General features: G+C 69.4%; 215 protein-coding genes, 2 tRNA genes and 1 pseudogene (2 of these 218 running past the window's edge). 88 read left to right on the top strand and 130 right to left on the bottom strand.

The genetic code is table 11. The features are described 5' to 3' along the window. The 4 genes from EOV43_RS03885 to EOV43_RS03870 all read left to right on the top strand — a co-directional run. Positions 1–1,295 carry the end of a zinc-dependent metalloprotease family protein gene (locus tag EOV43_RS03885; protein WP_128219771.1) on the top strand. Its footprint begins 1,477 nt before the window's first position, so only the last 1,295 of its 2,772 coding nucleotides appear in the window; the start codon falls outside the window, past its left edge; the stop codon is at positions 1,293–1,295. Between the two features lie 146 nt (positions 1,296–1,441). Continuing rightward, entirely contained in the window at positions 1,442–4,123 is a 2,682-nt protein-coding gene (locus tag EOV43_RS03880; protein ID WP_128219770.1) for a M12 family metallo-peptidase, read from the top strand. A 157-nt stretch (positions 4,124–4,280) separates the two neighbouring features. After that, on the top strand, positions 4,281–5,030 hold the full coding sequence (locus EOV43_RS03875; protein ID WP_128219769.1) for a hypothetical protein: 750 nt from the start codon (positions 4,281–4,283) through the stop codon (positions 5,028–5,030). After that, positions 4,916–6,580, top strand: coding sequence for a fibronectin type III domain-containing protein (locus EOV43_RS03870; protein ID WP_164878646.1), 1,665 nt, complete (start codon positions 4,916–4,918; stop codon positions 6,578–6,580). The genes EOV43_RS03875 and EOV43_RS03870 overlap by 115 nt, the downstream gene beginning before the upstream one ends. A gap of 117 nt (positions 6,581–6,697) precedes the next feature. Here the strand turns inward: EOV43_RS03870 and prfB are convergent, their stop codons facing one another. Then, positions 6,698–7,816 carry a peptide chain release factor 2 gene (gene prfB / locus EOV43_RS03865; protein WP_128219767.1) on the bottom strand — a complete coding sequence of 373 codons (1,119 nt, stop codon included), beginning with the start codon at positions 7,814–7,816 and terminating at the stop codon, positions 6,698–6,700. A gap of 161 nt (positions 7,817–7,977) precedes the next feature. Here prfB and EOV43_RS03860 point away from each other — a divergent pair, with 161 nt between their 5' ends. From EOV43_RS03860 to EOV43_RS03845, 4 genes are all read left to right on the top strand, one after another. Next, positions 7,978–9,210, top strand: a complete 1,233-nt coding sequence (locus EOV43_RS03860; protein WP_128219766.1) for a CaiB/BaiF CoA transferase family protein — start codon at positions 7,978–7,980, stop codon at positions 9,208–9,210. Positions 9,211–9,404: 194 nt separating this feature from the next. Beyond that, complete coding sequence (locus EOV43_RS03855) at positions 9,405–10,232, top strand: ABC transporter permease (RefSeq protein WP_128219765.1); 828 nt, start codon at positions 9,405–9,407, stop codon at positions 10,230–10,232. A gap of 33 nt (positions 10,233–10,265) precedes the next feature. Further along, positions 10,266–11,345, top strand: coding sequence for a taurine ABC transporter substrate-binding protein (locus EOV43_RS03850; protein ID WP_128219764.1), 1,080 nt, complete (start codon positions 10,266–10,268; stop codon positions 11,343–11,345). Positions 11,346–11,390: 45 nt separating this feature from the next. Next, positions 11,391–12,194 carry an ABC transporter ATP-binding protein gene (locus EOV43_RS03845; RefSeq protein WP_128219763.1) on the top strand — a complete coding sequence of 268 codons (804 nt, stop codon included), beginning with the start codon at positions 11,391–11,393 and terminating at the stop codon, positions 12,192–12,194. 252 nt (positions 12,195–12,446) lie between these two features. Here EOV43_RS03845 and EOV43_RS03840 read toward each other — a convergent pair whose 3' ends face one another. From EOV43_RS03840 to EOV43_RS03795, 9 genes are all read right to left on the bottom strand, one after another. After that, on the bottom strand, positions 12,447–12,833 hold the full coding sequence (locus EOV43_RS03840; RefSeq protein ID WP_128219762.1) for a hypothetical protein: 387 nt from the start codon (positions 12,831–12,833) through the stop codon (positions 12,447–12,449). Further along, positions 12,830–13,267, bottom strand: a complete 438-nt coding sequence (locus EOV43_RS03835) for a pilus assembly protein TadG-related protein (RefSeq protein WP_128219761.1) — start codon at positions 13,265–13,267, stop codon at positions 12,830–12,832. The genes EOV43_RS03840 and EOV43_RS03835 overlap by 4 nt, the downstream gene beginning before the upstream one ends. Beyond that, positions 13,264–13,731, bottom strand: coding sequence for a hypothetical protein (locus EOV43_RS03830; RefSeq protein WP_128219760.1), 468 nt, complete (start codon positions 13,729–13,731; stop codon positions 13,264–13,266). The genes EOV43_RS03835 and EOV43_RS03830 overlap by 4 nt, the downstream gene beginning before the upstream one ends. Beyond that, positions 13,728–14,117, bottom strand: a complete 390-nt coding sequence (locus EOV43_RS03825; RefSeq protein ID WP_239022216.1) for a TadE/TadG family type IV pilus assembly protein — start codon at positions 14,115–14,117, stop codon at positions 13,728–13,730. Before EOV43_RS03825 ends, EOV43_RS03830 begins: the two co-directional genes overlap by 4 nt. Beyond that, positions 14,114–14,392 carry a hypothetical protein gene (locus EOV43_RS03820; protein ID WP_206611493.1) on the bottom strand — a complete coding sequence of 93 codons (279 nt, stop codon included), beginning with the start codon at positions 14,390–14,392 and terminating at the stop codon, positions 14,114–14,116. Before EOV43_RS03820 ends, EOV43_RS03825 begins: the two co-directional genes overlap by 4 nt. Before the next feature lie 53 nt (positions 14,393–14,445). Beyond that, positions 14,446–15,408, bottom strand: coding sequence for a type II secretion system F family protein (locus EOV43_RS03810; RefSeq protein ID WP_128219757.1), 963 nt, complete (start codon positions 15,406–15,408; stop codon positions 14,446–14,448). Continuing rightward, on the bottom strand, positions 15,405–16,262 hold the full coding sequence (locus EOV43_RS03805) for a type II secretion system F family protein (protein ID WP_128219756.1): 858 nt from the start codon (positions 16,260–16,262) through the stop codon (positions 15,405–15,407). Before EOV43_RS03805 ends, EOV43_RS03810 begins: the two co-directional genes overlap by 4 nt. Further along, positions 16,255–17,646, bottom strand: a complete 1,392-nt coding sequence (locus EOV43_RS03800) for a TadA family conjugal transfer-associated ATPase (RefSeq protein WP_128219755.1) — start codon at positions 17,644–17,646, stop codon at positions 16,255–16,257. The genes EOV43_RS03805 and EOV43_RS03800 overlap by 8 nt, the downstream gene beginning before the upstream one ends. A 194-nt stretch (positions 17,647–17,840) precedes the next feature. Beyond that, on the bottom strand, positions 17,841–18,500 hold the full coding sequence (locus tag EOV43_RS03795) for a helix-turn-helix transcriptional regulator (RefSeq protein WP_128219754.1): 660 nt from the start codon (positions 18,498–18,500) through the stop codon (positions 17,841–17,843). A 334-nt stretch (positions 18,501–18,834) separates the two neighbouring features. Here EOV43_RS03795 and EOV43_RS03790 point away from each other — a divergent pair, with 334 nt between their 5' ends. After that, the gene (locus EOV43_RS03790; protein ID WP_128219753.1) at positions 18,835–19,512 is read left to right on the top strand and encodes a response regulator; all 678 of its coding nucleotides are present in this window, start codon (positions 18,835–18,837) and stop codon (positions 19,510–19,512) included. 87 nt (positions 19,513–19,599) lie between these two features. Here EOV43_RS03790 and EOV43_RS03785 read toward each other — a convergent pair whose 3' ends face one another. The 3 genes from EOV43_RS03785 to EOV43_RS03775 all read right to left on the bottom strand — a co-directional run bounded on the left by EOV43_RS03785 (position 19,600) and on the right by EOV43_RS03775 (position 22,492). Beyond that, on the bottom strand, positions 19,600–20,400 hold the full coding sequence (locus tag EOV43_RS03785) for a WecB/TagA/CpsF family glycosyltransferase (protein WP_164878645.1): 801 nt from the start codon (positions 20,398–20,400) through the stop codon (positions 19,600–19,602). A gap of 102 nt (positions 20,401–20,502) precedes the next feature. After that, a complete protein-coding gene (ligD, locus tag EOV43_RS03780; protein WP_128219751.1) occupies positions 20,503–21,411 on the bottom strand; it encodes a non-homologous end-joining DNA ligase in 909 nt (302 codons plus the stop codon). Beyond that, positions 21,401–22,492 carry an ATP-dependent DNA ligase gene (locus EOV43_RS03775; protein ID WP_239022278.1) on the bottom strand — a complete coding sequence of 364 codons (1,092 nt, stop codon included), beginning with the start codon at positions 22,490–22,492 and terminating at the stop codon, positions 21,401–21,403. The genes ligD and EOV43_RS03775 overlap by 11 nt, the downstream gene beginning before the upstream one ends. A gap of 118 nt (positions 22,493–22,610) precedes the next feature. On the opposite strand from EOV43_RS03775, the gene ku reads away from it, so the two are divergent. Continuing rightward, on the top strand, positions 22,611–23,531 hold the full coding sequence (gene ku / locus EOV43_RS03770) for a non-homologous end joining protein Ku (protein WP_128219749.1): 921 nt from the start codon (positions 22,611–22,613) through the stop codon (positions 23,529–23,531). Between the two features lie 24 nt (positions 23,532–23,555). Next, positions 23,556–24,734 carry a low temperature requirement protein A gene (locus tag EOV43_RS03765; protein WP_128219748.1) on the top strand — a complete coding sequence of 393 codons (1,179 nt, stop codon included), beginning with the start codon at positions 23,556–23,558 and terminating at the stop codon, positions 24,732–24,734. A 20-nt stretch (positions 24,735–24,754) separates the two neighbouring features. Here EOV43_RS03765 and EOV43_RS03760 read toward each other — a convergent pair whose 3' ends face one another. After that, positions 24,755–29,614: an NAD-glutamate dehydrogenase gene (locus EOV43_RS03760; RefSeq protein ID WP_239022215.1), complete on the bottom strand. Its 4,860-nt coding sequence runs from the start codon at positions 29,612–29,614 to the stop codon at positions 24,755–24,757. A gap of 134 nt (positions 29,615–29,748) precedes the next feature. Here EOV43_RS03760 and EOV43_RS03755 point away from each other — a divergent pair, with 134 nt between their 5' ends. Next, positions 29,749–30,231, top strand: coding sequence for a DUF2505 domain-containing protein (locus EOV43_RS03755; protein ID WP_164878644.1), 483 nt, complete (start codon positions 29,749–29,751; stop codon positions 30,229–30,231). A 48-nt stretch (positions 30,232–30,279) separates the two neighbouring features. On the opposite strand, the gene EOV43_RS03750 is transcribed toward EOV43_RS03755, so the two are convergent. Beyond that, on the bottom strand, positions 30,280–30,645 hold the full coding sequence (locus EOV43_RS03750) for a DUF6912 family protein (RefSeq protein WP_128219746.1): 366 nt from the start codon (positions 30,643–30,645) through the stop codon (positions 30,280–30,282). After that, on the bottom strand, positions 30,642–32,126 hold the full coding sequence (locus EOV43_RS03745) for a WS/DGAT/MGAT family O-acyltransferase (RefSeq protein ID WP_128219745.1): 1,485 nt from the start codon (positions 32,124–32,126) through the stop codon (positions 30,642–30,644). Before EOV43_RS03745 ends, EOV43_RS03750 begins: the two co-directional genes overlap by 4 nt. Positions 32,127–32,204: 78 nt before the next feature. Here EOV43_RS03745 and EOV43_RS03740 point away from each other — a divergent pair, with 78 nt between their 5' ends. Both EOV43_RS03740 and EOV43_RS03735 read left to right on the top strand, forming a co-directional pair. Then, complete coding sequence (locus tag EOV43_RS03740; protein WP_128219744.1) at positions 32,205–32,612, top strand: hypothetical protein; 408 nt, start codon at positions 32,205–32,207, stop codon at positions 32,610–32,612. Position 32,613: 1 nt separating this feature from the next. Beyond that, on the top strand, positions 32,614–34,005 hold the full coding sequence (locus tag EOV43_RS03735; RefSeq protein ID WP_239022214.1) for a hypothetical protein: 1,392 nt from the start codon (positions 32,614–32,616) through the stop codon (positions 34,003–34,005). Here the strand turns inward: EOV43_RS03735 and EOV43_RS03730 are convergent. Then, complete coding sequence (locus EOV43_RS03730; RefSeq protein ID WP_164878643.1) at positions 33,968–35,287, bottom strand: CpaE/TadZ family protein; 1,320 nt, start codon at positions 35,285–35,287, stop codon at positions 33,968–33,970. The genes EOV43_RS03735 and EOV43_RS03730 overlap by 38 nt on opposite strands. A gap of 5 nt (positions 35,288–35,292) precedes the next feature. Then, the gene (locus EOV43_RS03725) at positions 35,293–35,991 is read right to left on the bottom strand and encodes a hypothetical protein (RefSeq protein WP_128219742.1); all 699 of its coding nucleotides are present in this window, start codon (positions 35,989–35,991) and stop codon (positions 35,293–35,295) included. Positions 35,992–36,127: 136 nt separating this feature from the next. Between EOV43_RS03725 and EOV43_RS03720 the strand changes: the two genes are divergently transcribed. After that, a complete protein-coding gene (locus tag EOV43_RS03720; protein WP_128219741.1) occupies positions 36,128–36,376 on the top strand; it encodes a helix-turn-helix domain-containing protein in 249 nt (82 codons plus the stop codon). Positions 36,377–36,412: 36 nt separating this feature from the next. Here the strand turns inward: EOV43_RS03720 and EOV43_RS03715 are convergent, their stop codons facing one another. Then, positions 36,413–36,985: a hypothetical protein gene (locus EOV43_RS03715; RefSeq protein ID WP_128219740.1), complete on the bottom strand. Its 573-nt coding sequence runs from the start codon at positions 36,983–36,985 to the stop codon at positions 36,413–36,415. Further along, positions 36,982–37,587, bottom strand: a complete 606-nt coding sequence (sigE, locus tag EOV43_RS03710; protein WP_239022277.1) for an RNA polymerase sigma factor SigE — start codon at positions 37,585–37,587, stop codon at positions 36,982–36,984. Before sigE ends, EOV43_RS03715 begins: the two co-directional genes overlap by 4 nt. A gap of 190 nt (positions 37,588–37,777) precedes the next feature. Here sigE and EOV43_RS03705 point away from each other — a divergent pair, with 190 nt between their 5' ends. Beyond that, positions 37,778–38,524 carry an O-methyltransferase gene (locus tag EOV43_RS03705; RefSeq protein WP_465263378.1) on the top strand — a complete coding sequence of 249 codons (747 nt, stop codon included), beginning with the start codon at positions 37,778–37,780 and terminating at the stop codon, positions 38,522–38,524. A gap of 81 nt (positions 38,525–38,605) precedes the next feature. Here EOV43_RS03705 and EOV43_RS03700 read toward each other — a convergent pair whose 3' ends face one another. From EOV43_RS03700 to EOV43_RS03690, 3 genes are read right to left on the bottom strand one after another with little or no spacing between them, the layout of a single operon-like run. Then, positions 38,606–38,944, bottom strand: coding sequence for a hypothetical protein (locus EOV43_RS03700; protein WP_128219738.1), 339 nt, complete (start codon positions 38,942–38,944; stop codon positions 38,606–38,608). A gap of 41 nt (positions 38,945–38,985) precedes the next feature. Continuing rightward, the gene (locus tag EOV43_RS03695; protein ID WP_128219737.1) at positions 38,986–40,497 is read right to left on the bottom strand and encodes a leucyl aminopeptidase family protein; all 1,512 of its coding nucleotides are present in this window, start codon (positions 40,495–40,497) and stop codon (positions 38,986–38,988) included. A gap of 23 nt (positions 40,498–40,520) precedes the next feature. Next, entirely contained in the window at positions 40,521–40,688 is a 168-nt protein-coding gene (locus EOV43_RS03690; protein ID WP_128219736.1) for a DUF3117 domain-containing protein, read from the bottom strand. Between the two features lie 161 nt (positions 40,689–40,849). Here EOV43_RS03690 and EOV43_RS03685 point away from each other — a divergent pair, with 161 nt between their 5' ends. Further along, a complete protein-coding gene (locus EOV43_RS03685) occupies positions 40,850–41,635 on the top strand; it encodes a PaaX family transcriptional regulator (protein WP_206611388.1) in 786 nt (261 codons plus the stop codon). Positions 41,636–41,683: 48 nt separating this feature from the next. Here the strand turns inward: EOV43_RS03685 and EOV43_RS03680 are convergent, their stop codons facing one another. The 6 genes from EOV43_RS03680 to EOV43_RS03655 form a co-directional block, all read right to left on the bottom strand. Beyond that, a complete protein-coding gene (locus EOV43_RS03680; protein ID WP_128219734.1) occupies positions 41,684–42,085 on the bottom strand; it encodes a hypothetical protein in 402 nt (133 codons plus the stop codon). A gap of 92 nt (positions 42,086–42,177) precedes the next feature. Continuing rightward, positions 42,178–42,426, bottom strand: a complete 249-nt coding sequence (locus EOV43_RS03675) for a DivIVA domain-containing protein (RefSeq protein WP_128219733.1) — start codon at positions 42,424–42,426, stop codon at positions 42,178–42,180. Between the two features lie 2 nt (positions 42,427–42,428). Further along, positions 42,429–43,202, bottom strand: coding sequence for an LOG family protein (locus tag EOV43_RS03670; protein WP_239022213.1), 774 nt, complete (start codon positions 43,200–43,202; stop codon positions 42,429–42,431). A 68-nt stretch (positions 43,203–43,270) separates the two neighbouring features. After that, positions 43,271–44,332, bottom strand: coding sequence for a succinyl-diaminopimelate desuccinylase (gene dapE / locus EOV43_RS03665; protein ID WP_128219732.1), 1,062 nt, complete (start codon positions 44,330–44,332; stop codon positions 43,271–43,273). Positions 44,333–44,384: 52 nt separating this feature from the next. Next, positions 44,385–46,355, bottom strand: coding sequence for a GMC family oxidoreductase N-terminal domain-containing protein (locus tag EOV43_RS03660; RefSeq protein ID WP_206611387.1), 1,971 nt, complete (start codon positions 46,353–46,355; stop codon positions 44,385–44,387). Positions 46,356–46,471: 116 nt separating this feature from the next. After that, complete coding sequence (locus EOV43_RS03655) at positions 46,472–47,152, bottom strand: TetR/AcrR family transcriptional regulator (protein ID WP_128219731.1); 681 nt, start codon at positions 47,150–47,152, stop codon at positions 46,472–46,474. A 298-nt stretch (positions 47,153–47,450) separates the two neighbouring features. On the opposite strand from EOV43_RS03655, the gene EOV43_RS03650 reads away from it, so the two are divergent. The 4 genes from EOV43_RS03650 to EOV43_RS03635 are packed head-to-tail and all read left to right on the top strand — an operon-like array spanning position 47,451 to position 52,273. Next, positions 47,451–48,725, top strand: a complete 1,275-nt coding sequence (locus EOV43_RS03650) for an ABC transporter substrate-binding protein (protein ID WP_164878642.1) — start codon at positions 47,451–47,453, stop codon at positions 48,723–48,725. Positions 48,726–48,733: 8 nt separating this feature from the next. Beyond that, positions 48,734–50,716, top strand: a complete 1,983-nt coding sequence (locus EOV43_RS03645; RefSeq protein ID WP_128219729.1) for an ABC transporter permease — start codon at positions 48,734–48,736, stop codon at positions 50,714–50,716. After that, positions 50,709–51,509 carry an ABC transporter ATP-binding protein gene (locus tag EOV43_RS03640; RefSeq protein WP_128219728.1) on the top strand — a complete coding sequence of 267 codons (801 nt, stop codon included), beginning with the start codon at positions 50,709–50,711 and terminating at the stop codon, positions 51,507–51,509. Before EOV43_RS03645 ends, EOV43_RS03640 begins: the two co-directional genes overlap by 8 nt. Further along, on the top strand, positions 51,506–52,273 hold the full coding sequence (locus tag EOV43_RS03635) for an ABC transporter ATP-binding protein (RefSeq protein ID WP_128219727.1): 768 nt from the start codon (positions 51,506–51,508) through the stop codon (positions 52,271–52,273). The genes EOV43_RS03640 and EOV43_RS03635 overlap by 4 nt, the downstream gene beginning before the upstream one ends. A gap of 197 nt (positions 52,274–52,470) precedes the next feature. Here EOV43_RS03635 and ileS read toward each other — a convergent pair whose 3' ends face one another. The 3 genes from ileS to EOV43_RS03620 form a co-directional block, all read right to left on the bottom strand. After that, positions 52,471–55,749 (bottom strand): isoleucine--tRNA ligase, encoded by a 3,279-nt coding sequence (gene ileS / locus EOV43_RS03630; protein WP_128219726.1) that lies wholly within the window; start codon positions 55,747–55,749, stop codon positions 52,471–52,473. A gap of 368 nt (positions 55,750–56,117) precedes the next feature. Next, positions 56,118–56,555, bottom strand: a complete 438-nt coding sequence (locus EOV43_RS03625; protein WP_239022212.1) for a hypothetical protein — start codon at positions 56,553–56,555, stop codon at positions 56,118–56,120. Then, complete coding sequence (locus EOV43_RS03620) at positions 56,555–56,950, bottom strand: hypothetical protein (protein WP_128219725.1); 396 nt, start codon at positions 56,948–56,950, stop codon at positions 56,555–56,557. Before EOV43_RS03620 ends, EOV43_RS03625 begins: the two co-directional genes overlap by 1 nt. Positions 56,951–56,988: 38 nt before the next feature. Between EOV43_RS03620 and dapD the strand changes: the two genes are divergently transcribed. Both dapD and EOV43_RS03610 read left to right on the top strand, forming a co-directional pair. Further along, the gene (gene dapD, locus EOV43_RS03615; RefSeq protein ID WP_128219724.1) at positions 56,989–57,921 is read left to right on the top strand and encodes a 2,3,4,5-tetrahydropyridine-2,6-dicarboxylate N-succinyltransferase; all 933 of its coding nucleotides are present in this window, start codon (positions 56,989–56,991) and stop codon (positions 57,919–57,921) included. A 52-nt stretch (positions 57,922–57,973) separates the two neighbouring features. Next, entirely contained in the window at positions 57,974–58,927 is a 954-nt protein-coding gene (locus tag EOV43_RS03610) for a VldE C-terminal domain-containing protein (RefSeq protein WP_239022211.1), read from the top strand. A 28-nt stretch (positions 58,928–58,955) separates the two neighbouring features. Here EOV43_RS03610 and EOV43_RS03605 read toward each other — a convergent pair whose 3' ends face one another. From EOV43_RS03605 to fdxA, 4 genes are all read right to left on the bottom strand, one after another. Further along, positions 58,956–59,762: a hypothetical protein gene (locus EOV43_RS03605; protein WP_128219723.1), complete on the bottom strand. Its 807-nt coding sequence runs from the start codon at positions 59,760–59,762 to the stop codon at positions 58,956–58,958. Positions 59,763–59,849: 87 nt separating this feature from the next. Continuing rightward, positions 59,850–61,931 carry a CotH kinase family protein gene (locus tag EOV43_RS03600; RefSeq protein ID WP_128219722.1) on the bottom strand — a complete coding sequence of 694 codons (2,082 nt, stop codon included), beginning with the start codon at positions 61,929–61,931 and terminating at the stop codon, positions 59,850–59,852. Between the two features lie 142 nt (positions 61,932–62,073). Next, positions 62,074–63,204 (bottom strand): succinyldiaminopimelate transaminase, encoded by a 1,131-nt coding sequence (gene dapC / locus EOV43_RS03595; RefSeq protein WP_206611386.1) that lies wholly within the window; start codon positions 63,202–63,204, stop codon positions 62,074–62,076. After that, positions 63,201–63,524, bottom strand: a complete 324-nt coding sequence (fdxA, locus tag EOV43_RS03590; protein WP_128219720.1) for a ferredoxin — start codon at positions 63,522–63,524, stop codon at positions 63,201–63,203. Before fdxA ends, dapC begins: the two co-directional genes overlap by 4 nt. A gap of 85 nt (positions 63,525–63,609) precedes the next feature. On the opposite strand from fdxA, the gene EOV43_RS03585 reads away from it, so the two are divergent. Further along, a complete protein-coding gene (locus tag EOV43_RS03585; protein ID WP_128219719.1) occupies positions 63,610–64,599 on the top strand; it encodes a GNAT family N-acetyltransferase in 990 nt (329 codons plus the stop codon). Between the two features lie 123 nt (positions 64,600–64,722). Here EOV43_RS03585 and EOV43_RS03580 read toward each other — a convergent pair whose 3' ends face one another. Genes EOV43_RS03580 through EOV43_RS15535 form a run of 4 tightly spaced genes read right to left on the bottom strand, consistent with a single transcriptional unit; the run spans position 64,723 to position 68,853 of the window. Further along, positions 64,723–67,098 (bottom strand): VanW family protein, encoded by a 2,376-nt coding sequence (locus tag EOV43_RS03580; RefSeq protein WP_128219718.1) that lies wholly within the window; start codon positions 67,096–67,098, stop codon positions 64,723–64,725. Positions 67,099–67,152: 54 nt separating this feature from the next. Continuing rightward, positions 67,153–67,518 carry a hypothetical protein gene (locus EOV43_RS03575; protein ID WP_128219717.1) on the bottom strand — a complete coding sequence of 122 codons (366 nt, stop codon included), beginning with the start codon at positions 67,516–67,518 and terminating at the stop codon, positions 67,153–67,155. Further along, entirely contained in the window at positions 67,515–68,447 is a 933-nt protein-coding gene (gene mshB, locus EOV43_RS03570) for an N-acetyl-1-D-myo-inositol-2-amino-2-deoxy-alpha-D-glucopyranoside deacetylase (RefSeq protein ID WP_128219716.1), read from the bottom strand. Before mshB ends, EOV43_RS03575 begins: the two co-directional genes overlap by 4 nt. 10 nt (positions 68,448–68,457) lie before the next feature. Continuing rightward, positions 68,458–68,853, bottom strand: a complete 396-nt coding sequence (locus EOV43_RS15535) for a hypothetical protein (RefSeq protein ID WP_206611385.1) — start codon at positions 68,851–68,853, stop codon at positions 68,458–68,460. Positions 68,854–68,919: 66 nt separating this feature from the next. Between EOV43_RS15535 and EOV43_RS03560 the strand changes: the two genes are divergently transcribed. Further along, complete coding sequence (locus EOV43_RS03560; protein ID WP_128219715.1) at positions 68,920–70,047, top strand: hypothetical protein; 1,128 nt, start codon at positions 68,920–68,922, stop codon at positions 70,045–70,047. 34 nt (positions 70,048–70,081) lie between these two features. Here EOV43_RS03560 and EOV43_RS03555 read toward each other — a convergent pair whose 3' ends face one another. Beyond that, on the bottom strand, positions 70,082–70,894 hold the full coding sequence (locus EOV43_RS03555; protein ID WP_128219714.1) for a thioesterase family protein: 813 nt from the start codon (positions 70,892–70,894) through the stop codon (positions 70,082–70,084). A gap of 68 nt (positions 70,895–70,962) precedes the next feature. Continuing rightward, the gene (locus tag EOV43_RS03550) at positions 70,963–72,174 is read right to left on the bottom strand and encodes a nucleoside/nucleotide kinase family protein (RefSeq protein ID WP_128219713.1); all 1,212 of its coding nucleotides are present in this window, start codon (positions 72,172–72,174) and stop codon (positions 70,963–70,965) included. A gap of 161 nt (positions 72,175–72,335) precedes the next feature. Here EOV43_RS03550 and EOV43_RS03545 point away from each other — a divergent pair, with 161 nt between their 5' ends. The 4 genes from EOV43_RS03545 (at position 72,336) to EOV43_RS03530 (ending at position 77,481) form a co-directional block, all read left to right on the top strand. Further along, on the top strand, positions 72,336–73,784 hold the full coding sequence (locus tag EOV43_RS03545) for a tyrosine-protein kinase domain-containing protein (RefSeq protein ID WP_164878641.1): 1,449 nt from the start codon (positions 72,336–72,338) through the stop codon (positions 73,782–73,784). A gap of 34 nt (positions 73,785–73,818) precedes the next feature. Continuing rightward, positions 73,819–74,148, top strand: a complete 330-nt coding sequence (locus tag EOV43_RS03540; protein WP_128219711.1) for a PqqD family peptide modification chaperone — start codon at positions 73,819–73,821, stop codon at positions 74,146–74,148. Further along, a complete protein-coding gene (locus EOV43_RS03535; RefSeq protein ID WP_128219710.1) occupies positions 74,145–75,059 on the top strand; it encodes a nucleotidyltransferase family protein in 915 nt (304 codons plus the stop codon). The genes EOV43_RS03540 and EOV43_RS03535 overlap by 4 nt, the downstream gene beginning before the upstream one ends. A 277-nt stretch (positions 75,060–75,336) precedes the next feature. After that, positions 75,337–77,481 carry a DEAD/DEAH box helicase gene (locus EOV43_RS03530; protein WP_206611384.1) on the top strand — a complete coding sequence of 715 codons (2,145 nt, stop codon included), beginning with the start codon at positions 75,337–75,339 and terminating at the stop codon, positions 77,479–77,481. Between the two features lie 23 nt (positions 77,482–77,504). Here EOV43_RS03530 and EOV43_RS03525 read toward each other — a convergent pair whose 3' ends face one another. Further along, positions 77,505–78,773 (bottom strand): arginine deiminase, encoded by a 1,269-nt coding sequence (locus EOV43_RS03525; protein WP_128219709.1) that lies wholly within the window; start codon positions 78,771–78,773, stop codon positions 77,505–77,507. Continuing rightward, positions 78,770–79,636, bottom strand: a complete 867-nt coding sequence (locus EOV43_RS03520; RefSeq protein ID WP_128219708.1) for a hypothetical protein — start codon at positions 79,634–79,636, stop codon at positions 78,770–78,772. The genes EOV43_RS03525 and EOV43_RS03520 overlap by 4 nt, the downstream gene beginning before the upstream one ends. Positions 79,637–79,867: 231 nt before the next feature. On the opposite strand from EOV43_RS03520, the gene EOV43_RS03515 reads away from it, so the two are divergent. The 4 genes from EOV43_RS03515 to EOV43_RS03500 all read left to right on the top strand — a co-directional run bounded on the left by EOV43_RS03515 (position 79,868) and on the right by EOV43_RS03500 (position 83,107). Next, positions 79,868–80,476: a hypothetical protein gene (locus EOV43_RS03515; protein WP_128219707.1), complete on the top strand. Its 609-nt coding sequence runs from the start codon at positions 79,868–79,870 to the stop codon at positions 80,474–80,476. 412 nt (positions 80,477–80,888) lie between these two features. Beyond that, positions 80,889–81,467: a 1-acyl-sn-glycerol-3-phosphate acyltransferase gene (locus EOV43_RS03510; RefSeq protein ID WP_128219706.1), complete on the top strand. Its 579-nt coding sequence runs from the start codon at positions 80,889–80,891 to the stop codon at positions 81,465–81,467. Between the two features lie 87 nt (positions 81,468–81,554). Continuing rightward, a complete protein-coding gene (locus tag EOV43_RS03505) occupies positions 81,555–82,088 on the top strand; it encodes a SigE family RNA polymerase sigma factor (protein WP_128219705.1) in 534 nt (177 codons plus the stop codon). Beyond that, positions 82,085–83,107 carry a hypothetical protein gene (locus EOV43_RS03500; RefSeq protein WP_128219704.1) on the top strand — a complete coding sequence of 341 codons (1,023 nt, stop codon included), beginning with the start codon at positions 82,085–82,087 and terminating at the stop codon, positions 83,105–83,107. The genes EOV43_RS03505 and EOV43_RS03500 overlap by 4 nt, the downstream gene beginning before the upstream one ends. Before the next feature lie 25 nt (positions 83,108–83,132). Here EOV43_RS03500 and EOV43_RS03495 read toward each other — a convergent pair whose 3' ends face one another. From EOV43_RS03495 to EOV43_RS03485, 3 genes are read right to left on the bottom strand one after another with little or no spacing between them, the layout of a single operon-like run. After that, positions 83,133–83,813, bottom strand: a complete 681-nt coding sequence (locus tag EOV43_RS03495) for a ComEA family DNA-binding protein (RefSeq protein WP_128219703.1) — start codon at positions 83,811–83,813, stop codon at positions 83,133–83,135. 2 nt (positions 83,814–83,815) lie between these two features. Further along, on the bottom strand, positions 83,816–84,367 hold the full coding sequence (locus EOV43_RS03490; RefSeq protein ID WP_239022210.1) for a TOPRIM nucleotidyl transferase/hydrolase domain-containing protein: 552 nt from the start codon (positions 84,365–84,367) through the stop codon (positions 83,816–83,818). A 43-nt stretch (positions 84,368–84,410) separates the two neighbouring features. After that, on the bottom strand, positions 84,411–85,253 hold the full coding sequence (locus tag EOV43_RS03485; protein ID WP_128219701.1) for an alpha/beta fold hydrolase: 843 nt from the start codon (positions 85,251–85,253) through the stop codon (positions 84,411–84,413). A 580-nt stretch (positions 85,254–85,833) separates the two neighbouring features. On the opposite strand from EOV43_RS03485, the gene EOV43_RS03480 reads away from it, so the two are divergent. Both EOV43_RS03480 and EOV43_RS03475 read left to right on the top strand, forming a co-directional pair. Continuing rightward, positions 85,834–86,769 carry a hypothetical protein gene (locus EOV43_RS03480; protein ID WP_128219700.1) on the top strand — a complete coding sequence of 312 codons (936 nt, stop codon included), beginning with the start codon at positions 85,834–85,836 and terminating at the stop codon, positions 86,767–86,769. A 400-nt stretch (positions 86,770–87,169) separates the two neighbouring features. Next, positions 87,170–87,727 carry a DUF6434 domain-containing protein gene (locus EOV43_RS03475; RefSeq protein ID WP_128219699.1) on the top strand — a complete coding sequence of 186 codons (558 nt, stop codon included), beginning with the start codon at positions 87,170–87,172 and terminating at the stop codon, positions 87,725–87,727. Between the two features lie 83 nt (positions 87,728–87,810). Here the strand turns inward: EOV43_RS03475 and ychF are convergent, their stop codons facing one another. Then, entirely contained in the window at positions 87,811–88,884 is a 1,074-nt protein-coding gene (ychF, locus tag EOV43_RS03470; protein ID WP_128219698.1) for a redox-regulated ATPase YchF, read from the bottom strand. A 108-nt stretch (positions 88,885–88,992) separates the two neighbouring features. Here ychF and EOV43_RS15305 point away from each other — a divergent pair, with 108 nt between their 5' ends. The 3 genes from EOV43_RS15305 to EOV43_RS03455 are packed head-to-tail and all read left to right on the top strand — an operon-like array spanning position 88,993 to position 92,129. Further along, positions 88,993–89,574, top strand: coding sequence for a PH domain-containing protein (locus EOV43_RS15305; protein WP_164878640.1), 582 nt, complete (start codon positions 88,993–88,995; stop codon positions 89,572–89,574). Next, positions 89,571–91,301 carry a PH domain-containing protein gene (locus EOV43_RS03460; RefSeq protein ID WP_128219696.1) on the top strand — a complete coding sequence of 577 codons (1,731 nt, stop codon included), beginning with the start codon at positions 89,571–89,573 and terminating at the stop codon, positions 91,299–91,301. The genes EOV43_RS15305 and EOV43_RS03460 overlap by 4 nt, the downstream gene beginning before the upstream one ends. Before the next feature lie 36 nt (positions 91,302–91,337). Continuing rightward, positions 91,338–92,129: an exodeoxyribonuclease III gene (locus tag EOV43_RS03455; RefSeq protein ID WP_128219695.1), complete on the top strand. Its 792-nt coding sequence runs from the start codon at positions 91,338–91,340 to the stop codon at positions 92,127–92,129. Between the two features lie 67 nt (positions 92,130–92,196). On the opposite strand, the gene EOV43_RS03450 is transcribed toward EOV43_RS03455, so the two are convergent. Then, entirely contained in the window at positions 92,197–92,745 is a 549-nt protein-coding gene (locus EOV43_RS03450) for a GNAT family N-acetyltransferase (RefSeq protein ID WP_128219694.1), read from the bottom strand. A 68-nt stretch (positions 92,746–92,813) separates the two neighbouring features. Here EOV43_RS03450 and EOV43_RS03445 point away from each other — a divergent pair, with 68 nt between their 5' ends. Then, positions 92,814–93,950, top strand: a complete 1,137-nt coding sequence (locus EOV43_RS03445; protein ID WP_128219693.1) for a DNA recombination protein RmuC — start codon at positions 92,814–92,816, stop codon at positions 93,948–93,950. 22 nt (positions 93,951–93,972) lie between these two features. Next, entirely contained in the window at positions 93,973–94,419 is a 447-nt protein-coding gene (locus EOV43_RS03440) for a DUF6542 domain-containing protein (protein WP_128219692.1), read from the top strand. A 20-nt stretch (positions 94,420–94,439) separates the two neighbouring features. Here the strand turns inward: EOV43_RS03440 and EOV43_RS03435 are convergent, their stop codons facing one another. Together EOV43_RS03435 and EOV43_RS03430 are read right to left on the bottom strand one after the other, a co-directional pair. Then, positions 94,440–95,063, bottom strand: coding sequence for an L-threonylcarbamoyladenylate synthase (locus EOV43_RS03435; RefSeq protein WP_128219691.1), 624 nt, complete (start codon positions 95,061–95,063; stop codon positions 94,440–94,442). A 68-nt stretch (positions 95,064–95,131) separates the two neighbouring features. Then, positions 95,132–96,157 (bottom strand): 4-hydroxy-3-methylbut-2-enyl diphosphate reductase, encoded by a 1,026-nt coding sequence (locus tag EOV43_RS03430; RefSeq protein WP_128219690.1) that lies wholly within the window; start codon positions 96,155–96,157, stop codon positions 95,132–95,134. A 104-nt stretch (positions 96,158–96,261) separates the two neighbouring features. On the opposite strand from EOV43_RS03430, the gene xseA reads away from it, so the two are divergent. Both xseA and EOV43_RS03420 read left to right on the top strand, forming a co-directional pair. Next, positions 96,262–97,554 (top strand): exodeoxyribonuclease VII large subunit, encoded by a 1,293-nt coding sequence (gene xseA, locus EOV43_RS03425; protein ID WP_128219689.1) that lies wholly within the window; start codon positions 96,262–96,264, stop codon positions 97,552–97,554. Beyond that, entirely contained in the window at positions 97,554–97,775 is a 222-nt protein-coding gene (locus EOV43_RS03420) for an exodeoxyribonuclease VII small subunit (protein WP_128219688.1), read from the top strand. The genes xseA and EOV43_RS03420 overlap by 1 nt, the downstream gene beginning before the upstream one ends. Positions 97,776–97,805: 30 nt before the next feature. On the opposite strand, the gene EOV43_RS03415 is transcribed toward EOV43_RS03420, so the two are convergent. Beyond that, positions 97,806–98,405 (bottom strand): DUF4245 family protein, encoded by a 600-nt coding sequence (locus tag EOV43_RS03415; protein WP_128219687.1) that lies wholly within the window; start codon positions 98,403–98,405, stop codon positions 97,806–97,808. Positions 98,406–98,554: 149 nt separating this feature from the next. Between EOV43_RS03415 and glpX the strand changes: the two genes are divergently transcribed. Then, positions 98,555–99,565, top strand: a complete 1,011-nt coding sequence (gene glpX / locus EOV43_RS03410) for a class II fructose-bisphosphatase (protein WP_128219686.1) — start codon at positions 98,555–98,557, stop codon at positions 99,563–99,565. A gap of 179 nt (positions 99,566–99,744) precedes the next feature. Here glpX and EOV43_RS03405 read toward each other — a convergent pair whose 3' ends face one another. The 6 genes from EOV43_RS03405 to EOV43_RS03380 form a co-directional block, all read right to left on the bottom strand. Then, positions 99,745–100,404 (bottom strand): DUF1707 SHOCT-like domain-containing protein, encoded by a 660-nt coding sequence (locus tag EOV43_RS03405; protein ID WP_128219685.1) that lies wholly within the window; start codon positions 100,402–100,404, stop codon positions 99,745–99,747. Between the two features lie 40 nt (positions 100,405–100,444). After that, entirely contained in the window at positions 100,445–101,554 is a 1,110-nt protein-coding gene (locus EOV43_RS03400) for an ABC transporter ATP-binding protein (protein ID WP_128219684.1), read from the bottom strand. Next, a complete protein-coding gene (locus tag EOV43_RS03395) occupies positions 101,551–102,357 on the bottom strand; it encodes an ABC transporter permease (protein ID WP_239022209.1) in 807 nt (268 codons plus the stop codon). Before EOV43_RS03395 ends, EOV43_RS03400 begins: the two co-directional genes overlap by 4 nt. After that, complete coding sequence (locus tag EOV43_RS03390; RefSeq protein WP_239022208.1) at positions 102,354–103,259, bottom strand: ABC transporter permease; 906 nt, start codon at positions 103,257–103,259, stop codon at positions 102,354–102,356. Before EOV43_RS03390 ends, EOV43_RS03395 begins: the two co-directional genes overlap by 4 nt. 11 nt (positions 103,260–103,270) lie before the next feature. After that, on the bottom strand, positions 103,271–104,398 hold the full coding sequence (locus EOV43_RS03385; RefSeq protein ID WP_128219682.1) for an ABC transporter substrate-binding protein: 1,128 nt from the start codon (positions 104,396–104,398) through the stop codon (positions 103,271–103,273). Positions 104,399–104,609: 211 nt separating this feature from the next. Further along, positions 104,610–105,605, bottom strand: coding sequence for an aldo/keto reductase (locus EOV43_RS03380; RefSeq protein WP_128219681.1), 996 nt, complete (start codon positions 105,603–105,605; stop codon positions 104,610–104,612). Positions 105,606–105,811: 206 nt separating this feature from the next. Here EOV43_RS03380 and EOV43_RS03375 point away from each other — a divergent pair, with 206 nt between their 5' ends. Beyond that, positions 105,812–106,678 carry an Ig-like domain repeat protein gene (locus EOV43_RS03375; protein WP_239022274.1) on the top strand — a complete coding sequence of 289 codons (867 nt, stop codon included), beginning with the start codon at positions 105,812–105,814 and terminating at the stop codon, positions 106,676–106,678. A 139-nt stretch (positions 106,679–106,817) separates the two neighbouring features. Further along, positions 106,818–108,509 carry a fumarate hydratase gene (locus EOV43_RS03370; RefSeq protein WP_128219679.1) on the top strand — a complete coding sequence of 564 codons (1,692 nt, stop codon included), beginning with the start codon at positions 106,818–106,820 and terminating at the stop codon, positions 108,507–108,509. A gap of 136 nt (positions 108,510–108,645) precedes the next feature. Here the strand turns inward: EOV43_RS03370 and EOV43_RS03365 are convergent, their stop codons facing one another. From EOV43_RS03365 to EOV43_RS03340, 6 genes are all read right to left on the bottom strand, one after another. Next, positions 108,646–109,179 (bottom strand): NADPH-dependent FMN reductase, encoded by a 534-nt coding sequence (locus EOV43_RS03365; protein ID WP_128219678.1) that lies wholly within the window; start codon positions 109,177–109,179, stop codon positions 108,646–108,648. Further along, a complete protein-coding gene (locus EOV43_RS03360) occupies positions 109,176–110,039 on the bottom strand; it encodes an alpha/beta fold hydrolase (protein ID WP_128219677.1) in 864 nt (287 codons plus the stop codon). The genes EOV43_RS03365 and EOV43_RS03360 overlap by 4 nt, the downstream gene beginning before the upstream one ends. Continuing rightward, positions 110,036–110,581, bottom strand: coding sequence for a DJ-1/PfpI/YhbO family deglycase/protease (locus EOV43_RS03355; RefSeq protein ID WP_128219676.1), 546 nt, complete (start codon positions 110,579–110,581; stop codon positions 110,036–110,038). The genes EOV43_RS03360 and EOV43_RS03355 overlap by 4 nt, the downstream gene beginning before the upstream one ends. Positions 110,582–110,686: 105 nt before the next feature. Then, positions 110,687–112,714, bottom strand: coding sequence for an Ig-like domain repeat protein (locus tag EOV43_RS03350; protein WP_128219675.1), 2,028 nt, complete (start codon positions 112,712–112,714; stop codon positions 110,687–110,689). Positions 112,715–112,874: 160 nt separating this feature from the next. Then, entirely contained in the window at positions 112,875–113,858 is a 984-nt protein-coding gene (locus tag EOV43_RS03345) for an SdpI family protein (RefSeq protein ID WP_128219674.1), read from the bottom strand. Further along, positions 113,855–114,214: a GntR family transcriptional regulator gene (locus tag EOV43_RS03340; protein WP_239022207.1), complete on the bottom strand. Its 360-nt coding sequence runs from the start codon at positions 114,212–114,214 to the stop codon at positions 113,855–113,857. The genes EOV43_RS03345 and EOV43_RS03340 overlap by 4 nt, the downstream gene beginning before the upstream one ends. An 88-nt stretch (positions 114,215–114,302) precedes the next feature. On the opposite strand from EOV43_RS03340, the gene EOV43_RS03335 reads away from it, so the two are divergent. The 3 genes from EOV43_RS03335 (at position 114,303) to EOV43_RS03325 (ending at position 117,564) form a co-directional block, all read left to right on the top strand. Then, positions 114,303–114,608 (top strand): hypothetical protein, encoded by a 306-nt coding sequence (locus EOV43_RS03335; protein WP_128219672.1) that lies wholly within the window; start codon positions 114,303–114,305, stop codon positions 114,606–114,608. 54 nt (positions 114,609–114,662) lie between these two features. Beyond that, on the top strand, positions 114,663–116,081 hold the full coding sequence (locus EOV43_RS03330) for a class II fumarate hydratase (protein WP_128219671.1): 1,419 nt from the start codon (positions 114,663–114,665) through the stop codon (positions 116,079–116,081). Between the two features lie 64 nt (positions 116,082–116,145). Beyond that, the gene (locus EOV43_RS03325; RefSeq protein WP_128219670.1) at positions 116,146–117,564 is read left to right on the top strand and encodes an acyl-CoA synthetase; all 1,419 of its coding nucleotides are present in this window, start codon (positions 116,146–116,148) and stop codon (positions 117,562–117,564) included. Positions 117,565–117,666: 102 nt separating this feature from the next. On the opposite strand, the gene EOV43_RS03320 is transcribed toward EOV43_RS03325, so the two are convergent. Together EOV43_RS03320 and EOV43_RS03315 are read right to left on the bottom strand one after the other, a co-directional pair. Continuing rightward, positions 117,667–118,395 carry an aggregation-promoting factor C-terminal-like domain-containing protein gene (locus EOV43_RS03320; RefSeq protein ID WP_128219669.1) on the bottom strand — a complete coding sequence of 243 codons (729 nt, stop codon included), beginning with the start codon at positions 118,393–118,395 and terminating at the stop codon, positions 117,667–117,669. 359 nt (positions 118,396–118,754) lie between these two features. After that, positions 118,755–119,432 (bottom strand): aggregation-promoting factor C-terminal-like domain-containing protein, encoded by a 678-nt coding sequence (locus tag EOV43_RS03315; RefSeq protein ID WP_206611383.1) that lies wholly within the window; start codon positions 119,430–119,432, stop codon positions 118,755–118,757. A gap of 323 nt (positions 119,433–119,755) precedes the next feature. Here EOV43_RS03315 and EOV43_RS03310 point away from each other — a divergent pair, with 323 nt between their 5' ends. Next, entirely contained in the window at positions 119,756–120,178 is a 423-nt protein-coding gene (locus EOV43_RS03310; RefSeq protein WP_128219668.1) for a universal stress protein, read from the top strand. Positions 120,179–120,282: 104 nt separating this feature from the next. On the opposite strand, the pseudogene EOV43_RS03305 reads toward EOV43_RS03310, so the two are convergent. Next, positions 120,283–121,215: pseudogene (locus EOV43_RS03305) on the bottom strand (PhoH family protein); the annotation flags it as partial. A gap of 53 nt (positions 121,216–121,268) precedes the next feature. Next, the gene (locus tag EOV43_RS03300) at positions 121,269–122,045 is read right to left on the bottom strand and encodes an isoprenyl transferase (RefSeq protein ID WP_128219667.1); all 777 of its coding nucleotides are present in this window, start codon (positions 122,043–122,045) and stop codon (positions 121,269–121,271) included. 91 nt (positions 122,046–122,136) lie between these two features. On the opposite strand from EOV43_RS03300, the gene trhA reads away from it, so the two are divergent. Then, positions 122,137–122,853: a PAQR family membrane homeostasis protein TrhA gene (trhA, locus tag EOV43_RS03295; protein WP_128219666.1), complete on the top strand. Its 717-nt coding sequence runs from the start codon at positions 122,137–122,139 to the stop codon at positions 122,851–122,853. A 366-nt stretch (positions 122,854–123,219) separates the two neighbouring features. On the opposite strand, the gene EOV43_RS03290 is transcribed toward trhA, so the two are convergent. The 3 genes from EOV43_RS03290 to mca all read right to left on the bottom strand — a co-directional run bounded on the left by EOV43_RS03290 (position 123,220) and on the right by mca (position 124,783). After that, positions 123,220–123,474, bottom strand: coding sequence for a GlsB/YeaQ/YmgE family stress response membrane protein (locus EOV43_RS03290; protein ID WP_239022206.1), 255 nt, complete (start codon positions 123,472–123,474; stop codon positions 123,220–123,222). A 130-nt stretch (positions 123,475–123,604) separates the two neighbouring features. Further along, positions 123,605–123,886, bottom strand: coding sequence for a hypothetical protein (locus EOV43_RS03285; RefSeq protein WP_128219665.1), 282 nt, complete (start codon positions 123,884–123,886; stop codon positions 123,605–123,607). 12 nt (positions 123,887–123,898) lie between these two features. Further along, entirely contained in the window at positions 123,899–124,783 is an 885-nt protein-coding gene (gene mca, locus EOV43_RS03280; protein WP_128219664.1) for a mycothiol conjugate amidase Mca, read from the bottom strand. Positions 124,784–124,873: 90 nt separating this feature from the next. Between mca and EOV43_RS03275 the strand changes: the two genes are divergently transcribed. Beyond that, positions 124,874–125,272, top strand: a complete 399-nt coding sequence (locus EOV43_RS03275; RefSeq protein WP_164878639.1) for a DUF4307 domain-containing protein — start codon at positions 124,874–124,876, stop codon at positions 125,270–125,272. 171 nt (positions 125,273–125,443) lie between these two features. Beyond that, positions 125,444–125,935: a transcription elongation factor GreA gene (gene greA, locus EOV43_RS03270; RefSeq protein WP_128219662.1), complete on the top strand. Its 492-nt coding sequence runs from the start codon at positions 125,444–125,446 to the stop codon at positions 125,933–125,935. A gap of 109 nt (positions 125,936–126,044) precedes the next feature. Here the strand turns inward: greA and ilvA are convergent, their stop codons facing one another. From ilvA to EOV43_RS03255, 3 genes are all read right to left on the bottom strand, one after another. Further along, on the bottom strand, positions 126,045–127,259 hold the full coding sequence (ilvA, locus tag EOV43_RS03265) for a threonine ammonia-lyase (RefSeq protein WP_128219661.1): 1,215 nt from the start codon (positions 127,257–127,259) through the stop codon (positions 126,045–126,047). Continuing rightward, complete coding sequence (locus EOV43_RS03260; protein ID WP_128219660.1) at positions 127,252–128,460, bottom strand: AI-2E family transporter; 1,209 nt, start codon at positions 128,458–128,460, stop codon at positions 127,252–127,254. The genes ilvA and EOV43_RS03260 overlap by 8 nt, the downstream gene beginning before the upstream one ends. A gap of 129 nt (positions 128,461–128,589) precedes the next feature. Next, complete coding sequence (locus EOV43_RS03255) at positions 128,590–129,753, bottom strand: cystathionine gamma-synthase (RefSeq protein WP_128219659.1); 1,164 nt, start codon at positions 129,751–129,753, stop codon at positions 128,590–128,592. 148 nt (positions 129,754–129,901) lie between these two features. Here EOV43_RS03255 and msrA point away from each other — a divergent pair, with 148 nt between their 5' ends. From msrA to EOV43_RS03240, 3 genes are all read left to right on the top strand, one after another. Beyond that, positions 129,902–130,540 carry a peptide-methionine (S)-S-oxide reductase MsrA gene (gene msrA / locus EOV43_RS03250; RefSeq protein WP_128219658.1) on the top strand — a complete coding sequence of 213 codons (639 nt, stop codon included), beginning with the start codon at positions 129,902–129,904 and terminating at the stop codon, positions 130,538–130,540. Positions 130,541–130,711: 171 nt separating this feature from the next. Further along, positions 130,712–131,257, top strand: coding sequence for a hypothetical protein (locus tag EOV43_RS03245; RefSeq protein WP_128219657.1), 546 nt, complete (start codon positions 130,712–130,714; stop codon positions 131,255–131,257). A 97-nt stretch (positions 131,258–131,354) separates the two neighbouring features. Continuing rightward, positions 131,355–131,951, top strand: a complete 597-nt coding sequence (locus EOV43_RS03240; protein ID WP_128219656.1) for a hypothetical protein — start codon at positions 131,355–131,357, stop codon at positions 131,949–131,951. Between the two features lie 4 nt (positions 131,952–131,955). Here EOV43_RS03240 and EOV43_RS03235 read toward each other — a convergent pair whose 3' ends face one another. Continuing rightward, positions 131,956–132,423: a GNAT family N-acetyltransferase gene (locus EOV43_RS03235; RefSeq protein ID WP_164878638.1), complete on the bottom strand. Its 468-nt coding sequence runs from the start codon at positions 132,421–132,423 to the stop codon at positions 131,956–131,958. Between the two features lie 218 nt (positions 132,424–132,641). On the opposite strand from EOV43_RS03235, the gene EOV43_RS03230 reads away from it, so the two are divergent. Next, on the top strand, positions 132,642–133,037 hold the full coding sequence (locus EOV43_RS03230) for a YchJ family protein (protein WP_239022205.1): 396 nt from the start codon (positions 132,642–132,644) through the stop codon (positions 133,035–133,037). 46 nt (positions 133,038–133,083) lie between these two features. Beyond that, positions 133,084–133,653 (top strand): TetR/AcrR family transcriptional regulator, encoded by a 570-nt coding sequence (locus EOV43_RS03225; RefSeq protein WP_128219654.1) that lies wholly within the window; start codon positions 133,084–133,086, stop codon positions 133,651–133,653. Positions 133,654–133,668: 15 nt separating this feature from the next. On the opposite strand, the gene EOV43_RS03220 is transcribed toward EOV43_RS03225, so the two are convergent. Genes EOV43_RS03220 through EOV43_RS03210 form a run of 3 tightly spaced genes read right to left on the bottom strand, consistent with a single transcriptional unit; the run spans position 133,669 to position 136,590 of the window. Further along, on the bottom strand, positions 133,669–134,298 hold the full coding sequence (locus EOV43_RS03220; RefSeq protein WP_128219653.1) for a YigZ family protein: 630 nt from the start codon (positions 134,296–134,298) through the stop codon (positions 133,669–133,671). A gap of 41 nt (positions 134,299–134,339) precedes the next feature. Beyond that, positions 134,340–135,119 (bottom strand): sulfite exporter TauE/SafE family protein, encoded by a 780-nt coding sequence (locus EOV43_RS03215; RefSeq protein ID WP_128219652.1) that lies wholly within the window; start codon positions 135,117–135,119, stop codon positions 134,340–134,342. A gap of 52 nt (positions 135,120–135,171) precedes the next feature. Then, complete coding sequence (locus tag EOV43_RS03210; protein ID WP_128219651.1) at positions 135,172–136,590, bottom strand: cystathionine beta-synthase; 1,419 nt, start codon at positions 136,588–136,590, stop codon at positions 135,172–135,174. Positions 136,591–136,636: 46 nt separating this feature from the next. On the opposite strand from EOV43_RS03210, the gene EOV43_RS03205 reads away from it, so the two are divergent. After that, the gene (locus EOV43_RS03205; protein ID WP_128219650.1) at positions 136,637–137,644 is read left to right on the top strand and encodes an SGNH/GDSL hydrolase family protein; all 1,008 of its coding nucleotides are present in this window, start codon (positions 136,637–136,639) and stop codon (positions 137,642–137,644) included. 81 nt (positions 137,645–137,725) lie between these two features. Here the strand turns inward: EOV43_RS03205 and EOV43_RS03200 are convergent, their stop codons facing one another. From EOV43_RS03200 to eno, 11 genes are all read right to left on the bottom strand, one after another. After that, positions 137,726–138,571: a Bax inhibitor-1/YccA family protein gene (locus tag EOV43_RS03200; protein WP_128219649.1), complete on the bottom strand. Its 846-nt coding sequence runs from the start codon at positions 138,569–138,571 to the stop codon at positions 137,726–137,728. 180 nt (positions 138,572–138,751) lie between these two features. Further along, the gene (locus EOV43_RS03195; RefSeq protein ID WP_128219648.1) at positions 138,752–139,207 is read right to left on the bottom strand and encodes a YybH family protein; all 456 of its coding nucleotides are present in this window, start codon (positions 139,205–139,207) and stop codon (positions 138,752–138,754) included. A gap of 110 nt (positions 139,208–139,317) precedes the next feature. Beyond that, positions 139,318–140,898 carry an ABC transporter substrate-binding protein gene (locus EOV43_RS03190; protein WP_128219647.1) on the bottom strand — a complete coding sequence of 527 codons (1,581 nt, stop codon included), beginning with the start codon at positions 140,896–140,898 and terminating at the stop codon, positions 139,318–139,320. A 206-nt stretch (positions 140,899–141,104) separates the two neighbouring features. Further along, a tRNA-Leu gene (locus tag EOV43_RS03185) sits at positions 141,105–141,180 on the bottom strand. 35 nt (positions 141,181–141,215) lie between these two features. After that, positions 141,216–141,812 carry a peptide deformylase gene (gene def / locus EOV43_RS03180; RefSeq protein ID WP_239022204.1) on the bottom strand — a complete coding sequence of 199 codons (597 nt, stop codon included), beginning with the start codon at positions 141,810–141,812 and terminating at the stop codon, positions 141,216–141,218. Next, the gene (locus tag EOV43_RS03175) at positions 141,809–142,342 is read right to left on the bottom strand and encodes a glycine cleavage system transcriptional repressor (RefSeq protein ID WP_128219646.1); all 534 of its coding nucleotides are present in this window, start codon (positions 142,340–142,342) and stop codon (positions 141,809–141,811) included. Before EOV43_RS03175 ends, def begins: the two co-directional genes overlap by 4 nt. A gap of 55 nt (positions 142,343–142,397) precedes the next feature. Beyond that, positions 142,398–142,967 (bottom strand): hypothetical protein, encoded by a 570-nt coding sequence (locus EOV43_RS03170; RefSeq protein ID WP_128219645.1) that lies wholly within the window; start codon positions 142,965–142,967, stop codon positions 142,398–142,400. Positions 142,968–143,163: 196 nt separating this feature from the next. Then, a complete protein-coding gene (locus EOV43_RS03165) occupies positions 143,164–144,123 on the bottom strand; it encodes a Ppx/GppA phosphatase family protein (protein WP_239022203.1) in 960 nt (319 codons plus the stop codon). 4 nt (positions 144,124–144,127) lie between these two features. Beyond that, entirely contained in the window at positions 144,128–144,673 is a 546-nt protein-coding gene (locus EOV43_RS03160) for a DUF501 domain-containing protein (protein ID WP_128219644.1), read from the bottom strand. Beyond that, positions 144,670–145,242 carry an FtsB family cell division protein gene (locus tag EOV43_RS03155; RefSeq protein ID WP_239022202.1) on the bottom strand — a complete coding sequence of 191 codons (573 nt, stop codon included), beginning with the start codon at positions 145,240–145,242 and terminating at the stop codon, positions 144,670–144,672. Before EOV43_RS03155 ends, EOV43_RS03160 begins: the two co-directional genes overlap by 4 nt. A gap of 181 nt (positions 145,243–145,423) precedes the next feature. Beyond that, a complete protein-coding gene (eno, locus tag EOV43_RS03150; protein WP_128219643.1) occupies positions 145,424–146,701 on the bottom strand; it encodes a phosphopyruvate hydratase in 1,278 nt (425 codons plus the stop codon). Positions 146,702–146,953: 252 nt separating this feature from the next. On the opposite strand from eno, the gene EOV43_RS03145 reads away from it, so the two are divergent. Both EOV43_RS03145 and EOV43_RS15815 read left to right on the top strand, forming a co-directional pair. After that, positions 146,954–147,499 carry a tetratricopeptide repeat protein gene (locus EOV43_RS03145; RefSeq protein ID WP_128219642.1) on the top strand — a complete coding sequence of 182 codons (546 nt, stop codon included), beginning with the start codon at positions 146,954–146,956 and terminating at the stop codon, positions 147,497–147,499. Positions 147,500–147,619: 120 nt separating this feature from the next. After that, positions 147,620–148,936, top strand: coding sequence for a collagen-like domain-containing protein (locus EOV43_RS15815; protein ID WP_128219641.1), 1,317 nt, complete (start codon positions 147,620–147,622; stop codon positions 148,934–148,936). A 104-nt stretch (positions 148,937–149,040) separates the two neighbouring features. Here the strand turns inward: EOV43_RS15815 and EOV43_RS03135 are convergent, their stop codons facing one another. Continuing rightward, the gene (locus tag EOV43_RS03135) at positions 149,041–149,727 is read right to left on the bottom strand and encodes a MazG nucleotide pyrophosphohydrolase domain-containing protein (RefSeq protein ID WP_206611382.1); all 687 of its coding nucleotides are present in this window, start codon (positions 149,725–149,727) and stop codon (positions 149,041–149,043) included. A 32-nt stretch (positions 149,728–149,759) separates the two neighbouring features. Between EOV43_RS03135 and EOV43_RS03130 the strand changes: the two genes are divergently transcribed. Further along, the gene (locus EOV43_RS03130; protein ID WP_128219640.1) at positions 149,760–150,653 is read left to right on the top strand and encodes a hypothetical protein; all 894 of its coding nucleotides are present in this window, start codon (positions 149,760–149,762) and stop codon (positions 150,651–150,653) included. A 57-nt stretch (positions 150,654–150,710) separates the two neighbouring features. Here EOV43_RS03130 and mfd read toward each other — a convergent pair whose 3' ends face one another. Continuing rightward, positions 150,711–154,274, bottom strand: a complete 3,564-nt coding sequence (gene mfd, locus EOV43_RS03125) for a transcription-repair coupling factor (RefSeq protein WP_378528547.1) — start codon at positions 154,272–154,274, stop codon at positions 150,711–150,713. A 262-nt stretch (positions 154,275–154,536) separates the two neighbouring features. Between mfd and EOV43_RS03120 the strand changes: the two genes are divergently transcribed. Both EOV43_RS03120 and EOV43_RS03115 read left to right on the top strand, forming a co-directional pair. Then, positions 154,537–155,109 (top strand): hypothetical protein, encoded by a 573-nt coding sequence (locus EOV43_RS03120; protein WP_164878636.1) that lies wholly within the window; start codon positions 154,537–154,539, stop codon positions 155,107–155,109. After that, positions 155,106–155,321 carry a hypothetical protein gene (locus EOV43_RS03115; RefSeq protein ID WP_128219638.1) on the top strand — a complete coding sequence of 72 codons (216 nt, stop codon included), beginning with the start codon at positions 155,106–155,108 and terminating at the stop codon, positions 155,319–155,321. The genes EOV43_RS03120 and EOV43_RS03115 overlap by 4 nt, the downstream gene beginning before the upstream one ends. Before the next feature lie 81 nt (positions 155,322–155,402). On the opposite strand, the gene EOV43_RS03110 is transcribed toward EOV43_RS03115, so the two are convergent. Then, positions 155,403–156,182, bottom strand: a complete 780-nt coding sequence (locus EOV43_RS03110; protein WP_239022201.1) for a 3'(2'),5'-bisphosphate nucleotidase CysQ — start codon at positions 156,180–156,182, stop codon at positions 155,403–155,405. A 362-nt stretch (positions 156,183–156,544) separates the two neighbouring features. On the opposite strand from EOV43_RS03110, the gene EOV43_RS03105 reads away from it, so the two are divergent. Beyond that, positions 156,545–158,524, top strand: coding sequence for a glycoside hydrolase family 26 protein (locus tag EOV43_RS03105; protein ID WP_128219637.1), 1,980 nt, complete (start codon positions 156,545–156,547; stop codon positions 158,522–158,524). Positions 158,525–158,645: 121 nt separating this feature from the next. On the opposite strand, the gene EOV43_RS03100 is transcribed toward EOV43_RS03105, so the two are convergent. Next, positions 158,646–161,753 (bottom strand): fibrinogen-like YCDxxxxGGGW domain-containing protein, encoded by a 3,108-nt coding sequence (locus EOV43_RS03100; protein ID WP_164878635.1) that lies wholly within the window; start codon positions 161,751–161,753, stop codon positions 158,646–158,648. 202 nt (positions 161,754–161,955) lie between these two features. Between EOV43_RS03100 and EOV43_RS03095 the strand changes: the two genes are divergently transcribed. Continuing rightward, complete coding sequence (locus EOV43_RS03095; RefSeq protein ID WP_128219635.1) at positions 161,956–163,239, top strand: hypothetical protein; 1,284 nt, start codon at positions 161,956–161,958, stop codon at positions 163,237–163,239. Here the strand turns inward: EOV43_RS03095 and EOV43_RS03090 are convergent. The 3 genes from EOV43_RS03090 to EOV43_RS03080 all read right to left on the bottom strand — a co-directional run bounded on the left by EOV43_RS03090 (position 163,210) and on the right by EOV43_RS03080 (position 166,059). Then, the gene (locus tag EOV43_RS03090) at positions 163,210–164,175 is read right to left on the bottom strand and encodes a sulfotransferase domain-containing protein (RefSeq protein ID WP_128219634.1); all 966 of its coding nucleotides are present in this window, start codon (positions 164,173–164,175) and stop codon (positions 163,210–163,212) included. The two genes, EOV43_RS03095 and EOV43_RS03090, sit on opposite strands and share 30 nt — an antisense overlap. A gap of 88 nt (positions 164,176–164,263) precedes the next feature. Next, positions 164,264–165,778, bottom strand: coding sequence for an oligosaccharide flippase family protein (locus EOV43_RS03085; RefSeq protein ID WP_128219633.1), 1,515 nt, complete (start codon positions 165,776–165,778; stop codon positions 164,264–164,266). Then, positions 165,775–166,059, bottom strand: a complete 285-nt coding sequence (locus EOV43_RS03080; protein WP_128219632.1) for a hypothetical protein — start codon at positions 166,057–166,059, stop codon at positions 165,775–165,777. Before EOV43_RS03080 ends, EOV43_RS03085 begins: the two co-directional genes overlap by 4 nt. A gap of 58 nt (positions 166,060–166,117) precedes the next feature. Between EOV43_RS03080 and EOV43_RS03075 the strand changes: the two genes are divergently transcribed. Then, positions 166,118–166,561, top strand: a complete 444-nt coding sequence (locus EOV43_RS03075; RefSeq protein WP_128219631.1) for a hypothetical protein — start codon at positions 166,118–166,120, stop codon at positions 166,559–166,561. A 44-nt stretch (positions 166,562–166,605) separates the two neighbouring features. Here the strand turns inward: EOV43_RS03075 and EOV43_RS03070 are convergent, their stop codons facing one another. Further along, positions 166,606–168,339, bottom strand: a complete 1,734-nt coding sequence (locus EOV43_RS03070; protein WP_128219630.1) for a GumC domain-containing protein — start codon at positions 168,337–168,339, stop codon at positions 166,606–166,608. A gap of 105 nt (positions 168,340–168,444) precedes the next feature. Between EOV43_RS03070 and EOV43_RS03065 the strand changes: the two genes are divergently transcribed. The 3 genes from EOV43_RS03065 to EOV43_RS03055 are packed head-to-tail and all read left to right on the top strand — an operon-like array spanning position 168,445 to position 171,921. Next, entirely contained in the window at positions 168,445–169,899 is a 1,455-nt protein-coding gene (locus tag EOV43_RS03065) for an O-antigen ligase family protein (protein WP_128219629.1), read from the top strand. A gap of 43 nt (positions 169,900–169,942) precedes the next feature. Continuing rightward, positions 169,943–170,914 (top strand): sulfotransferase, encoded by a 972-nt coding sequence (locus EOV43_RS03060; RefSeq protein WP_206611381.1) that lies wholly within the window; start codon positions 169,943–169,945, stop codon positions 170,912–170,914. Further along, a complete protein-coding gene (locus tag EOV43_RS03055) occupies positions 170,911–171,921 on the top strand; it encodes a glycosyltransferase family 2 protein (RefSeq protein WP_128219628.1) in 1,011 nt (336 codons plus the stop codon). Before EOV43_RS03060 ends, EOV43_RS03055 begins: the two co-directional genes overlap by 4 nt. A gap of 118 nt (positions 171,922–172,039) precedes the next feature. Here EOV43_RS03055 and EOV43_RS03050 read toward each other — a convergent pair whose 3' ends face one another. The 5 genes from EOV43_RS03050 to glmU all read right to left on the bottom strand — a co-directional run bounded on the left by EOV43_RS03050 (position 172,040) and on the right by glmU (position 177,925). Then, positions 172,040–173,509, bottom strand: coding sequence for an exopolysaccharide biosynthesis polyprenyl glycosylphosphotransferase (locus EOV43_RS03050; protein WP_128219627.1), 1,470 nt, complete (start codon positions 173,507–173,509; stop codon positions 172,040–172,042). A gap of 151 nt (positions 173,510–173,660) precedes the next feature. Then, on the bottom strand, positions 173,661–174,251 hold the full coding sequence (pth, locus tag EOV43_RS03045; RefSeq protein ID WP_128219626.1) for an aminoacyl-tRNA hydrolase: 591 nt from the start codon (positions 174,249–174,251) through the stop codon (positions 173,661–173,663). A gap of 175 nt (positions 174,252–174,426) precedes the next feature. Next, complete coding sequence (locus EOV43_RS03040; RefSeq protein ID WP_128219625.1) at positions 174,427–174,714, bottom strand: hypothetical protein; 288 nt, start codon at positions 174,712–174,714, stop codon at positions 174,427–174,429. Positions 174,715–175,265: 551 nt separating this feature from the next. Next, positions 175,266–176,237, bottom strand: coding sequence for a ribose-phosphate diphosphokinase (locus tag EOV43_RS03035; protein WP_128222113.1), 972 nt, complete (start codon positions 176,235–176,237; stop codon positions 175,266–175,268). A gap of 248 nt (positions 176,238–176,485) precedes the next feature. Continuing rightward, positions 176,486–177,925: a bifunctional UDP-N-acetylglucosamine diphosphorylase/glucosamine-1-phosphate N-acetyltransferase GlmU gene (glmU, locus tag EOV43_RS03030; protein WP_128219624.1), complete on the bottom strand. Its 1,440-nt coding sequence runs from the start codon at positions 177,923–177,925 to the stop codon at positions 176,486–176,488. A 192-nt stretch (positions 177,926–178,117) separates the two neighbouring features. On the opposite strand from glmU, the gene EOV43_RS03025 reads away from it, so the two are divergent. Together EOV43_RS03025 and EOV43_RS03020 are read left to right on the top strand one after the other, a co-directional pair. After that, positions 178,118–179,737 carry a methyl-accepting chemotaxis protein gene (locus EOV43_RS03025; protein ID WP_128219623.1) on the top strand — a complete coding sequence of 540 codons (1,620 nt, stop codon included), beginning with the start codon at positions 178,118–178,120 and terminating at the stop codon, positions 179,735–179,737. A gap of 122 nt (positions 179,738–179,859) precedes the next feature. Next, positions 179,860–180,537, top strand: coding sequence for an Ltp family lipoprotein (locus EOV43_RS03020; protein ID WP_128219622.1), 678 nt, complete (start codon positions 179,860–179,862; stop codon positions 180,535–180,537). A 127-nt stretch (positions 180,538–180,664) separates the two neighbouring features. Here the strand turns inward: EOV43_RS03020 and EOV43_RS03015 are convergent. After that, a tRNA-Gln gene (locus tag EOV43_RS03015) sits at positions 180,665–180,743 on the bottom strand. Positions 180,744–180,852: 109 nt separating this feature from the next. Here EOV43_RS03015 and EOV43_RS03010 point away from each other — a divergent pair. Further along, positions 180,853–181,983 (top strand): ATP-dependent DNA ligase, encoded by a 1,131-nt coding sequence (locus EOV43_RS03010; protein WP_128219621.1) that lies wholly within the window; start codon positions 180,853–180,855, stop codon positions 181,981–181,983. 34 nt (positions 181,984–182,017) lie between these two features. Next, positions 182,018–182,572, top strand: coding sequence for a nucleotidyltransferase family protein (locus EOV43_RS03005; protein ID WP_239022200.1), 555 nt, complete (start codon positions 182,018–182,020; stop codon positions 182,570–182,572). A 93-nt stretch (positions 182,573–182,665) separates the two neighbouring features. On the opposite strand, the gene EOV43_RS03000 is transcribed toward EOV43_RS03005, so the two are convergent. The 4 genes from EOV43_RS03000 to EOV43_RS02985 all read right to left on the bottom strand — a co-directional run bounded on the left by EOV43_RS03000 (position 182,666) and on the right by EOV43_RS02985 (position 186,246). Further along, positions 182,666–182,908: a DUF6752 domain-containing protein gene (locus tag EOV43_RS03000; protein ID WP_239022199.1), complete on the bottom strand. Its 243-nt coding sequence runs from the start codon at positions 182,906–182,908 to the stop codon at positions 182,666–182,668. Between the two features lie 13 nt (positions 182,909–182,921). Beyond that, entirely contained in the window at positions 182,922–184,550 is a 1,629-nt protein-coding gene (locus tag EOV43_RS02995; protein ID WP_128219620.1) for a class I SAM-dependent methyltransferase, read from the bottom strand. Then, complete coding sequence (locus EOV43_RS02990; protein ID WP_239022272.1) at positions 184,547–184,984, bottom strand: FAD synthase family protein; 438 nt, start codon at positions 184,982–184,984, stop codon at positions 184,547–184,549. Before EOV43_RS02990 ends, EOV43_RS02995 begins: the two co-directional genes overlap by 4 nt. Before the next feature lie 194 nt (positions 184,985–185,178). Further along, a complete protein-coding gene (locus EOV43_RS02985) occupies positions 185,179–186,246 on the bottom strand; it encodes a DNA polymerase domain-containing protein (RefSeq protein ID WP_128219618.1) in 1,068 nt (355 codons plus the stop codon). 72 nt (positions 186,247–186,318) lie between these two features. Here EOV43_RS02985 and EOV43_RS02980 point away from each other — a divergent pair, with 72 nt between their 5' ends. The 3 genes from EOV43_RS02980 to EOV43_RS02970 all read left to right on the top strand — a co-directional run bounded on the left by EOV43_RS02980 (position 186,319) and on the right by EOV43_RS02970 (position 189,142). Beyond that, entirely contained in the window at positions 186,319–187,629 is a 1,311-nt protein-coding gene (locus tag EOV43_RS02980; RefSeq protein WP_128219617.1) for an NHL repeat-containing protein, read from the top strand. A gap of 80 nt (positions 187,630–187,709) precedes the next feature. Next, complete coding sequence (gene msrB / locus EOV43_RS02975; protein ID WP_128219616.1) at positions 187,710–188,111, top strand: peptide-methionine (R)-S-oxide reductase MsrB; 402 nt, start codon at positions 187,710–187,712, stop codon at positions 188,109–188,111. Between the two features lie 206 nt (positions 188,112–188,317). After that, positions 188,318–189,142: a hypothetical protein gene (locus EOV43_RS02970; protein ID WP_128219615.1), complete on the top strand. Its 825-nt coding sequence runs from the start codon at positions 188,318–188,320 to the stop codon at positions 189,140–189,142. 223 nt (positions 189,143–189,365) lie between these two features. On the opposite strand, the gene EOV43_RS02965 is transcribed toward EOV43_RS02970, so the two are convergent. After that, positions 189,366–189,794: an SRPBCC family protein gene (locus EOV43_RS02965; RefSeq protein ID WP_128219614.1), complete on the bottom strand. Its 429-nt coding sequence runs from the start codon at positions 189,792–189,794 to the stop codon at positions 189,366–189,368. 27 nt (positions 189,795–189,821) lie between these two features. After that, a complete protein-coding gene (gene hemQ / locus EOV43_RS02960) occupies positions 189,822–190,535 on the bottom strand; it encodes a hydrogen peroxide-dependent heme synthase (RefSeq protein ID WP_128219613.1) in 714 nt (237 codons plus the stop codon). A 158-nt stretch (positions 190,536–190,693) separates the two neighbouring features. Here hemQ and EOV43_RS02955 point away from each other — a divergent pair, with 158 nt between their 5' ends. Then, positions 190,694–191,512 (top strand): hypothetical protein, encoded by an 819-nt coding sequence (locus EOV43_RS02955; RefSeq protein WP_128219612.1) that lies wholly within the window; start codon positions 190,694–190,696, stop codon positions 191,510–191,512. A gap of 87 nt (positions 191,513–191,599) precedes the next feature. Here EOV43_RS02955 and EOV43_RS02950 read toward each other — a convergent pair whose 3' ends face one another. From EOV43_RS02950 to sfnG, 7 genes are all read right to left on the bottom strand, one after another. Continuing rightward, entirely contained in the window at positions 191,600–192,205 is a 606-nt protein-coding gene (locus tag EOV43_RS02950) for a TMEM165/GDT1 family protein (protein WP_128219611.1), read from the bottom strand. A 233-nt stretch (positions 192,206–192,438) separates the two neighbouring features. Continuing rightward, a complete protein-coding gene (gene hemG / locus EOV43_RS02945) occupies positions 192,439–193,803 on the bottom strand; it encodes a protoporphyrinogen oxidase (protein ID WP_128219610.1) in 1,365 nt (454 codons plus the stop codon). 82 nt (positions 193,804–193,885) lie between these two features. Further along, positions 193,886–194,437 (bottom strand): flavin reductase family protein, encoded by a 552-nt coding sequence (locus EOV43_RS02940; RefSeq protein WP_128219609.1) that lies wholly within the window; start codon positions 194,435–194,437, stop codon positions 193,886–193,888. After that, positions 194,434–195,015, bottom strand: a complete 582-nt coding sequence (locus tag EOV43_RS02935; protein WP_128219608.1) for an NADPH-dependent FMN reductase — start codon at positions 195,013–195,015, stop codon at positions 194,434–194,436. The genes EOV43_RS02940 and EOV43_RS02935 overlap by 4 nt, the downstream gene beginning before the upstream one ends. Positions 195,016–195,189: 174 nt before the next feature. Beyond that, entirely contained in the window at positions 195,190–196,329 is a 1,140-nt protein-coding gene (locus EOV43_RS02930; RefSeq protein WP_128219607.1) for an LLM class flavin-dependent oxidoreductase, read from the bottom strand. Positions 196,330–196,561: 232 nt separating this feature from the next. After that, positions 196,562–197,761, bottom strand: a complete 1,200-nt coding sequence (locus EOV43_RS02925) for an SfnB family sulfur acquisition oxidoreductase (protein WP_128219606.1) — start codon at positions 197,759–197,761, stop codon at positions 196,562–196,564. Next, positions 197,758–198,906, bottom strand: a complete 1,149-nt coding sequence (gene sfnG / locus EOV43_RS02920) for a dimethylsulfone monooxygenase SfnG (protein ID WP_128219605.1) — start codon at positions 198,904–198,906, stop codon at positions 197,758–197,760. Before sfnG ends, EOV43_RS02925 begins: the two co-directional genes overlap by 4 nt. A gap of 181 nt (positions 198,907–199,087) precedes the next feature. On the opposite strand from sfnG, the gene EOV43_RS02915 reads away from it, so the two are divergent. Continuing rightward, complete coding sequence (locus EOV43_RS02915) at positions 199,088–199,993, top strand: LysR family transcriptional regulator (RefSeq protein ID WP_128219604.1); 906 nt, start codon at positions 199,088–199,090, stop codon at positions 199,991–199,993. 80 nt (positions 199,994–200,073) lie between these two features. Here EOV43_RS02915 and hemE read toward each other — a convergent pair whose 3' ends face one another. After that, positions 200,074–201,114, bottom strand: coding sequence for a uroporphyrinogen decarboxylase (hemE, locus tag EOV43_RS02910; protein WP_239022198.1), 1,041 nt, complete (start codon positions 201,112–201,114; stop codon positions 200,074–200,076). A 69-nt stretch (positions 201,115–201,183) separates the two neighbouring features. Between hemE and EOV43_RS02905 the strand changes: the two genes are divergently transcribed. Then, entirely contained in the window at positions 201,184–201,801 is a 618-nt protein-coding gene (locus EOV43_RS02905; protein WP_128219602.1) for a DUF3000 domain-containing protein, read from the top strand. A gap of 5 nt (positions 201,802–201,806) precedes the next feature. Then, positions 201,807–203,075 (top strand): HRDC domain-containing protein, encoded by a 1,269-nt coding sequence (locus EOV43_RS02900; protein WP_128219601.1) that lies wholly within the window; start codon positions 201,807–201,809, stop codon positions 203,073–203,075. A 95-nt stretch (positions 203,076–203,170) separates the two neighbouring features. Here the strand turns inward: EOV43_RS02900 and EOV43_RS02895 are convergent, their stop codons facing one another. From EOV43_RS02895 to EOV43_RS02880, 4 genes are all read right to left on the bottom strand, one after another. Further along, the gene (locus tag EOV43_RS02895) at positions 203,171–204,613 is read right to left on the bottom strand and encodes a type 2 periplasmic-binding domain-containing protein (RefSeq protein WP_128219600.1); all 1,443 of its coding nucleotides are present in this window, start codon (positions 204,611–204,613) and stop codon (positions 203,171–203,173) included. Positions 204,614–204,940: 327 nt separating this feature from the next. Further along, positions 204,941–205,549: a hypothetical protein gene (locus EOV43_RS02890; protein WP_239022197.1), complete on the bottom strand. Its 609-nt coding sequence runs from the start codon at positions 205,547–205,549 to the stop codon at positions 204,941–204,943. A gap of 17 nt (positions 205,550–205,566) precedes the next feature. Next, a complete protein-coding gene (gene hrpA, locus EOV43_RS02885; protein ID WP_128219599.1) occupies positions 205,567–209,676 on the bottom strand; it encodes an ATP-dependent RNA helicase HrpA in 4,110 nt (1,369 codons plus the stop codon). A 49-nt stretch (positions 209,677–209,725) separates the two neighbouring features. Continuing rightward, positions 209,726–210,238: a pyridoxamine 5'-phosphate oxidase family protein gene (locus EOV43_RS02880; protein WP_128219598.1), complete on the bottom strand. Its 513-nt coding sequence runs from the start codon at positions 210,236–210,238 to the stop codon at positions 209,726–209,728. A gap of 61 nt (positions 210,239–210,299) precedes the next feature. Here EOV43_RS02880 and EOV43_RS02875 point away from each other — a divergent pair, with 61 nt between their 5' ends. Together EOV43_RS02875 and EOV43_RS02870 are read left to right on the top strand one after the other, a co-directional pair. Further along, a complete protein-coding gene (locus EOV43_RS02875) occupies positions 210,300–211,124 on the top strand; it encodes an SDR family NAD(P)-dependent oxidoreductase (RefSeq protein ID WP_128219597.1) in 825 nt (274 codons plus the stop codon). Between the two features lie 102 nt (positions 211,125–211,226). Further along, a complete protein-coding gene (locus EOV43_RS02870; protein ID WP_128219596.1) occupies positions 211,227–212,252 on the top strand; it encodes an intradiol ring-cleavage dioxygenase in 1,026 nt (341 codons plus the stop codon). A gap of 3 nt (positions 212,253–212,255) precedes the next feature. Here the strand turns inward: EOV43_RS02870 and EOV43_RS02865 are convergent, their stop codons facing one another. Next, complete coding sequence (locus EOV43_RS02865; RefSeq protein ID WP_239022196.1) at positions 212,256–213,614, bottom strand: threonine/serine exporter family protein; 1,359 nt, start codon at positions 213,612–213,614, stop codon at positions 212,256–212,258. A 169-nt stretch (positions 213,615–213,783) separates the two neighbouring features. Between EOV43_RS02865 and EOV43_RS02860 the strand changes: the two genes are divergently transcribed. Beyond that, complete coding sequence (locus EOV43_RS02860) at positions 213,784–214,914, top strand: glutamate--cysteine ligase (RefSeq protein WP_128219595.1); 1,131 nt, start codon at positions 213,784–213,786, stop codon at positions 214,912–214,914. Between the two features lie 69 nt (positions 214,915–214,983). Here EOV43_RS02860 and EOV43_RS02855 read toward each other — a convergent pair whose 3' ends face one another. After that, complete coding sequence (locus EOV43_RS02855; RefSeq protein WP_128219594.1) at positions 214,984–216,219, bottom strand: site-specific DNA-methyltransferase; 1,236 nt, start codon at positions 216,217–216,219, stop codon at positions 214,984–214,986. 59 nt (positions 216,220–216,278) lie between these two features. On the opposite strand from EOV43_RS02855, the gene EOV43_RS02850 reads away from it, so the two are divergent. The 3 genes from EOV43_RS02850 (at position 216,279) to EOV43_RS02840 (ending at position 218,657) form a co-directional block, all read left to right on the top strand. Then, on the top strand, positions 216,279–216,893 hold the full coding sequence (locus tag EOV43_RS02850; protein ID WP_128219593.1) for a mismatch-specific DNA-glycosylase: 615 nt from the start codon (positions 216,279–216,281) through the stop codon (positions 216,891–216,893). 56 nt (positions 216,894–216,949) lie between these two features. Next, complete coding sequence (locus tag EOV43_RS02845) at positions 216,950–217,972, top strand: GTP pyrophosphokinase (RefSeq protein ID WP_128219592.1); 1,023 nt, start codon at positions 216,950–216,952, stop codon at positions 217,970–217,972. Positions 217,973–218,069: 97 nt separating this feature from the next. Next, positions 218,070–218,657, top strand: a complete 588-nt coding sequence (locus tag EOV43_RS02840; protein ID WP_128219591.1) for a hypothetical protein — start codon at positions 218,070–218,072, stop codon at positions 218,655–218,657. Positions 218,658–218,689: 32 nt separating this feature from the next. Here the strand turns inward: EOV43_RS02840 and EOV43_RS02835 are convergent, their stop codons facing one another. From EOV43_RS02835 to cysS, 4 genes are all read right to left on the bottom strand, one after another. Beyond that, complete coding sequence (locus EOV43_RS02835; protein WP_128219590.1) at positions 218,690–219,250, bottom strand: hypothetical protein; 561 nt, start codon at positions 219,248–219,250, stop codon at positions 218,690–218,692. A 135-nt stretch (positions 219,251–219,385) separates the two neighbouring features. Beyond that, positions 219,386–221,002 (bottom strand): metallophosphoesterase family protein, encoded by a 1,617-nt coding sequence (locus tag EOV43_RS02830; protein WP_239022195.1) that lies wholly within the window; start codon positions 221,000–221,002, stop codon positions 219,386–219,388. 20 nt (positions 221,003–221,022) lie between these two features. Then, on the bottom strand, positions 221,023–221,976 hold the full coding sequence (rlmB, locus tag EOV43_RS02825; protein WP_128219589.1) for a 23S rRNA (guanosine(2251)-2'-O)-methyltransferase RlmB: 954 nt from the start codon (positions 221,974–221,976) through the stop codon (positions 221,023–221,025). An 81-nt stretch (positions 221,977–222,057) separates the two neighbouring features. Beyond that, positions 222,058–223,479 carry a cysteine--tRNA ligase gene (gene cysS / locus EOV43_RS02820; RefSeq protein ID WP_128219588.1) on the bottom strand — a complete coding sequence of 474 codons (1,422 nt, stop codon included), beginning with the start codon at positions 223,477–223,479 and terminating at the stop codon, positions 222,058–222,060. Positions 223,480–223,634: 155 nt separating this feature from the next. Between cysS and EOV43_RS02815 the strand changes: the two genes are divergently transcribed. Further along, complete coding sequence (locus EOV43_RS02815; protein WP_128219587.1) at positions 223,635–224,966, top strand: peptidase C39 family protein; 1,332 nt, start codon at positions 223,635–223,637, stop codon at positions 224,964–224,966. A 21-nt stretch (positions 224,967–224,987) separates the two neighbouring features. On the opposite strand, the gene EOV43_RS02810 is transcribed toward EOV43_RS02815, so the two are convergent. After that, a complete protein-coding gene (locus EOV43_RS02810) occupies positions 224,988–226,604 on the bottom strand; it encodes a molybdopterin-dependent oxidoreductase (protein ID WP_128219586.1) in 1,617 nt (538 codons plus the stop codon). Between the two features lie 31 nt (positions 226,605–226,635). Between EOV43_RS02810 and ispF the strand changes: the two genes are divergently transcribed. After that, on the top strand, positions 226,636–227,121 hold the full coding sequence (gene ispF / locus EOV43_RS02805) for a 2-C-methyl-D-erythritol 2,4-cyclodiphosphate synthase (RefSeq protein WP_128219585.1): 486 nt from the start codon (positions 226,636–226,638) through the stop codon (positions 227,119–227,121). Here ispF and EOV43_RS02800 read toward each other — a convergent pair whose 3' ends face one another. Together EOV43_RS02800 and nirD are read right to left on the bottom strand one after the other, a co-directional pair. Further along, entirely contained in the window at positions 227,122–227,835 is a 714-nt protein-coding gene (locus EOV43_RS02800) for a winged helix-turn-helix domain-containing protein (protein ID WP_164878634.1), read from the bottom strand. Between the two features lie 4 nt (positions 227,836–227,839). Then, positions 227,840–228,135, bottom strand: partial view of a nitrite reductase small subunit NirD gene (gene nirD / locus EOV43_RS02795; RefSeq protein WP_128219583.1) — the 3' portion only. The gene runs 55 nt beyond the window's last position; the window shows 296 of its 351 coding nt (coding positions 56–351); its start codon lies beyond the right edge, outside the window — the gene reads right to left on this strand; the stop codon is at positions 227,840–227,842.

Here is a 228,135-nt window from a genome sequence, read left to right as displayed (position 1 = left end):
TCACGACCGTCGGGGCCAAGCACCGCAACAACGGCGTCGACGCCGACGTCCACCACTCCTTCGACACTGCCTCCTCGGCCTTCGTCGTCGTACGTGGCGCAGGCAGCCGTGACGGTGCCGACGGCGAGGAGTACCCGCGCAGCCACGTCGTCGGCGGGTACACCCTCGACGTCACCGGGTGCGACGCAGCCCTGACCGCCCCGTCCGCACCGCGCGAGCTGAAGGCCGTCACCGGTGGCGCCACCTCCCCCGACGGCACCACCGTCACGTGGGAGGCACCGTCAGCACGCGGTGGAGCCGAGCCCGCCTACGACGTCTCCGTCGCGGGCCACCGCACCGTCCGGCTCCCGGCCGGCACCACGTCGTACACGGTCTCCGACGCGGACGTCTCGACCCCGGTGACGGTCAAGGTGCGTGCCGCGCACGCAGGCGGCACGTCGCCCTGGACCACCGTGACCTCCGAGGGCGCGCCGCTGGCCCCGCTGCACGCTTCCGCGGTGCGCAACTCCGACGGGACCTGGACGATCCGGACCGTCCGCGACCCGCGCTCGCCCGGTACGTCGGGCCGGATCTGGTTCCGCACCTCGTCGGCGGGCACCACCCCGAACGCCTACCACGACTCCGTGCACTACGAGGACGCCCACACGGTTCCCTCGACCTATCTGGCCGCTGGCATGACGACGCGCGTCGAGGTCCAGGACACCGCTCGTGGACGCACCCAGACCCGCTCCTACACGGTGCGTGAGACCGCCGTCGCGCCCGGTGTCCCGACCTCGGTGGGCGCCACCGCCGAGGGCGACAGCCTGCACGTGACGTGGGCGCTGCCGACCGACGACGGCGGCGAGTTCGCCCACTACCGGGTCCGCGTGGACGCCGGCGAGTGGGTGGACCTGGACGGCTACACCTTCGAGCACACGTTCACGGGCCTCGGCCTCGGTACGCACGTGGTCGAGGTGCTCGCGACCCACACTGCAGGCTCCAGCCCGGCCGTCACCGTGGTGGCCGGTGCAGCCGGAGGGGCCGACGCTGTTCCCGGAGCTCCTCGCGAGGTCACCGTCGAGGACACCGGTGACGCCCCCGTGGTGGCTTGGGAGGCCCCGCGCGGCGGCGCCAGCACCGTCGACGCGTGGTCGGTGAGCGTCGGCAACCAAACCGTCCAGGTACCCGCCCACGTGCGGCACCTCGTGCTCACGGGCATGCACGCCTCCTCCGACCTCCGGGTCTCGGTGTCCGCAGTGAGCGCACTGGGTACCCCCGGTCCCGCACGGACCGCGACCCTCTTGTCTGGTCACTGAACGGCCAAATCACCGAAACCAGTTCACGGTGCACTGCATCCACCTATCGTGATGATGTGATTCTTGACACCCGCCAGAGCGATCCTCGTCGTCGGCCGACTCGCAGGCTCTCAGGACGAGCGAGGCTGACGGCGGGAGCCGGCGTCGTGGCGGCGCTCGCCTTGATCAGCGCCGTGCTCCCGACGCTGATCAAGGATATGCCTCCCGGTATCCCCGAGGTGCACTCGGCGGACCACGACGGCTCGGCAGCCACGACGACCAGCGCCACCACCGACGCCAGCGCCGAGGCCACCACCGCGCCAGTCCACGTGGAACTGGACCTGGACCTCGACTCCCCCGCCTCCGGGCGCGCGGCCGTCAGGATCCTCGGCGGACGGGACGGCTCCGACCTCGCCGCCGTCGCCCGGGCCCACGCCATGAGCGCCACCGAACTTGCCGACCTGTTCGTCAGGGACGTCTCCCTGCACGTGGACGCTTCCGGGCAACTGCTCTTCGCCGACGCCCTCGATGAGCAGGTCCCAGTAACCGGGTCCGGGATACCTGAAACCGCAGGCGGCGTCGACTTCGGTGGCTGGAGTGATCCCATGCTCCCCCCTTCGGTCGACGCCACGTTCGCGTTGCACAGTCGCCCCGGTGCGAAGCGCACGATCTTCCTCGACTTCGACGGGTTCGAGTTCACCGACACCCAGCAGTGGAAGGCCCGAGGCTTCTACCGCGGATGGGACCCCAGCAAGGACGGCGCGGCCTTCAACGACGAAGAACGCCTCATGGTCCAGGACGTCTGGCGCCGCGTGGCCGCCAACTTCGCGATCTTCGACGTCGACGTCACCACCGAACAGCCCAGCGCTGCCGCTCTCGAGCGCTCGAACGTGTCCGACCCGGAGTTCGGTGCCGTCGCAGTGATCTCCGACAACGCCAACATCATCACCCACATCCAGACGGGCGGGTCGGGCAGCGACCCCGACACCGACGAGGTTGCGAACGGAGTCGTGGGGCTGGCCTACCTCAACACCTTCGGCTCCATGGCAGCCTACGGCCCCTCCTGGGCCGCCAGTAGAACGCCTTCCGTCACATGGGCCAACAGTCGCGACGCCGCGTGGACTGCACACGCCGTTTCCCACGAAGTGGGGCACAACCTGAACCTGACCCACACCTTCGCACGCAGCGGTGACGACGCCAGCGACGTCAGTGACCTGCATGCCCGAATCATGGACTACGCGGGCGCGCGTCCTCTGGAGGTCTACCCCCGCGAGGACCGGTCGACCATATCCGCGGCCGGCGCTCAACTGCTGCCTGACGAGGCCGGCAACTCCGCCTCCAGAGCCGCACAACTCCCCGCGACCGGTCGCGTCAGCGGCGTCGTCTCCAACTCCTCCAACTCCTCCGAGGATGGCCGTGACGAGGACTGGTACCGACTCGAGGAATGCAGCTGGCTCAGCGCCCGGGTCACGGTCACCGACCGGCTCTCCGCTCTCGACCTCAAGCTGACGCTGAGAGACGCCGAGGGAGCCGAGGTGGCTACCGACGCCCCCGCCACCCAATTGACCACAGGCATCCTCTCCGGACGGGATGCGTCCTTGGAGGGGCTCACCCCCCAAGGGCCTCTCTACCTGGTGGTCAGCGGTTCCAGCCCCACCGCAGGCGGCGTGGAGCCTGCTGACCCCAGGTCGGTCCTGGGCACCTACCCCTCCAGCCACGCCAACGGCCGCTACGCCCTGGCGGTCGCCGGTTGCAGGGGCCTGCCCTCCGGTGCGCTGCCTCCGAGCGGCTTCAGCGGCATCACCACTCCTACCGGGACCACCACCCTGACATGGGACCCGCTGCCGGACACGCCCCTCGACGCCTCACGTGCCAGCGTCGAGATCAAGGTCGCAGACCGTCGCGCGGTCACGGTGCCCGTGACTGAGACCTCGTGGTCCACGACCACCAGCCCAGGCGTCCCCGTAGAGGTGAAGGTCCGGCTACGAACACCGGCAGGAGCATCGGCCTGGGCCGAGACCGTCACCAGCACCGGCCCCAAGGCACCCCTGCACCTCAGCGTGATGACCACCGGGGGCACGACCCGAGTTCGCATCGTCCGCCACCCCGCCGACTCATCGACGACGGTCAACATCTTCATCCCGAGCATGCCGAACTCCTACTTTCCGGTGTCTCCCGTGCCCACCACGTGGGTCTATCCGACCACCTACGCCAGCGCGGTGGGCCAGAGCGGCAGGATGACCTTCGTCGACCCTCGCTTCCCCGGCAAGAGCGTCAACGTCCCCTTCACCGTGCGCGCTGAAGCCGCCGCGCCCAGCCCGCCCACCCAATTCACCGCGTATCGAAGGGGCGACAGCATCGATCTGTCGTGGGCCCCACCTCGGGACGACGGCGGCGCACCACTGCGATACGTGGCTATCGTCGGCCACTCGGTGACCGAGGTGGACGGCACCCAGTTCTCCACCAGTGTCCAAGGCGTGAGCCGCACCACTGACACCGCCGCTCAGATCATCGCGCTCAACCGGGCCGGTGCCAGCCATTCGGACGTCATCGCTCTGCCTGCCGTCAACGCATCCAACTCCAGGCCGAGCGCACCCACCGAAGTGCAGCTCGACACCGAAGGCGACTCCACCGCACTGATCTGGGGGCTCCCCCGCGACGAGGGCAGCTCGCCGGTCACCGGCTGGGTGGTGACGATCGGCGACCGCACCGTGGAGTACTCGCGCAGCACCCGGTCAATGGTCCTCACCGGTTTCCGCACGGACCGCTCGATGGCCGTCACCTTGGCAGCACTGAACAGAGAGGGCGTTGGTCCAGCTCGCACCGTCACACTGAGTCCGTCCCCTTGAACCCGCGGCCCTGAGTCCCTACCCGTCAGTCCGTGCCCATGCCTCCAGCTCATAATTCCCGCTGTATGGGCACAGCTTTCTCTCACTCTGCGAGAAAATTCATGCACGTGAGCCAGAAACAGTCTCATTCAACAATTGACCAATATACGGTTCTCGAATGCGCAACCCCTCCCTCCCCCGTGCCCGGGGCGCGCTGGCTGCGATGGTGCTGACCCCAGCACTCGTCGTCACCGGCGCCCCCGCGATGGCACAGACTGAACCGTTCACCTCCTCGCCCCTGGTCGTCGCTCCCGTCGACGCAGAATCCCCGACCTCCACCGAGCTCTCCGGTTGGGCCGACGGCTCCGACGTGTACCTCTCGTGGCAGCCCGTCGACGGCGTCACCGCGTGGCACCTCTCCGACACCACCGGCGCCTGGACGACCACGCTCGAGGCCGACGCCTCCGAGCACGTCTTCACCGACGTCACCCCCGGTGACCACCTCTTCGAACTGCGCGCCGTGAACGCGGCCGGCGCCGAGAGCGCTCCTGCGAGCGTCCAGGTGTTCGTCGAGCGCAGTGTCCCGCGTCCCACCGGTCTCGCTGCGACCGTCGAGGGGCGCGACGTCGTCCTCACCTGGGACCCGATCGAAGGCGCCACCGGCTGGGGCGTCGGCTACGACTGGAACGCCGAGTACCTGTCGGGGCCACCACCTCGCACCGCTTCACCGACCTCGAGCCCGGCGAGTACGAGTTCTGGGTCAACGCCCAGGTCCAGGGCCGCGAGGGACGTTCCGCGACCGTCGTGGTCACCGTGCCCGAGACCACCTCGGCACCGTCCGCCCCGCTGGGCGTGGCGACGAGCATCAACGGCACCTCCGTCACCCTCACCTGGCAGCCACCGGCCAACCCGGGCACCTCACCCCTGACCGGCTACGTCGTCACCTCCTCGAAGGGGACCGTCACGCTGGGCACCGACGCGACCTCGTACGTGGTCCGCGGGCTGACCCGCGGGGACGCACACACCCTCAGTGTCGCCGCGGTCAACGCGGTGGGCACCGGTGCGGCAGCCACTGTCATCACCCCGGCCGCCGTCCCGGCCGGAGCAGTCCAGGACCTCCGCGTCGACCACTCGGGCAAGACCCCGGTGCTGCGCTGGTCCGCGCCTGCCGACGACGGCGGCGCCGACCTCATCCGGTACTTCTTCAACGACGGCCGCACCACCTACGCCACGTCCGGAGGTTCCTACACGCTGACGTCCTACGCCCGCGGTGCCACACACACGTTCTCCGTGTACGCGACCACCAAGGCCGGCAACGGCGCGCGAGCCACGATCGAGGCCGCACTGCCCCGCCTGGCCCCCACCGCACCGCGCAACCTGAGCGTGCAGGGACGCAAGGTCTCGTGGCAGGCACCTGAGGTCGACGTGTACCAGCCCGCGATCAGTGGCTACACCCTGACGTACGGCGCCACCACCGTCACCCTCGCGCCCGGCACCACCACCCACACCCTGCCGCAGGGCCTGCAGGGTCGGACGACGGTCTCGGTCGCTGCCGTCGCCACCACCGGGACCGGCGTCGCCACCTCGACCACCGTCGACCTCGGCTTCAGCGCCGTCGCGGCAGCCAGTGGCGTGAAGGCCTCCTTCGCACGCACCGACGCCACCGTCGCCTGGGCTGCCCCGGCCAGCCTCAAGGGTCACGAGAACATCGTCTGGACGGTCGTCGCCAAGCAGGGCAAGAAGGTCGTCGGCACGAAGAAGGCCACCGTCGGTCTGCAGGCAGGCAGCGTCACCTTCACCGGCCTGGCCCGTTCCGCGACCACGTTCAGCATCACCGGTCAGGGCAACCGTGGAGGTGCAGTCAGCGCTGCCGTGAGCGTCTCGGCCACGCCGGCGAACAACGTCCCCTCCGCCCCGCGCAACCTTTCAGTCTCGCTCAAGGACGGCGTCGCCACAGTCAAGTGGAAGGCCCCGGCCGACAACGGCGGCAAGAAGCTCACCAAGTACGTCCTGAGCCTCAACGGCAAGCAGGTCGCGACCCCCAAGGCGTCGGCCACGTCGGCCAAGGTCAAGAACGTCCGCAAGGGCGTCACCGAGAAGTTCGTGCTCAAGGCCGTGAACGGAGTCGGCACCGGCCTGGCGGCCACCGAGGAGTTCTACCTGGTCACCGCTCCGGGCAAGCTCGACAAGGGCTACGCGAAGGCCGGACTGGTCAAGAAGTCGGTCTTCCTGCAGTTCGCCAAGCCCAAGGACGACGGCGGCTCGGAGATCCTCTTCTACGAACTCCAGTACAAGCGCGTCTGGGGTGGCGCGTTCAAGAAGTACTACGAGATCGAGGACCGTCGCATCTCCAAGCACGACCGCTCGCTCACCATCTACAACGCCAGCAAGGGCACCTACACGGTGCGCGTCCGTGCAATGAACCGGCACGGCGCCTCGCCCTGGTCGGCGTGGAGCAAGGGCTACAAGATCTCCTGACAGCTGCGTCCGCGCCGCACGTGCGGATGCGTCATGACGACGAAGGCCGGATCCCCACACGGGGATCCGGCCTTCGTCGTCAGCGCAGGGTGTCAGCGCAGGGTGTCAGCGCGAGGATCAGTTCTCGTCGGCCTTGTCGGAGCCACGGCGCCAGCGGATGCCGGCCTCCAGGAAGCCCTCGAGGTCGCCGTCGAAGACGGACTGCGGGTTGCCGGACTCGAAGCCGGTGCGCAGGTCCTTCACGATCTGGTACGGGTTGAGGACGTAGTTGCGCATCTGGTCACCCCAGGACGCCTGCACGTCGCCGCGCATCTCGTCGAGGTGGGCCTTCTCCTCGGCCTTCTTGAGCGCGAGGAGCTTGGCCTTGAGGACGACCATCGCGGACGCCTTGTTCTGCAGCTGCGACTTCTCGTTCTGGCAGGAGACGACGGTGCCGGTGGGGATGTGCGTCAGGCGGACGGCGGAGTCAGTGGTGTTGACCGACTGGCCACCGGGGCCGCCGGAGCGGTAGACGTCGACGCGGATCTCCTCGTCGGGGATCTCGATGCTGTCGGTCTGCTCCAGGACGGGAACGACCTCGACGGCGGCGAACGACGTCTGTCGACGGCCCTGGTTGTCGAAGGGGCTGATGCGCACCAGGCGGTGCGTTCCGGCCTCGACCGAGAGGGTGCCGTAGGCGTAGGGGGCCTTGACCGCGAAGGTGGTCGACTTGATGCCGGCCTCTTCGGCGTAGGAGGTCTCGAAGACCTCGACCGGGTAGCCCTGCTGGTCGGCCCAACGGATGTACATGCGCTGCAGCGTCTGGGCGAAGTCGGCCGCGTCGACGCCGCCGGCACCGGAACGGATGGAGACCAGCGCCTCACGGGAGTCGTACTCACCGTTGAGGAGGGTACGGATCTCGAGGGACTCCACCGACTTCTTGATCCGGTCGAGCTCCTGCTGGGCGTCGGCGAGGGAGTCTGCGTCGCCCTCGTCCTCGGCCATCTCGGCGAGGACTGCGAGGTCCTCGATCCGGTCGGTCAGGGAGGTCCAGCGCTCCATCTCGCCGTTGAGCTGCGAGAGGCGACCAGTGACGCGCTGGGCGTTCTCCTGGTCGTCCCAGAGGTCGGGCGAGCCGACCTGGTCCTCGAGCTCGGCGATCTCGATGTTCATCGCGTCCAGGTCGAGGACCTGGCCGATGGTCTTCATGGTCGCGGTGAGCGTCTTGATCTCTGCGTCGAAGTCGGTTCCAGCCACCGACCCAGCCTACGGCCCCACCACCCGGGTGTCGAAGCGGCCACCTGCGGACGTGTCGCCGACCACGGCGGGCGGTGCACGCCGGAGCCACCTATAGGCGATTCAACCTGAATCGAGAAGTACGCGCGCGAGCCCGAGGCACGCTCACTAGAGTTCTCCGCGTGACCAGCGAGACCCCTTCCCCCGCCCTGCCCCTGACCGGCGTCCGCGTGCTCGAACTCGGCAACTTCATCGCCGCTCCGACCGCGGCCCGCCTCCTCGCCGACTTCGGCGCCGAGGTGATCAAGGTCGAACGCCCCGGCAAGGGCGACGAGCTGCGCAACTGGCGCCTCTTCGCAGGCGACACCTCGATGCTCTACCGCACGATCAACCGCAACAAGCGTTCGATCGAGCTCGACCTGCGCTCCGAAGCCGGCCTGGCCGCTGCCAAGAAGTTGCTCGCCACCTGTGACGTGCTGGTGGAGAACTTCCGCCCCGGCACCCTCGACAAGTGGGGTCTCGACGCGGCCACCCTCGCCGAGATCAATCCCGAGCTGGTCGTGGCCCGCGTCTCCGCCTACGGCCAGACCGGCCCCATGTCGGACCGCCCCGGCTTCGCCGCGGTCGCCGAGGCCTACGGCGGCCTGCGCGAACTGGTCGGCGAGGAGGACCGCCCGCCGTCGCGCGTCGGCGTCTCCATCGGCGACTCGATCGCCGGTCTGTACGCCGCGTTCGGCGTCGTGATGGCGCTCTTCCAGCGCCAGAGCGCGCGTGCCACCGGCGCCACCCCGCACTCCCCGCTGACCCAGCAGATCGACGTGGCTCTGCACGAGGCGATCTTCTCGATGATGGAGTCGCTGGTCCCCGACGTCTCCGCCCACGGCGTCGCACGCGTGCGCACCGGTGGCCGCATGCAGGGCATCGCCCCCTCCAACGCCTACCCGTGCAGCGACGGCGACGTGGTGATCTCCGGCAACGCCGACAACCTCTACCCCAAGTTCATGCGTGCGATCGGTCGCCCCGACCTGGCCGATGACCCCGACCTGGCCACCAACGCCGGTCGCTGGAACCGTCGCGACGAACTCGACGAAGCGATCGGGGCGTGGACCGGCGCCCGCACCCGCGCCGAGGCACTGGAGGTCCTGGAGGCCGCAGACGTCCCCGCCGGACCGATCCAGACCGCGGCCGACATCATCGTCGACCCGCAGTTCGTGGCCCGCGAGATGGTGCAGACCCTCGACGTCGACGTCGCCGGCGAGACCAAGCAGGTCGCCTTCCCCGGCATCGTGCCGGTGCTCGGCGATGCCTCCCTCCCGGTACGCCACGTCGGCCCCGACCTGGGCGCCGACAACGACTACGTCTTCCGCGAACTGCTGGGACTCTCCGACGACGAGGTTGCCGCACTCACCGCCTGATCCACCTGCACACAGGGCCTGCTCTCCACCCGGAGGGCAGGCCCTGCGTCATTCCGGAGCCTTGGCCGCCCCCGTGCGGTCTGGACCTGCGACCTCCTGAATGGACAAGAACGGAATGTCCTTTAAATGCATCATTTTGGTGTGATTAACTTCCGTGAACTTCCACCCGGAAACCACTTCACCTGGAGACACGCATGGGCACCACCGCGACCACCCGCCGTCAGCTGGCCGGCCGCGTCGCGATGCATCTGGGCTTCTTCGCCTTCCTGATGCTGCTCTGGTGGGGCGTCACAGCCGCCGGATGGGTGCGTCAGCTCTACCTCCCCTCCCCCGGCTCCGTCTGGGACGCCTTCGTCCAGGCCAACACCGACCATCCGCTCTCCGAGGGGTCCGAGCGCATGGTCCGCGGCGAACAGAACCACTACATGTGGGAACACCTGCTCGCCTCACTGCGTCGGATCGGCACCGGCGTCGCGCTGGCCGTCGTCGTCGGCATCCCGTTCGGCCTCCTGCTCGCGACCACCTGGTTGGGACGCCTCCTGGAGCCCTACCTGCACTTCCTGCGCTCGCTGCCACCCCTGGCCTACATCGGCCTGCTGATCGTCTGGTTCGGCATCGGCGACAGCTCCAAGGTCTGGCTGCTCTTCCTCGCCGCATTCCCGCCGATCGCGATGGCCACCATCTCCGGCGTGCGCGCCATCCGCGAGGACCAGGTCAACGCCGTGCGCAGCCTGGGCGCCTCCCGACTCCAGACCCTCACCCACGTCTCACTCCCGGCGACGCTGCCCGAGGTGCTCACCGGCATCCGGATCGCCACCGGCTTCGCGTGGACCACCGTCGTGGCCGCCGAGATCTCCAACGGTCTGCCCGGCATCGGCGGACTGGCCTACCTGGCCGGCACGCAGCTCAACTCGGCCCTCGTCATCGCCTGCATCGTGGTGATCGGCGTGGCCGCCATCCTGCTCGACCTGGCCCTCAAGGGCCTCGAGAACGTCCTCGTCCCGTGGAGGGGCAAGGCCTGAACCGCGCACCCGCGCAGAAACTGGAGCACCATCATGAACACCCGTGTGAGGCGGGGGGCCTCCGCACTGGCCCTCGCCACCCTGCCCCTGTCCCTCGTCGCCTGCAGCAGCTCCGACACCGACGAGAAGAAGGACACCACCTCCGGCGCGGTCGCGTGCCCGTGGGAGCCCGACACCTCGGTCACCACGAAGGCCCGCATCGCGTGGCAGGCCATCCCCAACGCCGACGTCGTCGTCAAGGACCAGGGCCTGCTGGAGGCCTGCCTGCCCAACGCCGAGATCTCCTGGGTCCAGGCCTCCTCGGGCGGCGACGTGATCAAGTACTACGGCGCCGGCGAGGTCGACCTCGGCCTGATGGGCTCCGCGCCCGCCGCCCGTGCGGCCTCCGCCCCGCTCAACCAGGACATCGACCTCCAGGTCGTCTGGATCCACGACATCATCGGCGACGCCGAGTCGCTGATCGTCAAGGACGGTGCCGCCTCCGACATCGCCGGCCTCCAGGGCAAGAAGATCGCGGTCCCGTTCTCCTCGACCGCTCACTACTCGCTGTTGCAGGCGATCGGTGACGCCGGCCTGGACGCCAGCGACTTCGACATCATCAACCTGGAGCCCGAGCAGATGCCGGCTGCCTGGTCGACCGGTGACATCGACGCCGCCTGGGTCTGGGACCCAGCCCAGTCGAAGCTGATCGCAGACGGCGGCGAGCGGATCCTCTCCAGCGCCGACACCGCCGAGGCCGGACGTCCGACCTTCGACGTCGGCACTGTCAGCACCGAGTTCCTCGCCGCGAACACCGCGTTCGTCAACGCCTGGGCCAAGGTCCAGGACCACGCCGTCTCCGTGATCAAGGACGACCCCGCGAAGGCAGCCGAGTCGGTCGCCGTCGTCCTGGGCATCACTCCCGAGGACGCCGAGAAGCAGTTCGCCGGCCTCAAGTACCTCACCGCCTCCGAGCAGGCGGGCAAGGACTACCTGGGCGGCAACTTCGCGGACGACCTCTTCACCACCGCCACGTTCCTCGCGACCCAGCCGGACGGCATCAAGGCCGTCGGCACCGCCGAGGAGTACGCCGCCCACGTCGCAGCCGGTCCGGCCGCGGCCGTCGCCGAGTGACCTGCCACCAGTGACCGAGCACCTGAACCGACCAGGAGCACACGCATGACCACCCCCGACGGCCACGGCCTGGAGTTCACCGACATCCGCCACCACTTCACCGTGGGCGGGCGTCGGGTCGACGCACTGACCGGGATCGACCTGCGGATCGATCCGGGCGAGTTCGTCACCCTGGCCGGGCCGTCGGGGTGCGGCAAGACGACCCTGCTGCGCCTCGCCGCAGGGTTCATGAGGCCCAGCGCAGGGTCGGTGACCTCGGGCGGTCGCCCGATCACCGGACCTGCACCTGACCGTGGCGTCGTGTTCCAACAGCCCAACCTGTTCCCGTGGTTCACGGTGCGACGCAACGTCGAGCTGGGCCCGAAGCTGCGAGGCGTGGGACGAGCCGAGCGCCGCGAACGCGCCGAGAAGTACCTCGACCTCGTGGGCCTGGCCGACTTCGCCGAGCACCGGCCCTACGAGCTCTCCGGCGGTATGCAGCAGCGGGCCCAGATCGCCCGGGTGCTGGCCAACGAGCCCGACGTCGTGCTGATGGACGAGCCGTTCGGTGCTCTCGACGCACTGACCCGCGAGCGGCTGCAGGAGGAGCTGCTGCAGATCTGGCGCGAGACCGGGCGGACGATCCTGTTCATCACCCACTCCGTCGACGAGGCGGTGTTCCTCGGCTCACGGGTTCTGGTGATGAGCCCCCGGCCCGGCAAGGTCGTGCTCGACCGTTCCGCGGTCTTCACCGACACCGGCGGTCTGGGACGGGTCGCTCCGAGTGAGATCCGCCAGCTGCCTGCGTTCGTGTCCCTGCGCAACGAGGTGCGCGAGGCGATCCACGGGGACGCTCCCGTCGAGAGCTGACGGGCGAAAAGGCCTCCAAAACGGCAGAACCCCCGCATCCGCACGGACCGGGGTTCTGACGACCACTGACATGTTGCAACAGTGCGCCCACGAGGAGAGCGCCTGTCACTGCCTCAATCCTAGGCATGCCCTCAGACCCCTTTTGACCATTTCGGGGGTATATCCGTGGGGTGTCGGTCACCCTGGGTGCGACCGCCACCACAGAGCGTGAGACTGCGGTCACTGAATCGGCCCCCGCGGGCAAATGGCCATTCACTTCACCCCCGTTACCGGTGCAACTTGTCTCCACCAGACGCCGTTCAGCAACTCCGCGCCGTCGTCGGAAGCACGCTGACGCGGGCGACACACCTCGGTGCGCCAGAGCACCCTTGCTGCCGCGTCAGAGGAAACATCTGTCTGCGACCGTCCCGGCTCGACGAGGACCCCACGAAGGTGGGCCGATGCTCCCTTGCCCGCGAACGGGTCGGTGAGCCGGAACGTCATCCACACCCAGGTCCCGGAGGTCCCGGTGACGAACCTTCGCACCGGGATCGGCCGGTCCCACAACGCATCCTCGAAGAGCCGTTGGAGCGCGCAGGCCACCTCCAGCGCGAAGGCCTCCTCCGGGTTCGGGACACCACTGCTCGGCTGTGGCGTCACCGGATCACCGTCACCGCGGCCCGGGCCGAGGCCCGGACCGTCGCCGTCCGGGACATGCCCGGGATGAGCAACGGCAGTTCCACCGGAGCAGAGAGCCGGACCAGGACCGCCCCTGCCGGAGTCACCTCCACCTCGTGTCGCAGCCCGGGGTACCGGCGTCCGGCCTCGACGCTGCGCAGGTAGTCCGTCGCAGCGGCCGAGGCCCGGAAGGCGTCGATCGCGAGCCTGTCGTCAGTCGCGTCGACGGAGAGGGAGGCGGACACACCTGCGTCCGCCGCGTGCAGGGCTGCACCGTCCGCGATCGAGTCGAGCCCCTGACGGTGCAGGAACGCAGTCGAGGCGTCGACGACGAGGGCCAAAGCCAGGAGCAGCACTGCGGCGAAGCCGATGATGAGCACCGAGACCTGACCCGACTCGTCACGGCGCCGCCTCATCGACGTTCCCGGTACTGGCCGAACGGGACGGTGTGGGTGGCCTCCAGAGCGAAGTCAGAGGTCGCGCCGCTGAGTACTTCGGGCAGGAACGGCAACTCGACCCCGGACCGGACCACGACGGTCACGGTGGAGGACGGGCTCAGGCATGCTCCTGCGCCCGCGCTGCATCGCACCTCCAGCACGAGCGGCATCGACTCCTTGCCCTGTTCGTCGAGGACCTGGCGGGCCACCCGTTCGGCACGCTGACGGGCAGTCGCCTCGTCAGGGGCCAGGACGAACGCGCGTCCCGCGGACCGGGCGGCTGCGGTGGTGGCGAAAGCACCTTGTTGGACCTCGAAGACCGAGAGCAGGATCCAGACCACGGGGACGAGCAGGACCAAGCCCACCCAGACGAACTCCACGACCGCGCTGCCCGACTCATCGCGCCGTCCCCGGCGCCCGACGAGCGTTCCCAGGGGCGTCATGCTGCACCGCTCTCCCATTCACGCACCGCACTCCCGGTGACCTCGAACGCCACCGCCGGGCCGCCCAGGCCCAGCGCGGGAACCTCGACGTCGAGGACCAGCCGGTAGCCCGACGCACCGTCGAGGTCCACGGACTCGACCCGTGCGGAACGGACGAAGGAGTCCGAGACCGCGCCCTCCCACTGTCGGCGAGCCGTCTCCACGCCGTCCCTCGGTGTCGCTCCGCTCAACGCGGCGTGACGGGCACCCTCCGCGGCAGCCGAGGAGAGCACGTTGCGGACGTGCATCACGAGGGCGAGCTGCAGGATGCCCACGACGAGCGGCAGCAGCAGGAGCAGGACGAGGACGAAGTCGACGACCGCCGACCCGCGCTCGTCCCGGGTCACCACGACGACGTGACGCGGTCCAACGCGCCCTGGAGCAGCGCCTCCAACTCCTCCTGAGCGACCGCTCCGATCCCGACGACGAGCATCGCGGTCATCACCGTCACCATCACCCATCCGGGCACGTCGCCGCGTTCGTCGCGGACCCGGCCGGCGAGCAGAGTCAGGTGCACCCAACGGTCGAACGCGGCGGTGGTCAGGGTCGGGGTCTGGGTCGGGGTCTGGGTCGGGGTCTGGGTCGGGGTCTGGTTCGGGGTCTGGTTCGGGGTCTGGTTCATGGTTCCTCCGGGATCGGTGACGTGGGACAGCAAGCTGGAAATGAGCGGGACGTTCAGGGCGCGACGAGGCGTAGTCCCACCACGCCGGGGAGGAAGGCGAAGAGGACCGTCACGGGCAGGACGAGGAAGACGACCGGCGCGAGCATGTAGATCTCGCGTCTCGCTGCGCTCTCGATCAGGCCGCGCCTGCCGGCCTCACGGACATCGGCGGCCTGGGCATGCAGGACGTCGGCCAGGGGCGTCCCCCGGTCCATCGACACCGCGACCCCCTGGGCGAACTGGGAGACGACGGGCAACGCGCTGCGCTCGGCCATCGCCTCGAAGGCGCGCGCCACCGGGGTGCCGGTGCGGGTCTGGGCCAGGACGCGGGCCAGCTCGTCGCTGAGGGCGCCGTGACTGCGACGCACCACCCGGTCCAACGCCGCGACGGGCCCCTCGCCCGAGGCCACTGCAAGGGCCAGCAGCTCTGCGATCACCGGGAACTCAGCGAGCACGGCACGGTCGCGGGCGTCGGCAGCCTGGGTCAACCGGCGGTCGCGCAGGATCACGCCGCAGGCGAAGGCGCCCGCGCAGACGACGAGACTGCTCAGCAGCCCACCGCGTCCGGCCAGCAGTCCGAGCGTCTGCCACGCCACTGCCACGGCGAATCCGACGAGCCCCCACTGGACCTGTTCGACCCGGAAGCCGTGGACGTCGTCGGGTTCGCCCGCTCGTTCGAGCCGTCTCCGCACCGAGGCTCCTCCCCCGAGCACGGCCTCCACGGCGTCCGCCGCCCGTTGCAGCAACGGCGCTGCGATCCCGGCAGCGGCCGCGCCGGGGCCGGAGGCGCCTGCCCCACCCCGCACCGGGACGGCCCCCGAGGACCGCACCAGCGCTGTTTCGGAACTGCTCCCCCGCAGCCAAGGGCCGACGCGCGACTCGAGCGTGGTCCTGCCCCGCATCACCAGCACGGCACCCACGAGCACGAGTCCGAGCCCGGCCATCGCCCCCAGCAGGGCGCCCTGCAGCGTGCTCATCCCAGGATCCTGCGGTCGGTGGGCAGGCGGCCCACGCGCGTCATCAGGGTGTAGGCGACCACGCAGGCCACGGCTCCGACCAGCAGTACCAACGCCCCGGTCGGGGAGGCGTAGGCCCGGGCCGCACCGGACTGGAACGTCATGAGCAGCAGCACCGCCCACGGCGACGCGACCGCGAGCCTGGCACCGTTGACCGTCCAGGACTGCCTGGCCACCAGTTCCGAGCGGGTCCGGGCGTCCTCGCGCAGGTACTGCGACAGGTTCCGCAGAAGCCGGCCCAGGTCGCCACCGCCCACTTCACGGGCCACACGGATCCCTTCGATCATCCGGTCGCCGACCGGGTCGGAGAGGGTTCGTTTGAGTCGGTCGAGGCTGTCGGAGAAACGTCCCGACACCTGGTAGTCCAGCGCGAACGCGCCGAACGCCGGCCGCAACGGCGGTGGCCCTGAGGTCGCGAGACCGGAGAGGGCGTCAGGCAGGGACATCCCGGCCCGGACCGCCGAGGCGACGTTGTCCACCGCGTCGGGCCAGACCTGGGCGAACGCGTCCTGACGTCGTCGGGCACGGGTCCGGAGCAGGGAGATCGGAGTCCATCCCGCCATCACGGCAAACGCCATCGCGATCGGCCAGGCCCCCGACAGCGCCCACATCACCACGAAAGCCACGGTGAGGAGCACGCAGCAGAGCCCCACCAGGCTCCCTGCCCGCACGTCCACCATCCCGGCACGGGCGAGGAGTTCGGTGAGCAGGTCGTTGACCGGTCGACGCGCTTCCGGGGAGCGGGCCGGCACGGCGAAGGCACTCCACACCAGGAAGAGTCCGATCCCGACGCCCAGACCGACGAGCTCACCCACCGTGACCACCCGCCCTCGGGGACGCGGAAGCGGGTTGGCGCGAGGAGAGCAGTCCGTGGATGTCGATGCCGACCCGTTCGAAGCGGTCCGCACGCGGCGGGAGGCCACCGGTCCACGTCAGCCTTCCGGCCGTCCGTTCGAAGACGGGCTCGACCTCGATCACGTCGTTCTCCACCCGGCCCGGAACCGCGACGATCTCGTTGACCCGGCGACGGCCGGTCACGTCGACACCAAGATGGACGACGACGTCGACGGAGCTGGCGACGGTGGGCACCACGAACCGGGCCGAGATGTTCTCCCCGGCCAGGAGCGGCAGGGTGCACATCTTCACGAGGGCCTCGCGGGCACTGTTGGCATGCAGGGTGCACATGCCCGGGAGCCCTGAGTTGAGGGCCAGGAGGAGATCCAAGCACTCCTCGGCACGGACCTCCCCGACCAGGATCCGCGAGGGCCGCATCCTCAGCGCCTCCTTGACCAACGCACGCAGCGTGATCTCGCCGGTTCCCTCGAGCCCGGCCTGACGGGTCTGCATGGGCACCCAGTCGGGGTGCGGGAAGCGCAGTTCGAAGACCTCCTCGGCGCTCACGATCCGTTCGCCTCCCGGCACCGCGGCTGCGAGGCAGTTGAGCATCGTCGTCTTTCCGGCTTGGGTGGCTCCGGCGATCAGGACGTTGAGGCCGGCCCGGACCGAGGCCTCCAGGAAGAGTGCGGCCTGTTCGGTGAGGCTCCCCAGGGCGACCAGGTCGGTGAGCCGCGCGGCCTGCAGCCTGAACTTGCGGATGTTGACGGCCGTGAAACCGCGGGTGATTCCTTCGAGGACGACGTGTAGCCGGTGCCCTTGGGGAAGCATCGCGTCGACGAAGGGACTGGACCGGTCGACCCGGCGTCCGCTCGCCTTCAACATGCGCTCGACGAGGTCGTCGACCTGCTCGGTGGTGAGGACGGTGGTGGTGAGTTCGTGGCGTCCGTGGCGCGCGACGAACACCCGGCTCGGATCATTGATCCAAATTTCTTCCACGTCCGGGTCGTCGAGATGACGTTGCAGGGGTCCGAACCCAGCGACCCGGGCCACCAGTTCGTCGATCAGCCAGGCCGGGTCCGCGGCCCGCTCGACGTCGCCGGTCAGGGACCGTTCGTCGTGGGCACGCACCACGGCGGTGACGATCCGGCGCACCACGGCGCTGTCGCGTTGGGGGTCGACGCCCTCCGCACGGATCTGCCCCCGGACCGCCGGGTCCAGCAGGTCGGCCAGATCGACGTCGGCACGCAGCGGACGCCGCATGCCCGGTCGCTGAACGGGCGCGGGAGCGGCCACCGCAGAGGTGGGCGCCGCGGGAGCGAGAGGTGCTGGGCGCGGAGGCCCGGCAGCTGCGACCGAGGTCATGGCGAGGTCCTGTCCCGAGTACGGCCTGACGACGCCGGCGACGTTAGCGACCGGGAACGGCCGAACACGGCGTCGTCCGACCTGTCTGTGGACAGAGCCGCGACGGCCGGGACGGATGGGGCTGTCGGGACGCGAGTGACGTCAGGGAGCGGGACTTACCTCATCTTCGGCACGCACGCGCGTGCTGAGGATCGTCAGCGACCGAACTCAGTGGCGGTCTGGTAGGCCGCGACCGCAGCGAGCTGGGAACGGACGTTGAGCTTCTGCCGGATGGCGCGCACCTGGGAGCGGACCGTCCCCTCGCTGACGCCACTCATCTTCGCGATCGAGGCCGTCGTCTGTCCTTCGCCGAGCAGGCCCAGCACTTCCCACTCGCGTGGGGAAAGTGCTGCGATCCGGCGCACCACGTCACGCTGCTCGGCACCGAGATCGTGCCAGGCACCCAACGCGAGGGCGTGCTGGACAGCATCCATGCCCGCACCCTTCGCCGCCACCGCGCGTACCGTCTCCGCCAGGGCGTCCAGACCGTCCGTCATCCGCACCACGCCGACGCACCCAGCCGCGAGGAGCCCTCCCCACCGACCCAGACTCGCCGAGCCGGTGACCAACAGCCAGGGCACGTCGACCCCCTCGACGAGCCCGAGCACGTCACGCCACTCCTCGACCTCGTCGACCTCCGCGACGACGACGCCAGCCTGGGCCTCGAACTCGTCGACGCGCCGACGCGCTTCGACGACCTCGGCGCGCCCTCGCGGGAACGGCATGGACTGGGCACAGAATCCCTGCTCGGCCAGGGCGACCTCGATGGTCTCGGCCACCAGCCCGCCTTCTGCCACGACCACGACCCGGGTCATCACGCGTTCCTCTGTCTGCGACCTCGTCATGCGTCTTCTCCCCGGCAGCGTCGTCGGTCGCCCGTTCGGCCCGACCTGTCCTCGACATCGTCCCAACCCATGGGAGACCCAGAGAAGAGTTGGATGAGCATGACATCTGCAGGGCGGCCATTTCCCGGAAATTGGGTAGACCTCTCCCGAGACTGCATGACGCGGACACGAAAGGGGGCCTAGTGTCACCCCTCACAGGGGGGAACGACGGTGCGGCCTGCACCCGTCCCCGAGCAACAGACGCCGACGGAGACGCCGGCACAGCAACGGGGCGGTCCGTAGCCCCGGGGACACAGGAGACAGCATGAGGGGCGCATCCCGAGTGTGCGTGATCGAAGACCACACGCTCTTCGCTGAATCACTCCAGATTGCTCTCGAGCTCAAGGGCCATGACGTGCGTCGGGTCCCGCTGCCCGAGGACCTGCACACCGCGACCTCGCTGCTCCCGGCGGTCATGAAGCACCAGCCGCACGTGCTGCTGCTCGACCTCGACCTCGGCAACGCCGACGGCACCCGCCTGATCGAGCCCGTCGCCCGCGCCGGCACGGCCGTCGTCGTGCTGACCGGCTCCACCGACCGCGCCCGCTGGGGCCAGTGCGTGCGTCACGGCGCCCGCAAGGTCATGGAGAAGACCGCGCCCCTGAACGAGATCCTCGCGACGATCCGCCTCATCGGCGAGGGCCGTCCGGTGATGACCGTCGACGAGCGCGAAGAGCTCGTCCGGCACTGGCAGGAGGAGCGGGCCGCGGTGTCAGAGCTGCTCGACCGCCTCAACCGCCTCACCGTCCGCGAGGCAGAAGTGCTCGGTGCCCTGATGAACGGACAGCAGGTCCGTCAGATCGCCGAGGTCTCGGTCGTCTCCGAGGCCACCGTGCGGACCCAGGTGAAGTCGATCCTCGCCAAGCTCGAGGTCTCCTCGCAGATCGGCGCCGTGGGTCTGGCCCACCACGCCGGGTGGACGGCGCCCGCCCCCAAGCACTAGTCCTCACGCACGAGAACAGCCCGTGCCGTCGCAGACTCTGGAGTCGCGACGGCACGGGCTGCGTGCGTCCCAGGGACGAGGCAGGTCTCAGGAGCGAGGTGCCCGGATCGTTCGGGCCAGGAAGACGACGTTGCCCACCAGGTAGCGGCTCCACAACCGACGCGGTTCCTGGGCCAGACGCCACACCCACTCCACGCGCATCCGACGCATCCAGTGCGGAGCGCGGGAGACGCGACCGGAGAGGAAGTCGAGCAACGCGCCCACGCCGATCGCGAGCCCGACGTCGAGGTCGTCGAAGTAGGCAGCCACGAAACGCTCCTGGACCGGATTGCCCATCGCGACCAGCAGGACGTCTGCTCTCGACTCCGCAACCCGGGCCACGACCTCATCGGTCTCCCTACCGGTGAAGTAGCCGTGCTGGGCCCCGACGATCTCGTGCCGGGGGAACCGCTCGGCGAGGACCCGTGCGGCGGCCTCGGCGACGCCCGGACGCCCGCCCACCAGGTGGATCCGCAGCGACCGGTCCGAACGACCCAGCAGGTAGGGCACGAAGTCCGTGCCGTTGAGGTTCGCGGGGAAGGTGCGTCCGTGGGACCAACGCGCCGCGATGTCGAGCCCGATGCCGTCGTTCAGCACGACGAAGCTCGACAGCAGCCGACGGTAGAAGGGATCGGCGGCAGCGAGGTTCGCGGAGCCGGCGTTGAGGAACGCGACTCGCCGGCGGCGACGCCACCGGCCTTGCTCGTCGAGGGTCAGGCCTTCCAGGAGCCAGCGGGCCGTGCGGCCTGCGTCCCCCGCAACCACGTTCACCCCGTGCACGTTCAGCGCCTCGGGCGCCGGTGTCTCCTCGCGCCCGTACAGCGCATCGTTCTTCAAGCCTGCGATCACGTCGCCCTCCCAGACGTCAGCTCGGAACGGCCCCCGGTTCCGTTTCTCGACCTTAGGAGCGACGCAGACCACCGCGGGATGCCCCACGGCCGAGATCCCCGATCATGGGGATGGGAAGAGCGGAAAGCCTGCGCCAATCGCGGCATAGGCGCGCTCCGGCACGTCCGCGAGCGTCACCTGCTCCAGGGCCAACGGATCGGCTGCCAGCGCCTCCACCTCCGTCCACGAGACCGGCACCGCACAGGTGGGGTGCTCCCGTCCCCGGAGCGACCACGGCGACAGCGTGGTCTTGCTCGCGCTGTTCTGGGACCAGTCGACGAACACCTTCCCCCGACGTCGCTGTTTGGCCATCGAGGCCGTCACCGACGTCGGTGCTGCCCGCTGGAGTTCCTCGGCCAGGGCTCGTGCCAGCCTCGTCACGGCATCAGAGTCCGGGAACTCGTCAGCCCGCCCCGTCAGGTCGGCGTACACGTGGATGCCCTTGCTCCCGCTGAGAACGGGGACCGTCTCGAACGATGCGTCCCGCGCGGAGAGCCGGTCACGCACCGCCAGGGCCACGTGGGCGCACTCCCCCAGCCCGGCCGGCTCCCCCGGATCGAGGTCGACCACCAGGCGGTCCGGTGGCAGCACCGCGCCGCCGTCGTCGACCCGCCACTGCGGGACGTGCAGCTCGATCGCCGAGAGGTTGACCAGCCACGTCAGGGTCGCGAGGTCCTCGACCATCGGGAACCGGACTCCGTCCCCGACCTCCACCACTCGGACCCACGACGGGGTGCCTGCCGGGGCGTTCTTCTCGAAGAACGACGGCCCACCCACGCCGTGCGGCCACCGGATCCGGGTGACGCACCGCCCACGCAGCAACGGCAGCAGCAGCGGCGCGACCGAGGCGTAGTGCTGCAGCACCTCGGCCTTCGTGGTGCCGGTGCCCGGGTGGAGAACCTTCTCGAGGTTGGTCAGGCGCAGGACCCGTCCCTCGACGTCGACCCGTACCTCGGTCGACTCACCCGCCACGTCCACCGACCTCGAGCCGACCCGTCGGGTCCGTGGGGTCGCCTGGTGCTCCGTCTCCGTCTGCGACCGGGCGCGACTGGGGATCAGCCAGGAGGTCCTCGACGCCCAGGTCAGCACGGACGCCGGCGAAGGAGGCCTGCCGCAACCGACCGTTCTCGGTGAAGCCCAGCGACTCGACGTCGACGACGAGCGCCGGTTCGACCCACACGGCCGTGGTTTCCTCTGCCGCCGAGAGGTCGATGAACGGCGACGTCCGACGTGGGATCGCCGCCAGCAGTGCGCGCAGTTCCTGTTCCTGCTGACCGGTGATTCCGCTACCCACTGCCCCGCGGGCGAACAGCCCCGGTGGCCCGGAACTGGGCCCTCGACGGGGCTCCCCCAGCAACAGTGCGCCGATCCGGTGACCGCCCGCCCGGTCCCCGCCCAGTTCGGGGCGCCACCCGCCGACCACCCACGACGTCCGGGTCCGGTGCGGGAACTTCAGCCACGCGGTGCTGCGGACGCCCGTCTCGTAGGTCGAGTCCCACCGCTTGGAGATCACCCCCTCCAGCCCCTGCGCAGCCGTCGCATCCCACAACGCCCGGACGTCGTCGTGGATCGGGGACCGCATGACGGCACCCGGCACGGAATCTGATCCTGCGGGGGTGACCCCGGGCAGGAAGGAGAGCTCTTCGAGCAGTGCCCGGCGGTCCTGGAGCGTCAGCCCGGTGAGGTCCTGACCTCCGCTGGCGAGGAGGTCGAAGACGACGAGCACGAGTGCGGCGCGCGGCTGGTCACTGCTGCGGGCCGCTGCCCGCGAGGAGCCTCCACGAAGCCGGGACATGACCGCCTGGAACGACGGCCTCCCGTCGACCATCGCGACGAGTTCGGCGTCCAGGACCGCCTCCACAGGCGCGTGGCCGGGCACAGCGACGCGAAGACCGGCGAACTCCACGACGGCGGCGGTGACGTCGTTGCCATTGCGGGTGAGGATCCGGGTGCCTGCGGTACTCACCACGACGAGGGCCCGCACTCCGTCCCACTTCACCTCGTGGCACCACCCCGGCCCCTCCGGGAGCCGGTCCCCACGCATGGCGAGCATTGGGCGCACCTCACCATCCTTGCAGCGCGACGCCGACGGGGCCAGAGTGGTGTCACAGTGTCGATGCTGGTCAGGGGCCTCCTCCCCGGCCCGCCCGGCCACGACGACGGAGGTTCTCGTGCGTGCGATCTGGAAGGGTGCCGTCTCGTTCGGCCTCGTCAACGTCCCGGTCCGGCTCTTCTCCGCCACCGAGTCCCACGACGTGTCGTTCCGGCAGGTGCACGCCGCCGACGGTGGGCGGATCAGGTACCAGCGCATCTGTTCGGTGGACGGCCAGGAGGTGCCGTACTCCGAGATCGCGAAGGGTTACGAGACCGAGGACGGCGAAATGGTGGTCCTCACCGATGCCGACTTCGCCGAGCTGCCGACCACGTCGTCGCGCGAGATCTCGGTGGAACGGTTCGTCCCGGCCGAGCAGATCGACCCGATGCTGTGCGAGAAGACCTACTTCCTGCAGCCCGATGCCACCGGCGCCAAGGCGTACGCGCTGCTGCGTCAGGCACTCCTCGACTCCGACCGGGTCGCGGTGGTGACGGTCGCGCTCCGTCAACGCACCTCGATGGCGGTGCTGCGGGTGCATGCCAGCGACGCGGGTGACGTGATCGTGCTGCAGACCCTGATGTGGCCCGACGAGGTCCGCACTCCCGACTTCTCCGTCGAGGCCGGGGAGGTGAAGGACTCCGAGGTCGCGATGGCAGGTGTGCTGGTGGAGACCCTCGCCGGGGACTTCGACCCCGACGACTTCACTGACGACTACGCCGACGCGGTCAAGGCGATGGTGACCGCCAAGGTGGAGGGTGGCGAGGTTACCCGCCCCGCTCCCAGCCCGGACGGCAGCGGCCAGGTGCTCGACCTGATGGCGGCGCTCCAACGTTCGGTGGAGGCGGCCAAACAGGCCCGAGGCGAGACCCCGTCCCCGGAAGTGCCAGCTGAGGTGGAGGTGGAGAAGCCCGCCGTGAAGAAGGCAGCCTCGAAGAAGGCAGACGGCAAGAAGGCAGCGGCCAAGGCCACTCCCCGACGCACGAAGAAGTCGGCCTGAGTCCACTTCCCCCAGCCTTCGACGATGAGCACCGCACTGCGGCCGATGAGCCCGCGCGACCCGCACGAGGACGGCCGGGTCGCCTCCAGCCTCGAACTCTTCTTCGACCTCGTCTTCGTCGTCGCGGTCAGCACCGCAGCCAGCGAACTGCACCACCAGCTGGCCGACGGACACGTCCTCGACGGCGTCGTCAGCTACCTGATGGTGTTCTTCTCGATCTGGTGGGCGTGGATGAACTTCACCTGGTTCGCCACCGCCTTCGACACCGACGACTGGCTCTACCGCGTCACGACGTTCGTGCAGATGGCCGGAGTCCTCGTGCTCGCGGCCGGGATCCACCCGGCGTTCACCGACGGCGACCTCCGGATCGTCGTCATCGGCTACGTGGTGATGCGTCTGGCGATGGTGTCGCAGTGGCTGCGCGCCGCACGCCAGTCGCCCGCGCACGCCCGGACCGCCCGGGCCTACGCCGTCGGGATCACGGCGTGCCAGGTGCTGTGGGGCGCGAGTCTGCTGCTCGACGGCACTGTCGCCACGGTCGCCGTCGTCGTGCTGATCGCCTGCGAGACGGCGGTGCCGGCCGTCGCAGAACGGTTCGAGGTCACTCCGCGCCACCCGCACCACATCACCGAGCGCTACAACCTCTTCACCCTGATCGTCCTGGGTGAGAGCCTGCTGGCCTCGTCCAACGCGTTCTACGGCGCGTTGCACGGAGCTGCGGACGTCACCGACCTGGTGCTGATGGCGTCGTTGGTGCTGGTCGCGACCGCAGCGATGTGGTGGATCTACTTCTGGCCCGCGCACCACCGATGCGTCCACGATCTGCGCTCGTCGTTCCGGTACGGGTACGGCCACTTCTTCGTCCTCGCCGCCGCAGCGGCGTTCTCCGCCGGCGTCGAGGTCGAGATCGGGCGTCTCGTCGCGACGGCAGAGGGCGACCACGCGGTGCTCCACGTGATGTCGGCGGTGGAGGCGTCCTTCACCGTCACCGTGCCGATCGCACTGTTCCTGCTGACGACGTGGTGGCTCGCGATCCGTGCCCAAGCGCCGCGCAGCGTCAACGTGGCACTCCCCCTGGCAGCCGTCGTGGTGCTCCTCGATCCGCTCGTGCCCGTCCCGGTGGTGGTGGTCGCCGTCGTCCTGGTCGCCGTCGTGGTGCTGCTGGTGCGACACGCGCCCGTACCCCACTCGACGAGCGGCTGATCCTCACGCCGCCAGCAGTTCTACTCCGCCAGCAGGCCCCGCACTGCCCGGACGGCCACGCTGGCCCGGGCCAGGTCGAGCGGACCCTCGTCCAGGATCTCGGTGACCAGCGCCCCGACCGACTCCATCTGCGGTGCCCGCGCCTGAGTCCAGTGCTCCACCCGCGACTCGGCCTGGGCAGCCGGGTCCCCAGCAGCGAGGTCGGAACCCTCGGCGACGACCGCCGCGGTCAACGTCGCACGCACCCGACCCAGGTCGTCGTCGAGGGCACTGGCTGCTGCCGCCGCCCACCGGCTCGTCCGGGGCAACTGGGTGACGGCGTCGCTGAGTCGACGCAGGCCGCAGCGTTCGCCGAGCGCCAGGTGGACCCGGACGACGTCGTCGGGGTCGGCGTCGGCCTTGCGGGCAGTCGCCACGACGTCGAGCAACGCACTCGACTCCGGCATCACCGCGACCGTGGCGGCGAGGTCCAGAGGAACTCCTGCCTCGACGAGTTCGAGTCGACGCGCCTCGAAACGTTCCTGCGCTTCGCCCTCCAACAACGACGGCAGGCGGGCCAGGAGACGCTGCACGGGGACGCTGTAGGCGTCCACGAGGACGTCCACGTCGAGCACCGCGCCCCCGGCCCTCGCGAGCAGCCACCGGGTGGTGCGGCTCTGCAGGGCCCGCACCTTGGCCCGCATCGAGGCCTGGACGTCGGCGGCGACGGCGTGGTCGAGATCGGCGATGCGTCCCCGCGCCCCACTGCAGCCGAACAGTTCTCCGGCCACCAGATGAGCCATGGCGAACTGTGCCGCGCTGGCCCCGGTCTCCTCCGCGGTCTGGGTCCAGGCCGTGATGCCGGCCTCGTCGACGACGGTGTTGACCACCTGGGTCACCACGATCTCGCGGTGCAAGGGGTGCGCGGCCATCGCCGCACGGTGGTCCTGACGCAGGGCGTGGGGGAAGTACCCGATCAGGTCACCGCGCAGGTAGGGGTGGTCGGGCAGGTCGGAGGCGATCAACTCGTCCGCCATCACGATCTTCGTCCACGACAGCAGCACCGACAGTTCGGGCAGGGTGAGCCCCTCGGCCGCCTCACGACGACGTCGGACCTCGGTGCGTGAGGGCAGCGACTCCAGGGCACGGTCGAGGACGCCACGCTCCTCCAGAGTGCGCATCCACTGCTCGTGGACGTGCAGCGCATCGGCAGCTGTGACGGCCTCGTCGGCCAGGGCGAGGTTCTGGCGGTAGTTGTCGGCCAGCACGAGCTCGGCGACCTCGTCGGTCATGGAGGCCAGCACCGGGGTGCGTTCCTCGGCCGGGAGCTCTCCTGAGGCGACGACGGCGTCGAGCAGGATCTTGATGTTGACCTCGTGGTCGGAGGTGTCGACGCCGGCGGAGTTGTCGATGAAGTCGGTGTTGACCGCCCCTGGCGTGGGGTGGTCGTCGCCGCCACGATTCCGGGCGGTGCGGGCGAACTCGACGCGCCCGGCCTGGGTCAGACCGAGGTTGCCGCCCTCCCCCACGACCTTGACCCGCAGGTCACGTCCGTCCACCCGGATCGTGTCGTTGGCGTGGTCCCCGACGTCGTCGTGGGTCTCGCCCGACGCCTTGACGTAGGTGCCGATGCCGCCGTTCCAGAGCAGGTCGACGGGCGCGGTCAGGACCGCCCGGATCAGGTCCTCCGGCGCCATCGAGACCGCTTCGGTCCCGATCCCCAACGCGATCGCTGCCTTGCGACTCACCGGGACGGTCTTCGCGCCACGGCTGAACACGCCCCCGCCCTCAGAGATCAGGGCGCGTTCGTAGTCCTGCCAGCTCGAGCGCGGGGTCTCGAAGAGACGAAGGCGTTCGGCGAACGACGTCTCGGCGTCCGGGGTGGGGTCGATGAAGATGTCGCGGTGGTCGAAGGCCGCCACCAGACGCGCCCGGTCGGAACGCAGCAGACCGTTGCCGAACACGTCACCGGACATGTCACCGATGCCGACGCACGTGAACTCCTCGCTCTGGACGTCGATGCCGAGCTCACGGAAGTGGCGTTGCACCGAGACCCACGCACCGCGCGCGGTGATCCCCATCGCCTTGTGGTCGTAGCCCACCGAGCCCCCGGACGCGAAGGCGTCCCCGAGCCAGAACCCGTGTGCGGCCGCGACCCCGTTGGCGTGGTCGGAGAACGACGCGGTTCCCTTGTCGGCCGCGACCACGAGGTAGTGATCGTCGCCGTCGCGGCGCAGCACCCGCGGGGGTGGCACGACGACGCCGTCGACGAGGTTGTCGGTGACGTCGAGCAAGCAGGAGATGAACGCACGGTAGGCGGTGACCCCGGCCTCGAGCCACGCCTGACGGTTCTTGGGATCAGGCAGTTGTCGCGCCACGAAACCGCCCTTGGCGCCCACCGGCACGATCACGGTGTTCTTCACCATCTGGGCCTTCACCAGACCCAGCACCTCGGTGCGGAAGTCGTCGAAACGGTCCGACCACCGCAACCCGCCACGCGCCACCGCACCGAACCGCAGGTGCACGCCCTCGACCAACGGCGAGTGGACGTAGATCTCGTACTGCGGCCGTGGTTCGGGGAGCCCGGGTACCTCACGCGGCAACAGTTTGAAGGCCAGGTGAGCACGCAACCCCGCCGGCGTCCCCGAAGGGCCCTCCCCCACCGCGTCGGTACGGAAGTGGTTGGTGCGCTGGGTGGCCTCCAGGACGGCCAGATGAGCCCGCAGGATGCGGTCGTGGTCGCGCCGCTCGACGTCGGCGAGCAAGCTCTCGAGCTGCTCCTTCACCGCGGCGGCGGCCTGCTCACGCACCTCGTGCATCGGGTACCGGTCGGGGTCGAACCGGACGTCGAAGAGTTGCACCAACGCCCGCGTCACCTCGACGTTGGCGCGCATCGCCGCGACCGTGCTGGCGCGAGTGAACGGGAACCTGCCCTGACGCAGGTAGGCGGCCTGGGCACGCAGCACCGCGACCTGACGCCAGGTGAGCCCGGCCTCGAGGACCAGGGTGTTGAAGCCGTCGACCTCACAGCGTCCCTCCCACATCGCCCGGACCGCGTCGACGAAGACCTCCGGCGTCGCGTAGGGGACGTCGGAGGGGTGGCTCATGAGGAAGTCGTAGACCCAGGCCGGCCCGTGCGGACCCGTCACCTCGTGCGGGCGCTCGTCGACGACCTCGACCCCGGCCGAGTGCAGCAGCGGCAGGACCCGAGCCAGGTGCACCGGCTGGCCTGCACGCACGACCTTGAGACGAGCGACCAGACGTCCCACGTCGAGGTGTTCGGAGGCCTCGTGGGTGGTGACCATCCGGAACGCCACCTCACCCTCGGGCAGGGCGTCGAGGACCTGCAGGTCCTCGACCGCCTCGTCCACCCCCGTGGTGGCCTTGTAGCCCTCGGGCAGGCCGTCGCCCCAGCGCTTCGCCAGTTCGGATCCGCGCTCGGCGCCGAGGACCTCCACCGCGTGGGCGGTCAGGTCGTCGCGCCAGGAACGGGACACCTCCGCGAGCCGGGACTCGACCTCGGCGTCGTCGGGACGGGCCGTGACCTGCCCCGGCTCGGGCTGCACGACGAAGTGCACCCGCGCGGTGCGCGCCTCGTCCATCCGGGCCGCGAACTCCACCTGGTCGCCAACGAAGAGATCCTTCAGTTCGGCGCTCAACCGTTCCCGCACCGCGGTCGAGTACCGTTCACGCGGCAACTGGACCAGCACCGACACGTACCGTCCGCGCGGATCGTGGCGGACGAAGGCCCGCAACCGCTTGGACTCCCCACCGACGGCTGCGCTGCGGGCCACCGGCACCAACGCCTCCACCTCCGCGGCGAACAACTGGTCGCGCGGATAGCTCTCCAGCGCGTCGACGACCGCCTTGCCGGCGTGCTCGTCGGGCTGGACCCCCACCCGACGCAGCACCTCGGCGACGTTCTCGCGCAGGACCGGCACCCGCAGCACGGACTCGGTCCGGGCACGCGAGGACCACAGCCCCAGGAAACGACGTTCGGCCACCACCCGGCCCGAGGCGTCGAAGGTCCGCACGGTGAGACGGTCCAGGTTGCCGGGGCGGTGCACCGTCGAGCGATCCAGTGCCTTGTCCACCACCAGCACCTGACCCACCGACCCCGAGACGCTCTCGGCCTCGGGCAGACGTTTCCCCGGCCCCTCGGCGAAGATCCCCAACCCGGTGCCCACGATCGGGTCCGCCGATCCGTCAAGTGCGACGCTCAGGTCCGCTGCCCCCAGGAACGTGAAGTGGTCCTCGGTGATCCACGTCAGCAGGGCCCCCGAGGGGTCGTCGGCCGGAAGGCGCGCGGCGCACTCCTGCAACCGGGCCAGCATCGCCGGGTAGTCCTCGACCGCCCCGCGGACGTCATCCAGGACCCGCTGCACCCCCTGGACCAGGTGCGCGACGTCGCTCTCGTCCCCGACCCGCTCCGTCTCGACCCGGATCCACGACTCCGCGAACCATCCCGGCCCTGCGGAGTCACGTTCTTCCCGGGCCTGGGCCCGCAACAGCTTGCCCCCGGGGTCACGCTCGGCCCAGAACCGTGGATGCAGGACGAGGTCGGTGCCACGCCCCTGACGTGCCACTTCCATCTGCACCGAGTCGACCAGGAACGGCCGGTCGTCGGTGATGACCTGCAGCACCGACCGGCCCGGGGCAGCACCGACCTCGGTGCCGTCGACGAGCACCTGTACGAGCGTCTCGCCCGGCAGGCGTCGTAGTGCGAGGTCGGTCTGCGCCTGCACTGCATCGGCCCAGACCCGGGGTGGTCGTCCCTCGAGGTCCTCGATCGGGACGTGCCGCAGATGGACCGCCACGACGGCGGCCTGCTGAGGCGACCTGGCCTCGTCGAGAACCAGGTCGGTCAATGCCTGACGTTCGTGCTCACGCGCCGGGGCCACGCGTCGACACTATGACGCAGACCACAGCAGAGCAACGCCTCTGTGTCACATGTACGTCACATGGATGCATCGTGCCCGTCCCATTGCGGGACACCCCGTCAGCGGCACCGGGACGGCACGCCATGATGTCCCCCATGACGAAGCGAATCACCCAGCAGCTCACCTACGACGCGCCCCTCGCGGACGTGGCCGCGATGCTGCGCGAGGAGACGTTCCGGGACGCGGTGTGCGCACGTCAGCGCGTGCTGAACCACACCGTGACCGTCCACGCCGACGGCGACGCCGCCGACGTGCAGATCACCCGGGAGCAGAAGGTCGAAGGCATCCCCAGCTTCGCGACGAAGTTCGTGGGCGAGTCGATCACGATCACCACCCGCGAGAACTGGGCCGACCTCACCACCGGCACCTACGACGTCGGCATCCCCGACAAGCCCGGCCACATCAGCGGCGCGGTCAGCCTCACCGAGGTGGACGGGAAGACCGTCGAGACCGTGGACCTGAAGATCCAGGTCTCGGTGCCGCTGGTCGGCGGCAAGTTGGAGGCGATCGTCGCCGACCTGCTCGAGGCCGCGCTGCGGACCGAGCACGAGGTCGGCGTCAAGCACCTCGCTCGCTGAACCACGCTGCACTGAACCGCACTGCAGGGGCCCGCGGAGCTGACCCGCTCAGAGCAGGTGGGGCAACTCCGAGGGGATGAACCAAGCGAGGTCGTCGTCGGGATCGGAGTCGGTGTCACGGTCCTCGACGTCGACGTGCGCCGAGACGAGCTGGCGCACCGGGAGCTTGGCTCCGGCCACGGGAACGGCATCGGTCTCGAAGACCAGCACCACCCGACGCAGACCGGCGACCCCACGCTCCACCGCCATCGCGGTCGAGGCGTCGGCCGCCGTGAGCAGGGCCGCATACTCGTCGCCCTCGTCGTCGGACTCCGCCACGACGGGCTCCACGCCCTCGGCGACGACGAACTCACCGGCGACGACTTCCTGGGCCAGGACGTCGGTGGTGGTGGGCAGGTAGATCCTGACGCTCACGTGTGCTCCTCGATGGTGCGGTTGCGCTTCGGAGCACCAGTCTTCCCCCCGCCGGCCCGTCGACGCCCACGCGGGGCCCTGGGACGCACGTCACTGGCGGTGTCGTGCAGCTCCTCCAGCGCTTCGGTGAGGCAGATCGCGAGGAGGTCGGCGTCGGGGACGAGGTCGCGGTCCGCGGTGATGCCGTAGCAGACCTTGCCGTCGTAGGAACTGACGCCGATCGCGAGGGCGTGCCCCGGGACCAACGGGTGCAACGGATAGCTCTCGACCATCTGCGACCCGGCCGCGTACAACGGGAACTGCGGGCCGGGGACGTTCGTCACCGACACCTGGAACCCTCGGCGCATCTCGCGGACCGCGACCCGGGAGCCGAGGGCGTGGAACGTCGTGGGGGCGAAACCGGAGATCCCGGCCAGTCGTTGGGCGCTGACCGCCTTGCCGGTCTCGCGGTGCCCCTGAAGGCCGTAGGAGACCCGGAGCAGCCGGACGACCGGGTTGACCTCGCCCACCGGGAGCATCACCTCCAGGCCGATCACCTGGGCTCCCAGCGACGTGGCCTCGAGCTCGTCGTCGATCACCGACATGGGGGCCAGCGCGCGGATCTCGCTGATCCCGAAGAGCGCCTCGTCGCGCGTCATCAGCCACGATCGCAGCGCACCGGTCACTGTCGCCAGCACCACGTCGTTGACGGTGGTTCCGTGCACGCGACGGATCCGCCGGTACTGCGCCAGGTCGGTGGAGACCGTCACGACCCGACGTTGCTGGGACAGCTCGCCGAGGAAGGGCACCGGACGAGCCGGACGTCCCCGGCCCAGCACGCCGACCAGCTGCTGCACCCGATCCACCTTCGCGTCGGCCCGACGACGCAGCGCGTCGACGTTGCTCCTGACCGACGAGAGCATCACCCGAGGGGACTCGATGTTGGCCCCGACCGCACCGATGACGAGGTCGCTGGCCGACGGCTGACGTCGTGGACGCCAGTCGTCGGGGTGCGCCGGAAGGTGACCTGGGTCGGTGTCGAGGACGACCTGACCGATGTCGACGGTGGCGACACCGTCCACCAGGATCTGGTGCGACTTCGACAGCACCGCCACCCGACCGCCCTCGAGCCCCTCGATGACGTAGACCTCCCACAGCGGACGGTTGCGGTCCAGCGGCCGGGAGATGATCCGGGCCGTCAGCTCCCGCAGTTGCCCCATCGATCCCGGCGCAGGCAGGGCGGAGCGTCGCACGTGGTAGGCCATGTCGAACTCGTGGTCGTCGACCCAGACCGGGTTGGCCAGACGTCCCGGCACCTCCACCAGCCGCTGCCGGTAGCGGGGGACGTAGGCGATCCGGTCGGCCACGATCGCGACGACACGGGCGTGGTCGAACCCCTCACGCCCCGGTTCGAAGATCTCGAGCGTGGCGTTGTGCATCGGCGTGGAGGCGGACTCCATGGCCAGGATCTGCAGGTCCCGCGAACGCAGGCGGTCGTCCATCGCTGCCCTTCCGTGCCGTGGAGTTGGTGGCACATGGGATTCTGGCAGAAACCGACCGCCCCGAGGAGAGACGTTCACATGACCGCACGCCCGGTTCCCCACGCCCACACCGTCCGGTCCCGCCGCGCACCGCGCCTGACCGTGCTCGCCTCCCTGGTCGCGCTCGGCGCCGTCGTCCTGACCGGTTGCTCCGAGGACGCCGAGGAGCCCGCCGGCACCGGTGAGCCCGTCGTGGTCAAGGTGACCCTGACCGACGACACCATCTCGCCGGTCGGCGAGGTCGTGAAGGTCAAGCCGGGCGAGCCCGTGAGCGTCGAGATCACCGCCGACCACGCCGGTGAGTTGCACGTGCACTCCAACCCCGAGCAGTCCCTCGCCTTCGAGGACGGCACCGTGACCCGAGAGGTCACCATCGACACCCCGGGCAGCGTCGACGTGGAGAGCCACGACCCCGCCACCACGGTGTTCCGCCTCCAGGTCCAGTGACGTGCTGGCACTGAGCCATCTGAGCGGCGCGACCACGACGGCCCCCTCGATCGCCTCCTCGATCACCGACTCGGCGATGCTGCAGGCGCACGGCATCGGCGGGGCCAAGGACCTCCCGATCCCCGCCGAGTACGCGGTGCTCGGCGCCGTGGCTGCACTGCTGTTGTCGTTCGTCGTCCTCGCCTTCGCGTGGCGACGCCCCCGCTTCGAGGAACGCACCCCGCACGTCTCCCTCCCGGCGCTGCAGCGTGTGGTGGAGAGCCGCGGATTCCTCCTCACGACCCGCACCGCGGGCATCATCGCGTTCCTGTACTGCCTGATGTGCCTGACGCTGGGCAAGGACCTGATCGACAACCCGATCTTCGGCATCACCTATGTGCTGCTGTGGGTGGGAATCGTGCCGGCGAGTCTGCTGCTGGGGCCGGTGTGGAAGTACATCAGCCCGTTCCGGACGTTCTCGGCGCTGCTGAACCGTCTCGGTGGCATCGATCCCGACGAGGGCATGTACCGCTACCCCGTGAAGCTCGGTCTGTGGCCCGCCGCGGTGGGGCTCTACCTGTTCGTCTGGATGGAACTCAGCGTCTGGGACGGCGGCACCACCCTGGGCGGCATTCGGCTCTGGCTCGCGGTCTACCTGGTCGCGATGGTGCTGGGCTCGGTGGTGTGGGGCAACCGCTTCCTCTCCTCCGCCGACCCGTTCGAGGTCTACTCCTCGCTGCTCGCGCGCCTCTCCCCCTGGGGTCGTGACGAGAAGGGCCAACTGGTCCTGATGTCGCCGTTGCGCAACCTCGCCGGGATCACCCCACGACCGGGGCTGGTGGCGGTGGTGGCCGTGCTCTTCGGCTCGACCGCCTACGACTCTTTCCACGAGTCCCCGCAGTGGGTGCGGTTCGTGTTCAGCAACGACATCAGCGAGACGCTCCTCAACAACGTCGCCTTCCTCGTCTTCTCGCTCCTGGCGGGTCTGATCTTCACCGTCGCCACGATGACCACCGGCGTCGCGGCCGGGACCGACCGGCGCACCCTTCCCGCGCTCTTCGCACACTCCATGGTGCCGATCGTCGTGGGGTACGTGTTCGCCCACTACTTCACGTTCCTGGTCGTCACCGGCCAGATGACGGTGCAGCAGATCAGCGACCCCTTCAGCAACGGTTCCAACTGGTTCGGCACCGCCGACATGGCCGTCAACCAGTGGATCCGTTCTCAGCCCACGTTGGTGGCCTGCCTCAAGGTCGGCGCCGTGGTGACGGGTCACGTCCTCGGCGCGGTTGCGGCCCACGACCGGGCTCTGGTGTTGTTGCCGCGCAAGCACCAGCTCTCCGGCCAGCTGACCCTGCTGACCGCGATGGTCGTCTTCACCGCTGGCGGGCTGTACCTGCTCTTCGCCGCCTGACCTCACCGCGCCCGGCCGATCGACGGGGCGCACCCTTCGTCCCCACCTGGACGGTCTCGGGGTGCACCACGTCGGTCAGCGCCCGGACCCCGACGGTGTAGCGCGAGTCCCACTCCGAGGGTCCCCGGCCCACGACGACTGCCTTGTCGAGCGCCGCTCTGTCCTCGGGCAGGAACCGGATCGCGTGCAGTGGCACGAACCCGGTGACGACGTCGGCCATCTCTGCCTCGGTCCACCCCAAGGACGGGCGGGTCCGGTTGATGACCACGGTGACCGGTGGGGCATCGCCCCACTCCCTCAACTGCGACAGCGAATGCGCCAGACGGGTGATCCCGACGGGGTCCGCCGCCCCCACCACCACGACCTCGTCGACGCTCCCGAGCACCTCCCGGTTCCATCCCTGCACGGAGGGCAGGAGCGGGTCCCCGGGACCGTCGGCCTCCAGTCCTGCGCCCAGGTCGACGACCACGTCGGCGAAGGTCGCGACCTCGTCCAGCACCTGCGCCAGTGCACCGGGCACCACCTCGTCCGCACGGTCGGGGCGCGGGAGCCCGGTGAGGACCCCGAGTCGAGAGGAGAGGGCGCGACAGACGGTGTGGGCGCGACCGCGCAGTGTCCCGGCGGTGGCGAGCCGGGCTGCAGCCAGGACCCCGGAGACCTGGTCGAGCACCCCGAGGTGTTGCGCGACGCAGGCATGGGGATCGGCGTCGACCACGACGACGGCCCTCCCCCGGTCAGCGAGTACTCCTGCGAGGGTGATCGCCAGCGTCGTTCTTCCCGGAGCTCCGACCGGCCCCCAGACCGCGAGGGTGCGTCCCCGGAAACCGGCGACCTGCGCCACCGACTCCAGCGGATCGACCCGACCGGTGGCCGGGTCCCAGCCGGGCAGGACACCTGGAACCCCGGTACCGGCGTCGTCGGCACGGGCGCGCCGGTCAGCGACCATCCGCACCAGTGCGGGCAGCTCTGCCATGTCGGTCTCCGCGACCACCGCCTCCGCGCCGCTGGCCAGGGCACGGTCGCGCAGTGCGTCCTGACTGCCTGCCGCCAGGATCACGACGGCACCCGCTCCGTGGGCGGACAGGTGGCGCACGACGGCCCCGTCCAGGCCGGGTGCCTCGGCCGCGACCACCGCGACCTCCCACTGGCCGGTGGTGACGCTCGCCATCAGGTCGTCGACGTCGACGCATCGCTTGAGCACGACCAGGCCGGGGGTCGCGTCGAGCTGTTCCAGCGCCGTCGACTCCCACCCGGCTCCGGCCGCGAGGATGCTGACGCACACCACACTCATCCGCGCCCCACCAGCACCAGCTCGTCGGCGCCGCTGGCTGCGACCACCCGGGCCACGTCCTCGGCCCGGTCCGGCACCTGCAGCACCACCTGACGTTCGTTGCTGGCCCCGACCAGCTCCTGGCCGCCGGCGTCGGTGGAGAGCACCGTCACCTCCCTCAGCAGCTCGGCCGCGGGCTTGGTGTCGGAGGGGTTGCGGGGCGAGACCCACACGTCGACGACAGAGCCCGCCACGACGCCGGGCGGCACGTGCACCGTCGGCAACGACACCGAGACCTGGACGACGTCGTCAGGGGTCTGGCCGAGCGCGGCCCGCGGCACGAGCTCGCCGACGCCGACCGAGCGGGTCAGACGGACGTCACCGGGACTTCCGTCAGCGACCACCAGGTACCGGTCGCGGTCGCCGTCGGAGGTGAACCGCACCCGGGTCTGGACCAGTGCTGCTGGGGAGAGACGGTCGCCGCGGGCAATGTCCTTGCCTGCGGCCCAGACTGCGACCGAGTCGTCGGCGGATCCCACCACCTGAGCCCCCAGGACCACCGACACCGCCACCAGCGTCACCCCGACCCACAACCGTGGGTCGCGCCATCCTGCCCGTTTGGCCACGGCGGCCCGAGGCATCTCGACCTGTTCCAGAGTTCCCACCACGGCCGCCATGATGGCGGCACCGCGCGGGACACCGTCGGCACTGTCCACAGTGCGAAGCCGGCTCCCTGCGGACCCTGACAGGTGCAGACTGCTGCTCACGTCTGCACCCGTACAGAACGGGGCTCTTCCACAGGCTGACGCAGTTGCCCTTAACCCAGCCGCGTTTCAGTGGCACCATGGAGGAATGGCCGCGACCCCACGCTTCCTCACCCTCGCCGACGTGGCAGAGGTGCTCAACACCTCCAGCGCGCAGGTGTATGCCCTGGTCCGCCGAGGCGACCTCCCTGCGATCAAGATCGGCGGACGTGGCCAGTGGCGGGTGGAGGCCCAGCAACTGGAGACGTTCATCGAGCAGATGTACGCCGAGACCAAGGCCTTCGTGGAGGATCACCCGTTCGTCGAGGGTGAGTCGAAGGCAAGCGTCACCGAATGACCCTGCGGCGCGTCTGACCCTCGCCGCACGCGCCCGTCAGGGAATCAGGGCCCCGGTGGAGCGCACCGCGCTCGCGGGCACGCCCGTCGCCCGGGTCGACCCGGGCAGGGGCTGAACGTGAAGCGTCGACGTCGCCGCTCCCGGAGCAGGCGTGACCGAGGGTGTCACCGCGATCGGCACGATGCTGGTGACGGTGCGTCGTTCTTGGAACGGGGTGTTCGCAGGCGCTGCGCCGAGCGCCACCAGTCCCATGACCGCGACGCCCAGCGCGGAACCGCCCAACGCCACGACGTGACGTGTGCGGCCTGCGGCGTGCGTGGCGGAGCTGCGCGCACCGTGACCGGACTCGACGACGCCCTGTCCCCGCACGGTCCCCTGCACCACGTAGGGGAACGGGGCGGCCAGCAGCGCCGCCCGCAGCCCGTCCGAGGTGGACACGGGGGCCGCCTGGCCCCACTGGTTGAGGTGGGTCTTCACCCATCCCTCACGTTCGACGGCGTCCCGGCAGCCGTGGCAGCCGTGGACGTGGTCCCAGGCTCGCTCCTCCTCCGACGACGACATCCGGCCGTCGAGAAGGACCGTGACCTTGGCACCGAGGTGGCCGATCATCGCTGACCGCCCAGGACCGCGATCGACTCGGTCGAGGGACCCGCGTACCGCTCGCGTCCCGACGCCGGTGCGCGGTGAGCCAGCGCGGCGCGCAGCATCGCGCGACCACGGTGGATCCGGGACCTGACGGTGCCGAGCTTGGCGCCGAGGATCTCCGCGACCTCCTCGTAGGAGAGTCCCTCCACGTCGCAGAGGACGACGGCAGCGCGGAAGTCTGGCGGGAGGGTGGCCAGCGCGGTCTCGACGTCGGCGTCGAAACGCTGCTCGGCGAAGGCCGCCTCCGGCGTCGGAGAGCTCGACGACAACCGGCTGGCCCGCTCGTCGGAGAGGGCATCGAACCGGATCCGCTGCTTGCGGCGGGCCTGGTCGAGGAAGAGGTTGGTGGTGATGCGGTGCAGCCAGCCCTCGAAGGTTCCCGGGGTGTAGGAGTCCAGGGAACGGAAAACGCGGACGAAGACCTCCTGGGTCAGGTCCTCGGCGTCGTGGCGGTCGCCGGTGAGGCGGTAGGCGAGGCGGAACACGCGGTCGGAGTGGCGCGTCACGACCTCTTCCCAGGTCGGAACGCCCTCCTGCGGGGACGTGTCCGGGTGGGTGAGGTCCATCTGCTCCTCCTCGAGCGACGAGGGACGTGCACGGGACGGTCGTCCGAACATGCGTCTTCTCCTGTCTGGAACGAGGCTAGGCACCTTGGCTGAGAAAAGTCTGTGAGCAGGCACAACTTCTCCTGCACGACTGGACCAACGTGCGGCAGGTCGCACGAGTTCCCGGCTCCCTCACCCGTGGAGCGCCCCGGTGTTCGTGCTACGCGATAGAGTCGACACGTCGTCAATCGACGCCCACGCCTGCCCCAACACCCGCCCACCCGCGGGTCGGCCCCAGGAGGTCCCCATCACCACCCCGATCGCTGACGCGAGCTGGAAGTACTCCGAAGAGTTCGTCACCGAGGACGAGGTGCTCCTGGCCGCCCGGGCACGCGCCGACGAGGTGGGAGTCTCCGCGGTCAGCAACGGCACCGGCGCAACGCTGCGGTTCCTTGCAGCCATCCTGGACGCCCGCACCGCGGTCGAGATCGGTACCGGCACCGGCGTCTCCGGGCTCTGGATCCTACGCGGCATGCGCCAGGACGGCGTCCTGACCACCGTCGACATCGAGGCCGAGCACCAGCGTCTGGCCAAGCAGACCTTCCGCGAGGCCGGCGTCCCCGCCCAGCGTGCCCGCACCATCTCCGGCGCCGCGCTCGACGTCCTCCCCCGCCTCACCGACGGACACTACGACCTCGTCTTCGTCGACGGTGACAAGCGCGAGAACTCCGCCTACCTCTCCGAAGCCCTGCGCCTGCTGCGACCCGGCGGCGTCGTGGCCTTCACCGACTCCCTGCTCGGCGATCGCGTCGCCGACCCGGCCCAGCGTGACGGCGAGACGATGGCGGTGCGCGAGCTGGTCCGTCTGGTCGCCGAGAACGACGACCTCGTCCCGGTCATGCTTCCGGTCGGCGACGGCCTGCTGGTCGCCAAGAAGGAGTGGGCCGGCGAGGCCTGATCCTCACCCCGTACCGCAACGCACGAAGGGCCCCGTTCTCGGCAGAGCGGGGCCCTTCGTGCGCGGTGCGTCGCGGTGGCGTCAGCCGCGAGCGCTGGACTCGAATCCGTCCCAGCCCTCGGCGATCGCGACGACCTCGAACTCTTCGATGAATTCAGGAGCTCCACCCGTCATCTCCGACACCGGAGCGGTCGCCGCGGCTGCGGTGAACGTCTCCTGGAAGGAGGCACGGGCCTCGGCGGTCGCGAACACGTAGGTGCCCTCGAACCACTCGCCCTCACGCATGCGCCAGGTCTTGAAGCGCAGACCCTGCATGCCGGTGAACTTGGCGTGGGACGCCTCCGCGACGTAGTCGCGCAGTGCGTCCGCGGTGTCGGCGCCGGCCCCGGTCAGGGACCACCGCACGCTGAGACCCCTCACGGGTACTCCTCTGTGATGGCAGGGATGGTGTCGGGACTGGCTCAGACGATGCCGGCGAGCGGCTCGTCGGTGGAGAGCCACTCGAGCAGCAGACGTGCTCCGAATCCGGTAGGACCAGTGGTCCACTCGAAGCGCTCCGCCGGCGCGTCGCCGACCGATGCCACGTCGAGGTGAGCCCACGGGACGTCCCCCGCGAAGTGCTGCAGGTAGAGCGCCGCGGTGATCGCACCGGGCCCGGGGCCCGAGTTGACGGAGTCGGCGATCTTGGAGGAGATCTTGTCCTCGTAGTCGTCCCACAACGGCATCCGCCAGACCCTCTCGCCCGATGCGGCGCCCGCGGCGTCGATCCGGGACGCGAGGGTCTCGTCGTTGGCGAAGAAGCCACCGGTGTGCTGGCCCAGGGCCACCTTCATCGCACCGGTCAGCGTGGCGACGTCGACGAGCACGTCGGGGGCGAGCTGGTCCACGGCGTAGGCCATCGCGTCGGCCATCACCAGACGCCCCTCGGCGTCGGTGTTGGTGACCTCGGTGGTGCGGCCGTTGGGGTGGACCAGGACGTCACCGGGACGCAGCGCGTTGCCGCTGATGACGTTCTCGGCGGCGGCGAGCAGACCGGTCACGCGGACCGGGCAGCCGACGTCGGCGAGGGCGGCCATCGCGGAGAGCACCACGGCGCCACCGGTCATGTCACGCTTCATGTGGAGCATGCTGTCGCCCGGCTTGATGCTGAGGCCGCCGGAGTCGAAGGTGATCGACTTGCCGACCAGGACGACGTGCGGGACGTCGGCGGTGTCGGCGCCCACCGGGGTGTAGGTCAGCTTGACCATCCGCGGCGGGCTGACCGAGGCACGACCGACACCGAGGATGCCTCCACACCCCTCTTCGGCCAGGCGCTGCTCGTCCCAGACCTCGACGTCGAGACCGGCCGAACCGGCCATCTCGACGGCCTGGGATGCGAGCCAGCCGGGGTTCTTCACGTTGGACGGCACCGTGGCGAGCATGCGGGCCCGCCAGGCGGCACCACCGATCGCGACGGCGCGGTCGACGACGGCCTGCTCGGCCTGCGGGTCACGACCACACAGGACGATGCGCGCGACGGGCTCGTCGCCCGCCTCGGCCTGGCGCCAGCGGAACTCGAACGAGCCCAGCATCGCGCCGACCACGGTGGCGGTGACACCCGCGGCACCGACGCCGTCGGGAAGGAGATAGGCGACGCTGTGGCGTCCCTTGGTCGCGCGGGCCAGCGAGGCCGCCGCGCGACGGAGGTCGGTGTCGGTGCCTTCACCGACGCCGACGGCCAGGACGACGCGCACGCCGCCCTGGCTGACCGGAAGGACGGTGACCGCCCCAACGGTGCCCTGTGCCCTGGCCGAGTCCAGGAGGGCGCGCAGGTCGAGCCCGAAGGCTGCGCCGGCTGCGTCCATCCCGGGCCCCGGGGTGACGGTGTCACCGTCCGGGGCCACGGTGAAGGCCAGGCATTCCACCTGCCCGATCTCGTGCGGCGCGAGCTCGCTCAGTGCGAACTGCGGCGGCGAGACCTGGGCGGGGAGCATGGACGCTTCGTCAACAGACACGATCAGCCAACAACACCCTGGAGTTCTTCCCGAAGAGACGTGGCCTCTTCGGCGTTGAGTTCGACTACGAGCCGGCCGCCCCCCTCGAGAGGCACGCGCATCACGATGCCGCGCCCCTCCTTGGTGACCTCCAGCGGTCCGTCGCCAGTCCTCGGCTTCATGGCCGCCATGAGCGCACCTCTGCTTCCTGTTCTGCGGCGACCCGGTGGTCGCCTGGAAATTCGGTTGCGTCCATTATCCCCCATTCGACCCAACTACGTGCACAGTGACCCACGACACAGGTGTTGTAGTGTGCCCACCTAAATGTCAGACAACAGTCAGAATGAGACCCATGCACGCCCGCTCCGCAGTCTTCGACGTCTACGGCGACCTCTTGGCCGACCGTGACCACAAGTCGACCGTCGCCGGTCTCGTCCGGCTTCTGGCACCCGTCGGGATCACTGCCCCCGCCGTCCGTACCGCCGTCAGCCGGATGGTCAGCCAGGGATGGCTCACCCCGGTCCGCCTCCCCCAAGGTCGTGGCTACTCCGCCACCGATCGCGCCGTGCAGCGCTTCCAGCACGCCCTGGAGCGCGCCTACCATCCTGCGAACGCAACGTGGGACAACACGTGGCACGTCGTGCTCACGCAGGCACCCACCGGTCGCACCGAACGCGCCCGCCTGACCCGCGAGCTCACCTACCTGGGTTACGCACAGCTCCAGGAGAACACCTGGGTGAGCCCGTACGCCCGCGCGGAACTCGCCGACACCCTCGAGCGCAACGCCACCACCGCCGTCACGGTCCGCACCGCGGACGTCGAGCCGTCCGACGCCTTCCTCAAGGCGTGGGACCTCGACGCGTTGGCACGCTCCTACCGCACCTGGCACGCCCAGGCCGCTGACCAGGTGGCCCACCACCTGGCGGCGCACGCCGACCCGGAGGAGGCAGCCTTCGCTGCGCGCTTCCACCTGGCTCACGAGTGGCGCAAGTTCCTCTTCTCCGACCCGGGCCTGCCGCTGCACCTGTTGCCGGCCGACTGGCCCGGCGTCGCGGCCGCGGTGTACTTCAACGAGCAGGCCGAACGCCTGAACCCCGCCGCCACGGCCTTCGTGGATCGCGTCCTCGCAGAGGACTGACGGTCGAGCCTCGTAGAGGACTGACGTTCCCCGCCGCCGGCGCCGGTCTCAGACCGCGCCGGTGGCGTAGGCGTAGGTGACACCCACCACACCCAGTGCCAGACCCACGTGGGCGAGGATCGAGAGGCCGGGGCCCGAGGCCCAGTCGTCCTCGTCGTCGGTGTTCGCGTGCTTGCCGCGCGCCGGCATCCACCGCATCAGCAGCCCGAGGCCGGCCACACCGGTGATCCACCATGCGACCAGGCCGACGAACCCGATCAGCAAGGTCGCGCCCAGCAGGTAGGGGAACCAGGTCAGCACCGCCACGGTCCCGGCGAGAGTGTGCAGGGTGAGGACCAGACCACTGCTGCGGCGGCGCCCCTGGGAGTCCTTGGCCCCGAGGCGCACCCGGGTCAGCACCACGACGACGATTCCGAGCACGCTGAGGATCCACACGACGACTGGCGACACGAGGGCAGTCTGCCCCCAGTCCAGCCGTTCACACCATGCGTGCTGGCCGGTGGACAGGACTCAGCCCGGCGGCCTCGTGGCGTGGAGCGGCCTCACTCGGCCGCGGTTCGCTGCTCCTGTTGGGTGGCGACACGTTCCAGGAGGGCATCCACCTCGGCCGGACAGTAGCCGCGCAGGGAGGTGCTGAACTTCGCTGCACGCAGGTCTGCAGCAGTGAGCTCTCCCGGCGGGAGAATCTGCCCCGGCACCTGGTCTGCACCGGCGAGGGTTCCGTACCCGCTGGCCAACGCGCCCACCGCTCCCAGGACGAGGACGACGGCAACGGTCGTGAACCACACCATCGTCAGCCCCACTGGCCTCGGCGCTGCGGCGGGTTGGTCGCGCTCTCGTGACGTGCCTTCTCCATGATCCGGACCGCCTCGCTCACGTCGTCGGTGAGGACCATCAGGTCAAGGTCCTTCTCGCCGATCATGCCGTTGCCCAGGAGCTGGTCGCGGATCCAGTCCACGAGTCCGCTCCAGTAGTCGACGCCGAGCAACACGATCGGGAACGAGGTGACGGTGCCGGTCTGGACCAGCGTGACCGCTTCGAAGAGTTCGTCGAGGGTCCCGACGCCACCCGGGAGCACGACGAACCCCTGCGTGTACTTGACGAACATCGTCTTGCGGGCGAAGAAGTAGCGGAAGTTGATCCCCTTGTCGACCCAACTGTTGAGGCCGGCCTCGAAGGGCAGTTCGATCCCCAGCCCGACGCTCACTCCCCCGGCCTGGGACGCACCCTTGTTGGCCGCCTCCATGGCACCGGGCCCACCTCCGGTCATGACGGCGAACCCGGCCTCGACGAGCTCGCGACCGAGCTGCTCACCCATCGCGTACCAGGGGTGGTCGACCTTCGTGCGCGCCGAACCGAAGACGCTGATCGCCGGGCCGAGGTCGGCCAGGGCACCGAAGCCCTCGACGAACTCCGAGGTGATGCGCATGACACGCCACGGGTCGGTGTGGACCCAGTCGGAGGGGCCGCGGGAGTCCAGCAACTTCTGGTCGTGGGTCTCGTGGTTGACCTGGCCTCGGCGCAGGCGCACAGGGCCCTGGAAGTGTTCACGCGGGTTGTCGTTCACGGGGTCGTCCTCTCGGGGTCCGGGCCGGGTCAGCGGCCCACGGATGACGGGTGCAGCTCAGGTGTGGCTCAGACGGTGAGCCAGCGGCGCAGCGTCTGTTCACAGGCGACGACGTCGGCCAGCGGCACGTGCTCGTCCTGCTTGTGGGCGAACATCGGGTCACCGGGACCATAGTTGACGGCCGGGACGCCGAGCTTGGTGAACTGGGCGACGTCGGTCCAGCCGAACTTGGGGGCGACCGGACGTCCGACGGCCTCGACGAACGCCTGCGCTGCAGGGCGGTCCAGACCGGGCATCGCGCCGGGCGCGAGGTCGGTGATCGTCACGTCGAAGCCGGCGAAGACGCCGCGGACGTAGGCCTCGGCCTGCTCCGCGGAGAGATCGGGCGCGAAGCGGTAGTTGATCGTCACGACGCACTCGTCAGGGATCACGTTGCCGGCGATGCCACCGGAGATGAAGACCGCATTGAGACCCTCGTGGTACTCGAGGCCGTCGATCACGGGCTTGCGGGGCTCGTAGGCACGCAGGCGGTCGAGGATCTCCCCGGCGCCGTGGATCGCGTTGACGCCGCGCCAGGCACGCGCGGAGTGAGAACGCTCGCCGAAGGCACGCACCTCACAGCGCAGGGTGCCCTGGCAGCCGGCCTCGACGCCGGCGTTGGAGGGCTCCATCAGGATCGCGAAGTCGGCGGCGAGGAGTTCGGGGTCGGACTCGGTGAGCTTGCGCAGACCGTTGTGGACGCTGGCAACCTCCTCGGCCTCGTAGAGGACGTAGGTGAGGTCGCGGTTGGCGTCGACGAGGTCGTGGGCGAGTTTGAGGATGACGGCGTCGCCACCCTTCATGTCGCAGGTGCCGAGACCGTGCATGACGTCACCCTCGATCCGGGCGCCGAAGTTGTCGTTGACCGGGACGGTGTCGAGGTGACCTGCCAGGACCACCCGCTCGTCGCGTCCGAAGTGGGTGCGAGCAACGACGGTGTGACCGCGGCGGGTCACCTCCAGGTGCCCCAGGGCACGCAGGGCGGCCTCGACGGCGTCGGCGATCTCGGCCTCCTCGTGGCTGACCGAAGGGATGTCCACCAACTGCGCGGTGAGCGAGACGACGTCCAGGGTCAGGTCGAGATCAGCCATGGGTCCATGCAACCAGACCGGGCATGAGGGCGGGCAACCGGTCGTGCCCGGATCAGGCCAGGCGTGCCGCCAACCGCGTCGCGTTCATGTGCGCGATCGCCTCGACCGAGACCATCGGGTTGACGCCCGACGCGGTCGGGAAGGTGGAGGCGTCGGCGACCACCAGGTTGGGTACCTCCCACGTCGCGCCGTCGGGGTCGAGTGCGGAGGTGGCGGGGTCTCCCCCCATCCGCACCGAACCCATCAGGTGCAGGGCTGCCATCGCGCAGTCCCCCGGCCCGTACCCACTGCTCAGGGCCGCCGCGGCGAAGGAGTCCAGGGTGCCGTCACGGCCCGGCCGGAAGCCGGCTCCGGACTGGTGGCCGGAAAAGATCGTGTGCGCCCCGGCCGCTTCGGCGATCCGGGCGGCGCCGACGACGCCGTGGTGCATCCTGGCGCGGTCGCGTTCGGAGAGGACGTAGTGGACGACAGGGTGGCCGTTGGCGTCGACCTCGACGCGTCCGGGGTCCTGGTCCCGGGTGATCACGCCGATCACGCCGGCGTGCGGGAGGTTGCGCATCATGTCGAGGTGCGCCTTGCCGCCGGTCCAGTTGAGGAACGCCAGGGCAGAGGCGGGGTTGGACGGGCCGGTCTCGTAGATGACGCCGTAGCCGTCACCGAGGTCGACGTGCTCGTCGCAGTAGCGGGTCTGCAGTCCGCCCTCCCACGGCGTGATGACCTCGTCGTGCAGGGCCCAGACCGCGGTGGCGGGGTGCATCCGGAGGTTGGCGCCGATCTGTGGGCTCTCCAGTCCGGAGCGACGCAGCAGCGCCGGGGTCTGCAGAGAACCGCCGGAGACCACGACGGCGCGGGCCCGCACTGTGAGGCGTTGTCCCTGGGGGCCGGTGGCCTCGACGCCGGTGGCGCGTCCGTTCTCGACCACGACGCGCTGCACGGTCGCCCCGACGTAGAGGCGGGCTCCGGCGTCGGCAGCGTCGGCGAGCCAGGTCTTGGCGGTGGACTGCTTGGCCCCGATCCGACACCCGTACCCGCAGCGTCCGCACTCGACGCCCTGGTCGCAGCCGATGACGTTGCGTGGCATGTCGCCGACGTTCCAGCCCAGTGCGCGGGCGCCGCGTTCGAGGACCTGGTCGCGGGGCGAGGGACGGTTGTGGTCGCGGTTGACGCCGATCCGGGTGCGGACCGCGGCGAGCGAGCGGGAGTACTCGTCGTCGACGAACTGCTCGACTCCGTGCGCGGCCCACTCCGCGCGGATCCGGTCGGGGGTGTCGAAGCTGGTGGTCCAGTTGACCACCGTGCCACCGCCCAGACCGGCGCCCTCGAGGATCGAGAGCTGTCCTTCTGCGGTGGCGGTGGGGCCGGCGGCGTAGAGCCGGGACAGTCCGCTGAGTTCGCCGCCGTCGAAGTCGCGGTCGTCGTGGTACTCACCGCGTTCGAGGACGACGACGTCCAGACCAGCCGCGGCGAGCACACCGGCGGCAGTCCCTCCCCCGGCGCCGGAACCGACCACGACGACGTCGCAGTCGAGGACGGCGTCGACGGTGATCCGGCTGACCGGGAGCGGGGGCACGGGTGCGTCGGTGCGGTTCCCGAGAGGGCCGGGGTAGCCGATCGCGTCCCAGACCGGAGAGTGGCCGGTGGGCCCGGGCGAGAGGTAGTACCCGAGGGTGGCGGCGCTCTTGAGCGCCTTGAACGCACCGCGGGCCAAGGGGTTCTCCGAGCGGGACATCGCGAGCAACGTCGCCTCACGCTGTTCGGCGTCGCGGTCCGCGAAGAGAGTCGGGTCCCCCGTGAGCAGGGCGGTGCCGTCGGGAGAGAGGAAGAGGTCGAGGAGTTGGACGAACTGGGCGCGTTCCTCCTCACGCGGACTGCCCTGGGCGAGCGCGGTGACCACCTGTGGAACTCCGAGCGCACTGGCCGGCGGGACGTCGTCGGCCCCCGGCGCGAAGGTGTCGCAGATCAGGGCGAGGACGTCTGCCTGCTCTGCAGTGAGCACGGCCTGGGGCGCTGGGGTGGTGGTCACGGGGGTTCCTCCTGGGACGGTTCGAGGGGCACCGCGACGCCTCTTCAGGAGAGTCGCGGTGCAGCCGAACCTAGGGGCGTGGTGTCACCCACGTCCAGAGAAAAGTGAGACTGGCGTCACTTTCTTTCCTGCACACCGCGCAGGGCCGGATCGGCGGGCACGAGCCCCAGGGAGCGCTCCCAGATGAGATTGATGGCTTCCACCATCGCCTCCTCGTCATAGTCGGCGCGCCCGGTGAGCCACGCCATCGCGACGCGTTCGACCATGAACGTCAGTGCGTGCGCAGTGAGGACCGGATCAAGGTCGGAGTACGCCAGGCCGGCGTCCTGCCAGCGCTGGATCGCACGAGTGGCACGCCCCTGCAGGGCGGAAGCGATCTCCCCACCCTGCTTGTGCACGACCTCATCGGTCTGGCCCACCTGGTACAGCAGGTTCATCAGCTTGGCGTTGCGGCGGATCGTCCGCACGAAGGCCGCATTGACCTCCCGCATCCTGGCCACCGGGTCAGCGGCTCGCGCCTCGGACTGCGGGGACACCTGGGTGATCTCGCTGACCACCTCAGCCATGACGGCAGCGAAGATCTCCTGCTTCGACCCGTAGTAGCGGTAGAGCGTGCCGGACGCGACCTGGGCCTCGTCGGTGATGTCGACCAGGCGGGCATCGAAGAAACCGTCGCGCTCGAAGATGACGCGCGCCGCCGCGACCAACTTGCGGGGTGTGCTCTCACGGCGCGGGTCGCGACGCCGACGGACAGGGGGGACGACCTCAGTGTCCTCGACACGACGGGACGTGGTCATGTGCTCCTCCAATTAGGGGATCTCGAGCCTAGGGGAGGTCGGCCCCCAAGCTCTGACGGGGTACTGGTCCAGAACTCACCAGTACAGAAAACCGGTCCCGAAGGGCGGTCGGACACCTCGGACGCCGGGTTCGAGAGGACCTCGCCACCCTGTTAGAAAACTAAGGTTGACGCCATCCTCACTTTCACCCTACGTTCCCGGAGTGAGCCACGTCACCCTCGTGACGAGGCGAATCGCGACACAGCGATCCCGACCAGCAGTGGCCCCGGGTCCCGGCGAAAGGCAACCAATGCGAACGATGCGACGTCCCGACCGAAGGAAGGTGTCCGCGGTCCTCGCGGCCGGCCTCCTCCTGACCGCGACCGCGTGCGGCAGTGACGCGGAAGAGTCCGAGTCCAAGGGCGATCTGCCCCAGGGCGAAGAGCTGAAGATCGGCTTCTTCAACCCCAAGGCGGGCCCCCTGACCCAGCCGGGAGCCACAGTCGGCGCCTTCGCCGCCGAGGACTACATCAACTACGAACTCGGCGGCATCCACGGACGCCCCGTCAAGCTCGTCGAGTGCGCCACCGACCACTCCGCCGAGACGGCGAGGAGCTGTGCGAACAAGTTCGTCGAGGAGAAGGTCGTCACCGTCCTCGACGGCTACAACTACAAGTCGAGCAGCGCGCACGAGATTCTCGCCGCGGCCAAGATCCCCATGGTCGGCGCGATCCCGTTCGACCTCGCCAGCGGCAACACCGCGGACAACAACGTCTACTTCAGCGCCACCACCACCGACTTCCTCACCGGTTCCATCCAGGCCTTCGCCAAGGACGGCGCCAAGTCGCTCACCCTGGTCGCAGCGGACACCGAGAGCGGACGGGGCCTGATCGAGGGGTTCGCCAAGAACATCGGCAAGGCCGCCGGCGTCGAGGTCAACGGCCTCTACATCTCGGAGCAGAACTTCAACATCGACAGCGCCGCCGCGACGATCAAGGAGACCAACCCCGACGTCGCCGGCATGATGGCCGTCCAGAACCCCAACCAGTGCACCCAGCTGGTCCAGGGCCTGCGCCAGAACGGCTACGAAGGCACCATCCTCACCGCCGCCTGCACCGAGTACATCAAGCAGGCTCCCACGGAGTCCGAGGGCAGCGCCCTCTACTCCTCGCACTGGCTCGCCACCGCCAAGGACTTCGCCCCTGACGAGAAGAAGACCGAGATCGAGGCCGCCGAGAAGGCGATCAACGCCGAGGTCAAGGAGAACGGCGGCGTCGCCGACTACTACGCCTACGGCCAGTTCGCCGCCACCGTCACCCTGGCCAACGCCCTCGAGGCCGGCTCTGCCGACGCCCTGACCGGCGAGGGCATCCTCACCACGCTCAAGGCACTCAAGGACTTCGACAGCTTCCTCGGCCCGAAGATCACCTGCGACGGCAACCCGATGTACGCCGCCTGCAGCAACGAGATCCTCGTCTTCGAGGTCGACGGCGACGGCCGCACCGAACCGCTGGGCGGCGGCTGGACCGACGTCGACCGCACCATCACCGACAAGCTGCTGATTGCCGCCGCTCAGGCTGCCGCGAAGGGCTGAGAACACCCATGGACCAGGTACTCCAGTTCGCCGTGATCGGCCTCTCCGCAGGGGCCGTCTACGCGGTGCTCGCCAGCAGTCTCGTGGCGGTCTACTCGGCCACCGGGCTGATCAACTTCGCCCAGGGCGCGGTCGCCCTCTGGGCCTTGTGGCAGACCGCCGCACTGCAGTACGACGGAACCCTGGTCCTCCCGGTCGGCAGCGTGTCCCTCTCCGAGGGACCGCTGTCGACCTGGCCGGCAGTCCTCATCGGCGTCCTCTCGGGCGTCGTGTGGAGCCTCGCCGCGCACTTTCTCGTCTTCAAGCCACTGCGCAAGGCCCCGGCCCTCGCGCAGGTGGTCGCCTCCATCGGCGTCCTGCTGCTGCTGATCTCGCTGGTCTCGCTGCGCTTCGACTCGATCTCCATCTACCAGGTGACGTCCCCGTTCACCGATGAGGCCATCGCCGTCGGCGAGGTGACGCTCTCGCGCAACAACCTCGTGCTCGCCGCGGTCGCCCTCGTCGTGGCGCTCTGCCTCTGGGCGTACTTCCGCTTCACCACCCCCGGCATCGCCACTCGGGCAGCCGCCGAGTCGGAGCAGGCGGCCCGGCTCATGGGCTTCTCCCCCGACCGACTCGCCGTGGTCGTGTGGGCGATCACCGGCGCGGCGTCGAGCTTCGTGGTGATCCTCGCCGCAGCCAAGCTCGGGCTCAGCCCCACCACCTACGCCTTCCACGTCGTCCCCGCACTCGCGGTGGCCCTGATCGGACGCATGACGTCGGTCGTCGTGGCCGCCGTTGCCGGTCTCGTCCTCGGCGCGCTCCAGTCCGACGTCACCTACCTCACCACCAAGCAGTGGTGGCCCGACTGGATCCAGCCCTCGGTCGTGGACGTGCTGCCGTTGCTGATCGTCGTCGTCACGCTCTTCGCGTTCGGCGGCAAGATCCCGGCACGCGGCAACACCGGAGAGGTCCGGATGCCTGCGGTCCCGACCCCGTCGTTCAAGCCGGTCGTCTTCGTCGGTCTGGTCGCGATCGTCGCCGTCGCGATGGTGCTGACCAGCGGGACCTGGCGCTACGCGGTGATCAGTTCGGTGATCATGACCGTCCTGGCGCTCTCAGTGGTGCTGCTGACCGGATACTTGGGCCAGATCTCGGTGGCGACGATCGCCTTCGCGGGCATCGGAGGCTTCCTGCTCTCCAAGCTCGGCAACTCCTGGGGCGTGCCGTTCCCGGCGAACATGCTGCTCGCCGTCCTCGGCGCCACCGTCGTGGGCGTGGTGGTCGGGCTCCCGGCACTGCGGATCCGCGGGGCGCAGCTGGCCGTCGTGACGATGGCCGCCGCGGTGGCCCTGCAGAACTTCGTCCTCAACAACACTGCGCTGACCCCCATCACCGGCAACCCTGTCAAGAGCCCCGAGCTCTTCGGGTACTCCTTCGGCGTCACCCAGGGGTCCACCCCGATCACCCTGCAGTTCGGCCTCTTCGCGCTCTTCTTCACCGCCCTGATGACATGGGCCGTCATCGCGATCCTGCGCGGTGCCACCGGCCGGGCGTTCCTGGCGGTCCGCTCCAACGAACGTGCCGCCGCCTCGGCCGGCATCGACGTGGCCGGCACCAAGGTCCTCGGCTTCGCGCTCTCCTCGTTCCTCGCCGGTGTCGGCGGCTGCCTCATCGCGTTCAGCCACGGCCACGTCTCGGGGTCGTCCTACTCGATCGTTGCCGGGCTCACCCTGCTCGCGATGGTCTACCTCGGTGGCATCACCAGCGTCTCCGGGGCTGTCATCGCCGGGGTCGCTGCCCCGCTCGGCCTGCTCTACACGCTGCTCAACAACACCTTCGAGGCCGGCCAGTACTACTCGCTGATCGCCTCCCTGCTGCTGATCGTCACCGCGGTGCTGAACCCGACCGGCATCGCCGGGACGGTCCACTCCCTGCGCCAGCACCTCAAGCAGTCGCACGACGAGCCCACGCCCACCCCGGTCGAGACCAAGGAGCCGGTCCATGCCTGAGTCGCCCTCTCCCACCCTCCGGAAGGAGCCGGCAGTCTCCGGCGTCCCTTCACCCGTGGAGCTGCTGCGTACCGAGAACCTGTCGGTCCGCTACGGCGGCGTCACCGCCAACGAGGACGTCTGCCTCAGCGTCCACGCCGGCGAGGTGGTCGCCCTGATCGGCCCCAACGGCGCCGGGAAGACCACCTTCGTCGACGCCGTCACCGGCTACGCCCCCTCCAGCGGCACCGTCCACCTCGACGACAAGAAGCTGACCGGTGGACCGCACAAGCGGCGACGCGCCGGGCTCGGCCGCACCTGGCAGGCAGGCGAACTCTTCGACGACGTCACCGTCGCCGACAACATCGCCGTCGCCGCCCGTACGGTCGGACTGCGCACGCTCGGTGCGGACCTGCTGGGACGCAGCCGCGGCAGCCGCCCCGAGGAGGCAGAGGCCCTCGAACTGCTCGGGCTCACCGACGTGGCCCACCGCCACCCCTCCGAACTCTCGATGGGACGTCAGAAGCTGGTCGGCGTCGCGCGCGCCCTCGTCGGGAACACCTCGGTGGTGCTCCTGGACGAACCCGCTGCCGGACTCGACACCCACGAGAGCCGCCAACTGGGCCACGACGTGCGTCGGGTCGCGGCGTCCGGACGCGGCGTGCTGCTGATCGACCACGACATGTCACTCGTCATGGACTTCGCAGACCGGATCTACGTCCTCGACTTCGGCAAGGTGATCGCCTCCGGGACCCCGGCCGAGGTCCGCAGCGACGCCCGCGTCGTCGCCGCCTACCTGGGAGGCGTGGCATGAGCAAGGTCCTGTCCCAGCCCGACGCCCACTCCCCCGCCGAGAAGGCCTCGGAGCCCGCACTCAGCGTCCGAGGACTCACCGGAGGCCACCACGGACTGGTCGCGGTCCGCGACGTCACCTTCGACGTCGCCGACGGCGAGGTCCTGACCATCCTCGGCCCCAACGGCGCCGGGAAGTCCACGACGCTGCTCAGCATCGTCGGGGTGCTGCGACGGATGGGCGGAGAGGTGCTCTCACACGGCGAGACACTGGGCTCCAAGCCCGAGGTCAACGCCCGTCGCGGCGTCACCCTGGTTCCCGACGACCGGGGCGTCTTCCACCAACTCTCCGTGGCCGACAACCTGCGCCTGACCCGCAACTCTGCGGACCTCGAGTCGGTACTGGACGACTTCCCCAAGCTGCGCAGCCTCTGGAAGCGACGCTGCGGGCTGCTCAGCGGCGGCGAGCAGCAGATGTTGGCCCTGGCCAAGGCACTGCTGCAGAAACCGAAGGTGCTGCTGGTCGACGAACTCAGCCTCGGTCTCGCCCCGAAGGCGGCCCAGGAACTGATGCCGATCCTGCGTCACCAGGCCGACGAACGAGGTCTCGCCGTCGTGCTGGTCGAGCAGCACGTCGATCTCGCGCTCTCGATCGCGGACACCGCCGCAGTGCTGCGCCACGGCCGGATCGAACTGAAGGACGACGCGGCGCTCCTGCGTGAGCAGCGACACCGCATCGAGGACGCCTACTTCGGGCGTCAGGGACACGACCCCTCGTCCCACTGAGACTCGTCGTCATCCGGTTGCGGTCGGCTGCCGGATGACGACGTCACCACTCGGGGCCGGTTGCTGACCCGGCCCCGCCGGGCGCGTCTCCCCACGCACCCGAACTCATCCCTGCCTCCCGGGGACGCAACGAGCCCCCGCGACGTGCTGGTCGCGGGGGCTCGTCATGGTTGCGTCAGGCCTCAGTCAGGCCTGGGTCAGGCCTTGGTCACCGTGAAGCGAGCCACGTTGCCGTCGCCCACGGCGACGTCGTCACCCTCGACGGACGCGACCGCGAACGAGGTCGCCTGGACCTCGCCGGCCACCAGCGCCTCGTGGACGGTCACGGCGGCACGGACGGCCTCGTCACCGTCGACGACGAGAGCGATCTTGTCGGAGACGTCGAGGCCGGCGTCCTTGCGACCCTGCTGGACCGCGCGGACCAGGTCGCGGGCGATGCCCTCGGCGGCCAGCTCGGGCGTCACGACGGTGTCGAGGACGACGAAGCCACCACCGGGCAGCATGCCGGTCACGGTGCCGCCGTCGGCCTCACCGGCGACGGTCTCCAGCGTGTACTCACCCTCGACGAGGTCGAGGCCACCGGCGGTGACGGTTCCGTCGGCGGCGACCGACCAGTCACCGGACTTGGAGCCCTTGATGGCGAGCTGGACGCTCTTGCCCAGACGGGGTCCGGCAGCGCGGGCGTTGACGGTGAGCTTCTGCTCGACGGAGTAGGCGGCAGCTTCCTCCGACCCCGGGGCGACGACGCGGACGCCCTTGAGGTTGAGCTCGTCGGCGATCAGGCTCTCGAAGCCGGTCACCGAAGCGCCCTCGGCGACGACGGTGAGCGCGGTCAGCGGGAGACGGTTGCGCAGGTTGGCACCCTTGCGGAGCGCCGAACCGGCCGAGCAGACGTCGCGGACGAGGTCCATCTGGGCCACGAGCGCGTCGTCGGCGGGCAGCTCGTCGAGCGAGGGCCAGTCGGTGAGGTGCACCGAACGACCGCCGGTGAGGCCACGCCAGATCTCCTCGGTGACCAGTGGCAGCAGCGGCGCGGAGGCACGCAGCGTCGTCTCGAGCACCGTGTAGAGGGTGTCGAAGGCGTCCTTGGTCTCGGCCGTGACGTTGGCGCCATTGTCAGCAGTGACGCCCTCGGCCCAGAAACGCTCACGCGAACGACGGATGTACCAGTTGGTCAGGACATCGAGGAACGAGCGGGTGGTCTCACACGCACCGGCGATGTCGAACGACTCGTGCTGATCGGCGACCGCGGCGACGAAGTCGCGGGTCTTGGCCAGCAGGTAGCGGTCCATCGGGTGGGTGGAGTCGGTGCGACGCTCAGCGGTGTAGCCGGCCGCGTTGGCGTACATCTGGAAGAAGTACCAGGTGTTCCACAGCGGGATCATGACCTGGCGCACGCCGTCGCGAATGCCCTGCTCGGTGACGATCAGGTTGCCGCCGCGCAGGATCGGGGACGACATCAGGAACCAACGCATCGCGTCGGCACCGTCGCGGTCGAAGACCTCCGAGACGTCGGGGTAGTTGCGCAGCGACTTGCTCATCTTCTGGCCGTCGGAGCCCAGGACGATGCCGTGGCTGATGACGTTCTTGTAGGCCGGCTTGCCGAAGATCGCCGTGCCCAGGATGTGCAGCGTGTAGAACCAGCCGCGGGTCTGGCCGATGTACTCGACGATGAAGTCGCCCGGGAAGTGGCCCTTCTTGTCGGCGGTGCCGTCGAACCAGTCGCGGTTCTCGAAGGGGTAGTGGTTCTGCGCGAACGACATCGAACCGGAGTCGAACCAGACGTCGAGGACGTCGGTGACCCGGCGCATCGTCGACTTGCCGGTGGGGTCGTCGGGGTTGGGACGGGTCAGGTCGTCGATCCACGGACGGTGCAGGTCGGGCTCGCCCTGGGCGTTCAGCGGGAGACGGCCGAAGTCACGCTCGATCTCCTCGAAGGAGCCGTAGACGTCCAGACGCGGGTACTCGTCGGAGTCGGACTTCCACACCGGCACCGGGGAACCCCAGAAACGGTTGCGGGTGATCGACCAGTCGCGGGCGTTCTCGAGCCACTTGCCGAACTGGCCGTGCTTGATGTGGTCCGGAGTCCAGTTGATCTGCTCGTTGTTGGCGAGCATCTGCTCCTTGATCGCGGTGACCTGGACGAACCAGGACTCCACACCCTTGTAGATCAGGGGCTGGCGGCAGCGCCAGCAGTGCGGGTAGGAGTGGCTGTACGTCTCCTGGCGCACCAGCAGGGTGCCCGCGGTGACGGAACCCTCGCGGGCCTTGAGGTCCTTGATGATCACCTTGTTGGCGTCGAAGACCTGCATGCCGCGGTAGTCGGTGACGGGGTTGGTGAAGCGGCCGTCCTTGCCGACGGGAACGACGGCCTCGATGCCCTCACGGTCGGTGACCTCCTTGTCGACCTCACCGAAGCCACCGGCGGCGTGCACGAGGCCCGTACCGGAGTCGGTGGTGACGGCGTCGTCGGCAGCGACGACGCGGAAGGCGTTGGCGTGGCCCTCGTAGTACGAGAACGGCGGGACGTAGGAGAGACCCACGAGCTCCGAGCCCGGACCGGTCCACAGCACGGTGGCCTCGTCGGCGTCGGGGAAGAACTCCTTCTTGTACGACGCGAGACGCGCCGCAGCCAGGACGACCTTGTCGCCCTGAGCACCATCGACACCGGGGGTCTCGACGAGGACGTACTCGATCTCGGAGCCCACCATGACGGCGATGTTGGACGGCAGGGTCCACGGGGTGGTCGACCAGATCAGGACCTTCGCACCCTTGAAGGGGCCGTCGGTGGTGACCTCGAAGCCGACGGTGACGGCCGGGTCTTGGCGGTCCTTGTAGACGTCGTCGTCCATCTTGAGCTCGTGGTTGCTCAGCGGGGTCTCGTCCTGCCAGCAGTACGGCAGGACGCGGAAGCCCTCGTAGACCAGGCCCTTGTCGTGGAGCTGCTTGAAGGCCCACATGACCGACTCCATGAACTCGGGGTTCATGGTCTTGTAGTCGTTGTCGAAGTCGACCCAACGGGCCTGACGGGTGACGTAGTTCTGCCACTCGCCGGAGTACTTCAGGACGGACTCACGGCAGGCGTCGTTGAACTTGTCGATGCCCATCTCGACGATCTCGTCGGTGGTCTTGATGTTGTTGAGGCGCATCGCCTCGAGCTCGGCGGGCAGGCCGTGGGTGTCCCAGCCGAAGCGACGCTCGACCTTCTTGCCACGCATGGTCTGGAAGCGCGGGACGATGTCCTTGACGTAGCCGGTCAGCAGGTGGCCGTAGTGCGGCAGACCGTTGGCGAACGGCGGGCCGTCGTAGAAGACGAACTCGTCCTCACCGTTCGCGCCGCCGTCACGCTGGGCGACGGAGGCCTCGAAGGTGCCGTCGGCCTTCCAGTAGGCGAGCACCTGCTCCTCGATCGCGGGGAACCGCGGGGAGGCGGGGACGCTCGCTGCGTCGCTGTGGGACACCTTGGGGTAGGCCATCGGGGGCGCTCCTGCTTCGTCGTACGTCTCGGTGCAGCTCTGCTGTGGGCCAGAACTGCCTTCCCCGAGGACGACGTGAGCCGCGGTACCACCTCGATTGCCCTCTCCCCCGCCGCGCGGTGGAGGGCCTCTCGTTCTTCGGCTGTGACGGGCCGGACCCGTCCGGTTCTACTCGGGTGCTCCCCGGGATGGGAGACCGTTTCTTCCGGAAGCTCGCCGCTGATGACGGCTCTGACGCTGGTACCCCCGATCGTACGCTCGCGCCCCTCCCCTGCGCCAACATGCACCAACATGCACCACGGGACGTCATCACATCTGGTCGCCATGGCGACCAGATGTGATGACGTCCCGTGAGATGGAGAGGGAGGTCAGGAGGCCGGACGGGTCTCCGGCTCGACGTGCTTGAGCCACCACATGCCCACGAAGGGCAGCACCAGCGGCACGTATCCGTAGCCCTGGCCGAAGTGGCTCCAGACGGTGGCGTCGGCGAACAGGTCGGGGTCGAGGTAGGTCCACAGGCCGACGCCGAGGACGCCCACCATCTCGAACGCGCACGCCACGACGGCCACCCGGAACCACCGACGTCCGGGCATCCGGAACGCGATCGTGGCCACCAGGTAGACGATCGCGGCGACCAACGAGAGCGAGTACGCGAACGGCGCGACGTCGAACTTCGTGACGATCTGGGACAGCGACCGAGCGCCCGACGAGACCGCGAAGACGGCGTAGGCCGCGATCAGGATCTGACCCAGCGCACGACGACGGGCGGGGAGTGCAGGACGCTGCGGCATGCTCTGCACGGCCATCAGTGGATCCCCTGCAGGCGGACGACGAGGACGACCATCGCGATCGCGCAGACGGTGAGCACCGCCAGGTGCGGCGGCGGCGCCTGTACGGGGTGGCCGTCGGCGTCCAGGACCGGCTTGCCCTTCTCGTCGATCTCGCCACGCTGGTTGAGCAGGATCAGGGGCAGACCGGCCGACGCCACCATGTAACCGACGTAGGTCACCATGTTCTTCGGCTCGTAGCCCTGGAGCAGTTCGATCGCGGCCAGCACGACCACCAGGACAGTCGCCCCGTGCGCGCCCTTCATGGCCAGACGAGCGGGCCCGTCGAGCTCCGGCTTCTTCAGTGCGACGAGGGCGAGGACGGCGACGACACCCAACAGGGCCGCCACGGCGTAGGTCAGCGCGGGATACACGTCAAGCAGGCTACCCGCGTCCCAGTAGAGTTCGTGCGGTGACGACTGCTGCTTGGGGCTACGCCCTCGTGACCCGTGATTCCTCCGACAACGTCCTCGACGCCTGGTTCCCGGCGCCCGCCCTGGGCGAGCCGGACGGCTCCGAGGCACCCGCCGAACTGGCTGCTGCCGCCGGCACCGACGACGTCCGCAAGGTGACCAAGGCCGTCGAGCTGGTCACCATCGCCGACATCGCTGCCGACCCGGCCTCCGCCCAGGACGCCTGGCTCCGCCTGCACCTCCTCTCCTCCCGTCTCGTCGCGCCGCACGGCCTGTCGATGAACGGTGTCTTCGGTCTGCTCTCCAACGTCGTGTGGACCTCCGAGGGCCCGTGCGCCGTCGACGGTTTCGAGCTGACCCGCCTGCGCCTCAAGGCCGCCGGCAAGAACGTCGCCGTCTACGGCGTCGACAAGTTCCCGCGCATGGTCGACTACGTCGTCCCCTCTGGTGTCCGCATCGCCGACGCCGACCGTGTCCGTCTCGGCGCGCACCTCGCCTCGGGCACCACCGTCATGCACGAGGGCTTCGTGAACTTCAACGCCGGTACCCTCGGCGCCTCGATGGTCGAGGGCCGCATCTCCGCGGGCGTCGTCGTCGGCGACGGCTCCGACATCGGTGGCGGCGCGTCCATCATGGGCACCCTCTCCGGTGGCGGCAAGGAGGTCATCTCCGTCGGCGAGCGCTGCCTCCTGGGCGCCAACGCCGGTATCGGCATCTCCCTGGGTGACGACTGCGTCGTCGAGGCCGGCACCTACGTCACCTCCGGCACCAAGGTCACCCTCGTGGCAGAGGACCGCGTCGTGAAGGCCTCCGAGCTCTCGGGCGCCAACAACGTGCTGTTCCGTCGCAACTCCGTCTCGGGCGCCGTCGAGGCCGTGGCCTGGAAGGGCCAGGGCATCGAGCTCAACGCTGCACTGCACGCGAACGACTGATCCAGCAGTGACTCCGCAGGGCCGTCGCCCCTTCGCCCGTCTGGTGCGAGGGGTGACGGCCCTGTTGCTCACCCTGGCGCTGCTGGCCGGTGCATTCGTCGGCTTCGGGTACCTCTTCGACCGCCACGTCCGTCCGGCCATCACCCCCAAGGTCTGCACCGCCACCTACGAGGACCTCGAGGTGCGGCTCTCGCACGAGCAGGCCCGCAACGCCGCACTGATCGCGGCCGTCGCCGTCGAGCGCGGGCTACCTGCCCGCGCCGTGACGATCGCCCTGGCGACGGCGTACCAGGAGTCGAAGATCGTCAACATCAACTACGGCGACCGCGACTCCCTCGGACTCTTCCAGCAGCGGCCCTCCCAAGGCTGGGGCACCGAGGAGGAGATCATGGACCCGATCTACTCCACCAACGCCTTCTACGACGGCCTGGTCAAGGTCAAGAACTACCGCGAGCTCGACGTCACCGTCGCTGCCCAGAAGGTGCAGCGCTCTGCGTTCCCCAACGCCTACGCCGACCACGAGAGCGACGCCCGCGTCCTCGCCTCCGCGCTCACCGGGCAGACCACGGCCGCGTTCACCTGCACCGTCGACGGCAACGTCACCGACCTCGCCGAGAACCTGCTGCCCAGCGGCCTCACACCTCGGGCCGAGGCCGTCCTCGACGACGTCCGGGCCGTCTGGGGCAAGCAGTCGGTGGGCGGCTTCGAACCGAAGGGCGTCACCGACGGCCACATGTCCGGCTCCGCCCACTACACCGGCCGCGCCGTCGACATCTTCTTCCGTCCCGTGAACGACGCCAACAACGCCCGCGGCTGGGCAATGGCGCACTACCTGGTGGCCCACGCGAGCCGCCTCGACATCGCCACCGTCATCTTCGACGACCGCATCTGGCAGGCTCGCCGCTCCTCCGAAGGGTGGCGGGACTACCGGGTGCCGGCGTCATCGAAGGGCGACCGAGCGATCCTGGAGCACCGCGACCACGTGCACGTCGACGTGTTCCGCTGACCGGGGGTCCATTTCGGACGTGCCGCTCTCAGAGAGGTACCGGCACCTCGGCGACGAAAATGAGTTCGCCCACATCCAGTGCCTGGATCCCGTCACCGTCCCACCCACCTCTGTCGGCGTGCATGCACGAGTTGTGGAGCATCACCTCGATGGTGGTCGAGCGGGAAGCAGCGCCACTCTGATGCACCGTGACGTCCATCGCGCCAGGGCCCGCAGAATTGTCGTTGAACATGGTCATGGTCGGGAGGGCAATGTCCCCGGACGGAATGAAGGAGGCGGCGTCGGCGGCTGACAGTTCCATGCTCGAGGGAGCGAACCGCAGACTGTCGCGGTGCTGATGCCACACCCGGGGGTCACCCCATGGGTTGGAGTAGCACCCTTGGGAGACGTCACCGATCTTCCATTCCTGAACCGCCATCGCATGAGGAGCGCTCAGACTGAGCCCCCGGTAGTACATCTCGTTGTACTGAAGCCCACGATGTCTCAGGCGCAGAAAGGACCCGAACCCAGGACGCGACCCCACCACGAGGTCCCCGGCGATCTCCTCCTTCTGCTTCGTCATCGTCCAACCCCACATGGTCTTCGGCCCCCACGTCGCCTCCACGACGAGGTCGAGGTCGGGCGCTCCGACCCTGACGTCGACCGGACGCGCCGTGGCAATGGGGTTCTCCCCCGCAACGAACCCTGACGCCGTCCAGTCCAACCGGTAGACCACGTCGCGCAGCATTGTGCCCGAGGTGGCGAACGCCGGCGAAGCGCCTGCTACCACCACTGCGGGTGGCGTCCACAGTGCGGCGGACAAGGCGTTACGGCGCGAGACAGGGCTGAGGTCCATGAATGATTCCTTGATGTCGAGATCCCCGAGACCTGACACTCACGCACGTTATCAACGTCCATGAATGCCAGGTGGCCAAACCTGGTTTCAGGGCAGCTTGTCGCTGCCCAACGTCGGGATCGCCTTGTCGAGCCACGCGATCCGATTCCGGTACCAGGAGACGACGGAGTCGGCGTGGCCCCGCCAGGTCGTGTGGTGCAGCACCATGTCGTTCTCGTCGAGCAGCGACTTGCCCAGGAACATGCCCGCTCCTGACGGGATCGGCGCGAAGTTGCGCACCGCCGAGTCCTCGAGCCGGTCCGCGTGCCGTGCCAGGTCCGACACCATCGCCGTCAGCCCCGGCGAGACCTCGACCCACCGCTGCTGGACCAGCGCCCGGAACTCGGGGTCGTGGAGCATCCGCTGGATCCAGTGCGGGCCGTCGGTGACCATGCCGAGCGCTCGCGCGACGCCGGGCTTGAGCGGCCCGCGGTGCACGAACCACCCCTCGGGGTCGTCGATGCCGAAGGAGTTCCGCACGCCCGCGGACTGGTCGAAGTCCCACGGCGGCCCCATCGAGAGCTTGCCGCCGACGGCTCGCTGCATCCAGACGCTGGTGCCGAAGTTGGCCTCGGTGCTCTTGGTCAGTTCGTGGGCCAGGTACCAGTCGGCGAAGGAGCGCAGGTCCACCAGCCGGCGGTAACCGGTCTCCTCGTCGAGGAAGTCGTCGGAGTACAGGACGTCCTCGAACTCCTGCATCTGGGCGGCCAGGGCCTCGCGGTACTCATCGCTCTCGGAGCCGAACTCCTTGAGGTAGAACTGGATGCCCTTCGCCGTCGTGAAGCGCGGGTCGGTGTCGTCCCAGTGGTCGGCCTCGATGAGGAATCCGCCGTCGTCGGGGGTCTCGGGCAGGTCGTCGGCGCCCAGGTCGACGCGCCCCGGCTCCACCTCGATGCCCTCACCGAGTTGGTACACGCCCTTGTAGGTGCCGTTGACGTAGAGGTCGACGTCGACCATGCGGGGTGACCACGGCATCCCGATCCGGCGCGCCGCCTCGAAGGCAGCGGTGTTGCGCAGCAACGAACGGTCGTAGAAGTTGGCCAGCAGGACGTAGTCCTTCGACGCCGGCATCCCCAGCAACGAGGTGCGCTCGTCGAGCTTCACCTTGTAGGGCAGTTTCATCGTGACCCACGACGTCGAGTTGCCCCGCACCCGCAGACGGGCACTGAGGTCGTGGGACGGCAGCGCCGTCCCGTCGGCCGCCTGTGTGTTGTCAGCGTCGATCGTCACCTGGGAGCGCACGTAGGTGGTCTTGGTGAGGATCGGTTCGGGTGAGGTCACCCGCACCACCGGCACGCTGCCGCGCAGGTGCAGCCCTTGCGCGGTGTCGCGGACCGTGGGGTCGAGCTCGGCGTCAGGATCGGGTTGCGGAGTGGCCGCCCGTACGGTGAACCGGCGTTCGGCCGTGGCCGAGGCGGTGCGTGCCGTGGCAGCAGCGATCACCCGGACGCGGTGCTCTCCCACTGCGAGCCCGAGGTCGGGCAGCCGCACCGCACCAGTGGCGCCGGTACGCAGGTGCGCCGTCTCCTGCCACTTCCCGTTGCGGTGGAGCTGCACCGAGAGACGACGGTTCTTGACCGCCGGCGTCACCTTGGCCATCCACTCGTGCTGGGACCCGACCGTCATCGAGGTGCCACCGGTCAGGGCGAGCGTGGTGGTGATGAGACGGGGACGCACCACGACCTGGGAGGAGACCCACTTCGCAGCGACCTTCTTCGTCCGGCGGCTGCCGTCGGCACGCTTGACGCGCTTCGTGACCGCAGGAGCGAGCACCCGGAAACGGGCGTCGGTGCGCACTGCGCGTCTGAAGGTGTAGGCCCCGCTCTTCTTCGTGCGGGTCTTGGCCGTGGTCGCCCACACACCGTTGCGCTTCACCTGCAGCCGCACGATGCGCTTGCCCGGCTTGGCAGCCTTGCCGGAGAACTTCACCGTGTCCCCGGGCACGGGACTCGTGGTGCTGACCTTGAGCGTGCGAGCGCTCGCACGCACCGGCTCCGCAGCACTCGAAGATGCCGCACCGGCGGACGGCATGGCACTCCAGACGAGCGGAGCCAGCAGGGCCAGCGCGACGGCCGCCACGGAGGCGCGACGAGGGACAGGAGGGGTGGCACGTGTGCTGAGGGGCGTCATTCCGGCTTCCGGGAGTCGATGAAGCAGACAGTATTCACTCCCCTCGGACCGTGCACCGTCAGAACCAGGAAAGAGTGCGCCACGCCGAAGACGCAGACAGCCCCTCCGGAGTCGACCGGAGGGGCTGTCGAACGGTGTTCGGTCAGGCGGAGAGACGCTCCACCGCAGCGGCGACGCGCTCGTCGGTCGCGGTGAACGCGACACGGACGTGGTTCTTGCCGGCGACGCCGTAGAACTCACCCGGCGCGACCAGGATGCCGCGGTCGGCGAACCAGTCGACCAGCTGCCAGCAGCTGGTGTCGGCGTCCTTCGTGGTCCACAGGTACAGGCTGGCCTCGGAGTGCTCGACAGTGAAGCCGGCGCCCTCCAGGGCAGCCTTGAGGACCGTGCGGCGAGCGGCGTAGCGCGCGTGCTGCACGGCGACGTGGGCGTCGTCGTCCAGGGCGGCGGCCATCGCCTTCTGCTGCGGGTCGGGCATCTGCAGACCAAGGTTCTTGCGCACGGCCAACAGCTCGGCGACGACGCGAGTGTCACCGGCGACGAACGCGGCACGGTATCCGGCCAGGTTCGAACGCTTCGAGAGGGACTGGACGACGAGGATGCCGTCGTGGCTGTCGCCGCAGACGTCGGGGTGCAGGACCGAGACGGGGAGGTTGTCCTCGTCCCAGGCGCACTCGATGTAGCACTCGTCGGAGACCAGCAGGACGCCTCGCTCACGGCACCAGTCGACGACCTTCTTGAGGTGCTCGACGGGCAGCACCCGCCCGGTCGGGTTGGACGGCGAGTTGATCCAGAGGATCTTCGGCGTCCGCGGACCGATCGCGGTGAGGCTGTCGGTGGCGATGATCTCGGCACCCGCGAGCGCGGCACCGACCTCGTAGGTCGGGTACGCGAGCTCGGGCTGGACGATCAGGTCGCCCTTGCCGACCCCGAGGTGCAGCGCGAGCGAGCCGATCAGTTCCTTGGAACCGATGACGGGCAGGACGCCGTCGACGCCGATCCCCTGCACACCACAGGTGCGCTCGAGCCATCCAACGATGGACTCACGCAGGGCCAGCTTGCCGATCGTGATCGGGTACCCGTGGGAGTCCGCGGCGTCACGCAGCGCCTGCTGCGCGACCTCCGGGGTGGGGTCCACCGGGGTGCCGACCGAGAGGTCGACGATGCCGTCGGCGTGGGTGCGGGCGCGAGCGGCGAACTCGGTCAGCTTGTCCCACGGGAAGTCAGGCAGGCTCGACGAAACGGTGGGGGCCGCTCCGAACACGCCGGTCACTTCTGGTTCTGGGGAGCGAGTTCGGCGACGAAGGAGTGGTCCTTGTCCATGGCGCCGAACTTCGCGGCGCCACCGGGCGAGCCGAGCTCGTCGAAGAAGCCCACGTTCGCGTCGTAGTACTCCTTCCACTCCTCCGGGGTGTCGTCCTCGTAGAAGATAGCCTCCACGGGGCACACCGGCTCACACGCACCACAGTCGACGCACTCGTCGGGGTGGATGTAGAGCATGCGCTTGCCCTCGTAGATGCAGTCGACGGGACACTCGTCGACGCACGCGCGGTCCTTGACGTCGACACACGGCTGGGCGATGACGTAGGTCACCGTTCCTCCTCGGGTAGCGGGATGAAGACTTGAGGGGAAAGCGTCCACACGGATCTGTCCCCACGGGTCAGCCTAGTATCTCGTCGTGACCACCCCCACAGACCCCCCGTCCACGTCCCACGCGCCGGACGGCGACCGCCCCACCCACGTCGAGGGTCACGCCCTGGGATCCCACCGCCTGGGCGAACACGTCGTGGGTCAGCGCGTCGTGGTGCGACGACTCCTGCCCGGCCAGACCGGCCCCACCGGAGGCCCGGCCTTCACCGACACCCTCGGTGAGTGCCTCTCCTGGGGGCGCGGACTCTGCGAGGTCAGGACCGAGGACGGCACCGTGGTGGCGATCCACCTGGCCGACATCGTCTCCGGCAAGCCCGTCCCGCCCCGCGACTCCGTGCGGATGCGCACTCCGGCCCGCACCCTGCACCTGCGGTCCCTCGGCCTGCTCGACGGCGTCGTCACCAGTGCGCTGGGCGAATGGGTGTTCCGCGACGGCGGACTGGCCCTCGACGGACGTGCGACCAAGCGCGGCCACTCGGTGCTCGCGATCGGCCACCCGGGCGTCCCCGTCGCCGAGGCTGCTGATCTCGTCGTCGCCCACCACCGTGCGCTCGGCACTCCCCCACTGGCCCAGGTGGTCGTGGGCTCCCCCGAGGAGGAGGCCTTGCTCGGTCTCGGATGGAACCCCGTCGGGACGCGCTTCGAAGCCCTGCTCGCGCCCCTCTCGCGGGTCCAGCGACTCCTGCCCCCGGCCCCTCCGGTCGCCGACCTGGCCGAGTCGACCGAGGGTCACCTCGCGACGGCGAACGTCGGTGACGGCGCCCGCGTCCGGGTCGCGATCGACGACACCCACGGCGACGTGTGGGGCTGCGTGGGCGACCTCTGGGTCACCGAGCGCCAGCGCCGCACCGGTCTGGCCCGTGCGGTCCTGGCCGAGGCCGTCGACTGGGCCGCCTCGCGGGGCGTGACCACGCTGCACCTGCAGGTGGAGAGCGACAACCCGGCCGCGGTCGCGCTGTACCGCTCGATCGGTTTCAGCACCCACCACGAGTACCGGTTCCTGAGTGCTCCTTGCTGAGTACTCCTGCGTGAGTGACCCGCTTCGGGGAATCACCGAGAACAGCAGAGACGACGAGAGGCCCGGACGCTGCATGCGTCCGGGCCCGTCGCTGGTGCTGCTCGACCAGTGTTGTTCGCCGGGTCAGTTGCAGACGACTCGGTCGGCCGGCGTGTACGTGGTGTGGAAGTTCTCGGTCTTCACCACCGCGTCCTGGCCCGGCTTGTGGAAGTACCGCTTCACGTCCACGTCGAACCCGCCGGAACCACTGTTGGGCACGCACTCGGGGCCCGACAGGTTGCGGGTCTTGGGTGAGGTGAGCGCGTAGCGGCCCGACTTCGACGCGGTGATGTCCCAGCGCTTCGTCGACCACATGGTGACGTTGACGAGGCCCTCGCCTCCGGCCGGCGTGACGCTGGCCTTGATCAGGACGCCGTGGTCGGAGTCGTTGCGGAAACGCAGGTCGACCGAACCCCACGCGACGGTGGCCTCGCGGCCCTCGGGGTAGCGGGAGATGTAGAACGAGTGCGGCTTGTGCTCGACGTCCTCGAAGCCGGCGAAGAACATCGCGTTGAAGACGGTGGTCGCCATCTGCGAGACGCCGCCACCGAAGTCCTCCTTGAAGACGCCGTCGGCGATCATCGTGCCCTTGGTGAAGCCGTTGGCCGCGGTGCGCTCGCCCACGATCTCGTTGAGGGAGAAGACCTCGCCGGGCTTGAGGACGGTGCCGTCGATCAGTTCGGCGGCCCGACCGATGTTGGTGAAGCGGTACGCGGCAGCCGGGAAACGCGTCGTGTAGTTGGAGATCTCCTCGACGATGCCCAACTTCTCGGCGTCCTCGGTGGTGAAGTCCGAGCGGACCTCGACGGAGGTGACCTCGGCGCTGCGCTCCCCTGCCGGCTTGGTGACGAGGCCGAGGAAGACACTCTCCAGCGACTTCTCGTCGAAGGCGATGCCCTTCTCGTCCGGGACGACCGTCGGCTTCCCGCCGACGAGCTTCACGGTGGCCTCCTTCGGACCGCCCTTCTTCTCCAGCGCAGCGTCGACCAGGTCGTTCAGCTTCTCCATCGAGAGCTGCGGCTGGAGTGCGCCGTCGACCGGAGCGAGCTTGAGCGCGGCGGTGTAGTCGGACGGCTCCAGCACGACCTCGACGTCACCGGAGGTGAGGGTGACGACGTCGGACACGGCCGGGTTGGCGAACTCCTCGACGGCCTTCGCGACGTCCGCGGCGTCGACGTCGGGTTCGGTCGGCAGGACGGCGAGCTCGACCGCACGGTCCTCACTCACGAACGCCTTGCGCAGCGTGTTCTCGGCCTCGGCGCGGTCGACGACCTTGCCGGCCCGCGGCTCGACGGTGACGATCTCGGCGCCCTCGAAGCGGACCTTGCCCTCACGGACCTTGGTGCCGTGGTCCTTGTCGACGCGGTCGAGCAGCGTGGAGAGCTTGTCCGGGTCGACGGTGACGACGGGCTCCACCTCGGTACCGCCGGTGAAGTAGTCGATGATCGTGCTCGGGGCCCAGGAGTCACTGACCCCGGCCTGCGCGAGCGTCGCGTCGTGGTCGAAGTCGAGGCCGGCTGCAGTGGGGTCGACCTCGCTGGACTCGGCGTCGACGGTGATCTCGATCGGAGCGGTGGAACGCTCCGAGAACGCGGACTCCAGCGTCGTCCACGCCTCACCGGAAGTCTTGCCACCGATGTCGGCGCCGGCGACCGTGGTGCCCTGCGGGACCCGGCCGGCAGCGACCTGGTGCAGAGCTGCGTAGCCGCCGCCCAGCACGACGGCACCGGCGACGGTCCAGAGCGCGACCTTGCGACCACGGCGACGCGGACGCGGTGCGTCCTCGACGGCGGTGCTGGTGGGACCGGCAGGGACGGCCCCGTCATTGCCGCCGGCCGCAGACGCGGCCACGGGGGCGACGACCGGCTGGTCGAGCAGGTCCGCGACGGGAGCCGACGCGGGCTCCTCGAGCGACTCCGCGGCGGGCTCATCCACAGGCTCATCCACAGGCTCATCCACGGGCTCTGAGACGGGCTCGGGCGTCGACGGGACCTCCGGCTCAGCGGCGCTCGGCGGCGCGGGAAGCACCACGGGAGCGGTGGACGGCGCAGCCTCAGCCACCGCGGCGTCCGCCTCAGGGGCAGCCGCGGCGTCCGGCTCAGGGGTCGGCGCAGTGACCGGCACGGCAACGGTCGGCGGCGGCTCAGGAAGGGCGTTCGCCGTCGCGGGCTCTGCCTCGGCTGCAGGCGCGGTCTCGGCTGCTGCCTCAGGCGCGGTTTCAGCTACCGCGCCAGGCTCGACTGCGGTCACGGCATCGGCCTCGGCAGCCACGTCGGTGTCGGCGGGCGCGTCAGCGTCGGGCAGCGCGGGAGCGTCGTCGTCCGGGGACTCAGCAGCGCTCGCCACCTGCTCCGCACCGCCTTCGACAGCAGCGTCGGATTCCTGGGGAGAGGTCTGCTCGACGGGCTCGTCGGGAGTCTCCTCCGGAGTGGGCTCGTCGGTCTTCTTGGGATCGAACACCCTGAGAGTCTAGGAGGACACCGGCGCAGGAGGAACCGGCCGCGCCGCGAGGGCTCAGGCCGCAGTGCCCGTCCGGGGCCCGCGCGACCCCCTCAGCACGCCTGCGAAGGCGACCACGAGGGCCACCGGAACGGTCGCCATCAGGAGCCATCCCGCCACCGTGTCGGCGACCAGGAAGTCGCCCTCCGCCCGCGGGAACAGCGACCACACGATCACCAGGGACCAGGCGCCGGCGAAGGCCGGACGGCCCCACCAACGCGACGACGACGCCCGCAGGACCGTCGCCAGGACGGCCCAGGTCAGGGCCGTCCCCCACCAGTCGGCATGGACCAGCACCCCGGCGAGGGCGCTCAGCAGACCGACGACGGCGAGGACCACCGCCGTGACCGGAGCCGGCACCCCACGCCGGGCGGTGCTCACGCGTCCGCGTCGATTCCGGCGAACAGGTCGGTCTCGAAGCCGTCCTCGCCGACCGGGCCACGCACACCCTTGACGAGGCGGTAGTACTCGACGCCGAACGCCGAGGCGCCGACGTTGTTGCTGAGCGCGAAGAACGGCCCGTCGGTGGTGATCTGGGTGGCGTGCGCGGTCAGCGCCGCCATCTTGGCGTCCAGGAACTCGGAGCCGTCGACCGCAGCAGCGATGTCCGACTCCGGGGTGGCGATGCGCGGCATCGGGCCGTCGGGGTCCATCGCGGCGAAGCCGGACGTCTCGCCCTGGGCGCGCAGGGCACGCATGCCCTCGCGCATCTTCTCCTCCGACATCGTCGACCAGTAGATCTTCGCGATCTCGTGGGCAGCGCCCAGGTCACGACGGTAGGAGTCGACGGCGGCGAGCTGGGCGGCGTACATCGCGACCCGGTGGGCCTGGACGTGGTCGGGGTGGCCGTAGCCGCCGAACTCGTCGTAGGTGACCAGGACCTGCGGGCGGACTTCACGGATCACGGCGACCAGGTGGTCGGCGGCCTCGGTGAGGTCGGCCTTCCAGAACGCGTTGTCGCGGACGTCGTCGGCGGGGATCGCGTGCCCCTCAGCGTGCCACTGCATGCCGGAGTCGCGGTAGGTGCCGAAACCGCCCAGGAAGCGGTGATCGGTGACACCGAGCTCCTTCATCGCGGCCTCGAGCTCGTCCTTGCGGACCGGACCGAGGGCGTCGTCGCGGTCAGCGGCGAGGTGCTCCAGCTCGGGGACCAGGATTTCGCCCTGCTCGCCGGCGGTGCAGGTGATCAGCGTGACGTGGCGACCCATCGCCACGTACTTCGCCATCGTGGCTCCGTTGCCGATGGACTCGTCGTCAGGGTGGGCGTGGACCAGCAGCAGACGCTGGGCGGGGAGGGGCGCGGACGTCATGGGGCCGAGCCTAGTCGTCACGTCCGTGCTTCCTCACGCCCAACCGGGAGAGCAGGTCGGGTCGCTTCACCCGACGCGGCGCGGACGGCAGGTCCAGCGGTGCGGGCTGCTCCTCGACGGCCTCGTCCGCGGACGCCCCGACGACGCTGCTCGGCGGCAGACGCAGCGGCGGCAGCTGCGGCACCACGGGCTCCGGCTCGTCGCCGTGGTCGAGCCAGCCGTCGTACTCGTCGACCAGCACCTCGAGGACGAACTCGGGGGCGTCACTCAGGACCGCCCACGGGTGGTCCTCGTCGTCGTCCTCGCCCTGGAAGCGTTCGCGTTCGAGCTGTGCGTCGTACCCGTCGTGGGTCAGACGACGCACCACGGCGGCTGCGTCGTCCTCGTCGAAGAAGATGGCCCTCATGCCTCCATGGTGCACCGACGCGGGCGAGCGTGTCGCACTCGTGGCCGGCGGCGATAACCTGCCGGGGTGACCTCCGACGACGCCGCCGCCACCCCGCTCCGCCTCACCGGCGTGCACCTGGAACGCACTGAGGACAACGTCGCCAGGATCGACGCGCTCGCCGACGTCGCCGGTGGCCGGGTCGGGTTCGCGGACGTGGTCGACAACCTCAAGTTCACCGCGCGTGAGTCGTTGGTGGGACGCCTCACCGGACGCGCCGTGGACCGTGCGATCGCCTGGAACGCCCACGACAGCGCTGACCCTGTCTGGTGGCCCCAGGGCGTCACCACCTCCGCCGACGCGGGCGCGTCGGGCGACGGCACCTGGCGTGGGCGTCGCCTGGTGGTCACCACCTCGTACGCCAAGCCTGTGGACGGCGTGAAGCGCGGGTCCCGGATCAGCGTCCTCGACCTCGACACGCTGCGCTACCGCCACGTGCTGCTCGTCGACCCGCACTTCGACAGCGACCACCGCCTCCGGATGGCCGGCGTCAACATCCACGCCGGCGGCATCGTCTGGGCCGGCGACTGGCTGCACGTGGCGGCCACCGGGCGCGGGTTCCTCTCCTTCCACCTCGACGACCTGATGCGGGTGGGCGACGACAACCTCCACCCGACCCGGATCGGTGTCCTCGACGACGACGCCCGCGGCCCGCGTCTGGCCAGCTTCGGGCACCACTACGTGCTCCCGGTGCGGCACGCACATCGTGCGTTCACCGACGAGGGCCACGAGCCGCTGCGCTACTCGTTCCTCTCCCTCGACCGATCCAGCACCCCTCCCGGCCTGCTCGCCGGTGAGTACGGACGCGGCCAGCAGAGCACCCGTCTGGCGCGCTACGAGCTCGATCCCGCCACCGGTCTTCCGGCCACCGACGGCTCGGGCACCTCGCGTCCGGTCCGTGACGCCGACGGCGTGGTGCAGATGCAGGGAGTCGCCCTGGCCCAGGGACGCCACCACGTCAGCGTCTCGCGAGGGCCGTTCCTGCCCGGTTCGATGTACACCGGCACCCCCGGCAGCCTGAAGCAGCACTGGTTCGCGCTGCCCGTCGGACCCGAAGACCTCTCCTACTGGCCCCAGACCGACCGACTCTGGTCGGTCACCGAGCACCCACGTCGTCGTTGGGTGGTCTCGATGCGCCGTTCCTGGTTCGACTGAGACGCCCCTCGGGCTGCTCGCAGGATCTGAGACTTCAGCGCGGGAGCACGGCGAGCTGCCGCGACTGCGCCACCAACCGGTCCGCGGAGTCCCACACCTCGCAGTCCTCCTCGAAGAGCCCACCGGCGACGTTGCGGGTCACCTGACGCAGTCGCAACCAGCCGTCGGCGGGGACCGCGCGGACGTGCGCGGTCAGCTGCACGGTCGGTGCCCATCCGGGCAGACCGAGGTCGAAGGTCACCGGTGGGAGAGCGTCGACGGCCAGCAACAGCTGCACCGGATCAGGTGCCTGCCCCTCCTCGACGCGGAACCAGGCCCGGAGCTCGCCGGCACCGCTGGGTTCCCCCACCGCCCACCCGATGCTGGACGGGTCGAACCGCATGTCGAAACGCTCCATCAGCGGAGCCACCTTCTTCAACTCCGGCGGAGCGAACGACGTCGAGACGCACTCCTCCAGCGGAGCCATCGCGAAGGGAGCGGCCGTGGTGGCGACCGTGTCGGGCAGGAGCGCGAGATCGGAGTAGGTCGCGGTGACTGTGAGCCGGACGACGTCGTCCTGCACCAGGTCGGCGCTGAGAGTCGCGAAACGACCACCCTCGCGCCGCACCGTGGTCCGGACCAGTGCCGGACCTCCGGTGGCAGCGGAGAGGAAGTGCGCCGCGAACGTCACCGGGTGTGGCTTGCCGGGCACCGCCGAGGCCAGCGCCTGACCGACGACGGCCATCTGGAAGCCGCCGTTGATGCCGCCACCCACGCTCCAACCGCCGTCGAGGTCGACGGCGTGGATCCCCTCCGCGACGGACGTGCTCCGCACAGCGGCTGCCCACCGACTCACTCTCTCGTCCATGGGCCGCGACGGTACCCAGCACGAGTCCCCCTGGGAAGAGCCCCTGGACCGGGGATTCTCAGGACGGCTCACATGCGCTCGACGAGCCCCCGCGTCACCATGTCGTCGACGATCGGGGTGAGCGCGTCGGCGACGGTGCCCTCAGCGGGCACTCCGATGGCCTCTTCCATGGCGGCCTCGAGCGCAGCGACCTCCATGCCCGCTGCCCCCGTCTCGCCCACCAGGTCGAGGACCAGACCAGCCACCGGCGACAGGGTCAGGACCTGGCCCTCCAGCAGCACGACCACCGTCTCGTCGATCGCGAACTCGTCCAGAACCGCGCAACGGCGCAGTCGAGCCGGCTTCTCCCCCCTCGAGTCCTCGGCCGCGGGCTCGGACTCGGACTCAGCGGCAGGCTCTGCCCAGGGCTGCTCGAGAGGCGCACCCGGCACCGGAGCGGGGCCGATCGCGCTGCGGTCGGCAGCGTCCAGCCATCCGCGCACCACCGGGACCAGGTCAGCGCTCTCGGAGTAGACGAGACGGGTCAGGCCGCCTCGGGCCTGCAGGATCGCCGTCGCCGAGGCCAACGGGTCCTCCAGCAGGTGCAGGGACGAGGTCTGCTCGGCCAGCTGTGCCAGCCCCTCCCCCAGAGCGACCTCCTCCACGACGACGCCCTCCGCGTCCTCGTGACGTGAGAGCAGCGCGACCTTCGCCAGCCACGGCGTAGGAGGCGACGGGAGCATGCCGAGCTCGGTCGGCGAGACCTGACGCTTGGGACGGCGGCCGTCGACCAACAGCGACAGGGGCTTGGGGAACGGCGTGATCGTGCCGTCACGTTCGATCACCGCCGTCTCGTCGGTGACGTAGCCGAAGGAGGTGGCCAGCGTGCGCGACGCCGTCGTCTTGCCGGTGCCCGAGGGCGCGACCAGGACGACGGTCGCACCGGTTTCCGGGTCGCCGAGGGCACAGGCGTGCAGGAGCCAGCGGTCACCGACCAGGGCCTCCAGACCCTCACGGACCAAGCGGGTGGTGAGCTCGTCCATGACGACGATCTCCGTGGTCCCGACCACGGCTCCGCGACTCCGGGCCTCGTCCACGACGGTCGTGTCGGGGTCGAGGACCACCTCGACCCGACGAGCGGGCACGGCCGTCCCGGAACCCTCCGGCCCCGCGGACCCAGGTGCCACCAGGCAGCGGTCCCAGGCATGCTCGACACAGCCCCGCAGGACCTCTGCGTCCGCGCCCCCCAGGTCGAGAACGACCCGCACACCCATGACGTCCAACGACAACTCCGTGACCATGCCCGGAGTCTAGGCATGGTCACAGGTGAGAAACCCTAGGTGTCACCTGACGCGGCGGCCCCGTAGACTCCCCGTGATTCACTCAGACCACAGCAGCAGGGGGCTCTTTCGTGGAGTTGAAGGACTACGCACGCGTTCTACGCCACCATTGGCAGGGGGTCGTGGCGATCGTCGTTGTCTGTGTCCTCCTCGGAATTGGCTGGACCCTCACCCGGTCCAAGGTGTACGCCGCTGATGCCAACGGCTACGTCACCACATCGAGCAGTGACGACAATTCGGCCCTGGCGTCGGTCAACGACAGCCTCGCCAAGTCGAAGGCAACCTCGTTCCTCGAGCTCGCCAAGGGCCGTCAGGTCGCCCAGCGCGTCATCGACGACCTCAAACTGACCGACTCGCCGTCGGACCTCGTCACCAAGATCCAGGCCACCCAGCCCACCGACACCGTGCTGATCAAGATCGTCGCGCGAGCCGGTACCCCCGAGCTCGCGCAGGGTCTCGCCGACGCGTGGGTCACCGCGCTGTCCGACGAGATCGACCTGATCCTCGACCCCGAGGACAAGGGCATCGCCCCGGTCCGGATGATCCCGGTGCAGGCAGCGGCGCTGCCCACCGCGCCGATCTCTCCCGACCCGGTCCGCAACATCGGACTCGCGCTGGTGCTCGGCCTGCTGCTCGGTCTCGGATACGCCGTCCTGCGCGGCTCCTTCGACCGTCGCCTCCGTTCCAAGAAGGAGGTCGAGGACAAGTTCAAGGTCGCCGTCGTGGGTCAGATCCCTGACGCCCAGGTCCTCAAGCGTCAGGTCTCCGGCCTCTCGCAGCTCGCGGTCGACGCCGACACCAAGGTGCAGGGCCAGGCCCCGTCCTCGGAGGCCTTCCGCAAGCTCCGCACCAACCTGACCTACATGGACGTGGACAACCCGCCGCGCGTCATCGTGGTCTCGTCCCCGCTCCCCGGTGACGGAAAGTCGACCGTGGCCTCCAACCTGGTCGCCGCGATCGAGCGTTCCGGCCAGCCGGTCGTCCTCGTCGACGGCGACCTGCGTCGCCCGATGGTGGCCTCCAGCCTCGGCCTGGTCGAGGGTGTCGGTCTCACCGACGTGCTCACCGGCAAGATCTCCGTCGAGGAGGCGCTCCAGCGCATCCCCGGCCACGACAACCTGCGTGTCCTGGCCGCCGGTTCCATCCCCCCGAACCCGAGCGAGCTGCTCGGTTCGCAGGCGATGCGCAACCTGCTCAACCGCCTTTCCCAGAACGCGATGGTCGTCATCGACGCCCCGCCGCTGCTCCCCGTCACCGACGGCGCGATCCTCGCGGCCCGCACCGACGGCGCCCTGATCGTCATCTCGGCGAACAAGACCAAGGACCACCACCTCGAGAGCGCTCTCGAGTCGCTGTCCCAGGTCGACGCCCGCACCCTCGGCGTCATCGTCAACCGGGTCCCGCGCCGCGGCAAGGTCCTCGGTTACGGCTCCTACGGTGGCTACGGTGGCTACGGCACCTACGGTGGCTACGGCACCTACGGCTCCTACGGTTCCTACTCGGCCACGCCGACCGCCGACGACGCAGCGGCCGAGCAGCCGAAGCGCCGCGGAACGCGAGCCGCCCGCTGAGGGTGTCCCCTCTGCGGAAGGTCTCCGACCACACATGAGCAACGCTGCCGACGCCCCGCTGCCCGCCGCCCCCGCGGCGGGCAGCGGGGCGTTGTCGCACTCCCCTGACGTCGCCCACACGAGCGTCGACCCGAGCGGACGCCATGCTCTCGTCGACCTCTCCTCCCCCAGCACGCCCCCACGGATCCTGGCCGGCCCCGCCGCCGTGATCTGGGAGTGCGTGGACGGTAGCCGCGACCGGGCCGCGGTGGTGGCCGCGGTCGCCGACGAGGTGGGCCTCTCCCCCGACGAGGTGCGCGACGACGTCGAGGGCTTCGTCGGCGAACTGCTCGGTCTTGGCCTGCTCCGGGAAGGACCCGCATGACGACGTCCGAGATGCGCCTCAGTTCCGCCGAGGCGATCCCGCTCGCCTACGCCCTCGTCGCCCGGGTCGCAGCCGACCACGGGATCCGGGCCCTGGCGATCAAGGGCGTGGTCCTGGCGCACCATGGCCTGCGGGAGCCGCGGGTCTCGGCCGACATCGACGTGATGGTGCACCCCGACGACCTCGACGCCATGCAGGCCGCCATGGAATCCGCCGACTGGCGTCTTGCAGGGCCGCACGAGAACCCGCAGATCCTCGGGCACCACTCCATCGACCTGCTCAACGACCACTGGCCCATCGGGCTCGACCTGCACTCCTTCTTCCCAGGATTCCTCGCTCCGGCTTCAGAGGTCTTCGAGATCCTCTGGCAGCGTCGGATCGAACTTCCCCAGGCCGGCCATCCTGTCCAGTTCACTGACCTCGCCAGCAGCGCTGCGATCGCGGCATTGCACCACCTTCGCTCGCTCTGGCGGCCCGAGAACGAAACCGCGTTCGACCGGCTCGTGGAGAAGGCCTCCACACGCCTGGACGCCTCCGACCGGGCCGACCTCTCGAGGCTGTCCGAGGAGACAGGCTGCGTCCGCCCTCTCGCACCTTTCTTCGATCGGATCGGGATGACCGTCGCTCCCTCCCACCCGGCGGAGGACACCGAGTACGAACGTTGGATGCTCGGCACGACTGCGCATCCCTACACCGCATGGTGGTACGCGTTCAAGGAGCTGCCTTGGCGGGAACGTCCCCGTTACATCTGGTACGCCCTCGTGCTCTCACCCGACGAGATCCGGGCGTACCACGGTGACCACGCCTCCGAAACCCCGCTGTGGAAGCTTCGCGTCCAGCGTGTGACCCGCGTGTGCAGGGCAGTCCCCAGCGTCATGAAACGTGAGATCGAACGACGGCGGAAGGTCTGAACCTCCCGTCCGGATCCCGGTCACTGCACAACCGGAGCATCGAGGCGTTAGAATCTCCTCAGCACAGCCCCGGGACGGCGTCCGCAAGCGCACAGCCTCCCTCGTAGCAGTCAGCAGCACTGAGGTTCTGCACCCGTCGCGCGGGTGCGTCGAACTTCGTCGAGACGACCACGTCGGACTGCCTGTCACCCCGCCCCACAGCGGCTCGTGCCCATTCCACACCGCGTCAGCGCCCGGAACACCCGACGGCCACGGCGTGGAACCCCAGAGGAGCACCTTGTCCGGCCAGAGCAAGACGGCATCGCGCGGCGGCAACCGCGGCAACCGTCGTAACCGTCGCCCCCGCCACCTCGACAACGAGGGGATCATCCCCGTGCTCGCTCGCGCCGTGCGTGAGATCGAGACCGAGGCCCAGCGTGGTCGTGTCGCCTCCGCGACCCGGGCCCGGTTCCAGGCCGTCGCACTGCTGGTGCGCGAGGAGCGCACCCGCGTCAAGGAGGACACCGAGATCTCGGAGTCGTCCCGTGCTGATGCGATGAAGCGCCTCGACGGTGTGGCCACCATCCTCGCCAAGACCACCACCCGCGACCCTTCCCTCTTCGAACTGCTCGGTGACGAGGCGGAGATCTCCGACGCCGCCCGTGCGATGAAGCGGAAGATGTCGGAGGCCGCTGGCCTGGAGTTCACCGACGTCGAGCCGGAGCCGGAGGTCGAGGCACCGCTGGGCAGCGAGCGTCGTGTGGTCCCGCAGACCGTCGTCTCGCGCCAGTTGGCCAACCCGTTCCAGCGTCCCGACTTCGACGCCGCGGCCCGCAAGGTCGAGCCGAAGACGTTCCGTCTCGCGTCGTGGGAACTGATCGGTCCGCTGCTGCGTTCCTTCGAGTACGCCAACGGCGCAGCCGCGTGCATGGACCTGCCCGACCCCAACGACCGGACCACGCGTGACGGCCTCGAACTGATGCGTCACCAGGCTCGTCTGGTCGCCTCGGTCAAGGCAGGCCACCGCACCTTCCTGCTGGCCGACGAGCCCGGCCTGGGCAAGACCGCGCAGTCGCTGGTCGCCGCCGACGCCGCCGACGCGTTCCCGCTGCTCGTCGTGGTCCCCAACGTCGTCAAGACGAACTGGGCCCGCGAGGCCGCGCACTGGCTGCCGCGTCGACGCTCCACCGTCATCACCGGCGACGGGCACGACCTCGACGGTTTCGCCGACATCGTGATCGTCAACTACGAGGTCCTGGACCGTCACGCCGCGTGGATGGCCGACTTCGGCTTCCGCGGCATGGTGGTCGACGAGGCCCACTTCATCAAGAACCGCAAGTCGCAGCGTTCCCAGCTGGTGCAGAAGATCGCCGAGCGCATCCGTGAGCGCCAGGTCAGCCCGCTGCTGATGGCACTGACCGGTACCCCGCTGATCAACGACCTCGAGGACTTCACCTCGATCTGGGAGTTCCTCGGCTGGATCGACGAGAAGAAGCCGCTCGGTGGCCTGATGGCCAAGCTCGAGGAGTCCGGCTACGCCCCTGACGACAAGGCGTTCTATCCGGCCGCTCGTCACTCGGTGGTCGACATGGGCATCGTGCGTCGCCGCAAGGTCGACGTCGCCGCCGACATCCCGGCCCGTCGGATCGCCGACATCCCGGTCGAGCTCGAGGGCGAGGCCGGCCGTTCGATCCGCGCCGCCGAGCGGGAGATGGCGCGCCGCCTGCTGGAGCGCTACGACCGTGTCGTCGCGGCCCGGGCCGAGGAGAACCGGGTCGCGGGCATCGACACCGAGCTGGTGCGTAGGGTCGCGGAGTGGGAGCGCGACGAGGCCTCCGACGACAACTCGGGCGAGAACGTCTTCTCGATGATCCGTCGCATCGGTACTGCCAAGGCTCCGCTGGCCGCCGACTACGCCGCCCAGCTGGTGCGCAACGTCGGCAAGGTCGTCGTCTTCGCCAAGCACGTCGACGTGATGGACACCTGCGAGAAGATCTTCGACGAGCGCGGCATCAAGCACTCCTCGATCCGCGGAAATCAGTCCGCGACGGCGCGTCAGAAGAACATCGACGCATTCGTCAACGACCCCGAGGTCGAGGTCATCGTCTGCTCGCTCACCGCAGCCGGCGTCGGTCTCAACCTGCAGGTCTCCTCCAACGTCGTCCTGGCCGAACTGTCCTGGACCGACGCCGAGCAGACCCAGGCGATCGACCGCGTGCACCGCATCGGTCAGGAAGAGCCGGTCACCGCGTGGCGCATCATCGCCAACCAGACCGTCGACACCCGGATCGCAGAGCTCATCGACTCCAAGGCCGGTCTCGCCGCGCGCGCCCTGGACGGTTCGGAGGAGGAGATCAACTCCGCCGACATCCAGGTCGAGGCGATGGTCGGCATGCTCACCGCAGCGCTGGAGGAGCGTGCCAAGGACGGTCGTCGCCGCTGACGGCTGACGCCTCCTGACGACTCTCAGACGGGGTCGCGGCTGATCGGACACGTCATGCAGTGTCCGCCGCCGCGGCCCCGTCCCAGTTCTGCGCCGACGATCTCGAGCACCTCGACACCTTCGGCGCGCAACAGGTCGTTGGTGTGGGTGTTGCGGTCGTAGGCCATCACGACGCCGGGTTCGAGAGCGACGACGTTCGCACCGGAGTCCCACTGCGCGCGTGCGCGGGTCGAAGGGCTGCTACCGGTGTCGACGACGCGCAGCCGCTCCACCCCGAGAGCAGACGCGATCACCTCGGTCAGCGTTCCGGCCTCCTCGCGCACGTCGAGCCCTCCCGCGGACGCAGGCCCGGGACGCAGCGAGATCGCCCGGACGTGATCAGTGACGTCGGGGTGGACCAGCACGACGTCACGGTCGGCGAAGGTCAGGACGGTGTCGAGGTGCATCGCGGCGCGCATCCGCGGCAGCACCGCCACGATCACCCGGTCGACGACGCCGCGGGCGAAGAGTGCGTGCGCCAGCGAGCTGACGCCCTGTCGCGACGTGCGTTCGGACAGGCCGACCAGCAGCGTCCGGTTGCCGATCGGCATCACGTCGCCACCCTCGAGGGTCGCCATCGCAGCGTCCCTCGTCGGGTCGCCCCACCACTCGGTGACCTGTCCGGCGAAGCGTGGGTGATGCCGGTAGACGGCGGCGGCGAGGACGGTCTCCTCGGTGCGCGCAGCGTAGTGCAGGGGGTTGAGGGTGACCCCGTCCTCGATCCAGCAGGTGGTGTCACGGGTGTAGAGCATGTTGGGCAGCGGCGGCAGCAGGAACTCGGTGCTCCCCCGCGCCCGGGACACCGACCGCATCAGGTCCCCGGCCCGACCGGGCGCGAACTCGGCCGGGGTGAGTCCTCCGACGAGGGCCTCGGCGAGCGCCACGGGGGCCAGGCCGTCGAGGTGTGCGCGGACATCGTCGACGAGTTCGGCGCCGACACGCCGGGAACGGACCCGCTGGTCGAGCACCCAGGTGCGGGCCTCGGGCACGGCGAGGGTCTCGGCGAGGAGGGTGGAGAACTCCAGGACCTCGATCCCACGGCCGCGCAACGTCGCCACGAACTGGGCGTGGTCCGCAGCGGCGCGTTCGACCCAGAGCACGTCGTCGAAGAGCAGTTCGTCACAGTTGGCGGGGGTGAGTCGGCTGTGTGCCAGTCCGGGGGCGCAGACCATGACGGTGTTGAGGTGACCGACCTCGGAATGGACGCCCAGTGCGTGCTGCGCAGGCGGCGTCGGGGCGATCGGCTCGCTCATCGCAGGGCTGCTTCCTGCTCGGCCCGACCACGTGCAGCACGGCCGAGGGCGCTGGCCACGGCTCCGACGAGGAGGACGACGACGCCAGTCACGCCGACCGGGAGCAGCCAGCTCTCCACGGAGTCGGTGAGGGCCACCAGCAACACCTCGCCCGCGGGGTCTCCCCCGCCGTCGATCCACTGGTCCTTGAGCAGCGTCCAGGCTGCCCACTCGACCACGGCGACCAGGACCAGGCCGATCCCGACGAGGACGAGGGTGCGTCCGCGCCGACGGGCGAACAGCACCCCGAGCAGCAGCGCGACGACGGCGACGACGGCGACCGGCCAGGCCTTGGCGTCCACCTCACCGGCCAGGTCGAGCACGCGAGCGGTCTTCTCGGAGTCGTCCAGGACGACTGTGCCCTCCGGACTGGGAAGCCGGTCGAGTCCGGGGATCCCGGCCTCGTCGAGGCGGGGCAGAAGCGCTTCCCAGAGGGGTGCGAGTTCGATGGCGACGACGCCCTGGCTGGTGTCGATGCCCTTGCCGTCCTCCCGGATCGTCTCCACGAGGTGTTCGTGCGAGATCCGTACCGCGCTGTCCCACGCGGAGGCGAAGGTGTCGGTGGCGACGGCGGCGTCGGTGGCTCGGTCCAACAGCGCCCGCGCGACGTCGGGCAGTCTCCGGTCGGGGTCCACGCCGTCGACCAGCGCCGTGCTGACGACGTCCTGGACGGGTGGTTGCGCGATCAGTGGGGAGACCGTCCGGGTCCATTCGTCGGTGTCGAGGAGGTGTTCGCGGGCCCAGGTGGCGGGGGCCGAGACCGCCACCAGCAACAACCCGAGCAGCACGAGGACGGCGGAGACGACACTGCGCATGGCACCCATGCGTTCACTGTTCCACCCCCGACGACACTGGTCGAGCAGTACCACCCGTGTCGGAGACTCACACGGCGCAGCAAGGACACGCTCTCTCAGATCAATCTGATCGGGAATCTCCCTGAGGATCTCACCTGCGCGCCGTAGCGTCGCGACTTCCGTTACCCCCTCGATGCCGCTCTCGGACCGACCGCGCCGAGGTCTGCCCAGCCGCACAGGCGGCTCGTTCCAAGAGCGTTCGTGAACCCCAGCACTGCCCACCCCACCCCCAGTCGCCGCACCGTCGTCCGGACAGCGGCCTGGGCCGCGCCCACTGTCGCCGTGGCTGCTGCGGCGCCCGCGTTCGCAGACTCCCGGGCACTCTGGTCGATCGCCTCCAACTCCTTCGAAGGGCTCGCCACCGTCGGGGACAGCCGCAGTGACTACACCGGGATCGGGCGGTTCAACTTCACCATCGCGGTCCCCGCCGGAGTGGCTCTGGGCACCGTTCAGGTCCAGGTTCAGTTCCTCACCGGCACCACGCGGGCCGGCGCCCACGTCGAGGGGTACAACTCGATCGCTGGCGCGAGCGCGAACCACGGCGCCTGGTCCCTGCAGGGCAGCAACCGCGGGGACATGGGGTCGTCCTACTTCACCTTCACGTTCCGACGACCCACCACCGTGAACGCAGCCGCCTCGACGCTGTCGCTCAGTTTCAACACCTCAGCGATGATGGACACCGACGTCGAGGACGGAAGCACGTACGCCACCATCACGTTCTCCAGCGGGAACAGGACCAACGGACCCGACCGCGTCTTCAAGATCCTTCCTCAGAACAACGCGTCCAGGCAGATCGTCGTACCGATCTGAGCAACCCCGGGAGCACCTCGAGCCGCCCACCTCCACGGTGAGCGGCTCGACGGACACGGGGGCCGTCACCCGCGAGCGGCCTTGTTGACGGCAGCCGTGCCTGGGGCCTTGAGCACTGCGCCCGCGCACTTCCTGGCCAGCGGCCAGAAGATCATGGTGGCGACGAACACCGGTCAAGGGCGTCACAGTTGGCTCGATGAGTGAAGGGGACCGGAACAACCACACCGGTCTGAATCTTTCAGGCGTCGCCCATTCTGTGGCGGCCCGCACCGGGAGCGCACGATCTGCAGGACGTCAGGATCCTCAACCCTGCCCGGGGAATGGGGACGAACGCGATCCGGTGACGTCCGGTTGCCGTCCACGGTGCTCACCGCCGTCGTGCGGTTCGACGCGACGCCTTACTGTGAACCCCATGCTCAAGCGATTGCTGGCCCGTCTCTTCTTCGCCCTCTCGGGCTGGAAGCTGGCCTCCGAGCCCGCTCCGGGCCGCCCCGTGGTGTTCCTCGGGGCCCCGCACACCTCCAACTGGGACTTCCCGTTGACGTTGGCGGTCGCGTGGAGCCTGGGCATCGAGATCCGGTGGCTGGGCAAGAAGAGCCTCTTCAAGGGCGTGGCCGGTCCGATCGCACGCCGTCTGGGCGGCATCCCCGTCGACCGGGAGAACCCGCAGGGTCTCGTCGACGACCTCGTCGCGCAGATGCGTTCGGGTGCCACGTTCGGGCTGGTGATCGCCCCTGACGGCACCCGCAGCGGGAACACCCACTGGAAGTCGGGCTTCTACCGGATCGCCCGCGACGCCGGTCTCGACGTCTCCCTCGGTTTCGTCGACGGCCCCACGAAGACCACCGGTCTGGGCCCCACGATCACCCTCACCGGCGACGTGCGCGCCGACATGGACGTCATCCGCGCGTTCTACGCCGACAAGCACGGCTACCACCCCGAGCAGCGGGTGGAGCCGCGGCTGCGCGAGGAATCCACGGTCGACTCCTGAGTACCTAAGAGCCCTCGCCCGGTCCAGACCAATGACGGATCGGGGCGGGCCTGCAACGTAACGACGGTGACCCCCGTCGATGCAGGTATGACCACGACAACCGTCCCAGCCTCGCTGCGGATCACCGTCCCGGTCACGGTGGACACCTTCGACGACTTCGTCCACTCCACCGGGACCCGGTTGATGCGCACTGCCGTCCTGCTCACCGGCGACCGCTCGACGGCCGAGGACCTGCTCCAGAACGCGTACGCGCGCCTCTTCTCGAAGTGGAAACAGGTCCGTCGCGCTGACCATCCGCTGGCGTACGCCCGCCGGGTGATGCTGCGCCTGCACCTCGACGAGAAGCGACGACGACGGATCGTCGAGGTCCACACCGAGGCCGAGACCTCGGCTCCGGGATCCGACCCGACGACCCGCCTCGCGTTGATGCAGGCATTGGCGACCCTCTCGGCACTCGACCGTGCCGTCGTGGTGCTGCGCTACTGGGAGGACCTCTCGGTGGCCGACACGGCCGAGCAGCTCGGCCTCTCCCCGGTCACGTGCCGCACCCGCAGCCACCGCGCCCTGAAACATCTCCGTACCCAGTTCCCCTCGCTGGCCACTCCCGAGGACTGCTCATGACGAACCCGACCCTGCACGACCAACTCGACGACCTGGTGCTCGACGTGCACCTCGACCACACCCGCATCGCCGCAGGTGCCCGCGCCGACGGCGCCTTCCTGCGTCGCCGTCGTCACCGCACCCGCGGCGTGGTCGCCCTCGGCACGGCAGCAGCCGTCGGACTGCTCTCGCTGGGAACGTCCGGATGGCTGCCCGGCTCCTCCCCGATCGCGGCACCCGCGGACGGCCCGGCCACGACTGCCGAACCGCTGCCCTGGTGGATGCCCCAGGAGTGGCCCTCCACCTTCCCCGACTTCTCCTTCGACCGGTACGTACACGAGGGTCAGGTCCCCGCCCCGGAGTCCGAGCGGTATCTTCACCCCGCCGAGAAGGTCGCCTCGGGTGCGGACGCGATCGGCATGGTGCTCTCGCCGGGCGTCTCCGGGGTCGAGGTCCCCGACGACGCCCCGGAGACGATCCGACTCGACGGCAGGATCGCGACCGCGATGCTGTTGGAGCGGCTGGAGGCACTCGGTCGTGACGACCTCACCGTCGACCCGATCTCGTTCGGCGGCGAACACGGGGACACCGCGGTCCAGGACGGCGGCGTCATCACCGGTTCGGGCACCGCGACTCTCGCGGACGGCTCAGCCGATGTCGACGGCGTGCAGGGACATGCCCGGATCGAGGTGCTGGTGATGGTCGCCGAGGAGGAACCCAGCAACAACCGCTGCGGTGTCGCAGGACGCGAGGTGGCCTGCACCCTCATCACGACGGAGAACGGCGGCACCATGCTCGTGCAGCGCAAGGAGAGCCCCGACGACTACTCCGCCCAGGAGATCAATGTCTACGACCCCGTCGAGGGACTCCGGATCAGGGTCAGCACCCTCTATCCCGCGGGTCAGGGCGACGTCTTCAGCGACCACGAGCTCAAGCAACTGGTCACCGACCCGGCGTGGCGTCTGCAGGTTCCGTCCGAGTACTACTCCGCCGGTCAGGCACTGCCCTACTTCTGGCTGCCCGGCATCGCCTCGGCCTGAGCAGCTGCGTCGCTCGCCGTCCGGGTCAGAGCAGGACGACCCGGTCGGTGATCCGGTCGTAGGTGGCGAGGTCGATCTCGCTGACCAGGTGCAGGTCCTCGACGAGCGTGAACCGACCCACCCGGGCACGCGCCTCGACGAGGGCCTGTCCCTGCGTCGGAGTGAGTCCCAGAACAGCGACGAGCAGCTCCACGGGGGCGCTGTTGAGGTCCACGAGGCCGCCGTCGTCGTAGCCGCGTCCGAGGTCGGGGCGGCCGATGCCGAGGTCGCGGGCCGTGCCGGGGTCGTTGCGCACGATCGTGCGGGCGTCCTCACGACGACGACGCTGCGCAGCGACCTGGGCCAGCGCGAGCTGGTTCGCGTCGCCGGCGATCGACGTCGAGCCCATCCGCGGGGCGGGGGCGGGACGGAAGAAGTACTGCTTGCCGCGCACCGCGGAGTACACCGCGGCACCACCCATGGAGGCGAGGATGCCGGCGACCGCCACGCTGCCGAGGAACCCCTCGCTGTCGACGAAGGTGAGCCCGAGGACCAGCGCTGCCACGAACCCGGCAAACCAACCCCAGGCCAGGGACGTCCTGGCGCGCAGTGCGATCGCGAGCGGCGGGACGAACCCGAGGAGCCCCACGGAGAACAGTGGGACCGCCCAGAGCCAGGCCTGCCCGGGACGCGATCCGTCGTCGTTGCGTGCCGGGACGTTGCTCATGTTCAGGCGCTCCAGATCCAGTTCACGATGCCTTCGAGCGGCTCGGGGAACGCCCCGAACTCGAGTGCTTCGACGAGGATCGCGGCGTACTTGGCCTTGCGGGCACCGTTGGCTCCGATGTAGCGACGCAGCTGCTCGACGACGTCGGCGTCGCGGTACTTGGGCTGGTCCTGGAAGTTGCGGAAGGTCTTGAGGTCGCCGTGCTGCTCGAGCAGCGGGGTCATCGCGACCGCACCGACGGCACGGACCAGTTCGAGCTCGAGGTCGGGGCGCGAGGCGAAGAAACCCTGACGAGTCAGGTCCTCACCGGCCTGACGGTTCAGGGCGTCGGCGACGAAGTGTTCCTCGGCCTCGTCGTAGAGGCCACCGACGCGGTGGCCCAGGGCGACGGTCTCGGGGATCGCGCGGCCGAAGTTGCCGGCGCCGTTGATGACGGTGACGGTGATGTTCTCGGCCTCGGCGTCGATGCCGAAACGGGGCAGGAGGGTGACGACGGCGGCCTTGTCGGACTCGCCCTCGACGAGGATGGTGATGGGCTTGGGCACGGGCAGCATTCTCCCGCATCGGCTCGGTGAGCGGTCATCCCCCGTCAGGTTCTCAGGTGGCGGTGACGAACTCCCGCAGCAGCGCCGCGAAACGGGTGGGGTCGTCGAGGTGCGGGAAGTGTCCAGCGCCGTCGAAGATCTCGACCCGCGCCTGCGGCACGGACTCCTGCGCGTTGAGCGCGTGGTCGACCGGGATCACCCGATCCTTGGAACCCCACACCACCAGCGTCGGCGGTGGCTGCACGTCGAGGAGATGCCGGTGGGCACTGACCGTCTGCCCTCCCAGGTCGATGACGGCTCGTGCGGTGGCCAGGAACGCCCTGCGGCTCTCGCGGTCGCCCAGCGACCGGAATCCACGCCAGGTGGCGTTGACGTCGACCGCCGGCTTCCACCCGACCTTGCCGGCCAGCCCAGCGAGTTTCTCGAGCCGGGACGTCGTCCAGTCCGAGGCCACGACACCGAGCACCTGCTCGGCCCCGGGCAGGGTGGCAGCCCGCAACGACAGACTGACCTCCCGCCCCAGGCCGCCGCTGGAGACCAGGACGAGCCGCTCGACGCGTTCAGGGAAGAGGTAGAAGAACTGCATCGCGATGCCGCCCCCGAGCGAGTGCCCCACGAGGGTGACGGTCTCGATCCCGAGCCGGTCCAGGAGGTCGCGCAGGGTCGCGGCGTGCGAGCTGAGGGAGTAGTCGCCCATCGGCTTGTCGGACTGTCCGTGACCGAGCAGGTCGGGGACGACGACACGTTGGGTGTCGTCGATCAGGTCGATCAGTCGGGCCCAGTTGTGCTGCGAGCCGAGGATGCCGTGGACGAACAGCACCACCGGGCCGTCGCCCTTGTCGAGGTAGGAGAGTTCGTGGCCGTGCAGGGTCATCGTTGAAGGACTCAAGGGCATGGGTGTCTCCCTTCACGTCGGTGCCGTTCCTGCACCGTAGCGAGCCCGGGCAGCCGGCGGGGGCCACGTGATGCGCGTCTCACCCTGCCGCCCAGGCCCAACCCGAGGCTCGGATAGCTGCCACGTCGAGGGGTCGCGCTGCGCACGGCCGTGGCGGCATCGGCTGAGTGGAGTGGATCAAAGGTTCAGCAGCCGCACGAAACATCGCCCGGCGCGACTCGAGCGCACCCTGCGCCCGTTCACCCCACCCGCAGTTCTTCAAACGCAGGACAAAAGCACGCGAAGTCCACGATGCTTGCCGCCTGATTGTAACCACGTGGGGAAAGATGCCTCGTCCAGCCGACCGGTCGCCCTTCGCGGCGCCCTGTGAGCCGCCACCGAGCCCCTCGCACTGCGAAAGTGTCCAGGGCCTCTGCTGCGGACCCTCGTCACTCGGACCCACGACGGGCCCGAACACCCCGTCGCACTCCCGAGCCGTGAGACTGCGCCACCAGACGAACTGGACCTTTCCCGCCTCAACCACCGCCGGATGCACCTCGTGGAGGTTTGCCCAGCCCATGTCAACCGATTCGGAGCCTCGATGACCAACGCCCCAGCCCCTTTGACCCGTCGCGCAGTGGTGAGGACGGCTGCTTGGACCGTTCCCGCCGTCGCCGTCGCAACGGCTGCGCCGGCCTTCGCGGCCTCCTCCGGGGACGTGTCAATCTCTGCCGTCACCTCCCCTGTCAGGGTCGTGCCGAACCAGGACACCTCGGTGCAGTTCAGGGTCTCCTACTACGGGACCTCCCCGACGGCCGGGCCCGTGCTAGTTCGCATCGCCAAACCAGGCACCAATGAAGGCACGCTGACGTTGGGCACTCTGCCCACGGGATGGACCGAACAGGGAAGTACGGCCGAGGCGTTTCTCGTCACCTCCACACTCCCGATGGGCCAGGCGAGGCATGCCGTTCTATCGCTGGTCTACCGCGCCACCCAGCCCAACGTTCCCCCACTCCAGGTGAATGCGAGCATCGTGCCCTCAGGCAACCGGGACGACTCCCCGGGCAATAACAGCGCCCACGTGTCGCTAGCACCCAAGGACTTGGCGATCACCATCAGCGGCCCCACGATCACCACCGGCACCGCGCCCGTGAGCACCACCGTCACCATCACGAACATGGGCCAGATGGAACACGACATCTCGGACAACACCGGCATGGTGCAGGTGGACATGCCCTACCTGAGCGGAACCCTCACTGCCGTTCTGGGGACGTCCCCCGGTGACCGAAAGGAGTCATTCCTTTTCATGCCCCCGGGCAGCAGTATCCCGGTGATGAGAGTGAACGCCCCGTTGCCCCCCGTGGTGCTCGCCCCGTCCCGGTCGCACACCTTCACCGTCCTCCTCACCCCCTCGGCCTGGGCGAACAAACCCACTGCCCGATACATCGACATGAAGTTGCTGCTCAATCCCACGGCCACCGAGTTCACTACTAGCAACAACACTGCTTCCCATCTGGTGTGGCAGAACTCGACCTGACCGGGTTCGCCCAGCTGGCTCCGAAGCAGCGTCGCGTCCAGGCCGCGGTGCGCTCACCGCGGCAGAGGCAGCGAGGCCTGGCCCAAAAAGAAGTGGGGGCCGAGCGTACGTTCGGCCCCCACAACATCCATCAGGAGTTCCCTCGTCAACGCGTGACGGCCCCGACAGGGTCAGACGTTGAAGCAGAACTCCACCACGTTCCACCGCCAAGCACCGTCTATGGCGCGGATTCACGCGGGCAGTCCACCAGCAAACACCCTTGATTCCGCCGTGCTCATGAAGACACTGAAGAACAGCCCGAGCTCTCACCAGAGGGGCTGAGGGCCATTCACAGCAGAGGGGGCGGTCAGGCCCACAGCCGACCGCGCGCCCCGGCCCGCCACCCCTAGACTGCTGCTCCATGATGGATCCGCAGCGCCCGGCCCCGAGCAACGTCCTGAGCGGAACCGAACTGCGCCGGTGGTACTGGCTGAAGGGCGAGTTGGCGGAGCTCGCCAGGCACCTCGGGATCAGGGCGTCCGGCAGCAAGGAACTGCTGGCGGCGCGGATCACGGCGAGGTTGGACGGCGAGCCGTTCGCCGAACCTGCCTCACCGAAGCGCGTCGGGCAGGCCCACCTGAGCGGCCCGTTGACGGCCGCTACCGTGATCCCTCGCGGACAACGCTGCAGCCAAGCGGTACGAGCCTGGTTCGTCGAGCAGACCGGCGACGGTTTCAGATTCGACGCCGCGATGCGCGCCTTCTTCGCCGAGACCGACGGCACCCAGACCCTGCAGGACGCGCTCGACCACCACCGCGCGACCCGTGATCAGCACTCGCGAGAGATCGACGCACAGTTCGAGTACAACCGCTTCACCCGCGCCTGGCACGCCACTCACCCCGGCGGCTCGCGCGAGGACCTGCTCGCGGCTTGGCGAACGTACCGTGCACGGCCGGTGGACGAGCGCGGCCGCGCCTGAGGAACAACACCGCCGTCGGTGAAAGCTACGAACTCCCGGCCACCAGGTGACCGGGAGTTTCGGCGTTGTACGTGGGTGAGGGTTCAGACGTTGAAGCGGAACTCCACGACGTCGCCGTCGACCATGACGTAGTCCTTGCCCTCCATGCGGACCTTGCCGGCCTCCTTGGCCTTGGCCATGGTGCCCGCGGCCTTGAGGTCGTCGAAGGAGACGATCTCGGCCTTGATGAAGCCCTTCTGGAAGTCGGTGTGGATCACACCAGCTGCCTCAGGAGCGGTCGCGCCCTTCTTGATCGTCCAGGCGCGAGTCTCCTTCGGGCCTGCGGTCAGGTAGGTCTGCAGACCGAGGGTGTCGAAGCCGACGCGGGCCAGGGTGTCGAGGCCGGGCTCGGTGATGCCGGCGTCCGCCATGAACTCGGCGTACTCCTCGTCGTCGAGGTCGATCAGCTCGGACTCGAACTTGGCGTCCAGGAAGATCGCCTCGGCGGGAGCGACGAGCTCACGCATCTTGTCCTTGAGGGGCTCGTCGGAGAGCTCGTCGGTGTCGCAGTTGAAGACGTAGATGAACGGCTTCGCGGTGAGCAGGGAGAGCTCACGCAGCAGGTCGCGGTCGATGTCGGTGGCGATGATCGGGGTGCCCGACTCCAGCGCCTCCTTGGCAGCCTTGGCCGCCTCGAAGTTGGCGACGAGTTCCTTGTTCTTGCGGGACTCCTTGTCGAGACGCACGATCGACTTCTCCACGGTCTCCAGGTCGGCCAGGATCAGCTCGGTCTGGATGGTGGAGATGTCGTTGCCGGGGTTCACCTCGCCGTCGACGTGGGTGACGTCCTCGTCGCGGAAGACGCGCGTCACCTGGCAGATCGCCGAGGACTCGCGGATGTGGGACAGGAACTTGTTGCCCAGACCCTCACCCTGCGAAGCACCACGGACGATGCCGGCGATGTCGACGAACTCGACGGTCGCGGGAAGGATCTTCTCCGAGCCGAAGATCTCCGCGAGCTGGGCGAGACGCTCGTCCGGCACACCGACGACGCCGACGTTCGGCTCGATGGTTGCGAACGGGTAGTTCGCCGCGAGGACGTCGTTCTTGGTCAGGGCGTTGAAGAGGGTCGACTTGCCCGCGTTGGGGAGTCCGACGATTCCGATGGTGAGAGCCACGCCCGCGAGTCTAGGTGGGGGCCACGGGGGTGCCCAATCCCGCTCCCTCCCCACCGACGCGTGACACGAGGTCACGAAGCTGTCTCAGGCGTGTGCCAAGGTGGGGCCGTGAACGACGAGACCCCCAGGACGACGCCCGAGCCGACGTCTGCACCGACACCCGCCGCCACTCCCGACGTCATTCCCGACGCCGCACCGCTCTTGCCGGTGGGTCTGCGCGACCCCGCTCACCGGGTCAGTCCGCACGCGGTGAAGTACTGGCGCGTGGTCAACACGATCGTCTCCGTGGTGGTGCTGGCCGTCCTCGTGCCGGTCTACGTCATCTTCTTCGCCGGTACGTGGTGGGCCACTGCACTGCTGGCCCTGATCGTCGTCTGGTGCCTGGTGGAGGTCTTCATCGCCCCGCAGGTCCGCCACCGCGTCCACCGGTGGGAGGTCGACGACGTCGCCGTGCACACCCTGAGCGGATTCATCGACCGCGACTCCCGGATCGCCCCGGTCAACCGGATCCAGACCGTCGACACCAGCCGCGGGTTCGTGATGCGCCGCTTCGGCCTGACCTCGGTGACCGTCACCACCGCCTCCTCGGCCGGCTCCATCTCCCTGGACTGCCTCGACGACGACGTGGCCCGCGAGGTCGTCGCCCGCCTCACCGCCCTGACGGCTGCGAGCGAGGGCGACGCGACGTGAACGACCCGCACGCCGACCCGCACACAGAGGGCGTCTCCCCCGTCCACCCTCCGGTCGGTCTACCCGCCGACCGCCCCGCCGACCTCCCGCAGGACACCTGGGTCACCGCTGCGCAGGGCCCCGAGAAGCAGCTGCCCCTCTGGGGCGCTCCGGACCCCGGTGACGACGAAGGCTGGGAACGTCTCTCGGCCAAGAAGCTGCTGCTCGACCCCCTCAGCGCGCTCAAGTCGATGCTCTTCCCGCTGATCGCACTCGTCTTCGGAGCGTCCTCCGGCGAGTGGTGGATCGTCGTCCTGATGGGCGGCGTGGTCGTGATCGGGACCCTGGGCGCGATCGTCCCGTGGTTCACTCACCGGTTCCGGGTCACCGACACCCGTCTCCAGTTCCGCACCGGAATCCTGTCCACCAACATCCTCTCCGCACCGCTGGAACGGATCCGCAGCGTCGACCTCGACGCGAACGTCCTCCACCGGATCCTCGGTCTGCGCAACATCAAGATCGGCACCGGCGTCGACGACGACCGGATCGAGCTCAACGGCATGGAGGCCTCCCGCGCCGAGGCCCTGCGGGTGTTCCTGCTGGCTCGCCGCGAGGCCGCGCAGACCCCGGCCACCTCCGTTCCGACGACGGTTCCCGACGACGCAGGCATCATCGATCCCGGCACCGCCACGGCCGACGCAGCAGCACCCCCGCAGACATCCGCTGCCGCTCCCGCACGCGTCCTGGCCACGATCGACTGGACGTGGCTTCGGTTCGCGCCCTTCGACCTGACCCGCATGGCCGTGGTCGCAGCCGTGGTCGGTTTCGCGTTCCAGATCCTCAGCGAGAACGTCATCCCCGCGTCGGTCCTCGACTCGCTGGACGACCAGGCCGCACGCGCGGCCGAGGCCGGCGCCGTTCTCCTGGTGGTCTCGATCGTCGTCGGAGTCGTGCTCGCCTGGCTGCTGCTGTCGGTGGTCGGGTACGTGGTGCAGTGGTGGGGGCTGCACCTCACCAGCGACCGCGGCACTCTCACCCTGTCGCACGGCCTGCTGAACACCCGCTCGATCAGCGTCGAGGAGAAGCGGATCCGCGGCGTGGAACTGCAGGAGCCTCTGCTCCTTCGTCCGGTCAAGGGCGCCAACCTCTTCACCCTCGCCACCGGTGTCGGCTCGGAGGGAACCACCCGCGTGCTGCCCCAGGCGCCCACCGGCGTGGCCCGCCGGATCGGCGGCGAGATCCTCACCGCAGCCGACCCGATGCAGGTCGCACTCCTCCAGCACGGCCCGGCGGCACGGCGGCGGTCCCACCTGCGCCAGCAGTGGTTCACGCTCTTCCTGCTCGTGGCCGGCGTGGTGGCACACCGTCTGCTCTCCCTCGACGATGACTTCGCCGAGATCGGCATGCCGGTGTGGGTCCTGATGATTCCCGCTCTGCTGTGGGCACCGGTGGCCGTCTGGCGAGCCCAGCTCGGCTACGCCCACCTGGGCCATGCGATCAGCGGCGAGCACCTCGTCGCGGGCAGCGGTACGACCACCCGCACCCGCACCGTGCTGGAGCTCGACGGGATCATCGGCTGGAACGTCGACCGCACGTGGTTCCAGCGTCGTCTCGGTCTCTGCACGCTCACCGCGACCACCGCGGCTGGCTCGGAGTCGGTGCAGATCCTCGACGTCGACGAGGCCACCGCGATCCGTCTGGTGGCTGCCTGCACCCCGGGGATGGCCGCTCCCTTCCTCGCTCGCTGACGTGTACCGGGTGAGCCGTGCGGCTAGGCTCACCCGGTGCGTATCGCGACCTGGAACGTCAACTCTCTCCGTACCCGCATCGACCGTGTCGAGGCCTTCCTGGCCCGTCACGAGATCGACGTCCTGGCGATCCAGGAGACCAAGGCGAAGGTCGAGCAGCTGCCGACCATGGGCCTGGAGTCGATGGGGTACGAGGTCGCTGCGGCGGGCTACAGCCAGTGGAACGGCGTGGCGATCATCAGCCGTGTCGGACTGGATGACGTCCGGGTCGGCTTCGACGAGATGCCCGGTTTCGGCGATCCGCTGACCCAGGAGGCCCGCGCCATCGGCGCGCTCTGCGGCGGCGTTCGAATCTGGTCGCTCTACGTCCCCAACGGTCGCAAGATCGACGACCCGCACTACGCCTACAAGCTCGACTGGCTCGCCAAGCTGCGCTCCAACGCCCAGGGCTGGCTCGACGAGCCGACTGCTCTGGTGGGCGACTGGAACGTCTGCCCCACCGACGCCGACGTCTACGAGCCGAAGGACTTCCGCGGCAAGACCCACGTGACCGACGCCGAGCGCGAGGCGTTCGCGGCTTTCAAGGCCGACGGCTACGTCGACATGGCGGGCCCGTACACGCCCGGGCCCGGCGTCTACACGTACTGGGACTACTTCCGGAGCCGTTTCGAGCGCAACCGTGGCCTGCGGATCGACTTCCAGCTCGGTTCGCCGTCGCTGAACGCCCGCGTCACGAACGCGTGGATCGACGTCGACGAGCGCAACCCCACCCTCGGCGAGGGCACTCCCAGCGACCACGCGCCCGTCATCGTCGAACTCGCCGACTGATCGCGCACCAGTCAGAAGTGCTGCGAAACGTCCGTTTCGGCAGCACTTCTGACTGGTGCGCGGCGGGTCAGCGGCTCACGCTCTTCCAGAACCAGAGCGGCGGGTTGGTCAGCGTCTCGGGGTACCAGGTGAGGCCGTGGAACGGCGGGAGCTTCTTGCCGTCGGTCAGCACGGTGAAGTCGGTGCGCTCGAAGAAACGACGCAGCGGCACGACGTCCTCGCGTTCGTTGCCCGAACCGAACCACGTCTGGACGCCACGGTCGGCGAGCAGCGGCTCCAGGAACGCGATCATCTGCGCACCCAGGCCCTGACCGCGGTACTCGGGCAGGACAGCGATTCGGTCGAGCTCGGAGACCTTGCCGGCAACACGGATCAGTTCGGCCGGACGCGACTCGGGCGGCAGCACACCGAGACCCGAGGTCAGGTGCGGCTCGACGCTCATCGCGGCACCCACGAGACGTCCCTCGTCGTCACGGACCTGCACCAGCAGCGTGCGGTACATGAGGTCCATGACCATGCTCGGGACGGCGATGCGGGAGTCCCCCGGGAATGCCTGCTCGAAGAACGCCTGGGCTTCCTGACGCGACTCATCGGTTTCAGCGAGCGAGATCTCCATGGGAGGAGAAGCTACGTGGAGTCGGGGCCGAGTCCGAAGTTGTCGGCGCCCTGCCCCACGATGTGACCATGACCACTGCTTCCCTGCTGACGTTGCTGCTCGGCCTCGCCATCGGTCTCGCCCTCGGCGTCGTCATCGGTTGGTTGGCCCAACGTGGCCGTGGCCCCGAGAACGTCGCCGTCGAGGCGATCGAGGCGCGCGCCGCGGACCAGGCCGTGGTGAAGGACGGCCTCGACCGGCTCGCGGCACGTCTGCGCGACCTCGAGCAGGAACGCGCTCAGTGGCAGGGCGAGTTCAATGCGCAGATGCGCTCCATGCTCCACAGCACCGACACGCTGCGCAAGGAGACGGCCTCGCTGGCCACGGCGCTGCGCAAGCCACAGGTCCGCGGCGCGTGGGGCGAGATGCACCTGCGCCGAGCCGTCGAGCTGGCCGGGCTCGTGGACCGCTGCGACTTCAGTGAACAGGTCCGGATCGACGACGGCGTGATGCGCCCTGACCTGGTGGTCAACCTCGTCGGCGGACGTCAGGTGGTCGTGGATGCGAAGGTCCCGCTCGACGCGTTCATGGACGCCACAGACGCCGACGACGAGGAGCTGCGCGCCCACCACCTGGTGCGCCACGCGCGTCAGGTACGCAACCACGTCACCCAGCTCGGCGAGAAGGCGTACTGGCGTGCGCTCACCGAGACCCCCGACTTCGTCGTCATGTTCGTCCCGGCCGAGGCATTCCTCTCCGTGGCACTGGACCAGCAGCGTGACCTGTTGGAGTACGCCGCCGAGCGCAACGTCGTCCTGGCCACCCCGACGACGCTGATCGCGCTGCTGCGCACCGTCGCGCACGGATGGCGCCACGAGACCCTCGCGGCCCAGGTCGCGGAGGTGCAGCAGTTGGGTCAGGAACTGCACCAACGTCTGGCGACCATGGGCGACCACTTCTCCAAGATGGGACGCAGCCTCGGCGCAGCCGTGCAGGCCTACAACCAGGCAATCGGTTCCTTGGAGGGCCGCGTGCTGGTCTCGGCCCGCAAGTTCGCCGATCTCGGCGTCGTCGAGCAGCCCGTGGGCGAGCTCTCCCAGGTGGACCGCAGCCCCCGCGAACCGAGCGCTCCTGAACTCACCGTCGCCGACCTCGAGATGCGTCAGAGTGCCCTCTTCGAACACCTCGAACCGGACGAATCAGGGCGTCACCGCGACGGAGCGTGAGCCGAGCACATAGTTTGTGCACGTGCCCGTACCGTCCGACCTCCCCCGCGACGCCTCGACGTACCTCGACCACCCCGAACTCGAGCCCGGAACGGACTCGAGCCGGGCTCTTTGGGCGCTCGGAGCGGCCCTGACCCTCACGACTGTCGTCTTCGACTGGATGGCCGGTGGGACGCTCACCTGGTTCTTCGACCTGTGCTTCGTCTGGATCTGCCTCGCGCTCGCGTTGCGCGCCCGCCACGGGGCGTTCTACCCCGCGGCCGCGATGCCGCCGGTGCTGATGTTCGCGATGCTGCTGCTGGTCGCGATCACGGACCCCGGGATCATCGCTGACCCCGAGGACGGTGTGGCCCAGGCGTTCGTGAGCGGCCTGGCGCACCACGCCGTCGGGTTCGCGGCAGGGTTCGCACTCACGCTGCTGGTGCTGCAGTGGCGCAGCGGCGGTGCCTTCTTGAACCAGCCCCGCTGAACCAAGCAACGACGAGAAGGTCAGCCCTCGAATCGGGCCGGGTCGCCGGCGCCGATGCGCACGACCTCGGGGTAGCCCTCGCTCCAGTCGACGACGGTGGTCGGCTTGGCGTCCACCTCGCCGCACTCGACGACGACGTCGACGACGTGGTCGAGCTCCTCCTTGATGTCCCAACCGCTGGTGCGGGCCTCCTCCTCGCCGGGGAGGATCAGGGTCGAGGTCAGCAGAGGCTCGCCGAGCTCGTCGAGCAGCGCCGTGACGAAGGGGTGCTCCGGGATGCGCACCCCGACGGTCTTCTTCTTGGCGTGCATGAGGCGCTTGGGCACCTCGGAGGTGGCCGGGAGGATGAACGTGTACGGGCCCGGCGTCGCCGACTTCACCGAACGGAACGCCGAGTTGTCGAGCTGCACGAGGCTGCCGAGCTGGGCGAAGTTGGAGCACAGCAGCGTGAAGTGGTGACGCTCGTCGAGCTCGCGGATCTTGAGGATCCGGTCCTTGCCGTCACGGTTGCCGAGCTGGCATCCCAGGGCGTAGCCGGAGTCGGTGGGGAACGCGATCAGGGCGTCCTGCTTGAGGAGGTCCACGATCTGGGTGACCAGACGGGCCTGCGGGTTCTCGGGGTGGAGGTCGAGGTAGCGGGCCATGAGGGTGTCCTTCTCAGCTGGGGTGGGTGGTGCGGGAGTGCCGGGCCGCTCCGGCCGGGCCAGAGTGCTCAGGCCTGGGCGGCGCGCTCCGCGGCAGCCTTCTCCGCGGCGCGGATGTCCTTGCGGAGCTCGGGCGGGAGGGCGAAGATCAGGGACTCCTCGGCCGAGTGCACGGCGCGGGCGTCAGGGAATCCGCGCTCGGAGAGGAACGCGAGCACGCCCTCGACGAGTTCCTCGGGCACCGATGCACCGGAGGTGACCGAGACCGTCTTCACGCCGTCGAGCCAGGCCTCGTCGATCTCGTGGGCGTAGTCGACCAGGTACGACGCCTTGGCGCCGGCCTCGAGGGCGACCTCGACCAGACGGACAGAGTTGGACGAGTTGCGCGAACCGACCACGATCACGAGGTCAGCAGCCGGAGAGATCTCCTTGACCGCGACCTGACGGTTCTGGGTGGCGTAGCAGATGTCGTCGCTCGGCGGGTCGAGCAGCAGCGGGAACTTCTCGCGGATCGCGGCGACGGTGGCCAGGGTCTCGTCGACGCTGAGCGTGGTCTGCGACAGCCAGGCGACGCGGGCCGGGTCGCGGACCTCGATGTTGGCGACGTCGTCGGGCGACTCGACGAGCTGGATGTGCTCGGGAGCCTCGCCCGCGGTGCCCTCGACCTCTTCGTGACCGGCGTGACCGATCAGGAGGATGTCGTAGTCCTCGGCGGCGAAGCGGCGGGCCTCGTGGTGGACCTTGGTGACCAGCGGGCAGGTCGCGTCGATCGTCTTGAGCGAACGCTCGGCAGCCTCGGCGTGGACCGCCGGGGAGACGCCGTGGGCGGAGAAGACGACGGTGGCACCGGTGGGGACCTCGGTGAGCTCGTCGACGAAGATCGCGCCGCGCTCCTCCAGGGTTGCCACGACGTGCTTGTTGTGCACGATCTGCTTGCGGACGTAGACCGGGGCACCGTAGAGGTCGAGCGCCTTCTCGACCGTGATGACCGCGCGGTCGACGCCGGCGCAGTAGCCGCGCGGAGCGGCCAGCAGGACGGCCTTCTCGGCCTCTGCCGGCGACAGGACGGTCGGGGTGCCCAGATCGGTGCTCATGGGGGCGAGTCTACGGGGACGACGGGCACGTTGCCCGCACCGCCGAGGCGCGGTCCGGCGTGACGTCGTCGGAACTGTCGGCGTCCGCAACTAGGCTCGTCGACGTGGCACTGGAGACCTCCCTCGAGCAGCCGGCACCGGTCCGGACGATTGCGAACGCCCTCTCGGGCTGGATCGACCGCCTCGGCGCGGTGTGGGTGGAGGGGCAGGTCACCCAGGTGACGCGGCGCCCCACGATGCAGACGGTCTTCATGACCCTGCGCGACTCCGCGGCCGACATCTCCGTCTCCGTCACCTGCCCCCGGCACGTGTACGACGCCCTCAACCCGCCGCTGGTGGAGGGCGCCAGCGTGGTGGTGCACGCCAAGCCCAACTACTACGTCAACCGCGGCCAGATCTCGTTGGCTGCGCGTGAGATCCGGATGGTCGGGCTCGGCGAACTGCTGGCACGCCTGGAGCGTCGTCGACAGATCCTGGCCGCCGAGGGCCTCTTCGCCCCTGAGTTGAAGCGTCGACTGCCGTTCCTCCCCCGACGGGTCGGTCTGGTGACGGCCGCGAACTCCGCCGCCGAACGCGACGTCCTGGAGAACGCCCGACGCCGGTGGCCGGCCGTCACCTTCGAGGTCGTGCACGCCACCATGCAGGGCACCCGGTCCGCTGCCGAGGTGATCGCAGCGGTGCAGAAGCTGGACGCGCACCCTGAGGTCGACGTCATCGTCGTGGCCCGTGGCGGTGGTTCGGTCGAGGACCTCCTCCCGTTCTCCGACGAGGGTCTGGTCCGGGCAGTCCACGCGATCCACACCCCGCTGGTCTCCGCGATCGGTCACGAGCCCGACCAGCCCTTGCTGGACCTCGTCGCCGACGTGCGTGCCTCGACCCCCACCGACGCCGCCAAGCGCGTCGTCCCCGACTTCGCCGAGGAACGCGCCGGTGTCGACGCCGCCCGCGACCGCCTGCGACGCAGCGTCACGCACGTGGTGGGCCGCGAACAGCAGCTCCTCGACCAGCTCCGGTCACGCCCCGCGATGGCGGACCCGCGCACGATGCTCGACGCCCGCCTCGACGAGGTCTCGATGCTCCGCGACCGGGCCCGACGTCAACTCTCACACCGCCTCGACCGCGCCGCCGACGAGATCGACCACCAGCGCGCCCGCGCCCGGGCGCTGTCCCCGTTGGCGACCTTGCGGCGCGGCTACGCGGTGGTGCAGGACGCCACCGGCCAGGTGCTCACCTCGGTGGCTGCCGCACCCGAGGGCACGGTGCTGCAGGTGCGCGTGGCTGATGGCCGGGTGCACGTGGTGAGCACCGGCACCGAACGCACCGGCACCGAACGCACCGACTCCCCCGACCAGCCAGACCCGAACCAGACCGAGCCGAACAAGAGCAAGGACGCCTGATGCCCGCCAAGAAGACCGCTGACGCCGCTCCGGAGCTCTCCTACGAGGAGGCTCGCGAAGAGCTCGTGCGGGTGGTGCGGACCCTGGAGCAGGGCGGCACCACGTTGGATGAGTCGTTGGCGCTGTGGGAGCGCGGCGAGAAGCTCGCGACGCTGTGCCAGGAGTGGCTCGACGGCGCGCGTCAGCGTCTCGACGCTGCGATCGACGCCGACCAGGACTGACGGCGCCGAGCTGAGTTCAGAGGACTGAACTCAGGGGGCCGGGGTCTCCTCGGCCGGAGCCGGGGACTGGGACGTGGCACCCTCGGGTGCGGTCCGCAGGGTGTTGGCGAGGTCCTGGAGCTCCTTCTCGTCGGCGGAGCCGAAGACCAGGACGACGCCGCTGCGGTCCTCGTGGGCCAGGGCGTAGTCGCCACCCTTGTCGGTGAAGGTGCGCCACTCGCCGGCCAGGTCACCGCCGGTGACGGTGAAGGGCTCGCCTTCCTGCGCGTTCTTGTCGACACGCTCCTCGATGACGTTGTCGAGGCGGTCGTCGGTCTGGAAGACGCCGGCGAACTTGTCGTCGCCGGTGAGCATCGCGATGTCCCAGGTGGGGCTGAGCGAGGGCACGAAACGAATGTTGGTGACCAGCCACTCCTCCGGCACCTCGGGCACCGCGATCGGGTGTCCTTCGGCCTGGGAGGCGTCGGCCAGTTCGCGCCAGTTCTCGATGTGCTGCGGCTTGGTCTCCGGCACCTCACGGAAGAGTTCGCGGTAACCCACGAAGACGAGGACCAGGGCCACCATGACGATCATGGCACCGATGAGGCCTCCGAAAGAGCTCTCGTACCCACTGCGCGACTTGTTGCTCACCCGCCCATCCTCTCAGGCTGCTGGGAACGCACCGAACCGACGTCGGAAACGTTCCGCAGGTCACGTCGGGTGTGACAGCCGGATCTCCTGGCAGACCACCTCTGCCACCACCTGCACCCGGTACGTCCTGCATCGCTAGAATCGCGGCCATGACCACTGTTGACCCGTCCGTACCCGACCGCAACCTCGCGATGGAGCTTGTCCGTGTGACCGAGGCAGCCGCACTGGCCGCCGGTCGCTGGGTGGGACGTGGCGACAAGAACGGCGCCGACGGCGTCGCGGTCGAGGCCATGCGCCACATGATCTCCTCGGTCGCCATGAACGGCGTCGTCGTGATCGGCGAGGGCGAGAAGGACAACGCCCCGATGCTCTACAACGGCGAGCAGGTCGGCGACGGCACCGGTCCCGAGGTCGACGTCGCCGTCGACCCGATCGACGGCACCACCCTCACCGCCAAGGGCATGAACAACGCCGTCGCCGTCATGGCCGTCGCCCCGCGCGGCGCCATGTACGACCCGTCGGCCGTCTTCTACATGGAGAAGCTCGTCACTGGCGCCGACGCCGCCGACGTGGTCGACATCCGCCTCCCCATCGCGGAGAACATCCGCGCCGTGGCCCGCGCCAAGGGCAAGCGCGTCGAGGACGTCACCGTCGTGATCCTGGACCGTCCCCGCCACGAGGAGATGGTCGCCGAGATCCGCGCCGCGGGTGCTCGCATCAAGTTCATCTCCGACGGTGACGTGGCCGGCGCCATCATGGCTGCCCGCCCCAACACCGGCGTCGACCTGATGCTCGGCATCGGTGGCACCCCGGAGGGCATCATCACCGCCTGCGCCATGAAGGCTCTGGGCGGCGTCATCCAGGGTCGCCTCTGGCCGACCGACGAGGAGGAGCGTCAGCGCGCCCTCGACGCCGGCCACAACCTGGACCCCAACTTCGTCCTGCACACCGACGACCTGGTCAAGGGCGACGACTGCTTCTTCGTCGCGACCGGCATCAGCGACGGCGAGCTCATGCAGGGTGTCCGTTACCAGGCCAAGGGTGGCGCGACCACGCACTCCCTCGTCATGCGTTCGCGTTCGGGCACGATCCGCCAGGTCATCTCCGAGCACCAGCTCGGCAAGATGAAGGACTTCTCCGCGATCAACTTCCAGGGCTGATCCGCCCGGCCCGCACACACGGGTCGCGCTCAGGCACTGAACGGCTCAGGGGCCGGTCTTCGGACCGGCCCCTGAGTGCGTCCGCACCCCCGTGACGGACGATGTGACGTGCGCCACACCCCAACCCTAGGTGGACTCGGCTCGTGTCGCAGCCGTTCTCGAGGAGACCCCGGCAGGACTCAGCCGTTGAGCCACTTCTTGAGCTTGCCGGGCTCACCGGGCATCCGCTTGCGGGTCACGGTGACGGCACCCATGAGGGCGACACCCTTGACCCGGACGACGGGTGCCCCAGGGCCGATGTCGGCCTGGACCCTGTCGCGCGCCTGGCTGAACTCGCCCATGATCCCGGTGCCGTCGACGATGACCTGGGTACCGGCGTTGACGTAGATCGACACCTCTCCCATCACCGCGGTGGCCGTGATCACGGTGACCGGTGAGGTGAAGCGGGCCTCGCGCAGGTCAAGGACGACCGAGCCCATCACCGCAGTGGCGGTGTGGGTCGTGGGGACGTCCCACAGGCCCTTGCGCGAGGTCTCCGACAGTGCAGCCCACGACGTCGAGTGCACGGCGGCAGGCATTGCGGAGGCCGCGGTGGCAGAGGTCTGGACGACGCCGTGCATGCCGGGCACCGTGACGGGCGCGACACCACCAGCCGCAGGAAGGTCGGCAGTGAGCGGCACCAGGTCGGCGTACACCTTCGCCGCGTAGGCGGCTTCGAGCCGTTCGTCGAGTTCGTCGAGATCAAGGCGACCCTCCCCCGCAGCGTCGCGCAGCAGGTCGGCGACGCGGTGACGGTCGTCGTCGGAGACGCGGTAGTGCGAGGGATCGGCAGGCTGCATGAGCCCAAGGGTACCGAGGTGTCCCGGCACGCTCGACGGCTCAGACCACCGCCGCTCTCTCCGGAGCGGCGCTGCTCGGCAGCACCATCACCGGGGCGTCGGAGACGGTCACCTCAACGCGCTCCCCCGGACGCAGGTGCGCGGCCTGGGCACTGGGCAGTTGGGCGACCACCTCGGTGTCGTCGGCGAGGCGGCACGTGACGCGTGAGATCGAGCCCAAGAACGCCACGTTCACCACCACCGCGCCACCGTCGGGCTGCGCGGTGACGTCGAGACACTCGGGGCGCACCAGGGCGTCACCGTGGCCAGCGACCGATCCGGGCAGCACCGGCAGCAGCCTTCCCAGGACCCGCACGCTCTCGCCGTTGCGATCCACCGGGACCCGGTTGGAGAGGCCCACGAACTGCCCGACGAACGGCGTCGCCGGGCGACCGTAGAGGTCGGCGGGTGTCGCGAGCTGTTCGAGACGCCCAGCGTTCATGACGCCCACCCGGTCGGCGACGGCGAGGGCCTCCTCCTGGTCGTGGGTGACGAAGAGGGTGGTCGCGCCGACCTCCTGCTGAACCCGGCGGATCTCGTCCCGCAACTGGACGCGCACCTTCGCGTCGAGCGCGGAGAGGGGTTCGTCGAGCAGGAGCACCGACGGTTCGAAGGCGAGGGCCCGGGCCAGCGCGACGCGTTGCTGTTGGCCTCCGGAGAGCTGCCACGGGTAACGGTCGTGGTGTGCGCCGAGCCCGACGAGGTCGAGCATGTCCCCGGCCCGCTGCTTGCGTGCGGCCTTGCGGCGGCCGCGCAGTTTGAGTCCGAAGGCGACGTTCTCGACGACCGTCAGGTGCGGGAAGAGCGAGTAGGCCTGGAAGACCATCCCCATGTCGCGGCGGTTCGCCGGAACGGAGGTGAGGTCCTTGCCGGCGACGAGCACCTGTCCGGCGTCGGGGCGGTCGAGTCCGGCGAGGATCCGCAGGGCAGTGGTCTTGCCGCAGCCGGACGGTCCGAGCAGGACGACCATCTCGCCGGGGGTGAGGGTGAGGTCGAGGCCGTCGAGGGCCTTGACCTCACCGAAGTGGCGTTCGAGGCCGCGGAGTTCAACCAGGTGTCCGCGTTCGGCGGCGGTGGCTGTGTGGACGGTTGCGCCGGGCGTGGAGTTCATCGGGAGCCTCCTTGGGTGCGTCGACCGCGGTCGAAGAGGGACAGGAGTACCAGCAGCACGGCCGCGAAGAGGATGGAGGCCAGGGAGGCGGCCATCGACAGCGACGCGTCGGACTTGCTGGTCAGGACGATGGCGACGGGCAGCGTCTCGTAGTTGAGCAGGGAGGCGAAGGTGTACTCCCCCAGCACGAGCGCGATCGAGATGAACGCGGCACCGAAGACGCCGGGCCAGATGTTGGGGACGACGACGCGCAGGATCACCGTCCACCATCCGGCCCCGAGCGAGCGGGCGGCTTCCGACAGCGTCGTCGTGTCGAGCCCGGAGAGGGAGGCGTCGACGGCGCGGTAGGCGTAGGGCAGCACCAGCACGACGTAGGCGAACGTCAGCACCAGTGGCGTGTCACCGAAGAAGTAGGTGAGCCAGGTGAAGACGTTGGTGACGCCGACGACGAGGACGAGGGCGGGGATGGTGAGCGGCAGCAGGCACATGAACTCGACGAACCGGGTGGCCTTCGGCAGCCGCAGACGCACCCACACCATCGTGGGGACGAGCAGCACCAGCATCAGCACGACCGTGAGTCCGGCGAGCGTCAGGCTGGTGACGATCGCGTCGACCATCAGCGGGTCGTCGAGCAACGACGTCCACGCTTCCCACGAACGGGAGCCGTCGCGTTCGGCGGTGGAGAAGTCGAGCAGCGCCACCAGCGGGGTGGCGAAGAAGAGCAGCGCCGCCAGCAGGACGAGGCCACGGGCGAGCCGCACGCCGAAGGACGTCCGGGTGCCGTCGACGTTGCGCCTGTTCACTGCAACCACCTCGAGGTGCGACGCAGCAGCCATGCGTAGGCGGCCATCACGACGGAGACGACGAGCACCATCTGCAGGGCGAGGGCGTAGCCGAAGTCGGACTGTCCGAGGACGACCTCGCTGGTGAGCGAGGCCCGGATCAGCAACGGGGTGATCGGCGATCCCTGACTGACGAGCGCAGCGGCGGTGGCGTAGGCGGCGAACGCGTTGGCGAAGAGCAGCAGCGCGGATCCCAGGAATGCCGGCCGCAGCAGCGGGAATCCGACCTGCCACCAGTACTGCCAGGTCGAGGCACCGAGGTTGGCGGCGGCTTCACGCCACTGCGGCCGCACGCCTTCGAGGGCAGGGAGGAAGACGATCACCATCAACGGGACCTGGAAGTAGGTGTAGACGAGGACGAGACCGGGGAGCCCGTAGAGCCAGGAGGCGCCGTTGGGGTCGGTCCCGAGGACGTCGGCCAGCAGGCCGGTGAGCAGACCGTTGAAGCCGAGGGTCGCGACCCACGCAAACGCGAGGGTGACGCCACCGAACTGCGCCAGGACACCACAGACTGCCGTCGTGACGCGGCGCAGCAGACTCGCCGGCGGCGAGGCCAGCACGGCCCAGCAGAGCAGGGCGCCGGCCACTGCTCCGATCAGCGCGGAGGAGACCGAGAGCAGGAGGCTCTCGCGCAACGCACCGAGCGCGGTCTCGCCACCCAGCGCCTTGATCTTCTCCAGCGAGAAACCGCCGTCGGGGCCTTGGAAGGCGCCGACGACGACGGTCACGGTGGGCACCACCAGGAAGATCGTCATGTAGACGACGAACGGCACGAGCCCGATGGCCGGTGCCGCGGCACGCCCCCGCGACGGGCGACCGCTGGTGCGGCCACCCGTCGCGGTGGGTGTCTGGTTCGTGGTCACGAGCGGCTCGGTCAGCGGATTGCCTTGGCCCAGTTGGCCGCGAGGTACTCACCGAGCTTGGCGGTCTGCTCGTCGGTCACGACGACGGGCTCACCGGAGACCTGGGGCAGGGCGGCCCAGTCCTCGGCGTCGATGGTGCCGCTCTCGACCATCGCGTCGGCACGGACGGGGCGGGCGCCACCTTCGAGGTAGAGGTTCTGTCCCTCGTCGCTGTAGAGGAACTCCTGCCAGAGGCGGGCTGCGGCCGGGTGCGGGGCGTCGGCGTTGATGGCCTGGAAGTAGTAGCCGGCCACGGCTGCCTCGGGCACGACGACGGTCTTCCAGGTGTCGACCTCGTCGGCGATCGCGGCGTTGTTGTAGTCCCAGTCGATGACGACGGGGGTCTGGCCGGACTCGATCGTCGCGGGGGTCGGGTCGAGCGGGAGGAAGTTGCCGGCCTTCTTGAGGTCGGCGAAGAAGTCGACGCCGGGCTTGATGTCGTCGGCGGATCCGCCGTTGGCCAGGGAGGCCATGACGACGCCGGAGAACGCGGCACCGGCCTGGGTCGGGTCGCCGTTGAGGGCGACCTTGCCCTTGAACTCGGGCTTGAGGAGGTCCTTGACGCTGGTGACGTCGGGGACGACGGAGGAGTCGTAGCCGATCGACATGTAGCCGCCGTAGTCGTTGATCCAGAGGCCGTCGGAGGCCTTGAACGCGTCGGGGACGTCGTCCCAGGTCTGCACCTTGTAGGGGGCGAACTTCGCGGTGTTGGCCAGCGCGACGGCCTGGCCGAGGTCGAAGACGTCGGGGGCACGCTTGGTGCCCTTGAGCTGGTCGGCGGCGTTGATCTCCTCCTGACTCGATGCGTCGGGCTGGGCGGAGTTGACCTTGATGCCGTACTTCTCGGAGAACTCCTCGATGATCTCGCCGTAGTTGGCCCAGTCCTCGGGGAGCGCGATGACGTTGAGCTCGCCCTCGGCCTGGGCTGCCTTGACGAGGTCGTCGAAGGTGCCGAAGTCGGCGACCGACGTGGCCTTCGCCGCTGCGACACCACCTGCGCCACCGTCGTCGTCGGCCTTCTCCTTCTCAGGGGCTGCGCAGGCGGTGAGGGCCAGGGACGCGGCTGCTGCTGCCGCGACGAGTGAGTGCCGGATCTTCACGTCATTCCTCCAGGTCTTTCAGAACGGGGCTGCAAGCGGAGTCTCACTGTGGCAGCCGTCACGGCAGTGAACAGCGCATGAAGCGTGGCGGGAAGATCCGTGACCAGATCGCAACCAGACCTGCGCGCTCCGGACGCAACGAGGCCCGGGGCGACCGTCCGGTGCGGATCGATCGTCCCGGGCCTCGGGAGGCGTGGGTACGGGTGCGCGGTCAGCGCGAGGCGTGCACCGTGTTGGGGCCGTGGCCCGAGATCGCGTGCGGCGTGTACGGCGCCTCGAGCTGGGCGATCTCGTCGTCGGTGAGGACCAGGTCGACGGCAGCGATCGCGTCGGTCAGGTGCGCCATCTTCGTGACCCCGACGATCGGGGACGCGACCTGCGGACGCGACATCACCCAGGCCAGCGCGACCTGGGCGGGTGCCACTCCCCTGGCCTCGGCGATCGCGATGACGGTCTCGACGATGGTGCGGTCGCCGTCGACGTAGAGGTTCTTGCCCCAGTTGTCGCCTGCGCTGCGCTTGGTCTCGGTCCCCCACGGACGGGTCAGCTTGCCGCGGGCCAGCGGGCTCCACGGCAGCAGGCCGACGCCTTGGTCGGCGCAGAGCGGGATCATCTCCCGCTCCTCCTCGCGGTAGATGAGGTTGTAGTGGTTCTGCATGGAGACGAACTTGGTCCACCCGTTGCTCTCGGCAACGTGCTGGGCCTTGGCGAACTGCCAGGCGAACATCGACGACGCACCGATGTAGCGGGCCTTGCCGGCCTTGACGACGTCGTGCAGGGCCTCCATCGTCTCCTCGATGGGGGTCGCGTCGTCCCAGCGGTGGATCTGGTAGAGGTCGACGTGGTCGGTGCCCAGTCGGTTCAGGGAGGCGTCGATCTCCCGCATGATGTGGACGCGAGACAGGCCGACGCCGTTCGGGCCGGGGCGGGTGCGCCCGTGCACCTTGGTGGCGATGATGACGTCCTCGCGCGGCGCGATCTCGGAGAGGATCTTGCCGGTGATCTCCTCGCTGGTGCCGCCGGCGTAGACGTTGGCGGTGTCGAAGACGTTGACGCCTGCTTCCCACGCAGCGGTGATGAGTGGGCGGGCCGCGCCCTCGTCGAGGACCCAGTCGTGCCATCCGGCGTCGTTGCGTCCCCAACTCATGCAGCCGAGGGTGATCGCGGAGACCTCGAGGCCGGTGTTGCCGAGGCGGGAGTAACGCATGACGCTCCTGTGATGGGGACGAGGTGGGAGTGCTGACGACGGGCACAGTTCCAGGGCATGTGCATCCCCAAATCTGGCCTCACCTCCAGCCATCGAGAACATATACGTTCATTGTGGCGGCGCAACCGCGACGCCGTGATCACAGACGTGGGGCGTCCCCGTCCGCCCGATCCGGGGCCGAGGACGCCGCCCGAGAGGTGGACGAGATGACAGACGCCCGACGCCCCCGCTCCCCTCGCGCCCCGAGGTCCAGCGCCCTGAGTGCGAGCGCACTGGCCAGCGGTGCACTCCTGCTCGGCGCACTCGCTCCGTGGACGCCGGCCCAGGCCGCTCCTGCTGCAGCTGAACTCTTCTGTCAGGTCCCCGACTTCGACAGCACCATGGACTACCCGACCACCGCCGACATCACCGCGACCCGCGCCAGCAACGGCACGGTGACACTGCGGCTGACCCTGGGCGCCATGCCCGGCATCGTGCCGCTCGCGCTCCCCGCCACTCCTGTCTCTGCCACCGTCTCGGCCACCGTCAACGGCAAAGCCGTGACGTTGAGCGGCAAGCACACCACCGCACCACTCGGCGTCCGGGCACCGATCCCGGCACCGCCCACCACCGGCACCGTCTCCGCGACAGGTTCCTCCGCATCGGTCTCGGTCACGAAGGTCGCGTTCGTCGCGACCGCCCTCGGCATGGACGTCGCGGTCACGTGCGACACTGTCGCGGGTCTGACCCGCACCGTGAACATCACCGATGCGCCGGCACCGCCCGCACCGAAGCCGCCCGCACCAAAGCCGGCTGGGACCACCACCACCGCCAAGGTGACGGTCTCGAAGAAAAAGGTCGCCACGGTGAAGGTGACGGTGAAGTCGGCGAAGGTCGTCCCCACCGGCAAGGCCACGGTGACCGTCCTCAAGGGCAAGAAGCAGGTTGCGAAGAAGACCCTGAGCCTGAAGAAGGGCTCCGCGTCGTTGAAGACGAAGAAGCTCGCCAAGGGCAGCTACAAGGTCAAGGTCGCCTACGCGGCGACGAAGAAGTTCAAGGCGTCCTCGAAGACGGTGACCTTCAAGGTGAAGTGACCGTCCCGCTGACGGCCTCGTGCCGGCGACCGCCTGAGGCCGCCGGCACGAGGCCGATCCATCTCCTCGCCCCAGGTCGTGTGGGTGAGGGTGACCTGCACAGGCACATGGCTGGAAGAGCGGCGTATCCTGATGACTCGTGAGCACTGGTCCTGAATTCCGTTACTCCGACCTTCTCCCCATCGGGAAGGACGACACTCCGTACCGTCTGATCACCACCGAGGGCGTGAGCACCCTCGAGGTCGACGGCAAGACGTTCCTCAAGGTGGAGCCGGAGGCAATCCAGGCGCTCACCCGTGAGGCGATGCACGACATCTCCCACTTCCTGCGTCCTGCGCACCTGAAGCAGCTCCGCAAGATCATCGACGACCCGGAGTCGTCGGGCAACGACCGCTTCGTGGCGCTCGACCTGCTCAAGAACGTCAACATCTCCGCCGGTGGCGTCCTGCCGATGTGCCAGGACACCGGCACCGCGATCGTCATGGGCAAGAAGACCGAGGGCGTCATCACCGGTGTCGACGACGCCGAGGAGATTTCGCGCGGCATCTACGACGCCTACACCCAGCTGAACCTGCGTTATTCGCAGCTAGCTCCTCTGACCACCTACGAGGAGAAGAACACCGGCACCAACCTGCCCGGCCAGATCGAGATCTACTCGACGCCGCAGGACTCCGGCAAGCCCGAGTACAAGTTCCTGTTCATGGCCAAGGGCGGCGGCTCGGCCAACAAGTCGTTCCTCTTCCAGGAGACCAAGGCGATCCTCAACGAGGAGTCGATGCTGAAGTTCCTCGACGAGAAGATCCGCAGCCTCGGCACCGCGGCCTGCCCGCCGTACCACCTCGCTGTGGTCATCGGTGGCACGTCGGCCGAGTTCGCGCTCAAGACCGCCAAGTACGCCTCGGCGCACTACCTTGACAACCTGCCCACCGAGGGTTCGATGTCGGCGCACGGTTTCCGCGACACCAAGCTGGAGGAGCAGGTCTTCGAGCTCACCCAGTCGTTCGGCATCGGCGCCCAGTTCGGTGGCAAGTACTTCTGCCACGACGTCCGCGTCGTCCGTCTGCCGCGCCACGGCGCGTCGTGCCCGGTCGCGATCGCCGTCTCCTGCTCCGCCGACCGTCAGGCGCTGGGCAAGATCACCCCCGAGGGTGTCTTCCTCGAGCAGCTCGAGATGGACCCGGCCCAGTACATGCCCGAGGCCGGCATGCAGGAGGAGATCGACGGCGGCGAGGTCGTGAAGATCGACCTCAACCAGCCGATGGCCGACATCCTCGCCGAGCTCTCCAAGCACCCGGTCAAGACCCGACTGTCGCTGACCGGTCCGCTGGTCGTGGCGCGCGACATCGCGCACGCCAAGATCAAGGAGCGTCTCGACGCCGGCGAGCCGATGCCGGAGTACCTCAAGAACCACCCGGTCTACTACGCCGGCCCGGCCAAGACCCCCGAGGGCATGGCGTCCGGTTCGTTCGGCCCGACGACGGCTGGCCGTATGGACTCCTACGTCGAGCAGTTCCAGGCTGCCGGCGGCTCGATGGTCATGCTCGCCAAGGGCAACCGTTCCAAGCAGGTCACCGACGCCTGTGGCACCCACGGTGGTTTCTACCTGGGCTCCATCGGTGGCCCGGCCGCTCGTCTGGCCCTCGACTGCATCAAGTCGCAGGAAGTCATCGAGTACCCCGAACTCGGCATGGAAGCCGTCTGGAAGATCGAGGTCGAGGACTTCCCGGCCTTCATCGTCGTCGACGACAAGGGCAACGACTTCTTCACCGACCCGTCCGGCGCGATCAACGTGCCGATCACCGGTCTGCGCATCCGCTCCGCGGAGAAGTGAGGCGCTGACGCTCTGACGCCGAACCCCACCGGTTTGGGTCGCGAATCTGCTGATTCGACGACTCAAACCGGTGGGGTTCGCTCGTTCGGGTGGAGGTTCACTGTCACCAGGTGACAGTGAACCTCCACCACAACACCTACGAACGCAGACGCTCGGTGAGCGACTCCAACGCGTCGAGAACCTTCCCGAGCTCCTTCGCCCGGAATGCCTGTGGCGCGAACCCGTTTTCGTCGAAGTCGGTCCGCAGTCCAGCGTGCACGGCCGCGCTGACGGTGTGCAGGCTCAACGTCGCGGCGATCGTCCGCCAGTGCTCCACCGACCTCGCACCGCCCACTCCCCCGTAGGAGACGAAGGCGAGACCCTTGTCGCCCCACTCGCTGAACAGCAGGTCAACGGCGTTCTTGAGCGGCGCGGGCACCGAACGGTTGTACTCCGGCGTCACGAAGACGTAGCCGTCGAAGGAGTCGATGAGGTCGCTCCACGCCTGGGTGCTGGGCTCGTCGTAGGTCTTGTCGAGCTTCTGCTCGTACCTCATGGTCAACGGATGGTCGACCAGGTCGACGAGGACGTACTCGGGGTCGCGGTCGGCGGCCTGGGCGATCACCCAGTCGCCGACGCCGCGTCCCCGTCGTCCTTCACGGATGCTGCCGACGACGACAGCAATCCTCACGAAGCCGTCCCGGGGTAGTCGGCCAGGAAGCCCAGCAGCGTCCGGTTGAACTCCTCCGCGTGCGAGGCGTTGATGCCGTGCGGTCCACCGGCGATGACGTGCAGCTGGCTGTTGAGCAGCGACGCGTGGCTGCGCGCACCCGAACCCTCCAGCGGGACGATCCCGTCGGCGTCGCCGTGGATCACCAGCACCGGGATGGGCAGCCCCGCCACGACCGCGAGGTCCTGACGGAAGTCGGTGCGGGCAAAGGAGTCGATGCAGGCCAACGCTGCCGGGTGGTGGGACTGCTTGGCCAGCCCCAGCGCGGCAGCGGTCTCCTGCTCGCCGACCGCGAGCTCACCGTTCGCGGAGAAGAAGTCCTTCACGAAGCCCTCGAAGAACGTGTCGCGTCCCGAGTCGAGCCCAGCCTTCATCTCCTCGGCGCCCTCGCTGGGCAGCGGGCCGTCGGGGTTGTCGTCGGTCTTCAACAGGTACGGCGGCACTGCGGCCGCGAGAACGACGGCGCTGACGCGACCCTGCGGGTTCTGCGCCGGGTAGCGGATCGCTTCGCCACCACCCATCGAGAACCCCACCACGACGGCGTCGGTGACGTCGAGGGCGTCGAGGACCTTCCCGAGGTCGGCGGTCAGGGCGTCGTAGTCGTAGCGGTTGTCCGCGGGGTGCCCCGAGCGCCCGAACCCGCGACGGTCGTAGGCCACCACCCGGTGTCCGGCCTGCACCAGTGCCGGCACCTGGTGCGCCCACGAGTCGGCCGAGAGCGGCCAGCCATGGACCAGGACGACCGTGCGGCCACCCTCTGCGGCCGGGCCGTGGTCCTCCACGTACAGGTCGAAACCACCTGCGTCGACAGTCGTGCTCATGCGTTGTCCCCCTTCAAGGCTTTGATCAGTTCACGGTTGAAGGCAGGCAGGTCGGACGGGTTCCGGCTCGTCACCAGGTTCACGTCGACCACCACCTCCTCGTCCACCCATTCCCCGCCCGCGTTGCGGATGTCGGTGGCCAACGACGGCCACGACGCCAGGCGACGTCCCCGGACCCGGTCGGCCTCCACGAGCGTCCACGCGGCGTGGCAGATCGCAGCGACCGGACGTCCCGAATCGACGAACGCACCCACGAACGCGACCGCGTCGGCGTCCATGCGCAACGCGTCGGGGTTCGCGACCCCTCCGGGCAGCACCAGACCGACGAACTCGTCGACGCCGACGTCAGCGACCACCGCGTCGACGGGCTGTTTGCCGACGGCAGTGAGGTGGTCGAAGAGCTCGACCTCGCCGGCCTCGGGCGACACCAGCACTGGCGTGAACCCGGCGTCGCGCACCGTCTTCCACGGCGCGGTCAGCTCGATCCTCTCGATTCCTTCGCTGGCGGTCAGGAACGCGACGCGTCCTCGGGAATCCGACATCGTGCCTCCGAGCAGGTGGGGCGGATGGGTGTACCTCGTCCACCCTCCCTTGGCTCGGCGCCCGACCACAACCCCCTCTCGTCCCCCGAAATCACTGGGAGGACGTCAGCGGGTCACGGCCTCCGGGTCCGAGGCAAGGTGACGGGCCAGGGCGTCATCCTGCTGCTTGACGACGAAGTCACGTTCGCCCGTGACACCTGCCAGGGCAAGGTTCAGGTGGAGCAGAGCACGCTCCTGGCCACTGAGGTCCACGCCCGAGAGGGTCTTGCGCTGGGTGACTCCGATCAGGAAGACGTCATCCTGGCGCTGGAGGTCGTCGATCGAGTCCAGCAGCCACTCACGCTTCTTCGACGGACCACGGAACACGACGCGGCGATCGGTGACAGTCACCGTTCCGCTGTCGGCTCCCACCAACGTCGGGACGTTCTGGCGAGTCCGAGCCTCGACCAGCACGCCGGGGCTCGTGCCGTACACGCGCTCTCCCGACTTCAGCTTGATGCCGTCAGGGACCTCCGCGGCGGTGACGCCGTCCCATTCACGAGCCTCGCGGCACAGTTCACGCAGGAAATCGCCGCGCTGCTCCCACGCCCGATGTGCCTCAGCACGTGCGGCGGCTTCACGCTGACGCTTCTCTTCGGCCAACCGCGCCCGCTCGATCTCCGCCAGACGACGAGCCTCGGCATCACGCTCGGCCTTGGCCTTGCGCTCGACGGCCTCACGTTCCGCGCGAGCACGGGCCTCCTCCTCCTTGCGTTCCTTGCGGTTGATCCGCCACCCGGCCACGAGCAGGCCCAGGAACAGCAGGGCCAGGACCGCGAGGATCCGCTTGCTCCATCCCCACCACCCCCACGGGTCGGAGTCGACGTGGAACTCCTGCGTCTCCTTGGTCTCGTTGCCTGCTGCGTCGCGCACGGTGGTCTCCACCTTGTAGTCACCTTCCTCGAGGTCGACGTCCACGAGGGCGCCGTCCTCACCGGTCGTCTCCTCTCCGGAGCCGACCTCCTTGCCGTTCTGGTCGACTGCGCGCCAGACCAGCGCAGCCCCTGCTTCGGTGCCGACCGCGAGGACGAGGCGACCGCGGGTCCGCCGTTCGGTGCGGCGGACCAGCTTCACCACGGGGCGCACGGTGTCAACGACGACGCGTTCCAGGAGTGTGCGTCCGGTGCGGCCGAACTGGTCGGTGAGAGTCACGGCGACGTTGTCGTAGGTGCCGTCGGGCAGGTCGAGGTCGATCTCGGCCGTGCCATCGGTGAGGACGAAGGTCCGCTCGTCACCGAGCCCGTTGACCACAGCGGTGGCATCACGGGTGCCCCGAACTGTCAGCTTCTGTGCCTCGGAGGTCGCGCCGCCCACACTCGCCTCGAGGTTGAGCGAGTCGATGTCAACGGTGATGGAACGGCGCACCTTGGCTGCGTTACCAGCAGCGTCCGCGAGCTTCACCGTCACCACGTGAAGCCCATTGGCAACCGGGAAGGGCACCTCCGTCTGGGCAGCGCCGGCGTCTCCGGCTGCCACCTGCTTACCGTCGACGAAGAGCTTGTAGGTGGCCGGTTCGCCGGCGTTGAAGGAGGCGAGAGACCACGCCTGCGCGCTGCTGCCCGAGGTGAGCACGAGCCCGTCCAGGGACGGCGCCTTCGCATCAGCCACAACGGTGAAGCGCTGGACCGAACTACGGTTGCCGGCCGCATCGGTTGCCGTCACGGCAAAGGTGCGCTTGCCGTCAGGAGCCTTGAACCTGAGCTCCTGGGCGCCGCCGGTGGCAGTCACGGTGGCGTACTTGGTCCCCTTGGACTTCACGACGATCTTCGAGCCACGCTCGGCGTCGACGCGCAGCGAGACGCTGCCGCCCTTGGCTGCAGTGATCCTCGAGACCGCGGGCCTGTCGGGTGCTTCGTGGTCCGGGGGCGGTGCCGCGCTCGCGAACGTGCGGGGGGTGCCCACGGACGGAAGGCTGGTGTAACCGCACTCGCTGAAGTTTCCGGTGTCGCCGCAGATGTAGGAGCCGGTGTCGGACGGGCACGAATGCGCAGCGTGACAGCCGTCGCGGTGCGCCGACGCCACGGGCATCGGCACGAAGAGCATCGAGGCGAGGAGCGACAACGTCGCACCCCAGGGAAGAAGACGGGAGGTCACATCGGGCTCTCGGGGCTGTAGGCGCGGCGTGACACCGCCGCCGCGTGGGTCCTCGCTGGCGGAGGTGGGTGTCCATGCCGTTTCTACCCTCCTTCAACTCCGGCCGCTCTCGAAACAGCGGTCTGGACCTGTGGCTTCGAGCACACTGCCCCGGAGAACGTCAGCGGGCAGCACGCTCCAGCAGTGCGGTGAGGACCTCGGCAGCCTGATCCGCGCCGTCGACGGTGATCAGCAACGGCTTCTTCCCGCGGCGCTCCAGCACGATCGCCTCACCAGCGCGGACCATGTGCGCGGTGCCGCGAGTGGACATCCGGTAGCCCCAGCCGCCCCACTGCAGCGGCTGGGCGTCCTCGATGCTCACCAACTCGACGTCGGAGAGAGCAGTTCGGGTACCGGGCCAGCCGAACGGCCCCCACACGGCGCGGACGCCGGCGTCATCGATCCGGACGGTGATCGAGTGCATCCACCCCATCAGCAGGCCAACGGCGACGAGCACCAGACCGACCCAGCCCACCACGACGAGCAGCACCGCACCGGCCAGGGCAAGGAGTCCGCCCATCCAGACGAACGAGAACGAGCGTGCGCCACCGACCCAGACGACCTTCTCGTCGTCCCCGAGGCGGAGGCCGCTGGACGCCGCGACGGCCTCCGGCGGCCGCTGGACCGTCGGCGGAAGCAGCTTCGTCAGCACCAGGCCCACGACCATCGAGACCCCCAGCGCTACCAGGATCCACACCCACGGCAGGGCGACGTCCTCGGCCCGGGCCGCGTCGAGCGAGGCCACGAGGGTGCCGACGTAGAGGATCGAGAGGAACCACGTCAGCCAGCCGGTCAGCGGTGCCGAGAACCCGGCGACGTCCCGCGCCCGGCGTGCCAACACCACCCCGAGCACCGCGAGCACGGCCGCAGCCCCCAGGACCAGCGCAGTGAAGACCACGAACCCGGACGTGCCGTCGACGTCGCCGGAGGTGTTCCAGTGCCGCGGCAACGGGTCGGGGAGGCGGTCACGCCACACGAGCGCCAGCACCAGCGCACCGGCCGGGGCGACGATGAGGAGCAGGGACGCAACGAGGCCCTGGCGGACGGAGCGGGACGACGCCGCGGGGCCGGACGCAGCAGGGGCGGACGGAGCAGGGGTGGTCATGACTGCACCTTTCGGATGATGTCGACGAGTTCGTCGCGGGAGACGCCGAGACGGTCGGCCTCCGTGACCAGCGCACGTGCCTGTTCGGTGAGAGAAGCAGCCCCTCGTACAAGGGTGGCGACGCCGTCGCGGACGTGGGCACCACGGCCCCGTCGCAGGTCGACCAGACCCTCGTCACGCAACTGCGCGTAGGCGCGCAGGACGGTGTGCATGTTGACGCCCAGGCCGGCCGCGACCTCACGGGCGGGCGGCAATTTCTCCCCCGGCCCGAGGCGGCCGTCGGCCACTGCGGCGCGGACCTGCGCAGCGATCTGGTCGGCGAGGCCCACAGAGCTGGTGGGGTCAATGCGGAACAATATAGTTCACATCTTACTAGAACAATGCGTTTGCAGCGAGTGCCAGGAAACGCCACCACCGGGCACCGCCGCGCCCTAGCCTCGACGCATGAGCCCCCTCTCCCCCGAGACCGCCCGCCTGCTCGTCGTCGCCGAGGACCCCACCGCTCTCGCGCTTCCCGACGACGCCGCACGCCTCACCGTCGTCGCACAGAACGCGGACCAGGTCTCCGACTCCCTCGACGACCTGCTCGCACCCCTGACGTCGCTGGAGGTCGTGCTGCTCGTCGGCCCCCTGGCCAGCGAGACCTGGCGTCGTCACGGCGCCTTCCAGCTCCACCTCACGCTGATCGACGCCCCCACCGCCGAGCACGTTCCCGGCGCACTGGCCGGCGCTCTCGCCATGCTCGGCTGACGACCCCACGCCTCGTCCCTCGAACCTGTCAGGGGCCCGCGCTAGGTTCGAAGCATGACCGAGCAGACCTCCCAGACCAGCCCCACGCCCGTCGGTGACTTCCGGATCGAGCACGACTCCATGGGCGAGGTGAAGGTCCCCGCCTACGCCCTGTGGCGTGCACAGACCCAGCGAGCGATCGAAAACTTCCCGATCTCCGGGACGACGCTCGAACCCCGCCACGTCCGAGCGCTCGGGCTCGTCAAGCAGGCCGCTGCTCGCGTCAACGGTGAGCTCGGCGTCGTCGACCCTGCCCGCGCGCGAGCGATCGACGCCGCTGCCGCAGAGATCGCGGGCGGCGAGCACGGAGAGCACTTCCCGCTCGACGTCTTCCAGACCGGCTCGGGCACCTCGTCCAACATGAACTCCAACGAGGTGATCGCCTCCTTGGCTGCCCGCGCCGGCGTCGAGGTCCACCCCAACGACCACGTCAACGCCTCACAGTCCTCCAACGACACCTTCCCGACGTCGATCCACGTCGCCGCGACGCTCGCCGTCGTCGAGGACCTGCTGCCCTCCCTGGACGTCCTGGCCACTTCCCTGGAGCGCAAGGCCGAGGAGTTCGCACCGCTGGTGAAGTCGGGCCGCACCCACCTCATGGACGCCACCCCGGTGACGCTCGGACAGGAGTTCGGTGGCTACGCGGCGACCGTGCGCTACGCCGCCGAACGACTGGAGTCGGTGCTCCCACGCGTCCGCGAACTCCCCCTCGGCGGCACCGCCGTGGGCACGGGGATCAACACCCCGCCCGGGTTCGCGGCCCGGGTGATCGAGGTGCTGGGCGAGATCACCGGCCAGCCCTTCACCGAGGCTCGCAACCACTTCGAGGCCCAGGGCACCCGCGACTCTCTTGTCGAACTCTCCGGGGTCCTCAAGACCTACGCCGCCGGCCTGAGCAAGATCTGCAACGACCTGCGGTGGATGTCGTCCGGTCCCACCACCGGCCTGGCCGAGATCCACCTGCCCGACCTCCAGCCGGGCTCGTCGATCATGCCGGGCAAGGTCAATCCGGTCCTGCCCGAGGCGACCCTGATGGTGTGCGCCCAGGTGGTCGGCAACGACGCCACCGTCACGTGGGGTGGCGCCGCCGGATCGTTCGAGCTGAACGTGATGATGCCGGTGATGGCCCGCGGCGTTCTGGAGTCGGTCCGGATCCTGGCCACTTCCTCGCGGCTGCTCGCCGAGCGCTGCGTCGACGGGATCACTGCCAACCCCGAGCGAATGCGTCGTTACGCGGAGTCCTCGCCCTCGGTGGTCACCCCGCTCAACAAGTACATCGGCTACGAGGCCGCCGCGAAGGTCGCCAAGAAGGCTCTCGCCGACGGCACCACCATCCGCGAGACCGTCCTCGCCCAGGGCTTCGTCGAGCGTGGCGAACTCACCCTCGACCAGCTCGACGCCGCCCTCGACGTCGAGTCGATGACGCACCCCTGAGGTCCCACCGGCGCCGCCGCACCTGCAGTGAGGACGTCCCGGGAGCAGGCATATCCTCGAAGCCATGCTCCCGGGACTCCTGACCGCTGACCCCACCCGTTTCGTCGAGGTCGCCGGACGACGCCTCACCCACCCCGAACTCCTCGGTGCCGCCGCGCAGGTGGCTGCCGACCTCGAGGGCAAGAACCGCGTCGCCGTGCTCGCCACCATGACCCTGGAGACCGTCGTCGGTGTCGTCGGTGCACTCCTGGCGGGTGTCTCCGTCGTGCCGGTCCCGCCGGACTCCGGCACCCGCGAGCTCGAGCACTTCCTCACCGACGCCGCCCCCGACGCCTGGCTCGCCTCCGCCGGCGACGACACCCTCCCGCTGATCTCCGTCGACGTCGACGCCCGCGCGCCCTTCGTCGAGAAGCAGGTCGGCCAGGACGACGTCGCGTTCGTCCTCTACACCTCCGGCACCACCGGGCTGCCCAAGGGCGTGCTGATGTCGCGTCGTTCGGTGCAGGCAGGCCTCGACGGTCTCGCCGCGGCATGGGACTGGACCGGGGACGACACCGTCGCGCACGGTCTGCCGCTCTTCCACGTCCACGGCCTGATCCTGGGCTGCCTGGGTCCGCTGCGTCTGGGCGGCAACGTCGTCCACGTCGCCAAGGGCACCCCGGAGGCGTACGCCTCGGCCGCCGACCCCGAGCGCGAGGGCGGCCCCGCGACCATGTACTTCGCCGTCCCCACGATCTGGTCCCGCCTGGTGGAGCGTCCTGAACTGCTCAGCCAGCTCTCGAACGCCCGCCTGTTGGTCTCCGGCTCGGCCGCGCTGCCGGTGCCGGTCTTCGACAAGGTCCGTGAGATCACCGGCCTGGAGCCGGTGGAGCGCTACGGCATGAGCGAAACCCTCATCACCGTCGCCACCCGTGCCGACGGTCACCCGCAGGCCGGCTGGGTGGGCATCCCGATCGAGGGCGTCGAGACCCGTCTCGTCGACGAGAACGACGCCCCGGTCGTGCACGACGGCGAGTCGGTGGGCAACCTGCAGGTGCGCGGCGCGACCACGTTCGACGGCTACCTGAACCGTCCCGACGCCACCGCCGAGGCGACCACGCCCGACGGCTGGTTCCGTACCGGCGACGTCGCCGTCATCGCTCCCGACGGCCGTCACCGGATCGTGGGCCGCGAGTCGGTGGACCTGATCAAGTCGGCCGGTTGGCGGATCGGCGCCGGCGAGATCGAGTCGACGCTGCTGGGCCACCCCGCCGTCGCGGAGTGCGCAGTGGTCGGTGAACCCGACGCCGACCTGGGCCAGCGAATCGTCGCCCACGTCGTGCTGCGCGAGGGCTTCACCGGCTCCGACGACCTCGCGACCGAACTCGTCGCACTGGTGGGCAGCGAACTGTCGGCGCACAAGCGTCCCCGTGAGGTCCGCTGGGCCACCGGACTGCCCCGCAACGAGATGGGCAAGGTCCAGAAGAAGCGCCTGCTTCCCTGACCCCTCCCCGCTGCCCCCCCCGAAAACGACGCGGACGTCATCACTTCCGGGCGCTATGGCGACCAGATGTGATGACGTCCGCGAGGGGAAACGCTGGGTGGTTCAGTACCAGCCGCGACGCTGGGAGTGGTTCCAGGCGTTGCAGGGCTTGCCGTAGCGACCCTTGATGTAGCTCAGGCCCCACTTGATCTGGGTGACGGGGTTGGTGCGCCAGTCACGACCGTGGCTGCGCATCTTCGAGCCGGGCAGTGCCTGCGGGATCCCGTAGGCGGACGACGACGGGTTCGCCGCGTTCCAGCGCCAGTTCGACTCCCTGTTCCAGAGCTTGATGACGCAGTTCTGCTGGGCGGTGGAGTAGCCACGCATCCGCATCATCGTGCGGGCGGCCGCACGTGGGTTGCTCTTGGCGAGACGCTTGACCTTGGCCTTGTAGGCACGCACGGCGCGCACCTTGGCAGCCCAGGACTTCTTCTTGGCCTTCTTGGCCTTGGAGGTCGCAGTCTTCACGACCCTCGAACCGGCGGCCGTCTTCGCTGCAGCAGCAACGACGGTGCTGGAGGAGGCGCTGGTGGTGGCGGGAGCGGCCACGACCGTCTTCGCGGCACTGGATGAGATCGCAGTGGAGGAGATCGCCGCACCGGTCGCGACGGGCGCCTGGGCCGCGGTGGCTCCGGGGACTCCGGAGACCAGGAACATCGCTGCGGTGAGGGCCGCGATGCCCGCGAATGCCCGACGACGCTGGGTCCGGGCGGGCTGACGGGTGTCAGCGGGGGTGACGACCTGCTCGGTCGTCAGAGAAGGCTGGTTGAGGTTCGCATTGTCGGGGCGCACGTTTCCCTCGGGGGTAGGCAGTGGGACTGCCCACCTGCGTGACGAACCCGCACTGAAGAGGGTCCGGTCACGTCCACCTACGGCGCAGTGGCGGCCGTTCCTCGGAGCTGGTGTCTCTCAGCCTTCCGAGCGGCTCTGCCAGGCCTGTGGACGACGTCGTCGTGACGTCCGGCGGGCATCTCCACCATGCAAGGAGTTCCAGATGGGATCAAATGCCACGGCCCCGACGGACGCCCTCAAACTGACGCAAACGCGTCACTCAGACCTCAGGGGACTCAAACACCCCACCCGTTCGAGAGCATGCTCACGTACGAATGGGGTGTCGGGGAGGGCCGCTCAGGGCCCTGCGAAGGTCTTTTTCAGTACCAGTTGACGGCCTGGCTGTGGCCCCAGGCCGAGCACGGGCTGCCGTAACGACTCTTGATGTATCCCAGGCCCCAGCTGATCTGGGTGGCCGGGTTGGTCGCCCAGTCGGCGCCGGCGCTGGCCATCTTGGAGCCGGGCAGCGCCTGCGGGATGCCGTAGGCCGAGGACGAGGGGTTGTCGGCGTTCCAGCGCCAACCCGACTCCTTGGTCCAGAGGCTGTCCAGGCAGGAGAACTGCGAGTCGGCGAAGCCGAAGTCGCCCATCAGGGTGCGCGCGATGTCGCGCGGGTCCTGGTCGGAGAGCTTGCGCTCGTGCGCGGTGACGACACCGGCGCCGTCGCCGAGGAGAGCGGCCTTGGTCTGGTCGACGGCGTCGCGGCGGTCCGAGCGCGTGACGCTCTTCTCGGCACGGTCGGCGACCGACTCGGCGGCCAGTGCGGCCACCTGGGCGTTGACTCCCGCGCCGCTGTCCGCGGCCGCCACGGTGGAGGGGGTCGGTTCGCCGCCGAGAACACCACCCGCGACGCTGACGCCGGTGACGGCGACAGCAAGGCCGGTCACTGCCAGGGCAGGACGGCTCGAGACGACGCGCAGGGACGCCAGCGGGTCACGCTTGGCCTTGTGCTTGCCGGGTGCCCGATGCTTGGGCACGTACTTCTCGGTGTTGGTCACGGTTCCCTCGTGGTTGGGGGTGATTCAGACGCGCGGGCATGCGTTCGGCGCACCCGATCAGGGTTCCTACGGTGCCCCGGCCTCGACCACAGTGCATCGCCGACTTCGGTGACGCAAACCGAACAGCAAAATATGAGCCGTTCATGGACAAAAATTGGCCCGCCTGGGCCACATTGGCGTTCAACTGTCACAAACGCCACACCCGTCGCCGTTCCGAAGACTCCACACCCACCACGGCGCTAACGTCTGACCCAGAGCCGCGGTGCGTCTGCGCACCAGGTTCCAGACCCTGCACGCACCCCGACAGCGAGGACGACGCACCCATGAGCAAGACGATCATCGCCGGCGTCGACGGAGGCGCTCCGGCTCACGAAGCCGCCGAGGCCGCTGCTCGCCTCGCCCACGCATTCGGCGGCAAGCTGCACGTCGTCGCGGTCTACGACACCGCCCCCGACCGCAACGCCCGCGAGTCAGGCTTCGACCCGTCGCTGGCCGCCGAGCGGATCGCCGCCGACGCCGCCGCCCGCCTCGCTGCGAGCCACCCCGGCCTGGAGGTCGTCCCCTCGGCCCAGCCCGGCCCCCGTGCCGCCGAGACCTTGGTCAAGCTGGCCGGCAGCCTCGAGGCCGACATGATCGTCGTCGGCAACAAGCGCGCCAAGGGCCTGGGGCGCCTGCTCGGCTCGATCGCCTCAGAGGTCGCCGCCAAGGCCCCGTGCGACGTGTACATCGCGCACACCCACGACTGATTCCGAGCACGAGCCAGCCTCAGAGCCTCGACGCAGCAGGGCGCCCACCGCACGGTGGGCGCCCTGCTGCGTTCACGCGCAGCGGCGACTCAGCCCCGAACGACTCAGACCTGCACGTCCTCCAGCAGGTCGGTGACCAAGGCCGCGATCGGCGACCGCTCCGAGCGGGTGAGAGTGACGTGCCCGAACAACGGGTGCCCCTTGAGCTTCTCGACCACGGCGACCACCCCGTCGTGACGCCCCACCCGCAACCCGCAGGTTGTCGCGCTGCGCGACGTCGTGGGTCAGCACCACCTTCGAGTTCTGGCCGATCCGCGAGAGCACCGCGCCGAGGGTGTCGAAGACGGCCTGCGCCCAGGGCGCCATCTTCTCGCTCTCACTGCCCGGCAGGTAGCCGAGTTCCTGCCCACCGACCGCGAAGAGCGGCCGGAAGACGACGACCTTGCGGTGCTGGCCGCGCTCGAGGACTGCTTCCAGTCCCGCGCACAGCGCCAACGCCGACTTGCCGGTGCCGGCACGCCCGCCGAGGGAGACGATCCCGATCTCGGGTTCACTGAGCAGTTCCAGCGCGATCCGCTGCTTGGCCGAGCGCCCCACCAGACCGAACGCGTCGCGGTCCCCACGCACCAGGTGCACCTGCTTGTCCGGCCCGACACGGCCCAACGCAGTGCTGCGCGCCGAGACCAGCACCAGGCCGGCGTGGCAGGGAAGGTCGCGGGCGGCGTCGAGAGCGAGGGTTCCGTCACGGTAGAGCTCGGCGAGATCCTCGACCTCCATCTCGACCATCCCGGTCCGCCCTGCCTCGGAGGGGTGGATGCTCTCGGCCCGGTACTCCTCGGCCTCCAACCCCACCACCGACGCCTTGAGGCGCAACGGCAGGTCCTTCGAGACGAGGGTGACGTGACGTCCCTCGGCCGCGAGGTTGGCCGCCACCGCGAGGATCTGGTGTCGGCGTCCCCCAGCCGGAACCCGGCCGGCAGGTGCTCGGCGTCGACGTGGTTGAGCTCGACCCGCAGCGTCCCGCCCTCGTCGTTGAGCCCGTGGGTCGGCCAGCAGGACGCTGGTGTCGACATGGGCGTGGCGGCGAGGTTCAGGAGCCGAAGCGGCGCTCACGCTCGGCGTAGGCGCGAATGGCACGGAGGAAGTCGACGCGACGGAAGTCGGGCCAGAGTGCCTCGCAGAAGTAGAACTCGCTGTGGGCGCTCTGCCAGAGCAGGAACCCACCGATCCGCTGCTCGCCGGAGGTGCGGATGACGAGGTCCGGGTCGGGCTGGCCCTGGGTGTAGAGGTGCTCGGCGATGTCCTCGACCTCGAGCCGGCCGGCGAGTTCGGTCATCGTGGAGCCCTTGGCCTCCTCGGCCAGGAGCAGGGAGCGCACGGCGTCGGCGATCTCGTGGCGGCCACCGTAGGCGACTGCGACGTTGACCAGCAGACCGTCGACGTCGGCCGTCGACTCCTCGGCCTCGCGCAGGACCGCGGCGATCGACTCGGGCAGCAGCTCGAGTGCGCCGACGTGGTGGATCCGCCAACGCCGGGTGGCGGCGAGTTCGGCGACGACGTCAGCGATCACGCCGAGCAGCGGCTCCAGCTCGGCAGCGGGGCGCTTGAGGTTGTCGGTGGAGAGCATCCACAGGGTGACGACCTCGATGCCCAACTCCTCGCACCAGCCGAGGAAGGGCTCGATGTTGTCGGCGCCGGCACGGTGACCGTCCATGGTGCCCGCGCCGATCTGGCGAGCCCAGCGACGGTTCCCGTCGAGCATGACACCGACGTGACCAGGGATGCGGTCCTCAGGCAGGAACTTGGCCACCCGTGACTCGTACGCCGGGTAGAGCACCCGCCGTACGGCGTCCTTGAACTTTCCCATGGTGCCGATGGTATCGAGCCTCGCGGGCCGACGACCGAATGCATCCGCGCGAGCACGTGACCTTTGACCTACGGTCCCGTAGGTTGATTCCATGACCGATCAGATCCGAGCCCGGCTGGACACGTTCCAGGACCGCGTCGAGGACGTCATCGCAGAGGTGAAGCCCAAGTTGCGGGGCTGGTTCCACGCCGCCACCGCCCCACTCGCGCTTGCCGCCGGCGTCACGCTGGTGGCCCTCTCGCCTGACAACAAGACCCGCATCGGGTCTGCCGTCTTCGCGCTCAGCGCGTTGCTCCTGTTCACCGTCTCGGCGCTCTACCACCGAGGCACCTGGTCGCCGCGCGTCCACCAGTTCCTCAAGCGCTTCGACCACTCCAACATCTACCTGCTCATCGCGGGGACGCTGACCCCGTTCGCCCTGTTGCTGCTCGACGGCGCGGACCGGATCTGGATGCTGGCCATCAGTTGGACCGGGGCCCTGCTGGGCGTGGGTACCCAACTCTTCTGGCCCACGCATCCGCGCTGGCTCTCCGCTCCCATCTACATGGCCCTGGGCTGGGCCCCGATCTTCTTCTTCGGAGGATTCATCGAGGGCTCCAAGGCCTACGGTGCCATCGGCGTGGCCGTGATCGTCCTGGTGATCGTGGGCGGCGCGCTCTACACCGTCGGCGGCATCGCCTACGGCACCAAGCGCCCCAACCCGTGGCCCCAGTGGTTCGGCTTCCACGAGATCTTCCACGGCTTCACCGTGGTCGCCTTCCTGGCGCACTACGTGGGCGTCTCGCTCGCGACGTACTCCCTGCGCTGACCTCGCGGTCCAGCGCTCTCGCGGCCCCGTTCGTCCTCGACGAGCGGGGCCGCGGTGCGTTGCGGGTGGGAAATGTCAGAAGACCCGAAGCATGGGGCTTCGGGTCTTCTTCGGCACGCTGGTCCTCGCATGGGGACCGAGCAGACCTGGGGGTCGTAGAAGGGGTGCAGCCGGCGCATGGGGGGGACCGTCGGCTGCACCCCGGATCAAGGGGAGGCGGAGCTCTGCTCCTGAATCCTGCTGAACCAGCCTCTCGACTTGTTCAACGATTGATACTTTAGCCCGAGATCATTGATTCCAGGTAGTCCAAACATCACATTTGATGCGTGAACCGGATCACACCCATTTGAGTGGGTCTGCAGTGCCTCACTTCTTGGACGTGACACCCTCGGCGACGCCGATCAGCAGGACGGCCGCGACGATGGCGACGATGGCGCCAATGATGTTCAACTCCGTGAACTCGCCCGTCCCCAGCAGTGTCGCGACCACACCTCCAATCAGGGAGCCGACCACACCCAGCAGCAGGGTGCCCAGGAGGCTCAGGTTCTGCTTGCCCGGCTTGATGAGGCGGGCGACTGCACCGACGAAGAGACCGAAAATGAGGAATCCGATGATTGCCATGCCCCATTAGTACCCCCGACCCGGTGACGCGGGCCACACCTTTTTGGTCACGATTGGGGATGAACAGACCAGCTGGGTACGCACACGACCCCGCTCCCGGGCAACGGGAACGGGGTCGCGGAAGCAGTCGTCAGGCGTTCTTGTCCGCGCCCTCGTCGTCGACCTCGAACGCCGGGCCGTCGGTGATCTTGCGGTCCTCGCCGTAGATGCCGGCCTCCTTGGCCGCCAGGGTGCGCTTGAGCTGACGCACCAGGCTCCAGCCGAGCAGACCCACGGCGACGATCATCGCGACCCACAGGAACAACGCGGTCCAACCTGCCTTGACCTCGCTGCCCTCGGGCACAGGCTTGGGCACGACCTCCGTGAAGAAGGTCGTGGTCAGGGTGATCAGCGGATCGATGACAGCGAGCATGGTTCCAGTGTGTCAGGCGTCCGGCTGGACGCCGGCGAACAGGTCGTCCTCGGGCGTGCTGCTGGCGACGTGGCTCACCACCAGCTCGTAGTCCTCGGTGGGCCACACCTTCTGCTGGAGCTCGCGTGGGATAGCGAACCAGAAGCCGTCGGGGTCGATCTGCGTCGCGTGCGCCAAGAGCGCCTGGTCACGCACACCGAAGTAGTCACCGCACTCCACCCGGGTGGTCACGCGGGCCTCCCAGGACGGGTCGCGCTTCCAGTTCTCCAGACGCTCGCCGTACGGCGACTCCAGTCCGTGCTCGAGCATCGCGGCGTGCAGCGCGGAGATCTTCGCCCAGCTGAAGCTGTGGTGGTAGTAGAGCTTGGCCGCCTGCCAGGCCTCCCCCAGCTCAGGACGCCAGGTCGGATCGGCCGCCTTCTCGAACGCGAAGACCGAGATCTTGTGGCACATGATGTGGTCGGGGTGCGGGTAGCCGCCGTTCTCGTCGTACGTGGTGACCACGTGCGGACGGAACGAGCGAATCAACGCCACCAGCGGAGCAGCCGCCTCGGCGACGTCCATCAGGCCGAAGCACCCCTCGGGCAGCGGCGGCTTCGGGTCTCCGTCAGGCCAACCGGAGTCGACGAAGCCGAGCCAGTCCTGGCGCACACCGAGGATGTCGCGGGCCCGCTCCATCTCCTGACGGCGGATCTCGTGGATGTTCTCCAGGATTCCTGGACGGTCCATCTTCGGGTTCAGGATCGAGCCACGTTCGCCGCCCGTACAGGTGACGACGTGCACGTCGACCCCCTCGGCCACGTACTTGGCGGTGGAGGCAGCACCCTTGCTCGACTCGTCGTCGGGGTGGGCGTGCACGTGCATGAGGCGGAAGCCTGCGCGATCGCGTCCGGACATGAGGCCGAGTCTAGGGCGCATCGAGCACCGCGGCCCCCGCCACGTCCCCACGGTTGGTGTGACCTTGGACCTCTCTGGGAGCATGGGGCGGTGAGCACCCCCACCGACCTCAAGGCCCGCTACGGCGCACCGTCCCCCGTCCTGCGTCAGGTGGGCCGAGGCGCCGTCCTCGTGCTCGGCGTCGTCTTCGTCGGGTGGGTTCTCTGGGCTGCTGCCTTCCACGCCACCCCGCCGGTGAAGTCCGAGCTGTTCAGCTTCGACGTCAACGACGAGCACTCGGTCACGGTCGTGCTCGACGTGACCCTGGCCGACGGCGTCGACGACGCCGACTGCCTGGTCCGCGCACAGAGCGAGGACAAGTCGGTCGTGGGCGAGATCTCCTTCACCCCGATCCAGGGTCGCCAGGAGATCGAGATGCGCACCGACCGTCGCGCCACCGCCGTCGAGGTGCTGGGATGCCGCACCCCCGACGAGCCGCGCAGGCGCTGACCCACCCACCGTCCGGACCCGCTGTCCGGCCCCGGCCGAGTGCGCGACAGCACTTCGGTCGGGTTGCTACAGTCAGACGACATACCGACACCCGCAGGGCTCAGAAGGCACGCTCGCGAACAGCGCGAAGAGCCCGGCGGGTTTTGCTTTTGTCCAACAGGAGTGAATCCCATGACCCAGTCGACCGGCACCATCTGGCTCACCCAGGATGCGTACGACAAGCTCCAGGCTGAGCTCGAGGACCTCAAGGGCCCCAAGCGTCAGGAGATCGTCGACAAGATCTCCGAGGCACGTGACGAGGGTGACCTGAAGGAGAACAGCGGCTACCACGCTGCCCGCGACGAGCAGGGCAAGCTCGAGGGCCGCATCCGCCAACTCACCGAGATGCTGCGCCGCGCCGAGGTGGGCGAGACGCCCGCCGACGACGGCGTCGTCGAGCCCGGCATGAAGGTGACCATCCACTTCACCGACTTCGACGACGAGGAGACCTTCCTCCTCGGCGCCCGCGAGATCGAGGAGGAAGGCCTGACGGTCTACTCCCCGCAGTCCGCCCTCGGCGCAGCGATCAACGGCAAGAAGGTCGGCGACAAGGTCTCGTACGAGGCGCCGAACGGCAAGCAGATCAACATCGAGATCACCGAGGCCAAGCCGCACGTGGCCTGAGCCCCGCCGGGGACACATCGTCTCCACGCACGACCGGTCACGGCACTGCCGTGGCCGGTCGTCGTCGTTCTCAGGGCCATGTTCCCGGGGCCATGTTCTCGGGGCGATCTCAGCCCTCGACGACGTACCCGTCCTCGCGCAGCCTGCGCAGCAGTGACGCGGCGTGCTCGCGGCCGCGGGTCTCGACCTGCAGCCGCACCTCCACCTGGTCGATCTCCAACGACGGCGATATCCGGTGGTGCACGACCTCCAGCACGTTGGCCCCACTCTCGCCGACCGTGTGCAGCAACGCCGCCAGGCCACCGGGACGGTCCGGGATGGTGACGCGCAGGTACCGGTAGCGACCACCGGCGGCCATGCCGTGTCGGATCACCGATCCCAGGAGCAGCGGGTCGACGTTGCCGCCCGACAGCACCGCCACCACCGGGCCCTCGTCATGTTCCTGCATCTCCATCAGGGCCGCCACCGCTGCCGCACCGGCCGGTTCGACCACCATCTTGGCCCGTTCCAGCAACGCCAGGAGGGCAGCGGAGAGCGCGCCCTCACTGACCGTCACGACGTCGTCGACGAGGTCTCGCACCAGCGCGAACGTCACCTCGCCCGGCAGCCCGACCGCGATGCCGTCCGCCATGGTCCGCATGTCGTGGGCCGTGCGCGGTTCGCCTGCCGCCAACGATCCGGGGAACGCCGCGGCACCGGCCGCCTGCACCGCGATGACCCGGACGTCGGGCCGTCGGGCCTTGATCGCGAGCGCGATGCCCGCCACGAGCCCACCACCGCCAGCGGGCACCAGCACGGTCGCGACGTCGGGCACCTGGTCGAGGATCTCGAGCCCGACGGTGCCCTGACCGGCGACGACAGCGGGATGGTCGAACGGGTGGACGAGCACGGCGCCGGTGTCAGCGGCGAACGCACGGGCCGCGTCCAGCGACTCCTCCAGGACGTGCCCGGCGAAGACGACGTCGGCGCCGTACGCGCGGGTGGCGTTCTCCTTCGGAATCGGTGCGCCCTCGGGCATGAAGACGGTGGACCGGATGCCGAGGCTGGTCGCGGCCAGGGCAACGCCCTGAGCATGGTTGCCGGCCGAGGCCGCCACGACGCCCCGCGCACGCTCCTCCTCGCCGAGACCGTGGATCCGGGTGTAGGCGCCACGGATCTTGAACGAGCCGGTGCGCTGCAGGTTCTCGCACTTGAGGAACGCCGGTGCACCGATCACGCCCGACAGCCACCGGGACTCCTCCATCGGGGTCCGCAGGGCGACGTCGCGCAGCGGCTCCTGGGCGGCGAGCACGTCGTCGAGGCCGGGGAGCACCAGCTCAGTCATCGGCCGGCTCCGCGTCCTGCTCGACGGGCGCGTCCTCGCCCTCTCCGACCTCCGCAGCAGCGGCATCGAGCTCACGTTGCTCGGCCTCGGTCCGGGTGATCTCCTCTCCACTCATCCGGTCCGACAGGTGCAGCACCACGGCGTTGATCGCAGCCACCAACGGCACCGCCACCAGCACTCCCCCGATGCCTGCGACCAGCGCACCCATCGCGATCGCGAGGATGATCCCCAGCGGGTGAACGGCGACGAAGCGGCCCATCAGGAACGGCTGCAGGACGTGGCCCTCGATCTGCTGGACCACGATGACGCCGAGCAGCATCAGCAGCGCCGTCACCATGCCCTGGTCGACGAGGGCGACCAGCACCGCGACGCCTCCTGCGACCGTCGCACCGATCATCGGCACGTACGCACCGAGGAAGACCAGGACGCCGATCGCGGGGACGAACGGAATCCCGAGCAGCCACGCCACCAGCATCACGCCGCAGGCGTCGGCCAGCGCGACGAGTGTGGTCGCGCGGACGAACTGCGTCAGCGACAGCCAGGCGACCTTGCCCGAGGAGTCGACGTGCTCACGGACGCCGCGCGGAGCGAACCGCACCAGCCATCGCCAGATGCTGCGACCGTCGGCGAGGAAGAAGTACATCGAGAACAGGACGATGAAGAAGCCGGCCGCGACGTGACCGATCGCAGTGCCGATGCCGGTGGCCTGCTCCAACGCCCCGGACTTCGACCACTCCGCGATGCCGTCCTGGGCACTCTTGATCCAGGAGTCCATCTGGCTGTCGGTCAGTCCGAGCGGACCGGTCTTGAACCAGTCACGGATCTTGTCGAGCCCCTCGACCACCTGGTCGGCCAGGTCGGAGGAGCCGTTGGCGACCTGCTGTCCCGCGAACGTCAGCATCCCGCCGACCGCCCCCAGGGTCAGCACGACGCCGATGATCGCGGCGAGCACTCGCGGCACTCCGGCACGCGAGAGTCGTTCGACGAACGGGAACACCAACGCCGCCAGCAACAGCGCGACGGCCAGCGGGAGCGTCACCACTGCGAACTTCATCAGGACTGCGCCCAGGACGCAGATCCCGAACCCGATCAGGAGCAGGCGCCACGTCCAGTTCGCCGCGACCTCGATGCCGCGTGGGACGCCGCTGCCGCCCTTCTCGGCATCAGGAGGAACAGGGACCGATGCTGTGTCAGCCGTCACGCGTTCGAGCGTACCCGTGACACGCCAACTCTTGGTACGACGACGGGGCGCCCCTGCTCATGACGAGCGGGGACGCCCCGTCGCGGTGCGTCAGGTGGAGGTGCCTCTGGTCCGGTGGCACCGCTGACCTCAGGCCAGGGCCTGCTCCAGGTCGGAGATGAGGTCCTCGACGGACTCGATGCCCACCGAGAGACGGATGAGGTCAGCGGAGACCTCGAGGTCGGTGCCGGCGACCGAGGCGTGGGTCATGCGGCCGGGGTGCTCGATCAGCGACTCCACGCCGCCCAGGGACTCACCCAGAGTGAAGACCTGCGCCTTGGCGCAGACGTCGAGAGCAGCCTGCTCACCGGCGGCGACGCGGAAGGAGATGATGCCGCCGAAACGCTTCATCTGCTTCTTGGCGATCTCGTGGCCGGGGTGCGACTCCAGGCCCGGGTAGATGACCTCGGCGACGGCCGGGTGGTTGACGAGGAACTCGACGATCTTCTCGGCGTTGTCGCAGTGACGCTCCATGCGGACCGCGAGGGTCTTGAGACCGCGGTGGGTCAGGAACACGTCGAACGGACCGGCGACACCACCGATGGAGTTCTGGTGGAAGGCGATCTTCTCGGCGAGCTCGGCGTCACGGCAGACCAGCGCGCCACCGACGACGTCGGAGTGGCCACCGACGTACTTGGTGGTGGAGTGAACGACGACGTCGGCGCCCAGAGCCAGCGGCTGCTGGAGGTAGGGCGAGGCGAAGGTGTTGTCGACGACGAGGATCGCGTCGTGCTCGTGCGCCAGCGCGGCCAAGGCCTCGATGTCGGCGATGTTGAGCATCGGGTTGGTGGGGGTCTCGACCCAGATCATCGTGGTGCGGCCCGGGACGATCGCGGCGCGGACGGCCTCGACGTCGGTCAGCGCGGCCGGGGTGTGGTCCAGGCCCCAGACCTTCTCGACCTTGTCGAAGAGGCGGTAGGTGCCGCCGTAGGCGTCGTCGGGGATGACGACGTGATCGCCGGGACGGCACACCGAACGAATCAGGGTGTCCTCGGCCGCGAGGCCGGAGGCGAACGCGAAGCCGTGCTCGCCGCCCTCGACCGCCGCGAGCGCGCCCTCGAGGGCGGTGCGGGTCGGGTTGGCCGAACGGCTGTACTCGTAGCCGCCGCGCATGCCGCCGACGCCGTCCTGCTTGAACGTCGAGGAGGCGTAGATGGGCGGGTTCACCGCGCCGGTCATCGGGTCCGGGTCGTAGCCGGCGTGGATGGCCTTGGTCTCGAAACCGGCCTGGGTCCAGTCATGCTGCTCAGTCACACCACGAGCCTAGGCGCTGTCCGGGTGTCACGCCCACCCGCGTCCGTCTCCGCAGCGGGGTTGTGCGAAGCGGGAAGAATCGGTGCCGAAGGAGTGTTGGACAGGAGTTCGACCCGCCCCACCTCCAGCCCGACGTCAGGAGCACCCCGTGCTGTTCGGCCACTTCAAGACCCACCTCCCCGCCGCCGGCCAGACCCTGCCCGGACGTCCTGAGCGTCCTTGGCAGCTGGGCGAGCACGTCGTCCTGGGCACGCCGGTGGAGACCGACGAGGTGCCCGAGGGCCTCGAGGCCGCTGTCTTCGGCCTCGGCTGCTTCTGGGGCGCGGAGGAGTTCTACTGGCAGCTCCCCGGTGTCTGGTCGACGTCGGTCGGCTACTCCGGCGGCACCACCCCGCACCCCACCTACGACGAGGTCTGCTCCGGACTGACCGGCCACACCGAAGCCGTGCGCGTCGTCTTCGACCCGACCGTGACGTCGTACGCCGAACTGGTGAAGCGGTTCTTCGAGATCCATGACCCGACGCAGGGCATGCGTCAGGGCAACGACGTCGGCACCCAGTACCGCTCGGCGCTCTACACCCTCAGCGACGCCCAGGCCGCGACCGCGCGTGAGCTGACCGACATCTACGGTGCCGAGCTGGAGCGTCAGGGACTGGGAGTGATCACCACCGAGGTCGCACCGGCCGGTGACTACTTCTACGCCGAGGGGCCGCACCAGCAGTACCTGGCGAAGAACCCGAACGGCTACCGCTGCCACGCGAACACCGGAGTTGCCTTCCCGGCCTGACCCCGGAACGCAGCCTCGGAATCCGCGAGAATCGCCGACCGCGTCAAGCACCAGGACGGCCCGGACAGATCCTCCAGACCCCCTGCCGTGCAGGCTCCAGCGCGACTACGGTGTTGGGTCACGAAGAGGATCCTCGCGCTGACCGCCATCCCCGTCCTGAGCCTCTCGCTCATGTCCGCACCGGCCCAGGCCGCTGCCCCCAAGATCACCACCGACGACCTGCCCACGCTGGGCCAGGTCACCAAGATCTACCCCGACCTGGCCAAGACCAAGGCCAAGTTAGAGACCGAGAAGCTCACCACCTACGGTTACGCCACCTCGTGCTCGAAGACGAAGGCGATCCGGGTCACGAAGGGGCTCAGCGGCACCTACTGGAGCAAGAAGGGCAACGTGCTCGCCCAGGTCAACGTCGTCGACCTCAAGAGCACCGCCGTCGCCAAGAAGGTGATCGCCGGATCGCGTCTGCTGAACACCTGCGGCACCATCGTCGAGGACGGCTCCGCAGCCACCTTCAAGGCGATCAAGGCGCCGAAGTTGGGAGCAGGGAGCGTCGGCTCGCTCCTCACCCTCGACGACGAGAAGAAGCCCCGTATGGCCTACTTCGACTTCCGCACGAAGAACCGCGTCGTGAGCGTCACGGTAGTCAGCGAGAAGAAGAAGATCGACGTCGCCGAGGCGCGCAAGCTGGCCAAGGTCGCCTTCAAGGCCGCCTCCTGAACCCTCCCGCTCCACGCAGCCGCCCGAGCGCACCGATCCAGCATCGTGTGCGGTCGGGCGGTTCCGTGTCCGACCGAACGTGCCTACCGTGGACACCATGAAGAAGCTCCTCGTGCTCGCTGCCGTGCCAGCCCTCACGCTGACGCTGCTGACGGCTCCGGCCACGGCGGTTCCGGGGAAGAAGGTGACCGGCAAGAACGTCCCGACGGCATCACAGATCGCCGGAGTGTTCCCTGCCCTCAAGGGCAACCGGGCCGACGTCGCCCGCGTCGCCCGGCTCACGCTCTCGATCAGCTGTCAGTGGGGCACGCTGTACCGCGGCGCCGGCCTCTCCGCCGGGTACACGACCCGGAAGGCACAGCCCCAGATCCCGGTCGTCCACGTCACCGAATCGACGTCCGCGAAGAAGGCGAATACGGCGGTGGCCCGCTTCGGCAACGAGAAGAAGAAGTGCCACCGCACCGGTGCCGACCCCTACCGGGTCACCCGAATCTCGCTGCCCGCACTCGGAGACCAGCGCGCCGGCTACTCGGTCGTGACCAGGAACGACGCCGGCGGGCCGCTCCACGTCACCGTCATCGCCTACCGCAAGAAGACGCGCATCATCCACGCGACCGTCCTGAGCGACACGAAGGTGTCAGCAGCCCGGACGAAGAAGCTGGCCCGACTCGTCTACCGCACCGGCGTGAAGTGAGCCCTCAGGCCGGGTCGCGACGCACCCAGACCACGACGCCGTAAGGGGCGTCGTCGATCTCGTCCACCGGCACGAAACCGTGACGGGCGCAGAACGCTGCAGCGTTGTCGTCGCCGAGCGGGTAGCGGGTCCAGAGGGGCACGTCGTCGGCCAGCGCCAACACCTCGGTGAGCAGGCGGGAGCCGAGGCGGGAGCCCTGGTGGTCGGGGTGGACGTGCAGGGTCGACATGACGAAACGGTCCTGGTCGTCGACGACGGCCGAGGCCAGTCCGATGACGCGGTCGTTGAGGGTCGCGAGGACGTAGGCGCCGTCCCGGAGCTTCTCGGGCAGGTCGGCCAGGTCGAACTCGGCGAGTTCCCGCTGGGCGTAGTCAGGGTTGAACGGGTCGTAGGTGGCGGGCAGCACGACCTCGACGAGGGCACGCACCGCCTTCGCGTCCTGCGCAGTCGCAGCACGGAGTTCGATGTTCACAGGGTTCCTCCGGACGGAGTTGAAGACAGCCTCGGTGAGCGGGCCCGGCCGGCGGGGTCGGCGGCGAGTCCTGGAAGGCCGGGCACCGGGATGGGGCACCTCTGAGCGGACCGGCGGGTGTCGCCGCTCACACCCACGACCCTAGTTGACGATCCCTGAACGCGCTGGGGGTCAGCGCGACCTCGCCCGACGGCGCCGCGGACGCCTACCCTGCTGGGGTGTTGACCTCTCCCTGCCCGTGCCGCCTGCTCGACGACGCCGACACGTCCCCGTCCTACGAGGCCTGCTGCGGCCGGTTCCATTCCCGCGGCGCCTGGCCGGGCACCGCGGAGGAACTGATGCGCTCGCGCTACTCGGCGTTCGTCCTGGAGCTGGACGACTGGGTCTTCGTCACTTGGCACCCCCGTACCCGGCCCGACGACGTCGACGCCTCGGGTGGCGAGGAGTGGCGCGGCCTGGAGATCCTCGACACCGTCGACGGTGGCACCGAGGACGCAGAAGGGATCGTCGAGTTCGTCGCCCACCACGCCGGGGGCGCGATGCGCGAGCGCAGCAGGTTCGCCCGCCGCGCAGGACGGTGGCTCTACCTGGACGGCGACGTCTCCCACGCCTGAACGAGACGGCGCCGACGCAGGCGTTCGCGGGCTCTAGCCTCCACCCATGCGGACATCTGAGCTCGGCGCTCCTCTCTCCCGAGCAGACGGTCGACGCAACCGGCGCGGCATCCTGGATGCCGCCACCGAAGCACTCTTCGAGAACCCTGCGGTCAGCATGGGCGAGATCGCCCGCCGGGCCGGGGTCACCCGCGCCACGGTGTACCGGCACTACCCGGACCGCGACCTGCTCGTGGCTGCCGTCCTCGGCGACATCGCGACCGTCCTGGTGCCGCCGCTGTTGAAGGAGATGCGCCATCTGGCGTGGGCCGATGCGCTGAACCGACTCGCGCGACGAGCCATCAGCGTCGCTGCTGCGCACCGCGTCCACATCACCACCGTCGCGCCGCATCTGGAGTCGATGACGCGGTCCGCGATCGCAGGCGAGCCCATCGAGGCCCAGCTCGGTGCCCGCCGGGCCAGCGGCGACATCACCGTCAGCCTCGACGACGCCTGGCTGGCCCTGTGCATCCGCTCGCTCTGCCTCACCGCGGTGCGAAGGCTCGCCGATCCGGAGACGGACCCCGAACGGCTCGCTGACGAACTCTCGCTGTCGCTGCGACGCCTCTGCGTCTGAAGCCAGGCGTCTGGCTCAGGCCAGGTCGACCCAGCGCTGTCCGACCCGGTGCAGGCGACCACGGCCGTTGAGCAGTTCGGCGACCAGCGTCTGCAGCTTCTCGCCGTCGGTGGTGCCCAGCAGCAACGTCACCCGGTGCGTCCAGGTGACGTCGAGAACCTGAACGCCGCGGCTGCGCAGGTCGGACTCGGCCCGCCCGGCGTCCATGTGATCCAACTCGAGGGTCCATTCCTGCACCAGTTGGCGACGCAGCAGACCCACTTCGTCGAGGCCGGCCTGGACGGCGTCGCCGTAGGCACGCACGAGCCCACCCGCGCCGAGCAGGATGCCACCGAACCACCGCGTCACCACCACCGCGACGTCGGTGACCCCGCGGCCACGCAGCACCTCCAGCATCGGCGCTCCGGCGGTTCCCGCCGGCTCCCCGTCGTCGGAGGAACGCTGGGTCATCGCGTCAGGTCCGAGTACGAACGCGGAGCAGTGGTGCCGGGCGTCCCAGTGCTCCTTGCGGAGACGTTCGACGAGCGCGCGGGCGTCGGCCTCGTCCTCGACCCGTTGCAGGGTGCAGAGGAACTTGGAGCGCTTGATCTCGATCGTCGCCTCGCCGTCGCGAGCGATCGTGGAGTACTGGGTCACGTCGGCCATCGGCGCCATTCTCCCCCGGCGCCCACCGACCTCACCAAGTGTCAGCCCCAGAGGCCGATCAGTTCGCCGCCGATCCGGACGACGAAGCCCGAGACCACGACGACGAAGAAGACCCGCACGAACGCCGCCCCGCGCCCGATCGCGGTGCGGGCACCGACGTAGCCACCCACCATGTTGGTGAGCCCCATCAGCAGCCCGACGTGCCACACGATCGCGTCCTGGACGAAGAAGACGCTGAGCGCGGCGAGGTTGGTGGCCCAGTTGGCCAGACGGGCCTTGGCCGATCCTTCGAGGAAGTTGTAGCCGAGCCAGCCGACCAGCCCGAAGACGAAGAACGAACCGGTACCGGGGCCGAGCGCCCCGTCGTAGACACCGACGACGACGCCGACGGTCAACGCGGCCAGGGTGTGGGCCCGGCCCTCGAAGCGCAGTGCGGTGGTCTCCCCCAGCGACGGCTTCGCGACCACGTAGGCACCCACCACGACGAGCACCACCAGCACGATCGGGTCGAACGCCTCCTTGGGGATGTGACTGGCCCCGAAGGCACCGATCACCGATCCCGCAAACGCGGCCGCCATCAGCGGCAGGAAGGTGCGTGGGTCGGGGCGGACCCGTCGGGCATAGGTCGCGGCCGAGACACTGGTCCCGCAGAACGACGCCAGTTTGTTGGTGGCCAGCACCTGCACCGGGGTGGCGTGCGGCATCCCGAGCAGCAGCGCGGGGAGCTGGATCAGCCCGCCGCCACCCACGACGGCGTCGACGAATCCTGCTCCCAACGACGCGAGGAGCAGCCACGCCAGGACCTCGTTCGAGATCTCCACGGCGTGACTGCTCCTCTCAGCGGGCGACGGACCAGGTCCGTGCGGGGCTGGGTCAGCCCTTGGCCAGGTTGGCCAGCAGGTCGTGACGAGTCACGACGCCGACCGGGGCACCGTCCTCGTGGACGAGGACGGCGTCAGCGGTCTCGAGCTGGCGCACGGCGTCCTGGACCGACTCGGTCGAACCGATCGTGGGCAGCGGCGACGACATGTGCTGCTCGACGGCGTCGGTCAGCTTGGCCTTGCCGGTGAACAGGGCGTCGAGCAGGTCCCGCTCGGAGACCGAACCGGCGACCTCGGCTGCGACGACCGGGGGCTCGGCACGGACGACGGGCATCTGGGAGACGCCGTACTCCTGCAGGATGTGGATCGCCTCGGCGATGGTCTCGCCCGGGTGGGTGTGGACCAGGTCGGGCAGCTGGGCGGCGTCGTGCTTGCCGCGCAGGACGTCACCGACGGTGAGCTCGAGGTCGGCGGTGGTCTCGGTGGCGAAGCCGTACTGGCCCATCCACTGGTCGTTGAAGATCTTGGTCAGGTAGCCGCGGCCCGAGTCCGGGAGCAGGACCACGATGACGGCGTCGTCGCGCCCCTCGGCGGCCAGTTCAGCAGCGAGCTGCTTGGCGGCGAAGGCGGCCATGCCGGCCGAGCCACCCACGAGCAGCGCCTCTTCCTTGGCCAGACGGCGGGTGAAGGCGAACGAGTCGGCGTCGGAGACCTCGATGATGCGGTCCGCGATGGTGCGGTCGTAGGTCTCGGGCCAGAAGTCCTCGCCGACACCCTCGACGAGGTAGGGGCGACCGTCGCCACCGGAGTAGACCGAACCGGCCGGGTCGGCGCCGATCACCTGGACGTCGGGGTTCTGCTCCTTGAGGTAGCGCCCGATGCCGGAGATGGTGCCGCCAGTGCCGCAACCAGCCACGAAGTGGGTGATCTTGCCTTCGGTCTGCGCCCAGATCTCGGGACCGGTGGTCTCGTAGTGCGAGCGCGGGTTGTTCGGGTTGGAGTACTGGTTGGGCTTCCACGCGCCGGGCTGGGACGCCAGGCGGTCGGAGACGTTGTAGTAGGAGTCCGGGTGCTCGGGCGCGACGGCGGTCGGGCAGACCACGACCTCGGCACCGTAGGCACGCAGCACGTTGCGCTTGTCCTCGGAGACCTTGTCGGGGCACACGAAGACGCACTTGTAGCCCTTCTCCTGGGCCACCATGGCGAGACCGACGCCGGTGTTGCCCGAGGTGGGCTCCACGATGGTGCCGCCCGGCTGGAGTTCGCCGGAGGCCTCGGCGGCCTCGATCATGCGCGTGGCGATGCGGTCCTTCACGGAGCCGCCGGGGTTCATGTACTCCACCTTGGCCAGCAGCAGCGGGCCCGTGGGCTCGCCGTACTTCTCGACCTTCAGCTCGGGAGCGAGCGAGGTGGAGAGCTTCAGCAGCGGAGTGTTGCCGATGAGTTCGAGGAGCGAGTTCGCGTACTGCATGTCCGCCAATCTAGCCGGGCGTGTAACGGAACGGTGAAACCGTAGAATGACGCCCGTGAGCAGAGCCGACGCAGCCCGCAGACTCGCCTCCGCCGCCGGCCGGGGAGGTCGCGCAGCGACCGTGGCCGGGGCCGCGCTGTACGGCGTCCTCGCCGCCGAGGCCGTCGCGGCACGCAAGAAGATCGGACGTGCGACGAAGCCCGTCATGGACTCCACCGGCTGGTACGGACGTGGTCGTCCCGGTCCGGCGCTGCAGGTCGCACTGCTCGGTGACTCCAGCGCATGCGGGTACGGCGTCGACCGGATCGAGCACACCCCGGGCGCCTACCTGGCCTCCGGACTCGCCGTCGAGGCCGATCGTCGGGTGCACATGCGCCAGCTCTGCGTCGTGGGGGACCGTTCCTCCGACCTCTGGGCCCAGGTGGACCGCACGCTCGCGATGCCCACCGACCTTGCCGTGATCCTGGTCGGGTCCAACGACGTCACCCACCTCGTGAAGGCCTCCAGGGCCGCAGCCCAGCTGGGTGAGGCGGTGCGACGTCTGCGTGAGGCCGACATCGAGGTGATCGTGGGTACCTGCCCCGACCTCGGCACCATCCGTCCGCTGCTGCCTCCGCTGCGTCAGGTGGCGCGCCACCTCTCGCGCAAGCTCGCCGCGGCACAGATGATGGCGACCCTCGACGAGGGCGGCCACACGGTCTCCCTGGGTGACGTGATCGGGCCGGAGTTCTACACCAACCCCGCCGAACTGTTCGGCGACGACGAGTTCCACCCCTCCCCCGAGGGTTACAAGGCCTGTGCCGACGTCCTGCTCCCGACGTCCCTGGCAGCTCTGGGCCTGCTCGACGACGACGCTCCCCTCGCCGGACACGACCGCGTCAAGGCACTCACCGACGCGGCGCTCGAGGCCGCCGACCACCCCGGCACCGCCCTCGACCCGGTCCGTCCCGGCACCGGTCGCAGCGGCCGCTACGTCGAGATCCGGCAGCGTGCGCCGAAGCAGACCCCGGACCACGCCGAGTCCCCCGAGGCCACCGACTCCCCCGACGCCTGAGCCCGCACCCGTCTGCGAGCACCCCCAACAACGCAGAAGGCCCCAGCCGGATCGGCTGGGGCCTTCTGCGTGACGTGCGGGTCAGTCGTTCTGGAAGTACGCGAGGATGCGCAGCAGGTTGGTGTAGATCCACACCAGCGACAGCGCGAGGCCGAAGGCCGACATCCACGACATCTTCTCGTCAGCGCCGTAGGCGATGCCCTGCTCGATCGAGTCGAAGTCGAGGATCAGGAAGAAGATTCCGAGCACCAGACCGGCGACCGACATCAGCAGGCCGAGGCCGGAGTCGAAGGTGCCGACCGAGATGCCGAACAGGCTCAGGACGAAGAAGATCAGGCTCATCGCGACGACACCGAAACCGGCCGCGATGACGCCACGGCGGAACTTGTCGGTCACCTTGATACCGAAGTACTTGTAGGCGGCCAGGGTTCCGGCGAACGCGGCGATCGTGCCGATCACGGCGCTGGTGATGATGCCCGACTCCGGGAAGATCAGGTCGAAGGACTTGCTGATCGCGCCGAGCGCGACACCCTCGGCGACCGCGAACGCGATCACCAGGCCCGGGCTGACGGCACGCTTGAAGGAGACGACCATCGACAGCGCGAACGCGGCCACACCACCGACCATGGCGGCGGTCGTCATGCGGGTGATCGCCTCGCTGGTCGGCTGACCCAGGACGTCGGTCGCACCGACGTACCACCAGGTGACGACAGCCATCGCGACGATGATGCCGAGCACGATCCCGGTCTTCTGGACGACCGAGTCGATGGTCATGCGTCCGGCGGACGGCTGCTGCACGGGTGCGCCGGTGCCCCAGGTGCTGGGGTCGCCGTAGGGGCCGTAGGGGTCGGCCTGACGCGTGTAGCCGGTCTGCTGAGGCTGGTTGAAAGCCTCGTTCTTGGTGAAGACGGGGTTGCTGCTCTGCACTGGTCTCTCCTCGGAGCCCTCGGGCGGGGTCTGGCTGATCTCGCTCGTTCGTTCCAACTCTACGGGTGGTTGCCTGACGTTTCACGCAGGCGATCCCAAGAATTCGCTGAACTCTGTGCGTCCCCTGCGCTGGGGCACGCTCCGGCCGTCAGGAACCACCCGTCCGGGACCAGTCCTTCCTCAGGCCTGCTCCTCCACCAGCCAGTCTCCGGTGCCGTAGGGATCGGCCAACGGCTGTGAGCCGTGCTCGTGGACGATGCGCCACACCCGGTCCTCGCCGCGGCGGACGGTCCAGGTCATGCGCATCGGCAGCGGGCGGGGCTCGCCGTTGCCCTCGAAGAGGTACTCGATGGAACCGCAGACGGTGGCGATGTCGCCGGACTCGAAGACCTGCGGCCCCTCGGTCCAGGTCCAGGAGATGAGTGCGATCGGCGCCTCGAAGTAGTCGCGCCAGCCCTTGTGGATGTTGAGGCCGCCCTTGTTGCTCCAGCGGGGGCCCTCGATGAAGACGTACACGTCCTCGGCGGTGTCGAAGCAGTCCAGCACGCCCTCGAGGCTGCGGTCACGCAGCGAGTCGAGCATGAGGGCGGCGGTCTCGAGCGCGGTGCGCTCGGGGTTGGCGATCAGGGTGTTCACGGGTGCCTCCGGGCAGGTGATGGGGACGGAACGCAGTGCTCAGGGTGGAGGACGTCGCCGCCCCGTCCGGGGTGACGGGGCGGCGGCGTCGGCATGGGGAGACCGTGGGGTCAGTCGGCAGCGACCCACGAGGAGTCGAGGTCGCGCAGGCTGAACAGCGACGAGGCGCTGTGACCCTGGAGACGCTCGCTCGTGGCCTCGACGTAGCGGGCGGTGACCGTCGGGATCAGCGGGACCACTTCGAGCTCACGCTGCTGGACCGCCGCCCAGGCAGCGTCCGGGTCGGCCGGGTCGCTCACGGCGGCCTCGAGGAGTTCGTCGAGCTCGGCGTCGGAGAACCCGGTGTAGTTGCCGCCCGAGCCGCTCTTGTAGGCCGAGTACTCGTAGAACGGGGTGTAGCCCGAGGAGAGACCGGCGTCGATCGGGAGCAGCATCAGGTCGAAGTCTCCGGTCGCCAGCGTGCCGAAGTAGGCAGCCGGCTCCTGCGGGGAGAGCGAGACGTCGAGGCCGAGGGCCTTGAAGTTGGCCTGCAGGATCGTGCCTGCGGAGATCGAGAGCGGCTCGTTGCGGACGATCACCTCGAGCTTGGTGCCTGCCTTCACCCCCGACGCGGCCAGGTGCTTCTTGGCCTGGGCCAGGTCGGCGTCCTCGCCGTAGGTGTGGCCCAACTCCTCGTTCCAGTGCTGGGTGCCGGTGGCGATCAGCGTGGAGGCGGGCTCGGCGACGCCCTTGAAGACGGTGTCGACGATCTGGCCACGGTCGATCGCCCAGGCCAGCGCCTTGCGGAAGTCTGCGTCGGCGGTGGGACGGCCCTTCTTCATCGACGGGAAGAGCGTGGGCATGTGGGCCGAGCTCTCCGTGATCTCGACCTTGACGCCGCGGCCCTCGAGGGCCTGGATCTGGTTGAACGGAACCATCGGCATGACGTCGGAGTTGCCCTGCGCGATGTTGACCATGCGGGTGGCGTCCTCCTTGACGGTCCTGAGGACGATCTCGTCGGCGTAGGCCTTGTCGTCGAGGAAGTAGTCCTCGTTGCGCTCGAGTTCGACCTGCTGGCCGCGCTTCCAGGAGACGAACTTGTAGGGGCCGGAGCCGTTCATCGTCTGGGCGTAGGTGTCACCGGCGACGTAGGGGGTGTCGGCGGAGATGATCGAGACGTGGGCGAACATGCCCTGCAGGACGCCGTGGCGACGCTCGAGGTGGACCACGACCGTGGTGTCGTCGGGGGTCTCGACCTTGGCGATGGGGCCGAGTCCGGCGCTCCAGATGGAGGCGTTGTCGGGGTTCTTGACCTGCTCGATCGTGTACTTGACGTCTTCGGCGGTGAGGGGGGAACCGTCGTGGAACGTCACGTCGTCCCGGATCGGGATGGTGACCGTGAGGCCGTCGGAGGAGACCGAGGGGGCTGCGGTGGCGATGTCGTTGACCAGCTCGCCGTCCTCGGTCCAGCGGTACAGCGTGCTGTAGACGAGGCCGGAGAGCGCCGAGGCGGGCAGGGTGTTGAACTTCAGCGGGTCGAGGTGGCTCGGCTCGCTGGTGAGGTCGACGGTGATGGTCCCCCCGGCAGTGGGGGTGCCGGCGGACTTCTTCTCCGTGGATTCGGTACCGCCGCAGGCAGTCAGGGCGAGGGCAGCGACGGACGCCAGTGCGGCCAGTCGAACACCCCGGCGCTGGGGGGAGGCGAAACGCATGCAGGTACTCCTTCGAGAATCCCGATAGGCGGAACAATGTTCCTTCAAGCGGGACGCTATGTGGCACACGTCACGCACGCAAGCACTTTTGCACTCGCTGCTCACATTTGTCTGACAATTTTGTGCGCACAACGGAACGACGTCCCGATCTGTGGCGATCGGGACGTCGTTGGCGGTCTCGCCTGCAGGACGGACCGGGTCAGGAGTGGTGCCCCCGCTGGGACTCGAACCCAGACTGTGCCGTTTTTAAGACGGCTTCCTCTGCCATTGGGATACGAGGGCGGTGCGTCCCGCCGTCACCGACAGGACGCCTGTGCTCAGAGGTAGGTCTGGCGCTGGTAGATGGCGTGCGCACCGGCGACCCGGTCGACGAACAGGTAGCCGTTGCAGTGGTCCATCTCGTGCTGCAGGCAGCGGGCCTCGAAGGCGTCGGAGCGCAGCGTGACCCACTCACCGGTGCCGGGGAGCTGACCCTTGACGGTCACCAGGCTGGCGCGCTTCACGTCGCCGGTGAGGTCGGGGACACTCATGCAGCCCTCGCGGGCCTTCTGGTTGCGGCTCGACTCGACCAGTTCGGCGTTGCACAGCACGTAGGTGCCGTGGTGGGTACGGGTCTTGGCGTGCGTCGAGACGTCGACACAGAAGACCTTCACACCCTCGCCGACCTGCGGCGCAGCGAGGCCGACACATCCGGGCGAGACGCGCATCGTGGCGACCAGGTCGGCAGCCAACTGGACGATCTCCGGCGAGGTCGGGTCGACGGTCGCGCCCTCGGTCGAGAGCACAGCGGCAGGAGCGGTGACGACGGGCAGGACCTTGCCCTCGACTCCGAGCTCGTCGACACTCCAGGCGAAGACACGTTCGTTGAAACCCTCGATCCGCTCGGCGGACGGGGTTGCGTTCTCGTCGCTCACAGCTCGTCGGCCTCCGCCGGACGCAGCGAGGCACCGACGCCGAGCTCGGCCGCAGCGCTCTTGAGGGTCTTCTCCAGGACGACGGCGTCGACGCCGGCCGGCAGGGAGACCTCGGCGACGAGCAGGTACAGCTCGCCCGCGAGGCGGGTGGTGAGGTCGGTGACGTTGCCCTCGACCCGGGCGACCTCGCGCAGGATCGTGGAGACGATGCCGGGACGATCACCGCCGTGAACGGTCAGGACCCACGGGGTGGCGGCCGCGACGGGAGCGGTCTTCTCGACGGGGACCTCACGGACGGTGACGGTGAGACGCCCGTCGGCACCGAGGGGCTCGAGCGCCTCCTTGATGCCGACGGCGTCCACCTCACCGGCGCAGACGAGGGTCATCGCGAAGTGTCCGCGCAGCAGGGTCATCGAGGAGTCCTCGATGTTGAGTCCGAGCGCGGCCAGACGGTCAGTGGTCCAGGCGATGATTCCGGGGCGGTCGTGGCCCAGGACGGTGATGGCGTGGATGGTCCCTGCGGTGGTCATGCGAGACATTGTCCCGCATGACGCAATGACCACCCATTCGCCTCACCGACGCAACTCAGAGATTGGCAGTGGAACCCACGGTACCGAGGTTGACGCCGCCGGTGTTGGCGCTGACACCACCGGAGGTCGGCGCAGCGCCCACGGGGACGAACGTGACCTGCGGGGAGGTCAGCGCCATCGAATCGCCGTTGTAGAGGGCCTGCGAGAAGGTGATCGTGCCAGACAGCGCGGGGTCCGCGCTGCCCGACATGGTCCAACCATTGCCAGCCAGGATCGTCGGCGTGACGGCCGAGTTGAAGGACCAGGTCAAGGTGATGGTCGCGGTCGTGACGTAGGTGCCGTCAGCGACGACCTTGCCGTCCGCGCCGGTGACTCGGTAGCGGACTTCGTCGTCACCAGCCTGGTTGAGAACGGCCATGAACGGGCCGTTTCCAGCGTCGACCTGGGCACGCGCACGCCACGTGGTGGTCAGGCCAGCCGGCAACTGGTCACCCGTGGTGCTGGACGCGAAGGCCGGAGCAGAGGTCGCGACGACGACGGCCGGGACACCCCAGGCAGCAGCCTTGATGACGCTACGACGGTGCGCGGTGAGAGCAGTGGGGGTTTCGTTCGACTCGGTGTGCATGCGAGCCCTTTCAGTGATCTGGGCCCGACCCTGGGGGGACGGTCAGGCAGACGGGATCACTGCACCTGCTCCCGACACCGGTCTCCGCCGACCGTCCAGGACCCCAGGGGACCTCGCCCCCCGTTCGGGCACAGTGATGCTTCACCGCACAGATCGGCCGAAATTCGGCACACTGAAGGGAAAGTTGAACGATTCTTCAAAAATTCTTTCGCCGGGCCACGGACCAAGCGATTCCCTCGAGGATGTCCGCCTCCGAGACCGTCCACGTCGCGGGCGTCACGCGGGCCAGGACCCGGTCCACGACGATCGCTCCGGCGTCGATCACGTCGGCACGTCCGGGGTGCATGAATCCCAGGCCCAGACGCTCTGCGGTGGTCATCTCGACCAGACGCGCACAGACGGCGCGGGTGATGTCGACGGGAAGGGTCACGTGCTCCAGCGCGGTCGGGTCGTAGGCCGGCAACGACAGCACACCAGCGGCGATGGTCGTGAAGGTCCCGGCAATGCCGACCACCGTCGTCGCCGAGGAGATGTCGACACCAGCCGCCTCGACCTCGTCGAGGATCGCGTCGACGTCGGCGACGCAGGCAGCGATCTCAGCAGGCGTGGCCGGGTCGGAGCGCAGGTGACGCTCGCTCATCCGCACCGAACCCATGTCGGAGGAGTACCAGGCGAAGGGCCCGTCGGCGTTGCCGAGGACGAACTCGGTCGATCCGCCACCGATGTCGATCACCAGGGCGGTGCCGTCAGCAGGCAGGTCGAGGCCACGGACCGCACCGGAGTAGGCCAACTGGGCCTCCTCCTCGCCCGGGATCACCTCGGGCTCGACGCCCATCCGTTCGCGCACCCCGGCGACGAAGACGTCGGAGTTGGAGGCGTCACGCGACGCGGACGTCGCACAGAACCGGACCCGCTCGGGCGGCACGCCGTAGACGCGGAGCAGCCCGGCGTACTCGTCGATCGCCTCGAACGCGCGCTCCAGCGCCGCGTCGGAGAGACGACCGGTGGTGTCGACACCCTCCCCGAGCCGGACCATCCGCGAGGTGCGGACGTCCACGTCGGGCAGGGCGCCGATCAGAAGTTTGATGGTGTTGGTGCCGCAGTCGATCGCGGCGATGCGTCCGTTGTCGGACGTCCCCGGTTGCGACACCGTCACCGGGTCAGCCCTCGGTGGTCTCGGTGCCGGCAGCAGCGTCGTCGGAGCCGCACGCGTTCACGCAGGCGCCGTCCTTCCACCACTCGCCGAGCATCTCCAGGACCTCGTCGCCCAGCGGGTTGACGCCCGGGCCCTTGGCCAGCGCGTGACCGGCCAGGACGTGGAGGCACTTGACGCGGTTGGGCATGCCACCGGCGGAGATGCCCTCGATCTCGGGGACCTCCAGGCCGGCGGCCTTGCCGATCTCGGCGCGGTCGGCCAGGTAGGACTCGTGCGCAGCCTGGTAGGCGGCAGCGAGCTCCTCGTCGGTGCCGAGACGCTCCTGCATCTCCTTCATCACACCGCCACCCTCGAGGGTGCCGATCTTGGAGGCAGCCGTCGGGCAGGTCAGGTAGTAGGTGGTGGGGAACGGCGTGCCGTTGGGCAGGCGCGGTTCGGTGGCCACCACGTCGGGGTTGCCGCAGGGGCAGCGGTGACCCACACCGGCGATGCCACGGGGCTCGCGTCCGAGCTGCGCCTCGATGGTCTTCTTGTCGGCCGGGTCGATCACTGGTTCTCCTGCTGTTCGTTCTTCTTGACGCCGTCGATCTTCGCCGGGGCCTGGCCCCGCTCCTCGGGCGGGTTGCCGGCCAGCTCGACCGATCCCCACACATCCTCCCACCAGGCGGCCCGTTCGGCGGTGCCGACGTCGTCGGGGTCGGAGAGACCAGCGGCCGCACCGAGCGGCTCACCGTTCTCGTCGAGCACCTGGTAGCCGGTCTCGCCGGGCATCAGGTAGCCGAGGTTCTTGCGGGCCTGGGCCTTCACGTAGGACGGGTCCTGCCAGCGGCGCTTCTCGCGTTCCAGCTTCTCGATGCTGGCCTCGCGGCGCGCGATCTCGTCCTTGAGCGACTGGATGGTGTCGCGCTGGTCGAAGTAGGCACGGGTCGAGGACGCGAACGAGACCGCGAGGATCACGACCACCACGGTCAACACGAAGAAGCGCATCGTCAGGCGCGAACGGCGCGGCGGACGGCCGCCCGCTCCGGCGAGAGGCCGTCGCACCGCCTGGGGCGCGGACGCCGGACGTGAAGCCTCGGCGCCGCGCTTCGCCGGCCCGGGAACCGGCGTGCCGATCACCGTCGTCTCGTCCGAAGTGCTGGTCTCGTCCCCGGAAAGCGCAGCAGCGACCCGGCCACGCGAGGTCTGCCCTCGCTGGCCGGGTCGCCGGCTGCCCCCCGGTGTGGGGGAATCACGTCGCTGTGCCATCACGGACCATCATCCCTGATGACGTCCTCCCGTCACCGGGAGGCGCGCTGGATCAGCCCTTGAAACGCGGGAACGCGGCGCGTCCGGCGTACTTGGCGGCGTCACCGAGGTGGTCCTCGATGCGCAGGAGCTGGTTGTACTTGGCGACGCGCTCGGAACGGGCCGGGGCACCGGTCTTGATCTGGCCGCAGTTGGTGGCGACGGCGAGGTCGGCGATGGTGACGTCCTCGGTCTCACCGGAGCGGTGCGACATCATGTTGCGGTAGCCGGCGCGGTGCGCGAGCTCGACGGCATCGAGGGTCTCGGTGAGCGAACCGATCTGGTTGACCTTGACCAGCATGGCGTTGGCCTGGCCACCGGCGATGCCGCGCTGCAGACGCTCGACGTTGGTGACGAACAGGTCGTCGCCGACGAGCTGGGTCTTGTCACCGATGGAGTCGGTGAGGGTCTTCCAGCCCTCCCAGTCGTCCTCGTCCAGCGGGTCCTCGATCGAGACGATCGGGTAGTTCGCGACGAGCTCGGTGTAGTAGGCCGACATCTCGGCAGCGGTCTTCTGCTGACCCTCGAAGGTGTAGAAGCCGTCCTTGTGGAACTCGGTGGCGGCGACGTCGAGAGCGAAGACGATGTCCTCGCCGACCTTGAGGCCAGCGGCCTCGACGGCCTCGGTGATGAGGTCGAGGGCGGCACGGTTGGACTCGAGGTTGGGGGCGAAGCCACCCTCGTCGCCGACGGCGGTCGCGAGGCCCTTGGCCTTCAGGACTGCCTTGAGGTGGTGGTAGACCTCGGCACCCTGCTGCAGCGCCTCACCGAAGGTGGCGGCACCGATCGGGGCGATCATGAACTCCTGGATGTCGACGTTGGTGTCAGCGTGGGCACCACCGTTGAGGATGTTCATCATCGGGACGGGCAGGACGTGCGCGTTCGGGCCACCGACGTAGCGGAACAGCGGCAGGTTGGCCGACTCGGCAGCGGCGTGGGCCACGGCGAGGGAGACACCCAGGATCGCGTTGGCGCCCAGGTTGGCCTTGTTGGGGGTGCCGTCGAGCTTCAGCATGGTCTCGTCGACGAGGCGCTGGTCGTCGGCGTCGAGGCCCTCGATCGCGGGGGCGATCTTCTCGATGACGCCCATGACGGCCTTGACGACGCCCTTGCCGAGGTAACGGTCGGTGCCGTCACGCAGCTCGACGGCCTCGAAGGCGCCGGTGGAGGCACCGGAGGGAACAGCGGCACGGCCGAAGGAACCGTCCTCGAGGGACACCTCGACCTCGACCGTGGGGTTGCCACGGGAGTCGAGGATCTCGCGTGCGTTGACTGCTTCGATGGCTGCCATCGTTGACTGCTCCTGGGGTAAGCGTGAGTGTGTCGGGTCGTGGCTCCCGCTCGGGGCACCACGGACTCGCGCGCATGACGCGTGAGGCACCCCCAGCCTAACCGTCGCCGTTTCGTGATGAACGAGGTCGTCCACCTCGACCGCGTGACCTGAACGACACCCCGATTCACCTGCACGTCGCCGCGGCCCAGAAGGGATCCCCGAGCGGCCCGACAGGAGGTGCCCTCCCTTGCTCATCCCTAGACTGCCGCTGTGATTCCCCCCTCTCCCCGCACCTCCCTCCGCCTCCGGCTGCCCCTCGCCCTGGCCGCCACCGCACTCCTCGCGGGGTGCACTTCCTCTCCCGACGAGGACGACGTGGCTGCGGCCGGCGCGCTGGTCGAGCAGGGAATCTCTCAGATCGCCGCCGACATCGACGCTGCCGCGCGGTCCTTCGAACGCGCCCTCCGCCTTGATCCCGAGGAGTACCTGGCCCACTACAACCTCGGCTACCTGGCCCAGCAGGCCGACGACACCGCCGAGGCTCTCGCTCACTACGACGACGTCTTGGAAATCAATCCGGAGCACGGACCGACGTTGTACAACTCCGCGATCCTGCTCGAGGCGTCCGACATCGAGGCCGCAGCGGATCGCTACCGTGACGCGATCGCGGCCCAGCCCGACTTCGCTCCCGCCCACATGCGTCTGGGCTTCGCCCTCACCCACCTCGGCCGGACCGCTGAGGCGGAGGCCATGCTGGCCCGGGGCATCGAACTCGACCCGGCCATGACCGCCGTCGAGGCCCCGCGTTTCGACTGAATCCCACCTCACCGTCTGCCCGGTCTCCGTCGTCGGGCCGCACGGGCTCCCCCGCATCGGATCGCACTTTCGTCGACGGCGAACGCCCACCGCGCAAGCGCTTTCCGTACGCTCCGTCCCATGAACTCTCCCCTCGTCAGGACTGTGACGGGCGCGCTGGCATCGCTCGCGCTGCTCGGACTTTCCACGATGCCTGCCTCCGCCGCCCCCCGCACCTACGTCAACGACGACGACCAGATCGCCGCCTGCATCGACACCACGAACGGCACTGTTCGCCTTCTCCGCGGCACCGCCAAGAAGCGCTGCCAGAGTGGCGAGTCCCTGCTCCGCTGGAACATCCAAGGAGAGAAGGGAGCCAAGGGCGCGAAGGGCGACAAGGGCGCGAAGGGCGACAAGGGCGCGAAGGGCGACCGCGGCGCCACCGGAGCCACCGGCGCAACGGGTGCCACCGGCCCTCAGGGCGCAACCGGCGCCACCGGCCCTCAGGGCGCAACGGGAGCCACCGGTGCCACGGGCGAGACCGGAGCCACCGGCGCAACTGGCGCTCAGGGACCTCAGGGCCCCAAGGGCTCCCAGGGCGCGACGGGCGCGCAGGGCCTCAAGGGTGCAACCGGCGCAACCGGCGCAACCGGGGCAACCGGGGCAACCGGCGAGAAGGGCGACACGGGTGCGACGGGCGCTCAGGGCCTCCAAGGTGTCCGCGGCGTGGCCGGTCCCCTCGGTCCTCAGGGTGCCCAGGGCCTGCAGGGTCCTGTCGGAGCAACCGGCCCGCAGGGCAAGCAGGGCGAGACCGGAGCCACCGGCGCCAAGGGCGACAAGGGCGACACCGGCGAGAAGGGCGAGACGGGCGCACAGGGCCTGATCGGAGCCACCGGCCCCCAAGGCCGGCAGGGTCTCCAGGGCGAGAAGGGCGAAGCCGGAGCCACCGGCGCAACCGGCCTCCAGGGTGAGACCGGCCCCCAGGGCAAGCAGGGTGCCGCGGGCGCCACCGGCGCCAAGGGCGAGAAGGGCGACAAGGGCGACACCGGCGAAAAGGGCGAAAAGGGCGACACCGGAGCCACCGGCCCTCAGGGCCTCCAGGGCCTCCAAGGCCTCCAGGGACCCCAGGGCGACCAGGGACCCCAGGGCGTGCAGGGCCCCCAGGGACTGAACAACGTCACCCTGCGCGGCCAGTGGCACACCACCACCCTGCACGGCGGCAACCAGACCTTCGTCGGCGGCGTGTGCGCGGCCAACGAGATCGCCATCAGCGGCACCTACTCGGTCTCCTACAACCAGGAACACGGCGCCGCGATCTCCAGCGGCCTGGTTCCGCTGACCAAGGACCTCTACCCGAGCGGCGCCGCCCGCCTCGACCGCTGGTCCGTGACGCTTCCGGTCACCCACATGCAGGCGGTCGGTGTGCAGGTCTACACGGTCTGCGCCCTCCTTCCCTGAGCAACGACAGATTCAACTCCGTCCACGGAGCACCTCGCCACGACGCCCGACCGGAAACGGTCGGGCGTCGTGGCGAGCTCGGCGGCACACCGTGGCCGCGTCGGTCAGCGTGCGTCAGGCAGACGTCGTCGCACCGCGCCGCGCAGGGCCTGCTCGGCATCGACGCCGGTGGCCCGTGCCCGCTCGACCAGCGCCAGGAGCGCGTCACCGATCTCCTCCTCCACCCCGACCGGGGCAGCCACCTCAGGCCGGGCCTCGGCCTCACCACGCTCGAGACGGCCCAACACCTTCGAGGCCCACATCAGGGCCGGGAGATCGGCGGGGATGCCGGCCGTCGGGGAGATGGTCGCCCGTTCCGCCTTCTCCGCCTGCTTGGCCACCTGCCACAGGGCGTTGACCTCGTCGGGCGTCAACGACGCGTCCGGGGACTCCCCCACGACGTGCGGGTTGCGGCGCCGCATCTTGGCGTCGATGTCCGCGGCCACGTCGGCGATCGTGAAGTCACCGCGTTCCTCGGCGATCGCGGCGTGGAAGTAGACCTGCAGCAGCACGTCGCCCAGTTCCTCGCGCAGGTGTGACCAGTCGCCGGTCTCCTCGCCCTCGTCGATCGCCTCCAGCGTCTCGTAGCTCTCCTCCAGCAGGAACCGCTTGAGCGAGGTGTGGGTCTGTGCCTGCTTCCACGAACAGCCGTCGCGCAGGACCCGCATCAGGTCGGCGAAGGCCAGCAGCGGGTGCTGTTGCACGGTGGACGGATGTGCGGTGGACGGAGTGTCGTTCTGGGTCTGGACCACCCCACCATTCTGCGGCACCCGAGGCGGAGTCCGTGCCAGACTCCCGCAGGCCCAACCCGCTCGACTCCCCCTGCGAGGCACCGATGTTCCCGCGTTCCCCCCGCTCTGCACGCCGCTCTGCACGCCGCTCTGCACGCCGCTCTGCTCGCCACACTGGTCACCGCACTGGTCACCAGGCTGCGCTGACCGCTCTGGGGTTCCTGCTGGCCCTGCCGACGACGCTGCTCGCCAGCACCGTGCACGCCGCCGACGCCGTCCCGACTCCGAGCACCACCACGGGCGACGACATCGTAGCCAGCACCCCCGGCAGTCCCACGCCGGCTCCCCGCACCGCTGCCGACATCGCGAACGAGCTGCGCGGCCGCCTGTTCTCCATCGAGTACAGCGAGACCAAGCAGATCGCCAACCACAACGCCGGCGCCCAGGCCGACCGCAACCGCGTCAACACCACCTACTCGGCCGCCGCCGGGAAGGCCGGCAAGGAGCACTCCGCCGCGATCCAGAAGGCCGACCGCGCCCGCGGCACCGTGATCGACGCCGTCACGGCGTCCCACCGGGCCGCGATCGCCCGTGCCGACCGGATCTGGAACCGCAAGGTCTCGGCCGCCTCGACCCTCTCGCAGCGTCACTGGCGCACGGTCGTGCGTGCCGCCGATGCCGAACACCGACGCACGGTGAAGGCTTCCGCGACCAGCGGGAAGAAGGTCTACCGGGCGGCGCAGACGACGCACGGCCGCGCGGTCACGGCCGCCAACCTGGGTCGTGACACCGCCACCGCAGCAGCACGCCGGGTCCGCGAGACCGCTCTGGCCTCCATCGACGCGGCGAGCCGGACGTACACCGACGAGGTACACGCCACGGCGGAGGCCGAGCGGGTCCAGGCCTACGCCGACTACGCCGCGGCGATGGCCACGATCACCGGCTGACCCTGACGTCTCAGGGCCAGCCCCACGATCAGGCCAGCCCCACGATCAGGCCAGCGATCAGGCCGGTGGCGGGTCGATGATCTGGTCGATCACTCCCCCGGCCCAGGCCAGCAGCGGGATCCCGGAGGCCTTGTCCTTGCCGACCGGGCGCGGTACCAGCATGGCGTCGAGCTGGGAGTGCAGCTTCGACTTCGGGTACATCCGGGCAAGGCGGACCTGACGGGAGTCGGGCAGTTCGACCGGCGCGAACTTGACGTTCTTGCCGGCGAGCGCGACCTCGGTCAGCCCTGCCCGACGGGCGCGGGCACGCAACCGGGCGACCACCAGGAGCGACTCGACCACCACCGGCGGCGGACCGTAGCGGTCGACGAGCTCGGCGCGGATCGCGTCGACGTCGTCGTCGCTGCGGACCTCGGAGAGCCGCTTGTACATCTCCAGACGCAGACGTTCGGAGGAGACGTAGTCGTGCGGCAGGTGGGCGTCGACGGGCAGGTCGATGCGCACCTCCTCGTCGACCTCGGAGTCCTCACCGCGGAAGTCGGCCACGGCCTCGCCGACCAGACGGACGTAGAGGTCGAAACCGACGTCGGCGATGTGACCGGACTGCTCGCCGCCGAGCAGGTTTCCGGCACCGCGGATCTCGAGGTCCTTCATCGCGATCGCCATGCCGCCGCCGAGGTCGGAGTGCTGGGCCAGCGTCGCGAGCCGCTCGTGCGCGGTCTCGGTGAGCGGCTTCTCCGTCGGGTACAGGAAGTAGGCGTAGGCACGTTCACGGGAACGTCCGACGCGTCCGCGCAGCTGGTGCAACTGGCTCAGGCCCAGCTGGTCGGCGCGCTCGATGATCATCGTGTTGGCGTTGGAGACGTCGAGGCCTGACTCGACCAGCGTCGTGCAGACCAGGACGTCGAACTTCTTCTCCCAGAAGTCGAGCATCACCTGCTCCAGCTGACGTTCGTTCATCTTGCCGTGCGCGGTCGCGACCCGGGCCTCGGGCACCAGTTCGCGCAGCTTGGCGGCCGCGGAGTCGATCGACTGGACGCGGTTGTGGATGTAGAAGACCTGGCCGTCGCGCAGGAGTTCGCGGCGGATCGCGGCGATCACCTGACGGTCCTCGTAGCCACCCACGTAGGTGAGGACCGGGTGACGCTCCTCCGGCGGGGTCGTGATCGAGGACATCTCGCGGATGCCGGTGATCGCCATCTCCAGGGTGCGAGGGATCGGCGTCGCCGACATCGAGAGCACGTCGACGGAGGTCCGCAGACGCTTCATCGCCTCCTTGTGCTCGACGCCGAAGCGCTGCTCCTCGTCGACGATGATCAGGCCGAGGTCCTTGAACTCGACCTCCTTGCCGAAGAGGCGGTGGGTGCCGACGACGATGTCGACCGAGCCGTCCTTGAGGCCGGCGAGGATCTCCTTCGCCTCCTTGTCGGTCTGGAACCGGCTCAGGCCGCGCAGGTTCACCGGGAACCCGCTCATGCGTTCGGTGAACGTCGAGAGGTGCTGGGTGACCAGCAGCGTCGTGGGGACCAGGAGGGCGACCTGCTTGCCGTCCTGGACGGCCTTGAACGCTGCCCGGACCGCGATCTCGGTCTTGCCGTAACCCACGTCGCCGCAGACGAGACGGTCCATCGGGACCGTCTTCATCATGTCCGACTTCACCTCGTCGACGGTGGTGAGCTGGTCGATGGTCTCGTTGAACGGGAACGCGTCCTCGAGCTCGCGCTGCCACGGGGTGTCGGGGCCGAAGGCGTGGCCCTTGGTGGCCTGACGCGCCGCGTAGAGCTTGATCAGCTCCGAGGCGATCTCCTTGACCGCCTTGCGGGCCTTGGCCTTGCGGTTGGTCCAGTCGGCACCGCCGAGGCGGTCGAGGGCAGGCGCCTCACCGCCGACGTACCGAGTCACCTGGTCGAGGGTGTCGGCCGGGACGAGGAGTCGGTCGGCCGGCGCACCGCGCTTGGCCGCGCCGTACTCGAGGACGAGGTACTCCCGCGTCGCACCCTGGACGGCGCGCTGCTCCATCGCGATGAACTTGCCGACGCCGTGCTTCTCGTGGACGACGTAGTCGCCGGCCTTGAGTTCGAGCGGGTCGATCTGCTTCTTGCGTCGGGTCGGCATCTTCCGCATGTCGCGGGTGGAGGCCTTCTGACCCGTGAGGTCCTCGCCGGTGACCAGCGCGGACAGCGTCGTGGGGTCGACGAGACCGGCCGCGAGGTGTCCGCAGGTGACGGTGACCGCGCCGGGCGGTGCGGGCTCGCCCTCCTTGACCAGCGTGGCGGGGATGTCGTGCTCGAGCAGCACCTGGACGGTGCGCTCGGCGGTGCCGGCGGCGGGCTGGACGACGGTGACGGCGTAGGAACGGTCGAGCCACTCGCGCACGTCGCGGACCGCGCGTTCGAAGTCGCCGCGGTACTGCTCGGCGGGGGTGTGCCCCAGCGCGCGCGAGACGACGGCGCCGTCGATCGCGTCGACGTCACTGACTCGCCCGGAATCAGCGGGGTCGTCGTCGATGCCGAACGGCGAGACCGACCACCAGGCCATGCCTCGGGCCAGGGCGTGCTCGCGCACCTCACCCATCTCGCGGTAGGAGGCGGAGTCGAGGTCGATCGGGGCGGTGCCTCCGCTGGCTGCAGCAGCCCAGGAGGCAGCCAGGAACTCCTCGCTGGTGGCGACGAGATCGTGGGCGCGGGTGCGTGCCCGTTCAGGGTCGAAGACGACGACGGTGGTGTCGACTCCCATCAGGTCGACGAGGAGTTCCATCTCGTCGACGAGGACCGGGGTCAGTGACTCCATCCCCTCCACTGCGATGCCGTCGGCGAGCTTGTCGGTGATCTCCAGCAGCTGCGGGTGCGACTCGCCCAGGGCACGGGCGCGCTCCCGGACGGCGTCGGTGAGCAGGAGTTCGCGGCACGGCGGTGCCCAGAGCCGATCGGTCTCCTCCAGAGTGCGCTGGTCGGCGACCGAGAACGCCCGGATGGTGTCGACCTCATCGCCGAAGAACTCCACGCGCAGGGGGTGCTCCACGGTGGGCGGGAAGACGTCGACGAGGCCACCACGGACGGCGAACTCACCGCGCTTCTCGACCAGGTCGACGCGGCTGTAGGCGGCGTCGACGAGCCCCTGGACGACGTCGTCGAGCTCAATCTCCTGGCCCTTGACCAGCTCGACCGGGGCGATCTCGGCCAGGCCCTTCACCTGCGGTTGCAGCACCGACCGGATCGGGGCGACGACCACCTTGAGCGGGCCGTTGGTGAGGTCGGTGCCAGGGTGCACCAGACGGCGCAGGACCGCGAGACGTCGGCCCACGGTGTCGCTGCGGGGGCTGAGGCGCTCGTGCGGGAGCGTCTCCCAACTCGGGAAGAGGGCGACCTCGCTGGGCTCGAGCAGGTCGCCGAGCTCGGCGACCAGGTCCTCCGCCTCACGCAGGTTGGCGGTGACGGCCAGGACCGTACGTCCGGCGACCGCGGAGAGCGCGTGCACGACGAAGGGGCGCACACCAGCGGGGCCGGTGAGGTCCAGGGAACGCGTGGCCGAGGCGTGCTCGACGGCCTCGCCCAGGACGGAGTCCTGGAGCAGTCGTTCGGCGAAGCGGGTCAGCGGGGTGGGCGGGCTCTGGGCCGTCACGGGAGTCCTCTCGGCACGCAGTCAGGCCCCGGCCGGCCGGCACGGGGAGGGACAGCTTTCGATCCTACGCGGCCGCCTCAGTCGCCAACCAGCGCACGGACCGAGGCGGCGGCGCCTGCAGCGTTCTCCGGCGCGGTCATGTCGGGACGAGGGAGAATGGGCGGGCGAGTGCATGTCTCGGGTGCCTCGTCCACTGCCGTACCCCGCGGCAGCGCGGTGTCGTGCCCCCATGTGCGCCGCGACTCTCCCCAGAAAGGCACCCATGTCCACTCCGACGCTCACTCGTCCCCAGGCTTCCCGGCGGAACCGCCGGCGCACCCTGCGTGCCTTGGCCTCGCTGACCGCCGTCAGCATGGTCGGCCTGACTCCCGTGGCTCTGTCCGGCATCGCGGTGGCCGACGACGTCACCCCGACGTCGAACACCTCTCCCACCACGTCCCCCAGCGAGTCTCCCGCCCCTGCCCCGGCCCCACTCGCCACCCGCGCCACCCTCCGCGGCAGCAGCTACTCGTCCGAGCTGAACTACGGAACCAGCGGCTTCGTCTACGCCGACCTGCACGAGGCAGCAAGCGGCCGCAGTGTCTTCGAGACCGGCACCATGCGTCTCCAGCAGTCGGTGGCCGGAGGCGCCTGGACCACCACCGGCCTGAGTGCGCCGGGCGGTTACCGCTCGTTCGAGGTGAAGCCCAAGGCCACCACGCGCTACCGCATCGTGTTCAGCGGCGGCACCAACCGTCGCGGCGTGGCTTTCGCTCCCAGCACGTCCGCACCGGTCACCTACACCGTGACCCGCACCGGCAAGTACAGCGGCTCAAGGGTCGCAAGCTCACCGTGAAGCTGACCCCGAAGTCGAAGGGCACCAAGCTCGTCTTCAAGGTCAGCAAGAAGCGCAACGGCAAGTACACGACCTTCAAGGCCGTGCGGACCAACGCCCAGGGCAAGGTGACCATCACTGTTCCCCGAGGGACGCGTCATTGGCGTGTCGTCACGGCCAAGAACGCCAAGTTCGGTGCCGCCACCTACCAGTTCAGCACCTACGGACGCTGACCAGGAGGCAACTCACTGCTCGGGCACGCGACCTGACGGAGCCCCGCCCGGCACCAGCCGGGCGGGGCTCCGTCAGTGGTGTCAGTCGATGCCGTGACGTCGCACGAATCCCACGATCGTCTCGGCCAGCTCGGGGCGACACACGATGAGGTCGGGCAGCTGCACGTCGTCCTTGTTGTAGACGAGCTCGGAGCCGTCGACGCGGGAGCAGAGCAGGCCGGCCGCACGCGCCACCGCGACCGGTGCCGCGTTGTCCCACTCGTACTGGCCGCCGGCGTGGACGTAGGCGTCGGCGACGTCGCGGACGACGGCCATCACCTTCACCCCGGCACTGCCCATGGGGACCAGCTCGGCGTCGATCTCGGCGGCAAGCTTCTCGACGAAGGCGGGCGGGCGGGAGCGCGAGACCGCGATCCGAACCTTCTCCGACGTACGCGGGGGCACGACGACGGGGTTCAGCGTCGAGAAGGTCTCACCCAGGGCAGGCTGGGCGACGGCACCGGCCACGAGGACACCGTCCACCCACAGCGCGACATGGACGGCCCAGTCCTCGCGGGGCGGTTCGGAGAACTCACGGGTGCCGTCGAGCGGGTCGATGATCCAGACCCGGGAGGCGGAGAGGCGGGCCTTGTCGTCGACTGCTTCCTCGGAGAGGACCCGGTCGTCAGGGCGGTGCTCGGCCAGCAGCGCCGCCAGCACCTCCTGGGCAGCGGCGTCACCGGCGTCCTTGAGTGCGCGTCCCTCGAGGCCCTGAGCGCGTACCTCCAGCAGGCGTGCACCTGCCTGTTCGGCTGCCCACACCGCGAAGGCGTGGTCGTCGGTGGTCACGGCTTCGGGCATCGGGCTCTGCTCGCTGTTCACGGCGGTCAGCCTACCCACCGCGGCACTGCTCATACGCCTGTTCCCCCGGCCCGCGGGAACATGCCCTGGTCGGGCTATGCCGGCGACCAAAGTGGCTGCTTGTGGGCGGTTTTCGGCGTTTCTCACCCTGCCGACGTGGGATACCTTTCATTGGGTACTCCGAATTGGGTATGCAGGAGAAACCGCGTCACCAGAACCAGGTACCCAAGAGCCCCGTGCTCCTCCCGTGGACGGGCGCCGCACCACCACTCCCGGCCACACCCCGCCTGCCCCACAGGTGCACCGCCGCACCTGGCACCCCGGGCGCACTGCCGCACCACGCCCCCACGTCGTGCCCCGGACATCACTAGAAGGGATCACTCGTGCTCACCACTGCCACCGCACGCGCCCTCGCACTCACCCTCGTCACCTCCGCTGCCGGCCTCGCACTCTCCTCAGCCGCCACGGCCTCCCCCACAGCGCCAGCGAACACGTCCTCGGCGAGCTCCACCGGATCGACCTACCAGGAGCGCGTCGTCGCCAAGATCGGTCTGTCGTCGCTGCTCAAGACCGCCGACAGCGGCACCCGCATCGCGACCCTGCGCCGCTCCCACCTCACCGCCCACGCCCGGGCCACCGCCACGGCCCTGGTCACCGACAGCCACAAGGTCGACCGGACCTTCTCCGACGCCCGGATCACCCGCTCCAGCGGACTCGCGCGCAGCACCTACGGCCGCGACGCCCTCTACACCCACAACGACGCCGGGGACACCAACCGCCTCTTCGTCGTCAACAGTGCCGGCGCGACCCGGGCCGTGCTCCGGCTCACCGGCGCCACGCACCAGGACTGGGAGGACATCGCCTCCGGACCGAAGAACACCCTCTGGGTCGGCGACATCGGAGACGACCGACGCACGCGCAAGCAGATCGTCGTCTACAAGGTGACCGAGCCCAAGGAGCTCCCCGACAACGGTTCCGAGATCAAGGCAGCCGCCACCCGCTACACGTTCACCTACCCCGACGGTGCCCGCGACGCCGAGACCCTGCTGGTGCACCCGAGCACCGGACGCCTGTACGTCGTGTCGAAGGCGTCCAGCGGCGCAGCCGTCTACGTCGCGCCCAGCACACTGTCGACGACGTCGACCAACAAGCTGACCAGGCTCGCCGCGGCTCCTGCCGGCATCACTGCAGGCTCCTTCTCCCCCGACGGCCGGCGCGTGGTCCTGACCAGTGCCACCACCGCCTGGACGTCAGCGACGCCCGGCGGCGCCGCGACCGTCACCGCACTGCCCGCCCGTGCCCAGGGCGAGTCCGCCGAAGTGGCCCGTGACGGTGTCCGGCTCCTGATCGGCAGCACCGGGGTCCGCTCCTCGGTGCTCTCGGTCGCTCTCCCCGGCGCTCCGGCCACGGTCCCGGTCACCCCCACGCCCACCCCGACGCCCACGCCGACCCCGACGCCCACGCCGACCCCGACGCCCACGCCGACCCCGACGCCCACGCCGACCCCGACGGTCACGCCAACGCCGGTGAGCCATCCGCTGGCCCCGGCCTACGTCAGCTCGAAGACCTACTTCGGCACCGCGCTCTCGGGTTCGGACGGCTCCATCGCCCAGGCCCTCTCGATCAACGACGCGTTGTTCGGGAAGCTGCCGGCCGTGCGCCAGTTCGACCCCACGGTCCCACCCGAGGGCGCCTGGTCGCGACGCACCGTCCTCAACGACCGCGTCCTCGTCACGTCGTTCCGGGAACCGCCGGCCGACATCCTCGCGGGCAAGTACGACGACCGCATCGTGCGGTACTTCAAGGAAGCCCCCACCCAGAAGCCGATCTTCTGGAGCTACTTCCACGAACCCGAGCCGCACGTCGTCAAGGGCGAGTTCACCACCGCCGAGTACAAGGCAGCCTGGCGTCACGTCGCCGCCCTCGCGGGCAAGGCCGGGAAGAGCAACCTCTACCCGACGCTGATCCTGACCGGCTGGACCACCGAACCCGCCTCGAAGCGCAACTGGCGCGACTACTACCCCGGCGACGAGTACATCTCCGTGGTCGCCTGGGACCCCTACAACTCCGCCACCGGCACCCCCACGAGTTACCCCGATCCGGCGAAGCTCTACGCCAGCGTGCTCAAGGCGTCGCGAGAGTCGGGCAAGCCGTGGGGCATCGCCGAGACCGGATCCGCGTTCGTCCCCGGAGACACCGGCGCGGGACGAGCAGCCTGGCTGACCAAGGTCGGCAACTACTTCGACGAGCAGGGCGCTGCCTTCGTGACGTACTTCCAGTCCAACCGCGACGGCAACTTCAAGCTGACCGACGCCCCCTCCGTCGCGGCGTGGTCGGCCTTCGTCCGGGGCAGCACCGAGTGACCTCCCTGCCGCGTGCCTGACCCCGCCAGGTGACGCACGCACGCACGGCCCCGACCTGATCTCCAGGTCGGGGCCGTCTCATGTCCGCGGCCACGACTGCGCCAAGACGTCGCAGGCCGGTTCAGCGTTGGACGAGCGTGGCCGTCAGGTCGAAGGTGGCGTCCGGCGTGCGGCGGTAGTTCACGTGCGTCTCGGCCGTGATCACGTTCGTGCCCGAGCGGAGCAACGCCGCCGGAACCTCGACGACCAGCGGGGACGCGAGTGCCACCCCAACGCGTCGCGCGCTCGGAGCGTAGGTGGTGTGGGTGACCGCTCCGTCGCGCATGTTGCTGCGCCCCACCTCGGTGCCGTTGACGTGGACGACGACGCCGTCGTCGCCGCGGGTGTTCAGGGACAGCGTGACCACCTTGGAGGCGTCCGCGACCTGGAAGCTGCGGCGGAAGTAGGCAGTGATCGGACGACTGGCAGGGTCACTGAAGGTGTCGATGTCGGTCTTCACCGACGTGTGGCCCCAGCCCAGGGGTGCCGCGCCGGAGGACCATCCGGTGGTGCTGGCGTCCGCCCCGGTCCAGCCGGCGTCGGGCGCCGCGGTCCGGTACCACCACTGCCACGTCGACCCCGCCGGGACGACGGTGCTGGAGCTGGTCGCGAGGACGGTGACCGTGCGCGTCGTCGTGCTGGTGGCTCCCTCGGCGTCGCTGACCCGCAGCGTGACGGTGTAGGTGCCGGCAGTGGCGTAGGCGTGGGATGCCTTCACGCCGGTCGCGGTGCTGCCGTCGCCGAAGGACCAGTTCCAGGAGGTGACGGCAGTGTCGTCGCTCGACGACGAACCGTCCACGGTGACGGTGCGGTCGGTGACGTCGGTGGTGAAGGCGGCCTCCGGGGCGCGGTTGGCGAGGCCTGGCGTGACGGTCCGGGCGGGGCTGCTCGGCCCGACGTTGCCGGCCCGGTCGACGGCCCGGACGAAGTAACGGTGCGTACCCGCGTGGGGAACCGTGAGGGTGGTGGCACCGGTGACGGTGGCGATGGTGCGGTCCCCGCGCAGCAACTCGTAGGTGGCTCCACCGGCCGGATCGCTGACGCTCGACCACCCGAAGGTCACCTGGCTGGCGCTCTGGGACCGGACCACGAAGTTGGCCGGTGCCGGGGGCGGCGTGGAGTCGCTGCGCTGGAAGCGGGCGAAGCCGCCGGAGAACTTCTGGCCCTGGCCCGTGCGGACGGTCTCGATGTCTCCGCCGGCCCAGACGTTGCCGAGCGAGTCGGTCTTGATCGCCCACGGCCCCGATCCCAGTCGCATCGACAGGTTGGGGGTGAACGAGGGGACGTAGTCACCGGTGCGGGCGTTCCAGACGCCCATCCACTTGATCGTGTCGGCCTGCTTCCAGCCGCTGTTCAACGTCTCCCACTGGTACGCGCCGGAGTAGTTCCACTGTGCGCAGTGGCAGGCCGCGTAGACGAGGTCCCCGTCGGTTGCTGCAGCCTGGAAGTCGCCGCCCTTCTTGGAGATGTTCGAGGTGAGACGCGAGAAGGTCGAGGTGTCGAACTGGAACAGGGCGTGCTCGGCGCCACCGACGAAGAGACGGTTGCCGACCTGCTGCACGGCCTGCTGGTAGTTGTTGTCGGCGTTGCTCCACTTCGGCGCGAACGTGGGCCCCGAGAGCGGGGCACCGGCCCCGGTGCTGATCGAGGCGACCCGGAACGTGGCCGCACCGTTGGTGGTGGAGAAGTAACCGACCGGGTAGACGCGGGTTCCGTCGTCGGAGGCGTCCAGGTCGATCACGGATCCGTTGAGGTCGACCGACCAGTCAGCGGCCGGAGTGGCTGTGGCGGCGTCGATCTTGGCCAGGTTGCGGCTGTAGACCACCCGTCCCGGTGCCGTCCCTCCGGACAGGTGGGTGAACGCGCCACCGACGTACAGCTGGTTGCCCTGGACGTCCAACGCACGGACGCGGGTCGCGCCTCCGGTGGAGCGGTTCTCGAGGAGGACGTTGAACGAGGAACGCGTCGCGCCGGTGACGGGGTCGAGCCCGACGAGCGCGGCGGCGGGCGCCCCGTTGGCCTGGCTGAAGTTGCCGCCCGCGACGACAGTGCCGTTGGGCAGGGTCGCCAGGGCCTTGACCTGTTCGTTCAGCTGGGGTCGGAACGTGGGGTCCCACTCGCCGGTGGCGACGTCGAAGGCCGCCAGGTAGGACTGCTCCACGCGACCGGTGCCGGCAGCGTCCTTCTGGACGTGGCGGAAGTTGCCGCCCACGTACATCCGGTTGCCGTGCTGGGCGAAGGCCTGGACCTCGACGCTGCCCTCGACCGCCACCGAACCCTTCAACCCGTTGACACCCCACGGGGTGACGAGGGCGTTGGAGTTGAGGCTCGCGGGCAGCGGACGGGCAGCCGTGCCGGAGTCGGGGACGGCGGTGAACCCGGCGTCGGTGGAGGTGACCTTGGGCCGCAGGTAGACCTGCGTGTAGGGCAGCGCGCCCCCGCGACCGTTCACCGCTGACCAGAGGTAACTGGTGGCGTCGGTGTAGCCGGTGATGCTGGTGCCGAACCCGAAGCCGACCTTCCACTTCTTGGTCGCGTCGGTGCTGTTGGTGACGCGGTTGTAGAGCTGGCCGGACCCGAAGCTCTCGGTGGTGCCCGAACGACCACTCAGGAGTCCGATGTTCCAGGACGAGACCGCATGCTCGGCGCCGAAGGTCCAGGTCCAACGCGACTTGTCGGCGAACTTGAACCGAGCGTCCTGCCAACTGGTGCCGGCCTTGTTCTGAGCACGACGCAGACGGACGCCGTCGGCGAGGGCGTCGACGCGGGTGTCGTTGAGGAGCTGGTCGATGCTGCGCGAGGGCAGCTGGACCGTGGCCGAGGACATCGGCACGGTGTCGGGGCTCAACAGCGCCGCAGCGGCGCCCTTGCCCTCGTACTCGGTGGTCCAGCCGTCGCGTCCCTTGCCGACGAGCACCCAGCCGCCACCGTCGGTGCTCTGGTCACAGTAGAACTGCTGGGGCGCGGACATCGCCGGGGTCAGGAGCCAGTAGACGCCGCTGGGTGCCGAGGAGCGCTTCTGCTTGATCTCCCAACAGGAGCCCGCAGCGGTCTCCATCGACCTGCCCAGCTGGTCGGCAGGGATCGCCGCGCCGGCCGCCGACGACGTCGTACCGGCGACGACCGGCAGGACGGCGGCGGAGAGGACGAGTGCGGCGGTGGTGGTGAACGCGCGCCTGAACAACTTCATGGGACCCCCGTGCGAAGTGTCCGGCGCCCGGACGACAGGTGGCTGTCGGGCGCCGATCAACCGGAGACCAACTCCGGTACAGGGGCGACTGTAGGGCGCTGTGCACGGCCATGAACGGGTGCAGAGTTCTATTTCCCAGATATGCGGTACCCCGTTCGGCGAGTGCCGGAATGCGTCGCCTCTGGCCACTACGGTGAGCCGCGTGGAAGCGCTGCGCATGCTCACCGAACAGCTCTGGGAACCCGGTCTCGGCGACCGGGTCCGCACCCGCGTCGTGCCCACGGGCCGGACCGACGAACCCGACGACGGGTGGTGCACCGCCGAGGAGTACTGGCTGTTGGGCGGCCCGCAGACGCCGCGGCTGCTGGTGCCGGTGGCCCCACGCGTCGTGCAGCGGGCTGCGCTCACCCACTACCGCGGACTGCGCCGTCCGGCCGCCAACGCCGGCCGGGCCCTGCTCGGTGCGGCGGCAGGAGCCGGGGCACCGCTGGCTCGCCACCGCCTGCTGGTGCAGGTCCGTTCCCCCCAGGACGCAGCCCTGCTTCCGCTCACGGTCCTGGCCCGTGCCCTCGACCGGCCGCGGCTGCACGCCACGTTCGGGGTCCGGATCGGGGCTAACCGCAAGGCGACCCTGCACCTCCTCGACGACGACGGCACGTCCGTCGGGCACGCCAAGTTCGGCTGGAACGCCACCGCCGACGCCTACGTCCGGACCGAGTCCACGGTCCTGACCGCCCTGGCCCGGAGCGCGGGCCCGGCTGTCCCCGGGACCCTGCATGCTCCGGGGTTGTTGGCCGCGCTCGAGCAGGGGGGACGTCCCGTCGTCGTGGTGGCACCCCTGCCCGACGACGTCCGGGGTGCCCGTGGATCGCTCGGCGTCCCCTCCGCGCAGGAGTTCTACTCGCTCACACCCGTGGTCCGCACCGGTCCGGCGGCGAGCACCGCCCACCTGGCTGCGTTGGGGTGGCGGGTGGACGCGCTCGCCGGTGACGACGCGGTCCCGGCCAGTCGCGCCGTCCTCGCCGCGGCCCGTGACCTGCTGGCGCGGGTGCACGCCGACCCGCGTGCCGTGCCGATCCAGGCCAGGTGGCACGGCGACCTGACGCCCTGGAACTGTGCGCGCGGTGCCGACTCCGAGCTGTGGGCCTGGGACTGGGAGTCCTCCGAACCCGACGTCGTGGCCGGACTCGACGTCCTGCACTGGCACTTCAGTCTCGCGCGAGAGGCCGGCGCCCTGGCCACCGTGCGGTTGGCCGACTGCGTGCAGCAGGGCAGGGCGCACCTGGCAGCGGCCGGGATCGCGGCCTCCGAGACCGGGCTGGTGCAGGCGGTCTACGCCCTCACCGTCGTCGAACGGGCGGCCTCGCTGGCACTTCGGGACGGTGGGTGGGACCGGGTGTGGATCTCGCCGGAGCGCCTCGGATCGCTGGTCGCGGAGGCACGCGACCAGCTGGTGTCAGCCGAGCCCGTCGGCGTCGCCGGCTGAGTCCGGAGACGTCCAATCGAGGTCGAACCCGAGGAAGTCCTCGAGGGCGAGGTTGTGCGGGGCGTAGAACTCCGCGAGCTCGGAGCGGACCGGCTCGGGCACCGACGACTTCCGGTGCGAGGCGTTGAAGGTGCGGGTCGTGGGCAGCGTGACCCGGTCCAGCCCCAGGAACTCCGAGACCTGGTCGAAGACACCCTGCACGTCGCCGTACATGTCCTCGCTGCGCAGCACCAGCACCTGGTCGCGGTGGAAGTGGGTGAGCCAGTTCTGCAGCTGCGGCAGGTAGATCCCGCGCGATCGGTAGGAGTACCAGTCGTGCGAGGTCGAGTGGTAGGTCGGATCGGCGAGCATCCGGTCGATCTCACCCTCCAGACGAGCGGGTTCAGCGGCGAGTGCCTCCGCGAACCCCAACGGCTCGACACCGTTCTGGGTCCGTTCCTGGTAGTGCGACCAGGCCCGTTCGACCGGGTCCCGCAGCAGCACCAGAGCCTTCACTCCCGGGTACTGGGCTGCGACCTTCCCGGCGATCCGCGGGTCCCACAGGTAGTAGGGGGAGGCCTCTCCCCCGACCGGTGCGTACCCCAGACGACGTTCGATCCGCTCGCGGTGGCGACGGGTGTGGAAGTGCGAGCGGTACCAGCTCTCGGAGTGCTGGTCGTCGGCGAAGAAGAAGTCGGTGCTCTTCTTGCCGCGGCTCTCGGGGAACAGCCCCAGCACGCCCGGGTGCATCAGGAGGTAGTTGAACAACGAGGTCGTGCCACCACGCTTGGTCCCGGTGATCAGGAAGTCCGGCCCCGGACGGTCCGCGACCGTGGCCAGCGCCGCTGCTCGGGTCGAGACGTTGGCGAGGTCCTTGGCCCACCGCGGCGAACGGTCCTTGAGCTGCGACAGGCTCGGCAGCGTGGGGGTCAGGGCAGTGGGTACGACGCTCGGCATGGCGTGACTCTAGGCGGGGTCGCGGAGCACGTCCGGCGACTTGGCCGGCACATCCCCGCAATGCGGTACGGACTGGCGCGGCGTGCGGTCAGCGCCGCAGGGTGGAGCGGAGTTCGTCGAGTCGCAGGGTGCGGCGCTCCACCACACAGAGCAGCACCATCCCGACCGCCCCCGCGGCGATGCCCAGCAGCAACGGGCCCTCCCCCTGCCCGAGCAGTGCTGCGCAGGCCCACAGGGGACCGCCCACGGCCACCACGACACCGGTGCCCAGGCGCAGCACGCCACTCCAGTCGAGGGCGACACCGGTGAGCCGTCGGACCCAGATCGAGGCCAGGACCGTGTCGAGCAGCATGCTCGCCGCCCACACCCAGGCTGCGGCGGTGATGCCGAACTCGGGCACCAACAGCACGTTCCCGACGCAGTTGAGGGCCAGCACCACGAGCTTGATCCCGGCTCCGGCCGCGCTCCCTCCGGCCATCAGCAGCAGCGACTGGACGTTTCCCGCGGCGAGCAACACCACCGAGCCGAGACAGAGCACCACCATCGCGGCATGTCCGGACGCGAATCCCTCCCCGAGCCACCCCAGGACGGTCGGGGCGAAGGAGGCCAGGGCGAGGTAGACGGGAGCACCGAAGAGCAGGATCCATCGGGCGGTGACGCGGTAGAGGTCGCCGACCTCGTCGGTGCGTCCCTGCGCCAGCAACGCGCTGAACCGGGGGGCCACCACGATCCGCATCGCGGTCGCGATCACCACCCCTGCGGCCACGAACCGGGCTGCGGAGCCGTAGACACCGGCGGCCACCGAGCCGGCGATCATCCCGACCAGAAGCACGTCGAGCCAGATGATCGACTGTTCCAACGCCTGCGCGAGGGCTCGCGGCCCGGCGTAGGCGCCGATCGTGCCACGCAGTTCCCGGCGGGTGTTCCGGTCGAGAGGAGCGCCACCCCTGGCCGGGCGCAGGCATCCTGTGAGGACGCCGCCCGCGATCGCCGCACCCACCCACCACGGCAGCGCCCAGGCCAGTGCCGCGGCCGCCGCTCCCCCACCTGCAAGATGCACGACGACGAGCAGCACCGGACGCAGCGTCGGGACAGTGAGGTTGTCGACGACGTTGAACGCCACGATCCGCCCGTAGGCGCGGGTGCAGGCCAGTGCCACCGCCATCAGCACACCGGCAGGCAGGCAGAGCGCGACGAGGTCGACCGCTTCGACGACCGAGCGTCCACCGTCGCCGTCGGGCCAGACCCGGCGCAGCACGGCGAACCAGAGCAGCAGCACGATCCCAGTGCCGAGGGCGGCGCTGGCCAGCAGGACCCGTACCGCAGGCAGCACGGCGTCGGGGTCGGTGCGTCGCAGCCGGGGCAGGAGCCAGACCGCGGTGGTGTCGGTGCCGAGACGGGCGAAGGAGGCTCCGATCGCGGCGACGGCCACGGCCTGCAGCACCACCCCGGCGTCCCCAGCCCCCAGCAACCGGGCCAGGAGCAGGCTGAATCCGAATCCGAACGCGGCGCTGGTGACGGCACCGACGAAGGTCAGGGCACCGCCGCGGGCCGCGCGGGAGAGCTCGCTGGTGTGGGGCTCTCCGGCAACCGTGCTGCTCACTCGGCCTCCCGCGCCGTCGTTGAAGACCTACGATGTGCGCCGGTGACCTGCGAGGTCCCCGTTCGCGCCGCGAGTCTAGGTAACCGGGGGGTTCCCTTGTCCGTTCTCAGAAGATCTCTTGTCCGCTCCGCCGCTGCCAGTCTGGCCGGGGCGGCGCTGCTGACGGGTTGTTCAGGCGGCGAGGAGCCGTCGGAGGCACCCTCGTCGACGTCCACTGCGTCGTCCGCGGCGTCGTCCACGGCGTCACCGTCGACGTCCGCGGCGTCACCGTCGACGTCCACGGCCGCGTCTCCTGCGGCAGAGCCCGAGGACGACGCACCTGCTCCGGGCGACGGCACGTTGGGGGCGGACACTCTGGACCTTCCCCCGGCTGAGCGGACCGCGGTGGTCGACGGCGTCGATGCCTTCGTCGACGGACAGAGCGACGTGCTGGCCGAGCCACGTGAATGGGCACCGGACGACGACGTCCGTGTCCCCGGCGTCGTGGGGAGTGCGCTCACCGACCTGATGGTGACCTCCGACGAGTACGCCCGCAACGGTTGGAAGGTGGTGGGTGAGCCGAAGGTCGTCGCCCAGCAGGTCGTACGACGTGACGAGGCGACCGGGTCGCTGGTGGTCCGGGTCTGCGTGGACAACTCAGACGTCCGGGTGGTGGAGAAGGACGGCAGCACGGTGCCGAACAGTGCCGGTGGCGGTCGGTCGCTCAACGTGGTGACCCTCTTCAGTGCCGACAGCGAGTGGGTGGTCCAGACCCAGCGCGTCGCAGCCCGGCCCGACTGCTGAACTCGCTGCCGGACTCGCTGCCGTTCAGCGGACGGCGATGCAGTTCAGCGGTCGAAGGCCCACGGGCGTGGTTCGTCCAGGTCCGGCGGAGGCGTGGACAGGTGTTCCCGGCTCGGGACGTCGGCGAGGTCGGCCTCGAGGGAGAGGTCGACCTCGAGGTCGTCGGCGAACGGGTCACGCGGCGACCTCTCGACGTCCGTCGCGGGCGTGGGTTCGAGGATCGCCGTGATCACGGGAGTCGGGAGGATCTGGACCTCGGTCTCGTCCACGGGCTCCTCCACGGGCTCTTCCACCGGCTGGGCATCCAGACCTGCGAAGGTCCGAGAGCCCGGGACGAGGACGGTGCCGTGCACGGTGGCCCAGACCGAGCGCATGTCGTCGACGACGCCAGCGAGCTGGTCGATCGAGGTGTCCTGTTCCCGCGCCGCGAGGACACAGAGGTGCGCGGACCGGGCCACGGTGAGACGGGCCGCAGCACCGGCACCGGGGGCGACTCCGACGACGGTGGCCTCGGCGACCCGGACCGCGTCGTCGAGCATCTCAGTGACGAGGTCGCTGGTCGAGATCCGCGGCCGGGCCGCACCAGGAACGACGACGGTGAGGTGCTCGGCGATGCCGCCACGGAAGCGTCGCCCCAGACCGTGGGTGTCGACCTCGCGGGCCTGCAGGGCCTCGGCGATCTCGTCGACGACGTGCTGCGGGTAGTCGGCGAGCACGAGGTCGGTGGCGACCCCGGCGTCGGCCAGGGACACGGCGAGGCCGACCGCCACGTCAGTGGGGTGGTCCGGGGACGGTGCCACGTCGATGACACCGAAGACGGGCCGTTCGCCCTCGATCGAGGAGAAGAGCCGTTCGCGCACGGCGCGGATCTGGTCGGCGTCGTCCCCGGTGGCGGGCACCTCGGTACGGGGGCCGCGCAGCAGGGCGAGGGTGTCTCCGCCGCCCGCTCCGGCGACGTCGTAGGGGTCGAGGAGGCGACGGTCGAGGACGTTGACGACGAAGGCGGCCACGAGCCCCAGCAGCAGGCCACCGAGAGTGCCGGAGACCAGCATCATCGTCCGGTTCGGGCTGCTCGCGGCCTGGGCCGGATCCGCCTCGGTGAGCACTTCGCCGCCGCTGGTGCTGACGCCGGAGAGCTGACCGATCTGGGCGCTGACTCCGGCCAGTTCGGTCTTGATCTCCTCGGCCGCCAACTCTGCCGCAGCGCGTTCGGCCGACCCGAGCGGCAGCCCGGCGACCTCGGCGTTCTTCTTCGCGACCTGCTTCTTGAGGGCGTTGCTGCGCACCACCAGGGGTTCGGTGGCGAGCTCGACACGGCTCTGGGCCGACGAGGAACGGTAGGCCAGGTACTGCTCGGCCACGAGGGTGGCGCCCTGGGCTGCGACTGTCGGGGTGGGCGCGGTGAACTCGATCCGGACGACGGTGCCGTCGGGCAGCAGCGTGGCGGTGGTGGAGCGACGCACCGTGGATCGGGTCCAGCTGCCGCCGAGCGCGTCGGCGACGCCCTGCATCACCTCGGTGGAGCGGGCCATCGTCTCCTCGGTCTGCGCGTCGACGAGATCGGACGGCGGACGGGAGTTGTTGAAGGCGTTGGTGGCGATCAGGTTGACGTTGACCAAGGTCGTGGACGTCGCACTGGAAGGCGTCACGACGATCGCCGCGACCGCCAGGGCGAGCCCCACGCCGAGCCCCGCCAGCACCTGCCACCAGCGACGACGCAGCACCACCAGGTAGTGCGACAACTCCATGGACGACGTCTCGGACGCGTGCTTGGCCACGGACGGCCCTCCCCCGTACTCGTGCCCCGAGATCCCTCACCCTGTCCCGGCAGCGGGCCTAGGATAGCCAGCCATCCACGTCCTGCCGGCGGAGAAGAGAACTTCGTGAACACGAGTGCGTCCTCGACCGCACGGGTCCGCACCGAGCCCCCCGACCGGCAGGCTCGGAGGACGCCCGACTCCGTCGCGACGCCCGTCCCCACCCGGTCCGGACCAGTGGAACGCACCTCCCCGGCCAGGCGCAGCACGTCAGCCCGGGTCCTGTCCCGTCCCGACCCCGAACGTCGTCGCGGCACCAGCGAACTGCCGGCGTGGCCGGTGGTGTCGATGTTCGCCGGATTCCCACTGTGGTGGATGCTCGGCCTGGCCGACCTGATCTGGATCGCGATGGCGTTCCCGATGACGTTGCTGATGGTGCGGTACCGACAGGTCCGGAGCCCACGCGGGTTCGGGCTGTACCTGCTGTTCCTGGTGTGGGTGGCGCTCTCGGCGTCGCAGCTGGACCGGGCCGGTCAGGCGATCGGGTACGGCTACCGGTTCGCGCTGTACGTCTCGGCCGGTGTGCTGCTGGTCTACGCCTACAACGCCCGACGTCGGTTGAGTGCGCAGATGCTCACCGGGGCGATGACGGGCTACTGGCTGGCCACGACGTTGGGCGGCTACATGGCCTTGCTGTGGCCTTCGCTGGTGGTCCGCACCCCGCTGGCCCATCTGCTGCCGGGGGCACTGCTGAACAACGACCTCGTCAACCACATGGTGGTGCGTCGGATGACGCAGTGGAACCCGGACGGCTGGGCCCAGCTGGACCCGCGTCCCAGCGCCCCGTTCCTGTACACGAACAACTGGGGCAACGTGTACTCGCTCGTCATGCCGTTCGTGGTCGCCTACCTCTTCCACGTCCGGGGCACCAAGCGGTTCTGGTTGGTGCTGGCGATGGTTCCGGTCTCGATGGTGCCGGCGTTCCTCACCCTCAACCGCGGCATGTTCCTGGGGTTGGGGGTCGCGGTGGTCTACGCGTGCTTCCGGTTGGCGCTGATGCGCAACGTGAAGGCGATCGCCGCGGTGGCGCTGGTCGCCGTCGTCGGCGGAGGGTTGTTCGCGGTGATGCCGGCCCAGGACCGAATGGAACACCGGGTGACGGAGTCCTCCTCCACCGAGGACCGAGCCTCGCTCTACGTCCAGGCACTCGACACGATTCCGGGATCGCCGGTCTTCGGCTACGCGGCACCGATCGAGGCGAGCAATCCCAACCTCGACCCGGTCGGTACCCAGGGACAGTTCTGGATGATCCTGGTCTCCCACGGCGTCGGGGCGGTGGCGCTCTTCGTGCTGTGGTTCGTCGTGGCCTTCGTGTCGTCGTGGCGCAGGCTCGACGTGACCGGCATGGCGGCGCACACCGTGCTGCTGGTGGGGACGATGGAGCTGCTCTACTACGGCGCGCTCCCCTACGGACTGCCGATCCTGATGGTCGCTGCCGCATTGGCCCTGAGGCCCGACTACCCAATCTCGGGTACCTCTGCCAGCGGGGCCCGCACACGTGCCTCGTCCCGCCTACGCTGACGACGGCCCGGGCGCTGCCCACCACGTACCACCAGGGGGAACCGTGTCCACAGGCGATGTCGCGCACTCCGAACTCGACCAGGTTCTGGACCCGACGGTGCTCTACGTCGGCGGGTGGGGACGAAGCGGCTCGACGTTGCTGGAGTGTCTGCTGGCCGAGGTGGACGGCACCGTCGCCCTCGGTGAGGTGGTGCACCTGTGGGAGCGCGGCCTCAAGCAGGACCAACTCTGTGCCTGCGGCGCGAACTTCCACGCCTGCGACTTCTGGCGTGAGATCGGCAGCGTCGCGTTCGGCGGCTGGTCCGCCGTCGACCTCGACCGGGTGCGGTTCCTGGCCGGGGCCGTGGACCGGCAACGGTGGATCCCGCAGTCGGGCCGCCGCTCCCCCTCCCCGGAGTTCGCAGCCCTCGCCGTCGAGTACGCCTCCTACTACCAGCGCATCTATCGCGCAGCAGCGACGATCACCGGCGCGAGGGTCGTGATCGACTCCAGCAAGGAGATCCCCACCGCACTCGCCCTGAGTCATCTCGTCGACCTCGACCTGCGCGTCCTTCACATCGTGCGTGACGCCCGGGGCGTCGCGTACTCGTGGTCGAAGGTCGTGGAACGTCCCGAGGCCGATGGTGAACCGATGCCGCGCTTCTCCCCCGCCCGCTCCACCACGTTCTGGCTCTCGGGCAACCTGACCGTCGCGGCCCTGCGCCATCGCGGAGTGCCGGTGGCCCGGCTGCGCTACGAGGACCTGGTGGAGGCACCCGTGCCCACGATCCGCGCGGCCTGGGAACGGCTGGGTGTGCCCCTGCAGCTCGACGTCCCGATGGTCGACGACACCGCGATCGAGCTCGGTGCCACCCACTCGGTGGCCGGCAACCCGATGCGTTTCCGGCGAGGGCTGACCCGTCTGCGTGCTGACGAGGCGTGGCGTACGGCGCTGCCCGAGCGTGACCGTCGGGTGGTGACCGCGATGGCCTGGCCGGTCCTGAAGTCCTTCGGCTACCTGGAGGCGAACCGATGACCGAGACCGTGCACCGACCCCCCGACGCCCCTGAGCCCGCACCTGTGTCCGAGCACGACGTCGTCCCCGGCCTCGTGTCGGTGGTGATCCCCACCCGCGACCGGGTGGAACTGGTGCGGCGCGCGATCGCGTCGGTCTTCTCCCAGGACCATCCCGGTGACATCGAGGTGGTGGTGGTCTTCGACCAGTCGCCGCCCGACGTGTCTCTGCTCCGTGCAGCCCCGGGCCGCAGCGTCCGGATCGTCACCAACACCCGTACCCCGGGTCTGGCCGGCGCCCGCAACTCCGGCATCGTCGCCTCGCGCGGCGAGTGGGTGGCCTTCTGCGACGACGACGACCACTGGCGGGCCTCGAAGCTCAGCAGCCAGTTCGACGCCGCGCGTACGGAGGAGGCCCGCACCGGTGCGTTCCCGCCGTTGGTGACCACCTCGATGGCCGTCGACTTCGACGGCACCGTCACCGATCGCACCGCCGGCACGGACCGGGTCGGCGTCAGCCACCTGACCCGATCGCGGATGGCGATGCTGCACTCGTCCTCGCTGCTGTTCACCCGCGCTGCGTTGCTGGGGTCGGAGGACTGCGCGGCCGTCGTGGGTCTGGTCAACGAGGAGATCCCCGGCAGCCAGAACGAGGACTGGGACATCCTCCTGCGAGCCGCGAAGGCCCGCGACATCGTCCACGTCGACGAGCCACTCGTGGTGGTGCAGTGGGGAGCCGCGTCGTTCTTCACCCGTTCGTGGGACACCAAGATCTCCTCCCTGCACTGGATGCTGGAGGCGCACCCCGAGATCGTGGCCGACCGCAAGGGCGTCAGCCGGGTCTACGGCCAGGTCGCGTTCGGCGAGGCCAGCCGTCCCCACCGACGAGCTGCGGTGCGGTGGGCGTTCGCCGCGCTGGCCCGGAACCCGCTGCAGTGGCGTGCCCTCGTGGCGCTGGCCGTGGCCGCAGGGGTGGTCTCGCCTGCCTTCGTCCTGGACACCCTGCACCGTTTCGGGCGCGGCGTCTGAACCCACCGACGCACCTCGAGGGCCGCTCCCCACACCGTGGTGTGGGAACGGCCCTCGAGGCACTTCTCCGTTCACGAGTCGGAGGAGTCAGAGGTGGTGCCAGCCTGAGCCGATCGGTTCAGTAGGCGCCCTTGGAGCGGAGCACGGCTCCGACAGTGCGGACCAGGATGACGCCGTCGTCAGCCAGGCGCCAGTTCTCGGTGTAGTGGTTGTCGAGAGCGACCGACTCGTCCCAGCCGAGGTCGGAGCGACCCGAGACCTGCCACAGACCGGTCAGGCCCGGCTTCGCGACGAGCCGGCGTCGTTCGAGGGAGGAGTACTGCGCGACCTCCTCGGGCAGCGCGGGGCGCGGACCCACGAGCGACATGTCGCCGGTGACGACGTTGAAGAGCTGCGGCAGTTCATCGAGGGAGAACTTGCGCAGGACCCGGCCGAGCGGTGTGATCCGCGGATCGGCCTGCATCTTGAACAGGACGCCGGACCCTTCGTTCTGCCCGGCGAGTTCTCCCTTGTCCCGCTCGGCGGTGGCCACCATCGTGCGGAGCTTGTACATGGTGAAGTGCTTGCCGTCGATGCCCACCCGGACCTGGCGGAAGACTGCCGGACCGGGCGAGGTGAGGCGGATCGCTGCCATGAGACCCAGCAGGAGCGGGCCCGCGAGGAGCAGCAGCAGCGTCCCGAAGACCCGGTCGAAGGCGCTCTTGGCCAGCAGCGGAAGGCGTCCGGCACGGCTCGGCGAGACGTGCAGGAGGCTGGCTCCGGCGTACGAGGTCGACGTGAGCCGGTGCGGGGCGATGCCGTCGAGGTCGGACTGGACGGCGAGCGCGGCGGTGGACCCTTCCAGAGCCCATCCGATGCGGCGCACGCTCTCGGCGTCGACGCCGGGACCTGGCACCACGAGCACCATGTCGGGCTGTGCAGACAGCAGGCTGTCGCGGGTGATGGAACGCCCGGAGTCGACCTTCACCACCGATCCGGTGCGGGGACGCGGCACCCGGGGGAACTCGTCGTCGACGACGAGACTTCCGACGATCTGCACGTGGCGACTGTCGAACCAGCGGGTGGCAGCCTCTGCGATGGCGACGGCCGAACCGACGACGACGACGCGCTGAGCGATCGGGATCCAGCGGCGCAGCAACGCCCCGACGACGGCGACGGCGGTGCCGGCCAGGGTGATGGCCAGCGCTGCGCTGAGGTGGCCCGCGGGCCAGACGTGGGCTGCGACCGGTAGGGCCGCGACGCAGAACGGGACGGAGGTGTCTCGCAGGACGCGTTCCGTCCGGGGCCATCCCGGACGCAGGAACTGACGCCCTTCCCGGTACCGGACGACGAGGGTGACGCCGGCGACCAGCATCAGGACCGCGACGGTGGTCTCGACGACGAAGGCGACCAGGGTCATGACGAGCAACGAGGCCACGATCTCGGTCCCGAGGATCAGCTCGGCACGGAGCCGACGCAGCGGGGACGGCCCGGCGACGACCGGACGGGCATCGCCGGCGGCGTGTTCGGGGCAGCGCGGAGCAGAGGTGCAGCACGTCCCGACCGTGGCAACCAGTGCCTCGTGTGACGCAGCTTCCTGAACGCTCATCGATCCCCCCGACTACGACGCAGGGAGCCCGTACTGGACGGTGTGCCAGGATCCCCGAAATGTCTCAGGGAGAACCTAGAAGTCGAAGGATTCTGGCTTCATGCCCAATATGAGGTGACTGAGTCCCGCTACGTCATCGCATTTGGGTAACTCAGGAGTTGAAGCGCGACTGCGCCTTCTCCAGGCCCTCGGTGATCAGGCATTCGATGGCGTCCGCGGCGTCGACGATCTGCATCGGAAGCTCCTTCTTCTCCACCGTGGAGTAGTTCTGGAGCACGAAGTCAGCGACGTCCTGACGGCCCGGCGGACGACCGATGCCGGCCCGGACCCGGAAGAAGTCGCCGGTCCCGAACGAGGAGCGGATCGACTTGAGGCCGTTGTGGCCGTTGTCGCCGCCACCGTTCTTGAGACGCAGGGTGCCGAAGTCGATGTCGAGCTCGTCGTGCACGGCGATCACGTGGTCGGCCTCGACACCGTAGAACTTCGCGACGGCCAGGACCGCTCCGCCCATGGTGTTCATGTAGCTGCGCGGGCGCACCAGGACGACGCGCGGGCCGGGGTTGCCGGGCATGCCCAGACGGCCCTCGACGACGTCGGCGCGTCCGGTCTTGTGGCTCTTGAAACTGCCCCCCATGCGGGAGGCCAGCTCGTCGTTGACCATGTAGCCGATGTTGTGACGGTGACCCGCGTACTCGGGACCGGGATTGCCGAGACCGACGACCAACCACACCTCAGAGCTCATGCTCGCCATTATCGCGTCCCTGCCCGGTCGGTGCCGAACTGGGAGCACGGTCGGCGCGCGGCTCCCCGGAAAACGCAGAAGGCCCTGCACCACGAGGATGCAGGGCCTTCCGACCGGTGAAGGCAGAGCCTTCGGTGACCTGGCGAACCGGTCACTTCCTCAGAGAGGGAAGTGATCAGGCAGCAACGAGGTCGAGGTGCACGATGACGCGACGGATCGGGTCAACCTGGATCTCCTTGACGGAGAAGTTCTTCAGGGTGCCGTCGATCTCGACCTCGAGCTTGGTCTTGTCGGCGCGCAGCGACATGGTGGTCGCGTGCTGCGGGAGGGAGATGTGGGTGGCCTCGCCGCCGGCGGCGTAGAAGACGGCGGGGATGCGGCCAGCGGCGCGGACGCGGCGGGCGAAGCCCTTGCCGAACTCGGTGCGGGCCTCGGCGACGATGGTCTCGATGACAGCAGCCATGATTTCTCCTCATGAAGGGGCCGCACGGGGTGCGACCGGGGTCTGGTGGACCTCAGAAATGGGAGAAGCCGTGCTGACGACACGGTCAGGCACGGCTAGCGTTCCTGCCGCGTCGATAGCGGAGTCAAGCTCCCTCGCCGAGGCAGTTCCCGACTGTACGCACTCCGGGGCGCGCAGCGAAATCGGAGCCGATCAGGCCAGCGTCGTACCCAGTGTCGATGGTCTTGCGGGTCGCTCGGCCTGAACCGTTTGTCGGCCCCTGCACGCTCCGCCGTCACGGAGGGTTGAGGCTGTCGCGAGCAGGCGGACCTGGCCCGTCACCAGTACGAGGAGTACCCCTCATCACTGGCCGCGCTCGACACCGCGGCCGCGCACGTGACAACACTGCTGCCGACCGCCTGAAGACGTCCCGGGAGATGGGGCGGTGCTGGTGTCCCTCCCGCCTCCCGGGCACCCGTTCCCGAGAACACACGCGAACGCGCGAGGCCCCCGGAACCCAAGGGTTCCGGGGGCCTCGCGTGCAGGGACGGCGGTGCCGCCCTCGCGGTGGATCAGGCGTGACCGTCGAACATCGAGGTGACGGAGCCGTCCTCGAAGACCTCGCGGATGGCACGAGCCAGCAGCGGAGCGGCCGAGAGGACCGTCAGCTTGTCGAAGAGCTTGTCCTCGGGGATCGGCAGCGTGTTCGTCACGATGACCTCGACGGCCGGCGAGTTGCGGAGACGCTCGACGGCGGGGTCGGAGAGGATCGCGTGGGTGGCGGCGATGATGACGCCCTTGGCGCCGGCCTCCATGCATGCCTCGGCGGCCTTCACGATGGTGCCACCGGTGTCGATCATGTCGTCGGTGAGGACGCAGATGCGGTCGGCGACGTCACCGACGACGCGGTTCGCGACGACCTCGTTGGCGACGTCGGTACGACGGGTCTTGTGGATGAAGGCCAGCGGCGCGCCACCGAGGGCGTGCGACCAGCGCTCTGCGACCTTGATGCGACCGGCGTCCGGGGAGACCACGGCGAGCGGCTGGTTGCCGTACTTGTTCTTGACGTGCTCGGTGAGGATCGGCATCGCCATCAGGTGATCGACCGGGCCGTCGAAGAAGCCCTGGATCTGGTCGGCGTGCAGGTCGATGGTGATGAGACGGTCAGCGCCAGCGGTCTTGAACAGGTCGGCGACCAGACGGGCCGAGATCGGCTCGCGTCCACGGTGCTTCTTGTCCTGACGGCTGTAGCCGTAGAAGGGCATCACGACGGTGATGCGCTTGGCCGAGGCGCGCTTGAGCGCGTCGACCATGATGAGGTGCTCCATCAGCCACTCGTTGATGGGAGCCGTGTGCGACTGGATGACGAACGCGTCGGAACCGCGGACGGACTCCTCGAAGCGCACGTACAGCTCGCCGTTGGCGAAGGCATAGGCAGACTGCGGAACGAGGCCGCTGCCGAGCAGCTCCCCGATCTCGTTGGCCAGTTCAGGGTGCGCCCGTCCGCTGAAGACCATCAGGTTCTTCTCGGGGGTCCGCTTCATTCCGCTCACGTAGGGCTCTCCTAGCCGGTCACGCTGGTGCAGTAGGCGTCTGCAAGTGTTACCCACCACCCCTCTCGCTCCCAAGCCGGGTCCCGTCGGCCGGACGACGGTGTCGTCCACTTCACACCAGAGAACGATGTGCGCACCGAGTCGATCGGCCGATGGACCGCCGACACTTCCAGATGGATGCAGAACGCCCCGCGGACGAGCATCCGCGGGGCGTTCCGGAGGGCGGAACAGCAGGGGTCTCAGCTGTGCTCGAGGGCCCCGTCGGCGTGGGTCGCAGCCAGCGCGGCGTCGGCCTGCTTGGTGCCTGCGCGATTGTCCAGGACCCAGTTCTCGATCAGGCGCTGCTTGGCGCCCGGGACGACGAGGGCACCGGCAGGGACGTCCTCGCGCACGACGGTGCCGCCGCCGGTCGCAGCACCGTCACCGATGGCGACCGGCGCGACGAAGGTGTTGTTGGAACCAGTGCGGGCGTGCGCACCCACGGTGGTGTGGTGCTTGTTGACACCGTCGTAGTTGGCGAAGATCGTGCCCGCACCGATGTTGGTGTGCTCACCGATGGTGGCGTCGCCGACGTAGGAGAGGTGCGGAACCTTCGCGCCCTCACCGAGAACGGCGTTCTTGGTCTCGACGAACGCGCCGACCTTGCCGCTCGCACCGATCTGGGTGCCGGGGCGCAGGTAGGAGAACGGGCCGACGGTCGCACCGTCGCCGATCACAGCGAGTTCGGCATGGGTGCGCACGACGCGGGCTCCGGAGCCGACCTCGGTGTCCTTGAGCGTCGTGTCGGGGCCGACGACGGCGTCCTCGCGAATCACGGTCGCGCCGAGGAGCTGGGTGCCGGGCAGGATGGTGACGTCGCGCTCGATCACGACGTCGTCCTCGATCCAGGTGGTCGCCGGATCCATGACCGTGACGCCCTCCTTCATCCAGGCCGTCACGATCCGGGCGTTCATCTGGCGACCGAGTTCGGCGAGCTGGGCGCGGTCGTTGGCGCCTTCGGTCTGCGCGACGTCGGCGACCTGATGGGCGCCGACCGCGAGGCCGTCGGCGAGGGCGATCTTGACGGTGTCGGTGAGGTAGTACTCGCCGTTGGCGTTGTCGTTGCTCAGGCGCGGCAGTGCACCGAGGAGGAACTCGGCGTCGAAGGCGAGGATGCCGGAGTTGATCTCGTCGATCGCGCGCTGCTCGTCAGTCGCGTCCTTCTCCTCGACGATCGCGACGACGGCGCCGGCCTCGTCACGGACGATGCGGCCGTAGCCGAACGGCTTGGCGACGCGACCCGAGAGGATCGAGACGGCGCGGCCGGAGGCCTGGTGGTCGGCGACGAACTCGCGCAGGCTCTCACCGCGCAACATCGGGGTGTCACCGGCGGAGACCAGGACCGTGCCGCTGGCAGTACCCGCAGCCTCGACCGCGACGCGCACGGCGTGGCCGGTGCCGTCCTGGGTCTCCTGCACGGCGAGGACCGCGTCGGGGACGATCGCGGTGATGTGCGGTCCGACCTGCTCACGCTGGTGGCCGACGACGGCGACGATCTTCTGCGGCTCGACAGCCTGCACGGCCTTGAGGACGTGACCGATCATGGATCGACCGGCGACCGGGTGAAGGACCTTCATGGTCTTCGACTTCATCCGGGTGCCGCCCCCAGCGGCCAGAACGATGACAGTGACGTTCTCCATGCGAGAAACAGTAGTCCTGCGTCCGGGGCGCCCCGACGCCGCCGGGTCGAACAGGAAGCACAGGTCACACGGACGGGTTTCTCCGGATCCGAGATTCAAACCGTTCAAACTGTGTCAACAATCACTCAGGTCGCACGATGTGACGCCGATCTCAGGGTTCCGTCCCACAGCACCGACACCAGCGAGGCCCCCGTGCGCACCCTGTTTCGCAACCTGCCGATCGGGCGGCGCCTTGCCCTCGCCTTCGGACTGCTCTCCGTACTGCTGGCCGTCGTGGCCGGCTCCGGTGTCTACGCGGTGCACGACCAGGTGACCGTGCGCGCCGACCAGGAGCGGCTGGCCACTGCGCGCGACGAGGTCCAGGAGCTCCGCTACCTGGCCAACGACGCGATCAGCTGGGAGGCGTTCATCTACGCCGAGGCCAGTGCCACCTCCCCCGAGGCCGCCCTGGTCGCCGACAACGCCGCGGGACTCGTCGAGACCCGCGAGGCGGCGACCGCACTGCTCGACGCGTTCCACGCAGGCGCACTCGTCGACTCCGAGCGGACGATCCTCGACCGGATCCGCACCGACTGGTCCTCCTTCTTCGACGCCACCGACGTGTGGACCGCTGATCTCGCACGGGCCACGTCCCCCGAGGACATGCACGACGCCTTCCTCGTCCTCAACGAGGGCAAGATCGGCCAGTTGTGGGAGACCCTGCTCGACGACACCGCCACGCTCGCGGCCTCGATCGAGGTCCGCACTCTCGCACTCGCGGCGGAGGCCGACAGCCGCGCTGTCATGGCACGCCGGATGATCGTCGCTCTGGCCTGCGTCGTCGTGGGACTCTCCGTTGCCCTGGGCGTCGCGGCCGCCCGCTCGATCGTGCGACCGGTCGGTCGCGTGGTCGACGCCCTCGACCGGCTCGCCGAAGGCGACCTCACTGCCTCCCCCGACGTCCACCAGCGCGACGAGATCGGGCACCTCGCCACCTCGTTCGACACGACGACGGCCTCGCTGCGCCGGATCGTGGCCACGATGGCGACCTCTGCCGACACCGTCGCCGCGAACGCAGCGCACATCTCCGCCACCACCGCGAATGTCGCAGCGTCGGCCTCGGGGACCGCGGACGACGCGACGGGTGCCAGCACCGCCGCCGTCGCGGTCTCGCGCAACGTCGCGACCCTGGCTGCCGGTTCCGAACAGATGGGCGCCTCGATCCAGGAGATCGCCCGCAGCGCCCAGGATGCCGCCGACGTCGCTGCCGAGGCCGTCCGCGGCGCCGAGGCCACCGCGGTCAGCGTCGACCGACTCGGCGTCTCGTCGCAGGAGATCGGTGAGGTCGTGGCAGTGATCTCCTCGATCGCCGCCCAGACCAACCTCCTCGCGCTCAACGCCACCATCGAAGCGGCTCGCGCCGGTGAGGCGGGCAAGGGCTTCGCCGTGGTCGCCAGTGAGGTCAAGGAACTCGCCCAGGAGACCGCCCGCGCCACCGAGGAGATCACCCGCCGAGTCACCGCCATCCAGACCGACGCCACCGGGGCTGCCACCGCGATCGAACAGATCGGTGTCGTCATCGCCCGGATCAGCGACTCCCAGATCGCCATCGCCGCCGCGGTCGAGGAACAGACCCTCACCACCCGGGAGATGACGCGCAACGTCACCGACGCCGCCTCCGGCGCCGAGGAGATCGCCTCCCTCGTCGACAAGGTCGCAGGCGATGCCTCGGGTGCCGCCGAGCACCTGCGCGGCAACCACACCGCCGTGGCCGAACTGACCGAGATGTCGGCGCAGTTGCAGGAACTCGTGGCGACCTTCCGCCACGAGTGACGCCCCTGCGTCTGCGGGCCACCGGCCCTTCTCGCCTGTTTCCCGACTCACGATTGCTGCAACAGCCCGCGAGCGGGAACAGGCCTCCCTACGGTCGACAGAGTTCTGCCGAAAGGAACCCCATGCCCGATCAGTTCACGCTTCACCCCACCCCGTACCCCATGTCCGCCCCTGAGCCCAAGAAGCCCTGGTACAAGAAGAAGGGCTGGTGGATCGCCGGCGGCGTCGTCGTGGTTCTGGCTGCGGTGGGATCGTCAGGCGAGGACGAGAAGGCCGACGACACCTCGGCCGCGTCGTCCCAGAGTTCCACGAAGGATCCGGGGACGACTGCAGAAGCCCCTGCTGGCTCCGAGCTTGCCGAGAAGGCAGGAGACGCTGTCAGCAAGGCTGCCAAGAAGGCAGAGGAAGCCGCCGATAAGGCGGCAGCCAAGGCGGAGGAAGCCGCGCAGAAGGCCGAGGAAGCGAAGGCCAAGGAAGCTGCCGAACCCTCGATGACCAAGTCGCAGGAACAGGCTGTCAGGTCCGCCGAGGACTACCTGGAATTCTCCTCGTTCTCCAAGCAGGGCCTGATCGACCAGCTCAGTTCCGAGTACGGCTCCGACTTCCCGGTCGCCGACGCTGAGTTCGCCGTGAACCAGCTCGACGTCGACTGGAAGGAGCAGGCCGTGAAGTCCGCCGAGGACTACCTCGAGTTCTCGTCCTTCTCGCGTCAGGGCCTGATCGACCAGCTGAGCTCCGAGCACGGCAGCCAGTTCACCGTCGAGCAGGCGACGTACGCGGTGAACGAGATCGGCCTCTGAGCGTCACTCGCTCTGAGCGGAATCTCTTTGCGAAGGGGCGGCCCTCGGGCCGCCCCTTCTGCGTGTCTCCATGCGCGCGGGGTCGGCCTGACCGGCCTCCTCACGCGGCGTCACGAAGGATGCCTTGCTCCCCGGGTAGGAGTCGAACCTACGTCGCTAGTCCTGATTCAAAGTCAGGCGGGCCCTGCCGGCAGACCAACCGGGGAACGCGGGGCTGGCCCCGCGTCGAGCACTCTAGTCGAGCCGGCCTGACGTTCCTCAAAGGCCGCCCCACAAACCGTGGCGGGGCGCGCCCCGCACCGCTAGCGTCGAGGAATGGACCTCCCCGTCATGCCACCGGTGCGCCCGATGCTGGCGAAGTCGACGTCGTCGGTGCCCACCAGCGGCGGGTTCCTGTTCGAGCCCAAGTGGGACGGGTTCCGTTGCCTCGTCTTCCGGGACGGCGACGAGGTCGAGCTGTACAGCCGCGGCGGGAAGCCGCTCACCCGGTACTTCCCCGAGCTCGTCACCGCAGTCCTGCGCGACCTGCCCGAGCGCTGCGTCGTCGACGGGGAGGCGTTCGTGGCCCTGCCGGGGCCCGACGGGGTGCACCGCCTCAACTTCGACGCCCTCAGTGAACGGATCCACCCAGCCAAGTCCCGAGTGCTCACCCTCGCCGAGGAGACCCCGGCCGGGTTCGTCGCCTTCGACGTCCTAGCCCTGGGTGACGACGCCGTCACCGCGCTCCCCTTCGTCGAACGCCGCGACCTGCTCGAGGATGCGTTGGCGCACCTGGTGGACCGTGACGCGGACGGAGAGACCTTCGGCGCCCGTTGCCACCTCACCCTCGTCACCGACGACACGGCCCTGGCTGGCGAGTGGTTCACGACGTTCGAGGGCGCCGGGCTCGACGGCGTGATCGCCAAGCCCCTCGACGCTCCCTACACCCCCAACCAACGCACGATGCTCAAGATCAAGCACGCCCGCACCGCCGACGTCGTGCTGGGCGGGTACCGCCTCCACAAGGACTCCACGCCCGAACGTCCGCTCGTCGGGAGCCTGCTGCTGGGCCTGCACTCCCCTGACGGCCACCTGCAGCACGTCGGGGTGGCGGCGTCGTTCACCGCGAAGCGTCGCGCCGAACTGGTCGACGACCTCGCTGACCTCGTCACCGACAGCCCTGAGCACCCGTGGGCGGCCTCGGACTGGGCGATCGCCAACCCCGACCGCAAGCCCGGCACCCAGAGTCGGTGGAGCGCGGGCAAGGACCTCTCCTTCACCGCGCTGCGCCCCGAGAGGGTCCTGGAGGTCGGCTACGACCACATGGAGGGCACCAGGTTCCGCCACACCGCCCAGTTCAAGCGGTGGCGTCCCGACCGCGACCCCGTCTCCTGCACCTACGACCAACTCGACGAGGTGGCGGCCTACGACCTCGCGGAGATCCTCTCCGCCCGCCCCGACCAGTGAAACCGCGACCAGTCCGACACACCCGGAGGGCCCCATGACCGAGCAACTCGACCCGAACCCCGCCACGGGCGGGACCGACGACATCAACGACGGGATCGGCACCTACGAGGTGGTGGTGCTGGTGGAGCACGAGATCTCCTCCGCCGACGCCGCCCAGATCCAGGGCCTGCACTCCGAGATCGCCGACCAGGTCGTCTACCACGTCCTGATCCCGGCCCAGGACGCCGCAGCGCGACTGGAGAGCACCATGGGCACCTTGGCCGCGGGTGACATGTTCGCCGCACCGTTGGTGCTCGACGACGACGAGCTCGACGCTGTGCGGGCCGAGTTCCGGCAGGAGGCCGAACGTCAGCTCGGCGAGAGCCTGTCCGTGCTCGGGTCCGGCCAGTACCGCGCCGTCGGACGCGTGGTCGAGGGGCCCGCGATCGACGCCCTCGCCGCCGCGACCCGGGCCGATGACGCCCGTGAGGCGATCGTGCTGACCAGCCCGCACGTCGTGCAGGAGTTCTTCCACGTCGACTGGGCCTCCCAGGCCCGCCGCAAGCTCGGCGTGCCGGTGCTGCACCTGATCGAGCACGAACTCCACTGACCCGACCGACGCACACAGGCTCCCGCACATGCGTCGAGGCCCCGTCCAGCAACTGCTGGACGGGGCCTCGACGAGCGACGCGGTGGGGCTGCGTCAGATGGACTTGCGGTAGGCCGCGAGGACCTCGGCGACCTTGGCCTCGTCCTGGTCGGCGACCGGGAGGAGGAGCTCACCGACGACGTCGGTCAGCTCGGCGATACGACGGTTGAGGGCGCGGTTCTCCTGCACCTCGGCCTCGAGCACGCGGACGCGGTTCTCCAGGTCGTTGCGCTCGGTGATGAGGCGGCGGGCGCTGGCCTTGACGCGGGCAGCGCGCTCACGAAGGGGGTTGCTCATGGACGGTTCCTCTTCACTTCTCGTCGATGGGGCGGTGGCCCGGTGCGGGGAAGGTGACACGCATGCGGCACACGGCCGGGTCGCGCTCCTCCATCATGTCGATACCCTCCACGATCTCCTCGAACTCGACACGGCCACCGGCCGCCTCGATCTCGTCGCGGATGATCTGGGGGTTGATGCGGCGCATCAGGCGGTCCGGCGAGGGACGACGCAGACCGTCCTGAGTCTCGGCGCTGAACTCGAGGAACAGCTGACCGCCGTGGGCACGCAGCGCCATCCGGGCCAGACGCCACAGGTTGAGGCGCTCGTGGTCCTCCAGGGCGTTGACGCCCAGACGGCACGCCATGTGGTGCGGGTCGCGGGCCAGTTCGGTGGCGACCTTGAAGGTGGTGCGCATCTCGCCGAGGATCAGCTGCTCGACGTGGAGGTCGACGTTCTCCTCCTTGGCCAGCGCGACGGCCGCCTTGCGTCCGGCCATCGAGTAGTCGTAGGCACGCACGGTGCGACCCTGCTGGGTCCACCAGACGGCGTCACGGGCAGCGCCGGCGCAGACGTCGGCGATCTTGGCGTCGGGCTCGTCGGCCAGCTCGGCCAGGACCCACTCGGCGAAGGCGCTCTGCTCGGGGCGCACGCGCGCCTCGGTGCCGATGCCGATGCCGTTGTGAAACTCGCCCCAGATGCCCATGACGGAACGGAAGCCGCGGAACCAACCGTTGAGTCGGCGCTTGCCGGGCTCGGGGTCGGCGTAGGCGAACGAGGGGTCCGGGATGCGCCAGTTCTCGCCGTAGAGGAACGCCATCATGTCCTCGGGCACGCGCGGGGCAGGGAACGTGTAGCCGTCGAGCTCGATGGTGCCCAGGGGCAGCAGCGACTCCTTCTTCAGGTGTCCCGAACGGTTGCCGAACTGGTAGAAGACGCCGTTGATCCAGAACGCGCTGAAGACGTCGATGTGGCACTGACGTCCGTCGCTCAGCGGCAGCAGGAGCTTGATGTCGCCTGCCGACATGCGCAGGACCTTCCAACCGCGGTTGCGCAGGATGCGCTCCATGCGGAAGGACTCCAGGATGATGTCGGCCGGCTGGTCGAACTTCGACACGTAGCAGAGGTCGGTGTCGGAGTCGTGGGCGATCATCGTGCCGTCGCGCACGGCACCGAGCAGGGCCCCGTAGTTGAGGTAGGCGTCGACGCCACAGATGTCGCGGAGCTCGTCGAGCACCTTGACGGTGCCCGAGAGGATCTCGTCCTTGATCTGCTGGTTGGTCGCGGCGAACGAACGCTGCAGGTGACCGACCTTGTCGACCGAGACAGGGAAGCCGTACTTGTCGACGACGGTGAACTCGCCCTCACCGTTGCCCAGGGAGACCACGTCGTCGAAGATCGCGTTCTCACCGTTGGCGTCAGTCAGGGAGAGGCGCGCCGAACCGTTGAGGTGCGGGCGCAGGACCTTGGGCCACGGCACGAGGACGCCGTCCTCGTGGGGGTGCCCGTCACGCTCAGGGTTGAGGGACCAGAGGAACTCGCCCTCGAGGTTGAGCACCTGCACACCGGTGCCGACCGGGACGAAGACGCCCTCGTCGGTGATGTCGGTCCCGGGGTTGCGGACGGCCGGAGCCGCGGCGCTCGGGGATGCTTCGTTGGTCACGAGGCCTGCTCCTGGACGGGGGTCGCGCCCGGCTCACCCAGCGCGCGGCGCAGGGCGGTGCTGGACGTCTGCTTGGTGTAGGGGAAGTACACGACCTCGACGCCGCACTCAGCCATCTGGGCCTCCAGTCGGGCACCCTTCTCGGTGCCCTTCCAGTCGTCGCCCTTGAAGAGGTGCGTGAACTGCACGTCGCGCCAGGCGTCGCGCTTGTCGAGGCTGTTCTCGACGTAGACGCGGTCGACGATGCCGATCGCGCCGACGATCTCGACCCGCTCCTCGAGCGGGACGGTGGGGGTCACGTTCTTGCCGAGCTGGCTCATCTCGTCCGACACCACACCCGCGACGAGCACGTCGCACTGGGCGTGGGCCTGACGGAGCATGTTGAGGTGCCCGACGTGGAACAGGTCGTAGACGCCCGGGACGTAACCGATCACGTCACCCAACGGTGTCACCTCGTTCTCTTCGATCGTCTGTCCAGACCCTCCGAACTCTAGCCAGTGGGTCTTCGTGCGGTGGCCTCAGCCACGCCCGCACAAGCAACCTACGATGCCCCTCGCCTCATCCGGGAACAACTCCGGGGGTCGGTGTGGCGACATGGCAATGCTCACAAACCCTCGTGTGGAACCTCTTACGAGCGTTCTTCGGGCCAGTGCTCCGCGACCTTGCGCGAGGGCTGCACCCGCGGCGGCTCCCCCGGCATCTTGGGGTACTCGGGCGGGTAGTTGAGCTCCACCGGGTGCTCCGCCCAGGCCTCCAACAGCGGAGTCAGGTCGTGGGCGACGTCGTCGATCCCCTTCCACGGGTCGCCGTGCGCAAGGCGTTCGCGGGCGTTGTGAACCGTGAACTGCGCGGCGTCGCGCAGGCCTGCGACCTCCGACCACTCCAGCGGCGTGGAGACCGGTGCGCCCGGCAGCGCGCGCACCGACCAGGCCGAGGCAATGGTGCGGTCGCGGGCGTTCTGGTTGTAGTCGACGAAGATCCGTTCACCGCGCTCTTCCTTCCACCACGCGGTGGTGACACAGGCATCGGCGGCCTCCAGCGCACGTCCGAACGCGATCGCGGCGTGACGCACGTCGACGAAGTCCCACTCGGGCCGGATCCGGACGAAGAGGTGCAGGCCGCGGTTGCCGCTGGTCTTGACGTACCCCTGCATCCCGAAACCGTCGAGGAGTTCGCGGGCGACGAGCGCGACCCGAGCAGCGTCGCGCAGGTCGGTGCCGGACTGGGGGTCGAGGTCGATGCGGAGTTCGTCGGGGTGTTCGACGTCGTCGCGACGGACCGGCCAGGGGTGGAAGGTGAGGGTTCCCATCTGCGCGGCCCAGACTGCGGCGGCTGGTTCAGTGGGGCAGAGTTCGTCGGCCGGACGCCCCGAGGGGAACCGCACCGTGGCCGTTTCGATCCATTCCGGGGCTCCCTGAGGGAGTCGCTTCTGGTAGAAGCCGTCGGCGTCCTTCGTGGAGCCCGAGGTCGCCAGACGCATGCCGTCGCGCCACCCCGAAGGCCAGCGCTCCAGAGCTGTGGGGCGATGCCGCAACGCGGCGAACAGAGGGTCCCCCACGTCGGCGAAGTACTGGGCGACCTCGAGCTTGGTCAGCGCCGGAGTGCGCTCGGTGGCCTCGAACAGAACTCTGCTGGCCGACGAGATGCGGACCTCGCGGTCGCCGACCCGGACGTGTGCCTCGTCGTTCTTCCCCATGGACCCACCTTAGGGGCGCCCGCCAGCACCCACACTTGAGAATGATTCTCATTCCCATGTATGGTGCTCCCCATGTCCCGAACCATGTCCCGCAGGACTCGCACCCTGACCCTGTCCGCCCTCGTCCCCCTGGCCCTGGTGGCCACCGGTTGCGGCACCGACACCTCGTCCCCGCGTGCCACCGACAGCCCCGACAGAGGCGAACCTGCCGTCGTCGTCGGCGGAGATGCCCGCGAGGTCGCAGCGATCACGCCGCGCGCCCTCGTCGCCCACGACGGAACGCTGACGCTGCTCGACACCGAGACCGGTGAGACGGTCACCACGGCGCACACCGACGGCTTCGTCCGACTCTCGGAGGCCGGCGACGGTCGCCACGTCGTCGTCGCGGACGGCGACAAGTTCAGGGTCTTCGACACCGGCATCGTCAGCGCCCAGCACGGTGACCACGCCCACCACCACGAGCACACTCCAGGGCTCTCCCCCGTCACCCACGACTCCCCCACGGCCGGACACGCCGTCCCGCACGAGGGCTGGACCGCCCTCTTCTCCGACGGCACCGGCGAGATCGAGGTGCTGCGCACCGAGGACCTCACCACGCCCGACGCCCCCAAGGAACGACTCGCCACCGGCGCCGCGCACCACGGTGTCGCGATGATCCTCGACGACGACGCCGTGCTCCACACCGTCGGAACCGCCGAAGAACGCCACACTGTTGCCGTCACCCGCAACGGCAAGACGCTGGCCCGCACCGACGCCTGCCCCAACGTCCACGGCGAAGCGGCAGCAGCCCACGACCGCGACGGCGACGTCGTCGTGATCGGCTGCACCGACGGCCCGGTCGTGCTGCGTGGCGGCGAGTTCCACAAGGTGAAGATCGACGAGACCTACGCCCGCACCGGGAACCTGGCCGGACACCCCGAGTCACCCTTCGTCCTCACCGACTACAAGACCGACCCGGACGCCGACCTCGAACGCCCCACCCAGGTGGCGGTCGTCGACACCCGTGACGCAAGCCTGCGGACCGTCAGCCTCGGCAACGACGCCGGCGACTCCTACTGGTTCCGCTCCCTGGGCCGCGGCCCCGACGGCGAAGCACTGGTCCTCACCTACGACGGCTCGATCCGCGTCATCGACCCGGCCACGGGACGCCAGACCGGCGCAATCGAGGCGATCACCCCGTGGACCGAGAACAAGGACTGGCAGCAGCCCGGACCCGTCCTCGAGGTGGTCGGCGACTTCGCCTACGTCAGCGACGCCGCGGCGTCCGAGCTCGTCGTCGTCGACCTCGTGACCGCCACGGTGGAGCGCCGCCTCCCGCTGCCCTCGGGCGTCACCGAACTCGTGGTCACCGACGGAGTCGCTCCGCACGCCCACGCACACTGACCCCAGCGCCTTGCCCCAGCGCCCTACCCCCAGCATCGGCCCCCACGGCGACCCTTCTCCCGAGGGTTACCGTGGGGGGCATGGGTTACCGCGTGGAGAAGACCGACGAGGAGTGGCGTGCCGAACTGGCGCCCGACGAGTACCAGGTGCTGCGCCAGGCAGGCACCGAACGCGCCTTCACGGGCGAGTACACCGACACCGAGACGCACGGCGTCTACTCGTGCCGCGCCTGCGGCACCGACCTGTTCACTTCGGAGACGAAGTTCCACTCAGGATGCGGCTGGCCGTCCTTCTACGACGCGATCCCGGACGCGATCGAGTTCATCGAGGACAACTCCTTCGGCATGAAGCGGGTCGAGACGCGGTGCGCAGCCTGCGGCTCACACCTGGGACACATCTTCCCCGACGGCTTCGGCACTCCGACCGGAGACCGTTACTGCATCAACTCCCTCAGCATCCGCCTGGAGCCGAAGACCGACTGATCGCTCCACTTCGCCGAAGGCCCGCCGTCCTGCGACGGCGGGCCTTCGGCATTCCTGAGCACTTTTCCCTTGCGTGATGCGAATCACGTTTGAAATCGGGGGCTCGGCAATCTGAATTGTTCAACATCCCGCAATACTGGCTCCGCATACTGCAGGTATCCCCCCGCCTGCGGTCAGTGTTTCCCCCCGACACTCGGAGCTTCTCCATGACCCACACCACATCCCGTCGCGCCCTGCTGCAGACCGCAGCATGGAGCGCGCCTGCCATCTCCCTCGCTGCCACGGCGCCGGCCTTCGCCTCGAGCACCTGCACCTGGACCTCACAGAAGGTGACCATGGCGTCTTTCGCTCCAGTCACGTTCACCTCAACCGCAGGTGCCACCGTCTCCACCTCCACCTCATCCGCGTTGGCCAGCGGCGCCGTTGCCCCCGAGCCGGTCACCGTGAGCGTGAAGACCACCTTCGAGGCGAACAGCGCGCCGACGAAGAGCAAGCACCTGTTCAAGTTCCCCGAGTCCGGGAACCTCGCCCAGACCGCGGGAGCCCCGGCGGCCCTGCGCGTGAACAACGGCGACAAGATGCTGAAGTTCGCCATGGAGCGCGCCTCTGGCGCATCTTCCCCCAATGAACTCGGCATGACCGTCACCGTGGGTTTCAGCCCGGCTGTGACCAACCTCCAGTTCACCATCACCGACATCGACTCCAACGGGACGAACCAGTACGACAAGGTTTGGCTGACCAGCGTCAACAAGGCCGCCGTCGACTTCTCCACGATCGCCGCCTCGATCGGATCGTTCATCGACCCGACGTCGTTGGGCACCTCGGCCAAGCCCTGGCAGACCGCGACGAACAGCGGCTCCCTCAACGCCGGCGACAGCTCCTCCGACGCCAACGTCCGCATCAACTTCCGCACGTCCGAGCCAATCTCGGAGATCACGTTCGTCTATCGCAACGCCGGCACCAGCGCCTCGGCCACCACTCTCAACATCGCCGACCTCAGCTTCGACGCCCCGCAGTACAGCGGCTGCTGATCCAGTGCCACACACGGAGAGCGGCCACCCCGCCGGGTGGCCGCTCTCCAATGTCCGACCCCGTCATCAAGAGGCCAACGGACGCATCGCCGAGGTCACCGCCACCTCAGCCGCAGCGACGTCACCCCTGACAGTGAGGCCCAGGTGCCCCACCCTCACCCTCAGAGCCATGCCCGCACCATGCAGGAGCCGCACTCCGGCCGCTGGGCGGCGAGCGAAGACGTCAGCGCTTCCGCAGAATCTCTCCGGCCCGCCGCACGTCGGCCACCACCATCGGCACTGCCGCACGGGTCAGCAGCGACCCCAGGCCGGGCAACCATCTCGGCGCCCGCACCCGGAACGTCACCGCGACGGAGCAGCCGGTCGGGACCGGCGCGAAAGCCAGGACGAGGTCGGCCGCGAAACCACGCCAGCGGCCCGTCTCGGCCCAGCGCTCCCCCGGCACGGCGAGCGTCGTCTGCATCGACGGACGCAGACCGGGCCGGGTGACGTCGACCCAGCACGTCCCCGGCCCGAACCCGTCGGCGGGGTCGCCGGAGAACACGACCGCCCGCAGCGACGACTGCCACTGCGGACGGTTGCGGGGATCGGCGAAGTAGTCGAAGGCCTGCTCGGGGCCGACGGGGAGGAGTACCTCTCGGGTGCGGGTCACTCCCCCAGACTGCCGATCAGGAACGGATCAGGGAAGGAGCTCGAGCAGCTCGGCGACCTCGTAGCGGGCGCCGGTGTAGAACGGCACCTCCTCGCGGACGTGACGGCGGGCGTCCGAGGCGCGCAGGTGACGCATCAGGTCGACGATGCGGTACAGCTCGTCGGCCTCGAAGGCCAGCATCCACTCGTAGTCGCCCAGGGCGAACGAGGCGACGGTGTTGGCACGGACGTCGGCGTAGCCGCGGGCCATCTGACCGTGCTCGGCGAGCATGCGGCGACGCTCGGAGTCCTCGAGCAGGTACCACTCGTAGGAGCGGACGAACGGGTAGACGCAGATGTGCTTGCGCGGGGTCTCGTCGGCGAGGAACGCCGGGATGTGGCTGCGATTGAACTCGGCGGGGCGGTGCAGCGCCATCTGCGACCACACGGGCTCGAGCCGGGCGCCGAATGCGGTGCGACGGAAGCGGTTGTAGGCGACCTGCAGCTGGACGGAGTCCTCGGCGTGCCACCAGACCATGACGTCGGCGTCAGCACGGAGACCGGAGACGTCGTAGATGCCGCGGACCTTCACGCCCTCGGCATCGAGGGCGTCGAACAGGGCCTGGACCTGCGTGGCCTCGCCGGCGCGGTCGGCGTCACCCAGGACGTCGCGCAGCTTGAAGACCGACCACATCGTGTAGCGGATCGTGTCGTTGAGCTCGTTGATGCGAGCGGCGTTGGACTTGATGGGCGCATCGGTCATGCCTCCGAGTCTAGGCAGGACGGCCACATCGCGGCCGTGACAGACCGGCGCCCTGGACACCCGACGAATGACGTGATCGACGTCACGATTGAAGCGTGTCATAAATGGCAAAGCGAGACGTTTACATACTAGAAGTACTTCAATGTAAAGGCAGTTTCGTGTCCCCCCACACCCCCCACACCCCCCACTCACGCCGCGCGCTCATCCGGGCCGCGACGTGGACCGTCCCCGCAGTCGTCGTCGCCTCCACCGCGCCGGCCTACGCCTCGAGCGTCCCCCCTGTTTCCGGCGCGGAAGTCACCCGGCCCAGCGCCGAGTGCCGGATCGAACACACCATGGTGTGGCACCGCACGAAGCCCACCAGCAGCACGACGTACGCCATCTCGTCGCGGCCCTCCCTCGCCGGCATCGACCCGGTCACCGTCACCATCCGCACCGAGTTCGTCGACTCCACGCCGGCCACTGACCCGGCGCACTACTCGTTCGTCGACCTCAAGCAGAGCGACGCCACCTACGGCATCACCGACGCGATCAAGTTCGCCATGACCAAGCGCGGCACCCAGGTCGCGACCATGCGCGTCACCTTCGTGTTCAGCCGCCCGGTCCAGGGACTCTCCTTCATCGTCACCGACATCGACAGCAACGACGACTCCGCCAACCAGTGGTGGTCACCCAACCAGCGCGACCGGGTCTTCATCTCCCACGTCAACGGCTCCGACGCCGCAGGCCGGTTCACGCCCTCCCAGCCGAAGAACAGCAAGGTCTCCGGCGCAGGCCTTTCGAGCAACCCGTGGCTGAACCGCACCGGCAACTCGGCCAACGACGTCACCACCGGCAACGTCAAGGCGTCGTTCTCCGGCGAGGTCTCGAACTTCTCCATGACGTTCGAGAACTACGCCCCCTCCCAGGACGGCACGAACTCCATCAACATCGGTGGCATGCACTTCGAGACGCAGGAGACCACCACTGCCTGCTGACCCAGCAGCGACGACACGACCCCGAGACGCAGAAAGGTCCTCAGGTGCACCGAGCACCGGAGGACCTTTCTGCATTGACGGGGCCGATCACATGGCGCGGATGCCGCTCACGATCAGGACCACACCGAAGATCACGAAGAGGGTGGTGGCGAAGACCGTCACCGCCTTCTCGGGCAACTTCTTGCCCAGGACCGCACCGACCACGATCGCCAGCGCATCGGCGGCGACCATGCCGACCGTCGACCCCAGCCAGGTGCCCGCCGACTGTGCGAACGACTCATCCTGCGCAGCCAGGGTGATGGTGGCGAGCATCGTCTTGTCGCCGAGCTCGGCGAGGAAGAAGAAGAGACCCACGACCACCATCGGCGCGAACGACTTCGCGCTCAAAGCCTTGTCGCGCTCCTCGTCGGTCAGTTCGTCGCCGCGCAGGGTCCAGAGCGCGAAGAAGATGAACGCCACACCGGCGACCAGTTCGATCCAGGACTGGTAGGAGGCGAACGCGTCGCCGATGACGTAGCCGATACCGACCGAGGCGAGGTGCACGACGGCGGTGGCCACGGTCAGACCGATGATGACGTCGCGGATCTTGTAGCGGGTGGCGAAGGCCATCGCCATGAGCTGACTCTTGTCACCGAGTTCGGCGACGAAGATGATGCCGGCACCGACGAGGGTGCTGAGCAGGAAGGCGGACACGCAGGATTCCTCTCAGGGGCCCGCCGGCCCAGGAGCCCCTCGGGGAAGCGCCTTCGACCGGACACCGACCCCATGACAAATGGGTGGGTCAACTGGTCGAAAGTCTCGTCCGCCTTGCCGCCGCGTGTCTTCACCCGGGGCCGGGCTCACCGTGCCGGACACCACGAGGGCGTCAGTATGTCGACACGGCGATTGGGGACTACTCCCTTTCGTCCCGCGAGGCTACCAGCGCCTCAGAGCTCCTGCAGCATCCCAACGACGGCCCGTTCGGCCGACGCCACGACGGCCGGAATCCCCACCCCGTCATAAGCCGCACCGGCCACCTGGACACCCACCGGCAGGGCGGCCCTGATCCGTGCGACCCGCTCCACGTGACCCACCGCGTACTGGGGCAGGCCCTGCTCCCAGCGCTGGACGTGGACCGTCTCCGGAGCGAGCCGCACGCCAGTGGCGTCGGCGAGGTCGTCGAGGGAGAACTGCACGAGCGTCGCGTCGTCGGCATCGAGGACGCCGACCTCACCGTGACGTCCGATCGAGGTGCGCAGGAATGTGAGCCCTGCAGCCTCGCCCGCCGACCGCACCCACTCCCATTTCGCGAACGAGAACGTCGAGGCCTTGATCCGCCTGCCCTCGATCGGCGGCACGAGGAAGCCCGACGACCCGATGGCGCGCAGGCCGTCTGCCTGGTCGTGCGGCACCGCCAGAGTGATCACCGCCATCGCCGCGTACTCGATGTCCGAGAGTGCGGCCGCGGCGTCGGGAGCGACCGAGGCGAGCAGCTCAGCCTGGACCGGCGCCGGCGCCGCCAGGAGCACTCGGTCGCCGACGAAGGTCTCCCCCGCCTCCGTGTCGACCACCCAGCGGCCCTCGACCCGACCGCTCGAGGATGCGGCCGCCCCGAATCGGACGTCGACGCCGCGGGCAACGACGTCAGCGAGCAACGCCTCAGCGAGGCGTCCCATGCCGCCGGCGATCCCGGCGAAGACCGGGGAGTCGTAGGTGGTGGGCACCGCCGCAGCCTGCCTCAGCAGCGAGCCGCGAGCTGCGAACGCCACCAGTTGCGGGACCGCGGCCCGAGCCGAGAGCAACCGGGAGTTGCCGGCATAGACGCCGCCCAGGAGCGGTTCGACGAGGCGGTCGACCACTTCGTCACCGAAGCGCGCGGCCACGAGGTCGCCGACCGAGACGTCCTGGCCCTCCTCGAGGACGACAGGGCCGAGCGTGGGCTCGGCACGCACGGTCGCCACCGTCTCGGGCGAGACGACGCCGGAGTCGACGAGGTCGTCGACGTCGAGCGGGACGCCCATCAGCGAGCGCGGCAACCGCCGCAGTTCGCCGCGGGTCCAGATCCGTGACGAGGTCAGGGCCGGATGCTCGACCTCCAGGCCGAGAGCACGGGCGAGTTCCACGCCCTCGGGACGACGGTTGAGCATCGCCTCCGCCCCCACGTCGACCCGGACACCGGCGACCTCGGTGCTGAAGAGCTTGCCGCCTGCACGGTCGCCTGCCTCCAGGAGCGTGACCTGGTGCCCTTCCGCAGCGAGAAGGCGAGCAGAGACGAGACCGGCAAGACCGGCTCCAACGACGACGACGTCCATGACCGCCAATCTTTCAGATCAGTGGTGACGGACGTCGTCAGGTGCCACAGGCAGGGAGTGTCAGCCCCTTGCGCGCAGGAGTTCAGGACTTCGGAACCGGGGCTCCGTTGATCCGGCCGTCGAGCTCGCTCGGGTCGAGGTCGTCACGGTGCAGACGCTTGAAGCCGCTGCGGTGGAAGATCAGCGGCTCGCGCTCAGGGTTGGTGGTGACCTCGACGACCTCGAGCAGCACGATCAGGTGGTCGCCGGCCTCGATCTCGGAGTGGATGCGGGTGCGCAGCGTGGCGAGGCCCTCCGTGAGGAGGACGGCGCCGTCCTCGGCGACCTCGACCGGGAGGCCGTCGAAGCGACGGTCGGCCGGGCCGGCGAGCTGACGGCAGATGACGTCGTGGTGGTCGGCCAGGACGCTGATGCCCAGACCTGCCGAACGACGCAGCGCCGGCCAGGTGTTGGAGACCTTCGCGATGGAGAAGGAGACCAGCGGCGGATCGATGCTGACGGAGGTGAAGGAGCTGGCTGCGATGCCGACCTTCTGACCCTCGACCTTGCCGGCGACGGCGACGACACCGGAGGGGTAGAGACCGAAGACGTCGCGCAGCTGGCGCTGGTCGAGCTGGGTGGCAGTGGTGCTCATGCGGGAATCTCCGTGCGGTTCTCGAGGGTGGGATGGGACGTGTCAGTGGTGGTCGCGCGGGCAGCGACGCGGGCGGCGATCCGGGCCCGGACGTCGGCACCATTGGCGGCGAGCCAGTCGGCGTGCGCGGCGGGGTCGTCGTGCCGGGCGTCGCGCACGAAGAGAGCCTTGGCCGGACCGGTGGAACTGATCTGGGCCAGCAGCGGCGCCAGGGTGTACTGCGCAGCGAGGGCGTGAGCCTCCCCGGCGCCGAGCATCAGCGGGACCGTGACACCGGTGATGCTCCCGGCCGCGAACCTGTCCAGGAAGACCTTGAGCAGCCCGGTGTACGACGCGTTGTAGGTGGGGCTGGCCACGACCACGAGGTCGGCAGCCGCGACCTGGGCGACCAGTGCGGCCACACCGGTGTCACTCCAGTCGTGGAGACGCGCTCCCCAGTCGGCGAGATCGACGACGAGCGCGGGGCCGTCGTCACGCCGGTCGGCGCGAATGGCGTCGGCAAGGAGCTGCGCGGCCTCGAGGGTGCGGCTGCGCGGCTTGGGGTTGCCGACGACGACGGCGACTCTGGGTGTGGACACGATGACTCCTGACGCTGGGACAACTCTCTCACCGACACCTGTCACAGGTGCGGATCAGGTGGGTACCACCGATCAATACCTTACATACCCTATTGGATTACTAGAGTTTGGTGATCACGTCGCGAACGGGCACCTGGGCCCCGGCCCGAGCACCCATCCCGACGAAGGTCGAACTCAGGCGCCGAACGGCACCGAGGCACGGACGGTGGACTCACCCAGCGGGTTCTTCCACAGACCGCGACGCTCCAGCTCGGGCAGCACGCCCTCGCCGAAGTGGTACGCCTCTTCGAGGTGCGGGTAACCCGACATCACGAACTCGGTGCACCCGGCCTCGACGTACTGCTCGACGAGGTCAGCGATCTCGGCGTGCGACCCGACCATCGCGGTGCCGGCGCCGCCGCGCACCAGACCGATACCGGCCCAGAGGTTGGGGTGCACCTCGAGGTGCTCCTTGGAACCCTTGTTGAGCTCGAGCATGCGGCGCTGGCCCACCGACGCACTGCGAGCCAGACCCGCCTGGATCTTCGCGATCTGCTCCTCGGAGATGCCGTCCAGCAGGCGGTTGGCCACGGCCCACGCCTCCTCGGAGGTGTCACGCGCGATCGAGTGCAGGCGGATGCCGAAGCGGAGCTCGCGCCCCTCCTTCTCAGCCAGGCCCTTGATCCAGTCGATCTTCTCCTTGACCGCGGCCGGTGGCTCGCCCCAGGTGAGGTAGACGTCGCAGTGCTTGGCTGCGATCTCACCGGCGATCGGCGAGGAGCCACCGAAGTAGACCTCGGGAGCAGGCGACGGGATCTGGTTGAGGGTGGCGTTCTCGACCGAGTGATGCTTGCCGGAGAAGGTCACGGTCTCGCCGGCCCACAGGCGGCGCACGATGTGCAGGAACTCGCCTGCGGACTCGTAGCGCTCCTCCTTGGACGAGAAGTCACCGAACATGCGCTGCTCGTGGTCCTCGCCACCGACGACGACGTTGACGGCCAGCCGTCCACCGGAGAGGTTCTGGAAGGTGCCGGCCATCTGTGCACCCAGGTAGGGGGCAGTGAGGCCGGGGCGGAAGGCCACCAGGAACTTGAGCCGCTCGGAGACCTGGCTGAGCATCGCGGTGGTGACCCACGCGTCCTCACACCAGGCACCGGTCGGCGTCAGGGCAGCCTCGAAACCGAGCTGCTCGGCCGAGCGCGCCACCTGCCCGAGGTAGGGAACCGTCGCCGGGCGCTGGGCGACCGTGGTGTTGACGCCGTGGCCGCCACCGACGACCTCGCGGCTGTCACCACCGTTGGTGGGCAGGAACCAGTGGAACTTGAGCGCGCTCATCTTCTCTCCTCGAACAGTGCTGCAGCCCGGCCCTGCGGACCAGTCCGCGGAACAGCGATGCATCGGGACAACCGGAACCAACCGGTCAAAGTCTATGGAACTTGTCAAGATTAACTCCGCTGGAAGCGCCTGTCGCGCACTCCGCTCAGAATCGCCCTCATGAGTGGAAGGCTTTGCCTTGCACCTGCGCCGGGGAGCGTCCGCGCGTGCACGGAGAAAGGCTCAACAGGCGTCAGATCTGACCGCTGCTGGGCGGCAGGACGCCACCCACGGCCCATCGACCCAGGTGCTGGACCTTCCACGCAGCGGGATCGTGCAGGGTGTGCGTCCGGGCATTGCGCCAGTGCCGGTCGAGGTTGAGGCTCGCCAGCGCCGAGCGCGTGCCCGCGACCTCGAAGAGTCGGTTGGACGTCTCGACCGCTGCCCGGGACGTCGCCACCCGGGCAGCCGCGAGCGCAAGGCTCGCCGCCCCGGCACTCTCGACAGTGAGGTCGGCGTTGGCTGCGTCGACCGCACGGGCTGCCACCACGAGCAGCGCCTCGGCCGCACGGACCGCGAGCTCGAGCTCACCGAAGGTCTGCACGACGAGCGGGTCCTCGGCGTGACGCTCCACCCCTGCGTCGGGGTGCGGACGCGACTTGGTCCGGACGAAGTCCGCGGCCTCGTCCAACGCTGCGCGAGCAATGCCGGCGTCGATCGCGGCATGCAGGGTCTGGGCAAAGGAGCCGTACGTCTGCGGACGTCCGTCGAACGTCTCGTGGTAGCCGGTGATCCGTGCAGCCGGGACGCGCACGCCGGTGAGCCGGACGGTCCCCGACGCCGTCGTGCGCTGCCCCAGACCGTCCCAGTCGTCGACGATCTCGACGCCCGGGTCCGTGGCGCGCACCCAGGCCACGTGCAGCGGACCGTCGACCCCCAGGTGCGCGAGCGTCGGGATCCAGTCGGCATAGAGGGCGCCGGTGGCGTACCCCTTCACGCCGTCAAGGATCCACTCCCCCGTGCCGTCCTCGGCCTCGGTCAGCGTGGTGCGGATGTCACGCACGTGCTTGGTGCCGATCTCGGACTGTGCGTTGCCCAGGACCGCGCCGTGCAGGACGGCATCGAAGAAGAACTTCTGCTGCTCGGGGTCGGCCGCCAGCGTGAGTGCGTTGACGTAGGCGAAGTGGCTCTGCGGGATCTGCCCCAGGTTGGGGTCGGCAGCAGAGATGCGGCGCACGATCTCGGCGAGCGTCTCCACCGAGAGCCCTGCACCACCGAAGTCGACCGGGACGGTCACGGCCAGCAGTCCGGACTCAGCCAGAGCGCGCACCTCGGCCCGCGGGAGCTCACGGTGCACGTCGCGATGCGAGGCCCCCTCGGCGATGACGGCCGCCAGACGCGTCGCCTCCGCCAGTGCCCGCGCAGCGTCGAGGACAGGGACGGGAGCACTCATGCCTGCCCACCCCACGCCAGCACTCCCTCGGCGGCCTCCAGTTCGCGGTAGAGCGGCAGCACCTCGCGGCCGAAGTACTCGACCTCCTCGCGGAAGTGCAGGAAGCCACAGAGCATCAGGTCGACGCCACGACGGCGGTACTCCAGCAGACGGTGCGCGATCTGCTCGGGCGTGCCGACCAGACCGGTGCGGAAGCCCTCGTTGTACTGGACCAGGTCAGTCAGGGTGGCGTCGGCCCACATGCCCTTCTGGTCAGACGTGGACGCCCCGGCCTGCTTCACAGCGTCGGCGAAGCCCTCGACGGCCGGGGTGTCGGCGTTCTCGATGATGTCGGCGAGCTGAGCACGCGCCTCGGCCTCGGTGTCGCGGGCGATGACGAAACCGTTCAGGCCGAACCGGACCGTTCGGCCGTTGTCGTCGGCCTGCTTGGAGACGTCGGCGATCTGGGCCTGCGCGGCGTCGAAGGAGGCCCCGTTCATGAAGTACCAGTCCGCGACGCGCGCCCCCATGCCGCGCGCGTCGGTGGAATTGCCACCCATGAAGACCTCGGGATGACGCCGACCGGGCAGGTCGAGCGGCTTGGGCTGCATGTTGAAGTCGTGGAGCCGGTAGAAGTCGCCGGAGAACTCCGCGGCATCAGAGGTCCAGATCTCGCGCATGTAGCGGATGAACTCCTCGGCCCGGCGATACCGCTCGCCGTGCTCGAGCCACGGCTCTCCGAGCTGGACGAACTCGTTCTTGAGCCACCCGCTGACGACGTTGACCGCCGCACGGCCACCGGAGATGTGGTCGGCGGTGGTGAGGAACTTGGCCAGGACACCGGGCTGCCACATGCCGGGGTGGACCGCGGCGATCACCTTGAGCTTCTCGGTGGCCGCGAGCAGCGCGAGCGAGAACGAGGTCGACTCGTGCTGGTTCGCGGCCCCATAGGAGGCCAGGTAACGGACCTGGGTGAGTGCGTACTCGAAGCCTGCAGCCTCGGCGGCGCGCGCGAGGTCGAGGTTGTACTCGTAACTCCAGTCGGTGCGCTGCTCGACGTTGCTGACCACGAGTCCGCCACTGACGTTGGGCACCCAGTAGGCAAACTTGAGCGGCTCCCGGACGGCACCCCCACGGTCGTCCGGACGTCCTGCGATCTCGGTCATCTCTTGCCCCTCGTCAACGCTTTCCCCACGGCATGCGCCATGAAGTCGATATATTCAACTCAATCACTAGACTTTAAGCGGTGCAACACGCAGGCTTGATCCCGACGACTGGAAGCCACGACAGGGCTACAGGCAAAACCTTGCAGCCCGTTGAAGTCCCTACCCCCACACGGAGGCATCGGTGCGGATCGAACAGCTGGAGTACGTGGTCGCAGTGACCCGGTTCGGCTCACTGCGCAAGGCCAGCGAACGGCTGCACCTCTCCCAGCCGGCCCTCAGCGAGGCCGTCTCCAAGCTCGAACGCGAGCTCGGCGTCCCGCTCCTGGACCGACGCCGCTCCGGCAGCCGGATCAGTCGCGAAGGACGCGCCCTGCTGCCTGCCATGGTCGACGTCCTCGAATCGGTGCGACGCCTGCGTCAGGAGGCCAGCGACCAAGAACTCACCAGCGGGGTGCTCCGGGTCGGGACCGTCAATGCTGGCACGTCCGCCGTCCTCGTTCCCGCCGTGCACGCCTGGACCGCCCAGCATCCCGGCGCGCAGGTCGAGATCCTGCCGATGCAGCAGGACGACATCCGCACCGGGCTGCTGGAAGGCTCGCTCGACCTCGGTCTGGTCAACCTGCTCGACACCGACGACCGCACCAGCGAACTCTCCACCACCGACCTGCTGCACGGCCGAGCCGTCGTCGTCCTGCGCTCCGATCACCCGTTGGCCGAGCGGACCGAGGTCACCATCGACGAACTGCGTCAGGAACGGTTCGTGCTGATGCGCGCCGGCTACCTGATGCACCGCTTCGCACACCGCCTCTTCGGTGCCGAACCGCCCGCCCAGGTGCACTCCACCGACGGGGCCGAACTGGGCAAGATGATGGTCGCCGAAGGCCTCGGCGTGACCCTGCTGCCGAACTACTCCGTCGAAGGAGATCCGCTGCACCGGGCCGGCGTCATCGTGACCCGTCCGGTTGCCGACGACCGCACCAGCATCACCCTCGTCCTCGAGCACCGGCCCGGCCCGGCGACCGGTCAGGTCCGCAGCCTCGTCCAGCACCTCGTCGCCGCAGCAGGCGCGCACCAACGCGCCTCCTGAAGCACCGAACCCCACCGTTCTGAGTCGTGAAACCAAGGTTTCGACGACTCGAACCGGTGGGGTTCGCGGCGGGGGACGGATCAGCGCAGCGGGTAGGACTGCACGAACTCGGTGAGCTTCTTCAGCTGGTCGGGGTTCGTCGACGGAATGACGCCGTGGCCCAGGTTGAAGATGTGGCCCTTGGCCGCGCGGCCCTCCTCGATCACCGCCGCGGCACGCTCCAGCATCACCTCGGTGGGGGCGAAGACCAGCGTCGGGTCGAGGTTGCCCTGGACCGCACGGTCGCCGACCAGCTCGATGCCACGCGTGAGCGGGGTGCGCCAGTCGACACCGACGACGTCCGCGCCGGCCTCTCCCATCAGGGTCAGCAGGTTGGTGGTGCCGACACCGAAGTGGGTGCGCGGCACACCCCAGGTGCCAGCCTCGGCCAGGACCTGCGAGGAGTACGGCATGACCTTCTCGGCGTAGTCGCGCGGAGTGAGCGCACCGGCCCAGGAGTCGAAGAGCTGGACCGCGGAGGCACCCGCATCGACCTGCACCTTGAGGAAGGCGGTGGAGATCTGGGTGATCTTCTTCATCAGCGCGTCCCAAACCTCAGGAGCGGCGTGCATCATCGCCTTCGTCCTGGCGTGCTCCTTGGAGGGGCCACCCTCCACGAGGTAGGAGGCGACCGTGAACGGAGCACCGGCGAAACCGATCAGCGGAGTCGCGCCGAGCTCGGCGGTGAGGCCCTGGACGGCCTGGGTGATGTAGGTGACGTGCTCGGGCGTCAGATCAGGGATCCTGTGGACGTCGGCGAGGGTGCGGACCGGCTCGGCCACGACCGGGCCGATGCCGGGCTTGATGTCGAGGTCGACGCCGACGGCCTTGACCGGCAGCACGATGTCGGAGAAGAAGATGGCGGCGTCGACGCCGTAGCGACGCACCGGCTGCATGGTGATCTCGACGATCAGCTCGGGGTCCATGCAGGAGTCGAGCATCGCGATGCCCTCGCGCACCTTGAGGTACTCGGGCAGGGAGCGACCGGCCTGACGCATGTACCAGACCGGGGTGTGGTCAACCTCCTCCCCACGGGCGGCGCGGAGGAAGGTGCTGTCAGTGGCTGCGGGGGAAGGGCTCACACGGGAGATCATCGCAGGTCAGCGGCGTGGCGGACCAGCCCGAAGCGCACCCGCACGTACGGTTGGGGCATGTCCGTACACTCCGACACCAGACGCGGTCCGGGAGCGGTTGAACCGCCGCCGCACTTCGCGACCGCCGTCGAGGAGATGAGGTCCGCAGACTTCCGCAGCGAGGTCCAGATCGAGGACATGCCGGCACCTCAGCGGATCGCCCCGTGGTCCGCCGCGATCTCCGCCGACGTCGACGTCGACGACGACCAGCACGGCACCGGCCGTCTGATCCTCCTGCACGACCCGCACGGCAACGAGGCCTGGCAGGGCACCTTCCGGTTCGTCGCCTACGCCCGCGCCCAGGTCGACCCCGAGCAGGCGATCGACCCACTGCTCGGCGAGGTCGGATGGTCCTGGCTCGCCGAGGCCCTCACCGAGCACGGCGCCGATTGGGGCAACGCCTCGGGCACCGTCACCCGGGTGACCACCGAGACCTTCGGTGAGATGGCCGACGACGAAGCCACCGCACAGATCGAGATCCGTGCCTCCTGGACGCCACAGGGCGACGAGCACGGCACCCCGGTTCGCGCACACGTGGAGGCATGGGGTGAACTGCTGTGTACAGCGGTGGGACTGCCACCGGTACAGGACGGGATCGCAGTGATCCCCAGCAGACGAGGACAGCGGGGCCACTGAACCCGATGACGCAGGACAGCGCGCACACCGAGACCACACAGACCGGCAGCGAGGAGACTCCCCCACTGCCGCTGCTCACCCTCGCTGGGGGCATCCCCGGTGTGGTCGACACTCCCGCCGCACTCGAAGCGGCCTGTGAGGCCATCGCCGCCGCGAGCGGGCCCGTGGCCCTCGACGCCGAGCGCGCCTCCGGCTACCGCTACTCGGCGCGTGCGTACCTGATCCAGCTCCGCCGCGGCGACTCCGGCACCTTCCTGGTGGACCCGGTCGCGTTCGGCCAGAAGCTTCCCCAGCTGGCCGAGGCGATCGGCGACGAGGAGTGGATCCTCCACGCCGCGACCCAGGACCTGCCCTGCCTCAACGAAGTGGGCCTGTTCCCCCAGCACCTCTTCGACACCGAGCTCGCCGGACGTCTGCTCGGCATGCCCCGCGTCGGCCTGGCCACACTGGTGGAGGAGATCTGCGGCCTGCGGATGCGCAAGGAGCACTCCGCGGCCGACTGGTCGACCCGTCCTCTGCCCGAGTCGTGGCTCGAGTACGCCGCCCTCGACGTCGAGGTCCTCGACGTCCTGCGCGACCACCTCGCCGCGGAACTCGTCAAGGCCGGCAAGGACGAGTGGGCTCGTCAGGAGTTCACCCACCTGCTCACGTTCAAGCAGTCGGTGCGCCAAGAGGCGTGGCGTCGCACCTCGGGCGTCCACAAGCTGCGTGGCCGTCGTGCCCTCGGCGCCGCCAAGGCACTGTGGGAGATCCGCGACGAGCTCGCCCAGACCCGCGACGTGGCCCCGGGACGCATCCTGCCCGACGCCGCGATCGTCGCTGCCGCGACCGCGATGCCGCTCTCGCGTACCGCGCTGCTCGGCACCAAGGGCTTCCACGGACGTGGCGCCGAGCGTTACGCCGCGAAGTGGCTCGCCGCCATCCAGGCCGTGGCCGCCATGGAGGAGAACGACCTCCCGGCCCGTGCTCCGCGCGGCGACGGCCCGCCGCACCCGCGCACCTGGATCGACCGCGACCCGGCCGCCGACCGCCGCTACAAGGTGGCCCGCGACGCCACGTTGGCGATCGCCGAGGAGAACACCGTCCCGGTGGAGAACCTCATCACCCCCGACTTCGTCCGCCGCGCGATGTGGGCCCCGCCGCGCACCCGCGACGAGGCTGCTCTCACCGCCGAGCTCTCCGACCAGTTGCGCGGCTACGGTGCCCGCGAGTGGCAGATCGACCTCGTGATCTCCTCGCTCGTCTTCGCCGTGATCGAGGCGGACAAGGGCTGACCGCTCGCCTCACGGCCCGACACCGAGCTGCACAGCACGAAGGCCCCGATACCTCGCGGTGTCGGGGCCTTCTGCGTACCGGGGCCAGCCTCGGATCAGTTCTGCGGTGCGGTGCTGGCCGACGGAGTGGCCGAGGGGCTGACGGACGGCGACGTGGTCGCACCGTCCTTCTCAGCCTGCTCAGCGGCCTCCTCGGCAGCCTTCTTCTCCGCCTCGGCGGTGAAGAAGGCACGCGAGGCCTCGTCGATCTCGGTGGTGTAGGCGTTCAGGTCGATCTCGCCGGGCTCGTTGAGGAGACGCTCGAGGATCGGGTCGACGGCGGCCTCCAGGCCGTCCCAGTCGACGGAGGTGGGACGGAACCAGGTGCCGCGCAGGGTCGAGGTGAAGACTCGCGAGCGCGACGGCATCAGGTCACGCTGCAGGAAGCGCTGGCTGCCCGCGACGGCGAGGTTGGCGGGCGTCATCGCACCGGCCTCGGCGATCTGGCCCGTCGGGCCGTCGGCGACCACGTCGGCGATCAGGCTGGCGGCCAGCGCCGGGAACTCCGACTCCGCGGAGATGCACAGACCCACCACGTCACCACTGGTGCGGATCTGCGAGAGGCGCGGGTAGGGCTTGACGTCGAAGTTGAGGCCCTCGACCTCGCGCAGCTCGGGCACCAGGGTGCGGTCGCCGGCGATCATACCCAGCTTGCCGCGCTTGAAGAGCTCGAGCGGGCTGTACTTCGCCAACTGCTTGTCTGTGGGGGTCAGGCTCGCGTCGCGCAGGATCGCGAGGGTCTGACGCAGCGCCTCACGGCTGGTGTCGTCGGAGAAGTTGAGCGAGGTGGGGTTGGCGTCGTCGTCGAAGATGTTCGCGCCACCCGAGAGCAGGAACGGAGCGAGGGCCTCGACGGTCGCGTCGACCTGGACGCCCGCGGTGCGGGTGTCGGGACGCGAGGCGAACGCAGCCGCAGCAGCGAAGTTGTCCAGGCCCCAGGCGTCCTTGGTGCCGGCGACGGAGAGGCCCTGCTCGCGCATGGCGTCGAAGTCGACGAGGTCAGTGTTGACGTAGAGGACGTCGGTCTGGATCGACCACGGCATGCACTGCAGTTCACCCTGCGCACTCATCGCCATCAGGGCGTCGCGGGAGAAGAGGTCGCCGAAGTCGACGCCACGCTCGTCCAGCAGCTCGCTGGCGGGGACGGCCGCCTGGTTCTCCAGCACGGTGCCGAGGTCGTTGCGGGTCACCATGAAGACGTCGGGGAGGTCGCCGGACTCCACCTGGGCACGCGCGGCGTCGCTGTCCTTCCACGTCACCAGTTCGGTCTTCACCGTGGGGTTCTTCTCGTCACGGGTGGCGAGGACGTCCTTCCACGCGGTGATCTCGGCGTCGGTGCCCCAGACGCCGATGCTGACGTCGATCGGCTTCGGCGTGGAGGTCGCGGTGGCGGACGGCTTCGGCTTCGCCTCCGGTTCGGAGTCGGACGAGCAGGCCGCGAGTGACAGCGACAGCACGAGTGCGGAGGTCAGGGCGAGGACGTGGCGAGGGGGCGTCATGAGCGATGAATCTTCTCTCCGCACGAGGATGTGGCCATTCCACTCTAGCGAGGGGGACCTCACCACACCCCCGTCGCGCACCCGATGGGGGTGTGACGTGCCTCCCGGCCGACGGGGAGGAACGTCGAGCCGGGGTTGAGCGGTGCACCGGACTGGGAGCGCCTCACGGCGCGTGGCCGCTCGTAGCGGCTTATTTTGGGACCCGGGGCTGCCGCAGCCCGGCGCACCTGGTGGAAGTCTACGTCGCTGACAAAGCACCGCCAAAGGTGCAGGTGAGCGTCAGTTCGGCGTCGCTCGACGCGTCCCGCTCACGCCTCGGAGCACGGCTCAGACCAGCGCGCCGCGGGACTCCAGGCGCGCTGCCTGCTCGAACTGCTCGGCGAGCCGGAGCATCTTCAACGTCTCGTCGTGGGTGGCGTGGCCCAGGTGTCCCCGGCCCGTCGCGACGACGTGCGAGAAGGCCGCAGCGCGGGCCAGGACGTCGACGTAGTCGCCGGTGGCGATGCCACGCAGCACCTCGTCGACCATCTCGACCACCTGACGCGGTCCCGGCGGATCCGCGACCCCGGCGACCACCCCGGCTGCCTGAGCGACCCCCAGTCCGCCACGGAACTCCTCCGCGACGCTGTGCGGGTTCCGCTTGACCCAGGTGGTGAGCAGGTAGAGCCGCCACAACGAGCCGGCGAGGGAGTCCTGGGGCGCACCGGCCCAGATGTCGGCGAGAGTCTCGATGCCCTCGGTGTCGGCGAGCCGGACGACGCGGTCGATCATCGCCTCGTCACCCTCACGGCGCACACCGCGCACCAGCAGGGTCGCGGCGACCTGGCCGGCCTCGCGGACGGACGCCGGGTCGCTGCCGGCTTCCTGCTCGTCGAAGAACGCCTCGGTCCGCATGATCGGGCGGTGGTGGCGTCGGGACCGTGCGGGCATGTCCATCCCGTTCACGCTACGCGTCATCCCAAGACCTTCCGGATCCGCTGGTCGGAGACCTTCTGGGCGGTGCCGAGGTGAACGGCCCAGAGCTGGACCCGGTACTCCTCGATCATCCAGCGGGCCTCGCGCAGGGACGCGTGCTGCGGGCGGCCCTCGGGCAGCGCAGCGACCTGGTGCAGCCAGGAATCCTGGATGTCGGCGATGGTGTCCATCAGCATCCGGTCGTGGTTGACCTGTCCGGCCAGGCGTTCGCGGCGATGCTCGATGGCGTTGAGGTAGCGCGGGTAGTGACGCAGACGCAGTGCGCCCGCTTCCCCGGCGAAGCCGCGGCCGACGAGGCGAGCGAGCTGGGCCTTCATGTCGGTGAGCGCCGGCAGCGTGTACAGGTCGGCGCGACCGCTCAGGCCCTTCTCCACCGTGCGCCACACACCCAGCAGCTTGACCATGTCGGCCATCGCGGCCCGCAGGCCGTTCTCCACCTCGGCCTTGGCGCGGGTCAGCAGGGCGTCGAACGCAGCGCCGTCGCGGACCTCACCGGTCTGGTCGACGAAGTCGAGGACGACGCCTGCGCGCAGGTCCTCGACCAGTTCGGCGACGTTGGGGTACGGCGTGGAGGCCAGCCCGAGCTTCTCGGTGTTGGAGAGGTTCTCCAGCAGCCACCCGGCGCCGGGCAGGTTGAGCAGCAGCAGGCGGCGCACACCGAGACGGTGCCGGGCCGCGGCCTCCTCCTCGGAGCCGAAGACGCCCAGACCCACCGTCGTGCCTTCGTCGGTCAGCGCGAGATGACCGCGGACCTCGTGACCGGCGCGCTTCTGGATGAACGACTTCTCGATCTCCCCGAACGTCCACGTCGTCTGGCCCGTCGCGGTGACGCCGGTGTCGGAGGCGACTTCGGCCATCGCCTTCGCGAACTTGGGACGCAGCGGCGCCTTGAGGGCGTCGAGGTCCTTGCCGCGAGCGGCTTCCTTGCCGTCCTCGGCGACGACGGAGAACGTCGGCGTCAGGTGACTGGGCAGCTTGGTGAGGTCCCACGACTCACGTGGGACGTGGACGCCGGTGCTGGAACGCAGGTACCGCTCCAGGGCGTCGAGCAGGGGCTCCTCCCCCGCCGGGACCGCGGCGAGGAAGTTCTTCGCGGTGTTGGGGGCGGGGACGAAGTGGACGCGCAGGTTCTTGGGGAGGCTGCGGATGAGCTCGACCACCAGTTCCTCGCGCAGGCCCGGGACCAGCCAGGAGAAGTCGTCGGCCTCCACCTGGTTGAGGGTCGCGACCGGCACCTGGATGGTGAGTCCGTCATCAGCCGTGCCGGGCTCGAAGTGGTACGCGATCGGGAACGTCAGGTGCTCGCTGTGCCACTGCGTCGGGAAGTCCCCGGCCTCGACCTCGTCGGCGGTGTCGTGGGTGAGCATCGCGAGGTCGAAGGTGAGCAGGTCGGCGTGCTTGCGACGCTCGTCCTTCCACCAGGCGTTGAAGTGCGCGCCGGAGACGACGTCGGCGGGGATCCGGGCGTCGTAGAAGTCGAAGAGGGTGTGTTCGTCGACGACGATGTCGCGTCGTCGGGCCCGGTGCTCCAGTTCCTCGGCCTCGGCGAGCAGCTCGTTGTTGCGGGTCCAGAACTTGTGCCGTCCCGACTCCAGCTCGGCCCATTCTCCGTACACCAGCGCGTGCCGGATGAAGAGCTCACGCGAGAGCGGCGCGTCGATCCGGCCGTAGTTGACCGCACGGTCGGCGACGAGCGGGACGCCGTACAGCGTCACCTTCTCGTTCGCGACCACCGAGGCACGACGCTTGGACCACGACGGCTCGGAGTGCTGACGCTTCACCAGGTGGTCACCGAGACGTTCGGCCCACTCGGGCTTGATCGCGGCGTTCTGACGGGCCCAGAGCCGTCCGGTCTCGACGAGCTCGCCGGCCATCATGAACGCGGGGTTCTGGCCCTTGAGGCCGGAGCCGGGGAAGATCGCGAACTTCGCACCGCGGGCACCGAGGTACTCGCGCATGCTGCGTCGTTCCGACGGCTTCGTCCCGGGACGCGGCTTCTCGCGCTCCTCCAGCGCACCGATGTGGCTGAGCAGGCCCGAGAGCAACGCCTGGTGGATGCCGTCGGCGTCGTAGACGACCCCGCCCTCGGCAGCGATCGGGGCGTCGGAGACGACGTACTTCTCCTCCTGACGCTCGGCGCGACCCTCACGTCGGGCGTTGCGGATCTCCTTCTCGGGCTTCTTGCCGCGACCGCCACGACCGTTCTGGGCACCGCCACGTCCGCCCTGGGCTGCGGCGAGCGCCTCGGCGACCGCACCCTTGCCGCCCTGCTCGGCACGTCGATCGTCCTGTGGGGTCGCCGACCCGAGGTCGATCTTCATCTCCTTGCAGACCTGACGCAGCTGGGACTCGAACTCCTGCCACTCGCGCACACGCAGGTAGTTGAGGAACTCGCGCTTGCACATGCGACGGAACGCCGAGGAGGAGAGCTCCTTCTGCTGCGCCTTGAGGTAGTTCCACAGGTTGAGCCAGGTGAGGAAGTCCGAGGACTTGTCCTTGAACCGGGCGTGGAACTGGTCGGACTGGGCCTGCTGGTCGGCGGGACGCTCACGCGGGTCCTGCAGCGACAGCGCGGAAGCGATCACGATGACCTCACGCACGACGCCGAGACGTTCTGCTTCCAGGATCATCCGGCCCAGACGCGGGTCGATGGGGAGACGGGCCAGACGCTGACCAAGGCGGGTCAGACGCACTCCCCCACGGCCCGTGCCCTTGGCGTCGTTCCTGGTCTCCTGCTTCGTCTCCTGCTTGGTCGAGCTCAGTGCACCGAGCTCCTCGAGAAGCTGGACGCCCGACTGCACGTTGCGCTTGTCCGGGGCCTCCACGAACGGGAACCGCGCGATGTCACCCAGACCCAACGACGTCATCTGCAGGATGACGCTGGCCAGGTTGGTGCGCAGGATCTCGGGGTCGGTGAACTCCGGACGCGACTCGAAGTCTTCCTGCGAGTACAGACGGATCGCGATGCCCTCCGAGACGCGACCACAACGTCCCGAGCGCTGGTTGGCGCTTGCCTGGCTGATCGGCTCGACCGGGAGACGCTGCACCTTGGTGCGCGCGGAGTAGCGGGAGATGCGGGCGACACCGGTGTCGACGACGTACTTGATGCCCGGCACCGTCAGCGACGTCTCGGCGACGTTCGTGGCCAGCACGACGCGACGCACCAGCGGAGAGTGCGAGGAGAAGACCCGGTGCTGCTCGGCCGCGGAGAGACGCGAGTAGAGCGGGACGATCTCGAGCTTGTCCGACTTCAGGGCGTCGAACGCGTCCGCGGTGTCGCGGATCTCGCGCTCACCGGGCAGGAAGACCAGCACGTCGCCGGGGCCTGCGACCGAGAGCTCCTTGACGGCCTCGACGATCGCCTCGGTCTGGTCGCGCTGGACGACCTCGCCGTCGTCGTCGGTGCGGTCCTCGCCGTCCTCGTCGACGAGGATCAGCGGGCGGTAGCGGACCTCGACCGGGAAGGTGCGGCCCGACACCTCGATGACGGGGGCGGGCGTGCCCTTCGCATCGGCGAAGTGCTGGGAGAAGCGCTCGACGTCGATGGTCGCGGAGGTGACGATGATCTTGAGGTCGGGACGCTTCGGCAGGAGTCGCTTGAGGTAGCCGAGCAGGAAGTCGATGTTGAGGCTGCGCTCGTGCGCCTCGTCGATGATGATCGTGTCGTACTTGTGGAGCATCCGGTCGCGCTGGAGTTCGGCGAGCAGGATGCCGTCGGTCATCAGCTTGATCCGGCTGCTGCGCGAGGTGCGGTCGGTGAACCGGACCTGGTAGCCGACGACGTCGCCGAGCTCGGTGCCGATGCCGTCCGCGGCCAGCTCCTCGCTGATCCGTTCGGCGACCGAGCGGGCCGCGATCCGGCGTGGCTGGGTGTGGCCGATGAGCCGGGTCCGGCCGTTCTCGTCGGGCGTTCCCCGGCCCAGTTCGAGGCAGATCTTGGGCAGCTGGGTGGTCTTGCCCGAACCGGTCTCGCCGGCGACGATCACGACCTGGTGGTCGCGGATCGCAGCTGCGATGTCGTCACGCCGCTGCGAGACGGGCAGCTGCTCGGGATAGGTGATCGCAGGCAGCACGGGTTCGCTCGACATGATGCGGTCCATTCTGCCTCTGCCCCGTCGACGGGGTCGACTCAGGCGATCAGAGGTGCAGCGAGTCCCAGTCGCCCATGCCGACCACCTTGCCGGTGACCCGGCGGGTGGGCAGCGTCAGCACCATCGGACGTCGACCGTCCGCCCAGGGCCGTGCAGCCTTGTCGCCGAGGCGCGTGGTCTCACCGAAACGGTCGAGGTCACGACGACACTCCCCGGCCACGACGACGCTCCAGCCCGAACGGGTGGCGGGGTCGACGTGGTCGATCTCGAGGGCGATCTCGGTGCCGGGTGCGTTGACGGCCATCTCGGAGGCAGAGGTGGTGCGGAACTCCACGACGTCGACGCCGTGCTCGGTGTCGGAGCGGACCACGTAGTTGACCGGGACGATCCGGGCCGAGGCACCACGCTCGGTGACGACGCTGAACGCGACACGGGCGACCTCGTGCTGGCGCAGCAGCTCGAGGCAGTCCTCGCGGGAGAGGTCACCGAGGGGGGCGCCGGTGTGGGGGTGACGGGCACCGCGGGCACCCAGGACCATCGTGGGGTCGAGGCCGAACATGGGTCAGATTGTCCCATCTGCGCTCGTCCCCGCCCCTCCCGGCTCCGCTAGGTTCCCTGCCATGCGGACGTTCAGCGACAAGGTCGTGGCCATCACCGGTGCAGCATCGGGCATCGGGCGAGCACTCGCGGTGGAGGTGTCGCGGCGCGGGGCGCACGTCGCGCTCGCCGACGTCGACGCCGACGGGTTGGAGGTCACCCGGAAACTGGCGCACGCCGCCGGGGCCCGCGGCACGCTGACCACCGTCCTCGACGTCACCTCCGCGCAGGCCCTGCGGTCCTGGGCCGACGAGGTGGTGGAGCAGTTCGGCCGGGTCAACGCTGTGGTCAACAACGCCGGGGTCTCCCTGACCGGTGACCTCACCGATCTCGACGACGCCGACATGGAGTGGATCATGTCGATCAACTTCTGGGGCGTCGTCCACGGCACCCGTGCCTTCCTGCCGCACCTGATCGCGTCCGGGGACGGGCACGTCGTCAACGTCTCGTCGTTGTTCGGGCTGGTCTCGATGCCAGGCCAGAGCCTCTACAACGCCTCCAAGTACGCGGTCCGCGGGGCGAGCGAAGCGCTGCGTGAGGAGATGCTGGTGGCCCGACACCCGGTGCAGGTCAGTGTCGTCCACCCGGGTGGGATCAGGACCGGGATCGCTCGCAACGGACGGTTCGCGACCGGTGTCGACGGTGCCGAGACCGCCGCGAAGTTCGACACCCGACTGGCCCGGACGACCCCGGAGAAGGCCGCCCGGACGATCGTGGCCGGAGTCCTCAAACACCGGCCACGGATCCTGGTCGGACCGGACGCGCACGTCGTGCACGTGCTCAGCACCCTGGCCGGCGCGCGCTACCAGGACGTCGCGGCCCGAGTGAGCGCCCGCACCGGCTTCTGAGCCCTTCACGGGAACGACACAGACGAGCCACAGCGCACGGCTCAGGTGCGGAGTCATCATGGGCCCACAGCCGGCGCCGCGCCGGACGGAAAGGCACTCACGATGAACCGTCGCACTCCCCGCACCTGGCGTGGTCGCGTGCTCCCCCGCGCCCACGAGGACGTCGAGGACCAGGGCCTCGCGTTCGACGTCGGCACCCTGATGGGTCGCCGTTCGCTGCTGCGCGCCGCCGGGATCGGCGTCGTCGGGCTCGGTCTGGCCGGGTGCTCCGACGACTCCGACTCCACCCGGGCCGACTCCGGCAGCACCGCCGAGGGTGAGCTCCCTGACGAGACCGCCGGCCCCTACCCCGGCGACGGCTCCAACGGCCCCGACGTCCTGGAGGAGTCCGGAATCATCCGCAGCGACATCCGCGCGTCCTTCGGGGACGCCGACGGGGTCGCCGAGGGCGTCCCGATGACGTTGCAGCTCAACCTCTCCGACATGGCCAACGGCGGTTCGGCGTTCGCCGGCGTCGCGGTCTACGTGTGGCACTGCGACCGCAACGGCGACTACTCGATGTACTCCTCGGCGATCGAGAAGGAGAACTACCTGCGCGGTGTACAGGTCGCCGACGACGACGGCATCGTCCGGTTCACCTCGATCTTCCCGGCCTGTTACACCGGGCGTTGGCCACACATCCACTTCGAGGTCTATCCCGACGCCGATGCCATCGACGACTCCACCAACGCGATCGCGACCTCGCAGGTCGCGCTGCCCCAGGACGCCTGCGCCAAGGTGTACGCCACCGACGGCTACGAAGCGTCGTTGAAGACGTTCGCCGAGGTCTCTCTCGACTCCGACAACGTCTTCGGTGACGACGGTGGTGTCCTGCAGTTGGCCAGCGTCACCGGTGACGTCGAGAGGGGATTCGCGGTCCAGCTGGCGGTCCGCGAGGACACCCGCACCGAGCCGACCGGCGGCAGGCCCCCGTCGGGCGGTCCCGGAGGCACACCTCCACAGGGTGGCCCCGGCGGCACTCCGCCGCAAGGCGGCCCGAACGGCACTCCCCCGCAAGGCGGCCCGAACGGCACTCCCCCGCAAGGCGGCCCGAACGGCACTCCCCCGGCCACGCCGGACGAGGACTGAGACTCAGTCCTCCTGCGCGGCGAGCTCACGGCGTCGGGCCCGCGTCCTGGGTCGGAACACTCCGACCAGACGCGGCCCGGCGAGGCGTGACTCCAACCGGCGCGACTCCCGCTGGACCGGCTGGGCGATGAACTCACCGAAGATGACGCCGGCAGCCAAGGCGAGCGCGACGGAGGCTGCGGTCACCATCGCGAGCAGACCCTGGGAGACCATGAATCCGCCCTGGGTGAGCAGCGAGAGGCCGCGGTAGATCGAGAGACCGGGCAGCAACGGCACCATCGCGGGGACCACGATCACCAGCGGCGGGACGCCACAACGTCGCGAGACCTCGTAGGCCACCAGACCCACCAGGAACGCCGCGACCGCAGCCGCCCAGGCACCGTCTGCGCCGGCCTCGCTGATCGCCCGCCACACGCCCGACGCGACGGCGGCGACCACCGCGATCGGCGCCAGGGAGCGCCGTGGAGCGTAGGCCGAGAGCGCGAACGCGGCCGCCGCGATCCCCGCGCCCAGCATCAGCACCCCGATCTCCTCGAAGCCGGTGCGTCCCGGGACGTAGTAGAACCAGTCGGCACCCAACGCCTTGCCGAACGTGATGCCGCCGGAGACCCCGGCGACGATCCCGACCGTGGCGATGATCGCCTCGGTGATCCGGGCGGTGCCGGTGAGGTGGAACCCGCTGATCGCGTCCTGCAGCGCTCCCATGAAACCGATGCCGGCGAGCAGCATGATGATGTTGGCCGTGATCACCACCGACAGGTCGACGTCGAGGTCGGTGAGGCTGGCTCCCACCGCGAAGACGCTGGCCACGAAACCGCCCGCGACCTGCTGGTAGAACATCGGCAGCCGACGCCGGTGCATCCACAGCATCACCCGGTCGATGGAGCAGGCCGCAAGGAACGCGATCACCACGACGTAGGGACCACCGCCGAGAGCCAGGCCGACGGCGGCACTCATCAGCCCGGTGGAGACCGTCACCACCCAGCGCGGGTAGCGCGGCGGCGTGGAGACGATCGTCGCCATCCGGGTGCGGGCCGTGTAGAGGTCGATGCGACCTGCGGTGAGGTCGCGGACCAGGTGGTCGACCTGGGTGAGGTCCTCGTAGTTGTAACCGCGGTTGGGGACCGCGCGGATCATCACCAGGGTCGGTTCGGCCGGGTCGTACTGGTGACTCATCGAGATCTGGGTGAACGTGACGTCGATGTCGGTGTTGCGCAGCCCGAGGTGCTGGGCCGCGGCCCGCATCGTGGAGGTCACGTCGGCGGCACCCGCGCCGTTGCCCAGCAACATCTCGCCTATGCGCAGGCACAGGTCGATCGCGAGGTTGAGTTCCTTGACGTCGTGGGCTTCGGACTGTGACACGAGCACCACACTGCCACGGCACACCGACACGCCGCACCGACGCGGCGCAGCAGCGCCACGAACGGTTCACGTCCCGCACGTGAACGCGTGTGAACGACTTCCGGTGAGTGTCACCACAGCCCGTCCATGCCATCCTCACGACGGGGTTCCGCCCCCTATGCTTCCGACCATGCGCATCGACTTCCACTCCTCCCCCAGCCCTACCGTGGGCGTGGAGTGGGAGCTCGCCCTCGTCGACCGGACCACCCGGGACCTGGTGAACGCCGCCGACGACCTGTTCGCCTCCGCGACCCCGCAGATGGCCAGCCCCGAGCGGCTGCACAAGGAACTGCTGCGCAACACCGTCGAGGTCGTCACCGGCATCTGCCACACGGTCGGTCAGGCCCGCGAACAACTCCGGGACGTCCTCGACGTCGTGGTCCCGGCCGCCGACCAGCTCGGCGTCGACCTGTTCGGTGCCGGCTCACACCCGTTCGCGAAGTGGTCCGAGGCCCAGGTGACGCCCGGCGCGCGCTACGAGGAACTCATCGACCGCACCCAGTGGTGGGGCCGCCAGATGATGATCTGGGGCGTCCACGTCCACGTCGGTCTGCCCGAGCGCGACCGCGTCCTGCCGGTGATCGGCGGCCTCCTCAACCACTACCCGCACCTGCTGGCTCTCTCGGCGTCGTCACCGATGTGGGACGGCATGGACACCGGGTACGCCTCCAACCGCGCGCAGATGTTCCAGCAGCTGCCCACCGCGGGTCTGCCGTTCCAGTTCGAGAAGTGGGAAGAGTTCGAGCGGTTCTCCGGCGACCAGATCACCACCGGCGTGATCGAGGAGCTCAACGAGATCCGCTGGGACATCCGGCCCGTCCCGCGTCTGGGCACCGTCGAGACCCGGGTCTGCGACGGGGTCTCCACCCTCGACGAGATCAGCGCCCTGGCGGCGTTCGTCCAGTGCCTCGTCGTCGACCTCGACACCCGGATCGCTTCCGGGGAGAAGATCCCCACCCTGCCGCCGTGGCACGTCCAGGAGAACAAGTGGCGCGCTGCGCGCTACGGCCTCGACGCGATCGTGATCCTCGACGCCGACAACCGCGAGCAGCTCGTCACCGAACACCTCGCCGAGGAGCTCCAGCGTCTCGAGCCGATCGCGGCCCAGCTGGGCTGTGAGGAGGAGCTCGACGGCGTGTGGCGGATGGCCGAGCACGGCGCCTCCTACCAGCGTCAGCGTCGCGTCGCCGAGGAGAACGACGGAAGCCTGGTGGCCGTCGTCGACTCCGTCGTCAGGGAGTTGCGCGAGTCGCTGGGCTGACCGCCCCACGCCGCACCGCACCGCACCGCAATTGTCGGATTGATGCCACTCCGGCGGCGTGTCACCGCATCAAGGCAACAGTTGCGCGGGCAGATCGGCAGGAAGGTTGTCGGACAGGTCAGCGTCGGGACGGGTGAACACCTGCTCGACGAGCCCTCCCCCGACCTCCTCGGCCACCGCTCGCAGCCGGGCCCGGGTGATGTCGGCGACCGTCGTCAGACCCGCCAGAGCCGCAGCCGATCCGGCGCGCGTGGGTTCGGCGACGTTGATCGAGACGCAGGTGCGCGTCCCGCCGTCCTCGACGTTGAGCATCGCGACCGCGTGCCCGGTGGTCCCCGAGCCCGCGAACGGGTCCAGGACGCGGGCGTCGTCGGGCATCGTGCGCAGCACCCGCCGCACCAGACCGGTGGGCTTGGGCGACTCGAAGACCTTGCCGATGAGCTTCTTGAGCTCGGCGGCGGAGGTGTCGGTGGAGCCGATCTCCTCGTGGTGCCAGATCGTGCGGAGCTTCTTGCGGCGACCGCCGGGAGCGTCGAGCCAGTCGCGCTGGAAGATGTCGGCGCGCGGCCCCTTGAGGCCGCGGATCTCCCGACAGACCAGGTCGTGGGGACGTTCGGCGGCGAGCTTCACCGACCAGCGCCACACCGCTGCGGCACCGTCCCCGAAGACCGGCAGGAACGCGGTGCTTCCCTCGAACGGCTCGACGTCGACGCGACCGGTGATGGGGTCGCCGTGCAACGGGTAGTGCAACGTCGGCGTGGAGACCGGGTTGAACTTCTTGTTCGTGTTGCGCAGCGGCAGGAAGCGGTGCGCGCGACCGTCGTCGGTGACGTGCGGGAAGTCGGCCGGGTCGACGGTGTCGGTGGTGCGGGCGTCCAGGACGCACTGCTTGGCGTCACGGGAGTAGACGAGCAGGTACTCGTGGTTGGTCGCGAAACCCGAGCCGAGCTGGCGGCCCTTGGAGTTGAGGTTGACGACCACCTGGGCGAGGAAGTTCTCCTCACCGAAGACGTCGTCCAGGAGCAGCCGGAGCCGGGCCTGTTCGTTGTCGTCGATGCTGATCGCGAGCGCACCGGTGGGCGCCAGGACGCGGTGCATCTGCTCCAGCCGGGGACGCATGAACGCCACCCATGCCTCGTGCCGTCCGGCCCGACGACCGTCGCGGCCGCGGAACGTGTCGACGTAGGCGAAGTCGTTGCCGGTGTTGTAGGGGGGGTCGGTGACCACGAGATCGACGCTGGCCTCCGGCATCGCCGTCAGGACGTCGAGATTGTCTCCCTCGACGAACGTGTTCCAGGTGGTCATCTCGCGAATCTAACCGTCCGGAAGCGGGGCGGCACGATCGCCCCGACTAACCTCACCCCATGGCCCGCTTCACCCGCGACGAACTCGAGACCTACCGCGACGCCGAGGTCCCGGACCTGCTGGGCGACGACGTGAAGCTGCTCTTCGTGGGCATCAACCCGGGCCTGTGGACCGCGGCGACGCTGACTCATTTCGCGCACCCCACCAACCGGTTCTACCCGGCTCTACACCGGGCCGGGATCACCGAGCACCTCATCGATCCGGTCGACGGGATGACGCCCTTCGACCGCGACTACATGAAGGCGCGCGGCATCGGGTTCACCAACGTGGTGCGTCGAGCCACTGCGCGGGCCGACGAGCTGAGCGCCGAGGAGATCACCGAGGGCGGCCAGCAGTTGCTCGCGACCGTCGCCCGGGTCCGTCCGCGGGTGGTCGCGATCGCGGGCCTGACGGTGTACCGCCAGGCGTTCGGACAGAAGAAGGCCGTCGCCGGACGTCAGGAGCTGCCTGAGCCGGACCTGTTCGGTGGTGCCGATCTCGCGGGGGCCAGCGACCTGTGGTCGGGCGCCGAACTCTGGGTGGTGCCCAACCCCTCGGGGCTGAATGCCCGCGAGACCGTCGATTCCCTGGCCCAGGCGTACGCCGGACCGGCCCGGGCCGCCGGCGTCATCTGACCGCTCTTGCGCCGTGGTGGCGTGAACCTGTGGGTGCCGTAGTGCAGGCTGGTCCCATGATCGACTCCGCGTCCACGCACGAAGGCCCCGTTCGCGACTCCGTCCGTGAGTACGCGGCGTTGCGACCGACCCTGGTCGAGCCGACCCTGCGGTGCGCGGAACTCATCACCTCGCTCCTCGACGACACCGGCATCAACTACCTGACGGTGACGTCGCGCACCAAGACCGTCGCCTCGTTCGCAGCGAAGGCGGCGCGGATCCAGGCCGCCGACCCGGCAGCCGACCCGATCGCCGCGATCACCGACGCCGTGGGCGTCCGCGTCATCACCTACGTCCAGGAGGGCGTCACCGCGGTGGCTGCCCTCTTCGAGCAGGAGTTCCAGGTCCTCGACGACCGCGACATGGGCCTGGAGACCGCAGCGCTGGGCAACTTCGGCTACTCCTCGCGACACATGCTGGTGCGGGTGCCCGACGAGGCCCCGGAGGGGTTCGAGGACATTGCCGGGGCGGTCGCCAACGTTCAGCTCCGCACTGTCCTGCAGCACTCGTGGGCCGAGTTCGAGCACGACATCCGTTACAAGGGCACCATCCCGGAGTCGCTGGCCCCTGACCTCAACCGACGCTTCACGCTGGCCGCCGGTCTCCTGGAACTGGCCGACCGGGAGTTCTCCTCGATCCAGGCCCAGTTGCAGGCTGACGCCCCACGACCCGACCTCGGTGAGGACCCGCAGGACCCGCGCATCGCCGCCGCCGACCTCGCGGCGTTCCTCGACGCCCAGTACCCCGACGCGGGCTGGTCGAAGTCGGAGCACTACGGCTGGATCTCCGGGCTGCTGCTGGAGCTCGGCATCACCTCGCTGGCCGAACTCGAGGCACTGCTGACCAGCGTCGACATCGACGCGATGATCGCGCACATGGGCTACAGGCACCCCACCGGAGCAGTACGACGTCTCGACGACGCCCTGCTCGGGATCTTCGGCGAGCAGTACGTCGGGCTCAAGGAGAACGCGCACCGCGTCCCGTCGTTGCAGGCACGTCTGGCGAAGCTCACCCCGGCGCCGGTCGACGACGACCTCTGACCAGACCACCCGGGCTCGGCACGAGGTCCGTACCACCGGCATAGAAACCCCCGGTCCCCCGGTTTCTGGACTCCGTACGGGGATAGCCTGCCGCTCCGTGACCTCACCGCAGAGCGCCCGCCCGCGCACCGACCGTCCGCTCCTTCTCGACCGCCGCACCGCGGTGCGCACTGCCGCATGGGCGGTGCCGGCGGTCAGCGTCGCTGCAGCCGCTCCGGCCTTCGCGAGTTCCGGCAACACCGTCTCCTTCGGCGTCTGGCACGGCTCGTGGTACTTCCCCAGTGACGGCGTCCCGGAGGCGAGTTTCTGGGGCGAGATCCAGAACGACTCCGCCACGACCGGCACTGCCATGACCGTCATCCTGACCCTGCCGGTGCCCGCCGGCGTGAGCGTCACCCTGACCCCGGTCGACGACGTGCCGGGGGGCCCGGGATTCGGTGACGGCTTGTCCCTGTACGGCGACCGGACGAACGCCACCGGCAGGTTCACGTTCTTGGTCGACGAGCTCCCTGCGACGGGATTCGCCTTCTTCGAACTCGTCACCGCGACCTTCAGTTCCGACCCCCGCACGCTGGGCCCGGACGGCTTCGAGCCGTGGACGGTCACGGTGACCATCGACGAGAACTCCCTGGCCACCGGGTACTCCGCGGACGGCGGGCCGGAGTGGTCGTTCGTCCTCGTCTGACCTCCGCCCTCGCCGTCCCACAGCCAGGTCGACTAGAAGCCGAGGGGTGCGCGGCCGATGGGATTCCCCTGTGCGTCGAGTTGCCTGAGTTCGCTCACCTTGATCCCTGCCGCGGTGTAACGGTCCCAGATCCGGACATCGAAGTCCGGAGCATCGACGTCGAATACCCACCCGTTCGGCATCTTCTGTCGGTCCAGGAGGCCGTCCTCGTCAACGCTGACGACAGCCATGGGCAGGCGCAATAGCCGAAGCACCGTGGTGACGTCCAACCGATCCGCCCGCGCGAGGTCCAGCAGATGCTGGGACACGACGCGCATGGGCATCACGTGCTCACCCGTCGTACCCACGGTTGAGCCGTCTGACCCAATGGAGCGCTTCTGATCCTTGAGCTTCCATGCCTCCTCGGACCACCAGGAACCTGCCGAACGCTTGCGGTGGCCCTGCTTGGTCTCCCTGGGCTTGGCCCAGACGTAGTCGACGTCGTCGCGGATGATCTTGGTCAGGTTGAGGTCAGTGCGGTCTTTGAGGAGTCCGACCAAGGCAAGGATCAACTGCGCATCGCGCTCGTCGCGTTCGTGTTCGCTCGGGTTCATGAGCAGTTGAATACCCCTGCCCTGTGCGGTGCACAAGCGCAATTGTCGGATTGATGCCCTGACACGCCGTGGCAGTGGCATCAATCCGACAATTGCGCAGGGACCCGCGCCCGGAGGCGCAGGAACGTGGGCGGCTCAGGCGTCCTTCGGGTCGGCGAAGTCGAAGGCGACGAACGGGTCGACCTCGTACTTGCCGTCGGTGCGCAGCGTGACGAGCTGCAGCCCGACAGGACGTCCGTCGGCGCCGTAGGTGATCAGTGAGATCTGGGCGTCGCGCTTGGGCTTCGACCCCACCGCGATCGCGTAGGCCGCACCACCGGTGGTGCCGTTGGTGAACGTGTAGCCACGCTTGGAGTTCTCGCCCTCGACGAGGGTGGGGCCCTTGTCGACGTGGTGGTGGCCGCCGATCACGAGGTCGGCGCAGCCAGCTGCGATCGCCTTCTTGGCCAGGTTGGGGTCGTGGACCAGCAGGGTGTTGACCCGTTCCCCGGCCTCGTCGAGGGCGCAGACCTCGTCGGCGACCTTCTGCTGGGCGTCGGCGAACGAGATGCCCTTGTCGTCACGCCACGACCCCAGCCCGGACGAACGCGGGTCGGGGTAGCCCATCAGACGCCCGCCGTTGGGGCCTTCGACGACGTCACCCTCGAGGACGTTCCAGCCGAGTCGGGCGAGCTTGTCGCCCACGAACGTGCCGTGGTCGTGGTTGCCGGTGACGGCCCAGCGGTCGAACGTCTTGAACTCCTTGTCCAACGACTCCAGGCTGAACGCCTCCCACGGCTTGCCGGTGGAGGTGTCGTCGCCGCCATCGAAGACCGTCGTCGATCCGACTGCGTCGGCCAGTGCCTTCGCGACCCGGTCCATGCCGACGTTGTCGTGACGGTCGGTGACGAAGACCGTGACGGTCTCCCCCGTGCCGGGCTGACGCAGGTCCTGCTCGGCCGCAGCTGCTGCGGCGTCGTCGTAGAAGGTCTGCGACTTCGACCAGGTGTCGACGACGCTGCCGACCAGCTTCTTGGAGCCGTCGGTCGCGGCGTTGGCTCGGATCTGGACCGCTGCGGCGTCGGCGGGCAGGTCGAGGTCGAAGTCGTCACCGAGGAAGTCGTCCAGGGTCGTCCAGTCACGCTGGGAGGCGATCGGGGCCTCCTCGCGCCACCACGGCTGCCACATCGCGACGCCCACCGCCAGCACCAGAGCGACCGCGAGCACCGGACGGAACCGGAAGTGACGCAGGTCGTCCCACATCGCGCGACGCCGTCCCGGCCCGACCAGCAGGTACAGGATCACCGGCACCAGACCGGCCGCCGCGCCACGCACCAGCGCCGAGACGCCCATCGCCACGACGAGGTCGACCACCTTGTCGGCCTGCGCCTCAGGGTTGGAGACGATCAGCGAGTAGCGGCTGATCAGTTCCTCGGTGGTCTCGGCGTCGGTCTTGCCCAGGGTGATCTCGACACCGACGGGTGAGTCGATCTCGATCCGGACGTCGGGCAGCACCGGACCGGTCGCGAGCACGGCGTGGGAGTCCAGGCGCGGCGCGACGACCGCGTCGTGACCCACCAGTTCGGTGGTGCGTTCGGAGCTGAGGAAGAACGCGAACGCGACGGCGGTGGTGATCACCAGCCAGACCACGCCCAGGACGAGGGCAGCGAGGAGTCGACGTCTGAGAACGGGGCGAGGCCCCCGTCCCTGCGTCGTTCCGGAACCGCTGGCAGCAGCGGCGGGGTCGACAGCAGGCACGGAGGCCTCGTCCACGGTGTTCTCCTCGGGGAGGATCAGGCGCGTGCCTGGGAGACGGCGTACAGGGTGACCGAGGCGGCCACACCGGCGTTGAGCGACTCGAGGTCGTTCGCCATCGGGATGGAGACGATCTGGTCGCAGGTCTCGGTGACGAGGCGCGAGAGGCCCTTGCCCTCGGAGCCGACCACGATGACGAGCGGGCCGACGCCCAGGCCGTCCTTGGAAGCGAGCTCCGGCAGGGAGACGTCACCGTCGGCGGCAAGGCCGACGACCATGCAGCCAGCAGCCTGGTAGTCCTTGAGCGCACGGACCAGGTTGACGGTCTGCGCGACGGGGGTACGGGCCGCGGCACCGGCGGAGGTCTTCCAGGCCGAGGCGGTCATGCCAGCGGCACGACGCTCGGGGATCAGGACACCGTGGGCACCGAAACCGGACGCCGAACGGATGACGGCACCCAGGTTGCGGGGGTCGGTGACCTGGTCGAGGGCGACGATCAGGGGGCGCTCGGAGAACTCGTCGGCGCGGACCAGCAGGTCCTCGGGGTGCGCGTACTCGTAGGCCGGGATGCGGGCCGCGATGCCCTGGTGGACGGCGCCACCGGTCATGCGGTCCATCTCGCTGCGGGTGGCCTCGAGCATCGTCAGGCCGACCTCGGCCGCAAGCTTGAAGATCTCACGCAGACGGCCGTCGCGCTCGGCGCCCTCGGCGACGTAGATGTGGGTGATCGGGACGCCGCCGCGCAGCGCCTCGAGGCAGGAGTTGCGGCCTGCGATCCACTCGGCGTCAGAGGTCTTGGTGCGCTTGGGACGGGCCTGAGCGACGCGCTCGCCCTTCTGAGCGATCTTGTACTGCTTGTGGTACGGACGCTCGGAGGCCTTCGGCGTCGGGCCACGGCCCTCGAGGCCACGACGGACCTGACCGCCGGAGCCGACGGTCGCGCCCTTCTTGCCCTTGCGGATGGAACCCTTGCGCTGGGAGTTGCCTGCCATGTTCTGCTGCTTTCTTCTGCGCGCTCGGTGTGCGCGGTGGGTGTGCGCTCGAGTGCGCGGGTGGGGGTGTTCGGGGGCCGGTCAGTCGGAGAGCGACCAGCGCGGGCCGTCGGGGGTGTCAGTGACCTCGACCCCGGCTGCCTTGATGGTGTCGCGGATCGCGTCCGCGGCGGCGAAGTCCTTGGCTGCGCGAGCGGCGGTGCGCTGCTCGAGCAGGGTCCGGACCAGAGCGTCGACGGCGTCGGTGAGGGCGCCGGTGTCACTGTCGGCGGCCGGGCCCCACGCCGGGTCGGCCGGGTGCAGACCCAGGACGTCGAGCATGGCGAGGACGGCGCGGGCACCGGCCTCCACCGCTGCGGCGTCACCGTCGGTGAGGGCCTTGTTGCCGTTCTTGACGTGGTCGAAGAGGACCACGACAGCACCAGCGGCGCCGAGGTCGTCGTCCATCGCGGCGACGAACGCCTCGGGGAGATCGGCCAGGGTCGCGGTGCCGGCCACGGTGCTCACGCCGGCGCGACCCAGGAAGGTCTCGATCCGACGGAAGCCGGTGGCGGCCTCGTCGAGCGCCTCGAAGGAGAACTCGACGTGGCTGCGGTAGTGGTGCTGCACCAGGTACCAGCGCAGCTCGATCCCGCGGTACTTGGTGAGCACGGCGGGAATGGTGAGGGAGTTGCCGAGCGACTTCGACATCTTCTCGCCGGCGGTGGTGATCCAGGCGTTGTGCATCCAGAAGTTGGCGAAGGCGTGGCCCGCGGCGCGGGACTGGGCCTGCTCGTTCTCGTGGTGCGGGAAGCGGAGGTCGAGGCCACCGCCGTGGATGTCGAAGGACTCGCCCAGGTATTTGCCGGCCATCGCCGAGCACTCGATGTGCCAGCCCGGTCGACCACGGCCCCACGGGGAGGGCCACGACGCGGTGCGCGGCTCGGTCTCGGACTTCCACGACTTCCACAGGGCGAAGTCGCGGGGGTCGCGCTTGCCGCGCGGGTCGGCGTCGGCGGCGGGCTCCATGTCGTCGATGCCCTGACGGGTGAGCTGCCCGTACTCGGGGAACGACCGGACGTCGAAGTAGACGTCACCGGAGCCGTCGGGGGCCGGGTAGGCGTGACCGCGCTCGATCAGGGCCTCGATCATCTCGACCATCTCGGGCACGTGGCCGGTGGCCGCGGGCTCGTAGGTGGGCGGTGCGACGTTGAGCGCGGCGTAGGCCTTGGTCAGCTCGCGGTGCATGTCGTAGGCGAGGTTGTACCAAGGGCGACCCTGCTCGGCGGCCTTGGCGAGAATCTTGTCGTCGATGTCGGTGGTGTTGCGGATGAACGTGACCTCGTAGCCACTCACCCGCAGCCACCGCTGCAGGACGTCGAAGTTCACGCCCGAGCGGACGTGACCCACGTGCGGCTCGGACTGGACCGTCAGACCGCAGACGTAGAGGCCGACCTTGCCCTCGACGAGGGGGACGAAGTCACGGACTTCACGGGTCGCGGTGTCGTACAGGCGCAGGCTCACGGGCACGATTCTACGGGTGGCGAGCGACGCCCGACGCATCCTCGCGCGGAGGATCGGTGACGTCCACCACCCCGCGCTGCCGCCCACGCGTGACAGTCCTGAGTCAGATCCGCGTTCGTGTGACTGCTGTGACGGCAGTGGCCTAGCCTCGACGCGTGTTCCCCACCACCCGCCGCCGTAACGCCGCCCCCGCGACCCGCCGTGCGACCGCCCCGCTGGTCACCGCCCTGACCACGACGCTGGCCACCGCGCTGGTCTCTGCCACCACCGTCGGCATGCTCGGCCTGGCGCCGAGCGCCCACGCAGCGAAGGCCAAGGCGAAGTCCCGCACCCTGCCCACCGCGACCGTGCTCACGACCAAGTCGTTCGACAGCACCGCGCAACTGGCCAAGGGCACCACCTCCGGCACCACCGTCGCGAACGGTTCGGTGAAGCTGAAGTCGCCGAAGAAGATCCGCACGATCGCCGGCAACCGCTACCGCACCGGCACCTGGACCTCGCCGTGGGTGAACACCAAGACCTTCACCGAACTGCTCCCGTCCTGGCAGGCCACCACGCCGGGCCACAGCCTCGTCCAGATCCAGGTCCGGGTGAAGAAGGCCGACGGCACCACTGGTTCCTGGGACACCCTGGCCCGCTGGACCTCGCAGAACGACGGCGTCCTCAACGGCTCGCAGGCCTACGCCCGCAAGTCGTGGACCAGGCAGAGCGACGACCTCGCCTCGATCGCCACCGACACCGTCGTCGTCAACGACCGCGCCGCCGGTGCCACCGGGTGGCAGGTCCGGGTCGAACTGATGCGTCGTGCCGGCACCACTGACCGTCCGGTGCTGCACCGTGTGGGAGCCAGCGCCAGCGAGGTCATCGCTCGTCGCACCACCTCGAAGCCCGGGAAGGTGGCCCGCGCCGGGATCGTCCTCGACGTCCCGCGCCTGTCGCAGATGACCCATGCCGGCCACTATCCCCAGTACGGCAACGGCGGCGAAGCCTGGTGCTCGGCGACGTCAGTGGCGATGGTGCTCGAGTACTACGGAGCCAATCCCGCCGAGGCACACGCCTACTCCCCCGTGCTGAACGGTCGAGCACACACCGACGGCGTCGTGGACTTCACCGCCCGCGCCGTCTACGACCACGCCTACCGCGGCACCGGCAACTGGGGCTTCAACACCGCCTACGCCGGGACGCTGCTGCGCAAGACCCGGGTGCACCGTCTGCCGCACCTGAAGTCGGCCGAGAAGTACCTGGCGGCCGGCACTCCGCTGATCGTCTCGGTGGCGTTCGGCAAGGGACAGCTGAGCGGCGCACCGATCTCCGCGACCCCGGGCCACCTGATGGTGCTCATCGGCTTCACCCCGGACGGCGACGTGATCGTCAACGACCCCGCCGCCAAGACCAACGACCAGGTGCGTCGTCGCTACGACCGTGCCCAGTTCGAGAAGGCGTGGCTGTCCCGTTCGGGCGGCCTCACCTACGTGATGGAGGACTGAGCCGCCGGCTCGGGTCGCGGGTCAGGAGTCGTCGGGCTCCTGGACCGTGAACCGCACCTCGTGCCAGCCAGTGGCGCCGCTCGGGACGGCGTCGTGCCGGACCGCGCTCTGGCGCTCCCCGCGACGGTTGGTCGCACGCACCCGCACCCGGTGTTCGCCGGGCTCGAGGTCGAGCTCGATCCCCCACTGCACCCAGGCGCGGTCGAGGCCGGGGTCAGCCAGTCCGGCAGGACGCCAGGCGGACCCGTCCACGGAGATCTCGACCTCCTGGACCCCGACCACCGGCTGCCAGGCCACGCCGCCGACCTCGATCCGACCTGCCGGGACGCGCTCGCCCGAGGCAGGAACCTGGATCGCCGAGGCGAGCCGGACCGGAACCCGACGTTCGACGTCCTCGTCGTCGCTCTCCACGGCGCGGGCCGACGTGACCTCCCAGTCCACGACGACGGGGCAGTCCACGGTGTCGGTGTAGTAGCCCGGCACCACACTGCGGGCCGGGAAGCCGTGTTCGATCGGCAGCGCCTCGCCGTTCATCGCGACCGCCACCATCGCTCCGCGCTCGTCGGTCATCGCCGCCAACGGCGTCGCACAACGCCATCCGTCAGCGGAGCTCTGGACCACGAGGTCGGCTCCCGAGAGAACTCCTGCCTCCTCCAACAGTTGTGAGGCGAGCACACCGCTCCACCAGGCGTTGCCGGCACGACGGCCGCCGACGGGGTTGTCGCGGTGCACGAGCGTGACCCACTCCTCGGTCATGCCGCGGGAGATCAGGTCGTCGTAGGTGAGTACGAGGGGGTTGCGGACCAGTCCGTGGATCACCAGACGCCACTGCGACACCTCGACGGTGCGGGGCGCGATCAGTGAACCGCTCCGCGGCGGGAAGTCGTCGTTGGGCGTCATCCACGGGGCGAGGCCACTCACCCCGGCCCCTGCTCGGGCGGGGACCAGCGGACGCGTGACGCCGGGGATGCGCAGCAGTCGGCGGGACTCGCTCAACGCCTTGCGGCTGCGTTCGAGCGCCCAGATCCCGACGCCGCTGGCAGCGGAGACCACCGCCCCTGCGCCCAGACCGACGATCACGCCACGACGGGCCACGACCAGTTCTGTCCCCGAGCCAGCGGTCTCACCGCGGTCGGCTGCGTCCCGGGCGGCGTCGAGCCTGCGCAGCGCGGGCCGCAGCAGTTCCTGGGAGAACACCCACGCCACGACGCTGGCCACCGGCGGCACCACCTGAGCGACCCCGGCCCCCGACGTCAGCAGGGCCAGGGAGAACGACCCCACCCCCAGCAGCGACCACACCGGCAGCGCGGCCCACCAGGCGTGGCGACGCAGCAGACCGGCGACGGCGAAGATCAGGACCATCAGCAGCGCCAGGACCACCAGCAGCAACGGCTTCAGCAGGGTGAAGAGGAACTCGGCGGTCGCCTGCGCCATCTCGCCGGGCGTGAGGCTGGAGATCGCGCTGACCACCGACGTCATGGGGGTCTCGCGCACCGACACCATCTCGGAGACCACCTGCCCGAGGCAGAGACCGACGACGCCCGACACGACGCCGCCCACGGCCCACCACAGCGCTCCGCGGGCGTCGGGAAGCAGGGCTGCGGCGGTTTCCTCGGGGGGCGTGGACGTCGGGGGCACAGGGTGATTCTTGCTCAGGCATCATGAGGACGTGACTGCACTTCCGCGTATCGGCCTCGGCACCGACGTCCACCGCCTCGTCGACGGGGTCCCGATGCATCTCGCCGGACTGGCCTGGCCCGACGAGGCCCAGGGCCTCGAAGGACACTCCGACGCCGACGTCGCGGCCCATGCCGCCTGCGACGCCCTGCTCTCGGCTGCCGACATCGGTGACCTCGGCAGCAACTTCGGCACCTCCGAGCCCGAGTGGGCCGGGGCGGCCGGGGCGACCCTGCTGGCCGAGACCGCACGACGGGTCCGTGCCGCGGGCTTCGAGATCGGCAACGTCTCGGTCCAGGTGATCGGCAACCGTCCGCGTCTGGGTCCGCGCCGTGCCGAGGCGGCCGCTGCGCTCAGCGCCGCCGTCGGTGCGCCGGTGACGGTCTCCGCGACCACCACCGACGGCCTCGGCCTGACCGGCCGCGGCGAGGGTGTGGCCGCGATCGCGACCGCGCTGGTCGTGGCCGTCGAGAGCTGATCAGCCCACGGCCAGGCGGTACCCCCGCTTGACCAACGTCTGCACCGCCGCCGATCCCACGGCCTGACGCAACCGCGCCACGGCGGTCTCCACGGCGTGTTCGGAACCGGCTGTTCCCGAGGGCAACGAGCCGAGCAGTTCAGCACGCCCCACGACGTGTCCGGGACGCTGGGCCAGGACCCGCAGCACCGCGGCGGGTGCCGGGGTCAGCCGCACCGGACAGTCGTCGACCAGCACTCCGCTGCCCCCCACGGTGAGCAACCGGCCGTCGTTGAGGCGAATCGTGGCGTCGTCCCCCTCGGCCGGAAGCACCCGGGCGAGCAGCGCGACGAGCTCTTCGACGCCAGCGCCTGCGGTGGCAGCGGCCCGCACCCCGACGGCGTCGAGTGCGGCCTGGGTGTCAACGCCGGAACAGACCACGGCGACGTGTTCCCTCATCGCGGTCAGCACCAGTTCGGTCATGCCGTGCTGCTCGGCACCGCGCAGCAGCGCGCGGACGGCCGAGGTCGAGGTGAAGGTGAGGGCATCGACGCGACGGTGTGCCACGGCGTCGAGAAGTTCGACGGACTCCGCCGCCCACGAGGTGTGTTCGGGAGCCAGGACCGGCGACCACACCACGGAGGCCCCGTGGCGGCGCAGCAGACCGACCTGTTCGCTGGCGCTGCGGGTGGCGGTCACGCCGACGCGTACTGCGCCGAGCACTCCCTCAGGCACTGGTTCAGGCGCTGGCACGACGCTCCGTCCGCGGCCCCACCAGGACCGTGCCGTCCACGACCTTCGCGGGGAACGACGGCACCGTCACCGTCGGGTCGTCGAGGCAGCGTCCGGTGTGCAGGTCGAAGGTGTGACGGTGGGTGGCTGTGGCGACGAAGTGGACGTCGTCACGGACCCCGACCATGCCGCGGGCCAGGACGGCCCCGCGGGAGAACGGGTCGTGGTTGCCGATCGCGACGACGACGTCGTCGGGCAACCGGAAGATGGCGACGGCCTGGCCGTGGACCAGCGCCACGACAC

The organism is Nocardioides yefusunii (assembly GCF_004014875.1).
In the GTDB taxonomy this organism is placed as follows: Bacteria; Actinomycetota; Actinomycetes; order Propionibacteriales; family Nocardioidaceae; genus Nocardioides; species Nocardioides yefusunii.
This window is presented reverse-complemented; position numbering and strand designations above follow the sequence as displayed.

Excerpts from the sequence above, each read along its gene's own strand:
- EOV43_RS03020 (WP_128219622.1), top strand. The coding sequence starts at position 179,860 with ATGCCCGATCAGTTCACGCTTCACCCCACCCCGTACCCCATGTCCGCC.
- EOV43_RS03535 (WP_128219710.1), top strand. The coding sequence starts at position 74,145 with ATGACGACGTCCGAGATGCGCCTCAGTTCCGCCGAGGCGATCCCGCTC.
- EOV43_RS03055 (WP_128219628.1), top strand. The coding sequence starts at position 170,911 with ATGACCGAGACCGTGCACCGACCCCCCGACGCCCCTGAGCCCGCACCT.
- EOV43_RS03435 (WP_128219691.1), bottom strand. The coding sequence starts at position 95,063 with ATGGCCCGCTACCTCGACCTCCACCCCGAGAACCCGCAGGCCCGTCTG.
- EOV43_RS03650 (WP_164878642.1), top strand. The coding sequence starts at position 47,451 with ATGCGACGTCCCGACCGAAGGAAGGTGTCCGCGGTCCTCGCGGCCGGC.
- EOV43_RS03475 (WP_128219699.1), top strand. The coding sequence starts at position 87,170 with ATGATGGATCCGCAGCGCCCGGCCCCGAGCAACGTCCTGAGCGGAACC.
- eno (WP_128219643.1), bottom strand. The coding sequence starts at position 146,701 with ATGGCAGCCATCGAAGCAGTCAACGCACGCGAGATCCTCGACTCCCGT.
- EOV43_RS03820 (WP_206611493.1), bottom strand. The coding sequence starts at position 14,392 with ATGAACCAGACCCCGAACCAGACCCCGAACCAGACCCCGACCCAGACC.
- EOV43_RS03335 (WP_128219672.1), top strand. The coding sequence starts at position 114,303 with ATGAGCCCCCTCTCCCCCGAGACCGCCCGCCTGCTCGTCGTCGCCGAG.
- EOV43_RS03120 (WP_164878636.1), top strand. The coding sequence starts at position 154,537 with ATGTCCACTCCGACGCTCACTCGTCCCCAGGCTTCCCGGCGGAACCGC.
- EOV43_RS03420 (WP_128219688.1), top strand. The coding sequence starts at position 97,554 with ATGCCCGCCAAGAAGACCGCTGACGCCGCTCCGGAGCTCTCCTACGAG.
- EOV43_RS03550 (WP_128219713.1), bottom strand. The coding sequence starts at position 72,174 with ATGGTCACGGAGTTGTCGTTGGACGTCATGGGTGTGCGGGTCGTTCTC.
- EOV43_RS03090 (WP_128219634.1), bottom strand. The coding sequence starts at position 164,175 with ATGCCGAGCGTCGTACCCACTGCCCTGACCCCCACGCTGCCGAGCCTG.
- EOV43_RS03795 (WP_128219754.1), bottom strand. The coding sequence starts at position 18,500 with ATGACCCGGGTCGTGGTCGTGGCAGAAGGCGGGCTGGTGGCCGAGACC.
- EOV43_RS03555 (WP_128219714.1), bottom strand. The coding sequence starts at position 70,894 with ATGGACGAGAGAGTGAGTCGGTGGGCAGCCGCTGTGCGGAGCACGTCC.
- EOV43_RS02850 (WP_128219593.1), top strand. The coding sequence starts at position 216,279 with ATGGCCCGCTTCACCCGCGACGAACTCGAGACCTACCGCGACGCCGAG.
- EOV43_RS02905 (WP_128219602.1), top strand. The coding sequence starts at position 201,184 with ATGTCCGTACACTCCGACACCAGACGCGGTCCGGGAGCGGTTGAACCG.
- EOV43_RS02895 (WP_128219600.1), bottom strand. The coding sequence starts at position 204,613 with ATGACGCCCCCTCGCCACGTCCTCGCCCTGACCTCCGCACTCGTGCTG.
- EOV43_RS03765 (WP_128219748.1), top strand. The coding sequence starts at position 23,556 with ATGAGCACCGCACTGCGGCCGATGAGCCCGCGCGACCCGCACGAGGAC.
- EOV43_RS03405 (WP_128219685.1), bottom strand. The coding sequence starts at position 100,404 with ATGCAGCCTGCCGATCCCTCGCACTACCGCGTCTCCGACGACGACCGT.
- msrB (WP_128219616.1), top strand. The coding sequence starts at position 187,710 with ATGGGTTACCGCGTGGAGAAGACCGACGAGGAGTGGCGTGCCGAACTG.
- EOV43_RS03715 (WP_128219740.1), bottom strand. The coding sequence starts at position 36,985 with ATGATCGGCCACCTCGGTGCCAAGGTCACGGTCCTTCTCGACGGCCGG.
- EOV43_RS03685 (WP_206611388.1), top strand. The coding sequence starts at position 40,850 with ATGCACGCCCGCTCCGCAGTCTTCGACGTCTACGGCGACCTCTTGGCC.
- EOV43_RS03720 (WP_128219741.1), top strand. The coding sequence starts at position 36,128 with ATGGCCGCGACCCCACGCTTCCTCACCCTCGCCGACGTGGCAGAGGTG.
- EOV43_RS03005 (WP_239022200.1), top strand. The coding sequence starts at position 182,018 with ATGACCGAGCAACTCGACCCGAACCCCGCCACGGGCGGGACCGACGAC.
- EOV43_RS02985 (WP_128219618.1), bottom strand. The coding sequence starts at position 186,246 with ATGGGGAAGAACGACGAGGCACACGTCCGGGTCGGCGACCGCGAGGTC.
- glmU (WP_128219624.1), bottom strand. The coding sequence starts at position 177,925 with ATGGAGAACGTCACTGTCATCGTTCTGGCCGCTGGGGGCGGCACCCGG.
- EOV43_RS03220 (WP_128219653.1), bottom strand. The coding sequence starts at position 134,298 with ATGGCCGACGTGACCCAGTACTCCACGATCGCTCGCGACGGCGAGGCG.
- EOV43_RS03675 (WP_128219733.1), bottom strand. The coding sequence starts at position 42,426 with ATGGTGTGGTTCACGACCGTTGCCGTCGTCCTCGTCCTGGGAGCGGTG.
- EOV43_RS03690 (WP_128219736.1), bottom strand. The coding sequence starts at position 40,688 with ATGGCGGCCATGAAGCCGAGGACTGGCGACGGACCGCTGGAGGTCACC.
- EOV43_RS03210 (WP_128219651.1), bottom strand. The coding sequence starts at position 136,590 with ATGCAGTACGCGAACTCGCTCCTCGAACTCATCGGCAACACTCCGCTG.
- EOV43_RS03520 (WP_128219708.1), bottom strand. The coding sequence starts at position 79,636 with ATGGGTGCCATGCGCAGTGTCGTCTCCGCCGTCCTCGTGCTGCTCGGG.
- EOV43_RS03050 (WP_128219627.1), bottom strand. The coding sequence starts at position 173,509 with ATGAGCGTTCAGGAAGCTGCGTCACACGAGGCACTGGTTGCCACGGTC.
- hemG (WP_128219610.1), bottom strand. The coding sequence starts at position 193,803 with ATGGACGTCGTCGTCGTTGGAGCCGGTCTTGCCGGTCTCGTCTCTGCT.
- ileS (WP_128219726.1), bottom strand. The coding sequence starts at position 55,749 with ATGGCCTACCCCAAGGTGTCCCACAGCGACGCAGCGAGCGTCCCCGCC.
- pth (WP_128219626.1), bottom strand. The coding sequence starts at position 174,251 with ATGAGCTCTGAGGTGTGGTTGGTCGTCGGTCTCGGCAATCCCGGTCCC.
- EOV43_RS03035 (WP_128222113.1), bottom strand. The coding sequence starts at position 176,237 with ATGAAGCGGACCCCCGAGAAGAACCTGATGGTCTTCAGCGGACGGGCG.
- EOV43_RS03835 (WP_128219761.1), bottom strand. The coding sequence starts at position 13,267 with ATGAGGCGGCGCCGTGACGAGTCGGGTCAGGTCTCGGTGCTCATCATC.
- EOV43_RS03490 (WP_239022210.1), bottom strand. The coding sequence starts at position 84,367 with ATGCTGCCCGTGCCCAAGCCCATCACCATCCTCGTCGAGGGCGAGTCC.
- EOV43_RS03445 (WP_128219693.1), top strand. The coding sequence starts at position 92,814 with ATGACCACTGCTTCCCTGCTGACGTTGCTGCTCGGCCTCGCCATCGGT.
- EOV43_RS03605 (WP_128219723.1), bottom strand. The coding sequence starts at position 59,762 with ATGGACCTCAGCCCTGTCTCGCGCCGTAACGCCTTGTCCGCCGCACTG.
- EOV43_RS03100 (WP_164878635.1), bottom strand. The coding sequence starts at position 161,753 with ATGAAGTTGTTCAGGCGCGCGTTCACCACCACCGCCGCACTCGTCCTC.
- EOV43_RS03790 (WP_128219753.1), top strand. The coding sequence starts at position 18,835 with ATGAGGGGCGCATCCCGAGTGTGCGTGATCGAAGACCACACGCTCTTC.
- EOV43_RS03830 (WP_128219760.1), bottom strand. The coding sequence starts at position 13,731 with ATGACGCCCCTGGGAACGCTCGTCGGGCGCCGGGGACGGCGCGATGAG.
- EOV43_RS02980 (WP_128219617.1), top strand. The coding sequence starts at position 186,319 with ATGTCCCGAACCATGTCCCGCAGGACTCGCACCCTGACCCTGTCCGCC.
- EOV43_RS03505 (WP_128219705.1), top strand. The coding sequence starts at position 81,555 with ATGACCACGACAACCGTCCCAGCCTCGCTGCGGATCACCGTCCCGGTC.
- EOV43_RS03755 (WP_164878644.1), top strand. The coding sequence starts at position 29,749 with ATGACGAAGCGAATCACCCAGCAGCTCACCTACGACGCGCCCCTCGCG.
- EOV43_RS15535 (WP_206611385.1), bottom strand. The coding sequence starts at position 68,853 with ATGAGGGCCATCTTCTTCGACGAGGACGACGCAGCCGCCGTGGTGCGT.
- EOV43_RS03300 (WP_128219667.1), bottom strand. The coding sequence starts at position 122,045 with ATGGGAAAGTTCAAGGACGCCGTACGGCGGGTGCTCTACCCGGCGTAC.
- EOV43_RS03540 (WP_128219711.1), top strand. The coding sequence starts at position 73,819 with ATGAGCAACGCTGCCGACGCCCCGCTGCCCGCCGCCCCCGCGGCGGGC.
- ilvA (WP_128219661.1), bottom strand. The coding sequence starts at position 127,259 with ATGACTGAGCTGGTGCTCCCCGGCCTCGACGACGTGCTCGCCGCCCAG.
- EOV43_RS03740 (WP_128219744.1), top strand. The coding sequence starts at position 32,205 with ATGACCGCACGCCCGGTTCCCCACGCCCACACCGTCCGGTCCCGCCGC.
- EOV43_RS03040 (WP_128219625.1), bottom strand. The coding sequence starts at position 174,714 with ATGGCTGCTGTCATCGAGACCATCGTCGCCGAGGCCCGCACCGAGTTC.
- EOV43_RS03810 (WP_128219757.1), bottom strand. The coding sequence starts at position 15,408 with ATGAGCACGCTGCAGGGCGCCCTGCTGGGGGCGATGGCCGGGCTCGGA.
- EOV43_RS03000 (WP_239022199.1), bottom strand. The coding sequence starts at position 182,908 with ATGAGCAACCCCCTTCGTGAGCGCGCTGCCCGCGTCAAGGCCAGCGCC.
- EOV43_RS03850 (WP_128219764.1), top strand. The coding sequence starts at position 10,266 with ATGAACACCCGTGTGAGGCGGGGGGCCTCCGCACTGGCCCTCGCCACC.
- trhA (WP_128219666.1), top strand. The coding sequence starts at position 122,137 with ATGACCGATCAGATCCGAGCCCGGCTGGACACGTTCCAGGACCGCGTC.
- EOV43_RS02855 (WP_128219594.1), bottom strand. The coding sequence starts at position 216,219 with ATGACCACCTGGAACACGTTCGTCGAGGGAGACAATCTCGACGTCCTG.
- EOV43_RS03310 (WP_128219668.1), top strand. The coding sequence starts at position 119,756 with ATGAGCAAGACGATCATCGCCGGCGTCGACGGAGGCGCTCCGGCTCAC.
- EOV43_RS03375 (WP_239022274.1), top strand. The coding sequence starts at position 105,812 with ATGACAGACGCCCGACGCCCCCGCTCCCCTCGCGCCCCGAGGTCCAGC.
- EOV43_RS03325 (WP_128219670.1), top strand. The coding sequence starts at position 116,146 with ATGCTCCCGGGACTCCTGACCGCTGACCCCACCCGTTTCGTCGAGGTC.
- EOV43_RS02970 (WP_128219615.1), top strand. The coding sequence starts at position 188,318 with ATGACCCACACCACATCCCGTCGCGCCCTGCTGCAGACCGCAGCATGG.
- EOV43_RS03240 (WP_128219656.1), top strand. The coding sequence starts at position 131,355 with ATGAAGAAGCTCCTCGTGCTCGCTGCCGTGCCAGCCCTCACGCTGACG.
- EOV43_RS03330 (WP_128219671.1), top strand. The coding sequence starts at position 114,663 with ATGACCGAGCAGACCTCCCAGACCAGCCCCACGCCCGTCGGTGACTTC.
- EOV43_RS02880 (WP_128219598.1), bottom strand. The coding sequence starts at position 210,238 with ATGTTCGGCCTCGACCCCACGATGGTCCTGGGTGCCCGCGGTGCCCGT.
- EOV43_RS15815 (WP_128219641.1), top strand. The coding sequence starts at position 147,620 with ATGAACTCTCCCCTCGTCAGGACTGTGACGGGCGCGCTGGCATCGCTC.
- EOV43_RS03525 (WP_128219709.1), bottom strand. The coding sequence starts at position 78,773 with ATGAGCGAGCCGATCGCCCCGACGCCGCCTGCGCAGCACGCACTGGGC.
- EOV43_RS03640 (WP_128219728.1), top strand. The coding sequence starts at position 50,709 with ATGCCTGAGTCGCCCTCTCCCACCCTCCGGAAGGAGCCGGCAGTCTCC.
- EOV43_RS03205 (WP_128219650.1), top strand. The coding sequence starts at position 136,637 with ATGACGCCCGTGAGCAGAGCCGACGCAGCCCGCAGACTCGCCTCCGCC.
- EOV43_RS03225 (WP_128219654.1), top strand. The coding sequence starts at position 133,084 with ATGCGGACATCTGAGCTCGGCGCTCCTCTCTCCCGAGCAGACGGTCGA.
- EOV43_RS02925 (WP_128219606.1), bottom strand. The coding sequence starts at position 197,761 with ATGAGTGCTCCCGTCCCTGTCCTCGACGCTGCGCGGGCACTGGCGGAG.
- EOV43_RS03485 (WP_128219701.1), bottom strand. The coding sequence starts at position 85,253 with ATGCCCTTGAGTCCTTCAACGATGACCCTGCACGGCCACGAACTCTCC.
- EOV43_RS03190 (WP_128219647.1), bottom strand. The coding sequence starts at position 140,898 with ATGCGTTTCGCCTCCCCCCAGCGCCGGGGTGTTCGACTGGCCGCACTG.
- greA (WP_128219662.1), top strand. The coding sequence starts at position 125,444 with ATGACCCAGTCGACCGGCACCATCTGGCTCACCCAGGATGCGTACGAC.
- EOV43_RS02930 (WP_128219607.1), bottom strand. The coding sequence starts at position 196,329 with ATGAGCGCGCTCAAGTTCCACTGGTTCCTGCCCACCAACGGTGGTGAC.
- sfnG (WP_128219605.1), bottom strand. The coding sequence starts at position 198,906 with ATGACCGAGATCGCAGGACGTCCGGACGACCGTGGGGGTGCCGTCCGG.
- EOV43_RS02940 (WP_128219609.1), bottom strand. The coding sequence starts at position 194,437 with ATGAGCACCACTGCCACCCAGCTCGACCAGCGCCAGCTGCGCGACGTC.
- rlmB (WP_128219589.1), bottom strand. The coding sequence starts at position 221,976 with ATGGCAGGCAACTCCCAGCGCAAGGGTTCCATCCGCAAGGGCAAGAAG.
- EOV43_RS03345 (WP_128219674.1), bottom strand. The coding sequence starts at position 113,858 with ATGACCACCCCTGCTCCGTCCGCCCCTGCTGCGTCCGGCCCCGCGGCG.
- EOV43_RS03600 (WP_128219722.1), bottom strand. The coding sequence starts at position 61,931 with ATGACGCCCCTCAGCACACGTGCCACCCCTCCTGTCCCTCGTCGCGCC.
- EOV43_RS03875 (WP_128219769.1), top strand. The coding sequence starts at position 4,281 with ATGCGCAACCCCTCCCTCCCCCGTGCCCGGGGCGCGCTGGCTGCGATG.
- EOV43_RS03360 (WP_128219677.1), bottom strand. The coding sequence starts at position 110,039 with ATGAGCACGACTGTCGACGCAGGTGGTTTCGACCTGTACGTGGAGGAC.
- EOV43_RS03285 (WP_128219665.1), bottom strand. The coding sequence starts at position 123,886 with ATGCTCGCTGTCATCGATCCGCTGATCACCCTGACCACGACCTTCTTC.
- EOV43_RS03380 (WP_128219681.1), bottom strand. The coding sequence starts at position 105,605 with ATGCGTTACTCCCGCCTCGGCAACACCGGCCTCGAGGTCTCCGCGATC.
- mca (WP_128219664.1), bottom strand. The coding sequence starts at position 124,783 with ATGTCCGGACGCGATCGCGCAGGCTTCCGCCTCATGCACGTGCACGCC.
- hrpA (WP_128219599.1), bottom strand. The coding sequence starts at position 209,676 with ATGTCGAGCGAACCCGTGCTGCCTGCGATCACCTATCCCGAGCAGCTG.
- EOV43_RS02860 (WP_128219595.1), top strand. The coding sequence starts at position 213,784 with ATGCGCATCGACTTCCACTCCTCCCCCAGCCCTACCGTGGGCGTGGAG.
- EOV43_RS02835 (WP_128219590.1), bottom strand. The coding sequence starts at position 219,250 with ATGAACCCGAGCGAACACGAACGCGACGAGCGCGATGCGCAGTTGATC.
- dapE (WP_128219732.1), bottom strand. The coding sequence starts at position 44,332 with ATGGCTGATCTCGACCTGACCCTGGACGTCGTCTCGCTCACCGCGCAG.
- EOV43_RS03400 (WP_128219684.1), bottom strand. The coding sequence starts at position 101,554 with ATGAACTCCACGCCCGGCGCAACCGTCCACACAGCCACCGCCGCCGAA.
- EOV43_RS03355 (WP_128219676.1), bottom strand. The coding sequence starts at position 110,581 with ATGTCGGATTCCCGAGGACGCGTCGCGTTCCTGACCGCCAGCGAAGGA.
- EOV43_RS02890 (WP_239022197.1), bottom strand. The coding sequence starts at position 205,549 with ATGGACATGCCCGCACGGTCCCGACGCCACCACCGCCCGATCATGCGG.
- EOV43_RS03245 (WP_128219657.1), top strand. The coding sequence starts at position 130,712 with ATGTCCGCACCGGCCCAGGCCGCTGCCCCCAAGATCACCACCGACGAC.
- hemQ (WP_128219613.1), bottom strand. The coding sequence starts at position 190,535 with ATGACCGATGCGCCCATCAAGTCCAACGCCGCTCGCATCAACGAGCTC.
- EOV43_RS03625 (WP_239022212.1), bottom strand. The coding sequence starts at position 56,555 with ATGGCCGTGCAGAGCATGCCGCAGCGTCCTGCACTCCCCGCCCGTCGT.
- EOV43_RS02870 (WP_128219596.1), top strand. The coding sequence starts at position 211,227 with ATGAACCGTCGCACTCCCCGCACCTGGCGTGGTCGCGTGCTCCCCCGC.
- sigE (WP_239022277.1), bottom strand. The coding sequence starts at position 37,587 with ATGGACCTCACCCACCCGGACACGTCCCCGCAGGAGGGCGTTCCGACC.
- EOV43_RS03695 (WP_128219737.1), bottom strand. The coding sequence starts at position 40,497 with ATGCTCCCCGCCCAGGTCTCGCCGCCGCAGTTCGCACTGAGCGAGCTC.
- EOV43_RS03495 (WP_128219703.1), bottom strand. The coding sequence starts at position 83,813 with ATGAGCAACGTCCCGGCACGCAACGACGACGGATCGCGTCCCGGGCAG.
- EOV43_RS03855 (WP_128219765.1), top strand. The coding sequence starts at position 9,405 with ATGGGCACCACCGCGACCACCCGCCGTCAGCTGGCCGGCCGCGTCGCG.
- EOV43_RS03510 (WP_128219706.1), top strand. The coding sequence starts at position 80,889 with ATGCTCAAGCGATTGCTGGCCCGTCTCTTCTTCGCCCTCTCGGGCTGG.
- EOV43_RS03745 (WP_128219745.1), bottom strand. The coding sequence starts at position 32,126 with ATGGACGACCGCCTGCGTTCGCGGGACCTGCAGATCCTGGCCATGGAG.
- EOV43_RS03430 (WP_128219690.1), bottom strand. The coding sequence starts at position 96,157 with ATGAGCACCGATCTGGGCACCCCGACCGTCCTGTCGCCGGCAGAGGCC.
- EOV43_RS03645 (WP_128219729.1), top strand. The coding sequence starts at position 48,734 with ATGGACCAGGTACTCCAGTTCGCCGTGATCGGCCTCTCCGCAGGGGCC.
- EOV43_RS03170 (WP_128219645.1), bottom strand. The coding sequence starts at position 142,967 with ATGCACACCGAGTCGAACGAAACCCCCACTGCTCTCACCGCGCACCGT.
- EOV43_RS03500 (WP_128219704.1), top strand. The coding sequence starts at position 82,085 with ATGACGAACCCGACCCTGCACGACCAACTCGACGACCTGGTGCTCGAC.
- EOV43_RS03655 (WP_128219731.1), bottom strand. The coding sequence starts at position 47,152 with ATGACCACGTCCCGTCGTGTCGAGGACACTGAGGTCGTCCCCCCTGTC.
- EOV43_RS03635 (WP_128219727.1), top strand. The coding sequence starts at position 51,506 with ATGAGCAAGGTCCTGTCCCAGCCCGACGCCCACTCCCCCGCCGAGAAG.
- EOV43_RS03800 (WP_128219755.1), bottom strand. The coding sequence starts at position 17,646 with ATGACCTCGGTCGCAGCTGCCGGGCCTCCGCGCCCAGCACCTCTCGCT.
- EOV43_RS02900 (WP_128219601.1), top strand. The coding sequence starts at position 201,807 with ATGACGCAGGACAGCGCGCACACCGAGACCACACAGACCGGCAGCGAG.
- EOV43_RS03175 (WP_128219646.1), bottom strand. The coding sequence starts at position 142,342 with ATGACCACCGCAGGGACCATCCACGCCATCACCGTCCTGGGCCACGAC.
- EOV43_RS03290 (WP_239022206.1), bottom strand. The coding sequence starts at position 123,474 with ATGGCAATCATCGGATTCCTCATTTTCGGTCTCTTCGTCGGTGCAGTC.
- EOV43_RS03450 (WP_128219694.1), bottom strand. The coding sequence starts at position 92,745 with ATGGAGATCTCGCTCGCTGAAACCGATGAGTCGCGTCAGGAAGCCCAG.
- EOV43_RS02875 (WP_128219597.1), top strand. The coding sequence starts at position 210,300 with ATGCGGACGTTCAGCGACAAGGTCGTGGCCATCACCGGTGCAGCATCG.
- EOV43_RS03480 (WP_128219700.1), top strand. The coding sequence starts at position 85,834 with ATGACCAACGCCCCAGCCCCTTTGACCCGTCGCGCAGTGGTGAGGACG.
- glpX (WP_128219686.1), top strand. The coding sequence starts at position 98,555 with ATGACCACTGTTGACCCGTCCGTACCCGACCGCAACCTCGCGATGGAG.
- mshB (WP_128219716.1), bottom strand. The coding sequence starts at position 68,447 with ATGACGTCCGCGCCCCTCCCCGCCCAGCGTCTGCTGCTGGTCCACGCC.
- EOV43_RS02845 (WP_128219592.1), top strand. The coding sequence starts at position 216,950 with ATGATCGACTCCGCGTCCACGCACGAAGGCCCCGTTCGCGACTCCGTC.
- EOV43_RS03775 (WP_239022278.1), bottom strand. The coding sequence starts at position 22,492 with ATGCTCGCCATGCGTGGGGACCGGCTCCCGGAGGGGCCGGGGTGGTGC.
- EOV43_RS03845 (WP_128219763.1), top strand. The coding sequence starts at position 11,391 with ATGACCACCCCCGACGGCCACGGCCTGGAGTTCACCGACATCCGCCAC.
- EOV43_RS03010 (WP_128219621.1), top strand. The coding sequence starts at position 180,853 with ATGGACCTCCCCGTCATGCCACCGGTGCGCCCGATGCTGGCGAAGTCG.